The following is a 230686-nucleotide window of genomic DNA, read 5'->3' as shown; positions in this document are numbered from 1 at the left end:
TGCGTCCATGGTGCTGTTGCTGGTCCGTGCGCACACGCTCACGCCGCTACAGTCCCTCTGTGACCTGGTCCGCGCGCGAGGGATGGAGCCCGTCGTAGAAGCGGCGGACGAGGCAGAGCTCGAGGTGGCGCTTCAGACGAACGCCTCGCTGATCGGCGTCAACGCGCGCGACCTGCGCACGTTCGAGGTCGACATGGAGCGCGCGGCGCGGTGTCTCGCGGGGATCGACCCGGGGCGCGTCGCCGTCTTCATGAGCGGCATCCGCTCCCCACAGAGCTTCGCTCGCTTGCGCGGCACGCGCGCCGACGCGGCGCTCATCGGAGAAGGCTTGATGCGCTGCGACGACCCCGCCGAGGGCGTGCGCGCGATGTTGGAGGCGACGACATGAAGACGCTCTTGGTGACTGGCGCGAAGGGGACGGTCGGCAGCTACGTGACGGGTCTGGCCGAGGCGTCGGGCTATCGGGTGATCGCGACCGACATGAGCCGCGCCGGCGTGCGCTCGCCCGTGCGCGGGGAGGTGCGCGTCGCGGATCTCCGTGACCCCAGCGCGTTGGACGCGTTGGTGAAAGGCTGCGATGCCGTCATCCACACGGCTGCTCAGCTGGACGCTGGCGCCGACTCGGCGGAGCTCTCGCGCACCAACACGGACGCGGTCGCGAGCTTGTACGAGGCCGCGACGCGGGCTGGCGCGAAGCGTTTCATCCAGGTCTCCAACGCCACGCTCTACGCTTCCCGGGGGGCGACGTCGCTCGACGAAGAGAGCGAGATCGCCCCCCGTGGTCCCTTCGGGATGAGCAAGCGCGCGGCGGAGACGTTTCTCTTGGGTCAGCACGGCGATGGACCGTCGGTGACCGTTCTGCGCGCGGCGCCCATCTACGGTCGTCGCGGCCGACACTTCGCGGCCAGCTTGCTGGCGGTAGGCCCGCTGGTGCGGTTGGCGTCGCCCGTGGTGCCCCGCTTCGGGGGTGGACCGATGGGCACCATGGTTCATGCCGAAGACGTCGCGCGCGCGGCGCTGCACCTCCTGCCGCGTGAGGACGCAGCCGGACAGGTCTACAACGTGAGCGATGGTGACGAGATGACACTTGGGGCGCGCCTGGGCATCACGTTCGACGCCTACGGGCTCACGACGGTCTCGCTCGGGGACGCGCCCGAGGCTTTGTATCGCTTTCTGGGCAAGCTCTTCCAACAGCCCGGCGCACATCAGGGTGCCGACGTCGCGGCCCTCGCCGCGTGGAAGGCCGTCGTCATGCGCCATGGCATCAAGCCTGCGCTGCGGCCGAGGCTCGACGTCGAGCACATGACGCTGCTCTACGAGGACCTGGTGGTGGACGGGGCGAAGCTCGCTGCCACGGGGTTCACGCCACGCCACGCCAGCTTCGAGACGGGCTGGCGGGACGTGCTGCGATGGTACCAAGCGGAAGAGTGGGTCCCGCGCTATGGCTGATCGGCCCACGGCGTTCACGGAGACGCGGGCGTTCGCGACGCAGGCCACGCTCATCGCGCGTCACGCCTTTCGTCCGGAGCCACCCGCGGCTGGTCAGAACGTCGTGGTGCTCGTGCACGGCTTCTTGGCGGCCGCGCCGGTCTTCGATCCGCTGCGGGCGCGCATCGCGCAGGATCTCGGCTGGGCGACGCTAGCCTTCGGATACCCCAGCTACGGCGACTTTCATGCGACGGCGCAGCGATTGGCCGACACCCTTGCGGAAAACGTTCCGGAGGGCAGCGCGGTCACGCTGCTGGGGCACTCGCTCGGCGGGCTGTTGGCGCGCTGGTACGTCGAGGAGCTCGGTGGGGCCCCCCGTGTGAGTCGTCTCGTGACCGTCTGCACGCCGCACCTGGGGACCAGCGCTGCGCGGCTCGCCCCCTTTGGGTTGGCGGGCGCGATCCGACCGGACAGCGACATCACGCGTCACCTCGCCAGCACCCGTGACCCCGCGGGACCATCACTGCATGCGTTGGCCGGCGCACGCGACACGACCGTGCGGCCGACCAGCGCCCTGGGGTGCGAGGCTGACACCAAGCACGTGGTAGCCGGCGTCGGGCACAACGGCATCCTCTACGCGCCTCATGCTCAGGACCACATCGTGCGTGCGATCGCGGGGGGCGAACGACGCGCCTCGGGCTCCACCGACGGGGGGAGCGCGACGGGGTCCCTGGCATCGTGAGCGACGAAGACCGCACGACCGAGGGCCCCCCCACGACCCAGGGCGCGCTGGGCCAGGACGTGCCTGCCGAGGACGCGCCGGTCACAGCGCCGGCTCCCGCGGCGCGGCGACCGACACCCCCGGCCGGACCGTTCGGGTCGCTCGCGCGCCACGTCGCCGTGGGAGCTTCCGTCGCGGCCGTGCTCGCCGCGACGGATGTCAGCGTGGGCGCGGCGCGCGCGAACGCGGTCGGGCTCTCTTGGACCGACCGCCTCGTCGCGCTGGCGAACACCGCGTCGATGTTGGCGCCGGCAGGGGTGCTCAGCGGCGTGAGCGTTGCGCTGCTGTTGCTCGTCGCAGCGCAGACGCCATGGTTCGAGGGGTGGCGTCGCACCCCACATGGGCCGAAGGCGCTCTTCCGGCCCAACCCAGAGGCCTTCGCTTCGGCGCTGGGCATCTGTGTCGCCGTGTTCGGGTACGCCACGGCCACCTCCCGCGCGATGCGACACTTTGCGACTCGCTACCACGACCCGCAGCTCGCCTCGTGGGCGATGAGCGCCTTCTCGCTCGCGCTCGTCGTGAGCGTGGTGTTCCTCGCGGCTACCGTGCGGGTGATCGCGCTCCCCATCGCGCGGCGTCTCCCACGTGTCGCGTCACTCGGTCTGTTGGCCCTGTTCGTCCTCGCGGGGGCTAGCGCCGCGCTGCTCGGGCTCGTCGCCCGAGCGCCCATGCTCCTTCGAGCGTACGACCCCGTGATGCTCGCCTACGCGCCCGGGGTGTGCCTGCTCTACGGGCTGCTGGCGCTCGTCTTCGGCAGGTATTTCGCGGAGCGTCCCACCCGCCGCCTGGCCCTCTTCCTGCTCGGTCTGTCCATCGCGGGTCTCACGTGGACCGGTGCCACCTACGGCGACCGCAACCGTGTGCGCGCGGCGGTGGAGCACGAGAGCGTCATCGGTCGTCCACTGCTGCGCGTGTACCTGGCGCTCACGGACCGCGACGGGGACGGTCACGCCTTCGCGTTCGGCGGTGGCGACTGCGACGACGGAGACCCAGACGTCCACCCGGGGGCGCTGGACAACCCCGGCGACGGGATCGACGCAGACTGCTTCGACGGGGACGGTTCGCGCGAAGTGGCCGACTTCGGGACCGGGCACTACGCGCCGCGGCCCAGCCACATCGTGCGCCCCAACATCCTGCTCATCTCCGTGGATGCACTGCGTCCGGACCACCTGGGCTGCTACGGCTACGAGCGACCGACCTCTCCGAACATCGACGAGTTCTGCGCGCAGGCCGTCCGCTTCGATCGCGTCATCGCGCAGTCGAGCCGGTCGATTCGCTCCATCCCGGCGGTGTTCACCGGGCGCTACCCCTCGCAGGTCGCGTACGGGAGCGAGTACCTGTGGCCTTCGCTGCGGCGCGAGAACCAGACCTTCTCCGAAGCGTTGCGGGCGCGCGGCTATCGCACCGTGGTCACCATGGGCACCGACTACTTCACGCGCGTGGACGGGTTCTTCCAGGGGTTCGAGGAGGCCAATCAGATCCCCGTCTACCGTCCGGCCCGCGCGCGCCCCGTGGACGAGTCGATTCGACAGCTCGACACGCTCATCGAGAGCAATCGACCGTGGCTGCTGTGGACGCATCTCTTCAACGTCCACGAGCGCTACCTCTGGGACCGCACGCCGAGCCGCTTCGGTCGTGAGCTCGTGGACGAGTACGACACCGAGATCGTCCTCGCCGACGAGCAAGTGGGACGCTTGCTCGCGCACCTGAGCGAGCGCGGAGCTGCAGACAACACCGTGGTCGTGTTCATGTCCGACCACGGAGAGGCGTTCTCCGAGCACGGGCACACGGGGCACAGCCAGGCCCTCTACAACGAAGAGGTCTACGCCACGCTGATGATCCGCGCGCCGAGCGTCGCGCCGCGGGTGGTGGAGGGTCCCGTGGCGTTGTTCGACGTCATGCCCACCATCCTGAACCTCGCGGGCGTGCCGTTGCCCGAGCCCGTGCCCGCGCGGAGCTTGGTGGGTCCCATGACCGGAGCGCCCCTCGACCCGGAGCGGCTGATCTTCACGGAGCTGATGCCGGACGGTCTCTACCCCTATGACCAGAAGGCCATTTATCGAGGGAACCAGAAGCTCATCTACTGGACACGAGAGGGGACGTACCAGCTGTTCGACCTCGCCACCGACCCCCACGAACAGCACGATCTGTCGGACGAGCGGCGCGACGAGGCCCGAGAGCTGCTGGGGCTGCTGCGGGCCTGGATCGCGCAGACGCACCTCCCACAGAACCGCACCGAAGACATCGTTACGGAAGCGCGCCTCGCGGCGGAGCCCGCGAACATGACGGCACGTCTGGACGCCCAGTTCCCGGGGATGTTCACGCTGCTGGGGTACGATCTACCGGAGACGACCTTTCGTCCGGGGGAGCGCATCGCGGTCGATTTCTTCTATCGCGTGGACGCCTCCATCACGAAGGATCTGTTCTTCTACGTGAACATCGAGGGGCCCGCGGGCTACCCCGTGCCCCCGCACTTCCACGCGCACCACTACCCCATCCACGGGCGCTATCGGACGACCGATTGGAGACCCGGTGAGATCCTCCGCGACTCGGTGCAGATGGTGATCCCGCGCGACATCCGTCATCCAGTCGAGCTTCGCGTGACGCTGACCGTGCTCGACGCCCAGTTCCCGGTCGAGTACCGGACGCCGACGGGCGCTGGCGTGACCATCGAGGTGGGCCGCGTTCAGATTCGTTGACACGCGGCAGGAGACCTAGGGGGCTACCAGGCAAACGTCGGGGAGACGAGCGCGAGGGAGCCCTGCACGACCGGGGCGACGGTCGCTCAGGGGAGCTCTTCGGGTACGGGAGGCGCAGTCGGCGCGACCAGGTCCACGGATGAGAGCAGCAGCGCGCCTCCCTCGACGTGCAGCTCGACCTCATTCACGCCCGCTTGGGCGACATCCGGCGGAACGGGGAAGGTGAGCAGCCGCCAGCGCGCGTCGACGTCGCGCTCCCCGAGGTCCGAACCGTTCCACGTCAGGCGCAAGCTCCCATGCCCCGCCTCCGCCAGACGACAGCGCACGCGAGCCCCCCCGACACCCTCCATGAACACCGGCAGGAGCAGCCTGGCGTCCTCGTCGAGCGTACGCAGACCCCTGCGCCCGGCGACCTCCTCGGGCTCCTCCGCGAAGCCGTCTGCGGCGTACAGCGCGTGCAGGGGGCCGCCGGTGAAGAACGCCGTCGTCTCGCCGTGACGGGGGGCACCGGTGTCGTACTCGCCGTAGTAGAGCGTCATGCCACGCATGGCGTCGTACCGCATGGGGTGCGTGTCGAAGCGCGCCGCAAACGGCAGCGACGCGGGCCACGCGAGGGGGTTGCCCACCGCCGTGTACGTGCCGTGCGCCAGTTCGTGGAAGACCTGCTCCCAGATCAGATCCGAGCGGGACTCACGCCAGCTGGCGATTCGACCCGTGGCGACGCCGTTCATGGCGGCGACGTTCCATGCGGCGAACACCGCGACAGCCACCCCCAGGAGCGCCCCTGCTAGCGCGCGAGGGCGACGCTCGGCGTAGCGGAACACACCCTCGAGCACCAGGGCGAGCCCCAGACCGAGGGGCGCGCTCATCTCCGTGAAGCGTCGGTTCGAGAATCCCATCGAACCCCAGTAGTCCCAGACGGCGCCGTTGACGTAGACCGTCAGCACGAACGCCACGAGCGACGCGACGGCCACGGGGCGCACGCTACGGCCGGCCCGGGACGGCGAGGACGCACGGACGCTGAACAGGACGAGCCCGACCAGTCCCACCCCCAGGAGCGGCGTCCAGGTGAGCAGGCCGCCCGTGCTGGCGAAGAGCACGCCGTCCAGGTTGGCTTGGCCCCAGCGCATGTAGTGCGGCCCTTGAGGCATGGCGATGTACGTGCCGTAGCTGAGCTTCCACGCGGCGAGCTGAGGCGCGAAGGTGAGGGCGAGGCCCGCAGTGAACAAGAGACCGACCCCCACCATGGTCAGCGCGGAGGCGCGTCTCCGTTCGCGCAGGTCCATGAAGGTGAGCGCAAGCCACTCTCCGAGAGGCCCGAACACGAACACGGCGTTCTGCGGTCGCATCAACATGGCCAACCCCAGCAAGGCGCCAACGAGCACCCAGCGCAACGGATGACGTGCTTGCGCCCCGCGACGGGTTCCGTCCCAGCGCTCGAGGAACAGGGCGACCGCGAACGCCGCCGGTGCGTGTCCGTACGACAACAGCCACGCGCCGTAGTACGTGAGGGGTGACGCAAACGCGATGCCCGCCGTCGCGAGCAGCGCAGGGCCGACGCCCACGTACCGTCTGGTGAGGCGGAATACAAGGAGCAGCGTCAACAGCCCACCGAGGACGGTACCGAAGAGACCGAACGCCGTGAGTGGCCCCTGGCACGCACCAGCGACGCGCGGATCGTCGCTGAGCGACGCAGGGTGGAAGAGCCTCCCCACGACGAGCATCGGCGTCCACAGGACGGCTGGCCCTGGGCTCCATTGGTTGCGGGGCCCAGCTCCCTCGGAGTGGTTCGCCATCCCCCATGGGTCACCACACAGCGCGTAGTCGTTGCCGAGGTCCATGTCCCCGTCGAACGCCAGCGAGCGCGCCCAGAGGTACGTGTAGTAGCCATCGCCCTGCAGCGCGGGCAGGGGCGCAGCCGCGTGCAACGCAACGAACGCGAGCGCGATCGCCAGCAGGCCGGCGCGTTCGACGTTCAGGACACGGCGCAGGGACGAGACAATGCGGCTCCCTCGGCGAGGAGGGCGGTGGCGCGCGTGGTAGGGATTCGGTGGGGAGCTGCTCACGAAGAAAGAGGCGTTGGCACGCTGATGTACGCAACCGTCCCGCCGAACTCAAGCATACCGCTCTCGTCGCCCGCGCGACCTGCTAGCTTCGCGGCGTGCGGCCCAGCGACGACGACATCCCTCTCGAGCTCGCCCCGGACCCAGGCGGAGACGCGCTGGCTGCGGACGCCGAGGACGCGCGCGCGCGCTGGCAGGGAGGCGACCGGGCTGCGGCGCGGCAGCCTCTCGATCGGCCCGCGCCGACGTATCGCCCGCCACGTCGCGAGCGGCCGTGGCTGCCGACCCTCGGGATCGCGCTCGCTGCGCTGCTGGGCGGTGGCGCGCGCCTCGCCACCGCAGACTGGGGGCTGCCCTACGCGCTGCACGTGGACGAGAAGGGGTTCGTCGTGCACGAGGCGCTGGCGGCCGAGTACCGCGGCCTCCGGGGGGGGGACTACCGGCCACACAACACGTCGTACGGCCCGTTGGTGTTCGAAGTCGTGATCGCGACCAAGTGGGCGCTGTTCGGAGGCCCGAACCAGGCGCGCGCGCTGGCCGAGCGCTACCCAGACGAGTGGGCCTACATCACGGGGGCGTTGCAGGCCTACACCTCGCCCACCAGCGTCGCGCTCCCCGACCTGCTCTTCGCGCTGCGAGCGCTCGCGGCGTTGTTCGGCGCCTTGACCATCTGGTGGCTGGGGCTGGCAGCCCAGCAGCTGGAGACTCCGCGCGCCGGGGTGATCGCCGCGTCCCTCGCTGCGGCCTCGGTAGGCCTCTTTCAGGCTAGCCACTTCTACACGCCCGAGTCGTTGCTGATGCCCGCGCTCGCGTGGTTCCTCTTTGCCTGCGCAAAGCTGGCGACCGAGCCACCCCGCGCGGGCAACGTCCTACGGGCCGGCTTGGCAGTGGCTTGCATCGCCGGTAGCAAGGGACCGGGGCTGCTGTGCTTGGTCGCGCTGCCCGCTGCCCTCGCCAGCCACGCGCAGGGGCTCGGCGCGCGGCCATCGGCGTTTCGCCGTCTGACAGCCACGCTGCGCGCTTCGTTCAGCTTGCCCATGGGTCTCAGCGTGGTGGTCGCCGCGCTCGCGTTTGCCGCCATGAACCCGTGGCTGGTCTCGGGCGATCCGGGAGAGTACTTCAGAGGCATCGCGCCCAACCGCTCTGGTTCGGCGCTGTTGGCGCTGCAGTTCAGCGAGCGTGAGTTCGGGTTCTACGACTGGCGCTTCGTCTACAACGACGGGCTGCCGTTTTGGACCCAGCTGCGGACGCTCCTGCCGTACGCGTTGGGTGGGCCCGCCTGCGTCGCGGCCTATCTGTCCATTGCCCGCGGTCTCCGGCGTGGCTCCGCCCTCGACCGCATCGTTCTCTGGTCGGCGCTGCCGCCGCTCCTGCTCGTCGGGGGCTTCGCCGTGGCCACGCAGCGCTATGTCCTGCCCAGCGTTCCCGGGTTGGTGCTGGGTGCGGCCAGCCTGCTCGCGCATCCGCCGTTTCCCACGCGGCCGGGCGACCCCGCGACCGCTGGGGGCGCCACCTCCCGAGCGCGCCGGGCCAAGTGGTTCGGCCTGTGCGCGGCCTTCGTGGCGGCCTGCGTCGTGGCGTTCACCTGCGCACGAGGCGTCGCGTACGCCAGCATGTTCCGCGAGCTCGATCCGCGGGTCCTGGCCGGGCGCTACCTCGCGGAGCACGCGCAGCCCGGTGATCGCGTCCTTCTGGAGCCCGAGGGGTCCTACAGCGCCGTGCTCAACGACGACTACGACCTGGTGGGTCGCGTGCCCGAGGGCGAGCACCGCGACCTGGTGCGCCCACGCTATCTGGAGGCTGCGGTCACCGGAATGCCGCGCCTCCAGGTCCGTCGGCTCTTCGTGGGGCGACCCAACGACGCTGCGCTACCGGGGCACCTGACACGCTCCCTCGCCCGCGCGCGCTTCGTGGTCGTGGGCGACTGGTACCACCGGCGAGCGCGGCACCCCGGCGCCGCTGCGCGCGCGCCCATCCAGAGGGCATTCTACGAGGACCTGTTCGCGGGCCGCTCCGGGTTCCAGGTGGCGGCCAGCTTCCCGCGCGCGCCGCGCTTCCCCGACGTGGACTGGGGCTACGTGTGGGACGAACACGACGAGGAGGCGCTGGCCGTGTGCTTCGACCACATGCCCATCACGGTGTTCGAGCGCGCGCCAGCGGACGCCGCCGCCGTGACCCCGAACGGGGATTGAAGCGGGCGACGTGCAACGTCCTTGCCAGGCTGCAGGGCGGTGACTATGGTCGCGGAATATGTCTGATGAAGACGAGATGAGCTCCCTTTCGACCCCTCCCGAGGGGCCCGATGTCCTCTTCGACGACGAACTCCCCGTTCTGCCCATCCGCAACGCGGTGCTGTTCCCGGGGGCCGTCGCGCCGTTCGACGTGGGGCGTCCCCGCTCCGTCGCGCTCGTCGAAGACATCGAGAGCGCCGACCAACCCGTCATCGCCATCTTCGCCCAGCGCGACCCGTCCACGGACGATCCCGTCGAGGGTGATCTGTACCCCGTCGGCGTCGCGGCGCGCGTCCTCAAGGCGCTCAAGCACAGCTCGGGCAACTACAGCCTCATCCTGCAGGGCCTGGTGCGCATCCGCCTCGAACACGTGGTCGAAGAGGAGCCCTACCTGAAGGCGCGCATCTCGCGCCTGGACGAGATCCCCACGGACGACGTCGAGAGCGAGGCGCTGGCGATGAGCCTGCGCGACATCGCCAAGCAGGTGGTGCAGCTCATGCCCGAGCTGCCGCGCGAGGCCAACTCGCTGCTCGACAGCATCCAGGAGCCCGGTCAGCTGGCCGATCTGGTCGCGGCCAACCTGGACGCCCCAGTGGAGGACAAGGCGCAGCTGCTCGAGACGGTGGACGCCAAGGAGCGCATCCGCAAGGTGCTGCGCCTGCTCACGCGTCAGCTGGAGATCCTCAAGATGCGCGAGCGGATCAACTCGCAGATCAAAGAGGAGATGGGCAAGAACCAGCGCGAGTACGTGCTCCGCCAGCAGCTCAAGGCCATCAAGGAGGAGCTGGGTGAGGAAGACGGTGACCAGGGCGACCTGGACGTCGTCGAGGAGCGCATCGCCAAGGCCAGCCTGCCCAGCGAGGCGGACAAGGTCGCGCGCAAGCAGCTCAAGCGCCTGCGCCAGATGCAGGTGGGCAGCGCCGAGTACACGGTCGTGCGCACCTACATCGACTGGCTGCTGGACATCCCGTGGACACGCGAGACCACGGACAACCTCGACATCGCGGCCGTCCGCAAGGTGTTGGACGAGGACCACTCGGGCCTCGACAAGGTCAAGAAGCGCATCGTCGAGTACCTGGCCGTTCGCAAGCTGAAGAAGGACAAGAAGGGGCCCATCCTGTGCCTCATCGGTCCCCCCGGTGTCGGCAAGACCTCGTTGGGCCGCTCGGTGTCGCGCGCGCTGGGGCGCAAGTTCCACCGCATCAGCCTCGGTGGCGTGCACGACGAGGCCGCCATCCGTGGTCACCGTCGCACCTACGTGGGCGCGCTCCCAGGTCAGATCATCCAGGGCATGAAGAAGACCGGGACCATCAACCCCATCTTCATGCTCGACGAGATCGACAAGGTCGGGCACGACTTCCGTGGCGACCCGGCGGCCGCCTTGCTCGAGGTGCTGGACCCGGAGCAGAACGACACGTTCAGCGATCACTACCTGGAGATCCCCTACGACCTCTCCAAGGTGATGTTCATCGCGACGGCCAACGTGGGCGACACCATCCCGGCGCCGCTCCGCGACCGCATGGAGATCATCGAGATCCCCGGCTACACGCGGCGCGAGAAGCTGGACATCGCGAAGGTGCACCTGGTGCCGAAGCAGCTCGAGGATCACGGCATCAAGCCCGAGACCCTGACCATCTCGGACGCGGCCCTCGAGGGCATCATCGACCACCACACGCGTGAGGCCGGGGTGCGCAACCTCGAGCGTCAGATCGCGAGCGTCATCCGTGGTGTGGCGGTGAAGGTGGCCGAGGGCGAGACGGGTCCGTGGTCCATGGACGACGCCGAGTCGCTGCGCCCGTACCTGGGCCCCGCCCGCTTCACCTCCGAGGTGGCCGAGCGCACCAGCGAGACGGGTGTTTCGACGGGCCTGGCGTGGACGGCGGTGGGGGGCGAGATCCTCTTCATCGAGGCCACGCGCATGCACGGGCAGGGCAAGCTGCAGCTGACGGGTCAGCTGGGCGACGTCATGAAGGAGTCCGCCCAGGCGGCCATGAGCTACGTGCGCACGCGGGCCGAGGACTTCGGCATCCCGAAGGACTTCCTCGAGAAGAGCGACCTACACATCCACATCCCCGCGGGCGGCATGCCCAAGGACGGCCCCAGCGCCGGCGTCACGATGATGACGTCGCTGGTGTCGCTGCTGACGGGCATCTGCGTGCGCCACGACGTGGCCATGACGGGCGAGATTACGCTGCGTGGTCGCGTGCTCCCGGTCGGCGGCATCAAGGAGAAGGTGCTGGCGGCCCACCGCGCGGGGATCAAGCGCGTCATCTTGCCGGAGCGCAACGCCGCGGATCTCGAAGAGGTACCCGAAGAGATCCGGGAAACCCTCGAGTTCATCCCCGTCTCGACCGTGGACGAGGTGCTCGCCAACGCCCTCGAGAACACGGACTCGCTCACGCTGCGGCTCGGCGACGACAAGTCGGCGAGCGCTGGCGTCCAGGCGCAGGCCTGACCGCGCAGCGTGCCTCGGGGTAGACCGAGGCGCTGCGCGGCGGAACCTGCGTGGATGACAGCTCGGCCGCCATCTGTTTTTGCGAGGTCGCGCGCAGGGCGCGTGTGACCTCTTCACCTCACCGTGAGTCGGCGAACCGCTCGAGGGTGCCGAGCAGATGGTCGAGCTGCTCTGCCTGTGCCCGCAGCTCCGCCGTGGATGCGCCCGCGACCGCGGCGTCGCGCAAGCCGTCGAGGTGGCCGGCGAGGGCAGCGCGGAGTCCAGCCTCGACGGTGGAGCGAGAGGCTCGGACCGGCGCGAGCGGCGCAGCGGACACCGTCTGCGGCGCTTCCACCGTACGCGCTGCGGGCGATGGCCTGGGTGCGCTCGGTGCGGCGACGGGCGGGGCGCCCACGGGACGCGCTGCGGGGGCGCTGCTCTCATGCCGTCTCACCACGGCGGCGTCGCCCGCGTGTGCCAACGAGCCTTCGGCCTTGGCCAGCAACAACGAGCAGACTTGGTCGTGGACCCCGCGCATCTCCGCCGGCAGGGCCTCGAAGTGGAGCTCCTCGTCCACGTCGGTCTTGACCGCGTCGAGCGCCGCGACCGTTGGCGCGTCGAAGCTCACCCCCTGCGCCTCGAGCTTCTTTCGGAAGAGTGACCGCGCCAGCCGCGCCACCTGCGCTTCGCCCGGATCGATGTCGAGGATGCCCTTCACGCCCGCAGCGAGCCCGGCGTGGTACGTGGACACGAAGCAGTCCAGCATTCCGTCCCGTGCGGCGGTCACGTCGATCGCGGGCTGGGCGAGACGTGCCTTGATGCGTCGCGCGTACCGCTCCTGGATCTCGCGCAGTGATTCTGCCGAGACGGCGGCCGGGTGTCGGTTCGTGGTGGTGCTGGGTGACTCTTGCATGAGGTTCTCGCGGGGTCAGAGGTTGGCGAGCTCGTCGAGCAGGGGATGCTCGATGTCCACGGTGGGGGGTGGGGCGAGCGGACGACAAGCCCCTCCTGGGCAGTCGCCAATGGACTCGGTGATGGCGCGCGCGTCGACGACGATGGGGTACGAACAGCGCGAGCACACCACACGGCCGCCTCGCGGCGCGCCGCCCTGAGGTAGCGCTTGGCATGCGCCACACGCACAACGGACGGCGCCGTGGACGAGCTCGCCGCGACCTGTTGCGGTCGCAGAGCGCACGTCTCCGGTCCCGACCAGGGTGTAGACCTGCGCCACTTGCCCTGCGCCGTCGTCGTAGCCTCCGTGGAGTCGGCAGTCCGCGCGCCCGGCAGGACCGAGCTCGTCGCGCGCGGCCTCGCTCAAGAGCACCTCGCCCGGAACCGCGTAGCGCAGCAGCCAGCCAGCGACGTCGTCGGCCGCGGAGAGGTTCGCTCCTCCGGGCGCGACTGGGCCCGTGTGGAGCGCCGCGCGCAGGTCGTGCTCCGCGGCGTGGCGCAGCGCCGGGAGAGCGTCTCGCGTGGTCCCGAAGCGCAGCCACGCGAGCCCGCGCGCATCGCGCTCCAGCGTTCCCCCAGTCGACGTCACCAGCGCCGTCAGCGCCCGGATGCGTTCGTCGTTGCCACCGCCGATCACGGCCACGGCCTGCACCTCGACCACGCGCGAGAGCTGCTCCTCGACGCCAGCCAAGATCGCGCCTACGTCTGCGAGCGACGGACGGTCGAGCGGGTCGCGCGCGATCATGCGGTCCACCAGCTGGAACAGCGGAGAGGCTGCGCCGCGCTCGTCCGCGTGTCTCGCGAGCGCACGGTGGCTCACCGGCAGCGGCGTGGCCGAGGTGACCTGGTAGAGGACCTCGGCCACGGTGTCACCGTCGAAGGGCAGGGCTCCCGTCAGCACCTCGTAGAGCAGCACGCCCAGCCCGAAGATGTCCGCCGCAGGCGAGACTTGCCCGCGAAGGCGCTCGGGCGCGAGGTACGCGGGGGTCCCCATGATGGCGTTGTGCGACGTGACGCGTGGTCCGGGGCCGTCGTCGATGGCGATCCCGAAGTCGATCAGCTTGGCGGTGAGATGTGCGCCCTCACCGATGCACAGGACGTTCTCGGGCTTGAGGTCGCGGTGCACGATACCGGCGCGATGCATGACGCCGAGCGCGCTGGCGACCTGCCGGCCGACTTGCACGGCGAGCTCCACACGTGACTGGACCCGCTCGGCGCGCGTCAGCACGTCGTCTCCGAGGAGGCGCTCCATCACCAGGTACGGGCGCTGCGCGTCGAGCACCACGTCGTACACGCCCACGATGTTCGGGTGACTGAGGCGCGCGAGCAGACGAGCCTCACGGTGGAAGCGCGTCTGGTCCTCGGTGCTGGACAGTCGGCCTTCGAGCACCTTCACCGCGACCTCGCGTCCGAGCCGCTCGTCGACGGCGGCCAGCACCACACCCATGCCTCCTTCGCCGAGGGGGGCGCCCAGTCGGTAGCGCCCACCAAGGAGCGCGCCTGCTGCGTATTCGTTGGTACCGGAGGAGCTGTGCGCCGTGGTCACCCTGGCGAAGACGCGTCAGCCTCCGTGAAGTTACTCAGTCGCGGTCGCTCGGCTCGTCGGAGGCCGCCTGCGCCAAGAGGGCCGCCCGTGCCGCCCGCTTGCGCGCGTCCGACCGTCGCCCGATGACGATCAACGCCGACGCGCAGATGGTGAAGAACGCCACGACGATCGTGCACGCGAAGTACCAGATGAGCGCGCTGCTCCCAGAGCCCATCAGCCCACCTCTTCCTTGGCGACCGCCAGGCGGTAGCCCACGCCGTACACCGTGAGGATGTAGCGCGGCTTGTCCGGCTGCGGCTCGACCTTCTTGCGCAGCTTCACGATGAAATTGTCCACGGTGCGCGTGTTGCCCGTGCTGCCCCAGACCTTCTCGAGGATGTCGTCACGCGACACGGGCTGCCCTCCGTGCGCGTGCAGCATGGCCAGCAGCTGGACCTCGAAGAACGAGAGCTGCTCCACGGCCCCATCCGGTAGGCGCAGCTCCTGGCTGGCCGGGTCCACCCAGCACTCGCCCACGGGAAACTCGTCGGCGGGGGCCAGCGTGGTGCGCTTGGCGCGCCGCAGCAGCGCTCGCACGCGCGCCATCAGCTCGCTCACGCTGAACGGCTTGGTGACGTAGTCGTCCGCACCGGCGTCGAGCCCGCGGATCTTGTCCGCTTCCTGGCTGCGGGCGGTGAGCATCAGGATGGGCACGTTGGCGTCCCACGCGCGCACGGCCTCGCACACCTGGTAGCCGTTCATGTCCGGGAGCATGACGTCCAACAGGATGCAGTCTGGCCGCTCCGCCTTGGCTGTGGCGATGGCCTCGCTGCCACGCTTGGCGTGTAGCACCGAGAAGCCCTCGAACTCGAGGCTGTCGCACAGGCCCAGCGCCAAGGCGGGATCGTCTTCTACCAAGAGGACGGTCTGTGGAAAGGCAGCGGTCACAGGCGGCGACTGTAGCAGCGTTGGGGCGGGTCAGCCCCCCGACATCAGCTCCAGGGGGATGTCCACCGGCGGGGTGGCGTCGTTCGGGTCGTCGCACCATCCGTCGGGCAAGGTCACGCGCTGCCGCCCACCCGTCTTGCCCCGCTTCACGCGCATGGCGCTGGGCGGGAAGGGCTCCGTGGAGTCGAACGCGGCCAGCGCGTCACGCAGCTCGGCGAGGCTGCTGACGTTGGTCAGGCGCTGGCGGAGCTGCGCGCTGCCGCGGAAGCCCTTGGTGTACCAGGTGGCGTGCTTGCGGAACTGCCGCATGGCGTGCTCCTCGCCCATCCACTCGGACAGCAGACCCGCGTGCTTCAGCATGATGGTGGCGACTCCAGCGAAGTCCGGCGGGTTGTCGGGCTCGCGCCCGTCGAACACGGCGCTCAGGTCGGCGAACAGCCATGGCCGTCCGAGGCAACCGCGCCCGACCACCACGCCGTCGCAGCCGGTCAGGCGCATCATCCGTAGCGCGTCGCGCGCCTCCCAGATGTCGCCGTTGCCCAACACGGGGATGTGCGTGACCAAGCGCTTCAGGTCGGCGATGACCTCCCAGTCCGCCTCTCCGTCGTACAGCTGCGCGGCCGTGCGCGCGTGCACGGCGACGGCGGCGCAGCCCTCCTCCTGGCCGATGCGCCCCGCGTCGCGGTAGGTCAGGATGTCGTCGTCCACGCCGCTGCGGAACTTGATGGTCACGGGCACGGCGCCCGCGTTCTGCACCGCGGCCCGCACGATGCTGGCCAGCAGGGCAGGGCGCGCGGGGATGGCGGAGCCGCCGCCCTTGCGCGTGACCTTGGGGACCGGGCACCCGAAGTTCATGTCGATGTGGTCGACGTGCCCCTCGCTCACGAGGCGCTTCACCGCTTCCCCGACGTAGTACGGGTCCACACCGTACAGCTGCAGGCTGCGTGGGCTCTCGTCTGGGTGGAAGTCGGCCAGCTTCAGCGTCTTGTCGCGGCCCTCTACGAGGGGGCGCGCGGTGATCATCTCGCTCACGTAGAGCCCCGCGCCGAACTCGCGGCACACCATGCGAAAGGGCCAGTTGGTCACACCCGCCATGGGGGCGAGCACCACGGGCGGCCACACCTGCAGCGGCCCGATGGCGATGGGCGTGAACTCGCCTTTCGCGGGGAGCGGTACGTCGCGGTTCTCTTCGCTGCGGTAGACGTCGTCCACGGCCCCGGTATGAGGCGCGGCGCCGCCTGCCGCAAGAGGCGGATGGGGTCAGCTCCTGCGCGAGAGTCGCAACGTGGTGATGCCGGTGGACGCCTCCACCTCGCGCTCCACGCGCAGCGGCAGGAAGCGCTGGATGACCTCGAGGTTGGTCTCGCTGTGCAGCGTCAGCGGCAGCGTGCGGAGCGCACCACCACCCGAGAGCGCCATCGGCAACAGAAGCTGGTCGGCCAGGTGCGGACCCACGCACACGCCCGCGCGGGTGAGCGCCTGCGTCTCCGCGACCGCCGCGTCGGCCACGGCCTCCGACGACACGGCGCGCCGGCCGAAAGCGGTCACCAGCTCCGGGCCCAGCTCCGAGGCGAGCTCCACCATGAGCACGTTCCCAGGGCCAGCCGACTTCACGGCGCGACCGATGCGCTGCTCTTCGGCGACCCCGAGCGCGTCGCCCGCCCGCACCAGCTCGCGCTGCGCGATGGCGAACGGCAGGTTCGCCACCAGCGCGCGCACCGCGCTCACCCGCAGCGGGCTGGGCGCGGTCAGGTCGAGCGGAGTCCACGCGCGCACGGGCGAGACGCGCAGCGTGAAGCGCCCCCCGCCCGCCGGGTAGAACCCGTGCTTGTCCAGCTGCACGTCCAGCGCGACACCCATGCGGCGCAGGGCCGGCACGAACACGTTGGCGAAGAAGTCGTACGAGGGGGCGCCCATGGCGTGCGTCCCGCCCTCGAAGACCACCTCGCTGGGGCCGTCCGCGACCAGCAGCATCGGCAGCACGGTCTGGCACACGAGGCAGGCGCTGCCGGCGGTTCCCACGGCGAAGTGGTAGCGACCCGCGTTGGGCGTCCCTGGCGCGAAGCGCAGCTCGCCGCTCCCGAGCTCGTCCCCCGTCACCCGCGCGCCTGCGACCTCGGCCGCCGCCCGCAGCGCGGTCAGGTGCTGACGCAGGAGGCCCGGCTTGCTGCGCTTCGCGCGGACCCGCGTGATGTGCACGGGCGTCCCCGTGATGGCGGACAGGGCGAGGCTGGTGCGCAGGACCTGCCCGCCACCCTCGCCCTGGCTTCCGTCGATGTGTATCTCGCTCACGGCTATCCCTTCACGCAGAGCACCTGCTTCAACGTGTGCACCACGTCGACCAAGTCCTGTTGCGCTGCCATCACGGCGTCAATGTCCTTGTAGGCCATCGGGATCTCGTCGATCACCTCGGCGTCCTTGCGGCACTCCACGCCCTCGGTCGCCCGCGCGTGGTCGTCGACCGTGAAGCGCTTGCGCGCCGCGGTGCGCGACATCGTGCGCCCCGCGCCGTGGCTGCAGCTGCAGAAGCTCTCCGGGTTGCCCTTGCCACGGACGATGTACGAGCGCGTCCCCATCGAGCCGGGGATGATGCCGAGCTCACCCTCGCCCGCGCGCACCGCGCCCTTGCGGGTCACCAGCACGCTCTCGCCGTAGTGCTTCTCGCGCGCCACGTAGTTGTGGTGGCAGTTCACCGCCATCGACGTCGTCGTGAACTCGGGCAGCGCGCCGTCGGCCGACAGCGCGCCGAGCACCGCGCGCATCATCAGCTCACGGTTCTTGGCCGCGAACTCCTGCGCCCACGACACGGCCGCCACGTAGTCGTCGAAGTGCTGCGAGCCCTCGCTCAAGTAGGCGAGGTTCGTGTCGGGCAGCGAGATGAACCAGCGCTCCATCTCGCGCTTTGCGAGCTCGATGAAGTGCGTCCCGATCCGGTTCCCGACGCCACGCGAGCCGCTGTGGAGCATCACCCACACGCGCTGCGCTTCGTCGAGGCACAGCTCGATGAAGTGGTTCCCCGTACCGAGCGTGCCGAGGTGCGACACGTGGTTGGCCTGCTTCAGCGCCTTGTGCTTCTCACACAGCCGCTCGTACTCGGGCAGCAGCTGCGCCCACGCCGCCTCGGTCGCCGCCGGCGGGTCGTGCCACGCGCCGCGGTCGCCGCGCGCCCCGTGCCCCGTGCGTCCGTGCGGGACCACCTTCTCGATGGCCGAGCGCAGCCCGCGCAGGGTCTCGGGCAGGTCCGACGCGGTCAGCGTCGTCTGCACCGCCATCATCCCACAGCCGATGTCCACGCCGACGGCGGCCGGGACGATGGCCTTGTGGGTCGCGATGACGCTCCCGACCGTGGCCCCCTTGCCGAGGTGGACGTCGGGCATGGCGGCCACCCACTTGTGGATGAAGGGCAGGCTCGCGATGTTTGCCAGCTGCGTGCGCGCCGCGTCCTCGATGGGGACGCCGTTGATCCACGCCTTCACGGGGCGGCCGGGGGTATTCATGACCTGGTAGTTCGGGAGGGTGTTCATGGAGCCTCGCTTTCGTATGCACACCCGTAGAGCACTGTGCGTGCCAATCCTCGTGCTGTTGATTTGCCCGGTGATCTTCGCGGTTATTCGTGATCAGGCGAATCCCTGAGGATAACATGTGATATGAGTGGATAGATTGCTGCTGGACGCAGCCCGTTCGGGAGCGTCGAGAAGGACCATGCGCGCGGCTACTGTATCCACGCCGCAGACATCCACCGGCGTGCCGCACACCACCCCTCAGGTCCTCCGCACCTCGCCGATACCTCGTCACGCGCAGCGGCCGCGAGCGTGTATCCTCCCGCGCATGAGCCCGCTCCCCCCCGCTCCATTCGACGCTCGTTCGCCGCGGCCCTGCGTGCGCGACGTGTCCGGAGTCGGCTCGATGGCGGCGTCGTGACCGACGGCGACCTCACGGTCGGGCGGGAGGCGACCCGGGTCAGCGCCCGCCCGCGGACGGTGTCGGGGGCCCAACGCCTGCGCGAGAAGCGCCTCCTGACGGGCCTCGTGTCTTACGGTCTCGCGCTGGCCGTGGTCGTGGGCGCGTGGCTGTTGGGCTTCTACGGCGTGCGCGTGGTCGTCTGCGTCGTCGCCATGATCGTGCCCATCAACCTGGGCCTGTTCGCGCTGCTGCGCACGGGGCAGAACCTGCGCTTCCGCGACCCGAACATCACGCTGCTGCAGCTGTGCCTGGCCAGCGTGCCGATGCTCTACGCCGCCTACCACGCGGGGCCTGCGCGCGGCGCGTTCCTGGTGCTGACGCTCTCCGTGACCATGTACGGCTTGTTCAGCTTCCGAACGCGCGACTTCATCTACTTCACCATCTTCATCCTGCTGGGCTACTCGACGGTGATCGGCGTGATGGTGTGGCGCGAGCCTGAGGGGCTGCAGCCGCGGGTGGACTCGCTGCAGTGGTTCGCGGTGCTCGTGGCCATGGCGCAGTTCAGCTCGCTGGCGGGCTACGTCAACCAGCTGCGCGGGCGGCTGCGTGCCCGTCACCTCGAGCTGGCAGAGCGCAACGAGGAGCTCGAGCGGGCGCTCGAGCGCATCCGCGAGATGGCGATGCGTGACGAGCTCACGGGGGCCTACAACCGGCGCTACCTGGCAGAGGCCATCGCCCTCGAGAAGAAGCGCTGCGAGCGCGAGGGAGGCGACTTCTCGTTCGCCATCCTCGACATCGACTTCTTCAAGCAGGTCAACGACACGCACGGACACCTGATCGGTGACGAGGTCTTGAAGGGTGTCGCCGAGGTGCTGCGCCGCGAGCTGCGCGAGACCGACCTCTTCGGTCGCTGGGGCGGCGAGGAGTTCGCGGTGCTGCTGGTGGGGGCCGACATCGACGACGCCCGCGCCATCGTCGAGCGCATCCTGCGGGCGCTGGCTGCCCACCGCTTCCCGGCCGGGGAGGGCGCGTTGCACGTCACGGCGTCGGCGGGGATCACCGCGTACCGCAGCCCCGAGCATCCGGACCGCACGTTTGCGAGGGCGGACCAGGCCCTCTACCGGGCCAAGGAGGGGGGGCGCGACCGGCTCGAGGTCGGCACCTAGGGCCTGTTAGTCGCTCGGTCACGGAGCGGGAGCCGACGAACGCGGCGCCATCACCGAGGCAGCCGGAATGCGGCGAGGGACGTTCACCAGGGGAACGCGCCGGGCGCGGGCAGCGTATGATGGCGCCATGGCGCCACTCCGGTCGTTGCTCGCTCTGTTGCTGTCGCTGTTCATGGTGGTGATTGCGCGTGCGCCCGCAGCGGGCGCTCAGTCCGAGGACGAGGCGGCGCACGCGCGCCTGCTCGCCGAATATCAGGCGACACCCACCATCTCGACCGGCTGCTCGTTGGGCGAGGTCGAGCGACGGCTCGGGCGACTGGACCAGGCCGCGACCCGCCTCGACGAGCTGCTCACGCGGGCGCGCCAGGATCCCGCGCTCGACCCCGCCACCCTCTCGGCTTGCCGCTTCAACCGCGCGCGCGTCTACGAGGAGCAGGGCGACCTGCGCAACGCGTACCGGCTCTTGGGCGAGGCGCTGACCACGCCCAACGCCACGCGTCGGCGCGTGGTGGAGCAGCGACTCGTGGACGTGGCCACCCGCCTCGTGTCGTCGCCCGCGGGCTGCATGGCGCTCACCTCACGCTACTCGCCGCAGGCGCTGCTCCGCTTCAAGGACAGCGCACCTCTGCGCGCCTGCGCGCGGACTTACGCGCGCGCCCATCCGTTCTGCACACCGATGACGACGGAAGACATGCCGGACCCGGCCAGCGCGCCTCGCTACATGTCACGGCGGCCAGACGACGCGACCGTGGCCATCATCGACGAAGGCTACCTGATGATCCTGACGACGCAGGGCGGTCGCACCACCGGGATCGAGTGCCGCCTGCCGAACCCGGACGAGCTCATCGAGAGCGCGGCGTGGGTGGGGACGGGTCGCGCCCGCCTCCTGCGCATCGTGACCAACAGCACCGTCAGCTACACGTGCGGCGGCGACGACCCTGAGTACGGCGAGGACGAGCGCTGCTCTGACGCGTCGTCCACGCACTACCTGCTGACCCCGCGCGGTGAGCTCGTCCTCGCGTTGGTCGACGCGTTCGAGGATGGTGGGATGGCGGCGTGGGGGCCCGACGCGCCCGAGCTGCGGGACCCGAACGTGAGCGGGGCCACCGTGGAGGGGAACGTGATCCTCGTGAACGGTCGCCGGCTGCGCATGGTACGCGGCGCCCTCATCCCCGCTCCCTAGCCGAGGCGTCACCCGGCGGGGGTCATGGGCCGCGTCGGTGGACAACCTCCACCCCCCGCGCGGTGCTACGGTCCGCAGCATGAAGCGAGTGGTGTTCGGGTACTACGGGGCGACCCTGGACGCGGTGGGGCGCGGCGACAAGCGCTGGCAGAAGTGGCGTCCGAGCGTGGGGCTGTGTCAGCACGAGGACCTCCTCGTCGATCGCTTCGAGCTGCTCCACGACCGGCGCAGCACCGCCGGGGCGACCAGCGTGGCGCACGACATCGTGCAGGTCTCCCCAGAGACGGACGTGCGCCTACGCGTGCTCGACTTCCGCGACCCGTGGGACTTCGAGGAGGTGTTCGCGGGGCTGCACCAGCTCGCGCGCGGCTATCGCTTCGACCAGGACCGGGAGGACTACCTGGTGCACATCACGACGGGCACGCACGTGATGCAGATCTGCTGGTTCCTGCTCACCGAGTCGCGGCACTTCCCTGCCAAGCTGGTGCAGACCTCGCCCAGTCGCACCGCCCCGAACGAGCGGGCGGACCGCACGACGGACGTGAAGGGCACGTACCGCGTGATCGATCTCGACCTGTCTCGCTACGACGGTCTGGCCAAGCGCTTCGGCGAGGAGCGCGCCGAGAGCCTCGACTTTCTCAAGTCGGGTATCGACACCCGCAATGCCGCGTTCAACCAGCTCATCGAGGGCATCGAGCGCGTCGCCCTGCGCTCGCGCGAGCCCATCCTGCTGATGGGTCCGACCGGGGCGGGGAAGTCGCAGCTCGCTGCGCGCATCTACGCTCTCCGGCGCTCGCGTGGCTTGCTGAAGGGGCCCCTGGTCGAGGTGAACTGCGCCACGCTACGTGGTGACGGGGCCATGAGCGCGCTCTTCGGCCACGTGAAGGGGGCGTTCACTGGCGCGGCGTCGGAGCGCAAGGGGCTCTTGCGCGCTGCGGACGGGGGCATGCTGTTCCTCGACGAGATCGGAGAGCTCGGGCTCGACGAGCAGGCGATGCTCCTGCGCGCCATCGAAGAGAAGCGCTTCCTGCCCGTGGGAACGGACAGGGAGGTGCGCTCCGAGTTCGAGCTCATCGCGGGCACCAACCAGGACCTTGGCCGCGCTGTCGCGGAGGGGCGCTTCCGAGAAGACCTGCTGGCCCGCATCCAGCTGTGGTCGTTCGAACTCCCGGGCCTGGCCGAGCGGCGCGAGGACATCGAGCCCAACCTGGACTACGAGCTGGGCCGGGCTGGGCAGCGACTGGGCACGCACGTCACCATCAACGCCGAGGCGCGGGAGCGGTTCCTCCAGTTCGCGCGGTCCCCCCGCGCCTCGTGGCGCGGCAACTTCCGTGACCTCAACGCGGCGGTCCTGCGCATGAGCACGCTCGCACCCGCGGGGCGCGTCGGGGTCCCCCAAGTGGACGACGAGCTCGACCGCCTCGAGCGCTCGTGGCGCCGCCCGGGCGCTGCGAGCGACAATGACGCCGTCCTGTCCGCCGTGCTGACGCAGGATCAGCTGGCGGAGCTCGACCCCTTCGACGCCGTACAGCTCGCCGAGGTCGTTCGCGTGTGCCGCGCATCGAGCTCGCTCTCCGAGGCAGGGCGCCGGTTGTTCGCGGTCTCGCGCACACGGAAGAAGTCGAGCAACGACGCGGACAGGCTGCGGAAGTACCTGGCCCGCTTCGACCTGGCGTGGGATCAGCTCGCGGGATGACGCCTGTCTCAGGGGCGCCTGCGGCCATGCGCGCGTAGTCGCTGCCTGTAGGCGTGGATGCGCTCCGCCACGGTGGCCAGCTCGCGGGCCATGGACTCCGCCTGCACGGCCAGCGTGAACGAGGTGTTCGTCATGCCGCCCCACACCATGCCCAGGCAGTTGCCCTGAGCGTCCACCACCGGACCGCCGCTGTTCCCGAAGTGCGTCTCGGCGTCGATCACGGCACAGTTCGCGTTCACGCCGCACGCTCTATCGGTCTCCACCAGCCCGTGTGCGGCTCCCGCCACGACGCCCTCGCTCGTGATGAAGCGCATCCCGCCTGGATGTCCCGCCAGCACCACGCGCTCGCCCCGCATCAGGGGCCGTCGCGCCACTGGCAGAGGCGGCACGTGGATGTCGGTCCCGGGCACCACGATGGCCAGGTCCAAGGTGCTGCTGCGATGCACCACCAGCCCCCCCGCCTCGACGCCGTCCGCGTAGATGACGTCCACGCGGTGGATCTCCTGCACGACGTGGCGGTTGGTGATGACCACGCGCACGCCGTCCAGCTCGGTCACCCAACCCGCGCCTTCGCCGATGGGGGAGCTGACCACCACGGTGGAGCGCACGGCTAGCTGATGGGCCGCCCTGAGGTCGGCGGGAGCCTGGCTGTCTGCGTGCGTGGGCACGGCGCACCACGCCACCAGCGAGACGCCGAGGCATGCGCGGAGACAGCGGGCGCCGCGCGCGGAGAGCATGAGCAGAGGGAACCCCAAGCAGGACCGAGCTTGGGGGAGAATCAGCTCGCCGAGCAGAAATTAGAAGACCCCACCCGGCCGGGTAGTGCCAGGTGGGGTCGAGCGCGGAGGGTCGCTGCGGGATGGATGGAGCAGCGACGGCTCGTGGCTCAGAGGATGATGGCGGTGAGAGCACCAGCGAAGAGGGAGACGGTCAGCGCGGCTGTGACCAAGAGGTCCTTGGTCTCGGCCTGACGCCATGCGTCATCCGCGGGGAACGACGGGGCCACAGGGGCCGGTGCAGCGACCGGCTCACGCGTCCAGCAACCGACCTGGGTGTCGGGCACGACGCGCGTGGCGATGTCGATGAAGCTGCGATTGGGGATGCCGTGTTGGTTGAGGTACATCGTGTGGGTCATGTCGGGCCCTCCGATTGGGTGGCGGCGAAAGTGCGCCGCGTTCGTAGCCAAAGCATGGGTCGTGCCAATCCGTCGCGCAAGCCGTGTGATACATAATTCGGAAGTGATTACATGTCGTTGCAAAAGTGTGACACAAGCGATAGCGCGAAACGTGACACACGGAAAACGCGAGGAATTCAGCGGTGTTCCATGCGGCGTGCCAGCACGGGTATCGTCGAGCTCCACTCGAAATGACTCGTGCTTTCGGTGGGCGTCCGAGACGCCGCCTGCATGGCCGAAATGTGTGTCACGACCCCTCATGTAGACAAACCACAGACAAAAGTGGACAGCGTGTTACGCAATTGACGCGCAACGGATTACGCGGTGCGTCATTGCTGCGTCATGTCCGACGCATGTCCGGAACGTATCCACTGGGTGTCTTCGTGCCCGGGGTGCGACACACGCCGCATCGTCGCGTTCCACCGGCCCAAAAGGGTGATATGCTCCCCCGCCCGCGCTGGCGCGCGAGTAGAACGTGTTCCAATGTGCGGGAGCCAACTGGTTCTCCACTAGGTTGTCCACTTGGCTGCCCACCTGGCGGTCCCCCAGCCCAGATTACGGCGCCCCCGGCGTCCAACCTGAAAGTCAGAGCGAATGAACATCCACGAGTATCAGGCGAAGGAGCTGTACCGAAAGTACGGCATCCCGGTGCCGCAGGGAATCCCCTGCATGTCGCCGGAGGAGGCCGTCGAGGCCGCCAAGAAGTTGATCGCGGACACCGGCAGTGAGGTCGTCGTCGTCAAGGCGCAGATCCACGCGGGCGGTCGCGGCAAGGCTGGCGGCGTCAAGGTCTGCAAGGGCGTCGAGGCGGCCACCGCCGCGGCGAACGACATCTTCGGCAAGGTCCTGGTGACCCACCAGACGGGCCCCGAGGGCAAGAAGGTGCAGCGCCTCCTCGTCGAGCAGGGCCTCGCCATCAAGAGCGAGCTCTACCTGGCGCTCGTCGTCGACCGCGAGACCAAGAAGATCGCCATCATGGCGTCCACCGAAGGCGGCATGGACATCGAGGAGGTGGCGCACAACACCCCCGAGAAGATCCACATGGCGTACTTCCACGCCGACGCTGGCCTGCAGGACTACCAGGTCCGCAAGCTCGCCTTCGCCCTCGGCCTGACCAAGACCGAGCAGAAGAACTTCCACAAGCTGATGATCAACCTGGCCAAGCTGTTCGTGGCCGAGGACTGCTCCATCGCCGAGATCAACCCGCTCATCCTCACGCAGGACGAGCAGGTGCTGGCGCTGGACGCCAAGGTGAACTTCGACGGCAACGCCGAGTTCCGCCACAAGGCGTACTGGGAGTCCGTGCGCGACCTCTCCGAGGAGGCCCCGACCGAGACCGAGGCCGCCGAGGCAGGTCTCAGCTACATCCAGCTGGATGGCAACATCGGCTGCCTGGTCAACGGCGCCGGCCTCGCGATGTCCACCATGGACACCATCAAGCACTTCGGCGGCGAGCCCGCGAACTTCCTCGACGTGGGCGGCGGAGCCAGCCAGGAGTCGGTCACCAAGGCGTTCAAGATCATCCTGCAGTCCGAGAGCGTGCAGGGCATCTTCGTGAACATCTTCGGCGGCATCATGCGCTGCGACGTCATCGCCAACGGCGTGGTCGCGGCCAGCAAGGAGCTCGGCCTCGAGGTCCCGCTCGTGGTGCGCTTGGCCGGCACCAACGTGGAGCAGGGCAAGGAAATCCTCAATAACTCAGGTCTCCGGATCGTCGCCGCCGACACCATGGCGGAGGGCGCCCAGAAGATCGTCGAGCTGGCAAAGGGCGCGTGAACGATGAGTATCCTCGTCAACAAAGACACCAAGCTGATCGTTCAGGGGATCACCGGTAAGACCGGCCAGTTCCACACCGAGCAGTGCATCAAGTACGGCACGAACGTGGTCGGCGGCGTGACGCCGGGCCGCGGTGGCACCGAGATCCTCGGCGTGCCCGTGTTCGACACGGTGGAGCAGGCCATCGCCGCCACTGGCGCCAACGCGAGCTGCATCTTCGTGCCGCCTCCGTTCGCGGCGGACTCCATCCTCGAGTGCGTGGAGGCCGAGCTGCCGCTCGCCATCTGCATCACCGAGGGCATCCCCGTCATGGACATGCTCAAGGTACGCCGCGTGCTGGACGGTCAGAAGACCACTCGGCTGATCGGACCGAACTGCCCGGGCGTCATCACGCCGGACGAGTGCAAGATCGGCATCATGCCGGGGCACATCCACAAGAAGGGCCGCATCGGCGTCGTGTCCAAGTCGGGCACGCTCACCTACGAGGCGGTCGGGCAGCTGACCGCGCTCGGCATCGGCCAGTCGACGGCCGTGGGTGTCGGTGGTGATCCCATCGCGGGCACGGACTTCATCGACATCCTCGAGATGTTCGAGAAGGACGCGGACACCGACGCGATCATCCTCATCGGTGAGATCGGCGGCAACGCCGAGGAGCTGGCGGCGGCCTGGATCAAGGACAACTTCAGCAAGCCGGTGGCGGGCTTCATCGCCGGTCGCACCGCGCCTCCGGGCAAGCGCATGGGTCACGCCGGCGCCATCATCTCGGGCGGCAAGGGCACGGCAGACGCCAAGATCGCGGCGCTCGAGGACGCTGGCGTGAAGGTCGCGCCGACGCCGTCGGACATGGGCACCACGCTCGCTTCGCTGCTCAAGTAGTCGCGGGAACGGTTGCAGCGGCCCTCGTGAGCGTCGTCTCGCGGGGGCCGTGTTGCGTCCGTCATCGCGTGTAGCGAGCGCGCAGTGACGCGATGGCCTCGTCCAGCGCACGAGACACGCAGGTCTGGTCCCGGATGCGGGCGAGGAGGGGCCAGGTGGCGCGCTCGCCCTCGAGGATGTGCAGCCCCAGCTCACGCGCGCTGATGTTGGAGAAGGTGCGCAGCAGGGCCCCGGCGCGCAGGCGCGGGTGGATGTCGATGTCGCCGCTGTAGCTCTGGTCGGCGAGCGAGTGCGCGAGGTCCAGGGGCGTGTAGAGGGGCGTGTGCTGCAGCACGCTCTTGGCGATGTGCAGCTGGTTGGTGAGCTGAATGCGCGCGGTGGTGGTGGCCATGCCCGCCACGAAGGGCAGCACGCCGCTCTTGCGCGTGACCCGCCGCACGGGGGCCACGTGCGGGTTCACCTGGCTGACGATGAAGTGGTTGACGTTGTGCAGGCGGCTGATGCGCCGCATGGGCAGGTCCCCCTTGAACGACCCGTCGATCCACAGCTCGGTGGGCATGTAGGGGACGTCGCGCCCGCTCGCGAGGCGCTCCATGAGCAGGGCGGGTGGAAATGCCCCCGGCACGGAGCTGCTGGCGACGGCCGCGCTCTCGAGCGTGACCTCGGGCGTGGTGAGGTGGTTCAAGACGCGCGGCTTCTGGCGCTTGCGCGTGGGCGAGATGCTGACGTTGACGGCTCGCCCACTGCGCGCGTAGGCCTCTGCGAAGGTGTAGTCGCCGTTGTTGTGGCGGATGACCTCGGCGAGGCGCGCCGGGTCGTACACGGCGTGGGTGCGCAGCGCCTCGGCTGGAGAGACCCGCAGGAGCGCGTCGGTGCGCAGGCCGCTCCAGTCGCGGAACAGTTCGCGCAGCTCGTCGTCCGTGCGCGCGCCGATGCCGCACGCCACCATCGCGCCCATGGACGCGCCAGAGAGCACGTTGGGGAGCAGGTCGTGCTCGAACAGCGCCTTGATGACGCCCAAGTGGAAGAACCCGAGGCTGGCACCCCCCGAGAGCAAGAGGGCCGAGCGGCCGAAGCCGTGGGCGGCACGCTCGAAGCGGGCGAGCGTGTCGGCTGGCGCGAGTCCCGTCTGCTCAGGGTCGGAGAGGTAGGCGATGGCGAGCAGCACCTCTTCGTAGAAGCGCGAGACGACGCGCTTGGTGCCGAGCGGCGTGCGCTCGTAGAGGCGGGCGTCTGCCAGCTCGCCGAGGTGTCGGTAGAGGGCCTCTTGCAGCAGCTTGACCAGCTCGGCCGAGCGGCGCTTCTCGCGTGCCCGACGGAGCAGGGTGGTGTGCTCCTGCAGCAGCGCGGCGTCGTAGACGTCAGAGTCGGGGTCGCCGAGGAACGCGTTCACCTCGCCCGCGTCGGGGGCGTTCTGCTGACGCTGTAGCCACTCGTCGTACGTCTTGCTCATGCGCGACAACCTTATCAGACGCGCGCCCAAGGATTGTGGCGCGCCCGGCGTAATGCCATAACTGCGGCACGCCGCGAGCCGCGTCTCGTGGAAGGAGTCACGGAAAATTGATCAACATGGTTCGCCCTGGGGTTGTGGTGGGTTGTCTCGTGTCGTTGGTGTGTGGGGCCGGCTGCGCCTCTGGGACGGCGTCTCGTCCTCGGCTGCCGGCCGAAGAGCACGCTCTGCTGGAGCTGATGCCCAACGACGCGTTCCTCGGCGTGCGGCTCGACATGCGCGCGCTGCGCGATACGCCGCACTGGCAAGAGCTGGAGCAGGCGATGGTGGGCAGCGGCGCCCCAGACGAGGCGCAGCGCACGGCGCGCGACACGGGTCGCGTCGTGGCCGTGATCGGCGGTTTCATCGACGCGCCCAGCTACCCCGAGCCCGACCCCGAGGCCGAGTACGTGCGCCCGCCGGCCTGGGTGGGGGTGTCGCAGAGCCTGCACGGCAAGCTCCCGCGGGCCGTCGCGGTGGTCGAGGGCGAGGCGGCGAACCTGTGTGATCAGGCGCTCGAGGGGCAGGAGCGGCGCGAGGTGCGTGGCTACCAACTGGGTGTGGTCAACGGCGTGGCGATGTTGCGCCGTGACGGTGTCTGCGTGGTGACGCTCGAGCCCGTGTTGGACTCGCTGCTCGCGCAAGGGCAGGGGCCGGCTGCGGACGTGCTGGGGATGCTCGCTGCGCCAGGCCCCGGCGGCGCCCCTCCCATTGTCAGTTATGTCGCGGACTACTCCGCGCCCGGCTACGCCGCGTGGGTGGAGCAGCATGGCGCCCGGGCGCGTGCTCAGCTGGAGGAGGCCCGTGCGCGGCGCGCGGCGCGGGAGGCCGAGGTCGAGACGGCTGCCCAGGCCGCGGAGAACGGGACGCCCCTGAGCGACGACAGCCCGTTGGGTGCCATGGACGACTTCGCGTCTCGCATGGAGGAGATGGTCAACCAGACCATCGTGCTCTTCCTCGAGGTCTCCAAGATCACGATGCGCGGGATGGTCTCGACGTCCGTGCACCTCTCGCACCACGACGGGGGCTACGACTTCCGCAGCCGCGTCACGCTGTCCGACGAGGGGCGCTCGGTGATGTGGCGCGAGCTGCTGCGCATGTACCTCGACATCGCCCGCGCCGCCGTCTCGGTCTATGACATCCCGGAGGAGCCACGTGAGGTGCTGACCGCGGCGCTGCGCGCCATTCACGTCGACGAGCGGCCCGACGGCTACGAGGTCGTCGCGCGGGCGAGCGATCAGCGCGTCAGCTCGCTCATCGCGTTCGCGCGGAGGGAGGGGGCCGACTTCACCCCCGAGATGCCCGACATCGATCAGGCTGCGTCGCCGTGGGCCCTGGAGATGCAGATCAACACCGCCGAGTACGAGCCCCCCGCGTCGGTCGTGGCCTCACTGGAGCCCAGCATCGCCAACATCCGCGCGCTGGACGACCGCGAGGTGAGGCAGAAGGGCGTGCGCGCGCTGGCTCGCGCCTACGCGTCGCTCGGCCGCTATCAGGACGCGCTGACCCTCCTGAGCGAGAGCATCGACGAGGACCGCGCGCAGGCTGGCGAGGTGGAGCCCTACATGCGTGAAGAGCTCTTCGCGGGCATGTGCGGGCTGGCCACCGAGCTGTGTCGCACGCACCTCGAGTGGGGCTTCGCCGAGGCTGCAGGCCAGGCCGCCAACGCGCCAGCGGAGGATGGTCAGACGTGCGCCGACCTGTCGTACACCGCGTTCGCGTGTGGACAGGTGGCGGAGGCGCGCCAGGGGCGTGCCGAGGGTGCGCTGAACGCGCTCGAGAACCGCTCGTGGGGCGAGGTCGACGTGGCGCAGTTCGGCGCCGCTCGCGCGCGCATCCTGGGCGAGCTGGGGCGTTGGGACGCGTCGTTCGAGGCGGCGCGGGCCACGTGCGCGGGTCCGCTGCGAGCTGGCACGTGTACCGAGGTCTTCCCAGCGGCGCTCGAGGCCATGGCCCGTGGCGGCAGCGCGCTCGCCACGTACGACGCCGAGTTCGCGGCGACGCGTGCGACGTATCCGGGCGCGACCTCGACGTCTACTGGCGACGACGCCTTGGCCACGTTGGCTGCGGTAGGGGACTGTGCCCGTCGCCTGCGCTTCGCGGCGCGGGAGGCCGAGACCCTCACGGCCTGTCAGGCGGCGCGCGACGTGACCGGGACGATCCACGGCACCACCCACCCCCGCACGGCGCTCGCGCTGCTGCTGCTCGGGCAGGCACGTACCGCGGCGCGGGACAGCGCGGGGGCCACGGCGGCGCAACAGGAACTGGACGCGATCCGCTCGTCGTTGGGTCCCCAGCACCCGGCGAATCAGCCCCCTCCGGCCCCCGCCACACGGCGTCCGCGCGGGCGCTGACGGGCCCATGCTCCCGCTCTTGACTCGCGCCCAGGTGCGCGCCGTCGACCGACACGCCATCGACGCGCTCGCCGTGCCGGGCATCGTGCTGATGGAGAACGCCGGCCGGGGCGCCTTCGAGGTGCTCGTGCGGGAGCACGCCGGCGCGCTCGGGCGCGTCGTGCTCGTGGGCGGTCCGGGTCAGAACGGGGGGGACGCGTGGGTCGTGGCGCGGCACCTCTTGCGCCTCGGGCACAGGCCGCGCGCGGTGCTCGTCGTGCCGTCCGGAGACGCGGCGGAGCTGCGTGGGGACGCCGCCACCAACTGGGCGCCCCTCGCGCCGCTGGGGGTGGAGACGCACGTGCTGCCACCGAGCGCGCACATGCGACTCGCCGACCTGCTCGCGGACGCCACCCTGGTCGTGGACGGGGTCTTCGGCACGGGCCTGACGCGGCCCATCGAGGGGCCGTTTGCGGAGGTCGTCGGCGCGCTGAACGCGGCGCGCGCGCCTGTGTTCGCGCTGGACCTGCCGAGCGGTGTCGACGCGGACAACGGGCACGTGCTGGGGGTCGCTGTGCGCGCGACGACCACGGTCACCTTCGCGGCCCACAAGCGGGGCCTGCACCAGGGGCCCGGGGCGCAGCTGGCGGGGGACCTGCACCTGGCGGACATCGGCGTCCCCGTGCATGCGGTGGGCGTGGTCGACGCGCCGGACACGCCCGACGCGCCGGATACGCTCGGCGAGGCGCCGTTCGCGGCGCTGCTGCAGCGTGAGGATCTGGGGGCGCTCGTTCCGCCGCGCGCGCGTGACGCGCACAAGGGCACGGCAGGCCACGTGCTGCTGCTGGGGGGCGACGAAGGCAAGACCGGCGCGCTGTATCTGGCCGGGCTCGGCGCGCAGCGCGCCGGCGCGGGCTTGGTCACGCTGGGCGCGCCGCCCCAGAGCCGCGCCGTCCTGGAGCACAAGGTGGTGGAGATCATGACCACCGAGCTCCCGGGGAGCGCCGCCGCGCTGGCCGCGCTGGCGAGCGGGAAGGGCGCGCTGGTGGTGGGTCCAGGGCTGGGGCTCGGGACCACGGCCAAGGCGCTGGTGCGTTCCTGGGCGGCCGAGCTGGCGCAGCCCGTGGTCCTGGACGCGGACGCGCTGACCATCCTGGCGAACGCCGCGGGTGGGCTCGAGGTGTTGCGTGAGGCGCACGGGCCGCGGGTGCTCACGCCCCACCCGGGCGAGGCGGCGCGCCTGCTGGGGCTCACGTCGGCCGAAGTACAGGCGGACCGTCATGTGGCGGCCGAGGCTCTCGCGCGCCGCTGCGGGCACGTGGTGGCGCTCAAGGGCGCGGGGACCATCGTCGCGTCACCCGACGGGGGCGCGTGGGTGTGTCCGTACGGGACCAGCGCCATGGGCACCGGGGGCACCGGGGACGTGCTGGCAGGGGTCATCGGGGCCCTGCTGGGGGCCGGGCTGGGCGCCGTGCAGGCGGCGACGGCGGGGGTGCTCTGGCACGCGCTCGCGGGGGAGCGCGCGGCCTGCGGCGACCGGGGATTGCTGGCGTCGGAGCTGGCCCACGCGCTCCCCGGCGTCTTGCGCGATGCGTTGGTGTGAGGGGAACCGTCGGGCGGCGCCGGGCGCCGTGACGGGCTGTCCGCTGCTGACAACCTGACACGGCGACGTGGGTCAGAGTGGACAAGCTGGCCGAGGGACGAGCCCCGCTACGTCTCGCGGTGCAGAAAAATGCCGTGATTTCGACTCCGAGGGGCGTGTCTCCTGGGCTGGCACCGCGTTTGCTCTACCGGCGCGCATGTCGACCGAAAGCACCTCTCTCAGCCTCGTGCCCCCCGTGGACCGCTCCGACTACGACGCCGCCGTGCGGCCTCACGTGCCCGAACTCTACGGCACCGCGGTGCGGCTGACACGCTCCCGCACCGAGGCGGACGACCTGCTGCAGGACACGCTCGCCCGGGCGTGGGTCTTCTGGCACCGCTTCCAGAAAGGCACGAACGCGCGTGCGTGGATGCACCGCATCCTCATGAACACGTTCATCACGGGCTACCGCCGTCGCCGTCGTGAGCGCGAGATCATGGAGCGCGTGGCGCTGGAGACGCACACGCTGCCTCCTGCGCTTCCGTCGCCGGTCGACCCTGAGGCCTCTCCGAAAGATGCGCTGGGGGACGAGGTGCGCGCCGCCCTCGAGACCATCCGGCCCGAGTTCCGGAGCGCCGTCGAGCTGGTCGACGTGGAGGAGCGTTCCTACCAGGAGGCGGCCGACCTACTGGGGTGCCCCATTGGCACCATCATGTCGCGCCTCCATCGCGGACGACGGGCGCTGCGCGACCAGCTCCGGAGCTACGCGTTCGCGGAGGGTTACGTCAGCGAGCTCGCCTGCTCGGCCTGAGCGCCGTAACGACCGCTCCTACCCGTCGACTCTGCCCCAACCAAGCACGAGAACGGATCGTTGACGGAGCAGCGCGGCCCTTCATACTGGCCGGCCAACCGCACAGGAACGGAGCAGAGCGAAATGGCGAAGACGTACGCGGACCTCCTGCAAGAGGTGAAGGGCCAGATCAAGCAGGTCACCCTCGAGGACTTGAACGACCGCATCAAGGCCGGCGAGGCCATCACCCTCGTCGACGTGCGCGAGAAGGACGAGTGGCGCCAGGGCTACATCCCCAACTCGGTGCACCTCCCGCGCGGCTTCCTCGAGATGCAGGCCGGCTCCAAGCTGCCCGACAAGAACGCCAAGCTGGTGGTCTACTGTGCGGGCGGTGTGCGCAGCGCCTTCGCGGCGAAGGCCCTGCAGGACCTCGGCTACACCGACGTCGAGTCCGCCAACCCTGGCTACGGGCAGTGGAAGGACAAGGGCTTCCCCATCGAGGCACCGTTCGCGTTCAGCGACGAGCAGCTGGACCGCTACTCGCGGCACCTCCTGCTGCCCGAGGTGGGCGAGAAGGGTCAGCAGAAGCTCCTGCAGGCGCGCGTGCTGCTGCTCGGCGCGGGCGGCCTGGGCGCTCCCTCGGCGCTCTACCTGGCGGCCGCGGGCGTCGGTACGCTCGGCATCATCGACGGCGACCACGTGGACGCCAGCAACCTGCAGCGGCAGGTCATCCACGGCATGGACCGCGTGGGCTCGCCCAAGGTGGAGTCCGCCGCCAAGACCATCGCCAACCTGAACCCCGACGTGAAGGTCATCCCGTTCAACGAGCGCCTCGACAGCAGCAACGTCGACCGCATCTTCGACATGGGCTGGGACGTCATCGTCGACGGGCTCGACAACTTCCCGACGCGCTACCTGGTGAACGACGCCAGCATCTGGAAGAACATCCCGGTGGTGCACGGCAGCATCTTCCGCTTCGACGGACAGGTGACCACGTTCATCCCCAACCAGGGCCCGTGCTACCGCTGCTTGTACCCGGAGCCGCCGCCTGCGCACTTGGCGCCCAGCTGCGCCGAGGCCGGCGTGCTGGGGGTGCTCCCGGGCGTCATCGGCGTACTGCAGGCCACCGAGGCGGTGAAGATCATCCTCGGCCAGGGCAAGCCGCTCAACGGGCGCCTGCTGCAGTACGACAGCCTCGACATGGCGTTCCGCACCTTCAAGCTGCGGCACGACAAGAACTGCCCCGTCTGCGGCGACAAGCCGACCATCACGAGCTACATCGACTACGAAGGCTTCTGCGCCAACGTGTGATCGAGGCGCGCGCCTAGCAGTCCGTTGAGCGAGAGCGCGTCAGCCGCCCCCGGGGTCTCCTCGGGGGCGGTCTCGTTCCGTCCGAGACCAGCTCCAGCTCGAAGCCCTCGGCCGAGAGCGCGTCGGCCAGCACGGCGGGTGTCAGAAGCTCGGGTGCTCGTCGTCCACACGCAGGCTGTCGCGCGGGTCCAGCTCGTCGGGGCCCGGCGCGGGCGGCACGCGGTCGTCCTCGCTCACGGGCAGCTCGCGGAGGCGCTCGACGGCGGCCTGCATGAGCGCTCGCACGGCCTCGGCGTCGTCCACGAGCAAGGCGGCGCGCTCGGCCTTGCTCGGGGCGGCGTCCAGCGCCTCGACCGTGGCCTTGGGGTGGTAGAGGTCGTAGCGCATCTTGAACGCCTCGATGGGCGTGAACGGGAACCAAGGGATGGACAGCACGCTGGTGCGGTCCAGCTGCTTGCGCCACCGCTGGGGTAGCCAGCGCCCGACGCTCTCCACGGCGTCGCGCCCCAGCATGAGCTCGGCGGACCAGGCTTCGGAGCCCTGGTGTGTGGCGACCACCACCGGGATGCCCGCGCGCACGGCGATCTCGATGAAGCCGTTGCTCACGAAGGGCTGGATGTCGAACCCGTTGCCGAAGTTGCAGTGGTCCCCTTCGGGCGCGACCAAGAAGTCGTTGTAGACGCCGTCGCGCAGCAGCTGCACGTAGCCCGCGGTGTCGAACACCTCCTCGGTCTGCGTGAGGAAGCGCGCCAGGTGCTTGATGACGGGCAGGTCGTAGAAGGCCTTCCACGTCACGCCGAAGTGGCGCCGGTCGCCCGCGTCCACCTGCGCGATGAAGCGCAGGTAGCCCGCCACGATGAGCACCGGGCCAGCCGCGGGGCCGTGGTTGAACGCCATGACCAGCTGCGGGTGCTGTGCGAACACGGCGCGCATGTCGGCGCCCTCCGGGTCCACCAGGAAGTGCCGGAACAGGCGCGGGGCGAGCGTGCGGCCGACGTGTTCGTACGAGCTGAGCGTGCGGGCTTGGCTGGACATCGAACGGAAACGATACGCGCCCCAGCGCCCGCGTGAAAGGGCGGGCGCGCCGGGCTCAGCTGGCTGGGTAGACGGCGCGCAGGAAGTCGAGCAGCGCCGCGTTGGTCTCGGCGGGCGCCTCTTGCTGCACGAAGTGCCCGACGCCCGGGATGATGCAGCTCCCGCGCAGCTGCGGGAGGCGCCGCGTCATCCCGGAGATGGACTCGGGCGTGACGATCTTCAGCACCGGGTCGTGCTCGCCGCACACGAAGAGGGCAGGGCAGTCGAGCGGCTCGCGCCCGTAGTCCGGGTCGTGCTCCCAGTCGAGGTCCGTCACGCGGTACGAGCTGAGCCCGCCGATGAAGTGCGCCGCGAGCGGCCCACGGGTGTACTCGCTCACGTAGTGGTCGAGGTCGGCCTCGGTGAGCCAGCTCCAGGGGAGCGGCGGTGCCGGCTCCAGCACGTCGAGGTAGCCCGTGCCCTCGGCCGGGAAGCGGGTCCAGTCCAGCAGCTTGCCGCGCCCGCTGAGCGCCCAGTGCAGGCGGGTGAGGAACTCGCGCGGACGACCGCCCAGTTCGGCCTCCGCGGGGCCGACGGTCTGGAAGTAGTGCATGTGGAAGAAGTGGCGCTTGGCGATGGCGGCGTACCCTTCGCTGGGGCGCTTGCCGCGCTTCTTCTCGAGGGTAGGTGCAGACCCCTCTGAGGCCGGGCTCCCTGCGTTCGCTGCGCTCTGGACGTTCTTCGCGTTCGGGGCGTTCTGGGCGCCCTGCGAGTCCTTGGGGGTCTTGGCGCCGGCTGCGTTGTCATCGCGCGCACCCGCGAACTGCACCCCGTACGGCACCGCCAGCGACACCACGCCTGCGACGCGGTCGGGGTGGTGCAGGGCGACCCCGAAGGCGGCCTTCGCGCCGAAGTCGTGCCCCACGAACACCGCACGCTCCGCGCCCAGGTGGTCGAGCACCGCGACCAGGTCGTCCGAGAGCACACGCGCTTGGTACGCCTCGAGCGCGAGGGGCCGGTCGCTCTGCCCGTAGCCCTTCATGTCGAGCGCGACCGCGCGATAGCCCGCCGCCGCAAGCACCGGGAGCTGATGACGGTAGCTGTACGACAGCCCAGGGAAGCCGTGACAAAGCACGACGAGCGGACCCGACTGCCCCGCGACGAGCGCGCTCAGGGTGAGGGCGCGTTCGGGGAGGTGCAGCTGGATCCGCTCGATGGTCATGGCTTCTGGGGAGGCGCTCAGTCCTCGGGGAGCAGCGCGTTCAGGCGCGCGACGGCGTCGATGTAGCCCTCGACGAAGTCGTAGACCACCTTACCCGCCGGCTTGCGCGTCTTCATCATGCCGACCACCTGGCCCACGGGGGTGCCGAGCAGCTCGGCGGCCTCAGCCGTGTTCACCGTGTTGGCGTGGCGACGGATGCGACGCTCGGCGTCGGCCACCAGGAGGCCCTGGAGCGGCATGGGCAGGAAGCCCGGGCAGTCCTTCTCTTCCCACGCCTTGGTGTACGTGGTGACGAGCTGACGGGCCGGCTTGCCGCTGATGCAGCGTGAGCGCGCGGTGTCCATCTCGGACGCGGCGAGCATCTTGTCGATGAGCGCGTCCTCGCAGTCGGACTCGTTGGTGGTGAGCCACACGGACCCGCACCAGATGCCCGACGCGCCCAGGGCCATCGCGGCCGCCAGGTGACGGCCGTCGCCCATGCCGCCCGCGGCGAGCACGGGGGTGTCACCGACCGCGTCCACCACGGCGGGGATGAGCGACATGGAGCCAATCTCGCCCGTGTGGCCGCCGGCCTCGTAGCCGGACGCGATGATGATGTCGACGCCGGCTTCCTTCTGCTTGAGCGCCTGACGGGTGTTGCCGCACAGAGCCGCGACGAGCACGCCCTCCTTGTGGGCGCGCTCCACGATCTCGGCGGGCGGGGGCCCGAGCGCGTTGGCCAGCAGGCGGATGGGGTGCTTCATGCCCACGTCCACGTGCGCGCTGCCCGCGCTGAGCGACCAGCCGAGCAGGGTCTCGTGCGTGTTCTCGACCTCGGGCGGGATCTCCGGCACGCCGTGCTTCTGGAGCAGCTTGATGAGCCACTCCTGGTGCGCCTTGGGGATCATCGCCTCGAGGGCCTCCTGGCTCAGGTCGCCCTTGTCGCGCCCCTCGTACTTGTAGGGCATGACGGTGTCCAAGCCGTAGGGCTTGCCGTCGACGTGCTGGTCGATCCACGCCAGCTCGCGCTCCAGCTGCTCGGCGCCGAACGCCACCGCGCCAAGCACACCCAGGCCGCCGGCGCGGCTGACGGCAGCCACGACGTCACGGCAGTGGCTGAACGCAAAGATGGGGAACTCGATCCCCAGTTTCTCGCAAAGTTCGTTCTTCACTATGGCCTCCAGCGCTGCGCGCCAATGTTTACATGGTGTATAGAACGTGTTCTATGGCGTGTCAACGGCGATCTCTGAGAACGCACGTAATGTCCATGCGAGCCTCGCGGCTGCTCGTGAAGGTCGCCGGCGCGCTGGCGCGACGAAGCGTTTCGCCGGAATCGAAGGACGCGACGAGCGCGCTCAGGCGGCGCAGCGCGGCGAGGCGCATCAGCCGGGTCGTTCGCAGCGCGGCGCCCGAGTGGTGGCGGTTCGCAGTGCGGCGCCCCAGCTGAACCGCTCAGGGAACAGCGCACCAGCCCGACGACGACCCGTCCATCCCAGCGTTGCACAGGTCTTCGCGGGCGCGGCCGTACGCGCCGTCGATGAAGGCATGTAGGGACGGCGCGTCGAGACACGTGGCCGAGTACAAGCGTCCCCACGCGACCGCGGCGATGGGCTCGTCGAGCGTGGGGTCGGGCACGAGGATCATCCGGTTGCGCGTGGCTTGGCCAGCGCAGCGCGGGTCGTCGGGGCGCTCGTCGAGGACCGCCTGCAAGGCCTCACTCAGCGCGCAGCTCGCGTCGTCGCAGCGGTAGGCCACCACCACGGCACCGTGCTCCATCGAGTGCAGCAGGAAGCCCCACGGGACCGGCGCCTCGTAGCTCTGGTAGGCCGCCCAGATGGGGTAGTGGTCGCCGCCGACCGGGGGGTAGGTGGTGAAGTCCAGCTCCGCGCACACGAAGGTGTGCTGAAACGACGTGACCTCTTCGCGCGCGGTGTAGACGGTGCACGCATCGAACGGCGCGATGGGCGGCGCGTCCGGGTGTGTCGTGGTCTCGTCGAAGCGTCCCGCAGGTCCGCTCTCGCCGCATCCGACGAGGGCCAACGCGCTTCCCACGAGGAGCCAGACGCGCGCCCAGCGACCTGCAGCCGACCATCCTCTCGCCCTGCGACGAGTGTCGCCCAGGGGCGTCTCCGGCGGGCCGTGCTGCGGAGCTGCCGTGGTCACGCGTCAAAGGGGTTCGACACGTCGGCCGTGGCCTCGCGGTCGGGGCCCACGCTGATGATGCCGACCTTGCAGCCCACGAGCTCCTCGAGGCGCTCGATGTAGCGGCGCGCGTTCTCGGGCAGGTCCGCGCGCACGCGGCAGCCGGAGATGTCCTCGCTGAAGCCCGGCATCGACTCGTATACGGGCGTCACGCGGTCCAGGTCGTCGTACGGCGGCACGCTCAGACGTTCGCCGTCCAGCTCGTAGGCCACGCACACCTTCAGCGTCTCGTGGCCGCGCAGCACGTCCAGCTTGGTGAGCGCGATCTCGGTCATGCCGTTGACGCGCACGGCGAGGCGCAGCGCGACCGCGTCCATCCAGCCGCAGCGGCGGGGACGCCCCGTGGTGCTGCCGTACTCGACGCCCACGTCGCGCAGCTTCTGGCCAATCTCGTCGTTCAGCTCGGTGGGGAAGGGGCCGCCGCCCACGCGGGTGGCGTAGGCCTTGGCGATGCCCACCACGGACGAGATGGCCGTGGGGCCCATGCCCGCGCCTGCGCACGCGCCGCCGGCGATGGCGTTGCTGCTGGTGACGAACGGGTAGGTGCCGTGATCGATGTCCAGCATGGTGCCCTGCGCGCCCTCGAGCAGGATGCGCTGGTCACCCGCGACGGCGTCCGCCACGATCTGCGCGGTGTCGCAGATGGCGTCGCCCAGGCGCGCGCCCATGGCGAGGTAGGTCTGCACGATGGGCTCGAGCTCGGGCACCTCGCCGCCCATGGCCTCGATGATGGGGCGCCAGGCAGCCAGGTTCGCGGCCAGCTTGGGCTCGAGGCGTTCACGGCTGCGCAGGTCGCCCATTCGGATCCCGCGCCGGCCGACCTTGTCTTCGTAGGTGGGCCCGATGCCGCGCTTGGTGGTGCCGATGGCGTCGTCGCCCTTGGCCGCCTCGCGCAGCCCGTCGACGAGCTTGTGCTGGGGCAGCACCACGTGCGCGCGGTCGGACACCTTGAGGCGCGACTGACAGTCCACGCCGCGCGCCTCCAGCTGGTCGATCTCGCGCAGCAGGACCTCCGGGTCCAGCACGGTGCCCTGCGCGATGACGCACTGCCCGTTGTGCAGGATGCCGCTGGGGATGAGGTGCAGGATGAGCTTCTCGCCCTTCACGACCAAGGTGTGACCGGCGTTCGCGCCGCCCGCGTAGCGCACCACGAGGTCCGCGTAGGGCGTGTACAGGTCCACGACCTTTCCCTTGCCCTCGTCGCCCCACTGGGCACCCACAACAACCAAAGCAGGCATTCGACTCGTTGCTCCTACAGCGCCGCGCCCGTCGCCGCGTGGGCGAACGAGGTCAGCTGAACGATGATATCCGGGGCGTCGCTCGCGATGCGCGTCGACTGCTCGTCGGCGGTGCGGAGGACCCGGTGCGAGCGCTGGCCCGCGACGATGACCAGGGGATAGCGCCAGCTGGCCGCGTAGGCGCTGGCTTGCTTGGCGTTGCCTTCCATGCGCGCGGCGGGCAGCCCCCCCGCGCGCAAGGCGGCGGCCAACGGGTCGGCCACGCCGTCCTCGCCCACGACGACGACGCGCAGGGGCGCGCGGTCCAGGAGACTCTCGCCCTGGGCACGCAGCGCCCACGCCAGGTTGTCCACGTCGAACGCGAAGCCCGTGGCCGGGGCGGGCATTCCGAAGCGCGCGAGCAAGGCGTCGTAGCGGCCGCCCGTGCCGACGGGAGCGCCGGGGCCCTCCGCCAGCAGAGTGACGCTGACGCCGGTGTAGTACGAGTGACCACGCAGCTCGCCCAGGTCCACCGTGACGGGGGCCGCGAGGGACACGTCTGCCAGCCTGTCCACCACCTCGCCCAGCTCCTCGAGCGCCACCGCCACAGGCCCTGTGGGGAAGCGCTTGCGCGCGGCGCGGAGCACGCTCACGTCGCCATAGAGCTCCGTCAGGGCCAGCACGCGCGATCGCTCGCGCGCCGGCACACCCGCTTGCTGGAGGCGCGCCTCGATGGCAAAGGCGTCTTTCTGCGCCAGCGCGTCCGCCACGGCCTGACGTGCCGTCGTGGGCACCAGGTCCAGCATGGTGGCGGCGATGTTCACGTGGGCCAGCTCGAACTGGTGGCCGCGGAGGCCCACCTGCTGACAGGCGTGGTCCGCGACGCGCAGGACCTCGATGTCCGCGGCGGGACCACTCCAGCCGATGCACTCGATGCCCGCCTGCAGCGTCTGCTGCCGACGGCGTGCGCGGTGGCGCATGCGCCGCACCACGGTGCCTTCGTAGCAGAGGCGGTGCGGGGCAGGGCGGTCGGCGAGGCGCGTCGCCACGATGCGCGCCACCTGGGGCGTCATGTCCGGGCGCAGCAGGGCGACCTCGCCGCTGTGCGGCTCGACGAAGCGCATCAGCTCGCGTCGGTCCACCGCGTCGAGTCCGCGCTCCAGCACGTCCGCCAGCTCGAACGGCGGCGTGGTCACGCGGTCGTAGCCATACAGCCCGAACACACGCATGACCTCGCTGCGCAGCTGCTTCAGCCCCGCAGACGCGGGGGGCACGATGTCACGCATGCCGCGCGGTGGGACGAGACCCAGTGCGTCTGGGTGCAACCCTGCCTCCCCCGCCGCGGCGCGCGGTCCGATATCGTCACCGGCGTTGGCCGGAGGAGGCGCCTTGCGGGGCATGCGGACTATCTCTCGAGGTTCAGAGGCGGACGCAGAGCACGGACTCTACGTTCGGGATGGCGCGCAGGGCTTCGAGGGCGTCGGCCGGGACGTCGCTGTCGACGTTCCACAGCGCGAGGGCCTGGCCTTTCTCCTCGTCCAAGCCGAGCTGCATGCGCGACACGTTGATGCCACGCGCGCCCATGATGGTTCCCACGGCGCCGATGACGCCCGGGCGATCCTGGTTCTTCATGACGATGGTCGTGCCGCCCATGACGGCGTCGATCTCGTAGCCCTCGAGGCCCACCAAGCGGGCCTCGCCGCGCTGACCGATGGTGCCGGTCGCCGTGTGGATGCCGTGCTCGCCCGTGACCGTGACCCGCACCGTGGTGCTGTAGCCGCGTGCGTCGGAGTCACGAATCTCCACCAGCTTGATGCCGCGTTCCTGGGCCTCGAACGGCGCGGAGATGGGGTTGACGGGCTCCTCCATGTGCTGCTGCAGGTACCCGGCCAGCGCGCCCCGCGCGATGGGCGTGACGCCCAGCTCGCCTGCGGTCCCCGTGCAGGTCACGCGGATCTCGCGGACGTCCACCTGCTCGAGCTGGCCGAGCAGTGCGCCCAGCTGCTTCGCCAGGTCGACGTAGGGCTGCAGCTGCTCGGCGGTCTCGGCCGGAAGCGCCGGGACGTTGATGGCGTTCTTGACGACGTTGTCCTTCAGGTACTCGGCGACCTGCTGCGCGATCTCGACGGCGACGCGCTCCTGCGCCTCCGCGGTGGACGCCCCGAGGTGCGGCGTGAGCAGCGCGTTCTCGACGTTGATCAGCGGGTGATCCGCCGGGATGGGCTCCTTCACGAAGACGTCCAAGGCTGCGCCGCCGAGCTTGCCGCTCTCGAGCGCGTCCTTGAGCGCCAGCTCGTCGACGATGCCGCCGCGCGCCGCGTTGATGAGCATGGCGCCCGTCTTCATCTTGGCGAATGCGGCCGCGTTGAAGAGGTCCTTCGTCTCGGGCGTGAGCGGGACGTGCAGCGTGATGAAGTCCGAGCGCTCGAGCAGCTCGTCGAAGCCCACCAGCTCGACGCCGAGGCTCGCGGCCTTCTCCTTGGTCATCACGGGGTCCATGCCGATGACCTTCATGTGCAGGCCCTGGGCGCGCGAGACCACGATGCGGCCGATGTTGCCGAGGCCGATGACGCCCAGCGTCTTGTTGGTCATCTCGCGACCCTCGAACTTGGTCTTCTCCCACGCACCCGCCTTCATGGAGGCGACGGCCTGCGGGATCTTGCGGGCGAGGGCGGTCATCAGCGAGATGGCGTGCTCGGCCGTGGTGACCGCGTTGCCCGTCGGTGTGTTCATCACCACGATGCCGCGCTTGCTGGCGGCGGGGATGTTCACGTTGTCGACGCCGATGCCGGCGCGCCCCACGACGCGGAGGTTGTCGGCCGCCGCGATGACCTTCGGGGTGACCTTGGTGGCCGAGCGGATGATGAGGCCGTGGTAGTCGCCGATGACCTCACAGAGCTGGTCCTCGTTCATCCCGGTGCGGTACTCGACCTCGAGCCCCGAGATCGACCGGAGGACCTTGAGGCCTGCGTCGCTGAGTTTGTCCGATACGAGTACTTTCACGTTCGCCATGATCACTCCTTCTGAGCGCGCGTCGGGCAGGCTTCAGAGGCCGGACTGCTAGCAGTATGACCCCCTTGGGTCAAGCGTGGTGCCCGACGGAACGCGAGGTCTCGCGCAGTGCTAGGTCGGCTCCGACGCGGCTCTCGTGGGCTCGCTGGGGACCGCGACGCGCAGCTGGGCCAAGACGGTCAGCACGCGCGCGCCGCGCAGGCGATCGCGCCCCTCGGGATCGTCCAGCGCCGCTAGCAGATCAGCCGTGCTGTGGGGCTTGCGGAGCACCGTGAGCGCCAGCGCGACCAGACCAGGCAGCGTGCTGGTCGCGAGCGTGCGGGGTAGGGCGCTGCCGAGCTTCCACACCGCCGCACCGTGGGGGTCCCCGACGTCCACGGGGTCGAGGCCGTGCATCAGCCGACGCCGGGTCGCTTCCAACAGGATCTCCCAGGGACCCGACGCCAGCGGGAAGCGCTCTCCCGGGGCCGTCGCGCCAGGGTAGAAGCTGAACACCCCGCTCTTCCAGAGCGCCGTCTCCAGGAGCTTCTCCTCTACCTGCGACGCGATGTGCTGGAACAGGTGCACGGGCTCGACCAGACCGAGCGCCACGAGCGTGTCACCCAGCTTGCCTTCGAAGCGCGGCATCACCGCCAGGGCCATGTCGAGCTCCCCGCGCGACACCACACCTCGCGCCACCAGGTACTCGCCCAGCAGCTCCCCCGCCATGTTGCTCGCGACCATGACCGGCGCGCCGTCCACAATGTAGATCTCTTTTCGAACGGCCCCTTGCTCCGCGAGCCAGAGGCCTGTCTCCTCTCGCAGCAGGGAGCGCCCGAGGGCGACCACGATGCCCCCCTCGTCGGCTGGCAGCGTCGTGCTGGGCTGAAGCGTCGGGAGGCTGTCCTGCGTGATGCTCCCCAGCGTGCCGCCACGCGCGTGACGCATGAACTCCGGGACCTCTTCGAGCCGAAACGTGTCGCCCGAGGGGAGGCGCAGCTGGTCGAGGGGGTGCAGTTGACCGAGCGCTACGGACTCGACCACCTGGGCGTACGTGAGTTGCTCGCGCCACTCGCCGCCCGCGCAGATCGCGTACTGCCGCGGCGCGCGCACGGGGGCCGCACCATCTGGCCCGGTGAGCAACGGGTTCGACAGGCCCACGCTCGGGTCGTCGGGTTGCACGGCGGGTGCCCCGGGCACCAGGGTGTCCCGCTCTGCGAGGGGGTTGCGTGACGGGAACAGCGGTGCCTCCCCCCGGGCCAGCTGCTCCAGGCTGAGCTCGATGTGGGGGGTCTTCTCGATGTCCGGCACGTCGAGGGGCAGCGGGTACTCCCCGGTCACCTTCAGGTACTCGCCCGTCGCGTGCGCGATGAGGTCGCCGAACTGCTTGCGCATCGGCGCGTCGGGTTCGCTCACCCCGGCCTCGTGGAGCGCCGCCGCGAGCGCTCCCTGGGCGTCGGCGGCGGACCCCGGGCGGGCGTCTGGGCTGGCGGCAAGCAGGCTGCGGACGAAGGCCGCGACGGGCGAGGGCAGGCTCTTGGCCGTGGCGTCGAAGTGATCGGTGTTGGCGTCGCGGATCGCGAGCAGGATGGCCAGCTCGCTGCCTCCCCGGAAGAGCGGCTTGCCGCCCATCAGGAGCTCGGCCGCGATGACACCCACCGCGAACAGGTCGGTGCGCACGTCGAGGGGCGCACCGGCGACCTGCTCGGGCGCGAGGTACCCGAGCTTCCCCATGCGCCGCCCGCTGTGCCGCGCGGGGAGATGCGCGCTCAAGTGGCTCTGCGCGATCCCGAGGTCGCCCAGCTTGACCTCGCCATGCACCGAGAGCAGCACGTTGGAGGGGCTCACGTCACGGTGGACCACCCCCAGGTGCACACCCTCTGCGTCGTGTGCCGTGTGGATCGCCGTGAGCCCGCGGAGGATCTCCTGGATCACGTACGAGCAGGTCTCCAGGGGGAGCCCGAGGCCTTGGTGCTGGACCCAGCGCAGGAGGCGCCACAGGTCGCACCCGCGCACGTACTCCAGCGCCAGGTACGGCTGGCCCTCGCTTTCCCCGAAGCCGAGCATCTGCACGACGTTTGGGTGGCGGATGTGCGCCCCGAGCCGAGCCTCCTCCTCGAACATGGCGAGCGCTCCGGGTTCGCTCGCGAGATGGGGGAGCATGCGCTTGACGCAGATGACCCTGTCCTCACCGACGGGCCTCGGCTCGATGGCGCGGAAGATCTCCGCCATCCCACCGACCGCGACCCGGTCGACGAGCTTGTAGGCTCCGAAGAGGGTGACAGGCTCGTCTTCGTGTGGAATCTCGCTCATCCAGGCGTTCTGGCGGGGTGGGGTGGCATGGACGGCCGACTATACAGACATGCACCGCGAGTCGAAAGATCGCGCGTGACTACGTTTCGTCGGGGCATGCCGGCGTGCCTGCAGGGCCCGACATCGGCATTACCGGAGCCTGGGCAGGGGAGTTTTCGTGGGACCGATCGTAGCAGCCGAAAAATCGCACCGAGGTCGAGGGTCGCGAAACCACCGGGAACCCCGCCGAACAACGGAGATCCGGGGGTATTCCAGGCCTCCCTCGGGACACTGGGTCCGGCCTCTCCGCCGGTCCTACTTGACTGACCGTGTGAGAGCGGGGATATACGGCCCGCCTGCTGGCCCTTCCGTGCGCAACCCCCCATTGTCACGCGTGGAAATGGACCCTAGCTCGGCACAGAGTCCCCGAGGTTCACCCCCCTCACCCGACCCCACGACGGCTTCCGGTCGTCGCGGAGGCCGAGAACGCAGAGACCAAGAGAAGGTAAGCGCACGAATGACCCCCTCCCAAAAGAGGTGGTTCGGCGCGGCGGCACTCGCCCTGGCAGTGCCCGCAGGTTGGGCCTGGATACGCCTGACCTCGCAACGCTCCGACAACCTCAGCGAGTTCCACGGTGCCCGGCTCGGCATGAGCGCGTCGGCGCTGCGTCGTGGGTTCGTGTACGAGGGGGTCTACCGCGTTCATTCCGATGGCGACGCCGACGGAGAACTTGCTGTAGAGTGGGCGCCCGCATCGACGTCGAGCGACGAGGGAGTGCCTCCGTTCTCGTCCGTGCGCTTCGAGTTCCACCAGGGCCTGCTCGTCGCCATTCGCGCCGACAGCGCCGATCCCGGCGAGCTCCGCCTCGCCCAGTCCCACCCTTTCGTGGCCGACGCCGCCGCGGTCCTGCACCGCAGCGTCATCGAACACAGCTCCGCTTCCACCGCTCGCGTCAGGGTCACCCTCCTGTCGCGAGACTGCCCGACCCACGCCGACGAAGTGCACCAGCTGATGGCGCTCGGCGCCCATCCGCCGGTCACGTCGTCCGAGGAGCCGCCTTCTTCTCACTAGGGCGAGCCGCCGCTCACGCGGAGGCCAACAACCGAACGGCATCATGCAGATCTTTCCTCGACACCTGAATCTCTTGCCACTCGTCATCGCGGGTGCAGCCACCGTCGGAGGTGGCGTGCTCACGGGCGCGATTTGGTACTACGCCTCGCCGGCCAACCTGCAGGTCGGGTACGCGCCCGAGCAGCCCGTCCCGTACAGCCACCGCTTGCACGCTGGCGAGATGGAGATGGACTGTCGCTACTGCCACGCGAACGTGGAGCGCTCGCACGAGGCCATGGTGCCGCCGACGCAGACCTGCATGGGCTGCCACGCGCAGGTGCACCCCGAGTCTCAGCGCCTCGCGCCCGTGCGTGAGAGCTTCGAGAGCGGCGAGTCGGTGGAGTGGGTGCGCGTGCATCAGGTGCCCGACCACGTGTTCTTCGACCACAGCGTCCACCTCGCCGCGGGCGTCGGCTGCGTGTCCTGCCACGGCCGCGTCGACCAGATGGAGGTCGTGCAGATCGATCAGCCCATCAGCATGGGCTGGTGTCTCGACTGTCACCGTGATCCCGGGCCCAACCTCCGCCCCCGCTCGGAGATCACCAACATGGACTGGGCTCCAGACGAAAACTGGGTTGCCCACGTGGATGAGGTCAACCCCCCGACCCACTGCTCAGGGTGCCACCGATGAGTCGCCGCAAGTCATACGAGTTCCAAGACGCCCCCGCGCAGGGGAAGATCAAGATCTGGCGTAGCCTGGAGGAGCTGGACGCCCTCACGGCCGACGAGCCCGCCGCGCGCGCGAACATGAAGCGCGAGGCGGAGGCCGAGCGCCCGGGCGGATTCCTCGGAGTCGACGACCTCTTCAAGAAGACGGGCAAGGCCGTATCGGCCCCGGTGTCCCGCCGCGGCTTCATCCAGTTCAGCACCGCCGCCGCGGCCGCCGTGGCCATCGAGGGCTGCGCGCGCCGCCCCGAGGCCAACATCCTGCCTTACGTGCAGGCGCCGGAGTCGCTGGTTCCGGGTGTCCCCTCGCACTTCGCGACGGTCACCCAGCGCAACGGTGACGCCCTGGGCATCGTGGTCACCAGCCACGACGGTCGTCCGACGAAGGTGGAAGGCAACGCGCTGCACCCGTCGAGCCGTGGTGCGACGGACGTGCGCGCTCAGGCCGCCATCTGGGACCTCTACGATCCCGATCGCGCGCACCAGCCGACGTTGCTGGGCGAGGGTGGGGCCCGTGAGGCGAAGACCTACGCCGAGTTCGACGAGGCCTTCGGGGAGCTCGTCTCCGGCTTGGGCAGCGGCGCTGGGCTGCGCGTCCTCGCGCCGCAGACCAATAGCCCCTCCATGCTGCGCATCCAGCAGCTGCTCACGCAGCGTCTGCCAGGGGCGAAGCTCTACACCTACGACTCGGTCAACGACGACAACGCTCGGTCGGGTGCCCAGCTGCTCTTCGGGCAGCCGCTTCAGGTGCACTACGAGCTCTCGCGGGCCCGGACGCTCCTCGCGCTCGACTGCGACTTCCTCGGCATCGACGCCGGCGCCGTCCGCAATGGGCGCGGCTTTGGTCCTGGGCGAGCGATCACGTCGCCAGACTCTCAGATGAGCCGTCTCTACGCCGTGGAGGCCACCCACAGCCTTACTGGGGCTGCCGCCGACCACCGCTTGGCTCTTCCTGCGACGCGCATCGATGCGTTCGCGCGCGCCCTGGGTGCCGCGCTCGAGGTGCCCGGCGTGGTCGCGGGTGACACCGACGGCATCCCGGCGGAGTGGGTCACCAACGTCGCCGCAGATCTCCGCGAGGCGGGGCGCGCCGCTGCCGTGCTGGTCGGGCGCAACCAGCCCGCCCACGTGCACGCGCTCGTGCTGGCCATCAACGCCCACCTCGGCGCGGTCGGCAGCAGCGTCCTCACCAGCCCCGTCGCCGACGCCCAGGCGCCGCGCAGCGTCGATAGCATCAAGGCCCTGGCGGCCGACATGGACGGCGCGACCGCGCTGCTCATCCTGGGTGGCAACCCCGTGTACGACGCCCCGGCGGATGTGGACGTGGCCGGCATCCTCGCCCGCGAGGGGCTGACCTCCATCCACCTCGGTCATGGTGTGGACGAGACGGGCTCGCTCTGCACCTGGCAGGTGCCGCTTGCGCACGAGCTGGAGACCTGGGGCGACCAGCGCGCCGTGGACGGAACCATCGCCATCCAGCAGCCGCTGATCGCGCCCCTGTTCGGTGCTCGCAGCGCACTCGAGCTGCTGGCGCGGGTCGCGGGCGAGCGCAACTGGCGCGGCCATGGCGTGGTGCGCAACACGTTCCGCCAGACGACCTCGCCCGTCACCTTCGAGCGTGACTGGCGCGCGGCGCTCCATGCGGGTGTCGTGCGCAACTCCACGGGCACGCCCGAGACCCCCACGCTGGACGCCAGCCTCGTGTCAGCGGCGCTCAGCACCCCTGCCGCAACGCTCGAGGGCATCGAGGTGCAGTTCGTCCCCGACTCGGCCCTCTGGGACGGTCGCCACGCCAACAACGTGTGGGCGCAGGAGCTGCCGGACCCCATGACGAAGATCGTCTGGGACAACGTCGCGCTCGTGTCGCGCGCCTACGCAACACGACTGGGTGTGCGTCCGCAGGACCTCATCCGCATCAGCAAGGGCGAGCGCAGCGTGGAGCTGCCCGTGTGGATCCTCCCCGGCCACGCGGACGACAGCATCACGCTCACCCTGGGCTACGGTCGCACCCGCGCCGGCCGCTATGTGACGGTCGCCGACGGTCGCCCCGGGGCCACGATGGGTGGCGGCTTCCGCGTCGAGGCCCTGCGTGACTCGGAGAACTTCTACTTCGGTGGCGGGTTCACGGTCGAGAAGGTGGGCGGTCACTACAACGTCGTCCAGACCCAGACCCACGACAACATGGAGGGGCGCCCGATCGCCATCGACGCGACCCTCGAGCAGTACAAGGACGAGCCGCAGTTCGCTTCGTTCCGTACGGTGGAGTTCGCCAGCACCGACCCCCTGTGGCGCCAGGTCAACTACGACGACCAGCGCGTGCAGCCCAGCGACACCACGCTGCCCGAGGTGCTGCACAAGTGGGGCATGGTCATCGACCTCAGCAGCTGCACCGGGTGCAACGCCTGCGTTGCCGCGTGTCAGGCCGAGAACAACATCCCGGCCGTGGGCAAGCGTGAGGTCGAGCGTGGCCGTGAGATGTCCTGGCTGCGCCTGGACCGCTACTTCCTCGGTGACGAGAGCAACCCGCAGGTCGCGCTGCAGCCCGTCGGGTGCCAGCACTGCGAAGAGGCGCCTTGCGAGAACGTCTGCCCGGTCAACGCCACCGCGCACAGCCCCGAGGGGTTGAACGACATGGCGTACAACCGCTGCATCGGCACGCGCTACTGCGCCAACAACTGCCCGTACAAGGTGCGCCGCTTCAACTACCTCGACTGGCACGTCCGCCTGGACGAGCTGGTGGACGAGCAGACCGGCAACACCACCATCCCGGGCCTCGGCTACCGCGCCGGCACGGACGTCGCGAACTTCCCCGAGGAGCGCAAGCTCGCGTTCAACCCGAACGTCACGGTCCGCATGCGCGGCGTCATGGAGAAGTGCAGCTACTGCGTGCAGCGCATCCAGGGTGCCCGTATCGCCGCTCGTCGCGAGCAGCGTCAGCTGCGTGACGGGGACGTCGTGACGGCCTGTCAGTCGGCCTGCCCCACGAGCGCCATCGTCTTCGGCGACCTCAACGACCCCGAGAGCCGCGTGTCGCAGCTCGCGCTGCGCGACCGCCGCTACAGGCTGCTGGCCGAGCTCGGCACGCAGCCCCGCACGACCTTCCTCGGAAAGATCCGCAACCCGAACCCCGCCTTCCCCACGCCGGCCGCCGCTGAGGCCACCGGACACGACGGCGAGCATGCAGCTGGCGAAGGCCAGGAGGCGCACCAATGAGCGACGAGACGCCCATTGTCGAGATCGGCGAGACCTATCTCCTCCCCCAAGGCACCACGGTCCACGACATCACGGAGGCCGTCGCTCGGGTGACCGAGACGAAGGCTCCGCGCGGGTGGTGGATCTGCTTCCTCCCCTCCGTGTCGTTGCTCGGCCTCATGAGCGCCGTCATCGCGTACCTGCTCGCGATGGGCATCGGCGTGTGGGGCAACAACGCGCCGGCCTACTGGGGTTGGGACATCACCAACTTCGTGTGGTGGATCGGTATCGGGCACGCCGGCACGCTCATCTCGGCCATCCTCTTCCTGTTCCGACAGAAGTGGCGCACCAGCATCAACCGCTTCGCCGAGGCCATGACCGTCATGGCCGTGCTCTGCGCCGCGATGTTCCCGGCGCTGCACACCGGCCGTCCCTGGTTCGACTACTACCTGTTCCCCATCCCGAACCAGATGGACATGTGGCCCAACTTCAAGTCGCCGCTCATGTGGGACGTGTTCGCCGTCAACACGTACCTCACCATCTCGGTCATCTTCTGGTTTGTCGGGCTCATCCCCGACTTCGCCACGCTGCGTGACCGCTCCGAGACCATGCTGCGCCGCCGCATCTACGGCTTCCTGGCCCTCGGCTGGCGCGGGTCGCACCGCGGCTGGCAGCACTACGAGCGCGCCTACCTCATCTTCGCCGGCATCAGCACCCCGCTCGTGCTCTCCGTGCACTCGGTCGTTTCGTTCGACTTCGCGACGTCGGTCATCCCCGGCTGGCACACCACCATCTTCCCGCCGTACTTCGTCGCTGGCGCCGTCTTCTCGGGCTTCGCGCTCGTCATGACGATGATGCTCATCGTGCGCGCGGTGTTCGGCATGCACAACCTGGTGAACATCCGGCACCTCGACCTCATGAACAAGTTCATGCTGGGTACCTCGATGATCGTCGGCTACGCCTACGCCATGGAGTTCTTCATCGCGTGGTACTCCGGCAACCCCTACGAGCAGTGGGTCTTCCTCCACAACCGCGCTGGCTTCGCGCGGCTCGACAGCCTCGGCAACTGGGGCCCGCTGTGGTGGAGCTACTGGGCCATGATCGGCTGCAACGTCCTCGTGCCGCAGATCTTCTGGTTCAAGAAGTGCCGCACGAGCATCCCCATCATGTTCGTGGCCACCATCCTCATCAACATCGGCATGTGGTTCGAGCGCTTCGTCATCATCGTGACGTCGCTCACCCAGGACTTCCTGCCCAGCTCCTGGGGCAACTTCCACCCGACGTTCGTCGACGTGGGCCTGTACCTCGGGACGTTCGGGCTCTTCCTCACGCTGTTCCTCCTCTTCGTGCGCTGGATTCCGATGATCGCCATCGCGGAGCTCAAGGCGACCCTCCCTGGCGCGCACCCCAACCTTCACCACCATCACGGCGAGGAGCACGACCACGCGCACGCGCACGTGTCGGCCGAGCCTGCCCCGGCGGAGTGAGTCATGTCGGACCACGAGACCCCCAAGAAAGAGCCGAAGGTCGCCGAGAAGCGGCCCGCCCTCTACCTCGCCGAGTACGAGACGCCCAACGACGTGGCCAAGGCCGCGATGAAGGTGCGCGACGCTGGCTACAAGAGCTGGGACTGCCACACGCCGTACCCGCTGCATGGCCTCGATGACGCCATGGGCCTCAAGCCCACCAAGATCGGCATCATCAGCTTCGTCTGCGGCCTGGTCGGGCTCACCTGCGCGGTGCTGCTCATCCAGTACGCGAACAACTGGGACTACCCCATCATCATCGGTGGCAAGCCCCCGGGCTCGTTCCCCTCGATGGTGCCCATCATGTTCGAGTGCACCGTGCTCCTGACGGGCTTCGGCACGCTGTTCGGCATGCTCCACCTGCTCAAGCTGCCGATGCACAACCACCCCATCTTCGAGTCGGACCGCTTCGCCGCGGCCACCGACGACAAGTACTTCATCTCCATCGAGGTGGCGGACCCCAAGTTCGACCTCGCGAAGACCCGCGCGCTGCTCGAGTCGACGCACCCGAGCCACCTCGAGCTCGTCGAGGAGGAAGTCCTGTGAGTCTCCCCATGAACGGTTTGAGCCGTCAGCTTCTGACGTCCGTGCTGGCGCTGGCCGCCCTCACCGGCTGCCGCGGCCAGGTGTCGCAGGACGCGCCCGTGGTCCCCATCCGGAACATGTACAACCAGCCCCGCTACGACACCCAGGAGCACAGCGCGTTCTTCCAGGACGGCCGCACCATGCGCCCCCAGGTCGACGGCACCGTGTCCCGCGAGGACGACCCGAACCTGGGCGTCGCGACCGGGCGCGCCGACGACAACGCCGAGTGGGTGCTCGAGGTGCCCCGGCAGGTCGTGCAGCGCAACGGCGGTGGCGCCGCCTTCGTGGCGCGCGGCCAGGAGCGCTACAACATCTACTGCGCGCCGTGTCACGGCGAGGCGGGCGACGCTCAGGGGCCCGTGGCACACCGCGTCGCAGGGCTGGGCGTCAACTCCATGGTGCCCCCCACCTTCCACGATGACCGCCTCCGCACCATCCCGGACGGCCAGGTCTTCGCCACCATCACCCATGGTATCCGCAACATGCCTGCGTACGCGCAGAGCATCCCCACGGATGACCGCTGGGCCATCGTTACCTACGTGCGTGCCCTCCAGCTCAGCGAGCAGGGCCGCCCGAGCCGTCCGGAGTGAGCGTCGTGGCCACCGAATCCAACCAACAAGACTACCGTCTCCCCGCTGACAGCTTCATCGCCACCACGGCGTGGAAGGTCTCGGCCGCCGTCGCTGCCGTGGGCCTGCTCGGCAGCATCGCGGGCTTCGCCGCGGACTCCAACCGCTTCGGCTACAGCTACCTCTTCGGCTTCTTCGCGGTCGCCACGCTGATGCTCGGCGCCATGTTCATGGTGCTCATCCAGCACATGACCGCCGGGCACTGGGGTGTCACCAGCCGCCGCATCTTCGAGCTGTTCATGATCGGCGCCCCGGTCATCGCGCTGCTCGCCCTCCCCATCATCGCGGGTTCGGGTGCAGGTGCGTTCGACATGTACGACGAGTGGCGTCGGCCGGCATCACCGGGCGCAAACCACGGCGTGCCGGATGGCGGCGGCGAAGAGCCAGGTCACCACGGCGCCCTCACCTTCGGGGCGAGCACGGCGCACGCGCAGGGTCACGGCGAGGCCGCCGCGGGGGAGCATGGTGGGCACGAGGCTCACGCTCACACGCCGCAGGAGCAGGCGCTTCACCACGCCACGCTCGAGAAGAAGCACATCTGGCTGAACGGCCACGCGTGGACGACGCGTTCGATCTTCTACGTGCTCGCGTGGTGCATCATCGCCCTGTTCTACTTCCGTACCTCGACGCGTCAGGATGAGACCAAGGACAAGCTGCTCACCCCGAAGATGCAGAACATGAGCTACCTCAGCAGCTTCGTGTTCGGTCTGACGCTCACGTTCGCCGCGTTCGACTGGGTCATGAGCCTCGAGCCTGCGTGGTACTCCACCATCTTCGGTGTGATCATCTTCGGCGGCTCCGCCATCGGCATGCTGGCGGTGGCCTGCCTCATCGGCATCCACATGCACAAGAACAATCTGGCCGGTGGAGCGGTCAACGGCGAGCACATCAACGACCTCAGCCGCCTGATGTTCGGCTTCATCTGCTTCTGGACCTACGTCCAGTTCTCGCAGTGGATGCTCATCTGGTACGCCGGCATCCCCGAGGAGGCCACTTGGTTCCACCGCCGCTGGCAGGGGGGCTTCGAGTGGGTGACGCTGACGCTCATCTTCGGGCACTTCGTCGCGCCGTTCTTCCTGCTCATCTCGCGCGTCCAGAAGCGCAACCTGGGCTGGCTGTCCAAGATGTGCTTGTGGTTGCTCGCGATGCACCTGCTCGACCTCTACTGGTTCGTCGTGCCGCAGGCGCACACGCCGGCCCAGCTGGATGCGAGCGTGGTGTACGACCTCGCGGCCCTGCTGTTCTGCGGCGGCGTGTTCTTCACCTTCGTGCTGAAGGGCTTCGCGCGCTTCCCGCTCATCCCGGTGGGCGACCCACGGCTGTCTCGCAGCCTTCACCACCACCAGACCTACTGAGGCTTCGCGATGGGTTACGATACAACCGGATCCAACGACAAGGTCATCATCGGCGTCGCCGTCGCGTCCGCGCTCACGCTCGCCGGGCTGATCCCGCTGTTTCACGCCTACTTCAACGCCACGATCGGTGAGCGCCAGGCTCAGGCCATCGAGGAGGGTAGCTACCCTCGCTGGGTGGTCGAGGAGTCGGGGCGCACCCGCACCATCAGCGCCGAAGATGCCCGCGACTACAGCGGCGAGGGGCGCGTGCGTCGCGCCACGGTGGCCGAGGTCGAGCGTCTCGAGGCACGTCAGCGCTTGAACGAGGGGCGCCTGCCCATCGAGCAGGCGATGAGCCAGGTCGCCAACGGGCAACGCGGAACGCTGCGTCCATCCCAAAACGACACGCTGGACGCCGTCCAGGGCTGGAACGCCATGGAGAACACCGAGGGCGTTGCCTCCGCTCAGCGCGCCGTCGAAGAGCGCGCCGCTCGCCGCGCCGAGGCCGAGGCCGCCGCTGCCGCTGCTGCTGCGGAGGCCGCCGCTGCCGCCGCGGAGGCCGAAGCGACTCCCCCCCGCCGCCCCCGTCCCACCCCTCGCTGAGCTCACCACTACACCGTCGGTCATGCGTCTTTCCCCCTCCATCGTCAGCACCGTCCGCGCCGTGGCCATCGCCATGGTTGCGCTGGCGCTCGCGTGGGGGACGGGGCGCGCGGCGGCGCAGGAGTGGCTGCCAAACGAGAACGGCGCTCAGGCCGTCCGCACGGCGCCCGGGATCGAGCGCATCCAAGTCAACGAGCAGCTGGATCAACCCCTGCCGCTGGATCTCGCATTTCGAGACCACACCGGCCGTGAAGTCCACCTGCGCGACTACTTCAGCGCCGGAAAGCCGGTGCTGCTGACCTTCGCCTACCACACGTGTCCGACCTTGTGCTCCATGGTCCTCGACGCCACAGCGCGCGGCATCGAGCGCGCCAACTGGACGCCCGGGGTGGAGTACACGGCGGTCACCATCAGCATCGACCCCGACGACACCGTGGAGCAGGCCGCGCACAAGCGCGCCGAGCTGCTGGCTCGCCTCGCCGAGGTGGGCAAGTCCGAAGCCGAGCACGGCTGGCACTTCCTGGTCGGTGACCAGGAGGCCATCACGGCCGCCACCGAGGCCGCCGGGTACCGCTACTTCTACAACGCCAACCAGGACCAGTACGCCCACCCCGCGGCCATCATGTTCCTGACGCCCGAGGGGCGCTTCGCGCGCTACCTCTACGGGCTCGAGTTCAACCCCGCGGACTTCCGCTTGGCGCTCCTCGAGGCGTCCGAGGGGCGGTCCATCTCCACCACCGAGCACTTCCTGCTCTACTGCTACGCCTACGACGCGGCCGCCAACACGTACACGGTGATGGCCATGAACGTCATGAAGCTCGGCGGTCTGATCACGGTGTTGGTGCTCGGTGGCTTCCTCACCTTCTTCTGGCGGCGCGAGCGCCGTCGTAGTCCCTCCGAGTCGGCACGGCCTGCGGAAGAGAACAAGTCCGCCGTCCGCGTCCCTCTCGACGCCCAGCCCAACCAGGTGCGAACGTCATGAACCCTCAGGCGAGCGAACAACTACCGCCGCAGATGTCGACCCTCGCTCCGTCGGTCGACTCTCTCTTCTACTTCATCTACTACGTCAGCCTGATCTCGTTCGTGCTGATCGTCGGGACGATGGTCGTCTACGTCATCAAGTACCGGCGCAAGCCGGGCGTGAAGGCGCAGCCCACGGGACACAACAACGTCCTCGAGGTGGCTTGGACGGTCGCCCCGGTGTTCCTGCTGGTGTACCTCTTCCACGCGGGCTGGCAGGGCTACGTGTTCGGGGCGGTGGCGCCCTCGAACTCCCTCGAGATCCACGTGACGGGCAAGCAGTGGACGTGGGACTTCACGCACATGCCGAGCGGCGCGCAGGAGTCCAACTCGCTGACGGTGCCGGTGAACGAGCCCGTCCGCTTGACCATGTCCTCCGCCGACGTGCTGCACAGCTTCTTCGTGCCGGCCTTCCGCGTGAAGCGCGACGTTGTGCCCGGCATGTTCACCACGCTTTGGTTCGAGGCGACCCACACGACCGCCGAGGAAGAGCCGCTGACCGTTTTCTGCGCCGAGTACTGCGGCGCGACCGCAGGCATCACGGCCGAGAACAGCGTGGCGCTGAACACGAACCACAGCTCCATGTTGGCAAGCCTGCACGTCGTGACCCGTGAGGCGTACGACGAGCACGTCGCGGCCTTGGACGGCCCGCCCGAGGAGTGCCGCAACGAGGCCGACCCGATGGCCTGCTGGGGCCAGCTGCTGTCCCGCGAGATGGGCTGCATGGGCTGCCACAACACCGACGGCTCGCAGGGCATTGCGCCCACCTGGCGCGGCCTGTGGGGCAACAGCCGCACCTTCACGGACGGCAGCACCCGCGAGGCCGACGAGAACTACATCATCCAGTCGATGCTGCAGCCACAGTCGCAGATCGTCCAGGGCTTCACCACCGCCAACATGCCGGTCTACGCCCCCACCGAGAACCGCAAGCTGGCCATCGTCGCCTACATCCGCTCTCTCGCCACGGAGGGTCAGTGAACCATGACTACTGAAGCAACCACCGCCCCGGCACACGGCGCCCCCGCGCACGGCGACGACCTCCCGAACTACCTGACGCACGAGCGCGGCATCAAGAGCTGGATGACCACGCTCGACCACAAGCGCATCGGCATGATGTACCTCGCGTCCATCTTGGCGGCGTTCTTCCTGGGCGGCGTCATGGCGCTCCTGGTGCGCACCGAGCTGCTGTTCGCGGGCCGCACCATCATGAACGCGGACACCTACAACCAGGTGTTCACGCTGCACGGCGCCATCATGGTGTTCTTGTTCATCATCCCGTCCGTGCCGGGTGCCCTGGGCAACTTCTTCCTGCCCATCATGCTCGGCGCGAAGGACGTCGCGTTCCCGCGGCTCAACCTCGCCAGCTTCTACATCTACTGCTTCGGCGCCATCTTCCTCGTCATCGGCATCATCGTCGGGCACGTGGACACGGGCTGGACGTTCTACACGCCGTACAGCGCCCGCGCGGACAACTCGGTCATCTGGATGACCATGGGTGTCTTCATCCTCGGGTTCTCGTCCATCCTCACCGGCGTCAACTTCATCGCGACCGTGCACACGATGCGGGCCCCCGGCATCAACTGGCGCCGCCTGCCTCTGTTCATCTGGGGCATCTACGCCACCTCGGTCATCCAGGTGCTCGCGACCCCCGTGCTCGCCATCACGCTGTTGCTCCTCACCATGGAGAAGGCGCTCGGCATCGCGGTGTTCGATCCCGCCATCGGCGGTGACCCGGTGCTCTTCCAGCACTTCTTCTGGTTCTACTCGCACCCGGCCGTGTACATCATGATCCTCCCGGGCATGGCCGTCGTGAACGAGCTGATCGGCACGTTCAGCCGCCGCAAGATCTTCGGCTACATGTTCGTGGCCATGAGCTCGGTGGCCCTCGCCCTCCTCGGCTTCCTCGTGTGGGGCCACCACATGTTCACGTCGGGCATGAGCGAGTACTCCACCATGGTGTTCTCGGCGCTCACGTTCCTCGTGGCCATCCCGTCGGGCGTGAAGGTCTTCAACTGGGTCGCCACGCTCTACCAGGGCAGCATCTCGCTGGCGTCGCCCATGCTGTACGCCCTCGGCTTCATCGCCCTGTTCACCATCGGCGGCGTCACCGGGCTGTTCCTCGGCACGCTGTCCACGGACATCCACCTGCACGACACCTACTTCGTCGTCGCGCACTTCCACTACGTCATGGTGGGCGGCACCGTGTTCGGCTTCCTCGGCGGCCTGCACTACTGGTGGCCGAAGATGACCGGCAAGATGTACGACGAGAACTGGGCGCGCGTGGCCTGGCTGCTGGTGTTCACCGGCTTCAACGTCACCTTCTTCAGCCAGTTCGTGCTCGGCAGCCAGGGCATGCCGCGTCGCTACTACGACTACCTGCCGCGCTTCCACAACCTGCACATGACCAGCTCGGGTGGCGCCTACATCCTCGGTGTCGGCTTCCTCATCATGGCCGTCATGTTCATCAAGTCGCTGCGCAGCGGCGCGAAGGCCTCCGAGAACCCTTGGGGCTCGGCCGGCTACGAGTGGCTCACCACGACCCCGCCGCACCCGCACAACTTCGACGAGCAGCCCGTCATCACCCGCGGGCCCTACGACTACCACATCTGCACCGACCTCGAGCTGTTCGAGGGGCACCACAAGGACTTCGTCGCCTCCGGCTCGGAAGCTGAGTGAGTAAGACCATGGCAACCGACACACACGCCGCTCACGCGCACGACGACCATGGCCACCACGGCCCGGCGTATCTCGCGCACCACTTCGACACGCCGGTCCAGCAGTTCGACGCTGCCAAGCTGGGCGTCTGGGCCTTCCTCGCCCAGGAGATCCTGTTCTTCAGCGGTCTCTTCGTGGCCTACGCCCTGTACCGTACGGCGCACCCCGAGGCCTTCTCGGTGGGCTCTCACCTCCTCGATGCCAGGATGGGTGGCCTGAACACGTTCGTGCTGCTCATCTCGAGCTTCACGGCCGCCATGGCGGTGCGCTACGCGCAGGTGGGCGAGCAGAAGAAGGTGACCCAGATGCTGGTCATCACCATCCTCTGTGCCCTCGGCTTCATGGTGGTGAAGTACTTCGAGTACACGCACAAGTTCCACGTCGGCTTCCTGCCCGGCAAGTATTGGCTGTGCCCGAACTTCAACCTCAACGCCGCTGGCGTGTGCGCCGAGCCTCCGAGCGTGCACGGCATCGAGGAGCTCAGCCACGCCGTGCTGGGCGCGCACAACGCGGGCGCTGGCGCCGTCGTGGACGGGGCGGCGATGACGTACCCGTACCACCTGCGCAGCTTCTTCGGCATCTACTTCGTCATGACGGGCGTGCACGGTCTGCACGTGCTCATCGGCATCGGCATCATGGTGTGGATCATCCTGCGCAACGAGCGCGGCGAGTTCTCCAAGGACTTCTTCACGCCGGTCGACCTGGTCGCGCTGTACTGGCACTTGGTGGACCTCATCTGGATCTACCTCTTCCCGCTCCTCTACCTCATCGACTGAGACGCAATCCATGAGCAACGAACACACCCACGATGAGCACGCCGGGCACGAGGACTACGGCGACCCGTGCGGCGACGGCTACTACGTCCACGCACACATCACCCCGGTCAAGACGAACCTGATCGTCATCGGCGCGCTCTTCGCGCTGACCGGTATCACCATCGCGGCCTACTACGTGCGCCTCGGTGAGTGGAACCTCGCCGTCGCCCTCTTGATCGCGTCTGTGAAGGCGACGCTGGTCGGGACGTGGTTCATGCACCTCAAGTACGAGAAGGCGTTCAACACGTCGTTCTTCTTGGGCTCGGTGCTCTTCATGGCCATCTTCTTCGGCTACACGTCGAACGACACGGGCCATCGAGGCCGGGTCGACGGGATCCATGGCACCCAGCGCGACGCTCGCACCGGCGAGTTCGCGGCGGGCATCGCGACCGGGTACGACAACGGTGAGTTCGTGGCCATGCCAGCGCTGCCGGAGGGTCATGGCGAGCATGGCGAAGGTCACGCCGCTGCCGAGGGCGACCACGGGGCGGCCGAGGGTGACCACGCTGCGGCCGAGGGCGACCACGCCGCAGCAGAGCCCGAAGCGGCTGCCCACGAACCCAGCCACGCGGAGCCCGCGGCGCAAGAGGAGCCGGATGTCGCTGACCCCGAGGACGCCCAGGACGGCGAGGACGGCGAGGACGCGCATGCCGCCGAGGGCGCCGAGGAGGCGGCCGCTGAATAGGCCGCCCCAGCATGGCTGGACACGAACGCAGCAGCCCCCATGGCTGCTGTTTTCGTTTGTGCTGTGCCTCGTCAGCGTGGCCGCTGGCTGTGAAGGGTGCTTGAAGAGACCCCCAGCGGAGCATGTCGAGCGCCTGCCATACCCCACCTGCCCTGGGATGTCCGAGCTTCCGGCAGGCGAGGTCCTGGCGTCGGGTCATCTCCGGTCCGGCCCCGAGATGCGTGACCAGGCCGTGGTGGAGCACTGGGAGCTGCGCAGGCGCGCCTGCCTGCACGTCATGACCATTCGGCAGGAGTGGCCGATGGGCATCAGCGATGTCGAGGTGGTGTTCGACGAGCAGTTCCGGCCTCTGCGCGCCTGGAAGCGCATGAGCATGCCGCGCCCGCCCGCAGGGCGCCGCGCCCCCACGCCGGACACCCGGCTGTACGAGCTGCGCACGACACCCCCCACGATGACCCGGCAGTCCGAGGACGGTCACGAGTACTTCACCTTCCGCGCCGAGACGCCGGTGGCCGTCGTTGGGCCGGGCAGGGCGCTGATCGGCGCGTGGATTCGCCAGCATCTGGACCTGGGCGCGGGCGAGACGGTGCGCGGCCCCGTGCTGGACTTCCGGCGTCCGGCCGAGCGCATCGAGACGGTCGCGCTCCGGCGTGAGGACGACGCGGTCATGCCCGACGTCGCTGGGCCCGAGGGACGGGTGCGCGTCTACACGGTGTTCGGCCGCGAATCGGTGTTCACGGACGACGAGGGCAATGTCCTCGGCGACCTAGCCGGGCTGCGGCCGGACGCGTTGCTCGACACGCCAGCTCCGCCTGCGCTCGAGAGCGACGAGCCGCCCGACCCCGTGGGGACTCCTCCTCCCTGAGCCTCGGAAGGTGTCTGGTCCCAAGCGGCACCGCGGCACTCACGAGGCCCTCACGGCCGGCGGCGCCTGCTGAGGTCACTCGGCCGGCGACGTGCTCGCTCGTGCCGCCTTCTTCGGGTAGATGGGCTCCCAGACGGGCTGCCTGTCGTCCCCATGCAGGCCTCGTTCCGCCTCGCGCTCGGACACGAACTTGCCGCACTGCCGCGCCAAGACTGCCAGCAGCATGCCTGCGACGACGTCCACGAACCAGTGCCAGCGCAGGAACATCGTGGCGACGATGATGTTCGCGGAGAAGAACGCGAGCACGAACCAGACATAGCGATACGGGTTGGTGTGGCGCCAGCCGAACGCGTGGAGCGCGAAGAACATGGGGTACGCCGTGTGGAGCGAGGGGAAGATGTCCAGCTGCGCGCCCGCGTTGGCGACCGTGACCTCGACCTGGTGCCACCAGAAGCCACCATTCAGCGGCTCGAAGTCGAGCGTCGCCACGGGGCCCTTGCCGGGGACCAGCGTGTACACGAAGTGACCCATCGTGGCTACCACCAAGCCGCCCACCATCATCTCGATCTGCCGCTTGCCCTTGTCCAGGAAGAGCGGCGGGATGAGGCACAGGATCATCAGCGCGAAGTAGCTGTAGTAGAAGAAGGACACCCACTCCACGATGTGCAGCTGGTTGAACTGCTGAAACCAGAGCGCGGGCGTGGTGCCGAAGAGGCTGCGGTCGAGGGAGTAGAGGTGCCGGTCCACGAGCGCTGGCTGCAGGGCTGGCAACAGAAAGCGCATCTGGAAGTACGAGAGCACCACCGGCGCGAAGATGCCCACCCGATACAGGATGGAGCGCGCCGGCCCCGGGCGGAGGACCTCCCCGCGCGCGATGAGGAGCGCCGACGCCGTGGCCGACAAGAGGGCCACGCCGTAGCGGATGGCCATGTCGCGCTCGTGGCTGTCAGGCGCGACGGACACGCGCAGGAGCATGTACACGTGGAACGCGAGGGCGGCGAGGTCTTGCAGCGCGCAGTTCTGCAGGGCCGTGCTGGCGGCTTCGCGGACGCTGCGCGGGCTGTAGGCGTCGGGCTGGTGCATGCTGGTTCGGTGTCCCCTCGGACCGTTCCTCCCGAGGTGACCCGTATGCTGGTCCAAAACGGAGGGAAAGGGCAACTCGAAGTTTGTTGTTGCGACTACGTAGTCGCTGGTTTTTGGGTAGCCAAAGCGTTCGGGACGTCATGGCGGCGAAACGCGAAGAGCGCCACGAGGCCCAGCAGTACGGCCCACCACAACGTGGCGAGGCGAATGAGGATGGTGATGGCGCCTGCGCTGCCGCGCGTCATCGTTGCGCCGCCGACCTGCAGCAGGGCGCCGGTCATGCCTGCCTCGGTCAGCCCGACACCGCCAGGGAGCATGGCCAACGCGCCGACGATGGTGGGTGCCGCGTATGAAAAGGCGGCGGCGAGCGGCGTGATGGTGTGGTCGGGGAAGCCGTGCACCAGCGCGAACAACGCCGCGCACTCGAGGCTCCACGAGATCATCGAGAGGACGCTCGTCGTCAGCAGCGCAGCTGGGCGCAACATGGTGCGCAAGCTCTCGAGCGCCTCTCTCGCTGGGGGCACAGCCCGCCGTACGAGCGGGAGACGAGCGCCGAGGCTCAGCGCGAAGTTGCCGACGGGACGGATCCCGACCATCGCCAGCAGGGCGATCACCGTGAGCGCCCCGAGCAGGGCCGCTGCCGTTGCTTCGGGGAAGGCGAGGCTTCCCAGCGCGGCGAGGGTGACGAGCGCGATCAAGTCGGTGATGCGCTCCGCGAGCACGATCGGGGCCGTGCGCGCGAGCGGGACCCCATCGGACTCGAAGAGCAGCATGGACTTGAACACCTCGCCCAGCTTTCCGGGCGTGACGCTCATCACGAACCCAGAAACGAAGACACGTGCGCTCCGCGCGACGGGGATGTGTACGTCCACGGCCCGCAAGTAGTATTGCCAACGCAGGAAGCGAAGCGCGTAGTTGGACGTGGCCAGCACGAGGGCGAGGGCGAAGTACCGGACGTCCAGGCTGACCAGGGCCTGCCGGAGCTGCTGCGCGTCGGCGTAGAAGGCGAGGGCGGCGAGCACCAGGGCGCCCAACACCGTGCCCAGCATCACCTTGCGCACGACCCCGCGCGTGGCGTCTGCGGGAGCCGCACCGCGGTCATGCTCCCTGGACTCCTGTGCTTCGGGGGCGGTCTCGGCGGGGCGCGGCTGCGCGGGGAGCCGGTCCATGTCGGGCTCGTCGGAATGGATCATGCGTCAGCGTCCGCGCGGCGCTCGCCGGACACGGCGCAGAAGGAACACGGCGGCGCCCAGGGCGCCCAACGCTCCGACGGTCCACACCAGCCACGCCTCGACGGGCCAACGCCCCTGGGCGAGTGGCTCGGTGGGGTGGACCTCGACGTAGCGCTCTCCCGTCTCCGGGTCGGTCTGCACCCGCGGCGCTGGCTCCGAGGGCGCGCCCGCCTCGCTGGGCGCTTGCGCCCGAGCGAGGGGGCCCAGCAGCAGCATCACGCTCAACGCGCCCACGAGCTTCCACGCCATCCGCGGGCGCGCGGTGGGGGACGGGGCGAAGCACGCCCCTGCCGGCGCGTCGATTCGCGCCGGCAGGGCGGCAGGGCGAGCGTCGGCAGGACCGGGTGGAGGTGAGGGTCGCACTCGGAGAGCCTGACACGTGGGTCGGGGGGCGAGCCAAACGAAAGCGAGGTCGAGCCCGCCCGTCGTGGTGTGCTGAGAAAATGTCAGCGGTCGTACGGATTGACCCCACGCGAGCTGCGACGATACGGTGCGAGACCCTCATGGACCCGCAGCTCTCCTCGCACGACAGCATCCCCAGCGTCGCCACAGGTCCGGACGACTTCCTTTTCCATCTGTACCGCGGCAGCGAGATGCTGCTGAACGACCGCGTCGTCGAAGCGAAAGGCGAGCTCGAGAAGGCGCTCGGCCTGCAGCCCCAGGACGCCAAGAGTCAGGATCTGTTGGCAGGCGTGTACTTCCGGCTCGGCCTGTACCCGCGCGCGATCGAGATCTGGCAGCAGCTGGTCCGCACCTTCCCCCGAGACCCGACCCTGCGCGTCAACCTCTCGCTTGCGTTGTTCAAGACGGGGCAGGCCGACGATGCCCTGCAGCACGTCCACGAGGCGCTGCGCATCCAACCGGATCACAGCAAGGCCTGGGGCTACATGGGCCTCATCCACTGGCGCCGCGGGCAGCTCGAGGAGGCTCGTGGCGCATTCCTGCGTGGCGGCCAGGCCGCCATGGCTCGGCGCATGGAGCAAGAGCTCGAAGGCCGCGGGACGGGCGAGACGCGCGCCGTCACACCGCGTCCCGAGGACGAGGCGGAGCTCGTGGGCAGCCTCCGGAGCGATGTCGCGCCTTCCGACCTGGACGCCATCGCTGCGCAGCGACGCGAGCAGGCCGCGCAGTCCTCGACGACGCCCGTCGCCGCGACGTTTCAGCCGCCGACCCTCGCCGAGATCGTGCGCGATTGGACGGCGACGTTTCCGACACAGAGCGCCCTGGCCTTGGGCACCCAGGGCGAGCTGCTGCTACACGCCGAGACGGCGCTGTACGTGCGCGAGGTCGGCCTCACGGCGGTCCGCGGGGCACTCGAGTCCGAGCCAGTCGCACGGAGGGCACAGGGCGCCGATACCGAAGAGACACTCGGCGGCGAGCGGCCCATTCGCCGCTGGCGTGGGCCGGTGAGCGCAGTCGCTCATCCACAGGACGGGGAGCGCTTCATCGTGCTCGCGCTGGACGAGGCGCCGCTGTACGTCCGCGAGGGGGTGGTGGTGGCGTTCGAGCATCAGCTGTCGTTCGAGAGCGCGACCTTGCCCCTCGGCGCCGCGAGCGGCGCGTTCACACAGCTGCGCGGGAATGGGCGCGTCGCGTTGTTGCTCTCGTCGTTGCCGACGGGCGTCGCGGTCAGCGACGAGGCCGTGCGGCTCGCGCCGGAGCGCCTCGTCGGTTGGACCGGGCGGCTGTTCCCGAGCGCCGACGGCGAGCGCCTGGTGTTCCGTGGCGAAGGCGTGGTGCTGGTCCGCTGACCTCGGAGGCGGGCGCCGCCGCGCCACGCCGCGGGCCCGCCGCCGCTCGGAAGCCGGCGTCCGAGGAGATTCGCCAACCCGTGGGCGGGCTGCTAGGGTCGCCAACCACGAGTCCGAGCACGATGGCCAACGATACGCGCGCGCAGAAGACCAAGGTTCGGAGCAGCATCCGCCAGGACGCCATCAACCTCCCAAACCTGCTGACCATGGCGCGCGTCGTGATGATCCCGGTCGTGCTCTGGCTGATCGCCGACGGCACGCCCAGCGCCTGCTTCTGGGCCGCGATGGTGTACATGGTGACGGCCATCACCGACGCGCTCGACGGCTGGCTGGCGCGGCGCATGGGGCTCATCAGCATTCTCGGGAAGTTCCTGGACCCGCTCGCCGACAAGCTGCTCGTCATGGCCTCACTGGTGTGGCTCTGCTACCTCGGGCGGCTGCCGCTGCCCGGGGTCATCGCGGTCATCATCATGGAGGGCCGCGAGCTGGGCGTCACCGCGCTGCGCACCATCGCGCTCAGCGAGGGCGTGGTCATGGCGGCGGGGCAGGGCGGCAAGGAGAAGACGGCGCTCCAGATGGTCGCCATCTTGCTGCTGATCGTCTACCACCCCTACGACATCGACTTCGGCTTCACGCAGATGCGCGTGGACATGAGCCAGGTGGGCTTGGCCATGCTGTACCTCAGCCTTTTCTTCGCCATCACCAGCGCGGGCGAGTACATCTCCTTGTTCGTTGGCGCGGTCGAGGCCAAGGAGCAGCGCCTGGCCGAGCACGACGCCGAGCCAGACGCATAGGCCCGCCGTCCGCTACAGGGCGAGCTGCGCGGCGTGGAAGCGGTCCTCGGGGAGCCCGCTCCAGCTCTCCACGTCTTGCGGGCCGGCCGCCTTGGTCACCTCGACCACGAAGCCTGTCAGATGCGCCATCCCGGAGACGCGCTCCAGTTGGTCGGCGCCATCGGCCGCGAGCACGTTGACGTTCACGCCGCGCGTGCGGCTCGCCACGGACATGCCCTTGGCGTGCTGGTGACCCCAGCCGTGGGGCAGCGCGCACACGCCCGGGAGCAGCTCCGACAGGAGCTGCAGCGGGACCCGCACGGCGGCGGTCTTCGTCCTCACGTCCACCATGTCACCCGCCTCCAAGCCGCGCGCAGCCGCGTCGTCCGGGTGCATGTACAGGTAGTTGGTGCCGCCCTCCACGAAGTCCTCGATGTTGTGAGTCCAGCTGTTGTGGGTGGTGATGGCGCGCTTGGTGATGAGCTTGAGCTCATGGCGCTGCGCGTGCTCACGTTCGAACGTGGCCGACAGCTTCTTCGCCTCGGTGATGAGTGAGGGAGGCGCGAGGTCCATGCGGCCGTCCTCGTGGATGACCCGCTTGCCCAGGAACGAGCCGGGGCGGTGCTCCGGCCGCTCTTGGCCGTGCGTCTTCGCGAGGAGGGCCTCGAAGCTGCCCTCGCGGCTGGCGCGCAGCAGTAGGTCCAGGATGCGCTCCTGCGGGATGGCGGGCTGGAGCTCCGGGTGCTTGCGTTGCTGACGACGGATGCTCGCCTCCAGCAGCATCTGGAGCGGCTTGCCGCGGAACAGGCTGATCCCGCACGCCTGCGCGAGCTGCGTGTAGATGGTGGCCTCGTCGCGCTGCTCGCCCTCGGGCGGCAACACCGCGCTTGTGGCTTGCAGGTAGGGCCGGGACTGCATGCCGAGCAGCAGTGGGAAGATGAAGGGCAGGTCCGGACGCTGCAGCGGCGAGGTGCAGGGCAGCACGTAGTTGGCGAGGTGCGCCGTCTCGCTCATCTGGATGTCCAGGCACACCAGCAGCTCGAGCTTGGTGAAGGCGTCGCGCAGGCGGTTGGCGTTGCTCATGGTGATGAGCGGGTTGCCCCCCGTGACGAACAGCGCGCGCACCTGCCGGTCGCCGGGCGTGAGGATTTCGTCCGCCAGCACACCGCCAGGGAGCGCGTCGTTCACGGCCTCGAACTCCCCGACGCGGCCCTTGTGACCGCTCAGGAACATGCGCGTGCGCTTGCCGAAGGCCGCGAAGTCGAAGACCCCCTCGCCCACGAGCGTGCCGCCGCGCCGGTCGAGGTTGCCGCTGATGGCGTTGATGGCCTCTTGCAGCCAGAAGGCCAGCGAGCCGTGCGTCCCCATGTTGACGCCCGTGGAGCAGTAGAGCGCGGCGCCCTTCGCCGTGCGGTAGGCCGTGACCATCTCGCGCAGCTTGGCGGCGGGCACGTGCGTGACGGTCTCCGTGCGCTCGGGCGTCCAGCCGTCCGCGATGGCCACCAGCTTATCGAAGCGCTTCGTGAAGCGCTCGACGCGCTCGCGGTCGACCCCGCCCTGGGCGAGCAGCTCGTTGAGGAACGAGAGGTAGAAGAACACGTCCGTGTTGGGCCGGATGCCCACGTACTCGCCCGCCACGCGCGCGGTCTCCGTGCGACGCGGGTCCACCACGTAGAGCTTCGCCCCCCGCTCCTCCATGGCGCGCAGGCGCTTGATGGGGTTGCTCACCTGGAGGAACGACCACTTGGAGATGGCGGGGTTGGCGCCCACGATGATGAGGCACTCGGTGCGGTCGATGTCCGGGAAGCTGAGGCTGAAGGGGAACCCGTAGAGCTGCTTGCTGACCGCGAACTTGTTGGCGCAGTCCTGCGTCGCGGACGCGTACATGCTGCCCGAGCCGAGCCCCTGCATGAAGCCCGCCGCGAACACCGGGTGCAGCACGCCGAAGCCGGCCGCGGTGCCGACGTACATGGCGATGCTGTCCGGGTGGATGCCGCGCAGCTGCTGCACCTTCGCGCCGATCTCGGACAACGCCTGCTCCCACGAGATGCGCTCGAAGCGCCCGCCCACGCGCTTGAGCGGGTACTTCAAGCGGTCGGGCGAGTCGTACATCTTGTGTTGCTTCAGCCCTTTGACACAGCCGTATCCGTCGGTGGCGACGTGCTGCTTGTCGGGGCGAATCTGCACGACGCGGCCGGCGTCGGTGGTGACCTCGAGGCCGCAGAGGGACTCGCAGATGCGGCAGAAGGTGTGGTGGGTCTCGGTCATGGGGGGATGTCCGTGGTGACGAGCTGGCGGGACGCCGCGCGTTGTGTGCGTCCGAAGGCTCTAGTGGGCCAGCGAGCGGATGCCCGCCTTGTGAACCTTACCAGGCAACTCGCGGCCCACGATGCCTTCTGCGACCTGGCCGGCGCGCCAGATCTTCTCGAGGTCGAGGCCCGTGTCGATGCCCATCCCCGCGAGCGTGTAGGCGAGGTCCTCCGTGGCGAGGTTGCCGGCCGCGCCTGGCGCATACGGACAGCCGCCGAGCCCGCCGACGGACGAGTCGTACGTGGTGATGCCCATCTCGAGCCCCACCAGCACGTTGGCGAGCGCGGTGCCCCGCGTGTCGTGCAGGTGCAGCGCGATCTTCTCGGCGGGGATCTCTTTCAGAAAGACCTCGAGGATGCGGCGCGTCTGCAGGGGCGTACCGACCCCGATGGTGTCGCCGAGGGACACCTGGTAGCACCCCCGCGAGAGCAGCTCGTGCGCGATGCGGAGGGCGGCGTGCGGGTCTACGGAGCCCTCGTACGGGCAGCCCCACACGGTGGAGACGTAGCCGCGCACCTGCATCCCGGCGCGCAGCGCAGGGCTGATGACGTCTTCGAACGCCGTCAGCGTGGCGGCCACGCTCTTGTTCACGTTCTTGCGGTTGTGCGTCTCGCTGGCGCTCAGGAACACGGCCGCTTCGTCGATGCCGCCGGCCAGAGCGCGGTCGAGGCCGCGCGCGTTGGGGACCAGGGCCGAGAAGCAGACCCCCTCGGGCTTCTCCACCATCCGGCACACTTGGTCCGCGTCGGACATCTGCGGCACCCACTTGGCCGACACGAAGCTGGTGACCTCGATGCGCCGGAGGCCCGCCTCGATGAGGGACTCGATCAGGCGCACCTTGGCGTGGGTGGCCACCTGCGCGCTCTCGTTCTGGAGCCCGTCGCGCGGGGACACTTCGTAGATGGAGACGGCGGCGGGGAGGGCGTCGAAGATGGCCATGACGCCAATGTCGCGTCATTTCGTTCATTCCGCAAAGCGTCGTGTGCTAGATAAGCCCCCCATGGGACCCCTCGCCGCCTTCCTCCTCGCCACGCCCGTCTTCGGTTTCTCGCTTCAGCTGGACCCTAGCTACCTCGCTCATGCCCAGAGCGCGCCGCTCGCGGTGCAGGCTGCGGACGTGGACCTGGCCCTCACCGGGGACGTGCTCGCCGACACGGATGACGCGGCGCCCCAGAGCAGCATGGCGGACGAGATCGCCCGGCGTCGGCGCATCGGACGGGTGCACCGCGCCATGGGCATCGCCACCTGGGCCGGCATGACCGCGGCCACGGCGTTCGGCATCATCCAGTTCCGCAACCTCTACGGGCACTGGTCGTCGCTGGAGGACACGCCGTGCGTGCGGGGGGATGCGACCTTCGGACAAGGCGCTTGCACCGGCCTCCCTGCACCTCACCTGGCCACGGTCATCCTGACGTCGGCGCTGTACTACACGACCTTCGGGCTCAGCTACGCGATGCCCGACCCGCTCCATGTGGACCAGGGCGATGGGCAGTACGCACGGCGCCTGCGGACGCACAAGCGCCTGCGCTGGATCCACTTCGCGGGAATGGCCGCGCAGATCCTCCTCGGCATGGTCGCCGCCAACTCGGAGGCCTTCGGGCTCAACCGCGCGGACGACTACCGCGCGCTGCAGGCCCTCAGCACCATCCACCTCGCCATCGGCCTCACCACGTGGGGAACGCTCACCTACGCCGGCGCGCTGATGGTACGCTGACCGGCACCATGCCCAAGCGTCCCAGCAACCTCGACGAATTCTGGCCCTACTACCTGTCCGAGCACCGCTCGGCCACGTCCCGCAAGCTGCACTTCCTCGGAACGGGCGGCTTCATGGCGGCCATGGGCGTCAGCGCGGCCATGAACCCGGTCAAGTTCCCCCTGGCCATCGCCGCCGCGTTGGCCATCGGGAAGCACGGGCTCGAGGTGGAGCGCGAGGAGCGTCCGCTCAAGCACGTCGCGGCCATGCTGCTGCTGCCCACGTTGGCGGCGCCGCTCACGTTCCCAGCCGGGGTCGTGTTCGCCTACGGCTGCGCGTGGTTCGGGCACTTCAAGGTGGAGGGCAACCGGCCCGCCACGTTCCAGTACCCGCTCATGTCGGCCGCCAGCGACTTCCGCATGTGGGGGCACATGGCGCTCGGCCGCCTGTGGTCCGGCGACCCCCTCGAGGAGCTGAACCTCGAGGAGCCGCTGCTCAACCCGGCAGCGGCCTGAGCTGCGCGGTCTGAGCGGGGCCGTCGGGACGGCGAACCTGGTTGAACGCTTGGGGCGCTCCAAACCGAAGAGGCTGCAGCCGATAGGGGCGCCGGTGATCGAGGCGGCTGTGTCAGAACGGCAGCTTGTCCCGGACTCGGCGCACCTCGGGCTGAGGGGTCTGACTTTGCTTCGTCCGCGAATAGGGGCACCCCGGACTAAAGTGACTAAAGTCCGGGGCAGCGATCTCACGTGATCGCTCGCTCGAAGTCCGCCCCCTGCGGAGGCGGACTGCGTCTCGTGAGCTGCAGTCGGGCGCCCCACCTGACTACCTGACTCGACCGACCTTGACACATGCAGGGGCGCCCTCCACGCTGTCTGGTGCAGGAGGATCCGCCATGAACTGCACCAAGGTTGACGTGAGGTTCAATCACGGAGCACTTGCTGTCATTGCCTTCCTGGTAGGCTGCACGGAGTATCACTCCATCTCGGACGCGGGCCGTACGGATGTGGGCGTAGAGTGCGGCTTCTTGGCGGACGGAGACTGTCCCGACGGATGCTTCGGATTCTCGGGAGTGCGCCTAGACGACGTCCCAACGGAATGTGTCGAGATCGAGCAAGGGAATTATGTTTGGTGCTCCGGATCAAGCCTGGCCTCGTTCGCATTCTCATGCTTCGTACTCCCCTCAGGTGGGGTCATCATGATGGCGGCGATACCCAGCGACTATCCAATGGACGCCGAGTGGTGTGAGCCTAACCCGTTGCTTCTCTGTGGACCCTGAGGATGCTGTCAGGGGCCGGCCAAACTGATCCACGTAGGGACCATGGGGACGGCCAAGGTGAAAGTGTTCGCTGGTTCGGCTGCGGCGCGTAGTGCGTGATCGTATCCCCTGGCCGGTCCCCGTCATGACGGTGAGGGTGGGCACGGGCGAGGGATACATCCCGAACGCGATCACTTTGGCCGCCCCGGGCGATCACATTCGCTGGCCCCGTCGCGATCACATTGGCCGTCCCCGGACACGACCTCGAGGTCCGCTGGCATTGGCGAGAGGGCACGCCCTCGCGGGAACGCCTCACTCGCACGTGGCGGAGTCGGGGGCGGGCACCGCAGGCACGCGGTCGGCCGCGAAGTCTTCGAGGAAGCAGCGGTACTGGTGCTTCGGCCCCTCGGTCTGGAACGCCACCTCGTGGCCGTCCTCGACGCCGTCCTCGGGGTGCTGGGTCACCACCGCCGTGACCGTGTCCGCGCCGACGGTGCGGTTGCCGCTGACCGGGTACGGGCGCGCGCTGCGGCCGACCAGGGGCAGCACGTCCGCGATGCTGGTGAACACCGCGGAGCGCGGGTCGCTGGCTTCGAGCGCCTGGCCGCCCAGCTCGAGCCCCAGAGGCAGGCTGAGGCCGTTCGCGATGGCCGGGAGGATGTAGGTGTCCACGATGCCCTGCATCATCAGGACGTGGCGTGGCTGCGCGCCTGGGGGCGGCTGATCGATCACGCGGTGCGCGTAGGTCTGCGGGTCCGAGCCCTCGCCCGACCACTGCAGGAGCAGCGCCAGCACGGGGTCGAATTGCGTGAGGAGCTGCGACGTGCGCGTGTACCCGACGATGATGCGGGCCAGCGGCAGGATGGGCAGCGGGCGCTGCTTGTAGAGGACGTTCTCGATCCAGCTGCCCCCCGCACCGCTGAGCAGCAGCGCCCGAATGCTGGGCTCGACCGCCACGGCGAGCGGTCCGATGGTGGCGCCCATGCTGTGCCCCATCAGCGCCAGGCGCGACGCGTCGAGCGTGGCGGGCTGGGACGCACCCGGGCAGGCGCTGGTGTCGATGCTCACGTCGCCGACGAGGTTGGCCAACACCACGAGCTCCAGCGCCGACTGACGGATGTTGTCGCGCAGCGCGGGCGGGTTCGTGAAGTTGAAGATGAGCAGCTGCTCGTCGCCGCCGCTCACGTTGCGGATCCCGCCGTGTGGTCCGTCCACCGTGATGCCCGCCACGCCGGCGGCGGCGAACTCCTGCGCGGGGCCCGTGCCCGGCGTGATCACCATGCCGTCGGCGTCACGGATGCCGCGGTCCACCAGCGGCCGGTCCCCGCCGCCGCCCGTGCGCACGAAGATGGAGGTAGGGTAGCCGTCCGTGCCCGCCGCCGCGCGGGGGATGGTCACGAACACGCGCGCCGACTCGCTGTGGTCCAACACGAGGTCGCCGTTCGCGTCGTGCACCCACCCCCCCCCCTGGCCGCGGTAGGGAGGCGTGCCCGCCTGGAACACCGGCATGTCGACGCTGGCCTCGTACACGCAATACGTGTCGAACACCTCGCGAGGCGTGAACGCCGAGAGGGAGGGCAGCGTCTCCGCGAGCACCTGCTCACGGGCGGCGAACAGCTCGCGCGTCGGGTCGCCAGTGCGGAAGGCCGTCAGGCCGACGACGCGCGAGGCGGGGATGCCGGCTCCCCGGACCGCAGCGGCAGCAGCCAGGTAGTCCGCCGCGTGCGCCGCGTCCAGCCCGGCTGGCGTGCGTCCCGCGAAGATGTCGCGCAGCGCCGGGGGGCGCGCGAGCGGGGCGTCCGAGGCGGTGTGCACCTCGTCCAACACGACCGCCACGTACAGGCTGTCCGCCGCCAACGGGATGCCCTGGTACGGCAGCAGCCCGAGCATGAAGGGTGCACCGAACGCCTGCTGGTTGGCCGCGGTGTCGACCGCGGCCACGTGGATGGGGTGGTGCGGCCCGAGCGCGCCGTCGTCCGTGACGCGTGCCAGGAAGACGGAACTCTCGCTGCCCACGCTCTCGTCGACGCTCGGCAAGCTCTCGTCGTCGAGCAGCTCCGTGCTCTCGAAGTAGATGGCGGATGACACGCCGGCGCCTCGGCTGTCGAGCGTGATGAGGTCGAGCATGGCGTCGACGAACTCCGTCCCACGCGGGTTCGGGAAGCCCGAGACGTCCGGCACGCCATACGTGAAGCGGTGTGCACCAGGGAACGGGGCGGCGTAGAAGTCCGCGGCCTCGGCCTCGAAGTCCATCCGCAGGTGAGGGCTGCTGGGGTCGAAGCTCGAGCTGCCGCAGCAGGGGAGCGCCGCGCCGAGCGCGAGCGAGAACAGGAGAGACGAGCGCGCGCCGTGCATGCGTCGATGGTAACCGCGCAACGGATTCGCGTCGTGGGGATTTCACGCTTGAAACCCGAGACGCCGCGCCGGTACCATCGCCAGCCCACGCGGCCTTTCGGGGGTGCGGGGCTTAGGCTTGAAGATCCTTGCGTTTTCGGGGTCCTGTGGTGCACCCCGAGGCGAACCCACGACAGACATACGCTGCAGCCACTGCGCGCACGCGACGCTGCAGCATAGGAGAGCCGATGTCGGCGCTGACGGTCTCGAACTACCTCGGCAACTTGCAGGACAACCCTCATGACGCGACGGCGTACGAGGGGCTCAAGGACGCTGTCGCCAGCAAAGACCCCGCGCGAATGGGGGAAGCGCCGCTGCGGCTCATCGAGCTCGCCCGCGGGCGTCACGAGCAGCGCGGCGAACATCAAGCGGCGGCCTGGTTGATCGACGTCGAGATCGGCATGTCGGACGATGATCCGGACTTCCAGCTCGCGCTCTTGAAGGAGCTGGGGCGCTTGCGTGCCGAGGAGCTGATGGACGCGGCGGGTGCCATCGAGGCCTACTCGCTGGCGCAGACGCTGCGCGAGGAGGACGACACCGCCGAGCAGATCGAGCAGCTCCAGGCGGCCGAGCAGAACTGGCACAGCATCGCAGACCGCTTCATCGCCGAGGCGGAGGACGCCAGCGACCCCAGCCTCAAGGCGTCCATGTTGGTGCGCGCGGCGGCGCTGTCCTGGCAGTACCGTAAGAAGGGCAAGACCAAGGAGGTGGACTCGCTCTTCGCCAAGGCGCTCGAGGCCGAGCCCGGCAACACGCGCGCGGCGCGCCTGTTCGCCATCACCCTGCGCGACCGCAAGAAGTTCGACGTGCTCGGGCCCATGCTCATGAACACGGCCGAGAACGCGCGGAACCGCGACGAGAAGGTGAGCCTCTACATCCACGCGGCCCGCGTGTTCGAGCGCGAGACCTCGGACCGAGACAACGCGGCCATCTGCTACGAGCGGGTGCTGGACTTCACGCCGGGGCAGCCCGACGCGCTCACGTTCCTGGTGGAGTACTTCACCGAGAAGGAGCAGTGGGACCACCTGGTCGCGCTGTACGAGGACTCGCTGCGCTCCCGCCAGAAGCTGGAGAGCGAGCAGGGCATCCTCATCCAGCTCGCGATGGTGCACTGGCGCATCCGCAACTCGGCGCCCGAGGCCGAGCCGTACTTCGCGCGCCTGCGCAAGACGGACCCGACCAACCCGGGCATGCTCTCGTTCTACCGCGAGTATCTCTCGCCGGACGACCCGCGGCTGCTCACCATCCTGTCCGACGCGCAGCGGGTCGCGGGCGAAGGTCAGAAGCTGACCCTCGCGCTGGAGCTCGCGCGCTCGGCGCAACAGGGCGACCACACCGAGCGCGCCATCGACGCGTGGAAGGCCGTGCAGCGGCTCGAGCCCAGCAACCTCGAGGCGGTCGGTGCGCTGCGCGACCTGTACCGCAAGGGCGAGAAGTGGAACGCGCTGGTCGAGGTCATGCGCGCCGAGGTGGACGCGCTCAGCAGCGAGGACCTCGAGCAGGCGGCGCGCAAGCTCGCGACGCTGCGCGAGATGGTGGTCATCTACCGCGACCACCTGAAGCTCGACGTGATGGTGATCAACACCTACAGCGCCATCCTCGCCGAGGCGCCGGACGACCTCGAGGCGCTGGAGGCGCTGGCCTCCACCTACGAGGCGATGGGGCGCTGGAACGACCTCATCCGCGTCCTCACGCAGCGCGCGGACACCAGCCAGAACGCCTCGGAGCGCGTGGCTCTGTATTCACGCGTCGCGTCGCTGTGGATCGACCGCTTCGCGAACTACAACCAGGCGACCAAGCCCCTCGAGAGCGTGCTGGAGCTGGACCCCGACAACCGCGCCGCATTGGGGCAGCTGAAGGACATCTACTCGAAGAAGCGCGCGTGGGCCGCGCTGTACGAGGTGCTCAAGAAGGAGGGCAGCCTCGCCAGCGATCCGGGCGCGCGTCTCGCCGGCCGCATCGAGCTGGCGCAGATCGCGGGCGAGCGTCTGCACAAGCACGCTGATGCGATCGCGCTGTGGAAGGAAGTGCTGGCCGAGGCGCCGGACACCCCGGGTGCGCTCGACGCCCTCGAGAAGCTGGCCGAGCGCGAGAAGGACTGGGACTCGCTCGCCGAGGTGCTCGAGCGACGCATCAGCGAGTCCAACGACGACGCCGAGCGCATCAAGCTGTTGCAGAAGCTCGGGCCCATCCACAGCGACCACCGCTCGGACCCGGCGGCGGCGGCGCGGGCCTGGCAGCGGGTGTTGGAGATCGAGCCGAAGAACGGCCGCGCCCTGCGCACGTTGCGGGAGGCCTTCATCGGCGCGCGCGACTGGACGGGGCTCGAGTCGCTCTACGCCGAGGCGAACGACTGGGAGGGCCTGGTCGAGGTCCTTGGCAACGCGGCAGATCGTACGGACGACATCGAGCTCAAGAAGGAGCTCAGCTTCCGCGCCGCGCACCTCTACGAAAACCAGATCGGCGAGCCCCATCGTGCCTTCCGCAACTACGAGCGCGTGTTGGCCGTCGACAGTGAGAACGTCCAGGCTGCCACTGCCCTGGTGCCCATCTACGAGCGCGAAGAGAAGTGGCCGCGGTTGGTCGGCCTGCTCGAGCTGCTGGCGCGCAACAGTGACACGTCCGAGGACGGCGGCGCGGCTCGCCTCGAGCTGTTGGAGCGCTTGCGTGTCCTGTGTCTGACGCAGCTGGGGGACGCCTCGGCGGCGTTCAAGCACGCGGCCGAGGCCTATCGGGTGGCCCCCGAGAACCAGGACACCCGCCTGGCGCTGGCCGAGACCGCCGAGCGCGCTGGCGCGTACGCGCCGCTGGTCGAGCTATACCGCGCGCGCCTGAAGTCCGACGGCGTCGATTCCGTCGAGCGGACCGAGCTGCGGCGCCGCATCGCGTCCGTCGCGGGAGAGCAGCTGGGTGCCACGGCCGACGCCATCGTCGAGCTGAAGGCCATCCTCGAGGGCGACCCGCGAGACGTCGAGGCGCTCGACGTGCTCGGGCGGCTCTATCGCGTGGAGGGCAAGTCCAGCGAGCTGCGTGAGCTGTACGATCACCGCCTGGCGCACACGGACGCGCCGAGCGAGCGCTGGGTGCTGCTGAGCGAAGTGGCGGAGCTCGAAGAGCACCTGCTGGAGGAACCAGACTCCGCTGCGGCGCGCTACCGCGCGATCCTCGAGATCGAGCCGATGGACGCCGACTCGCTCCGCGCCCTCGATCGGCTCGCGAGCGCGGCGGGGCGTTGGGAAGAGGTCAGCGCGATGCTGGGGCGTCGACGTGAGCTGGTAGAGGCTGGCTCTTCGGAGGCTGGGCAGCTGGCGCTGCGCCACGGGGACGTGCTGCGGACGTTCTTGTCGCGCCCCGCGGACGCCGTCGAGGCCTACGCCGTGGCGCTCAAGGCGGACCCGGGGAGCGAGGCCGCGGTGCGAGGTCTCGAGGCCATCAAGGAGAGCGACGACGGGGGCCTGGCCCTCCGACTCGGGCGGGTCCTCGAGCCGGCCTACACGCGCAAGGGAGAGTTCACGAAGGTCCACGAGATCCTCGAGCAGCGGCTGGCACAGACCACCGACGAGGAAGAGGTGCGCAACCTGCGTCTGCGTCTGGCCGAGCTGGCGGCGACCGAGCTGGGTGACGCGGACGGCGCATACCGCGCGCTGGAGGCAGCGTTCCTGGACCGCCCCTCGGACGCCGAGCTGTGGGACCGGCTCGCTGGCGCGGCCGAGCAGGCCGGCAAGCACGAAGAGCTCGCCGTCGCCTACTCCACGGCCATCGAAGCGGGCGAGCTCAGCACCGTGGACGTGCTCGACCTCTCGCGCCGCACGGCCGATCTGTACGAGGTGGTGCTCAACCAGCCGGACAAGGCCGAGCCCTTCCACAAGCGCGTGCTCAGCGAAGACCCCGTGAACGAGCGCTCGTTCGTGTCGCTGAAGGAGCTGTTCACCAACCGTGAGCGCTGGGACGACTTGCAGGCGCTCTACCGCAACCGCATCGCCGAGACGATCGACGCGGAGCAGAAGCGCGAGCTGCTGCTGCAGGTGTGCTTCTTGTTCGAAGAGCTCCTCGAGGATTTCCCGAAGGCCATCCAGTATTATCAGGAGGTCATCGAACTCACGCCGGATCACGTGCCGACCCGGCGGGCGCTCGACCGCCTCTATCGGCGCACCGAGCGCTGGCGCGACCTGGCGGCGCTGCGCCGTGAGGACCTCGACCAAGCCAGCGGTCCCGAACGTGTCGACATCACCTTCGAGCTGGGCGAGATCGCAGAGACGCGTCTGGACCAGCCGGTGCAAGCCGTCGACTACTACGAGCAGGTCCTGCTCGACGCGCCGACTCACATGCGTGCCCAAGAGGCGCTGGAGCGGCTGATCACGGAGCCAAGTCAGCGGCAACGCATCGCGGCCATCCTGGAGCCGCTCTACTCGGAGCAGGGCGCCTATCCACAGCTCGTGCGCGCCCTCGAGGTGCAGCTCGAGGACGTGCGCGACCCTGGCGCGCGCGTGGCCCTGCTGACGCGCATCGGCGAGCTCAACGAGGAGCGTTTGCAGGACGTCGATCGCGCGTTCGGTGCGTACGCTCGTGCCGTGGAGGCCGACCCGTCCGAGGCGAGCACGCGCGAGGTGCTGGCCCGTCTCGCCACCATCCGCGATGCCCACCGCGAGCGCGCGGCCGTGCTGGAGCGCGCCATCGAGGCCGTCAACGAGCCGTACCTCTCGGGCGAGCTGCTGCTCGAGGTCGCGCGCTTGTGGGATGAGCAGGAGGCGGACCCCGCGCACGCGGAGCGCGCCTACCAGCGGCTCATCTCCGTCGACCCGGACAACCCGGACAACGTGGTGCCGGCGTCTCAGGCGCTCGAGCGCATCCACCTGGGAGCGGAGAATTTCCCCGCCCTCGCGGAGGACCTCCGGCGCCAGATCCGATTCGAGCACGATCCAGAGCTCCGCGGCGGGCTGCTGGTGCGCCTGGCAGAGCTGCTCGAGAGCACGCTGGATGACCGCCCCGGTGCCATCGACGCGCATCGCGCGCAGCTCGAGAACTCCCCCGACGACGTCGGCGCCATGCGCGCGCTCGAGCGCCTCTACGAGATGGAGTCGCAGTGGCAGAACCTCGTCGGAATTCTGCAGAACCGCGATGCCGTCACCGAGGATCCCGACGAGCAGCGGGCCATCGCGCGACGGGTGGGCGAGGTGTACGCGCGCCGCCTCGTCGACCTCGACAACGCGATCGTGGCTTACAACGACGTGCTCGGGCGCTTCGGCCCCGATGCCGAGTCGTACGACGCGCTGGTCAAGCTGTACGGCGAGACCGAGAAGTGGGACGACCTACTGGAGATCCGCGAGCAGCAGCTCGACCTGGTGAGTGACCCGGCCGAGATGGCCGAGCTCCGCTTCGCGGCCGCCGAGCTGATGCGCGTGCGCACGCAGCAGGTGGACCGCGCCATCGAGGCGTATGGCGAGGTCTTGGCGCAGGTGCCTGGCCACCCCGGCACGCTCAACGCCCTCGAAGAGATCGTCACGGATCCCGAAGGGCACGCTCGGGTCGACGCCGCGCGCGTGCTCGTGCCGCACTATCAGTCGACCGGCCTCTACGCCGAGCTGATCAGCGTGCTCGAGGTCGTGGCCGAGAGCGACGACCCGGTGGAGCGGCTCGGGGCGCTACGGCAGGCCGCCGAAGTGGCGGAGATGGGGCTCGACGACACCACGCAGGCGTTCACGCTCATGGGCCGTGCGGTCCGTGCGGGCGTCGCAGAGGACGACTTGGGCGCCATGGTCAGCGACTACGGGAGGCTGGCCGAGCGTTCGGCTCAGTGGGCCCCCTATGTGTCGACCCTGCGCGATGTGAGCCCCGACATCATGGACGGAGACCTGCAGGTCAACGTGATGATGACCATCGCCGCCACGGCCCGCGACCACCTGAACGACATCGACACGGCGCGGCTCTACTACCGGCGCGTGCTGGAGCAGCGTCCGGACTTCGGCGCGGCGCTCGATGCGCTGCAGGCGCTGCAGGCTGCGGCCGGGGACTACACCGCGCTCATCGAGACGCTCCGTCGCAAGACCGAGGTCGCGGAGAGCGTCGGTGAGCGCGTCCAGCTGCTCCTCGAGCAAGCGCGCATCTCGGAGGAGCACCTGGAAGACGTGCGCTCCGCCATCGACGCCCTCGAGGCCGTGGTGCTCGAGGACGAACGCAACCAGGAGGCCTACGGCAAGCTCGAGGCGCTGTACGCACGCGCCGAGCGGCACGCCGACCTGGCGTCCATGTTGGAGCGCCAGATCGAGGTGGGCGCCGGGGAGCCGGTGTCGCTCCACTATCGGCTCGGGCGTGTGCAGGTGGACGCGCTGGACGACGCCTACGCGGGCATGGAGAACTTGGAGAAGGCGCTCAAGCTGGATGGGAACCACGAGCCCAGCATCGAGGCCCTACGCGTCCTGATGGGCAACCCCGACCACAGCGGCGCCGCAGCACGCATCCTCGAGCCTGTGTACCTGGCCCGCATGGAGTGGCCGAACGTGCGGTCCGCGCTCGAAGCACGGCTCGCGAGTGAGAACGACCTGGCCGCTCGCAAGGAGCTGCTCGGCCGCATGGGCGAGCTGCACGAAGACTACCTCGAGGACCTCGATGGTGCGCTCGAGGCGTATGCGCGGCTCTTCAACGAGGACCCGCGTGATCGCGCGGTGTGGGACACGCTCACGCGCATGGCCAACGTCCTCGACAAGTGGGACCGGCTCGGCGACATCTATGCGGCGGCGCTCGACGAGGTCTCGGTCGACGACGAAGACACCGCGGAGCTCTGCGTCACGACCGCGCGCATCTTCGACCAGCGCCGGGAAGATCCAAAGCGCGCGGCGGGCTATTTTGCGCGCGCGCTACGCTTCGACCCGACGCGGGCAGACCTGTTCGCGGCTCTCGAGTCCGTCTATCAGCGCACCAGCCAGTGGGAGCCCCTGTTGCAGCTCTACCGCGAACGCGTGGATCTCGCGGAGACCGACGCCGAGCGCGTGGACGTGCTGCATCGCGCAGCTGCCGTGAAGGAGACCAAGCTGTCGGACGCGGCAGGCGCGACCGAGCTGTATCGCGAGATCATCGAGGTGGCACCGGACGACGTGCGCGCGGTGCAGGCCGTCGACCGCCTGCTGGGCGCCGCGAGCCAGTACGACGAGCTGGCGGACCACCTGCGCTTCCGCATCGACGCGGCCGTGGGGACGCCCGAGGAGGCCGAGCTGCGTCACCGCCTGGGCGTGCTGCAGGCCACAGAGCTGAACGACGTGGAGGGCGCAATCGACACCTTCGAGGAGGTGCTCGTCGCGCACCCGACGCACGCGCCCACCGTGGCCGAGCTCGAGCGTCTGGTCATGAACGAGCAGCACCAGCGCCGCATCACCGAGGTGCTGGAGCCCATCTACCGCCAGCAAGACGAGTGGCGCAAGCTCATCGCCATCCTGGAAGCCCAGGCCGCGTTGGCCGACGCGCCCGAGGACGCGGAGCGCATCCTGGGCGAGGTGGCATCCCTTCACGAGACGCGGGGCGGTGACGCCGCGCTCGCGCTCGAGGCGTGGGGCAGGGCGTTCGCGAAGGCGCCCGAGTCGACCGAGGCGCGCGCCCAGATCGACCGGCTGGCCGAGCAGGTGTCCGACTGGGGACAGGCCGTAGCGGCCTACGAGCAAGCCATCGAAGCCTCCGAGGACCCGACCAACGTCGGCGAGCTGCTCGGGGCGCTCGCGCGCATCCAGGACGAGAAGCTGGGTGACCCGCGGTCTGCCATCACCACCTACGAGCGGCTGGTCGAGCACGACCCCGAGAGCACGCACGCGCTCGACATGCTCGAGGGTCTCCACACCATGGTCGGGGACTGGACCGGCATGGTCGACGTCCTCAACAAGAAGACCGAGCGCAGCTTCGATCCGATGGAGCGCGCCGAGTACCTCCGCCGCGCCGGATCGGTGCTCGAGGAGCTGTTGGCCAACCCGGCAGGCGCCATCGAGGCCTACACGCGCGCGACGGTCGAGGACCCGAACGACGCGCTCGCCTTCGAGTCGCTGGATCTACTCTACACGAAGGGCAGCAAGTTCAACGAGCTGAGCGAGGTGCTGGCGCGTCGCGTCGAGATCGAGGAAGACCCCGAGCTCAAGATCGAACTCGGCCTGCGGCTCGCGCAGCTCGAAGAGACGCAGCTTTCGCGTCCGCAACAGGCGATCGACGCTCTGTTGGGGGTGCTCACCCTGCAGGACGGCCACCCGGACGCCGTGGTGAGCCTGGCGCGGCTCTACGAGCGCCAGGCGATGTGGCCGGAGCTCCTCGACACCCTGCGTGTGCAGGCGGAGCAGGCTGCCGCCCCCGAGCTCAAGGTGGGGTTCGTGCACCGAGCCGGCAGCGTGCTCGAGCGCGAGCTGGACGACGTGCTCGAGGCCCTCGAGATGTATCGCGGCGCGCTCGAGATCGACCCGGCCCACGAGCCCTCCCTCGCAGCGCTGACGCGCATCTCGCACCTGGCGGATTATCGCGAGCAGGCGGCCGAGGTACTGGAGCCACTCCTGCGCGCGCAGGGGCGCAACGACGGCCTGGCGGAGCTGCTGCGGCTCCGCGCGGACGGAGCCGTCGACCCCTTCGAGAAGAAGGACTTCCTGCGACAGCTGGCCGAGACGCACGAGTACGGTCGCTCCGACGCGCCGGCTGCGTTCGAGAGCTTGCGACAAGCGCTGGCCGAGGACTCGAGCGACGAGGCCATCCAGAACGACATCGAGCGGCTGGCGGCTGCGCTCGGTCAGTGGGCGGCGGCGGCAGACACGTTCATGGGGCGTGCCGCTTCTTCGCTCGACCCACAGGTCGCGCGCGGATTGTTCGTGCGCACGGCGAACATCGCAGAGACCCACCTCGGCGACGACAATCGCGCGGTCAGCGCCATCCAGCGCGCGCTGGAGCAGGTCGGCGACGAGCCGGAGCTGCTGGCGACGCTGGACCGTCTGCACGAGAAGACCGAGAACTGGAGCGCCTTGTCCGAGGTGATCGAGCGGCGCGTCTCCTCGTCCGACGACTCGCAAGCGCGCATCGCCTTGCTGCTGCGCCTCGGTGCGCTGCGCAACGAGCGCTTCCAGGACCTCCGCGGGGCGTTCGCGGCGTATCAGGAGGTGGTCGAGGTCGAGCCAGGCAACGAGGCGGCGCTGAATGTCCTCGAGTCGCTCACCGACAACCCCGGCCTCGCGATGGACGTGGTGGAGGTGCTCGACAACGCCTACCGCGCCGAGTCGCGCAACGACAAGCTGCTCGAGCTCTACGACATCCGCATCCGCCTCGCCGACACGGACGGGGAGCGGGTGCGCATGCTGCAGGACGCGGCGGCCATCTGGGAGAACGACCTGGGCGACACCCAGCGCGCGCTGAGCGCGGTGCGGCGGGCCTTCGAGCTCGACCCGCGTGACACGCTCCTGTCGGCTGAGGTGGAGCGTCTGGCCGAGGCGTCCGGGGCCTGGGAGTCGCTGCGCGGAATGGTCGAGGCGGTCAGCCGCAGCGGGGACCTCGACAGCATGATGGTCCGTGACCTCAACCTGCGCGCCGCCGGGTGGTACCGCGACCGCATGGGCGACCAGACCGCCGCGGAGGCGTGCTTGCGTGCCGCCATCGCGGCGGACGCCGAGGCGCTCGAGGCGCACGCACAGCTGGTGGACCTGCTGCGCGCAAGTCAACGCAGCGCCGACCTCATCCCCGCGCTCCGCGCTTGGGCAGTGGCAGACATGGACGAGTTCGCCAAGAAGGACCGCCTGCGTGAGGCATCCGCGCTGGCGGCGGCGGCTGGCGACACGGACACCGCGTCGGCGTGCCTGGTCCAGATCCTCGACATCGACCCCACCGACCCCGAAGCGCTCGATGGCCTGATCGACATGCGCACGACCCAACAGGACTGGCACGAAGTCGTGCAGCTGTTGGCGAAGCGCATCGAGGTGGAGCCCGACCCGGCGGTGCGCATCGCGCAGCGCCGACGCTTGGCGGAGACCTACGCGGGACCGCTCGAGGACGCGCAGAAGGCCACGCTCGCATACGAAGAGCTGTTGGAGGAGGACCCCACGCTGCTCGCCACCATCGAAGCCCTGGAGCAGCTCTACACGGCAGACGAGCGCTGGAACTCGCTCAAGGATCTGCTGGAGCGGCGCCTCGACCTGGCCGAGACGACCGAGGACCAGATCCGCGCGCGCGTGCGGATGGCGCGCCTCGACGAGCAGGCCTTCGGGCGACGCGGCGACGCGCTCGATCAGCTGCGCGGCATCCTCGAGATCGACCCGAACCATGGAGAGGCTCTGGACGAGATGGAGCGACTGCTCGGACTCGAAGGACGCTGGGACGAGGTGGCGTCCACCCTCGAGGACCGCAGCAGTCGTGAGGGCGACCCCGCGCAGCTGACCGCGTTGCTCACGAGGCTCGCGGACGTGCGCGCAGACCAGCTCGACGACACGGCGGGCGCCATCGCTGCTCATGACCGCGTGTTGGCCCAGACGCCCCGCCACGAGGCCAGCTTGCGGGCGCGCGTCACGCTCTTCGAGAAGCTCTCGGACAAGCCAGCCGTCGCGGACGCGCTGGACCAGCTGCTGCCGGTGCTCGCCGGCGCCGAAGCGCTCGAGGCGACGCTGCGCGTCGCCGACATCGCCGAGCAGGACTTGAGTGACCTGGAGCGCGCGGAGGGAATGCTGCGTCAGGCGGCCGAGCTCGACGAGTCGGGGGAGGCGCGCAAGAAGCTGCGTAAGCACCTCGAAGCGCATCAGAAGCACGTGGCCCTCGCGGCCTTCCTCGCGGAGGAGGCCGACCGCGCAGCGGACGACAAGGCACGCGTCGCGCTCTACAAGGAGATCGCCACCCTCTACACGGACAAGCTGGCCGACCCGGCCAGCGGGGCGACGTACCTGGAGCGCGCGGCGCAGCTCACCCCAGAGGACCGCGAGGTGTTGCTGCCCCTGTGCGATCTGTACATCGAGGCGGGCCGCCAGGCCGACGCGGTGCCGGTCTTGGAGCAGATCATCGCCAGCTTCGGCGGACGTCGCAGCAAGGAGCTCGCCACCTTCCATCATCGGTTGGGCAAGGCGCTCGACCGCATGGGGGACCAGGCGGGCGCGCTCGAGCACTACGACGCGGCCTTCCGCATCGACCTCACCAACGTGGGCATCCTCAAGGACCTAGGTCTCTTGACCCACCGCAACGGCGACTTCGATCGCGCCCAGAAGACGTTCCGCGCCCTGCTGCTCCAGAAGCTGCAGCCGAGCGACGGTCTGTCCAAGGCGGACGTCTACTTCTACCTGGGCGACATCTCGCATCAGCAAGGGGAGGCTTCCAAGGCCATCTCCATGCTCGAGCGCGCTGTGGCGGAGGACGCGTCTCACGAGCGCGCCGCCGCGCTGCTCGCCACCCTCAAGAGCTGAGTCGTGCCCACCGTCGTCTCCATCAACGGGGAGATCTTCGCGGAGTCCGACGCGAAGGTCTCCGTGTTCGACCGCGGCTTCCTCTATGGAGACAGCGTGTTCGAGGTGTATCGAACCTACGACGGCGTACCGTTCGCCGAGCTCGAGCACCTCGAGCGCCTCGCGCGGTCGGCCCAGCGCTTGCTCATCGCGTTGCCCGTGTCCATCGACCAGCTGCGAGACGAGGTGGCGCGTGCGCACGTCGCGTCCGGCAATTCGGACAGCTACGTCCGCGTCGTCATCACGCGCGGGAGCGGGCCGCTCACCTACGACCTCACCACGGCCAAAGAGCCCACGCGCGTCATCATCGCAGCGCCGGTGCCCACCGTGCCGGCTGCGCACTACACCCACGGCGTCTCCGTGCGCGTGGCACAGGTCTCGCGACCTACGGACGACCCCCAAGCCGCCGGCGTCAAGGCCTCCAACTACCTCGCCAATCTGCTGGCCGTGCACGCCGCCAAGCAGCAAGGCGCGCACGAAGCCATCATCACGGGCCGCGGCGGAGAGGTCCTCGAGGGCGCCAGCTCCAACGTGTTCGTGGTCACGGGCGGGCGGCTGCGCACGCCGCGCCCCGAGGCGGGCATCCTGGACGGCATCACGCGCCGGACCGTGCTCGAAGCGGCGCGCCGGGTGGGGCTGCCCGTGGACGAGGAGGCGCTGTTCCCGGCCGACCTCTATGCCGCCGACGAGGTCTTCATCACCAGCAGCATTCGCGAGGTGGTCCCCGTGGTGCAGGTGGACGACCGTCGGATCGCCGACGGCCGGCCAGGTCCCGTCGTCGCCCAGCTGCACGCCGCCTACCGGGAGGTCGTGCGCGCCCAAACGCGGCGCGAGGAGACTGGCGCTTGACCGAACACCGCGTCCGACGCACGGCTCCCAGCACTAGCACATAAAAATGCCCTTGCCCGGGAGAGGAGGGCCCGCTACAACGCGCCCCATGTCCGCGACTAGCAAGACCAAGACCCGGCGCCAGAACAAGTCCACCAAGATGGGCCGCGCGCGCAAGAAGAAGCTCGAGAAGAACGGGACGACCCCCAAGTTCCCGATCCACCCCGAGAGCAAGTAGTCCCGCCGTACGGGCAGCGCCCCCGCCAGGTTCGCCCCGCCATGCCACGGAACCCCGTGACGCGCGGGGCTTCGCCGTTCCGTCAGTGTAGCGTGTGCGTCTCGTCGCCGACGCGCACCACCGGGAGGGTACCGTCGGCGTCCCGCACGTGATCACGGCGGATGGCTTCCACGGGCGGTCTGGGAGCGTCGGACGCGTCTGCGTCGCTCCCGGGTTGGGACCCGCTGACCGAGACCACCCACAACTGCCGGCGCGCTTCGAGGGTCTCCGTGAGCTCGCGCAGCCGGGCGGCGCGCTCGGCCGTCTCTCGGCGCGCCATGGCCTCCAGCTTCTCCTTCGCGCGACGCCGACGCCGAACGTAGGCGATGGGTAAGAGGAGCGCGGCGATGGCCCACGCGACCCCGCCGCCGACCAGCACGGGGAACCAGCGGTTGCGGGCGCCGAGGTCGGCCACCCACTCGCGCTCCAGCTCCGCGGGGCGCACGTAGTAGGCGGCCTCGAGGGCGTCGGCGAACGGCGCGCCGCCACGCAGCTCTCTCACGAGCCGCCGGAGCTTCGCCCGTCCGCGCGGGTCGTCGAGCAGATAGCGGACGATGTCGGCGCTCTGGGCGTACGCCAGGTCTACCTGATACGCGCGCTCGGGAAAGCGCTGAGAAAGCTCGGCCAGCGGGATGCGTTCACTGCCGAAGGCCGCGCGCATGAGCACCTTGGCGCGCTCGAAGGACAGCTCGTTGGCTTGCTGGATGGCGAGGCCCTCCGTGAACCAGCGGGGCACGGGGTGCCCTTGGACCGCGCGGTGCAACGCGAGGTGGGACAGCTCGTGGACGAGCACTTTCTCGATGTCGGGGGGCTCGACCCCCTGCGGCGCCGTGAACGACAGCAGGATGAGCCCCAGCGATGGGTACGTCACCCCGGCCGCGTACTCGGGGGGCGGCGCGCCCACCGGCGCGAGGGCGTGCATCTCCTCTGCGTTGCGCGCGACACGGATGTGCATCTGGCTGTCGAGCGCTTCGCCGAGGTCGCTCTCGATGCGGTCCCAGGCGGGCCGCCACGCGTCGATCAGAGCTCGCGTGGGGCCGGCGGCCTGCGTGGGGTAGTCCCAGATGACCGCTCCCACTCGTTCGCGCGTGTAGTCGGCTGGGCTGGCCGGGAGCGGGGCGCGCGCGTCCACGCCCACGATGGTGTCCCCGGGGTTGCCCCACGCGCCGTGCTCGGGCTGCGCCTGCGCTACGGGCACGACGCCGATGCCCAGCAGGCATAGGAGGACAGACGACAGGGCCCACGAGCAACGCATCGATCCCAGGGTAAGTCGTCTGGGCGGTGCGCGCACCGTCGCGGACGAGCGCGGATGAAACATGCTGGAGCGTGTGCGCGAGGATGCGCTCGTCGCGCCCCGGGGCGCCCCTGCACCCGGCGCGTTGTACGACGACCCGCATCCGTCAGGTCACGCGGCCAACCCGCTGTCGTCGGGTGACGCGACGAACCGCCCCAGCCAGGTCATGCGACGACCCCCGCGGCTATGCGCCCCGCGCCGTCAGGCCCGACGCCGCCAGCCGGCCCAGCCGCATCCCCATGAGCGTCAGGCCGTGGGCGGGCGCCGTGGGCCCTCCGTCTTCGCGGCGGGCATCGGGACCCAGCAGCGAGCCCACCACGGCGGGGGACATCCGCGTGCGCCCCACCTCGACCAGCGTGCCGGCCATGATGCGCACCATGTTCTTCATGAACGCGCTGCCCCGCACCGCGATCAGCAGGTCGCCGGGCTCGTGGCCTCGTGTGACGGTGACGCTCTCCATGCGACGAATGGTGGACTCGCGTTCGTCGTCCGCAGCCCGGAACGCCCGGAAGTCATGCTCTCCCTCGAGCGCGCGCGCTGCTTGCTGCATGGCCTCGAGGTCGAGGTAGGTGTTCACGTCGTCCGTGCGCTCGCGCAGGTCCTTGCGGGCCAAGCCGGGCCCCACGTACCAGGCGTTGCGGGCGCGCAGTGGGTCACGCACGCGTCCGCAATAGACGCGGTAGTGGTACGTCTTCTCAAACGTGTCGAAGCGCGGCTGATAGTCAGGCGGGCACGCCTCCGCGTGCGAGACCGCCACGTCGTCCGGCAGGTAGCCATTGAGCCCCATCACCCAGCCGCGCGGCGCGATCTCCCGCGCGCAGTCGAACGAGGCCACCTGGCCAGCTGCGTGGACCCCTGCGTCCGTGCGGCTGGCCCCGCGCACGCGGCTGAACTCCGCTCCGGCCATCTTGGCGATGGCCCGCTCGAGCTCGCCCTGCACGGTGCGGACGCTCTCCTGGTACTGCCAGCCGTGGAAGTCGGTCCCGTCGTAGCGCACGAAGAGGCGCACTCCGTGCGGGTACGGGGCCTCACGCGGCGGGGCGCTCTCGGACATGCGGCTAGAACGAGAGCCCGAGGCCCGCGCTCCAGGTGAACGCATCGCGCATGGGGATGTTCGAGCCGAACAGCGAGCCGTACAGCTCCACGAACAGGTAGCTGTGGTTGATGCCCCAGTCCTCGTCCAGGCGTCGCGCGGCGCGCGGCTCGATGAAGTCCAGCTCCAGCGCGAACATGACGCCCCAGCGCATCCCGATGCTGCGACCGCTGCCCTGCGAGCTTCCCCCGCGCCGCGAGCGCCAGAAGAAGCTGTCCATGCCCAGCTTGCCGGTGATGACCAACGGGAAGTTGAGCTCGCGCGCCAGCACGTCCACACGCAGCGTGGCCATGATGGTGACGGGCAGGAGGACGAACTTTTCCTTCTCGTCCGTCCGATTGTCGCAGTCGGGGGCGCCACCCGCATCCACCGCGCAAGACCGCGCGCGGTAGCGGGCCCAGCCGCCACGCACACCGACACCGAGCGGCCCCACGTAGGGGATGCGCACGATGTGCGTGTCCAGCTCCATCGCGAGCATGGGCCCGCCGTCGCCGCCGAAGATGTCCTGGAAGGCGCTGCTGCCCACGTAGGGGGTGTAGGGCCCGATGTGCAGCTGCCAGTCGAAGCGCTCGGGAGAGGTGCCGCGCGTGCGGTACTCGTCGGAGTACTGTGCCGAGGCTCGCTGCGGACTGACGAGCCACGTCATGGCGACTAGGGCGCACGTCAGCACGCCCGCGACCCTCAGTGGGACGGCCCTTTCCGCGCAGATCCCGGTCATGACCGCCACCTCCGGCGTGCGGCAAGCGCCACGGCACATCCGACGAGCCACCAAACGTGCGTTGTCGAGCCCGACCCAGGAGAGCCGACCGCGCACGAGTTGGTGCACTCCTCGCCCGACGCTTCCAGGGCCTCACAGAAGCCGACGGTCTGGACGACCGTCACACACACCCGCTCGGACAGCACGCTGACGTTCTCGGATTGGTCGACCGACGCGACGTACACCGCCACTTCGCGTCCGACCGCGAAACCCGAGAGGGTTACGCTGTAGTCGCTGTCAGTGGTCTGGTGTGTCGAGTCGTCCGGCGCTTCACCGCCGGGCATCAGCGAACTCGCCGCGCTGCAGTCCGCGACGGAGTCATCCACGAACACGCGGAACTGGGGACTGATCTCGCCGACGGGCGTGGCCCACGAGACCGAGACAGCGCTGCCTCCTGTGAGCGTCGTCGCATCGAGCGCCGGGACCTCCGGCGCGGCGACATCGATGGTGAACGTCACGTAGCCAAACTGGGAGACGTCCACCTCGCCGGTGGTCTCCGTGGAGTTCGTCGCGAAGAGCCAGAGGTTGAACTTGGCGCCGTTCTGCGGCGTTCCGTCGCAGGCGCTGTCATCTGGATTCAGCATCTCGGAGAGCGGAACCGAGATGGTGTTGGACGCCACGGATGGGTTGCCGAGGTGGATGCACTGGCGCTGTGTGCCCGTCTGGCGCGCATCCGCTGTGGAGCAGTCCTGGGAGCTGTTGCCGAGCCAGGCATCGACGAAGGTCGTTGCGGTTGGAAGGTTCAGCAGAGCGAACTGAGCTGTAATGTCGTCTGCGATATCGCACTCGTCGGCGTTGAAGCCGCGGGTGGAGAAGTCCTCGTCCTCCACCGTCGAGCGGATCTGCGTGCCGCCCTGGGACACGGAGGTCATCGTGATGGTGATTTCCCCCTGCGTCTGCGCGGCGGCTGACGAGGGGAGGGAGAGCAGGACGGGTGCAAGGAGCGCCAAGGCGCGTGGGATACGCATAAGTTCCCGGTTCTCTAGCAAGGGCCGCGCCAGCTCGGCGAGCCTCGGCGAAGCGTGATTCTCGTATCTTGTCACGGCTGTGTGCGCGCGACCGGACATTCTGGCACGGACCGGCGATTGACCTGCCGGACCGTGACAAAACGTCATCGCTTGAACGCGTCGGGACCGATGAGCACACCCTCCGCGATCTGCACGGCGTTCAGGGCCGCGCCCTTGCGGAGGTTGTCCGAGACGACCCACATCTGGATGCCGCCGGGGTTGCCCACGTCGTCGCGGATGCGCCCCACGTAGACGGGGTCCTGACCCACGGCGTCCGCGGGCTTGGGGTACACGCCGGCCGCGAAGTCGTCGACGACGACGACACCGGGGGCCTTCTCCAGCAGCGCACGCGCACGCGCCGCGTCCATTGGCTCGTGGGTCTCCACCGTCACAGCCTCGCTGTGGCCCGACTCCACCGGCACGCGCACGGCCGTCGGGGACACGCGGATGGTGTCGTCGCCGAAGATCTTCTGGGTCTCGACGACCATCTTCAGCTCTTCTTCCTGGTAGCCGCTGGCCGCGTCGGGGGTCCAGCGCATCAGCAGCGAACCCGCCAGGACGTCGCCCAGCTTGCCGGCCGTGATGTCCTTCGGGTCCTTGCCCTCGCCGTACTCGCGCGCCTGCGTGCGGAACGCCTCGACGGCCTGCGCGCCCGCGCCGCTGATGGCCTGGTACGTGGCGACGACGACGCGCTTCAGACGCGCGGCGTCGTGGATGGGCTTGAGCGCGACCACCATCTGGATGGTGCTGCAGTTGGGGTTCGCGATGATGCCCTTGGGCCGATTGGCGGCGTGGTCCAGGTTGACCTCGGGCACGACGAGGGGGACCTCGGGGTCGCGCCGCCACGCCGAGCTGTTGTCCACCACCAGCGCGCCCTTGCTGGCCGCGATGGGCGACCACTCGAGCGACGTGCCGCCGCCCGCCGAGAACAACGCCAGCTCGACGCCGTCGAAGGCCTCCGGCGAGATCGCCACCACGGTGTGCTCCTGTCCCTTGAAGGTCACAGTCTTGCCCGCGCTCCGCGCCGAGGCGACCGGCACGAGCTCGCCGACCGGAAAATTCCGCTCTTCGAGCACGCGCAACATCTCTTGACCGACGGCACCGGTGGCACCGACCACTGCGACCTTGAACTGACGAGGCATAGGGAGCAGGTAATAGGCGCTTCCGTTGCCGTGTCAACTCGCGCGGGCGGTCGTTTCCTGGAGGTGCTCATGTTTCGCCCGCTCAGCTTTCGCGTTGGCCCGAGGCTCTTTCCGACGCGCGTAGTGCTGCCTCTCGCGCTCGTCGGGTGGGTGCTGAGTCCCCCGTCTGCGGCTCGCGCCCAGGACCCCCGCGACGACGCGGCCTTGGCAGCCCAGGCGGGGGAGGAAGCTGCGTCGGAGCTCGGGGCGCTCGCGGTCGATGGGAGCCAGGGGTTGGACGAGGAACAGGTGGTTGCCGCGGCACTGGCCAGCGCGCCGAGCATCGAAGCCGCACGGGCTTCGGTCGAAGCCGCACGGGCAGGTGCGCGCCGCGCGCTGCTCGGGTTCGTCCCCGAGGTGCAGCTCGGCTTCCGCTACACCCGCATCTCCAACATCCAGAACGGCTCCATCGGCGGAGGCGTCGACAACCCCCTCATCGACAACGCCATCGCCAACGTGGCCGACCCCAACGCGCGGCTCGTCTTCCGAGGTCTGATCGACGGCCTGACCAACACGTCCTTCCCGATCCTCCGGAACCAGTACGCTTTCACGGCGAGCATCTCATACCCCCTCACCGACCTCTTCCTCACCGTACTGCCCCAGGTCAGGGCGACCGACGCCGCGCTGGACGCCCAGCGCGTGCAGGCCGAGGTCGAGCAGCGTAGCGTGACGCTCCAGGCGCGGGAGGCCTTCTACGAGCACGTGCGAGCCGTGGCCGCGCAGCAGGTCGCGCGCGACGCGCTCGGGCAGGCGGAGGCGCACCGAGAGCGTGTCGCGACCCTGGTGCGCGAGGGGGCCGCCGCGCCCGTCGAGCTGATGCGAGTCGACGCCGGGGTGGCCGCGGCCCAGGTCGCCGTGGCGCAGGCAGACATGGGCGTCGCGCTGACGCTCGAGGCGCTACGCGCGCTGACCCACGTCCAGGGCCAGCTCGAGGTGCGGGTCGCCGTCAGCCGAAGCCAGACCGTGCCGGTCGGCACGCTGGACGAGCTGCAAGAGATGGCCGAGCGCGAGCGTCCGGAGCTGGTGGCGCTGGCGTCGCTGCGCGACGCGAGGGGTCATCAGCTCCGCAGCGCACGCGGCGCTCAGTACCCACGGCTCGCCGTGCAGGCCAACTTCGTCTACGCCAACCCCAACCCGAGGGTGTTCCCACAGCGCGCGGAGTTCACGCCCGCCTGGGACGTCAGCGCTGTCGTCAGCTGGTCGCTCCAGCAGACGCTCGATGCTCGCCAGCAGGCGCAGAGCGCCCAGGCCCAGCTCCTGCAGCTCGAGGCTGACGTCCAGCGCGTGCGCGACGGCGTGCGCCTCGAGGTAGCCTCCGCCTATCACCAGCTCGCTGCGGCGGAGCAGGCCGTGATGGCGGCGCAAGCGCAGGTGCGCGCCGCGGACGAGAGCTACCGCCTGCGTTGGGCGCAGCTCGAGGCGGGGACGGTGGTGCAGAGCGACGTCGTCGATGCCCGCCTCGAGCGAGCCCAGGCGCACGTGGCGCTGCTCAACGCCGAGATCGGCGAGCTGTTGGCGCGCGTCCGCCTGCGCCACGCAGTCACCGGTGTCTCGGCAGCCCGCGATGGCGCTGCGAGCACTCCGTCCGCCGAGTGAGTGAACCCAGCCGTGAGGGGTCGACCATGACCCGCTGCGAGACATTGCCGGCGGCGGTGGCCTGTCGCTACACTCGCGCAGTGACCGCTCCTGACCAGCCGCGCCCGGCGCATCGCACGGGGGCACTCTTTGCGGCCTGGCTGGCTCTCCTGGGGACGGCCACGGGGTGTGTGGACGACCGAGACACGACGTTCCGCTACGACCAAGGGGGCGACGGGGGAGGCGATCTGGGCAGTGGGGACGCGGGCGTGGACCTCGGAATGGACAGCGCTACCTACCCCACGTCATACCCAGACGACCGCACGCTCTCCCCCATCACGCCGCACGTGGCCGCGCACCTGCGCGAAGTCGTCGCCCGTGGCGGCTCGGCGGAGGACGTGTTCATCAAGGTGGGCGCCTCGGCCACGTACAGCAACGCCTTTCTGCACTGCTTCGCAGGCAGCAACGTGGACCTCGACGGGCGGAGCGGCCTCCAGCCCACGCTCGACCACTTCCTAGGGGGCGACATCGACGGCAGCAGCCCGTTCGGCCGGACCAGCCAGGCCACCGAGGTCGGGCGAGGCGCCGCCTGGGCCATCGCTGGGGATCCGTCCCCGCTCGACACCGAGGTCATGGCCGCCAACCCCCGCTACGCGGTCGTGATGTACGGCACGAACGACATCGAGCAGACGAACGTGTTCAACTACGCGAACAGCGTGCTCGATCTGACGGATCAACTCCTCGACGAGGGAATCATCCCGATGTGGTCCAGCATCATGCCGCGGGACGACAACCCGACCAGTGATCTCGAGGTGCCTGCCTTCAACATGGCGGTCCGCGCCGTGGCGCAGGCGCGCCAAGTACCGTTCATCGACCTGCACCGCGAACTGCTGCCCCTGCCCGCGCACGGACTCGGTCCGGACGACCTTCACCCGGCAGCGTTCGGCGGCGGCGCGTGTGTCCTCACGGAGGAGGGACTTCAGTTTGGCTACAACGTCCGCAACCTCCTCACGCTGCAGACCCTCGACCGAGCGCTGCGCGTCGTCGACGGGGGCGCCGCGCCCGATCCGGCGGGGCCGCGGCTCGTCGGTGACGGCTCACCAGACGCGCCGTTCGTGATCCCGGGGCTGCCTTTCTCGCACGTCGCGAACACGCTCTTCGGGGCTCACGACAACATCGACACCTACCCAGGTTGCTCGGCCACGCAGGACGAGTCCGGCCCCGAGCTGCTGTACCGCCTCGATCTCGCGACGCCAACCACGATACGCGTGTTGGTCTTCGACCGCGGCATGGTGGACATCGACGTGCACGTGCTCTCGGGTCTCACGGGTGCAGACTGCGTGGCGCGCCACCATCAAGATCTCTCCCTCAGCCTGGACGCGGGCACTCACTATCTGTCGCTCGACACGTTCGTGGACGCGGCGGGTGAACACCTCGGCGAGTACATCGTCGCAGTCCTCGAAGCCCCATGAGCGACGCCTACACTCTCGCGGCCGGCACCCCCATCGGCCAACGCTTCTTGATCGACGCTCCCGTTGGCGCAGGGGCTCAAGGAGAGGTCTACCGCGCACAGGACCGCAACGTGCGCGGACACCGCGTGGCCATCAAGCTCATGCGCCACCCCGCGCGCACGGAGGATCAGCGCACTGCCGCCATGCGCGAGCTGGAGTTGCTGTCTGCCGTGCACCACCCGTCCGTGCTGCACTTTCTCGACTATGGCTGGCACGAGGGGCGCTTGTGGTTCGCGATGCCCTGGCTCGAAGGGGAGACCCTCGAGGAGATGGTCCTCTCGCGCCAGGAGGCGAAGCCCGTGTTCGAGAAGCTCGCGGCGGGGCTGGCGGCCCTGCACGCCGTGGGCATCCGACACCAAGACCTCAAGCCCGCAAACGTGTTTCTCTCCACGGTGACGGGCTATGACGAGCTGCAGCCCCAGCTGCTGGACCTGGGTGTCGCCGTGCGCTCCGGCGAGCTGATGGCGGCGGGCAGCCTCGCATACTTCGCTCCCGAGGTCGCTGGCTCGTGGCCAATGCCGGACCCCACCGTCGATGGCAAGGCCGACGTGTTCGCGCTGGCGCTGACGTTGCGTGAGGTGCTCGAGCCCGGGACGATGCCCGAGCTCCCCGAATCACAGGACGACGTGCAGGCGTTCCTCGAGCGCCGCGCGACGGAGTTGGTCTCACCGCCCAGGGGGCGTTCGCTGCGCTATCTGCGCAAGTCGTTCGCGCGCTGGCTCGCCATCGACCCCGCGCAGCGGCCGACGGCGGACGAGTTCCGGCGCGAGCTCGACGTCTTGCTACAGCCAGAGCGTCGTCGTCGTCGCGCGCTGTGGATCCTCTTCGTCGCGTCCGTGGTGGCTGCGGTCGCGACGTGGGGAGTGTTCCAGCTGATGAAGGCGCGCACGTTCGAGTCCGCGTCGGTGGAGCTCAGCGGGCAGGTGGCCGAGGCGGGCGAGCGCATCACGGACCTGGAGGAGAACGTGGAGGCGCAAGAGTCTCGGGTGGCCGCCCTGGACGAGGAGGCCGCCGAGGCCAAGCGACGCGCAGCCGCAGCCGCAGACGAGGCTGCTGCGGCGCTCGCGGCGGCCGAGGAGGCGCAACGCCGTGGGAGCCAGTCTGCCAGCGCCGCTGCGAATGCGCGTCGCCTGCGAGCCGCGGCCGAAGAGGCCGCAGCGCGAGCGCAGGCTGCGCAAGAGCGGTCCGTCCAGCAGGCCAACGCCGCCACGCGGGCCGCCGAGGCGGCCGCCCGCGAGCGGGACGCGGCCGAGGCGGCGCGCAGGCGGGCGGAGCAGGACGCGCAGAACGCGAGCACGGCTCGGGACAGCGCGACCCAGCAGCGCGACGCCGCGCGCGCGGCCCAGCAGCGCGCGGAGGTGCGGGCCGCACAGCTGGAGACCCAGGTGGCGCTCCTGCAGGGCGAGGCGGCCGCCGCAGAGAGGCGGGCGACCCAGTCCGACGCGCGCCTCACGGCGCTCCAGAACGATCTCAGCGCCGCTCGCAGCGAGCTGGCGGCAGCACAGGCCACCATTGCGCGCCTCGAGGCTCAGCTTCGCCGTGGCGGTGGCGGTGGCGGTGGCGGTGCTGGGGGCGGCAGCGACGAGGGGGGAGGCGGACCGACCGCGACGCCAGCACCATGAAGCGCATCGTCGTCGCCGCTGCGGTCGTCGAGCACGAAGGGCGCATCCTGCTGACGCGTCGCCTCGACAAGGGCCACCTCGCTGGCGCTTGGGAGTTCCCTGGAGGAAAGCTCGAGGAGGGGGAGGCACCCATGGACTGCGTCGTGCGCGAGTGCCTCGAGGAGTGCGGCATCCGGGTAGAGCCCGTCGACATCCTGGAGGTCACGCATCACATCTACCCCGAGCGAGAGGTGCTGTTGCTGTTCTATGCGTGTCGGCTGCGCGGAGGGGAGCTTCGCCACATCGAGATCGCCGACCACGCGTGGTGCACCCTCGAGGAGCTGTCGCGCTACGAGCTGCCGCCGGCAGACGTACCCGTACTGCGTAAGCTCTTGGCTCGCGGTGGGGCCTTCGCCCCTCGACCCGCAGGCTGAGCGAGCCCGGGCCGCTTCAGAGGCGTACGCCTTCGGGGAGCTGCGCGAGGTGCGGGGCGGGGTCCACCGTGCGCCCCTCCACCACGAGACGGTAGTGCAGCGGCCGCCGTCCGAGCTCCCCGATCCACTCGCCGCGTCGGACCGGTTGGCCAATCTCCACGCTGCTTGCGCCGAGGTGCGCATACACGGACACCCAGCCGTTGCTGTGGACGAGGACCACCACGTCGCCGAGCCCGCGGAGAGGGCCAGTGTACGCGATCAGACCGTCACTCGCAGCGCGCACCGCCGTCCCCCGCTCGCCACCGAGCTCCACCCCGTGACGCGCCGCCTGATACCGACGGTGCACGTTGCCACCGCGCAGAGGCCACAGCGCGTTGCGGAACGTCCGCCCCGCCGCCATCTCACGCAGCTCCCGCGAGGGCGGGTCCGACAGCAGCCGTTGCGCCACCGAGGCGGGATCGGTAGCGTCCGAACGGTCGGGTGTCTCCGCAGCTTCCACGACCGCGACGGTATCCTCGTCACGCGCTGGCACGGCACGGTCGTTCGGACCCGAGGGGTCCCGCGACGACCCCGGCAAGGTTCGGTGATCGGTGGGGGCACGATAGGTCCCGTCCGCCAGTCGGCGTTGCCATGTGCGGTAGGCGTCGATCCACGGACGCCCCTCGAAGTGCGGCAGGGGGTTCACGGCGCGTCCTTCCACGCGCAGCTCGAAGTGCAGGTGCGGTGCGTGCGAGATGCCCGTGTTGCCCACGAACCCGACGCGCTCGCCGGCCTGGACGCGGTACCCGGCTGGGACCGTGATCCGGTACAGGTGCGCGTAGAGGGACACCCAGCCGTTCGGGTGAACGACCAACAGCAGGTTCCCAAAGCCGCGCACTTCGTTGTCCGCGTAGGCCACGATCCCGTCCGCCACGGCGCGTACGGTGCTGCCCTCTGCAGCGACCACGTCCACGCCATCGTGCCGCTTGTCCGGGCGAGTCTGCCGCACGTAGCCGAAGCCGCGCCCGAAGCGACCGGTCTGCACCGGCCACAGCAGGTGCTCGCCCACGTCGCCTCGAGCGGCGGCGACCCAGCGTGGTTCGGGACGTCCGGTCAGGAGGCGACTCGCAGCCTCCCGCGTCCCCATACCCAGCTCGCGCTGCCGCGCGAGCGTGCTCCCGCGCGCAGTCGGCACGCGTCGCGGCCCGTCGCTGTAGCGCGAGTAGTCGTAGCGGCGTCGCGTGCGAGCACGAGGCGCGTCCCCGTCGGCGTCCTCGATGTCGTCTTCGCCATCGTCGTGGGGTTCGTGTGCGTCCCGGGCACCTCTGACCGCGCCGCGCGTGGCGGCGGGCGCCTGAGCATCGACGTTCATCGACGACCACGGGACCCCTGCGGTCGAGAGCAAGGCCGTCAGCAAGACGAAGGGCGTGAACCGTCGCATCCCTCGTCGAGAACACGAAGCAGCGCGTATGGTCAATTTTTCGACAGAGCCGAGAACGGCCTACCTGGCGAGCCGTGTCCTCGTTGACGGCCGCCGTGCGCGTCGCCACCATCAGCGCCATGGCGAAGACCGATCAGGAAGCGTCCGCACCGCCCCCTCTCGCTGGCGCGCGCGGGCGCCTGCATTCGTCCAGCTCCCGCGGCGAGGAAGCTACCGATGCCTCACCGCTTCCGCTGAGGGGCGAGAGCTCGCCGCGCTTCTCGAGAGTCGTCGGAGACCGCGTGGTGCGGTTCGCCGAGGACGTCCTGGGCGAGGACATCGACGCGAAGATCGCCCGCATCCGGACGCATCACAACGAGACGGGGCACGACCCCTTCGGCTTCGACCCCGATACGACCCGCTACGTCCTCGCGGGTGCCGCGCTCTTGCATCGCTACTACTTCCGCACCGAGGTGCACGGCGTCGAGAACGTGCCAGGGGACGGCCGCTTGCTGGTCATCGCCAACCACTCGGGCCAGGTGCCGCTCGATGGCGTGATGATCGCCACCGCGCTGATGATGGACGCAGACCCGCCGCGCTTCCCACGGAGCATGGTGGAGAAGTGGACGGCGGAGCTTCCGTTCGTCTCGGTGTTGTTCCCGCGGGTGGGTCAAGTGGTCGGCAGCCCGGCGAACGCGCGTCGGTTGCTGGAGAACGAGGAGAGCCTGGTGGTGTTCCCCGAGGGGGCGCGCGGCATCAGTAAGACCTTCGATAAGCGGTACCAGATGACCCCCTTCGGGCTCGGCTTCATGCGGCTCGCGCTCGAGACGCAGACGCCCATCGTGCCTGTGGCGGTCGTCGGCGCCGAAGAGCAGTACCCGTCTCTCGGGGACATCAAGCCGCTGGCCAAGCTGCTCGGGATGCCCGCGTTTCCCGTCATCCCGCAGCTGTTCGTCGGCATGCTCGCGCCCCTGCCCACCAAGTACCACCTGTACTTCGGTGAGCCGCTGCGCTTCGAGGGCGACCCGGACGACGACGACGCGGTCATCGAGGAGAAGGTCTGGTCGGTGCGCACGGCCATCGAGAGCATGCTGCAGCGTGGGCTCGAGGCGCGTGAGGGCGTCTTCTTTTGAGGTCCTGCGCGCAGTGGATCGGGTGTGTCGCCTTGCTTGGCTGTGCTGCCACCGGACCGGGGAGCGAGCCCGCTGAGGGCACGCTGGAGCGTGCGTCTGAGGGCCCGTTGCGGGGGACCTCCCCAGTGGAGGCGGGGGACGTCGCCGGGCAGCGCTTTCGGTACCTGGAGGGGACCTGCACCGAGGGCGTCCTGGACATGAGCGTGCGCGGGTTCGCCGAGACGCTTGTGGCGCACGAGGTCCCGGGGGGGCTGATGTTCGTCTTCGATCGCACGTTCGGGGCGGACGAATGCGCTCAGACCGTGCGTCTCGGTGCGCTCCGAACCACGGACCCGTCGGCTGGCGCGCACTGGTCGTTTCGTGAACACGCGCGTGTGTCGTTTCCCGACTCGGACCGCTGCGAGCACTTGCCACAAGAGGATGTCCTCGGTGAGGTTCGCGCTCGGGGGAGCCGCCTCGAGCTCTCCGTGCGTCGCGCCGCGTGGTGCAATGGCCTGGAGGCGCGCCTCGTGTACGACCCGCTTCCAGCGACGGCAGACGAGGCGCTCCAGCCCGCCGAGGCACTGCGCCACTTCGTAGCGGCGTTTCACGATCGCGACTCGCTCGCGCTGGCCGACCTGTACGCGCCGAGCGGCGTCCATGAAGACCCGCACCGCCCTGACACGGCGGGACGTCCTACGTTGCACCGTGGGCGCGACGTGGTCGCGGGCTACTTCACGAGCGTGTTCCACCAGGTGCCCTGGCTTGCCTTCCGGCTGCGCGACGCGCGTGTCGAACCGGCCACGGCCCACGGTACCGAGGACACAACCGACGTCCACGCGACGGTGGAGTACATGGATCCGCGGCTCACCACACCGCGGCTCGGCCGCCTCGACCTGCAGCTCGTCGCCGGGCGCATCGTGACGAGCAGGCTCGAACTCGCGCTTGACGCAGCCGCGGCGGATCGCGTCCAGCCCCGGCCGTGATACGGTGGGTCCGTGGGTGACGAAACCAACAGCGAGCCGAGCCGTCGACGGAGCGTCCGGCCGAAAGCGCGCCGCGTGAGCGTCCCCCCCTCCGCGGCTGTCGACTCGGGTGAGGAGGTCGACGCGGCGACGGACGCTGGTGGAGGCGCGACCCTCCCGACCGACACCGACCGTGGAGCGGTGCTCGTCACGGGCATCTGCGGACGCCTCGGCAAGCTCCTGGTGCGTGAGCTGCACCGGACGGAGCGCGTCGTCGGCATCGACCGCCGGCGCTTTCCCGACAAGCCCAAGGACGTGGTCCACTACCAGGTGGACGTGCGCCGCAAGAAGACGCGCGACATCTTCCGCACGGAGAACGTGCGTGCCGTGGTGCACCTCGGCGTGCTGCACGACCCGCGGGTGGGCGAGCGCGAGCGGCACAACTGGAACATCGTCGCCTTCCAGAAGATCCTGGACTACATCGTCGAGTACGAGGTGGAGAAGCTGGTCGTGCTCTCGAGCGCGGCCGTGTACGGTCCCCACGCGGACAACCCGCAGTTCCTCGCGGAGGACGCGCCGTTGCTTGGCGCGCAGGGCTTCGGGGCCATCCGCGACCTGATCGAGCTCGACATGCTCGCTCAGTCGTTCTTCTGGCGGCATCCGCAGACCGAGACGGTCGTCCTGCGCCCCTGCCACATTCTCGGCGGCGTCCGCAATGCAGCCAGCAACTACCTGCGCCTCGAGCGCCCGCTCACGGTGCTCGGGTTCGACCCGATGATGCAAGCCATCCACGAGAAGGACGTGGTCCGCGCCGTGGAGCACGCGCTCCGACCCGGCGCCCGTGGCATCTTCAACCTGCGGGGCGCTGGGGAGATGCCACTCAGCCGCATGTTCCGCAAGCTCGGCACCGCCCCCATTCCCATCCCCGGGCCGCTCGCGACGGGCATGCTGGACCGTCTCTTCCGCTATCGGCTGTCCAGCTTCCCGGCCCCCGAGCTGGACCACCTGCGCTACGTCTGCATGGTCGACGATTCCCGCGCCCGAGAGGTGCTGGGCTTCAGCCCCAAGTACGACCTCGACCAGACGCTGGAGGCCGTCGTGAGCCCACGGGCCTGGGTCGCGCCTCGTTGAGGTGGGCAGCAGCGCAGACGGGCGCCCTCCGAGGAGGTGCGCCCGTCCGAGTCATCGGCGAAGCGAGTGTCAGCGGCAGGCGCCGTTGACGCAGTTCTTGTCGTTGGCGCAGTCCGCGGCGACGCGGCAGCTCGACCCGGTGAACTCGGTGCTGTCGTAGCAGAGGAGGCCGTCACCGCGATCCTCGCAGGTGTCGAACTGCACGTCGAACATCATGCAGGTGGTGACGCCCCCGGTGGCGCACGGCGTCCGGCAGACCCCGCTGCGACAGACCGACCCCATGGCGCAGTCACCATCGACCGAGCAGAACGCCGAGGGGGCGACATCGGGCCGGCAGAAGCCGTCCGGACCGCACACCTCGAGATCGCTGCACGCGGCCGTGTTGGTGCGGCAGTCAGCGAGGCAGCGTCCATCCACACACAGTTCGCCTGCGTCGCAGTCGTCGCTCTCACTGCACTGGTTGGTGTCCGGCAAACAGAAGCCCGTGGTGCAGGTGGCGCCGTTGGGACAGTCGTCATCGCTGCCGCAGCCGATGATGACACACTCGCCGTTCACGCAGCTCTTGCCGGCGCCGCACTGGAAGTCGAACTCGCAGGCCGAAGCGGGTGGCGTGCACGTGCCCTCGACGCAGATGCCGTCGTCGGGACAGGGCGCGCTGGACGAGCACTGGCCGGTGGGCGGCGCGGGCACGCAGCTGCCACGAAAGTCACACACGTAGTCGGGTCGGACGCACGGGTTGGTCGGCGAGCACGTGGGGCTCGGGGTGCAGCGCCCCGTATCATCGCAGAAGTTGCCAGTGTCGCAGTCGCCGTCCGTACGACAGATGTCGGTGTCCGGCAGGCACAGGCGGTTCACGCATCGCTCGAGGGAGCCACACTCGGCGTCCCCTGTGCACTCCGGAATCTGGCAGAGGCCGGCGGTGTCACAGACGTAGCCGCCTGGGCAGCCGTACTCGTCCGAGCATCCGAATTCGTTTCCGCCCCCCCACACGGGACAGCCCTGGAGGAGGAAGAAGAGAGGGATGAGTGCTGAGATGGAAGCTCTACGCATTGTCGAGGCGACTCCTTGTACCCTAGCCGACGGGGGTGGGCTCGGGGCTATTCTACGCAACGAGCGTGCCAGCTGCATTCCTCGTGTTTCTCGGGGGATGGCAGCCAAGGAAGACGTCGTGGGTCGTGGGCGATCGTTGGCGACCGTAAACGTTGGTTCACGGCCGCGCACGCAGATCAGCGTCCAGCTTCCAGCTGGGCGATTCGCCGTTGGGCGCGGTCTGGCACCCGCGTGAAGCGCGGCAGTGGGTTCGCGGGGACGCCGTCGATGCGCCACTCGAAGTGCAGGTGGGCTCCATGGGCGATGCCAGTCTCTCCCACCTCGCCCAGCACCTGCGCGCGCCGGACCTGCATCCCTGGGAACACGTACGCGGCCCGCAGGTGAGCATACATGGTGGAGGTCCCGTCAGCGTGCGTCACCGTGACCATGTTCCCGTATCCCGTGATGTCGTTGTGCGCGTAGATCACCAAGCCATCGTTCGCGGCCAGCACGAAGGTTCCCTCCCGCGCCCCGATATCCACCCCCGTGTGCTCGTGGTGCCGCCCGCGGCGCGGCTGGAGCCCGCGCCATAGGTTCCCGCCGTCCACTGGCCACCGGAGCGTGTTCCGGGCTGGGCCGGTGACGGCCGCCACCCACTCGCCGCGCGCCGCGTGCTCCAGGACGAACTGGCCGGCACGTGTGCCGAGGCGCAGGCGTTCGGCGAGGGCCGCGGCTTCGCCATGGGGGCGCGGGACACGCAGCGGGCCATCGCAGAAGCGATGCCTACGCCGACGTCGACACTGGGCGCCCTGGTTGGGCATCCACTCGGTGGGGCGTGGCGTGGCGATGGGCTGGCTGTCGTCGGGGGGCTCTGGGGCCGCCTCCGGCTCGGACGGCGCTTCCTCGTCACGTTGGTCGCGCGCGGGCGCGCGGACCGTCTCGCCGGTGTGACCATCCTCGAACTCGACCCAGTCCTCCGGCTCTTGGGCTGTCGCGAACGTCTCCCCGGCCAGGGCAGCGCCGAGCGCGCAGCACAGTCCCAGGGCAGCCCAGGCGTGGGCGACGTCGGCACGTTCCATCATGGTTCACGGTGCGCGGGCCCACAGTCGTGGTCAAGTCGGTGGCATACTCGCGGCCGCATGAGCCAACGCTTGCAACCCCTGCACACGGAGCCCCGCCTGCCGCGCTGGTGGGACCGGCTCGTGCTGGTGAGCACCGTCGTCGCGCTGATGCTCATCATCGTCGACATGCAGCTCGAGCCCACCTCGGCCGAGGGCCGCCTCGTCGGTTCCATCGACCTCGGGTTCTGCGTGTTGTTCGCCGTCGACTTTGGATATCGCTTCTACAAGGCACGTCCCTACCGCGCGCGCTTCTTCCGACGTAACTGGATCGATCTCCTCGGCTGTGTGCCCGTCGTCGGACCGCTGCGCGCGGCCCGTCTGGTCCGGCTCATCCGTCTGATCCGACTCGGGCGCGTGCTGGCGCTGTCACGGCGTGTGCTACGCGGTCGCGAGCTGCCGTTCCGAACGGACGACATCGCGAATCTGTCGTGGGTCACGCTCGGGGTGTGGATGGTGGCGGCGGGGGCGTTCTACCAGTTCGAGGGCGGCCACAATCCGTCCATCCACGACCCTGGGGACGCGCTGTGGTGGAGCATGACGACCCTCAGCACCGTCGGCTATGGTGACCTCTATCCAACGACGCTGGGTGGGCGCGTGGTCGCGGTCATGACGATGATCATCGGCGTCGGGGTGCTCGGGACGCTCGCGGCGACCATCGCGACGGGGCTGATCGACTTCCGCGAGCGCGGCCAGAAGGGACTTCGGACCTACATGTTGAGAGACCACTTGCTGGTGCTGGGGTGGAACGAGAAGTCCTTCGGGGCCATCGACGACTTCCGCCACGACCCGCGCTACCTCGAGATGCGCATCTGCGTCGTCGCGGACCTCGAGAGCGCCCCCATCGCAGAGCCGGTGCGCTTCGTGCGCGGTCGACCCGGTAGCCGGGATGCGCTCGCCCGTTCGTCTGCAGCCCACGCCGCGGCTGCCATCGTCTTCGCGAACGACCCCAACAACCCACAGAGCGACCACGAGACCGCGCTCACGGCCCTCGCGTTGAAGAAGCTGAACCCGAACGTGCGCGTGAGCGCCGAGCTGATCGACCCGGAGAACCGCGAGCACCTCGAGGCGGCGGGCTGCGACGCGGTGATCGACACGCGGGGCGTCGCGTCTACGTTGCTGGTCCGATCGGTGCAGGATCTGGGCGTGGGCGACCTCCTGCAGGACCTGCTCACGAACAAGTACGGGAGCGAGATCTATCGAGTGCCCGTGGCCAGCGAGTACGTCGGGAAGACCTTCCGCGACTACAACATGGGCATGCTGGAGCTGCGACGGACCGTGATGGCCATCGTCCGTGGTGGGCACGACTTCGTCATCAACCCTCGCGCCGACGAGCGCTTGCTCGCGGACGACGAGGCCTTCCTGATCTGCGAGGAGCCGCCGGAATGAGCGAGAAACAAGACGGGCAGCGCGCGGTCTGCACACTGTGCGACGCCCACTGTGGGCTCCGGGTGGAGCTCACGAACGGGCGCGTGACGAGCGTCCGCGGGGACACGCGCGACCCGTTCACCCGGGGTCACATCTGCCCCAAGGCCGCGGCGCTGGGGGACTTGATGGACGACCCCGACCGCGTGCGCCAACCGCTCAAGCGGGTAGGGAATGCGTTCGTTCCCGTCCGCTGGGAGGAGGCGCTGGCGGACATCGGGCGTCGGCTCGCCGAGATCCGTGCCCGCGCGGGGGTGGACGCCGTCGGCACCTACCTGGGGAACCCTACCGCGCACGACTACGGGGCGGCCATCGCCTCCACCGTCTTGCGTGGCGCCTTCGGAGGACGCAACCACTTCAGCGCCGCCTCGCTCGACAACCTCCCGCGCGTCGTGGCCTCGGCGACCCTCTACGGAGCGCCGGGGGCCGTCCCGGTCCCCGACCTCGACCACACCCAACACCTCCTGATCGTCGGCGCCAACCCGATGGTGTCCAACGGCAGCGGCATGGTGTCCCCCGACATCGGCCGCCGTCTGCGCGCCATTCGCGAGCGGGGAGGGCGCATCGTGGTGGTGGACCCGCGCCGCACCGAGACGGCCGCCGTCGCGGATGAGCACCACTTCGTGCGCCCGGGGACCGATGCGTTGCTGCTCTTGGCGATGATCGCTCGGCTGTTCGAGACGGGCGTGGCCCGGCGCTCGCCGTTCTCGCGGGAGCTGGGCTTCGGGGCGCTGGAGCAGGCGGCGCGTGAGTTCTCGCCGGAACGCGTGGCGACTCGCGTTGGCCTGACCGCCGAGACCATCCGCAAGTTGGCGGACGACCTGGCCGCCGCGCGACGAGGCATCTGCTACGGTCGCATGGGGACGTGCGTCCAAGAACACGGTACGACAACCACCATCCTCCTGGATCTCGTCAACGCCCTCACAGGCAACTTGGACCGCGAAGGTGGCGTCCGCTTCGCGACACCGGCCATCGACTTGCTGCGCTTGAGCGCGCTGACGGGCGCGGCGCTGCAGCCTGGGCGCTCCAGGGTGTCGGGGAGGCCCTCGTTCCTGGGTGAGCTGCCCGTGGCGGCGCTGCTCGAGGAGCTCGAGACGCCGGGGGTAGGGCGACTCGAGGCGCTGCTGGTCCACGCAGGGAACCCCGTGCTCTCCAACCCAGACGGTACCCGCTTGAGCGCGGCGCTGCGCCAGCTACCACTGCTGGTCTGCGTGGATCTGTTCGTGAACGAGACCTCCTCGCTCGCGCACTACATCCTGCCCACTCCGGTGGCTCTCGAGCGCGCGCACTATCCGTTCCTCTTCGCGGGGCAGGGGGTGCGCAACTACGCGGCATTCGACGACGCGCTCATCCCACCTCCCGCAGACACCCGCGAAGGCTGGGACGTGCTGCTCCGTGTCGCGTTCGAGACGCTGCGGCGTGAGTCGCTGCCCCGCCGCGTGCTCGCCGTCGGCGTGGCCACGCTACGTCGCATGGGGCCCGAGCGTCTACTGGACGTGCTGCTTCGGGTGGGCCCGCAGCGGCACCACAAGCTGTCGCTGGCGTCCCTGCGCGCCGCCGGGACCACAGTGGACTTGGGGCCCCTGGACGCGCGATTGGGTGAGATCCTCCGTTTCGCGCGCCACGATCTGAACTTGTTTCCGCCGCTGCTGCTGGGGCAACTGGAAGCACTGCGAGCCGAGCGAGACCGCCCCACGGAGGAGCTCGTGCTGATCAGCCGTCGCACGCTGCGGAGCAACAACTCGTGGATGCACAACGCGCCGCGCCTCATGCGGGGGGCCTCGCGCTGCACCCTCGAGATCCATCCGTCGGATGCCGCGCGCGTAGGCGTGCGCGACGGAGACGCGGCGACGGTCCGCTCGAGCGTGGGGGAAGTCGTGGTGCCGCTGCGCGTGACCGAGGACGTGATGCCCGGCGTGGTGAGCCTGCCCCACGGGTTCGGGCACGGTCGTGCTGGGACGCGACTGACGACCGCCGCCGTTCAGCCGGGGGTCAGCGTGAACGACGTGATCGACGCGACGCGGGTGGACCGCGTGTCCGGCACGAGCGCGCTCAGCGGTCAGCCGGTGCAGGTGCTGCCCTGGGTGGCGGCGCCCTCAGCCGCCGAGTGAGGGTCCAGCAGACACGAAGGTCCGCCGCAGCGCGCCGGTCTGGCGGAGCGCCTCGTAGACCACGATGGCGACCGCGTTGCTGAGGTTCAGGCTACGCACCTCACCCAGCGTGGGGATGCCCACGACGGCATCGGGGTGCGCCTCGAGCAGGGAGCGGTCGAGCCCCGTGGACTCCTTGCCGAACACCAGTGCGTCGCCGGGACGGAAATCCACGTCGAGGTAGCTCTTGGTCGCGGAGGATGAGAAGAGGTGCAGCCGCGAGCCGGGGCAGACGGCTTGGAACGCGGTCAGATCGTCGTGGCGGTGCAGGTCGACCAGGTGCCAGTAGTCCAGACCGGCGCGCCGCACGGCTTGCTCGTCGATGCGGAACCCGAGCGTCCCGACCAGATGCAGGGCGCTCTTGGTGGCCGCTGCCGTGCGCGCCGCGGCCCCCGTGTTCCCGGGGATCTCCGGGTCTACCAACACGATGTGGAACGGCTCGGCGTCGCCTTCTGCGCGCAGCTTGGGGCCCGTGGGCATGCCCGGCGTTGTGAAGGAAAAGCGCAGGGTCGTCGAGCGCGGATGTGTTCGCTGGCGTGACATCGGGTCCCGGGCCTGCTAGGACAGCGCTCCCGTTGAGCCGACCCCGGCTCGCGAACCGTGTTCGCAACGCTTCGGCCCGCCCCCGCGCGGCCGTGTCACGCAGGATTCACCCATGTTTTTGCCGCTTTCCAAGAAGTCCCGCCGCCTCCGCAAGGGCAAGGGCGCCCGTCACCACGCCAAGGCCAAGGCCAAGAACCGTCGCCGCATCAACGGCATGGCTCGTCGCGCGCTCGGCTCGCGCATCGGTCGCGCCTGATGCTGCGCGCCGCGCACGTGACGAACGTGGTAGCGGCGCAGCACGGTACCGTGCCGTCCCTCGTGGGTGGGTGGTAGGATCCTGCGGAGCCCCCATGGACCCCAAGCCCATCTTCGTAGTCAGTGACTCCACGGGAGAGACCGCCGAGCGCGTCGTGCGAGCGGCTCTCCTGCAGTATCCGAACGTACGGGTCCCCGTGCGCCTGTTCACTCGGGTGCGCGACAGCGACTCGGTATCGGACGTGATCAAGAAGGCACGCGAGAACGGCGCGATGATCGTCTTCACGCTCGTGCGACCCGAACTCCGCGAGTTTTTTCACAAGCTGGCGCACGAGAACGAAGTGGAGGCCGTCGACGTCATCGGTTCGCTCATCCACAAGGTGGGTGCGTTCCTGGAGTCCGATCCGGTCAACATCCCCACTGCCGAGATGCCCTTGTCCAAGGAGTATTTTCGGCGCGTGGAGGCCATCGAGTTTGCGGTCAAGAGCGACGACGGCAAGGAGCCACGCAACCTGCGGCGCGCGGATCTGGTCCTGACGGGGGTGAGCCGCACCAGCAAGACACCCCTGTCCACGTACCTCGCCGGGCGCGGCCTCAAGGTGGCGAACGTACCACTGGTCCTCGGCGTGGAGCCCCCCCCCGAGCTGTACGACGTCCCCGGTCACAAGGTCATCGGCCTCACGCTGGACACGGACCACCTCATGGACATCCGGCGGCAGCGCCTACAGCAGCTGGGGATGCCGGGCGATGCCAACTACGGGTTGCGCGAGCATGTGAGGGCAGAGCTGGAATACGCGCACGCGATCTTCCGGGAGAACCCCGAGTGGATGGTGGTGGACGTGACCAACCTGGCCATCGAGGAAACCGCGACCATCATCCTCGAGCGGCTGAAGGACCGGGACCATCAGGGCCTCACCCTGCTGCCGCCCCCGGGCGTGCAGTAGTCGCCACACCGGCGCCAAGGACTCGCCCGGTGCCCAGCGTCGACGCGCACTGCGCGGGCCTCAACCGCGGTAGTCCTCGGCGTTGATGCCGTAGCGGCGCATCCAGCGATGCACTTGCATGCGCTCCTTGCCGAACATTCGGCCCACGGCCGCTACGTTGCCCTTCTGCTCCGCCAACGCGCGCCGCAGCTGCGCTTCGTCGGGCGTGTCCCCGCGGGCGGCGTGTGCGGCGGCGGCCACGTGGGGGTCGGGCGCCCTGGCGGGCTTGCCGTGCTCGTCGAGCGCGCTCTGGATGGGCTTCGGGAGGTGGCGCAGATCCAGCTCGCCGCCGCCGGCGAGCGCCACCGACAGGCGTACGGCGCTCTCCATCTCACGCACGTTGTACGGCCATTCGTAGTGCGCCAACGCCAGCATGTACGAGAAGCTGGGCTCGCAGGCGGGTCGCCCAGCCACCGCGAGAAAGTGGCGCAACAGTGGCAGCACGTCCTCACGCCGATGACGCAGGGGAGGCATCTCCAGCTCGAACTCGCGTAGGCGTGCCAGGAGGTCGCCACGGAAGGAGCCGCTCGCCACCAACTCTTCGAGGTCTCGATGGGTGGCGCAGGCCACGCGGACGTCGAGGGGCACCGGGCGCGATGCGCCGATTGGGAGCACCTCCTTCTCCTGCAACACGCGCAGTAGTTTCGCCTGTGCCTCGAGCGGCATGTCGCCGATCTCGTCCAGGAACAGCGTGCCGCCGTCTGCAGCGCGCAGGAGCCCGGGTTTGTCGTGCGTGGCCCCCGTGAACGCGCCCTTCCGGTGTCCGAATAACTCGCTCTCGATGAGCGTGGGGCTCAGTGCCGCGCAGTTGATGGCCTGAAAGTGTCCGTGGCGCCCGCTGCGGCGATGGAGCTCCCGCGCGGCGAGCTCCTTCCCGGTGCCGCTCTCGCCCGTGATGATGACCGAGAGCGCCGTCGGCGCTACGCGCTGCAGCCGGTCGAGCAGCTGGTCCATCTGGTAGCCGCCGATCAGCGATCCCGATCGGTCGTGCGAGAAGGGTCGCGCCCCCGCAACGACGGTGCCTCCAGGCGGATACGCGATGTAGCGGGTCGCGCCGTCGGTCGCGAAGCGGTACACGCTGTCGCCGATGCGGAGGACATCGTGGCTGGAGAGTGGGGCTTCCTGGACGCGCGCCCCGTTCACGGTCACGCCGTTGGTGGACTTCAAGTCCACGATCCACCAGCGCGGCCCACGCTGCTCGAGGCGCGCGTGCTGGCGCGACACCGCAGCTTCAGGGATGCAGAGCTCGTTGCCGTCTTCGCGGCCCACCGTGAAGGGGCTGGTGCGGAGCGGCGCCACGGGCACCAGCCGGGCATGGAGGCGCGAGTAGATCAGCACCAGCCCGGGTGTCGGGTCCATGTCGGCATCTTCGATGCGGACGTTCTGCTGCGACGCCGTGGTCCATGCGTTGCGGCGCGTGGTGTTCATCAGACCGGGACTCTAGCAGCACAGGGGGGAACTGGTCGTCCTATCACGTCGGCAGCTGCGTGGCGCTGGTTGCTCGTGCACCGATGGGAGCCCGCGCCGTGCCGTACCCGGGCTCGTGTCAGCCCAGGCGGGAGATGTCGTGCTGACCACTCAGCTGGCCGATCAACTCACGAATGGACTCGGCGAGCTCGCTCGGCTGGAATGGCTTGCGAATCCACGTGAGCGTGCATTCGGGCGGCGGTGAGCTGCCGCTGATGATGACGCCCTCCGTCGCCCGTCCGGCGCGCTTGAGCGTCTCGATCAGCTCGATGCCGTCGCCATCGTCCAGGTTGAGATCCACCACGGCGACGTCCACGTGCTCCGTTGCGTTGAGCGCCTCCGCCCGACCGGCCGCGACGCTCACCTTCAGCTGATGCATCTCGAGGGCGAGCTGGAGCATCTCGCGCAGGATGGGGTCGTTCTCGACCACCAAGACACGGGGCAGGCGGGGCAGGATCCCGCTGCCTCGACGTGCCAAGGGGCTGGCCACCGGGACGTGGATGCGGAACCACGCGCCGCGCCCAGGCGCGGTCTGCAGCTCGATCTTTCCGCCCAAGGTGCTGACGAACGACTTGACCACCGCGAGCCCGAGCCCGGTGCCCTTGTCGCGCGTGGTGAAGTACGGCTCGAACGCCCGCTCCCGCGTCGTGCGGTCCATGCCCGGGCCGTCGTCGCGCACGTTGAACAGCACGAAGTCCCCTTGCGACTCGACCCACACCTCGACGTGCCCGCCGGGCTGCGCCACGGACACGGCGTTGTGGATCAGGTTCCAGAGGATGGACACGAGCTTGTTGCGAGGCGCGCGGCAGAGCACGTCTTTGCCCTGGCGGTGTACGATCTCCACCGAACGACGCCGCGCCTGGGGGGTGATCAGGCGGACGACGTCGCCACACACGGCGTCGGCCATGGTGGTGCTGGTCTCGTCGGTGTCGGCCGTGCGTACCATCGCGAGGATGTCGTCTGCGATGGCTCGGGCGCTCTCCGCGCTGTCCTTGATGGACCGCAGCGCCGTCGTGGCCTGGGCTCCGCGGTTGGCCAAACCGACGTCGGCCCAACCCAAGATCGAGGTGAGCGCGTTGGCCATCTCGTGACTGGCGGCGCCGGAGAGATCTGCGAGCGCGGGCTCCGAGGCGCGGCTGGCGGGCCGCGTGACCAAGACGCGCACGGTGTCGTCGTCGTTCGGCCAGCACATCAGTCGGCCGCCGGAGGGCAGCTCCAACGTCTTGGGCACCCCGAGGCGCGCCGCACGCACGGCCTCGATGGCACGCCCGCGCAGGACGTGTGGCACGCGCGCGGCGACGGCGTCCTCCAAGCGCGTACCCGCGGCGACGGGCTCCCCGCGCGAGGTGAGCACCGAACCATCCGGGGATTCAATCAACTCGGTCCAGCCGAGCTGCTGTGCGAGCCATGTGAAGGGGTGCGATGTCATGGGGGGGGAGCGTGTGTGAACAGACGTGAGAGAAGATTACACGAACACGCGTCGAAGGCGATACTGTCACAGTGTGACACCGTTTGCGGATAAATTCATCAGGTGTGCGTGGGGCGTTGTCAATTGCCGCCACACCCCCAGAGCGCTAGGGTCCCGCCGATGGACGAACCAAAGATCTCGTCGGATCAAGTGAGGCATGTCGCGAGGCTCGCGCGCCTCGCGCTGGACGACCAAGCCGTTACGGACATGCGCCGCCAGCTGGATGCCATCCTCGGCTACGTGGCCGCGCTGGATACCGTCGACGTATCGGCCCTCTCCCCCTCATTCCATGCCATTCCGCTCCTGTCACCATTGCGCGAGGACCGGGTCGTGGCCGGTCTCGCCCGCGAAGCTGCGCTGGCTGCGGCACCCGCGTCCGACGGCGAGGGGTTCGCGGTGCCCAAAGTCCTGGAGGGCGCATGACCCAGAGCTCACCCGCGCCGGGCGTCATCGCCACCGCAGAGGCGGTGCGCCGCGGTGAACGCAGCGCCGAGCACGTCACCACGGAGCACCTCGCCCGCGCCGCGTCCCTGCGCGGGCTGAACGCCCTGTTGCACGTCGACGAAGAGCGAGCGCTGCAGGCTGCGCGCCGCGTGGACGCGCGCCGCGCGGAGGGCAAGACGCTGGGGCGGCTGGCGGGTGTACCGGTGGTCCTCAAGGACAACCTGTGCGTGACGGGTGTGCCCACCACGTGCGCGTCCCGCATCCTCGAAGGCTATCGACCCCCCTACGATGCCGACTGCGTCGAGCGCCTGGTGGCCGAGGATGCGGTCATTCTGGCGAAGGCGAACATGGACGAGTTCGCGATGGGCTCGTCCAACGAGAACTCCGCGTTCGGTCCGGTGAAGAACCCTTGGGATCCGAGCCGCGCGCCCGGTGGGTCCAGCGGCGGGTCCGCCGCAGCCACCGCCGCGAGCATCGGTGCGGTCGCGCTCGGTACGGACACCGGAGGCTCGGTGCGCCAGCCAGGCGCCTTCTGTGGGGTCGTGGCCATCAAGCCCACCTACGGACGGCTCAGCCGCTATGGTGTCATCGCCTTTGCTTCCTCGCTCGATCAGGTCGGTACCATGACGCGCAGCGTGCGCGACGGGGCGCGCGTACTGGGCGTGCTGGCAGGACACGACCGACGGGACGCCACCAGCGCGACCGAGCCTGTGCCCGACTACGAAGCTGCGTGCGAGCTGCCCGTGAAGGGTACGCGCGTTGGCGTCATGCGCGCGGCACTGGACCAGGTGGAGGACCCCGACGTGCGCGCCTCGTTCGCAGCGGCCGAGGCCTCGCTACGGGACGCCGGCTGCGACGTGGTCGACATCGAGCTGCCCCACGCGCACCACGGCGTCAGCGTGTACTACCTCGTCGCAACGGCCGAGGCGTCGAGCAACCTGGCGCGCTTCGACGGCATGCGCTTTGGGCTGCGTGTGGCGGGTGAAGACCTGCTGTCCACGTACGAACGCACCCGCGCGCAGGGCTTCGGCCCCGAGGTGCAGCGGCGCATCATGCTCGGCACGTACGCGCTCTCGTCCGGCTACTACGATGCGTTCTACATCAAGGCGCAGAAGGTCCGGACGCTGATGATCAAGGACTACCAACAGGCGTTCGAGCGCTGCGACGCCGTGCTCTCGCCCACCGCGCCGACCCCCGCGTTCGGGCTCGGGGAGAAGACGGGCGACCCCCTCGCGATGTATCTGGCGGACATCTTCACGCTGCCGCCCAGCCTGGCCGGGCTGCCCGCCATGCACGTCCCCGTGGGCCTCGGAAGCACATCCGGCTTGCCCGTGGGAGTACAGATCACGACGCCTGCGTTCACAGAGGGCCGCATGCTGCAGTTGGGGTCGGCGTTGGAGGCGCGCAGTGGCTACGTCTGCGCGCCGCCCGGCATGGATGTGGGAGGGGCGTCCTGATGGCGCGCGCATACGAAACGGTGATCGGGCTCGAGGTGCACGCGCAGCTCAGGACCGAGACCAAGCTTTTCTGTGGCTGCGCCACGGCGTACGGGGCGCCTCCCAACACACAGGTGTGCCCAGTGTGTCTGGGGCTGCCAGGAGCGCTACCGGTGCCCAACGCGCACGCCATGGAGCTCGCCGCCATCGCGGGTCTCGCGCTGGGCTGCGACGTGCGCAGCGAGTCGCGCTTCGACCGCAAGAACTACTTCTATCCGGACCTCTCCAAGGGCTACCAGATCTCGCAGTTCGAGCACCCGCTCAACCTCGGGGGCCAGCTCACGTTCGCGGTGGGTGACGCGGAGAAGACCGTCCGCCTGACGCGCATTCACGTGGAGGAGGACGCCGCCAAGAACCTGCACGGCGCGGGCGGAGGCACCGCGACCGTGGTGGACTTCAACCGCGGTGGCACGCCACTGATCGAGATCGTGAGCGAGCCCGACCTGCGGAGCGCGGCGGAGGCGGAGGCCTACCTGCGCAAGCTGCGGGACATCCTCATGTTCATGGGGGTGAACGACGGCAACCTCGAGGAGGGCAGCTTCCGCTGCGACGCCAACGTCTCGGTGCGGCCCGCAGGGCAAGAGGAGTTCGGGACCCGCACCGAGATCAAGAACATCAACTCCTTCAAATTCGTGCGCCAGGCCATCGAGTACGAGGCGAGCCGCCAGGTGAGCGTCATCGAAGGCGGCGGGCGCGTGGTGCAGGAGACGCGCGGCTGGAACGACGTCACGGGCAAGACGGTCTCGCAGCGCAGCAAAGAAGACGCGCACGACTATCGCTATTTCCCGGACCCGGACCTGCCGCCCACGGTGTTCTCCCAAGAGCGCATCGACGAGCTACGCCGGACCGCCCCGAAGCTGCCGGAGCAGCTGCGCGCCGAGTGGACCGCCCAGTGGGGCCTGACCGCGTACGACGCCGAGGTGCTCACAGGTCACCCGGCCATCGCACGGTACTTCGTCGCCGTGGCCGAGGCGCTGGACGCGGGCGGCAAGGAGCCGCGCGCCGAGGCTGGGAAGCGCGCCGCGAACTTCATCCAGGCGGAGGTGCTGCGCGATGTGAAGACCAGCGGGCTCGACGCGACCTTCAGCGTCCCCGTGGCTGGTGTGGCAGACCTCCTCGGGCGTGTGCAGGCGGGCAGCCTCACGGGCAAGCAAGGCAAGCAGGTGTTCGCCGAGATGGCGAGCAGCGGCGAGGGCGCCGAGGCGGTCATCACGCGGCTCGGCGTGCAGGCGCCCATCAGCGACACGGGTGCCCTCGAGGCGGACATCCGCGCCATCATCGCGGCCAACCCCGCGCAGCACGAGCAGTACAAGGCGGGCAAGACCAAGGTGCTGGGCTTCTTTGTGGGCCAGATCATGCGTGCTACCAAGGGCGCCGCAGACCCGGCCACCGTGAACGAGCTCCTCGAGCGCCTGCTGCAGGAGTAGCCCGTGTTTCCGTCGCTTTCTCGCGAGCCTCTCAGCCAGAGCCCTTGGTTCGCCGTGGAATACGAGCCGCGCGATCACGTGCTGTGGTTGTTGGACCAGCGGCGGCTCCCGATGGAGGTGGTGTACCTGACGCTGCGCACCCCGGACGAAGCCGTCGCCGGGATTCGCGACATGGTCGTGCGAGGTGCGCCCGCCATCGGCATCACGGCCGCCTACGCGCTTGCTCAGCAGGCGCATCTCGAGCGCGGCGCGGCGCCAGCGTTCATGCTGGCGATGGGCGCGGCGGGTCGTGTGCTCAACGCCACGCGGCCCACCGCCGTGAACCTGGCGTGGGCCATCGCGCGCATGGCTCGTCGGGCCGCGGACGTCGCGCAGCAACCCCCGGAGGAGCGCGCGCAGGCCATGCTGGCGGAGGCCGAGGCCATCCACCGTGAGGACGTCGCGGCGTGCCGCGCCATGGGCGCGCTCGGGGCCGAGGACGTGCCCGATGGGGCGTGCATCTTGACCCACTGCAACGCGGGCGCGCTCGCCACGGGCGGCTACGGCACCGCGCTCGGCGTCATCCGCGCGGCCCACGAGGCCGGCAAGCGTGTGCGTGTCTTGGCGGACGAGACGCGCCCGTACTTGCAGGGCGCCCGCCTGACGTCGTGGGAGCTTCACCAGGATGGCATCCCGGTCGAGGTCATCACGGACAGCACCGCGGCCCACTGCTTTCAACGCGGCGAGATCGACTTCGTCGTGGTCGGGTCCGACCGCGTGGCCAAGAACGGCGACGTGGCGAACAAGATCGGGACGTACGGGGTGGCGGTCTTGGCGCACGCCCACGACGTGCCGTTCACCGTCGCGGCGCCTGTGAGCACGTTGGACTTCGCCACGCCAACCGGCGCGCACATCCCGCTCGAGCAGCGTTCGCGGGACGAGGTCGCGCGCGTCGGCGAGCGCGTGCTGGTGGCAGATGGCATCGCGTGCCGCCACGTGGGCTTCGACGTGACCCCGGCGCGCCTCGTGACGGCGCTGTACACCGAGCGGGGCACCGTCCGCCTCGCGGAAGGTGAGTCGCTGACTCAGCTGTTCCCGACGCGCTGAGCCGCTCGCGGCGGTGGGGGCACGCCGTCGCCGCATTTGATGACGTGGCGCATCGAATCTGATAGGTGTGTCGGTGAGTCGAACGCTGTGAACGGAACTTGGTACGGTCCCTACGAGCTCCTCCGCAAGGTCGCCGCCGGTGGCATGGCCGAGGTGTTCCTCGCGCGTCGCTGGGGCGACTCGGAGTTCTACCGCGAGCTGGTGGTGAAACGTCTGTTCGCGCAGTACGCCAACAACCCCGCGTCGCTCCTGCTGTTTCAGTACGAGGCGCGGGTGATGGCGGAGCTCTCGCACCCCAACATCCCGCAGATCTTCGATCTCGGGGCGGCCGAGAACACGTGGTACATCGCGATGGAGTACGTCGCGGGGGTCAACCTGGCCGACCTCTGGCGCGCGGGCGCCCGGCTCGGGATCCCGATGGGGCTCGACGTGACGCTCGGGATCATGCTGCAAGTCTGCGAGGCGCTCCACCATGCCCACGAGGCCGAAGACCGTGGGGGCAACGCGCTAGAGGTCGTGCACCGCGACGTGACCCCGCACAACATCATGGTGACACGCGACGGGGTGGCGAAGCTGATGGACTTCGGCATCGCGCAGACCAACGCGAACCCCCACGAGGAGCGCGGCGTGCTGCGCGGCACGCTGTCGTACATGAGCCCCGAGCAGGTGCGTGGGCGCTGGTTGGATCGGCGCGCGGACGTGTTTGCGCTCGGGGTCGTGCTGTACGAGCTGACGACGGGCACGCGCCTCTTCCGCGGCGACGACGTCCAGATCATGACGACCATCGTGGAGTCCGACGTGACGCCACCCTCGCGCATCGTGCCGGGCTATCCGCCGGACCTCGAGGCGATCCTGATGGCCACGCTCGCGCGGGACCCGGCGCACCGCATCGCGAGCGCCGCGGACCTGGCGATGCACCTCGAGTACTTCGCGCTCCGCAACGGGCTGATGCTCGGGCCGCGCCAGGTCGCACGCTACGTGCACTCCGTGGTCCCTGCCGAGCGTGTGCTCGAGCCGGAGCTGTCGTTGGTCAACAGCGGCGCGCACGAGACGGCACGCCAGTCCAGCGCGCCGGACGCCATCCAGGATCTCGAGCTCGACGACCTCGAGCCAGTCGAAGCTTCGGTCGCGTTCGGGGCGCGGGACACACTCACGGACGTGCCAGTGCGTGGCGTCGAGGTGCCGGATGGCCGCGTGGGGGGCGTGGCGAACGGCCCGGCCGTCCTCCTCGACACGCAGAAGCGCGTTTCAGCCGAGCGAAACTACCTCGACCAGCTGGACCGTCGCCTGAAGGACGACTGAGCCACTCGGCGGACTACAGGGAGCCCAACAGGCTGACCAGGCGATCGAGGTCGGCGCGGGAGTGCTTCTCGGTGACGGCTACGAGGAGGTCGCTGGCGCGGTCGGCGTCGAACGTGCCCAGGTCGACTCCCGGCAGCAGCCCTTGGGCCATTCCAGCCGCGACCGCTTGCGCGGCGGAGGCGCCATCCAGGCGCACAACGAACTCGTTGAACGTGGGGGCGGAGCACGGGAGCGACAGCTTGGGGAGCGAGGAGAGCTGCGCCTTGAGGTACTCGGCGTTGGCGAGGCACATGCGCGCCGCACGGTCGAAGCCCGAGCGGCCCAAGAGCGCTGTGCGCATCGTGAACGCCAGCGCGATCAGGCCGTGGTTCGTGCAGATGTTGCTCGTCGCGCGCTCACGTCGGATGTGCTGCTCGCGCGTGGAGAGCGTGAGCACGTACCCGCGCTGACCATCGGCGTCCACCGTCTCTCCGACCAAGCGCCCCGGCATCTGGCGGACGAGGTCCTGGCGGCACGCAAAGAGCCCCACGCCGGGGCCGCCGAACTGCATCGGCACGGCCAGCGACTGACCCTCAGCGACCGCGATGTCGGCGCCGAGCGCTCCGGGCGAAGCGAGCAGGGCCAACGCGTAGACCTCGCTGGTGGCCGTCACGAGCATGGCTTTCTTGGCCGTGGTGATGGCGCCCGCGGCGGGCAGGTCCTCGACGCAGCCGTTGAAGTTGGGGTAGCCCAGGATGACGGCAGCGGTGTCGTCCCGCGTGAGCGCCTTCACGGACTCGAGGTCGGTCCGACCATCCGGCAGCACGGCCGCGACGTCCATGTCGGGCTCGCCGTCCAGGCCGCGTAGGTAGGCGCGGATGGTGTCCAGGTAGTGCGGGTGGAGCGCGCCGCTGACGACCAGGTGGGTGCGGCGCGTGGCGCGGCGCGCCATCAAGCCTGCCTCGGCCGCTGCGCTGGCGCCGTCGTACATCGACGCGTTGGCGACCTCGAGCCCCAAGAGCTCGCACACGGTCGTCTGGAACTCGAAGATGGCCTGCAGCGTGCCCTGGGAGAGCTCGGCCTGGTACGGCGTGTAGGCCGTGTAGAACTCGCTGCGCATCAGCAGCTGGTCCAGCGCGGGGGGGATGTGATGGTCGTACATCCCGGCGCCCATGAACGACAGCGCGCTGGCGCCCGTGTTCTTGCTGGCGAGCTCGTTGAGGTGCGCCATGAGGCGCGGCTCGTCGAGGGCGGGCTCCATCTGCATGAGGCCCTTGAAGCGCCGCTCCTCGGGGATGGGCTGAAAGAGCTCGTCGATGGAGGCGACGCCGATGCGCTCCAGCATCTGACGGATCTCGACCTCGGTGTGGGGCAGGTAGCGCATGCGGTCTCCGGAGGACTCGGGGGGAGTGGGCTCAGCCCTCGAGCTTGCCGATGTAGTCTGCGTAGGCCGCGGCGTCCATCAGGGCGTCGAGCTCGGAGGGGTCCGACATCTTGATGTCGACCAACCAGCCGCTCTCGTACGGCGCCTCGTTGACCTGCTCGGGGGTGCCCTCGAGGTCTTCGTTGATGGCGACGATCTCGCCGCTCACGGGCGAGAACAGCTCGCTGACCGTCTTCACCGACTCGATCTCCCCGAAGCGGGCGTGCGCGCTGACGGACGTGCCGACGCTCGGCAGGTCCACCAGGGTGACGTCGCCGAGCTGGTCGACGGCGTAGGACGTGACGCCGACGCGCACGACGTCGCCTTCGACGCGGGCCCATTCATGATCTTTGGTGTAGCGGAGCTCTGCGGGGTAGGTCATGGGGTCTCTATGGGGTTGGGCGCTTGTAGAAGGGGGTCTTGACGACCACGGCGTCGATGATCTTGCCTCGGATCTCGACTCCGAGGGGGGTGCCCACGCGGGCCTGCGCGACCGGCACGTACGCCAATCCGATGTTGGTGCCGAGTGTGATGGATGGGGAGCCGCTGGTCACGACGCCGACGGACACACCGTCCACCACGACCGGGTACCCATGGCGCGCGATGCCGCGGCCCGTCATCTCGATGCCCACGAGCTTGCGCGTGACGCCCGCTTCCTTGATGGCGCGCAGCGCGTCACGCCCAATGAAGTCGTCGCCATCCAGCTTCACCACCCAACCCAGCCCGGCCTCGAGCGGGTTGGTGGTCTCGTCGATGTCGTTGCCGTACAGCGAGAGCTTGCCCTCGAGCCGCAGGGTGTCACGCGCGCCGAGCCCGATGGGCTTGACCCCGACCGGCGCGGCCAGCAGCGCGCGGAACAGCTTGGGGGCGTCGGCGTTGGCGCAGAACAGCTCGAAGCCGTCCTCGGCCGTGTAGCCCGTGCGCGCGACCGTACAGGCAACGCCTGCCACGTTTCCGTCCGCCAGGTGGAAGGTGCCGAGCTCGGGCAAGTGCGGGTCGCAGCCCACCTCGCGCAGCGCCTGCTCGGCCTTGGGCCCCTGGAGCGCGAGCAGGGCGGTGTCGTCGGACGCGTCGCGGAAGCTGCAGCGGCCCTCCGCGTGCTTCGCGAAGTGAGCGGAGATCTTGTCGCGGTTGCCCGCGTTGCACACGACGAGGATGTTCTGCTCGCCACGCCGGTAGACGATCAGGTCGTCCAGGATGGTGCCCTCGGCGTTGCAGCAGCAGGTGTAGAGCGCCTTCCCGACGGGCAGCTCCTTGACCGCGTTGGTGACCAAAGAGTCCACCAAGCCCACCGCCTCGGGGCCCTCGAGGTGCAGCTCACCCATGTGGGACACGTCGAACAGGCCCGCGCCGGTGCGCACGGCCTCGTGCTCCTGGCGGATTCCTTCGTACTGAACGGGCATGAGCCAGCCGGCGAAGGGCACCAAGCGGGCACCGAGTGCGCGGTGTTCGTCGACGAGTGGGGTCTCGAGGAGAGGGGTGGTCGGGGCCGTCACGGTGCGCGACATTAGCCGCTGCACCACCACGGTTCAAGCGATGTCACGAACGTTGCGCCGAACGATGTCGTGGTCGACGCGAGGGCTCAGCGTGTATGGTGGACCACCAAGGAGACCGCATGCCCAACCCCCGCCGAATCCGCCGCTCCCCGACAGGGCCGAGCCTCCATTTGTCCACGACGTTCTTCGTCGCGGCGCTCACCTACGTCGGCTGTGGAAGCAGTGGGCCGGGGGGGCGCGGCGGGCAGGTCGGAGATCCCTGCGACACGAGCCGGCCGTGCCGCAGCGACCTGCTGTGCTCTGGGGGGCTGTGCGTCACCAACCCGCAGGTCGACAGCGGTCCGCCCCTCGAGGACCTGGGTCCAGGGGTGACGCTCACTGGCCTCGAGGTCTCACCGGACGACCCGACGCTCGACATCGAGGTGGGGGCGACGGGGTCGGTGCAGCTCACGGCGGTGCTGCGCCGCTCCGACGGGAGCACGGGCAGCGCGAGCCCCCGCTACACAGCGAGCGCGCGTGTGCTCGGGACGCTCGACGAAGGGACGGGAGCCTTCACGGCGAACGGCCTGTCGGGCGGGACCGTCACCATCACGGCGTCGCAGACGGTCGGTGGGCAGACCTTCACCGACAGCGTCACCCTCACCGTCAACCTCACGCGGACGATTGGCGCGGGTGGCGGTGGCCCCTCGGACCCGCCCGCGCTGTTCGCCGGTACCCCGGTCACGGACGCGGCCCGGACCGCAGCGCTGCACTATCCCTTGGACGGAGTCGTCGTGCCGCAGAACGTCTCGCCCATGGATGTCCAGTGGGCGTGCGGGGCGAACACGGCGGTCTGCCCCGAGGGCGACACCTTCCGGGTCACCCTGCAGAAGCCCCACGCCCGCGTGGTCGTGTACACCCGCAACCCGGCGGAGGCGGTCAACGACCACTACCTGGTGGAGAGCGCTGCTTGGCGCGCCTTGGCCCAGTCGGATCCGAGCGAAGCCATGCAGATTCAAGTCGACCGCTACGACAGCGCGGCGCAGGAGGTGGTCAGCGGTCTCCCCGTCGACGTGACCTTCGCCATCGCGGCGGTCACGGGCACCGTCTACTACTGGGACATCGACGACGAGAAGATCCGCCGCATCAACGACGGCGCGTCGGCCAGTGAGCTGCTCCTCCCGCATCCCAACTCACCGCTCGCCGACAACGAGGACGGCGACGACTGTGTGGGCTGCCACGCCATCAGCACCAGCGGGCGCTACATGCTCGCGAACCTCCACTTCTCCAACTACGGCGCCCTGTACGACCTGACGCGCGACGACCTCGACGCCGACCCGGCGCCCACCGAGTGGCCTGTGTCGCAGTCGATCCGGTGGCGCACCGCCTCGTTCAGCCCGGATGACACGCGCGCGATGGTGTCGAGCGCCGGTGGGAACGACTTCCTCTTCTTGATCAATCCGTTCACGGGGCTCCAAGTGACGCCCGCGGCGGGCACGTTGCCCAACCCGGGTACCCACCCCGCGTGGGCGCGTGACGGCGACGACGTGGCCTACATCGGAAACACGAACAGCTGGGCGGGGGACATCACGACGGGCGACCTGAGCATGCTCCCCGTGACCGGTGCGGACGCGTTCGGCGCGGGTGCGGCGATCCACACGGGCGCGAGCCTCAGCGGCGAGGCCGAGGGGGGTGTGACCGACAGCTACCCCACCTGGTCGCCGGACTCCCAGTGGATTGCGTTCGCGCACGGCACGGGGTCTCGCTCCGACCCGCGCGACCCCGATGGGAACGTCGTCATCGACCCCGCGAACACGTCGGCCCTGTACCTCATCCGGCGCGACGGAACGGGGCTGACCCGACTCACCCGGGTCGCCTCCAGCGACCGCTTCGAGTTCCAGCCCAATTTCTCGCCGTTCACGTCGGGCGGGTACTTCTGGCTGAGCTACCTCTCGCGGCGTCCATACGGAAACCGCACGGCGGGCAACGCCGGGACCACCATCCAACCGGGCCAGGTCTGGGTCACGGCCGTGCGCGCCAACGCCGACGGGACCTTCGACCCCAGCTCCGTGCCGTACTGGCTGCCGGGGCAGATCCCGAGCCACCGCAGCGTGTCGGCGTTCTGGGCGCCTCGCGCGTGCCGTGTGGACGGGGAGGGGTGCTCGGTCAACAGCGAGTGCTGCGGCGGTGTCTGTGGCGACGATGGGAATGGGGGCCTCGCGTGCGTGCCGCCGCCGAGCAACGAGTGTCGCGAGCTGGGCGAGACCTGCTCCACGACCGCTGACTGCTGCGACGCCGCCGACGGCGCGACCTGCAGCAACAACAGCTGCGTGAACATCATCTTCGGGTGAGCCACGCAACCGACGGTCACGCACGCCGACAAGCTCGGCATGCTGCACGCCGTTCCTCCCAGTGACCGCGAGCGCGCCCCCGGCGCCGAACCCCTGACCGCTCCGCTCGAGGGGCAGCGCGCACCGTGCGGTAGCCCGGAGCTGGTGCTGCGGGTGGGCGGCGGTCGGGAGGCGCGCCGCGTGCGGATCCGCTCCACGTTCCGGACCTTCGGCGCGTCGCCTCGGGCCGACGTGCAGCTGCACGATCGTGCGGTGTCGGGCGTGCACTTTCGCGCCCGCGCGGATCGTGGGTGCGTGTGCCTCGAGGATCTCGGGAGCCGCAACGGGCTGTGGGTAGATGGCCTGCGGGTGCGTGTGGCAGACCTGGCGCCAGGCAGCGTGTTCGTCGCGGGTCGCACCAAGCTCGTCGTGTCGTTGGCCCACGAGGGAGTGCTGGGCGTCGCTGACGGGCCGGAAGAGCGGTACGTCGTGCGGTCGGACGCCATGCGCGACGTGATGTCGCTCGCGGCGCGCTACGCGCGGTCCACCGCGTGCGTCGTGATCCTGGGCGAGAGCGGCTCCGGCAAGGAGGGCATCGCGCGGGCGGTGCACGAGGCGAGCGGGCGCAGCGGCGCGTTCGTGGCCGTCAACGCGGGCGCCCTACGCCACGATGCGCTGGCGAGCGAGCTGTTCGGTCACGTGAAGGGAGCGTTCACGGGCGCCAGTGGCGACCGCGCGGGGGCTTTCCAGCGGGCGCACGGTGGCACGCTGTTCCTGGACGAGCTCGGTGAGCTGAGCTTGGCCGCCCAGGTGATGCTGCTGCGTGTGCTCGAGACCAAGCGCGTGCAGCCGATGGGGAGCGATCGGGAGATCGAGCTCGACGTGCGCCTGGTGGCAGCCACGCACCGCGACCTGTCGCAGCGGGTGCGCAGCGGGGAGTTCCGCGAGGACCTCTACTACCGCCTGTGCAAGCTGCCCATCGAGGTCCCGCCCTTGCGGAGGAGGCAGGCCGACATCGTACCGCTGGCCGAACACTTCGCGCGCTACGGCGGCACAGGCTCCGTACGCGAGTTCAGCGCCCCAGCGCTGGCGCGGCTGCGTGCGCACGCCTGGCCCGGGAACGTGCGCGAGCTGGGGAACGTGGTGACCCGCGCCACCATGCGCGCCATGGGACCCGTCGTCACCGAGGAGGACGTCCTCGCGAGCCTGGACCCGCTCGCGCTCGGCTCGAGCGGCCTATCGGACGAAGCGTTGCTCGATGCGCTCGCAGCCCACGACTTCAACAAGACGGCCGCGGCCCGCGCGCTCGGCATCCCACGCAGCACGCTGCGCGACCGTCTGTCGAAGGTCGCCGTGGTGGCCGGGACGGGCGATTCGGCGTAGCATCAGCCCCGTGTCGAACGCAGCTCCCCCGCCTGGACCGCGCAGCCACGGCAGTGGAGAGTTCGCGCCCGAAGACCTCGCCGCGTGCGGTGAGGGCTGCGTCTTCGAGGCGGGCGTCCTGGTGTTCCACCCCGAGAACGTGCGAATCGGCGCGCGCGTCTACGTAGGGCACCAGACCATCCTCAAGGGCTACTACAAGTCGACGATGGTCATCGGCGACGGCACGTGGATTGGCCAACAGTGCTTCTTCCACAGCGCCGGCGGGCTGCGGGTGGGGCGCAACGTGGGCATCGGCCCAGGCGTGCGCGTCATCACGTCCAACCACCAGGAGGCGGGGCGTGACGTGCCGATCCTCCATGCGCCGTTGGCGTTCGCCGAGGTCGTCATCGAGGATGACGCCGATCTCGGCGTGGGGACCATCGTGCTGCCTGGCGTCACGATTGGGCGTGGGGCGCAGATAGGCGCGGGGGCCGTGGTCACGGAGGACGTGCCCCCGTATGCCGTGGCCGTCGGCGTGCCGGCGCGCGTGGTGAGAGTGCGACCATGAGCGCACCTGTCGAGGCGCCTCCGTCGCTCAGCGTGATCGTGCTGGCCTACAACGAGGCCGAGAACGTGCGGCCCGTGATCGAGGAGCTGCGTGCCTGGCTCGACGCGCACGTGCCGGACGCCGAGCTCGTCTTCGTCGACGACGGGTCCACGGACGGAACCGCCGCCCTGGCCCGAGAGGCGCTCACGGGCCGCGCCCACGTCGTCCTCGAGCACGATCGCAACCGGGGCATCGGCGCGGCCATCAAGACGGGTGTCTCGGCTTGCCACGCGTCTTGGGTGACGTTCCTCCCCGCCGACGGGCAGATCGCTCCGGAGGCCATCGGCACCCTGATGGCAGCGCGGCAAGACGACACCGAGGTGGTGTTCAGCGTCTACGAAGATCGCGACGATGGAATGCACCGGAAGGTGCTCAGCTGGGGGGTGCGGACGCTGATCCTCGGCATCCACGGAGTCCAGATGCGCAGCGACGGGCCTTATCTTTTCCGTCGTGCCCTCTTCGTGCCGGAGCAGCTCGAGCCCGACACCTTCTTCCTGAACTTCGAGTTCCCCATGCGCGTGGTGCGGGCACGCCTGCCGTACGAGACGGTGACCATCTCGTGCCGGCCGCGTCTCGCAGGACACTCGAAGTCCGCGAATGTCTCGGCCGTGATCCGCGTCGCGCGTGAGTTGGTGGAGCTGCGTGGGCGGACCGTGCGGGAAGCGCTCGAGCGGGCGCTCGGCTAGTCGGGTGCTGTCGAGCGGGCGCTCGGCTAGCCGGGTGCTGTTGAGCGGGCGCCGCGACTCAGCGCATGGGCGGCCCGTCGCCCTCCGCGCGCAGCTCGCCAGTGTGGAGCATGGTCAGCAGCGCGGCGAGGCGGTCTTCCCGCTCTTGCGGAGAGGCCAGCTGGTACATCTCACCGAAGCGGACGCGATCGGCCTCGGTCCAGCGGCCTGTGCGCTGCGCGTCCGCAAGCGTCGCGGCCAACGCTCCGTTGGCGGCTCGCATGCGCTCGTCGTCGACAGGTGCAGGTGCCGCATCGGACGCGTCCGATGCGGTCGCAAGGGTGGGGGGTGTGGCAGGGGCCAGGGGTTGCATGGCGTCAAGCTCTGCGCGCACCCCAGCCAAGAGGGCGATGCGCTGAGCGTCCAGCGCGCTCGCGAGCTCCTGCTCTGTCACGCATCGTCGCCGTTCGGCCAGCTCGGCTGACGGCGCTTGGGCAGCCACGGGCTCGGGTGTCTCCGCGGGCGTTCCCCATGCGTATCCCAAGGCTAGGCCGAGGGCCCCGAACGCGACCGCCACGATGCCTTGTTCACGAAGCCTCGCCATGAGTCACGGGAGGTCGCGCGAGTCGTTCTCCACCTCGATGGCGGTGCAGCGGAGTGGGTTGGACTCCAGGCGGCGAATCTCGACGAAGCTCGACTCGCTCACGGTGCCGGCCGCCGCGATCAGCGCTGCGTTGGTCGTGCTGCACGTCAAGGACCTCGTGCCCTGGTACGCCCAGCACGCCGCGTAGTTGACGGTGCCGCCCGAATACTCGAAAGCGCTCACCAGGCACCCGATGCGGTCGCTCGCGCTGCTGTTGTCGCGCGTCGCGCGCATCGAACCGGACGCCGATGTACCTGCCTGGTTGATCGACACCGCAGCCACCCGGGATTCCCCGGCGCTCGCTACGGACGGAACCACCATGCCCACGGCCAACAACAACCCCAACGTTTGAATCCTCATGTGCTTCTCCTCCTTCGGTCCCCCGCCCACGAGCGGCACCCTAGGGGGAACGCATCCCCCGCACAATCCCCGAAGGGCGACGAAGCCCATCTTCGATGTTGGTCCGAAAATTATGGATGACCGACGCGTCAGCCCTCGGCCGGTTGCGCGGCGCCGCCGGCGAACGCAGCGGGGGTGCTGAGGGGCCCGACGTCCGACCACGGTAGGTCCTCGCTGTGCTTCACCAGCCTGGAGCGCGCGGTGAGCACCTCGACGCCCGTGCGTGTGACGAGCACCGTGTGCTCGAACTGCGCGCTGAGCTTCCGGTCGGCGGTGAGCACGGTCCAACGGTCCTTCATCAGCTCGGTCTCGTACGTGCCGAGGTTGATCATGGGCTCGATCGTGAAGACCATCCCGGCCTTCATCTTCAGGCGCGCCGCGGCGTCCCGGGCCCGATAGTGGGGGATCTGTGGGGGCATGTGGAACTCGCGCCCCACACCGTGCCCCACGTAGTCGCGCACCACCGAGCACTGCTTCTTGTCGGCGTATTCGTGGATGGCGGCCCCGATGTCGCCGATCGCCGCGCCGTGCTTCACCTGCTCGATGCCCAGCTCCAGCCCGCGCCGCGCCACCTCGGTCACCAGCTTGGCCTCCTCGGAGGGCTCACCGATGTAGAACGTGACGCTGGTGTCCCCGAAGTAGCCGTGCAGCGCGGGGAAGATGGTGGTGACGTCCACGTTGATGATGTCGCCGTCCTTCAGCACCGTTCCGTCTGGGATGCCGTGGCACACGCAGTCGTTGACCGAGGTGCACACGCTCTTCGGGAAGCCCTTGTAGTTCAGCGGTGCGGGGAGCGCGTCGTTGTCGAGGCAGTACTGGTGCACCCACGTGTTGATCTCGTCCGTGGTGATGCCAGCGCGGATGCGGTCGCCCACCATCACCAAGCACTCGGCCGCCAGGCGACAGGACTCGCGCATGCGGTCCAGCGCCGCGCCGTTCATCGTCTCGATGCGTTTCAACACGCCCCGGGAGTACCGCGCGAGAGAGATTCGGGCAAGCCGTCAGCGCAGCTGCTTGCGCAGGAACGCCCCGGTCCCGTAGTAGCCGACGTACAGGACGGCGCTGCCCACGTTGCCCAGCGAGATGACCCAGAAGAGGCTGGTGCGCGGCAGGTCGAGGGTGGCCGCGACGACATACGCGGCGGGCAGGATGACGCCCAGCAGCGACGCTGCGTCGAGGACGAGGCTGGAGAGGGTGGCGCCCGCACCCGTCATGGCCTGGGAGAGCACCACTCCCACGCCGAGGAACGCGTAGCTGAACGCGACGATGCTCAGGTACTCGTGTCCGATGGCGAGCACGGCGGGTGTCGTGTCGAAGATGCCGAGCAGCGCGTCGCTGTAGCGCACGTAGAGCGCGGCCAAGGCCAGCATCATGGCGAGGTTGTATCCGGCGGCGATGTACCCCGCGCGCTTGGCCCGCCCTTCGTGTCCCGCCCCGAGGTTCGCTCCCACGAACGAGCTGGCGGCCGCCCCCCAGCCCATGCCCACGAACAGGGCCATCGTCTCGAGCCGCAGGCAGATGCTGTAGGCCGTCAGCGCGCTCTGGTCCGCGATGGTGGTGTACTCGGCGTTGATGAGGGCGATGAACACCAGGATCGCGGAGACGCGCAGCACCAACTGCAGGCTGGCGGGCCACCCGATGCGCAGGAGCGAGCGCAACACGGCGGGGTTGGGGCGCAGGTAGAGAGGGTGGAAACGCGGGCCCCCGCGTCGCCGCGCGAGCAGCCACAGGCCGATGACCACCGGGACGCTGCGGGCGATGACCGTCGCGTACGCGGCGCCGAGCACGCCCAGCCGCGGGATCCCGAACAAACGCGCTACCGGAGCCCCCCACGCGAACACCTCCGGGGAGGGCCCGTCCCCGTAGATGAAGAACACGTTGAGCAGGACGTTCAGCGCGTTCCCCGACACCAGCAGCACCGTGGCGGTCTTGGCGTGGCCCAGCGCGCGCAGGACGGCCGTCAGGTGCAGCAGCAGAAAGATGGAGAAGCTCCCGCCCAGGATGACCTCGAGGTAGGCCGTCGCGACGTCGGCCGTGTCGCCCTTCGCGAACATGAGTCGCCGCACGATGAGGTCGCTGCCGAACCACCCGATCAGGCCGAAGACGACGCTCAGGACGACGACGAGCAGGAGCGATTGGTAGGTGGCCCGACGGACTCCGCTCAGGTGCCCGGCGCCGACGTGGCGGGTGATGAGGGCCACCGCAGCCGTGGCGATCCCGTTGCTCAAGATCGTCGCGACGGCCGCCACCATGTCGCACAGGCCCAGGGCCGCCAGCGCCGCGCTCGAGTCGGGCAGGCGACTGATCATGAACATGTCGACCAGGTTGAAGAGGGTGTGCAGCACCATCCCCACCACCAGCGGACCGCCGAAACGCAACACGCCCAGGGACAAACCCGCGTCGACGAAGCGGCGACGCGCGCGCTGGTTGCTCGTCTCGGTCTCGGCCATCCGCGCGCAGCTTGCCACAGGGGCGAAGAACGCTCATCCGCCCGTTGACCACTGGGCAGTTCCAGTCTACATCCCGTCCACTATGTCGCAGACCTACAACAACGTGCCGATGTCTGACGCCCTCGCCGAGAGCGTGGCCAAGTCCGATGCGTTCTGGAACGGGCCCAAGCTGATCGGCTTGTGCTTCGTGACGTTGGGCCTGTCGTTCGCGCTCCTCTGGTCCATGGCCGAGGGCATCGTGGGCCCCGAGTTCCACAACAACGACATCGGCCACGAGACGCACGACCTCCAATTCGGCCAGGGTCGCTGACACGTCGCCCCCGGAGACACCAGGGACACCGGGGCACCGGAGACACCGGGGCACTGGAGAGACCGGGGTCACTCGACGCGCAGCCAGACCTCGCCGTCCTGTTCGCGCAGCGTGCGCTTGTGCAGGAACGTGCCTCGGCATGGACCCCGCGTACAGAAACCGTCGCTGACCCGATAGAGCGCGCCGTGCGTGCCGCAGCGCAGCGTGTCCGGGTCCCCCGCGAAGAAGTCGCCGCTCCCGCCGTCCAGGGGGATCGGCAGGTGCTTGCAGAGGTTCTCGTAGGCGTAGAGGTCGCCGTCGCGGCTGACTCCCACGAGCACCGAGACGGGGATGCCCATCTCGTTCCGGCCCAGGAACACTTGCCGCAGGACCCCGGCCCGTAGCTCGGAGCGCGGACACACGAGCCGCCACCCGTCGTCCGAACCGCCGGTCACGTGATCTCCTTGTACGCCCTGCGTGCGTTGACCGACACGAGCCGACGGCTCGGGAGCAGCAGCGCGGTCAACTGGCCGCCGTAGACGCAGCCGGTGTCCAGGCCGATCGCCTGATCGTAGCGTTGCAGGCCCCGGATGGCGTCGTGGCCGAACACCACCAGGTCGGGGCCTGTCCAGCGGCTCGCCCATGGGACCCCTTCGTCGGCGCGGAAGCTGACCCGTCCATCGCCGCACAGGCTCCGCATGTTGAGCAGGTGGTTGGGGTCCTGCTTGGCGAGGGGCACGCCCGGTCGCAGCCCCGCGTGCACTACGGTCACCTTGTGTTCGGGGAACTTCAGCGACAGGGGGAGCGCCTCGAGCCAGGCCACGTCGGCGTCTTCGAGCGTGGCGCACACCAGGCGGTGGCCGCGTCCCAACGGACGCTCGAGTGACCGCCCCTCACGCTCGGCACGAAACCACGAGAGGACCCGTTCGTCATGGTTGCCGCGCACGGCCAACGCGCCCAGCTCACGCGCGCGCGCCACCACCCCAGCCGAGTCGGGTCCCTTGGCCACCAGGTCTCCGACGAGCACCAGTCGGTCGCCCTTCGTGAAGCGCACCTTGCGCAAGAGCGCGTCCAGCTCGGTCAGGCAGCCGTGGACGTCGCCGATGATGACGGTCTGGGGTTCATGGGCGAGCACGTTCGGCTCGCGGGGAGGAGAGGCACATCAACATGCGAGAGACGGCAGGGGCAGGATCCGCTGGGTCGTACAGGATGGGCTCAACGTCGCGTGTCTCGCCGTGCTGTGCAAGGGCTTCGTGCGCGCTAGCGGCGGGTCGCGCCACCACGAGGGCGAGCGAGGTCTCGGCGTTGCGCGAAGGGTCGTCGTTCACGTCCGCGACCGCACGCCACAAGGCCTCTTCCTCGGCGCGGGTGGCCTCGTGGCGGTCCCCTACGAACACCACGGCGTCCACGTGGCCGCGCCGGAGGGCACCTGCGAGCAGGCGCACGGGCCCGTCACGATCCGAACTGCACTCGGCCGTGTGCAGGTTGTGGTGTTGACGCATCTCGGCCCGAAGCGCCTCGAGCTCCGTGCGGAGCGGTCCCACCGCGATCACGTGCGCGCCGAGCGCCAAGAGGGCCTCCACCACCCGGTGGCCGAAGGCGCGCTGGGCTCCGAACACGACGACGTGCCGGTGGCGGACGAACACACCGTGGAGCGTACCACCGTCAGTCATCCCGCGCCCTCCGGCGCACGGTGGCGCTCGTCAACGTGGCGTACGTGCGGTACTACCCACGCAGCATGATCAAAGTCGGAAACAAGGCGCCCGCGTTCTCCCTCGACTCCTCGGACGGCGGCAAGGTCTCGCTGAAGGACCTGGCTGGTCGCTACGCGGTGATCTACTTCTATCCGAAGGACAGCACACCGGGCTGCACGACGGAGGCCCTCGCGTTTCGCGATGCGCGCGCGGAGCTGGACGCTCTCGGCGCGACGGTGCTCGGCGTCAGCAAAGACTCCATCGCGTCGCACTGCAAGTTCCGCGACAAGCATGGGCTCGACTTTCCGCTCTTGTCGGACCCGGACGGTACGATGATCGAGGCCTACGGCGCATGGGGCGAGAAGAAGCTCTATGGACGTGCCTTCATGGGCATCTTGCGCTCCACGGTCGTGGTCGGTCCCGACGGGCGCGTCGTGGCGCACTTCCCGAAGGTGAAGGTCAAGGAGCATGCGGCCGAGGTGCTGGAGGCGCTGCGCGCCGCAAGGGCGGCGAAGTAGCGCCTGACGATGGGGTCAGGGTGGTGTCCACCTCCCACGGTCCGCCGTCGGTGCGGATGGTGACGCCGCCCACGTGCGAGGTGAGGTAGAGCGGTATGCCCAGGCGTGCGTAGCGCTCCACGACGTCTTCGTGCGGGTGGCCGAAGCCGTTGTCCCGACCCTGGCTCGCCACGGCGAACGAGGGGCCGACGGCAGTCAGGAACGACTCCGTGGACGAGGTCCGGCTGCCGTGGTGCCCGACCTTGAGCACGTCCGCGCGTATGCGCTCACCCATCGCGACCAGCGCCGCCTCGGCCTCGTGCTCCGCGTCTCCCACGAAGAGCACGCTGCGGCCGGCGTAGCTCAGCTTCATGACGAACGAGTTGTCGTTCGCGTCGTGCCCTGCGTCGAAGCGCGGGCACGGCCACAGGAGCTCCATGCGAGCGCCCCCGAGGTCGCGGGACCCACACAGCGAATCCGGGCCGCGGACCGAGATGCCACGGCCCGCGAGGCCACGCAGCAGCTGGGCGTAGGGCATGTCGGGGTGCTCGGCCTGGCCTTGACCCGTGTCCCAGACCTCGCTCGGCTGCACCGACGCGAGCACGCTCGCGAGCCCGCCGAAGTGGTCGGGGTGCGGGTGGCTGATCATCACGGCGCGCAGCGCGCTGCGTCGACGCGCCGCGAGGAGCGGGGCCACGACGTGCGCCCCAGGGTCCGGCACGCCCCCGCCTGCGTCGATCAAGAGGGCCTCTCCGTTTGGCAGGTCCACGATGGCGCTGTCCCCCTGACCCACGTCGAGGAAGGTCACACGCAACGCGCCTTGCGGCTGCTCCTGGTGTCTCAGCGCTGCCTCGGACGCGACGAAGAGCACGCACGCCGTCGCGAGCGCCAGCGCCCTCGCGCGACCGCGCACCGCCAGCAGCAGCATGCAGGTCGCGCCAACGACGAGCCCCTCGCTCAGCGTCAACGGCGGGAGCCCCAACCCCCAGGCGGGACGCGCGAAGACCGTGGCTCCATGCACTAGAGCACGGCAGACGGTCGCGAGCACGGGGCCGCTCAGCGCGCCGGCCGCGGTCGGGAGCACGCACGCCAGGAGGGCATGCACGTTGGCCAACGGGACCACCACCAGCGCGCCCAAGGGCAGCAACACGAGGTTCGCGAGCAAGCCCAGCAGCGGGACGCCAGAGAAGCACCACCAGGTCACGGGTGCCGTGGCGACGGTGGTACGCCACGTGATGCTCCAGGCGGTGGCGAGCGCCGGAAAGCGCGGATCCTTGGGACGCTCGGCGGTCAGGATGGCCGCTGTGGCGCACACCGACAGCCAGAACCCTGGGTTGACGGTGGCGCGCGGGTCGAGGAACGCGAGCACCAAGCAAGCGGCCGCCATCAATCCCAGCGGTCGAGGCCGCCGCCCGACCGCCGCGAGCGTCATGCCCAGGCACGCTGTGAACGCCGCCCTCATGGCACTCGCGCTCCCTCCCGCCAGGTTTGCGTGCAGCAAGACGCAGGGGACCCCAGCGAGCGCTGCCCACCTGTCGGGACGGAGGACGTCGAGCCGCACGAAGAGACGCCGCAGCAGCCCGACCATGAACATCCCGACCAGGCCCACGTGCAGGCCCGAGACGGCCAACAGGTGCGCCATGCCGGCGTCTCGCATGGCGTCGCGCTGCTCCTGATCGGCCGCTGCGCCGTCACCAAGGACCAGCGCCACCGCGAGGCCTGCGACGTCATCCGGCAGGGTCTGATCGAGGCTCGCGCGGAGCGCCTCACGCGCCCATGCGACTGCCCGGCCCACGAGCGGTCGCGAGAGCGTGGTAGGGGGACCGTCGGCGACCGAACGGCCCGCGGCCGCGAACGTGGCGTCCACGGGCCAGACTGGGTGCGGCGTCCGGTTGTGGAACGTCGTGGGGGGCCTCAACCGCACCAGGGCGCGTACACGGGACCCTGGGACGAGCGCGTCGTCCGCAGGGAAATCGACACGGACACGTTGGTCCACGAGTTGGGCTGTCCGGCGGCCATCGAGGGCGACGCTTCGTTCCACACGTAGTGTGACCCGCTGGTCTTCGGAGCGGCGACGCACCGAGAGCACCTCGCCGGTGAGTCGGTACAGCCCGGGTGGCGCGGCCTGGCTGGGCAGCACCCCGACGGAAAGCCCCGAGAGGGCGGCGAGGAGGGTGAGCGGCGCCAACCAGAGGCGAGCGCGGAGCCACCCCCCGAGCAGCGCGAGCAGCGTGGCGATGGCCAAGGCCAGCGCGGCTGGCCACACGCGAGGGGTACATTCGTTGGCCACGCTGAGGAAGACACCCAGCACCCATGCTCCGACGAGCCACGGCATGCGGGATGGGGGAGCATGCGCCGTGCCGCGGTGGGGTGGTGGGACGCGCTCGCCTCTTGGCGCCCTGGCGCGTGGCGGCCGCCGCGCCGCGCCGGCGCCCACCGGGCTTGTGCCAGACCCAATGAATGCATGATTCGTATACCCCGTCTGTGGTACGTTCCTGCTCAAGGTGGACGGTCACAGGGCCGCCGCTGGGGGTTACTCATGCACGCCAGAAAATCACGACTCGTCGCACTCGCCCTCGGTCTGTCCGCGCTGTTCGTCAGCGTCGGCGCCGAGGCGCAACGCCGCATGGACGAGCCGGCCTACAACGAGGCCGTCCAGGCGCTCAGCGCTGCGGACGCGGACGCCCGGATCGCCGCCGTCGAGGCCATCGCTCGTGGGGGATGGCGGTTCAGGCGGCAGGCGGCGCCACACCTGCGTCGTCTCATCCGTCACGACCCGGACTGGCGCGTGCGGGCGTCGTCTGGACGTGCGATTGGCCGCTTGAGCCTGCGTGAGGCGGTTCCCGACCTGGTGCGGGCTCTGCGTGACCCCCAGGTCGACGTGCGCATCGTGGCGGCGGCCGCGCTCTGGCGCCTCCCCGACGCGGCGGCCGTGCCGGCGCTGCTGGACCTCCTGAACGACGCCGACCCGACCGCCCGTCAGTGGGGCGCGCTCGCGTTGGGCGTCACCGGCGACACCCGCGCGACCGAAGCGCTGCTGCGTCTCATGGACGATCCCGCTCCTGCCGTGCGCCTGGACGCCCTCCGTTCCCTCGGACGCGTCGCCGACCCTGCCGCTCTCGAGCGCCTAGTCGCGTTCATCGTCGACGTGAACCGTCCCGAGGATGAGAGGCTGGAGGCGATCAACGCGCTCGCGTCGTTGCGAGGGCCAGACAAGATGAACGCCCTCATCCGTCTCCTGGACGATGCGAACACGAACGTCCGGCTCCACGTCGTGAACGCGCTCGGTCAGGTCGGGGACGCGCTCACCGTGCCCACGCTCCGCAGGCGGCGCGGCTCGGAGACGGTCCCCGCGATTCGGACCGCCATCGACGAAGCCATCACGGCCATCGAGGAGCGCGCCCGCGAACGCGCTGCGGAGGCAGCCGCAGGGAACTGACTCGGGGGCAGCGGGCGGACGACGGGCAGCGACCGAGACTCGATCCTCAGCAGGCCGCGATGGCCTGCTTGCGGTCACCACTGTCCGCAGCGTTGTCGGAGGCTCCGCGACTGTCGACCCCCGCGCTCGCGCCGAGCGTGGCCCGCTTCAAGATGGCCTCGCACAGCGCGGTGAAGTCGTACCCCGCCGCGCCGGCGATCTTGGGGAGTAGGGAGGTGGGTGTCATCCCTGGCAGCGTGTTGACCTCGAGCACGTACTCGTTCTCACCCTCTGTCGCCAGGATGTCGACCCGAGTGGCACCCGTCGCGTCCAAGCACCGCACCGCGCGCTCCGCGATGTTGAGCACGCCCTTGTAGCGCGTCGGTGAGAGACGGGCGGGGAGGTGGTACTCGCTCTGTCCCTTCTGGTACTTGGACTTGTAGTCATAGAACCCGGCCGACGGGACGATCTCGATGGCACCGAGCGCACGCCCATCGAGGACACCCACAGCGATCTCGCGGCCTTGGACGAAGCGCTCGACCAGCACGGAGTCATCGAAGCGACTGGCTTGCTCCACGAGCTGCTCCAGCTCCGAGAGGTCCTTGGCGCGCCCGGCGCCCACCGATGAGCCGGCGCGGCGGGGCTTGACGAAGGCCGGGAACCCGAACGAGCCGTGGATGTCCGCGATGCGGTCCGTGTCGTCGCGGCTCACGCAGTAGTAGGGGGGCGTCGGGACGTTGTAGAGGCGGAAGAGCTCTTTGGCCTTGAGCTTGTCCATGGCCAGCGCGCTCGCCATCACGCCAGAGCCCGTGTAGGGGATGCCCAGCAACTCCAACAAGCCCTGGATGCAACCGTCCTCCCCATAGGTGCCATGCAGCGCAATGAACGCGACGTCGACCGGGGTCTGACGCAGCACGCGATCGATGTCGCGATCCACGTAGATCTTGGTGCAACGATACCCGGCGGCCGTGAGGGCCTGGTAGACGGCCTCACCGCTGGCGATGGACACTTCGCGCTCGGCGCTGAGGCCTCCGAGCAGGATACCGATGTGCTTGTTCTTCATGGGGGATTGCTCCGTGGGGATGACCTTCCGGTACCAGCTTTGCGACGAAGTGGTCAAAAAAGTGGCCGTGAAGCGAAAGAGGTATGGGGCGAATCGCCCGACGGGACAACGAGGGGCGGTTCAGCGCATGTTCCCGGGTGGGACCGGAGGCTCCGCAGCAGCCTCTACGCCCCCGTCGAGTTGCTCGGCTGCGGGCTCCGCGGCCCGCAGCGGGCTAGGAGCGGCCGCGCCGAGCGGCAGGAAAACGGTGATTGGATGATTGCCAACGCCCCCGTCCGAGCGGAAGACGCGCAGGGCCATGGTGCGCCCGCGGACCACGTCGAGCGCTGACGGGAAGGTCTCGCGTGTGAACACCACATCGACCCACGACTCCCCGGACGAGTGCTGACACACCACGCTCAGTCGGTGACTGGCGCTGCCCGGGTATGGCGCTGGGGAGCGCGGGACACGATAGCGCACCTCGGTGTCCTCCAGCGCGCGCTCCTCGTCGCGCTGGGCTTCGATGACCCCGTCGGCGATGCGCTGGATCTGGCCCGCGTAGGTCACGGCGCACGTGCGCACCTCGTGGTCGACCGGGGGATCGTCGAACGGATCCGCGACGCCGGGCTCCTGCGTGATGAGTCGTCGTGGCGCATCGGGAGGAGAGGGGCCCACCGCAGCGACGACGTCGACCGGGGTGTAGTCGTCAAACCCTCCCTCACCGGCGAGGACGATCGTACGCAGCCGAGTGCCCACCGTGATCTGTTCGCTCAGATCCTCGCGATCCTTGCGGAAATAGAGGTCGGCCCAGCCTTCTCCGGTGGTCCCTGCGCAGCGCGCGTGGCGGGCCGCTGCGAAGGGCAGACGGTACCCGTACACCTCTTCCGGACGCAAGCGCCGGACGGCGCCGAGCATGACCACGTCACAGAGTTGCTCCGTCCCCACGTAGGACTGCGGGAGCAGGCGAGCCACGCGGGGGTCGAAGGGGAGCTGTGCGGCGGGTGCTGGCAGCGCAGGGGCGGCCACGTCGTACTGCACGGGCGGCGCCGTGGAGCTGACGGGTTCGTCGAACAGCCCACACCCTCCCAGCAGCGCGAACGCGAAGGCGATTCGGAGGGAGGTGCGGGGGACTGGACGCATGGTGAAACGGGTCGAGGCGGCCGCGCCGCCGGGTCAGCGGCTGTGTTACGCCATTCGGGATGACGCTGCCATTGCTTTACTTCCTCGGCGATGGTAGTCGACACGGGTTCGGGGCGCCTCGCGCGCCCTCGCTCGTCGTCATGCGCGCTACTGCCTCGCTCCACACTCGCCTCCCTGCTGCGACGGTGGGACCGGAACCCTCCGGGCCCGCGGTGTCGGCGGGGCCTCCGAGTCTCGTGGTTCTCGATGCGTCGAGGGGTCTCGCCGCCCGACGCGAGCGGGGCAAGGGCGGCATCGCCGGCGAACCGAACGTGCTCTGCCCGGAGAGTGCGCGGCGAGTCCCCAGAAATCGCTGGGGTCGCGGCGCCTCGTACAGAGCGAAAGCGTCTTCCGCCTCACGTGCCACGGCGCGTGAGGTGGCTCGCCTCGCGGTCCCTCGGGTCGCGGGCGCAGCTGCCCCCTCGCCGTTCCCGTCCCGCGCGTCGCGTGAGGTGGGACGAGGGTCAGGGCGATCGCTCCACCGGGCTCATCCACAAGAGGTCAATCATGACGTTTACGGAAGCTGCGGTGGAGGTTCTGCGCCTCGTTGGTAAGCCGCTCCACTACAAGGCCATCACCGACATCGCGATCGAGCGGGAGCTCCTGTCGCACCTAGGCAAGTCGCCCGAGATCACCATGAATTCGCGCCTCGCGACGATGGTGAAGAAGGATCGGGGCGACGCGCCCATCATCAAGGTCAAGCCTGGCGTGTTCGGGCTCCGCGAATTCGACGCGGCGGTCATTGACGCCGCCATGCACGAGTCGGGGCAGGACTTCGAACTCCCCGAGCCCGAGGTCGTGGAGGACGACGAAGAGGAGAGCGATGGGGCGGCGCAGGCCCCCGAGGGTGAGGCGGCCGAGGCCAGCGCGCCCGTGGAGAAGCCACGCCCAACCCAGAAGCTGCCTGGGCAAGACGTGTTTCCCGAGGAGGAGGACGACGACGAGCCCATCCTGGCCAACCTGGGCAACGGTGGGAGCGAGAGCGACGGTGACGACCGCAACCGCAAGCGCCGCCGTCGTCGTCGTGGCCGTAAGGACGGCGACGGGGATGTCGAACAGGATGGCGCCGCGGCCGACGGGCGCCGCGATGCAGCCGGGCGTGGCGAGCGTGACCGTGGGGCACGTGATCGCGATCGGAACGGCCGCAACCGTCGAGATCGTGGAGGCGAGCGTGGGGACCGAGTACGAGCCGGGCGTGACGTGCTCGGTGACTGGGAGCGCGAGCCCGGTGAAGGCGAGACGGTCGGCATCGGCCTCGTCGAGGCTCTCGAGCGCGCCCTGAGCGCACGCCAGGGACCTGCTCGGTCTCACGAGCAGCTGGCCCAACTGTTGGTCGAAGAGGGGAGGCTGCAGGGCAGCGCCGCGGCGCTGGCGCCTACGGTCGCCGCAGCCGTCCGCGCCGACAACGCGCGGGCTCAGCTCCAAGGCGCCCGCCCACGCTTCCGCGTGTGGGGGGATGCGGTGGAGCTCACTGATTGGTCTCTCCCGAACGACGCATTGCGGGCGGAGGCAGAGCTGCGTCGCGCGCTCGCGCGGCAACAGGACGCTGTGCGGCGTGGGTTCCTGCGCATGGTGGGGGATCTGCCGAACGCCGGATTGCTGGAGTTGGTGGCGAGCTGGCTCAACGCCGAGGGGGTGGTCGGGCTGCGCGCCGTGCGGCGACCGGGGAGCCAGCGCAACGAGTTCCACCTCGCGGGCACGCTGCGCCAGGGGCCGCACGAGCTGCCGCTGGCCGTGATCGTGTATCGAGAAGGACACATCACACGAGAGCGCGTCGTGGACGTCCGGGGCAGCCTGCACCACTACGGGAACGCCCGTGTGGCGTGGCTCGTCGGTTTGGCCCAGGTGGTCAGTGGGGCTCGCGAAGAGGCCGCGGTGCTCGACGCGACGCCCTGCGCGTTGCTCGATGGCGCAGGACTAGCAGAGGCGATGGAGCGCGTCGGCGTGGGCATCGTCTCGCATCAGGTCCGGCTCAGCGGCATCGACGCCGACTTGATGGACATGCTCAAGGGCCCTGGTCGCACGCGGCAGGTCGAGGTTGTGCGCACCGAGGTCGCGGACGATGACCCGCATCGAGACGAAGGCGAAGGCTCCGAGGACGAGCCTGGCCAAGACGCGGAGGACGGCGCCGAGGGTTCTGGTGGTGGTCGTCGTCGGCGGCGGCGCCGGCGGCGCGGCGGGGGTCAGGACGACCTGGCGGCGTCCGATGTGGACACTAGCGAAGGAACTGGCGAAGACGCGCTGGCATCAGAGGCGTCTGACGAGCAGGGCGACGGTGATGATGCGCCAGCCGTGTCCGACGATGACGACGACGAGGTCTTGATCTCGGCAGAGGCGTCGGAGAACGAAGACGACGCCGACGAGGACTCGGACGACGAGGACTCGGACGACGATGCAGACGACGAGGACTCGGATGACGACGACGCAGACGACGAGGACTCGGATGACGACGATGCAGACGACGAGGACTCGGATGACGACGACGCAGACGACGAGGACTTGGATGACGACGATGCGGACGACGAGGACGACGAGGACTCGGACGACGACTGAGCTTGTTTGTGTGATCTAAATTACGCAATAAGCTCTTCTCGGGGGGTGTCGGGTGGCGCGGGGTGTGAACTACCCCTACGCCCGTACCCCACCCCCCGAGGAGAGCCATGACCCATCCCCCCACAGGCCCGCACGGGCACACGTCGTTCTCGCGTTCCGTGCGTCGGACGGGCTCTCACGCCACCGTGCTGTCGGGCTGCTGCCTGACGTTGCATCTCGCCCTCTCTGGGGTTGTTGCGGCGCAGGTGGGAGGCGGGGAGAGCGCCGAGGAAGCGACCGCGCTGTCCGTTGCGCGCGCGTTCGACGAGCGCCTCACCATCTGGCAGGCCCCGGACGGACGTCGCACGTACGCCTCGCACTGCCGATCGGCCCCGGCCGGGTGCCGCGCTCGAATTGCCTTGTACGCACGGTTGATTGCCCGCATTTCGCGAGTCGAAGACGTTGACCCGTTCTTGGTGGCGGCCGTGGTACTGCGGGAGAGCGGACTGAACCCGTTCGCCGAGGGGAGCGTGGGGGAGCGCGGCATCGTGCAGCTCCACCCGAGGGGTGCGGGGGCCGACGTCGAGTTCGTTCAGAGCGAGCGCTACCGTCGGCGCTGCCGCTCGGCGGCTGACGCATGCCAGGAGGAGGTGCTGCGTGTGGGAATCCAGCTGCTGGCCAACTCCATCCGTCGTTGTGGGAGCGTCGAAGCTGGCCTGGGGATGTACAACGGCGGCACATGCCAGGCCACGAGCTACAGCCGGCGGGTGTTGACGGAGCGCTCCCGCCTCCTCGAGCTGGCCAAGCGGGGCGCGCCGCAGGGTGAAAGCCAAACGTCCCGCTGACGTCGTACACCGGCGGCTCGGGTCCGTACGGCTGAGGAGGCGAGGACGACGCGATGGCGGCGCCCTGCGCTGCCACCGCGATCCCCCCTGGGCATCTCGGTCGCGGCGCGCACCCGACGGTTGGTGCGGTGCTTCGATGCGGTCAAACGGCGCGAGGGAGACGCGTCCGCAGTAGACCCTCGGCGGCCAGCGAGAGCGCAGCGAGGAGCAAGAGCGTGGGCACCCACGAGCGTCGCCGCGCAGCGCCCGCCCCCCTCTCCGCTTCAGCCGGAGTCCCTTCATAGGGGCTGCTGCGCAGGTCCGACTCGAGAGGGTCGATCCCGACAGTGAACGAGAGGCGCTCGGACACGACACCGTCGAGGCGCACGGTGTAGTGACCTGGTGCCCGAGTGGACGTGAAGACACCTCCTGCGGGCGCGGGGAGCTCTTCTCCCTCGGGAGTCGTGACGGTCGCGCTCACGGGCGCGGAAGGGATGGCGAGCTCCGCCGGTTCGCCTGCGCGCGGAGCTGTCGTCGGGCGTCGCGCCCCGAGCAGCCACCGCAGCGTCTGCTCGATGAGCGCCACGAACTCGGGCGTCAAGGGGAGCTCCCCCCACGCTAGGTCGACCGTCGTCGTCAACACGGCGCAGCGCCCCTGGCCGAGCGCTCGCCCGGCGAGCAGCGGGCTACCGTCAGAGAAGCGAAGCAGTGAGCTGGCGCCGAGCTCGAGCGCCCCGACCGGCAGCCGTCGCTCCACGCGCGATGACGGAACACTCGCGAGCGGTGCCTCGCCGACGACCGCGCCGACCGGGGCTGGGCTGCTCGGCTCGAGGCGGCCCGGCAGACAGTTGGGGAGGGCCGCTGCATACGAAGCGATCTGAACCTGGTCCCCTGCGGTGACGAGCACCGAACCCCCGTCGCGGACGAACGTCTCGAGGCGAGCTCCTTGCTGCGGCGTGAGCGTGGCGACGTTCGCGAGCACCAACACGTCCAGTGTGTCGAGGGCGCTCGTCTCGATGGAGGCTGCGTCCAGCATCGTGATGTCCAAGGTGAGGTCGGACGTCGCGATGGCGTCCAGGGCGGCGCGCAAGAACGTGACTTCATCCATGTGTGGCGAGCGATGAGGGGACCCATTCACGACCCCTACGTGCGCGGCCACGCGTCCGTCGAGGGCCACGACGCGCTGGTCGTCCCCTGGAAAGATGTCTCCGTCCGTTTCGAGTCGGACCAACACGCGACGATCGCGCGTCGCGGCGTCGGCCGACTGCTGCGGAAGGCTCAGCCGAACGGTGGCGACGGGCCCCTCGAGCGTCGTCGGGGCGCTCGCCAGCTCGCGGCCAGCGCCGTCGGTGACGACGACGCGACATGGGATGGGGTTCTCGGCTCGCTCGGGCTCCGGGTCGACGTCGGTCGGCGTGCGCGCCACGGTGGCTTGGAGCAGGAGTTCGTCTGCGGTTTCGTGGGAAGGGGTGACCAAGACGTCTCGGAGCGCCAAGTTCGGCCCGATGCGTGGGGCGATCGGCATCACCGTGAGCGAGGCGCCTCGTGGGGGTGGAATGCCACCCTCCGGCACGGTCCCGGCGCGGAGGTCCGAGAGCACGAGGATTCGGAGGTCGTGTGCGCTGGCGCTGCTGAGCTCCCGACGCGCACGCTGGACGGCCGTGATCACGTCCGCGTGTCCTCCCGAGGGGGCGAGCCGGTTCAGAGCGTCTCGTACGGCGTCCGTGTCCGAGGTGCGCGGGACGAGCACGCGTACGGGGGCCGCGGCCAGCAGCACCATCGCCTCCGACCCAGACGGGAGCTCGTCGAGCGCCAGGTGGACCGCGGTCCGTGCCGCGTCGAATGCGTTCGTGTCTGCGCTTCGGACACCCATGCTGGCGGAGTCGTCGAGCACGATGGCGAGGGCCACGGCGTCGTCACCATTCGCGACCGTGTGGGTCAGAGAGTACGGTCGCGCGACGCTGCCCAGGAGCAGCGCCAAGGCCAGGATGCGCAACAGGAGCAGCAGGAGGTCCGCCACGCGCAGCCGCTGGCGGCTCTCGGCCTGGGCGTCCCGGAGGAGGGACAGCGTCGGCAGTACGACGACACGGAGATCGCGTCGCCGCATCAGGTGGATGGCGATGGGTGCGCCCGCCAACACCACGGCGAGCAATGCCAAGGGTGCTTCGAACCCCACGTCAGGTTCTCCCGCGCGGACCCGACGAAAGCAACCGGGCGAGCGCGAGGGCCGGTGCCTCGTCCGTGCGCGTGAGCACATAGCGTCCGCCCGCGGCCGTGATCCCCCGCTCCGCGTCTGCGCAGAAACGTGAGACGCGGTCGCGATAGCGCGGACCCACGACGGCGGGGTCCGCGTCGGTGGGTGGCTCACCCTCGAGGCCCTCGAAGCGAGCTGGCTCGGTCCCGGGGAGCAGCAGCTCCGTGCGCGTCAACGTGTGCAGCACGAGCACGGTCTGGCCCCGTCGCGCCATCAGCGCGATCGGCGCGCACCACGGCGGAGGCACCGCGCTGGTCGCCAGACCGTCTGGGTCGAGCAGGTCGCTGGCGAGCACGACGACCCCATGCCGGTGGCTGCGTTCGGCGATGCTGGTCAGCGCCGTGGCGAGGCTCGTGGCTCGGGACGCGGAGCGCTCGGGGGGACGCTCGTTGGTGGCGAGCGATCCGAGGAGGTCGTCGAAGTGGTCGGGCCTCGAGCGAGGGGGGTGGCTCAGCTCCGCGTCACGGTCGACGTAGGTGAGACCGAACGCGTCGCCCTGACGCAGCAAGAGGTACGCGAGGGCCGCGAGGAGAGTCGCGGCATGCTCGGCCTTGGTCGGCGTCTCGGCGGGGGGCGGATCGCCGAAGTACATGGAGCTCGAACGGTCGAAGGCGAGCGTGGCTCGCAGCTGAGCCTCGTGCTCGAAGTGGCGCACCGTGGGACGGTCCGTGCGTGCGAAAGCGCGCCAGTCCAGGCGGCGCGGGTCGTCTCCCGGGCGATACTCACGGTGCTCCACGAAGACCGCGCTGGCGCCGTGACGCACGCTGCGGTGATGGCCAGCCAGCAGGGCATCTGCAGCTGCGCGTGCGCGTAGGCTGAGCAGGGCGGCACGCGCCGCGACCTCCTTCGACAGAGGCCGTCTCTCGACCACGGCCGCCGCTGGGCTCACGGGCGAATGCTCTCGAGCAGCTGGTCGATCAGCGTGTCGGGCCGGACGCCCTCGGATTCGGCTCGGAAGCTCACGACCAGTCGGTGTCGCAGGACGGCCTTGGCGATGGCGCGCACGTCCGTGGTCTCCGCGGCGAAGCGACCGTCGAGGGCAGCGCGGGCCTTGGCGCCGAGCACGAGGGCTTGGCTGGCACGCGGGCCTGCGCCGAAGGTGACGTACTCCCGCACGGCGTCGGGTGCGCTGGGGGCGTCGGGTCGCGTCGCGCGCACGAGCGCGACGGCGTGGCGGACGACGTGGTCTGCAATGGGGACACGCGGGACCAGTGCCTGCAGCGCCAGGATCTCGTCCAGGGAGAGCACGGCCTTGGGGGCCTCCGTGATGGGCGATGTCGTGCGACGCACGATCTCGACCTCGTCCTCTTCGCTGGGGTACGCCATGTCGATCTGGAGCAGGAAGCGGTCGAGCTGCGCCTCGGGCAGGGGGTAGGTGCCTTCCTGCTCGATCGGGTTCTGGGTGGCGAAGACGGCGAACGGCGGAGGTAGCAGGTAGGTGGAGGAGCCCGCGGTGACACGGCCTTCCGCCATTGCCTGCAGGAGCGCGGCCTGTGTCTTGGGCGGGGTGCGGTTGATCTCGTCGGCGAGCAGGATGTGCGTGAAAACAGGTCCCTTGACGAAGCGGAAGGCGCGCTTGCCGTGGTCCCCCTCTTCCAAGACGTCGGTGCCCGTGATGTCGCTGGGCATGAGGTCGGGTGTGAACTGGATGCGGCTCGTGTCGAGTGACAGCGCTTCGCCCAGCGTCGTGATGAGCAGTGTCTTGGCCAGCCCGGGGACGCCTACGAACAGCCCGTGGCCGCGGGCGAACAGGGTCACCAGGAGCAACTCGATGGCGTCGTCCTGACCCACGATCCGCTTCTTGACCTCGCGCAGGATGCGGTCCCTCGCCTGCCCCAGCGCCGCGATGCGGTCTGCGTCGCTCTCGGCGTTTACCTGAGCCGTGGAGGGGGCGGTCGCTGCAGGGGAACCTGCAGGGCGCCCCGCAGAGACCGATGCGCTCTCCGAACCTGGCGCTCCGGTGGCCACGGCTCGAGCGGCTGGAGTATCCGCGGACGACGGCTCCGGGGCATCCGTCGGGAGGAGGGTGTCGTCGGGGAGCGGCGCGTGGGCGTGGGTCATGGCGGGAATCGGCAGCGAGCCTCGCGCGCTCGCTGCGCTCGTCATACCGTGAAGCGGCCACGACTTCACGCGATTGTTGAGCGTTCTCCAGCTCGAGGAGCCTCCAGGGGGCTGGGGGGGCATCGAACGACGCATGCAGGACCTTCGCCTCGCCCTCCTCGGGCGGCGCGTCGCCGAGGGTGGAGCTCCAGGGTCAGTGGCGAGCGAGGCTGGCGCAGCGCGTGGCCTCGTCACTCCGCTGGGACTCGCTGCCAACGCTCGCGAGCACGCAGTGCGGGCTCGGGTCGAATGGGTTGAGCCGGATGGCCTGCATGGCCATCTGGCGCGCCTCCTCGCTCTGCCCCGCGGTCGACAGGGCCTCCGCCAGCAGGGCGTGCGAGGGCGCGTACTCCGGGTGCGTCACGACCACCGGCCGGAGCGCGGTGACGGCGGTCTCGGCTTGCCCGCTCGCGAGGGCCGAGCGGGCGAAGCGTGCCGCCACGACAGGGTCGTCCGGCGCGATGCGCAACGCATGGGCGTACTCCGTGGCTGCGGCACCGAATCGTCCGCGTCCGAAGAGCAGGTCACCGAGACGCAGCCGACGACGGGCTTCGTTGCTCAGCGCCGAGACATCTTCGCCGCCTTCGCTGGCATCGCCCAGGCCCGGCTGGGCAGCCACCAGCCTGCGTGGCAGGAGCCGCGGCGCGCCGGGGGTTGGTCGGGCACGCACCTGCGTGCGCCATGCGTCTTCGAGCTCGGCGAACGTGATCCCCGCGACGCCCGCGAACGCCTCCTGTGCGTCCTCCCCGCGTGCGAGTCGCTCCACCAAGGCCAACAGCGCTGCGTCACCGTAGCGCGTGTGGAACCCCTCCACGAAGGTGGAGACCTGCGCGAACGCCAACGCGGCGTCCCGTTGGGACGGAAGCAGTGCGATGGACGGATGCAGGCGTTCGAACGGGAGCAGGGCGCGCGCCGAGGCGGCCTCGTGGAGAATTCCTGCGCTCACCGGGTCCAGTGTGAAGGCGCTGCGGCCGCGCCGGTACCCCGTCTCCAGGTACTTCGCGATGCCCTCGTGGACCCAGACTGGCGCCTTGTCACGCGTGGCGCGAGCCAGGACCAAGTGCACCAATTCATGGGAGATCGTGTCGGTCCAGGCGTACCCGTGAGCCAACGCGCGAGGGGAGGTCACCATCAGCCGGTCCCACTTGCAGAGGGCGATGGTGCCGGAGCGCGCGATGTCGGTTACTGTCAACGATGATACCTGCGCGAGGCTTGCGGCGTCTGGGTAGAGCTCCAGGCGAATCGGGCCAGGGTGCCGGTATCCCAGCGCACGACTGATGAAGCGGTCTGCTGCGGCGAGCGCGTCGAGTGCGTAGGGCACGAGGAGCGCGTCGGGACCGGCTTGGTATCGTACGCGGTACCTGCCATCCGACGAAGCACTCTCGCGCATTGGAGCGACCAAGTCGCGCGTCGCGGTCGCGATGGGCAACAGCTCAGCGGCGCCCCCCGCGCTGCCTGCGCGCGTGAGCAGCGCGACGGCCTCTCCGTACTGCCCCTGGTGGAAGGCCACTACGCCCGTCAGTGCTAACACACGAGGCTCGTCTGGAGCGTTGGCTGCAGCGACCCGTGAGAGCTGCGCAGCGTCTTCCAGGCGTAGCTCCGCCACGGCAAGCTCCGCGGCGCGGACCTGCCCGTCCAGAGAGGCGGCAGTGCCGCGCTGCGCGTGGCCGAGGTGGCCGACAGCGACCACCGAGAAGACTAGCGCGATGGCCATGGCTGCCCGAAGTGTTCGTCGTGCTTTCACCGGAGCAGCCTCTCGTAGTAGCTGCGCGTGGCCTCGTCGTATCCCTCCGGCGCGCCTCGCTCCATCGCGTCCAGCACCCGGCGCCGGAACTGACCGGGCCCTTCGTGGTCATCTGCGGTGGGGATGGCGACGCGTTGTCCGGGGGGCGCCGTCCCGGCCCCACCGCGCCCACCGCCCGAGCCGCCACCGCCGCCGCCGCGGCTCTGTTCCTCCAGCTCTTCGCGCAGCTCGCGCAGCGCCTCGGCAGCTTCGGCCTGCTGGGCGCCGGCGCCCACGGCGTCGAGTCGACGGAGCGCGCGCTGGGCATCCCGCATCTGGGCCCCGACACGCTCCAGCGCGGAGGCAGCCTCCTCGCTCAGCGCCTCTCCACCGGGCCCTTCACGGAACCGCTGGGCGAGGCCGGTCGTCGCGTCCTGAGCTCGTTCCTGACGCGCAGAGTCCTCCCGCAGCTGTGCCGCCTCGGCGGCCTCGAGGTGCTCGCGTAGGTTCGGGATGCTGCGGTCCAGCTCGCCCTCGAGCGCAGCGATCCGGCGGGCGGCGGCGCCGACCTGCTCGGCAGCGTCCGACGTGCGTCCGTTGGCGCCGCCGAACATCAGGGCCGACAACTCGAGGTCCCGTGACAAGCCCAAAGCGTCGGCGCGCGCCTCTGCGACCATGCGGCGTGCCTCGCCGAGGTCACCAGCCTGCAGCGCGTCTTCGGCGTCCACGAGACGCTGCCGGGTGCGAGAGAGGCTGTCCCGATCACGCGCGCCGATGCCGCCCTCCGGCACATCGGCCAGCGTTCGCCTCGCCGTGGCGAGCTCCGCGCGGACGCGACGCGTGGCGGCCGACCCGTCTTCACCCGCCGCGCGCAGGGCGCGTGCGGCCGCGGCTCGCCGGGTGCGATCCGTGCGCTCCGAGAGGACGCGCTGCTCGGTCTCGAGTCCGTTGAGCGCGTCCAGCGCTTCCGCGAGTGCGCGATCCTGGGCTCCGAAGTGCTCCTCGCCGTACTGCTCTTCGACGTTGCCGAGCGAAGCGATGAGCTGGTCGATCTGGCGTTCGAGGTCGTGCATGTGCCGGTCGGCTGCGTCCAGATCGTCGCTCCTCAGGGCCTGCTCGAGCGCACCGAGCGCGTCGCTGGCCTCGCGTTGCATGGCACCCTGGTTTGCGAACTCCGGCGGGACGGTGGCTGGGTCGATCTCTGCGATGCGCTGGGCCAGCTGAGCGAGGCGGTCTCTGGCGCGTCCGATGGCCGCGGCCACGGCACGGCGCGCCTCCTCCGTGTCCGCGCGCCGCAGCTCCGCCAACAGCGATGCCAGCTCGCGACGGAGCGCGAGGAGTTCCTGGGCCAGCTCTGCCGCGTCGTTCAGGCGCGCCTGTGTCTCGTACGCGTCCAGTGCGAGGACGATGTCTTCCAGCACGGCGGCCTGTTCGTCGTCGCGCGCCGCTCGCTCGCGCGCCGAACGCCCGGTGTAGGCACGCGCCTCACGCTGCATGCCACGTTCGAGCCGCTGCACCTGGGCTCCAATGGTCACGTCCGTGCCGCTCTGCGCCGTGGCGTAGGTGCGCAGCGCGCGCAGCAGGCCGCGCTCGAGGTCCGTCAGGTGGGCGTGGCGTGCGAGGTCGGTGGCGTCGCTCCTGTCGGGACGCTCGAGGGGGTTCTCCAGACGCTCGGCCAGGGTGTCGAGGGCGGTCCCGAGCAGGGCCTCGAGGCCGGCCAAGAGCTCCCGTCGTCGGGCACCCGCCGACGCGACGCGGAGCGTGAGCGGCTCGGAGCGCGTGACGTGGGGACCCGAGAGGACGTCGCCGTCGTGTACCTCGAGGGTGACGGTGATTGGGTCGCCCGCTTGCGCGCCGACGTCGGCGGGCACCAAGTCGACGCTCCCTTGGACCAGCACACGGAGATCCGTGCTCGGGTGGCTCGCGAGCCGGCGGTGCTCCTCCGTGCCGTCGGGGCGGGCGATCAACAACAGCACCTCGGTGACGCCGACATCGTCCGTTCCCGCGTAGCCGATGCGGGTCGGGAGGTCGAGCGGCAGGTCCCCGGCATCGGCGGGACCGGCCAGGGTCGCCACAGGTGGCTGGTCCGCCGTGACGCGCAGGGAACGTGTGCGACGGTCTGCCGCGCGCTCGGCTCCCGTGTCTGGGATGACGACGACCTGCATGGCGCCCGCTGTGGTGGCGACGAACTCCGCGCCGTACCACACGCCCTCCGACGGGCCCGAACCGAGCGGGAGCAGGCGCACCTCACCGCCGGGGAGCTGCAGCGTGGCGGTCGACGGGGCGCTGTGGAACCGCACCCGGTAGGCGATCGATGTCCCGTGGGGCGCCTCGATTGCGTCCGCTCCCAGCATCTCGAGTGGTTGCCGCCCGCGGTAGGCGGCGAAGCGCAGCGTCGCTGCGGTCTCGGCGACGAGATCCGCGCGACGAGGCCCGCGCTCGTTCGGCTCGAACGCGTGGATCAGCCCGTACGCCCCCGCTCGACCGCGTGTGCTCCCCAGAACGACCGTGGTGCACAGCGCCACCGCGGCCAGCGCGAGCACCAAGCGGGGGGTCAACTCCCGACCGAGGGGCGCAGCGACGGCGAGCGGCACCTGGCCGAGCTCCTGCTCGACCGCCGCCCGGTGCGCCCGCACCAGCGCCGGGCTCGCGCCTCGCGCGCTCTCCGCCAGCTCGAGCACCGTCCGTGCGCGGGACGCCAGCTGCGGCGAGATAGGGCGTAGCCAATCGGTGATGGCCGCGCCTCGCACCCCCCCCGCCCGCCGACTCTGGAAAAGCGCGCTGGTCACCCCCGCGATCCCGCTCAGCAGGAGCACCCCGATCGCCAGCGTTCGCGCTGGAAGCGGGCCGACCGCGACCGCCGCGCACGAGAGGCACAGCGCCACGGCGGCCAGCCCCACGCAGGCCGACCGGAGGCCTATGAACACGAGGGCACGGCGGCGCACTCGCTCCAGGTAGGCCTCGGTCTGCGTGCTCGCGCTCGACACACGCGGACGATAGCGCGTGGAGCGTCCTGCGTCCTGGGACTCCGCGTTGACCCGGGATCCTTCGGCCACGTATAGTCGCGCTCCCTGTACGCGACCGCACGACCTGAATCGACCCCTCATGACTCGAATGAATGCTTCTCCCGACCGCGATCTCTTCCTGGCGGCGATGGTCGACGACGCGGCCGACGGCCAGCGCGTGCTGTGGGTGGGTGACGCCCACAGCGCGGGGCCCTGGACCGTGGCGACGCGCGCGGAGCGGGTCGTGGTGCTGGATACGGGCGACGGTGAGTACCCAGAGCGCGAGGAGACCGATGGTGAGCTGGTGGTGCGTGCGTTCTCGGACGGGCCGCCGAGCGACCCCTACGACGTCGCCGTGGTCGCCGAACTGTCGGTGTTCCGCAGCCTGCGACCCGCGCTCGAGCGGCTCGAGCGCTTGGTGGGAGACGGGCTGCTGATCCTGGCGACGGACCCGGAGCGTGGACTCGAGCCCGAATTCGTCCAGGATTGCGTGCGCGACGTGTTCGGGGCGGGTCGCTGGTTCGGGCAGAGCGGCTTCGTCGGTGACACCGTCGCCGAGCTGGGTGCCGACGAGGTGCGGGCCGCAGCGGTGGACGCGGGGCTCGTTCGTGGCGCTTCGTCCGTGGGGCGGTTCATCGCTGTAGTGGGGGGCGACCGAGATCGGCTGCCGGGCTACCTGGTGGTCCAGACCGCAGCGGGTTCGGATGCGGTCGAGAGCGCCACGTCGTCCTCTTCGGCGCTTCGCGATCTTGGAACAGGCAGGCAGGACGAAGATCACGACGTCGACGCGCCCGACAGCGAAGACGACGATGAGCTCGAGGAGCTGCGCGAGCAGCTCGAAGCCTCCGAGGAGTACGCCGAAGAGGTCGAGCGAGCCCTGGCAGCCCGTGACGCCGCGTTGGCGCGCGCCGAGGACGAGCTCGACCGACTACGTGACGAGTTGACCGCCCGGTCCGCTTCGCCCGCTTCCGTCGATGATGCTCCGGAGTCGGACGCCTACGACGACTTGGAGCAGCGATTGCGTGAGGTCGGTCGACGTGCCGCGGCGCTGGAGCAGGAGATCGACCGGCGCGGGACGCTGGTCCGGGATGCGGTGGAGGAGGCCGATCGACTCCGTCGAAAGCTCGGGGACGGTGGCGGCCAGAGCCGCGCGGCGACCGGGGCGGTGCTGCCCGCGCCCGCGCTCACGGGGCCCTCCCTGGCCGAGCACGCACGCCTCGCTGCCGAGCTGGACGCTGCGCGCTTCGAAAACGACGCGCTTCGGGTCGCGTTGGAGGGCGCGTCAGGCGAACGCGCTGCCGCGCTCGAGCTCGTCGAGGCGGAGCTCATGGGGCGCGTCCGCGGCTTGCGAGCGCGCGTGGCCGAGGTCAGCGAGCTCTACGACACCGCCCGCGCCCGTCTCGCGTTGACCGAGGCGGACGTCGACGACGCGCGTGAGCGCGAGCGGCGGCTCCTGGGTGAGATCGGGGAGCTGCGCGAGCGCTTCGAATTCGAGCTGATCCGGGCTCGCAGCGCCGAACGCGAGCCCGCAGCTCTCCCCGACGAGGTGCGGGAGCACATCGCAGCCCTCACGCGCAGTGAGGCTGCCTTGTCGCAGCGCGTCTCTGCGCTCTCGCTCCAGCTGGCCGCAGCGCGTGACCTCGCCGCCGGGGCGCCGTTCGAGGGGCGTATCCGCGCGCTCGAGGGGGAGGTCGCCGGCTTGCGCCTGCGCTTGGACGAGCGCGAGCGAGCGCTCGCCGACATCGGGCGGGTCGGCCTCCTGGCGGCCGAGGAAGCTCCGAAGGCTGCCGCGCCCGCCGTGACCGCCGACGTGGTCTCCCCCCGCGACGCTGGACGTGGCGAACCGCACCCCGCGGGCGCGTTGGCAGAGGAGCTGGCGACGCGTCTGCAGGCCGCCAACGACGCCATCGACCAGCTGCGTACCCAGCTGGGCCTCAAGGACGGCCTGATCACGCGGTTGCAGCTCGAGCTCAGCGACAACGAGGCGACCACCCGTTCCAGCGAGGCGGAGGCACACCGGTTGCGCGAAGAGAGTGAGCGACTGCGCGGGGCGCTCTTGGCGGCGTCTGCGGCGGTCGACGAACGGGATACCCTACGTCGCGAGAACGAGTCGCTGGCCAAGAACGTCACGGAGCCCAGCCGGGTCCAGGCGCTGGAGCGCGCTCGCGACGAGGCGAAGGCCGCTGCCGAAGCGGCGCTCCAGGAGTTGCTGGCGGCCCGCGCCGAGACCAAGAAGCATGCGGCCGCGTCCGACGCCAGTGAGGCGCTGAAAGCCGAGCGTGACGTGCTGCTCGGACGCGTCGCGCAGGCCATCCAGGCGCGTGACGAGGCTCGGCTCGCGTTGCGCGAGACCCACGCGATCTTGGCAGAGGCGCGGCTCGACACCGAGTCGCCGCCCCGGACGCCGACCGCCGTGGGCATCGACGCGCCATCTGAAGAGGAGGGAGGGGACGATGCGCCTGCCTCGACGAGCCGCGAGGCGGAGGATGCCGTGCAGGCCTATCTCGAGCGGCTCGAGACCCTGGAGAGCGAGCTCGCCGGCCAAGAGACGTTGATGCGCTCGCTCACCGCGCAGCTGGAGGAACGCGACGACCGCATTCGAGCGCTCGACCGCAGGCTCGCTGGGGTCTCGCCAGAGGGCTCGGACGCCGAGGCGTCGAAGCGCACCTTGCTCGAGTTGGAGGAGCGCGTCGCCCGTTTGAGTGAAGAGCTCCACAACGAGCGCACGAGCCGCCTCGGAGCCCAGCGACGGGTGGAGCAGCTGGAGCGTACGACCGAGGCCGCGCCCGACGTCAGCGACATGCTCGCTCGGCTGAAGGCGCGGGAGAGCGACTTGAACGCCGCCGAGGCGCGTGCGAAGTCCGCTCAACGTGACGTGGACAGCCTCCGCGCGGTGCTGCGAGAAGCCAGCGAAGGGGTAGAGGCGCTGCTGTCGTCGGCTACCGCGAGCGGTGACCCCGCCACGGCGCAGCGCTTGGGTGAGCTGCTCACGCAGCTGGGGCGCTTCTAAGTCTCCTGGCATCGGGTTAGGCTGAGCGGTGATGGTCCACGATTCGGCGCCCGCCGGCGCCTCGAACCTCGACGGGACGCTCGTCGCCGACAAGTATCAGATCCTCCAGGCGGTGGCGTCAGGCGGGATGGGTACCGTGTACCGTGCCCGCCACCTGCAGCTCGATCGCGACGTGGCCATCAAGCTCATGCACGCGCGGCATTTCGATAACCGCGAGTACATGGCCCGCTTCCGGCTGGAGGCGCAGAAGGCGGCTGGCCTCGAACACCCCGGCATCGTCGAGGTACGCGACTTCGGAGAGGACGAGGCGCTCGGCCCCTATCTCGAGATGGAGCTGCTCACGGGCTTCTCGCTCCGTGAGCTCCTCCAAGCGGTCGGGCCGCTCCCGATCGATGTCGTCGTCCACTGCATCGGCGAGTGCCTGGCCGCGCTGCACTACGCGCACGGGAAAGGCATCCTGCATCGCGACCTGAAGCCCGCGAACCTCTTCGTGGCGCGTGTTGGGGACACCTTTCAGACGAAGATCCTCGACTTCGGCCTGGCCAAGGCGATGCTGGGGGACACGTCCGCGACGAGCTCCGAGACGCTCACCAAGACCGGCGTGGTACTGGGCACGCTCACCTACATGAGCCCCGAGCACTTCGCCGACTTCAAGTCGGTCGATCAGCGCACGGACCTGTACTCGTTGGCTGCCAGCGCGTACGAGCTGCTCACGGGGCGACCAGTCGTCAGCGGGACGTCCTTCATCGAGTGCGTCGACAAGGTCTCGCGCGGGCTGCACCGGCAGCACCCGGCGGAGCTGCGACCGAGCATCTCGCCCGAGCTGGACGCCGTCATCGCGCGTGCCCTGCGCGTGTCTCGTGACGAGCGCTTCGCGGACGCCGAAGCGATGCGTGTGGCGCTCTCGGCTTGTGCACGAGACCCCGACGAGGCCCTCATGACGCTCGAGCGACTCGTCGTCGTGGACGGGGCTCTGTCGATGCCCCGGCAGACGGTGCCTGACGCCAGCAGCGAGGGAATTGGCTTTCACCTGGACGCAGGCGACGACGATCCCACGCTGCTCGGACGCCCGGTCTTCGACGAAGACGATGCGCCTACCACCGTGGCAGCGTCACCCACGGAGCTGGAGGGCGTGACGGTGCACGTCGCGCCCTCCCTGCGTCCGACCCCACCATCCCCTCACCAAGAAGAGCTCGCGCAGGCGGCGGCGCTCGAGACGCTCCCGGGGCGTCCGCTCCGGCGCCGGCGACGCATCCCTCAGACGCTCTGGGGCGCCCCCATTTGGTTCTGGGCCGCGGCGCTCGGGCTCGTCATCGTCCTCGTGTCCATCGTGCTTGCGCGGCGTGCGCCCGATGGCGCCGTACCGGTCGGTGTGGCGCCGCACGTCGCTGGGACGGATGGGGCTTCGGCGGGTCCAGCGACCCATCCCGTGGAGCACCCTGCGCATCAGGCCGTCGCCATCGGGGTGGTCGGCGGACCCTCGGACACCAGCCCCGGGCTGACCACGCCGGGCGTCGGGGATGATGTCGCTCCTGCGGCGGCCGACACCGTCGCTCCAGGGGGAGCGTCCCAACACACGGCGTCCCAGATCCAGGGAGGACAGGGGGTCGGACCCGACGTGAGCGGCGACGAGCGCGTCGACGGAGACGCGTCGCAAGATGCTATGTCCGACAGGCGACCGACGCCGCGTCGTACCGAACAGGAGACCCGGCCCGCTGCCGCCCCGACCGCCACGCTCGACGTCAACACGATCCCGAGCGCGCGCGTGTTTCTCGACGGTCGCGACACTGGGCAGCGCACTCCGCTGCGAGGCCTGAGCGTGTCCCCGGGTCGGCACGTGGTCGAGCTGCGGGTCGGGACCACCTCGCATCGCTACCCTGTGGTAGCGTCGCCCGGTGAATCCGTGCGCCTCTTCCGCGTGCTGCCCACAGAGTAGACCCGACGCCCGTCGGTCACGGGTCGGCGCCGTGGGGGTCGCCATGATGCTGCTCGGTCTGCTCCACCCGGAGGTCGCGCACGCTGATGAGCGCACCGAAGCGCGGCGCCTCTTCCGGGACGGCATGACCCTGGTGCAAGCGGGGGACGTCGCTGGGATCGCCTCGCTCGAGGAGGCCTACCGGATCCTCCCTCACCCACACGTCATCTACAACATCGCGCGTGCCTACGCGGAGTTCGGTTTGTACCGGGAGAGCAACCGAGCGTTCGAGCAGTACCTCGAGTGGGACCCGAGCGACGCCGTCGAGGTCGAGGAGTTCATCGCCAGCATGCGGGAGCTGCTTGGTCAGCAGGAGCGCGCAGCGGAGGTCGCGACGACCGCGCCGCAGCCGGCCGTGGAGGGGGAGACGACCGATCCGACGGCGGGGCCGGCGCCAGCTCCGGAGCGGGTGAGCGAGCTCGGCGGACAAGCGCGCGCGGAGGGCGTCTACGAAGAGCAGGTGGTCTCCGCCTCGCGGTTCGTCGAGTCGTCGGTGGCAGCCCCCAGTTCCACGACCGTCATCACCGCACAAGACATTCGACTCAGCGGGCTCCAGACGCTGGCGGACGTACTGCGGCGCGCCGTCGGAGTGGAGGTCATGGCGCTCAGCCCGGGTGATCAGCAGGTGTCCATTCGCGGACTGAACCAGCGCCAGTCGAACAAGGTGCTCGTGTTCATCGACGGGCGCTCGGTCTACATCGACTCGCTCGGCTCCACCTTCTGGAACGTGCTCCCCATCGGCCTCGACGACATCGAGCGCATCGAGATCATCCGTGGCGCTGCATCTGCCGTGTATGGCGCCGATGCGTTCTCGGGCTTGATCAACATCATCACGCGCACGCCAGGGGAGGGGGGCTCGCACGTGTCGGTCGCGGCGGGCAGCCACGGAACGGCGCGCGCCGAGGTCGTCGCGCACGGTCGGCAGTCCATCGCGTCATTCCGAGTTGCGGGGGGCTACGGTCGCGCCGATCAGTTCGAGCTGGAGGCCAACCCCGCGCGGGTCGACCAGGTGGTGCCCAGTGAAGACCCCGAGATGGCGCGCCGGAGCATCTGGTTCCGCGGCGATGGACGGCTCAACCTGGGGCGTGGCTACGCGCTCGAGATGGGGTCGGGCGTGAGTCTCAACCGACTCAGCCAGTACGGCATCGGGCGCCTGCGGCAGCTGTTCATCGACGAGTTCGTCTTCGCGCAGACATACCTGACGCTCACCACGCCGGTGGGCATCACCGCGCGGGTGTTCTGGAACATGGAGACCGCCGACGCGCAGCTCGCGGTGGAGCCACCCGCCGCCGTGCCGCTGGTGACGCGGGACCTCGCCACACACATCGCCGACGCCGACGTGAACTACCGCGCGCGCTTCCACCTGGGGGTGGACCACAACGCCGCGGTGGGCGTCAGCTACCGCTTCAAGTCCATCGTCTGGAACTGGCTCGACGACAGCCACACGCAGAACCACTTCGCTGCCTACCTGACCGACACGATGCAGCTCGCGCGTCGGCTGCAAGGGGTGTTGAACTTCCGCGTCGACCGGCACCCGCTGTTGCGTCGTCCGCAGTACAGCCCACGCATCGCGCTCCTGTTCCAGCCCACGGAGCGCTCCTCGCTGCGCGGCACGTTCGGGCTGGCGTTCCGTAGCCCCACCTTTCTCGAGTCCTACGTCGAGCTGCCAGTCTCCGTTCCGGGGCTGCGCGGTGTGTCTGCGCTGTCACTCGGCAGCGAGCGGCTGGATCCCGAGCGCATGCTCACCACCGAGATCGGGTATCGCAACCAGGATTCGGACTACTTCGCGCTCGAGGTGACCGCGTACATGAACCTCGTCGACGACGCCATCGTGTCGAGCGAGGTCAGCGCGTTCACCCTCGGTGACTACGGCTCCGGGCACGCGTCGTACTCCGACTCGGTCGCGGCGTTCAGCGTGGGCCAGGTGCGCAACCAGAACGAGGCGGCCCGCTTTCGACAGCTCGGGGCCGAGCTGGGCGTGCGCTTCTTCCCCGTGCGCGGTCTGGACGTGTACGCGAACTACAGCCTGCACGACACGCGGGCCGTCGGGGGCGTTGCGGCCGTCGGTCGCGAGAACGACCAGCGGACCAGCCGCCACAAGCTCAACCTCGGGGTGCAGTACCGCGCGCCCTTCGGGCTCGACCTCAGCGCGGACTTCCACTGGGTCAGCTCGCAGCTGTGGGTCATGACCATCCCCGACGTGGAGACGGGCGCGAGCTTCGGCCAGTTCCCTCTGCGCGCCTATGCCCTGCTGAACGCGCGCCTCGGATACAGGTTCCTGGACGGGCGGCTTCAGCTGGGCGTCGTGGGCACCAACCTGGTGGACCCGCACCATCGCGAGCACCCGCTCGGGCAGCGGGTCGACCGCCGCGTGCTCGGCACGCTCAGCCTCGGGTTCTGAGCGCGCGCGCTGGCGCAACGAGGCGTCGCGCGACGCCATGTCTCGGGAGGCGGAGTCGCTGGCACGCGCGTCGTCGTGTGGGTTCCGGCCCAAACGAAGAAGGCGCAACCCGCGTCGTGCGAGCTGCGCCTTCTCGTTCATCGGGCCGTGGGGCAGGGAACCGCCCCGCGTGGCTCAGTGGCCGTGGCCGTGGCCGCCGTGATCGTCCTTCGCCTCGGGCTTCGGAGCGTCGGCGATCAGGCACTCGGTGGTGAGCAGCACGCCCGACACGGACGCCGCGTTCTGGAGCGCGGTGCGAACGACCTTCGTGGGGTCGATGACGCCGGCGGCGACCAGGTCGCCGTACTCCTCGGTGGCCGCGTTGAAGCCGAACGCGCCCTTGCCCTTGCGGACCTCGTTCACGACGATGCTGCCCTCGAGCCCCGCGTTCGCGGAGATCTGACGGAGCGGCTCCTCGATGGCGCGCGACAGGATGTTCACGCCGATGCGCTGCTCGGGGGAGACCTCGAGCTTGTCGAGGCCCTTCTGGCCGCGGATGAGGGCCACGCCGCCACCCGGGACGATGCCCTCTTCGCTGGCGGCGCGCGTCGCGTGCAGGGCGTCCTCCACGCGGGCCTTCTTCTCCTTCATCTCGACCTCGGTGGCGGCGCCGACCTTGATCACGGCCACGCCGCCGACGAGCTTCGCGAGGCGCTCCTGGAGCTTCTCACGGTCGTAGTCGCTGGTGGTGTCCTCCACCTGGCGGCGGATGGTCTCGATGCGGCCCTTGATGTCCGCCTTCTTACCCGCGCCGTCGACGATGGTGGTGTTGTCCTTGTCCACCGTCACGTGCTTGGCCTTGCCCAGGTCGCTCACGCTCACGTTCTCGAGCTTGATCCCGAGATCCTCGCTGACGACGCTGCCACCCGTGAGGATGGCGATGTCCTGCAGCATGGCCTTGCGGCGGTCACCGAAGCCCGGCGCCTTCACGGCGGCGACCTGCAGCGTGCCGCGCAGACGGTTCACCACGAGCGTGGCCAGCGCCTCGCCCTCGATGTCCTCCGCGATGATGAGCAGCGGCTTCTGCTGGCGCGCGATGGCCTCGAGCACCGGCAGGATGTCCTTCATGTTGCTGATCTTCTTCTCGCAGATCAGCAGGTAGGCGTCGTCCATGTCGACGACCATGCGCTCGCTGTCGGTCACGAAGTACGGCGACAGGTAGCCGCGGTCGAACTGCATGCCCTCGACGACCTCGAGCTCGGTCTCGAGGCCCTTGGCCTCTTCCACCGTGATGACGCCCTCGCGGCCGACCTTCTCCATGGCCTGCGAGATGATGTCGCCGATGGCGCGGTCGCCGTTGGCGCTGATGGTGCCGACCTGCGCGATCTCCTTTGGATCCTTGGTGGGCTGCGAGAGCTTCGCCAGGTTCTTGTTGACGTGCGCGACGGCGGCCTCGATGCCGCGACGGATCTCCATCGGGTTGTGACCCGCGGCGACCATCTTCACGCCCTCGACGAAGATGGCCTGGGCCAAGACCGTCGCGGTGGTGGTGCCGTCACCGGCGACGTCGGACGTCTTGCTGGCGACCTCGCGCACCATCTGGGCGCCCATGTTCTCGAACTTGTCCTTCAGCTCGATCTCCTTCGCGACGGTCACGCCGTCCTTGGTGATCGTCGGAGCGCCGAAGCTCTTCTCGATGACCACGTTCCGGCCCTTGGGGCCGAGGGTCACCTTGACGGTGTTGGCGAGGGCGTTGACCCCCGCGAGGACGCGGTCACGCGCGGACGCGTCGTACAGGATTTCTTTGGCAGCCATGGGTTCCTCGCTCAGCTCTCGATGACGCCGAGGATGTCGTCCTCGCGCAGGATGAGGTGGTCGTCACCGTCGATCTTCACGTCGGTGCCGGAGTACTTGGCGAAGAGGACGGTGTCGCCCTTCTTCACGTCGAGGGCCCGGACCTCGCCGGTCTCGAGCAGCTTGCCGCCGCCCACGGCGATGACCTTGCCGCGCTGGGGCTTCTCGGTGGCCGTCGCGGGGATGAAGATGCCCCCGGCGGTCTTGGTCTCTTCGTCCACGCGCTTGACGAGCACGCGGTCATACAACGGACGTACGCCCATGAAATTACCTCTTAATTGGGGTTGGTGAGGGCCCGCTCCCCGCCGTGGTGCTCAGCGGCTGCCTAGCACTCACGCAGGGAGACTGCTGATAGGGAGCGCCACCTTAACCAAGCTCGGGCGGGTGTCAACAGGGGGCCGTGAGGTGGTCTGGGAGGTCACCGCGCGACGAACTGTCATCGGATGTCGCCTTCGCGGTGTCAGTCGCTTCCCGAACGCGGTACACTCGCGTCGTGCCTCTCGTCTCGCACGGCCGTCGCGAATTGCAGCTGAAGCTCGTCTACTACGGGCCGGGGCTCGGTGGGAAGACCACGAACCTGTCGCACATCCACAGTCACAGCAAGGTAGACCACCGGGGCAAGCTCATCTCGCTCATGACGGAAGCGGAGCGGACCCTGTTCTTCGACCTGCTCCCCATGGAGCTCGGGATGTTCAGGGACTACCGCGTGCGCCTGCACCTCTGCACCGTGCCGGGGCAGATCGCGCTCGACACCACCCGGCAGCTGGTGCTGCGCAACGTGGACGGCATCGTGTTCGTGGTGGACAGCCAGCGGGAGCGCATGGAAGCCAACCACGAGAGCATCCGCAACCTGTGGGACAACCTGCGGCTGCAGGGCGACGACCCAGACCGCATGCCCACCGTGGTGCAGTACAACAAGCGCGACCTCCCCGGGGCCACGCCCATCGACGAGCTGCGCAGCGAGCTCGCCATTCCGGAGGGGACACCCGAGTTCGAAGCCGAGGCGGTGCGGGGCGTGGGCGTGTTCGAGACCCTGAAGGGCATCACCCGGGAGTGCCTCAAGCTGATCCCCGATCCGAGCAAGCTGCCCGAGGGGCGATCGGACTCCGTCGTGCCCGGCAAGCGCTCCAGCATGCATCCCCCGGCGTCGGGTGAAGTGTCGGTGCCGGGCGCGCCGAAGGTGCCCCAGTTCAGCGGCTCCACATGACGCGCGCCGTGCTCTTGGCGCACCGGCCGGACGCGGACCCACGGGTCGTGCTGGTGCGAGGCGAGCAGCCCGGTCTGCATTGGGGCGACGGACTGGGCCTGCCGGGCGCCGAGGTCCGTGCGTCCGATGCACCTCAGTTGGATGGAGGGCTTGGTACGGACAGCGTGCCGCGCGGAGAGCGTGCCGCGGCGGGCGCGGCGCTCCGGGCGCTGTTCGTCGCCACCGGGGTGCTCGTCGCGGAGGGGGCGAGCGGCCTCGACGAGGACACGCGCGGTGCGCTGCGCGATGCGTTCGTGGCAAACCCGGACGACGGGGCGGCCCGCATGGCCGCGCTCGGGCTGCGTTTCGAGACGGAGCGCTGCGAGCGCCTCACGACGCGTCGGCCGCGAGGGGACGTTCTGCGAGACGAGTGTGTGGTGCTGGCCCTGGCCCTCACCGAGACCGAGGCAGCGGCGACCCGTGCCCGGGAAGCCACCCACTATCTGGCGCGCTGGTCCGTGGGCGACGTCGCGCTGGCGGACTTCGTCCCTGCGCTCCTCCGGCGAGTCGCCATGCACGACCTCGACCACGTCGCGCTCGACGCCGAGGACGCCTTCGAGCCCGCGCCGGGGGTGCAGATGCTGCCGGTGCGCAGCCCGACCCTGCCACCGGCGGCACACACCAACGTCTTCCTGGTGGGCGGTCGCACCGCGGTGCTGATCGAGCCTGCCACGCCGTTCCCCGAGGAGCTGGACCGCATCTGCGATTGGGTGGCGGAGGCGGAGGCGCACGGTACCGTGGTGCTGGCCATCTGCGCCACGCACCATCACCCCGACCACATCGGAGGCGCGCTGGCGCTGCAGGAGCGACTTGGGCTCCCGCTGTGGGCCCACGCGCGCACGGCAGAGGCGTTGGCCGGACAGGTCGCGTTCGACGACCTGCTGGAGGATGGGCAGCAGCTCGAGCTCGTGTTGGACGATCATGGTGAGACGCTCACCCTCGAGTGCGTTCACACTCCCGGGCACGCACACGGGCATCTCTGTTTCTTCGAACCGCGTTCGCGGGCGCTCATCGCCGGGGACATGGTCGCGGGCGTCGGGTCCATCCTGGTCGAGAAGCACGACGGCGACATGGCGCAATACCTCGCGAGCTTGGGGCGCATGAAGGCCCTCGGTCCATCGTGTCTGTTGCCCGCTCACGGGGGCGTCATCGTCGATCCCGTGGCCTGCCTCGACCACTACGTCGCGCATCGCTTGGCGCGTGAAGAGCGCGTGGCGGACGCGCTGGCGGCGCGGGGGGATGGTACTCCGGTCGAGCTGGTCCCCCACGCCTACGCCGACACCCCGCGCATGCTGTGGCCGCTGGCGGCGCGGGCGCTCGAAGCGCACTTGATCCACCTTCACGCGCACGGCCGCGCCGAAGACCTCGGCGACGGCCGCTACCGCAAGACCGACACCACCCTCGTGGCTCGCACGACGAGCCCGGCAGCCTCGGAGCCTTCATGACTTTGCCCCTCCTCCGCGATGGACAGATCCTCGGTACGTCACCCCGTGACGGGAGCGCGCTCGCGCCCGTCGCAGTGACCCCGCTCGAGCAGCTCCCGGACATCGTGGCGCGGGCCCGCGCGGCGCAGGCCAGCCACGCGAAGCTGCCCGTCGCGGCTCGAGCGAAGCTGCTCGACCGACTGCGGGACGCCATCTTGGCGCGCGGCGAAGCTCTCGTGTCCGTGCTCGCCGAGGAAGCGGGCAAGCCTGCCGCCGAGGCGTGGCTGCACGAGGTCGTCGCCACGGCCGACCTCGCGTCCTACTGGACGGGCGAGGGCGCGCAGCACTTGGCGCCCCACGAGCCCAGCCTAGATCCGGTCAACTACCCCGGGAAGCGCGCGGTCATCGAGCGCGTGCCGCGCGGCGTGATCGCGCTCATCACGCCCTGGAACTTCCCCGTGGCGATCCCCTTGCGGACGCTCTTCCCGGCGCTGCTCGCGGGCAACGCCGTGGTCATGAAGCCCTCGGAGTACACGCCTCGCTGCGCCGAGCTGATCGCCGACGCGACGCGCGAGGTGTTCGGTCCCGACTTGGTCGTCATGGTGCATGGCGCGGGAGACGTTGGGGCAGGGTTGATCCACGCGGGGGTGGACGCGGTGATCTTCACGGGGAGCGTGCGTACGGGTCGGAAGGTCGCGGCCGCTGCGGCCGAGCGTCTCATCCCGGCCGGTCTCGAGCTCGGTGGAAAGGACGCGGCGGTGGTGCTGGAAGACGCTGACGTGGAGCGCGCGGCCCGGGGCATCCTGTGGGGTGCGATGGCCAACAGCGGGCAGAACTGCGCGGGTATCGAGCGGGTGTATGCCGTGGGCTCCGTGGCCGTGCCGCTGCGACGGCGCATGGTCGAGCTGGCCAACGAGCTACGCCCCGTACAGGACTACGGGCCGCTGACGACGGACGCGCAGCTGGCCGTGGTCGAGGCTCACGTCGCGAGCGCGCGTGCCGAGGGAGAGGTCCTCGCAGGCGGAACACGGCTCGACCGACCGGGCCGCTGGTACCCGCCCACCATCGTGGGCGACCTCCCAAACCACTCCGAGCCGATGGCGGAAGAGACGTTCGGGCCCGTCGTGCCGGTCGTCGCGGTGCCCACGGAGCGTGCCGCGGTGGAGGCCGCGAACGACTCGCGCTTCGGACTCACCGCCAGCGTGTGGACCCGTGATCTCGAGCGCGGCGAACGCGTGGCACGTGAGCTGCGGGCCGGGACCGTCGTGGTGAACAATCACGGATTCACGGGCGCCATCCCCGCGCTGCCTTGGAGCGGTACGGGGGAGAGTGGCTACGGCGTGACGAACTCCTCACATACGCTCGACGTGCTGACCCGGCCGCGGGCGGTCGTCGTCGACGCGCGGCGCGCGACCCGCGAGATGTGGTGGCATCCGTACACGCCGGCGCTCGAGCAGGTAGGTCGTTCGCTCGCGACCCTGCGTGGCGGCGGCGGTGCAGGCGAGAAGGCCAAGGCCCTCGGAGCGCTGCTGCAGGGGTTCGCGGCGCGCTGGAAGTGAGCGAGCGTTCCCACGGGCTCCGTGTCGTGCGATGGTCCATCACGGTTCTGGACCCAAGGGCGGTGCGCGCGGGGTGGTCGGAGCCCGCGAGGACATGATGCGACGAACGATCACGCTATGGATGACTGTCTGGGGGTGCCTCTCGCTCGGGTGTGGTGGCGGGGCGGCCCCAGCCGGGAGCCATGTGGACAGAGCCATCTTGGACGATGTGCCCGAGCTGAGGGGCGCTTACGCGTCAGGTGGCGGCCAGGTCGCTCCCGGGGGAGCGGCTCGCGCCAGCGGTGGTAGCGTCCCCGCCGGGTTCGACGGCACCGAGACCTTCGAAGGGCGCTTTGGGGGTCCCTCGGCGGCGAGCGAACTCTCACCCGACTGCCGCGGCTGGGTCGCCAGCAGCCCGAACCATCAGCTCTACGTGCAGGCCGAGGTGCCGTTTCTCCAGTTCGTCGTGAACGCCAACCCCCACGACACGACCCTCGTGGTGGAGCTCGCGGACGGGAGCTTCCTGTGCAACGACGACACCCATGGCCTGAACCCGGCCGTGCGCGTGTCGCCCATGCCTGCAGGCTCCGTGCGTGTCTGGGTGGGGTCCTTCTCCGAGGGCGAAGAGGGCGACTATCGCATGGCGGTGACCACGGACCGGCGCGTCGATGCGAGCGCCGTCGGCTCCCGAACGGGCCAGTAGGCGCGTCTTCACGTGGCTTCCCCCTTTCCGCTAGGGGGCTCTCCAAGGTACGCTGCGCAGCATGTTCACGCCCCACGAGCTGGACGTCCCGGCGGATGGTCCGGGCACGTTGCGCCTCGGCGCGGTGGTGGCGGGCAAGTACCGAATCAAGCGGTTGGTGGGGAAGGGCGGGATGGGGGCCGTCTACAAGGCGGAGAACACCGCGATTGGTCGCACGGTGGCCATCAAGGTGTTGCACTCGCACCTGGCGGACGATGGGGTCACGCTCAAGCGCTTCCAGCGTGAGGCACGAGCGGCCGCAGGGATCCGGCACAGCCGAGTGGTGGAGGTGCTCGACATGGGGGTCGAGGCCAGCGGCGAGCCCTACATCGTGATGGAGTACGTGCGCGGGCGCAGCCTGAGTCAGCTCGTCCGCCCCGAGCACCCCATCTCGGTGCGCCGCGCCGCCGACATCGCGGGCCAAATCCTGGACGCCCTCGGAACCGTTCACGAGGCGGGCATCGTGCATCGCGACCTCAAGCCCGCGAACGTGCTGCTTACGGTCCAGCACGGACGGCCCGACTTCGTGAAGATCTTCGACTTCGGGATCGCCACGTTCGTGGAGTCTGCCTGGGACGCCAGCACGACCGGCGACCTCACCCCCAGCGGGCGCGCGATGGGCACACCGTACTACTCGCCCCCGGAGCAGATCCGCGGCGGATCCGTGCGCGACCCGCGCGTCGACATCTACGCCGTCGGCGTCATCCTGTACGAGCTCGTCACCGGATACCGTCCGTTCCGCGGCGACCACCTGGTGCACCTCTGCCGAAGCATCATGAACGACCCGCCGCCGCCACTGCGCGTGTTCCGCGCGGACGTGCCCGAGGCGTTCGAGGCCATCATCCGCAAGGCGATCGCGAAGGACCCTGCGCAGCGCTACCAGACCGCGCGTGACATGATCTCGGCGCTGGTGCCGTTCGGGGCCGACCCCCCCGTGGACGACGACGTGGAGCCCACCGACACGCTGACCACCGACCTGCGCACCCTCCGCGAACGCGAGCGGCAAGTGCGCGGTGAGCGGGGGAGCGTGCCGCCTGCGCCCACCGCCTTCGACGACCTCAGCGGTCGGGTGGTCGTCGAGCTGCGCGCATACCTCACGCAGCGCGTCGGACACGAGGGCATCGCCGAGGTGCTCGCGTCGGCGCCACCGGACGTCCACGCGCGGTGGGTCGCCAACATCTCGGATCACGGCTGGTACCCCGCCACGCTCCTCTCGGTCATCGAGATCGCCGACCGGCGCTTCGGCAAAGGCGACCGCAAGTTCGTCGTCGACGCCGGCGCACACTTGGCGGACGCGGCCCGTACGGCTGGACGGCTCGGATCACTCAAATCCCCCGAGCTGTGCTTCATGCAGCTCCCGGACGTGGTGGCGTCGCATTTCTGCCACGGTCAGGCGCACGTGACCAAACACGGGGCCGGGTACGGTGAGCTCGAGGTGACGAGGCACCCGCGTCCGACCTTGACGCTCGCCGTCATGATGGTGGGCTTCCTGCAGCGCGCCTTGGTGCTGGCGGGCGCGCGTGAGCCAGACGTGCGGCTTGCGAAGGTGGCGGCCCTCGGCGACGCCAGCGACGTGTTCGAGGCCACGTGGTCCTGACCCGGCGTGCTGCCCCTCGAGCCGTTGGGCCTTGGTGGTGCGCGCGCCTTGCCCGTGGTAATCCCGCAGACGCTCATGGCCGAAGAAGTCCAACGCCCGCAGCGCGCCCTGCGCCTGATCGCCGTCTCCGGGTCGAAAGGCGGGGTCGGTAAGTCGCTCCTCGCTGCCAACCTGGGGCTGTATCTCGCGACGATCGGACGCCGGGTGGTCGTGGTGGACGCGGATCCGTGTGGCGCCACCCTGCACAATTTCTTGGGCGCGACGCCTCCCGCTCCCCTGCCGACGTTCGATCCGCCCCTCCCCAGCTTTCGCGCGATACCGACGAACCCCGACGACACTCGGGCGACCTTCTCGGGCGTCAACTCGCGCGAGCGGGTGGAGCCCGAGCCGCCTCCGATGCCACAGGTAGAGCGCCCCGTGCACATCCCTGGGCAGCTGATGGACCTGTCCGTGGCCAACCTACGTCTGCTGCACGCAGGCCTGGATCAGCCATACGCCGGCAACACGCGCCGCGAGCCACGCCGCGAGCTGTTGCAGCGCCTGCGTGGGATGGACGCCGAGTACGTGGTGGTGGACCTCGGGGCAGGGACGGCCGACGCCTTGCTGGACACGTTCGTCGGCGCCGACGTGTCCATCTTCGTGTCTCTGCCCGAGCCGCCAGCCATCGAGCACACGTACCGTTTCATGCGCTCCGTCTTCGCGCGTGGCTTCTTGGCTCGCGACGATGACAGCGCCGAGCACGAGCGCCTGGTTGCCTGCCTGACCCGCCTCGGACCAGCCCCTGCGCCCCTCGACGTGGCGCGCCTACTCGAGGAGCAGAACGACCCACTCTCCTACCGCGTGCGCGAGGCGATGGGCGCGTTCGAGTTCAACCTGGTCATCAACCAGACGCGCCTGCGCGCGGACCTCGAGCTGGGAGACCGCATGCGTAGCGCCGCGCAGCGCCGCTTGGGGATCGCGCTGAACTACATGGGGTACGTCGACTACGACGACACGGTCTGGAGCTGCATGCGCCAGTGCCGCGCGCTGCTGGCCGAGAGCCCGGGGACCAAGGCCAGCAAGAGCATCGAGAAGATCGCGCGGCGCATGCTGGCGCTGGATGCGGGGAAGGGGCCACGAAAGCCGCGCGTCGCCGTGCCTCCCGACAGCCATCACGACCTGCTCGAGGTCGAGCGTGGCGCGACCGACGAGGAGGTGCGGCGCGCCTTCAAGCGCGCGAAGGAGGTGTACGCGGACGACGCGCTGTGTCGTCACGGGCTCTTCGACGATCAGGGGCTCGAGGCGGTGCGCGCGCGTCTGGAGGAGGCCTACGACGTGCTGCTGGACCCCGCTCGGCGGCGACCCTACGAGCTGTCCATCTTCCCGGCCGACGTCGAGAGGGAGGAGCGCGTGGACGTCCCGCGTGACGAGCCGCTACCTCCAGCGCCCGTCCTCACGCCGGACACCGAGTTCACCGGCCCACTCATCCGGGCGGTTCGCGAGTCCCTCGGGCTGACGGTGCGGCAGATCAGCGAGACGACCAAGATCGGTAGCAACTACGTCGAGGCCATCGAGGCGGACGACTACACGGCGCTGCCTGCGCAGGTGTACGTGCGCGGCTTCGTGGCCGAGGTCGCCAAGACCCTGCGGCTCGACCACGAGCAGGTGAGTCGCTCGTACATCAAGCGCCTTCGTCGTTGGGTCGAGGACATGGAGCGCTAGGCGCCGTGGACGCCCAAGCCCAACGAGGAGTCGGGTCGCCCAGCTTGCGCGGGGCCCTGGTGCTCGCGTCCGCGTCTCCGCGCCGCCTGGCGCTGCTGCGTCAGGTGAGCGTCCCCGTCGAGGTGGTGCCCGCCGACGTGGACGAGACTCAGGCGCTCGGCGAGGCCCCCATGGCGTACGCGGAGCGCGTGGCCGTCGACAAGGCGCGGACGGCCATGGCGCGGCTCGAGCGCGAGGACCACCCGCTGCGCGCCGCGTGGGTGCTGGCGGCGGACACGGTCGTGATCGTCGACGGAGAGGCGCTGGGGAAGCCCGAGGACGACGAGCACGCGCGCCGCTTGATCACGCGCCTCGCCGGCCGGGGACACGAGGTGGTCACGGCCGTCGCCATCGGTCGCGCCGGTGCGCCGCTCGACGTCGAGCCGGTGCGGACGCGCGTGTTCTTCCGTCCGCTGACGGAGGCGGAGGTCGCGGCCTACGTGGCTACGGGCGAGGGACGCGACAAGGCCGGGGCGTACGGCATCCAGGGCATCGGGGCCGGCCTCGTGACGCACATCGAGGGTTGCTACTTCAACGTCGTCGGGCTGCCGCTCTCCCACACGCTCGGGCGGCTGGTGGCCCTGGGCGCAGTCCGGAGTTGGCCGTGACCGACGCGGTGCCGGTGGTGGACGCGACGCGCATCGCCCAGGGGCTGAAGGACACGCGCGCACGCATCGACGAGGCCTGCCGCCTCGCGCTGCGCGACCCCGCGGAAGTCAGCCTGATGGCCGTCTCCAAGCGACAGCCCGTAGAGGCCATGCGCGCGGCGTTCGACGCCGGGCAGCGGTGCTTTGGTGAGAACTACGTGCAGGAGCTGGTGGAAAAGGTGCAGACGCTGGGCCCGCTCGAGGGGCTGCAGCTGCACCTGATCGGGCACCTCCAGCGCAACAAGGTGCGCGCCGTCGTGGCCGCGCGCGCAGCCGTGGACACCGTGGACTCGCTGCGTCTGCTCGACGCGCTGGGGGACGAGTGCGCACGAAAGCGCATCGTGCTGCCCATCTGCGTGCAGGTCAACGTCGCGGGCGAGCCGCAGAAGTCGGGCTGTGCGCCCGGGGATCTCGAGGCGCTCGTGTCGGCGGCGCGGCGGTGCGAGGCCGTACGCTTGGAGGGCTTGATGGCCGTGCCACCAGCCGAGACCGCCGAGCAAGCGCGCCCCCACTTTCGCGCGCTGCGGGAGCTCGCTCGAGAACATGGTCTCTCGACCCTGAGCATGGGCATGAGCGCCGACCTCGAGGTGGCGGTGGCCGAGGGCGCGACCTGCGTGCGCGTGGGCACGGCGATCTTCGGCGCGCGCAGCTGACGCACGACCTGGCGTCCGCCGGGGCGAAGCCCGCGGGCACGGCGCGGTCGCTCGCTGGCCCCTCCACCCAGCCGGTCGCCGTTCTGCCTGGGGTCGTTCGCGGGCTGCGGACCATCTGATTCGGTCTGGGTCGTGCGCGGGCCGCGGACTGCAGGATTCGGTCTGGGGGCCTGGGCGTGTTCACGACCCGGAGAGAGCGCGGCTGCGTGCGGTCGCAGCGGACACCGCCGACATGACCGTCCCCCGGAAGGCACGTCCTTCGAGGGCCTCGACCGCCGCGATCGTCGTCCCTCCGGGGCTGGTGACCTGATCTTTGAGCATGCCAGGGTGCGCGCCCGTCTCGAGCATCATCGTCGCGGCGCCGAGCACGGTCTGGGCGGCGAGGCGCAGCGCAGTGTCCCGCGGCAGACCCTCCCGGACACCCCCGTCGGCGAGCGCCTCGAGGAACAGGAACACGTACGCGGGGCCCGAGCCGCTCAGACCCGTGACGGCGTCCAAGAGCTTCTCCGGAACGGTGACCGTGAGGCCGACCGCGTCGAACAAGGCGCTGGTCGTGGTCAGGTCCCCCTCGGTGGCGTGTGTGCCTGCGGCGATGGCCGTCGCGCCGCGGCCGACGAGCGCGGGCGTATTCGGCATGGTGCGGACCACCCGCGTGCCGGGGGGGAGTCCCGCCTCGAGTGTCTTGCTCGTGACCCCGGCCACGATGGAGACCACGAGGGCTTCGGCGCCGACGCCCTCGCGGACGCGTGGCAGCACGGCCTCCACGACCTGCGGCTTGACGGCGAGGACGACCACGTCTGCACCGCGTACGGCCGTGGCAGCGTCGGTGCTCGTCCCGACCCCATGCAGGTCGTGCAGCCTCTGCAGCGTGCTCTCCGAGACGTCCACCGCGGTGATGCGGCTCGACGCGGACGCGTCGGCGCGGACCAGCCCAGCGATGATGGCAGCCGCCATGTTGCCGGCGCCGACGAACGTGATCTTTCCACCGAAGCTCATGCTGGACGCCATACCACACTCCCGCCCCTCTGACTCGGGCGGTCGCCGAGGCGTAGACGCGTGGAGGAGGGGACGCTTGCGCGGCGGCGCGGGTCGTGGTTGGGTCGCGGCGTGCCAGCGACTACCTTGCGACGGGCCCTCGAGAGCTACCGGCGAGACGAGGCGCGCGCGCGCGTCGGGCGCTTCCGAGGTGCAGCGCGGGCTCCATCGGAAGCGGAGGTGATCCTCGAACACCCCCTGCTCAGCACGGACGAGGCGCTCGAGCGCCTCGCCGAGATCGAGGCGCAGGGCATGCTCGCGGCTGCGGAGCTGCGGGCGATGCGGGCCCACGTCGCGGACATCCGTGCAGAGCGGGTGTTGGCGCCAACGCGCGCCGCCTGGCGCAGCCTCTCCGCGCGGGTCGTCGAGCGCAGCGGGCACGGGGCGCGAGTCGGCGATCTGGTGGAGGAGCTCGCCACACCCGACGCCGAGGTGCAGCGCGCGCAGCGCGAGGCGGGGGTCCGAGCTCTCGAGCGCGTGGCTGACGAGGTGGCACCCCGCGTCGCGGAGAGCGAGCTGCGGGCGCGCGCCGTGCGGGAGGGGGCCCTCGTGGGCGACCGCTCGGCTGGACCGGCCTCCACGGCGGCAGAGGCCACGACGGACCTGAGCGCGCTGGCCCAAGCGTGGCTCGCGGTCACTGACGACGCCGCCATGGAGCTCATCGAGCGTGCCGCGCGCCATGAGGGGCTCGCTCGGCCGCAGCGTTGGGACGAGCTGGCGCGAGTGCTCGCGTTCCGCGCGGTGCGGGGCAGCTTCGGTCCTCGCGATCGCGGCAGGAGGGTGGGGGCGCCGCTCGCTGTGCTCGGGTTCGGGCGCGAGCTGAGCAGCGTGCGCCTCGAGCCGCCGCACCCGAGCGTCGGCGTCCGCGCGCGACTCGCGGTCCTTGATTCGGCGCGGGACGTGCGCGTCTCGCCTGCTGCGCGGGAGCTCGGCGCGGCGTCCGAGCTGAACCTCGCGGAAGGGGTCGCACGGGCGCTGGGGCAGCTGCTCACCCCCGCGGCGCTGCCCTTCGCCCAGCGCGTGCCCGTCGTGGATCACGCGCCGCGGCTGCTGGCCGCGCTCATGCAACAGGCGCTCGTCGACCCGGTCGCGGCGCCCCGCGATCGGGCCCTCGCGCGGGAGCGGCCACACCATGTCACCGCGCTCCTCGTGCTCCAGCTCGCGGCTGCGCGTACGGCTGCTGCGGCGGTCGCCCTGCGTGCCGAGGACAGCCCGGATGCCGCCGAGGCGCTGTCGCAGCGGGTGTTCGGGGTGGGCCTGCCGCGCTCGCTCGCGCGCCTCGCCCTGTCGGGTGAGCGCTCTCACGCCGCTCGGTTCCTAGCGCATCTCCAAGCGTTTGCGTGCTGGTCGCTCCTGCGTGACGCGCTCGACGAGGACTGGTTTCGCAATCCGCGCGCGGCGGAGCTGCTGCGCGCCAGCATGGCCCTCTCGGCGACGGGCGACGCTCGCATGGGGGTTCCTCTGCCAGGGCTGTTCGAGCGACCGCTGGCGTTGTCCGACGTGCACGTGGCGCGCGACCGCGTGGTCGAGCTGCTCGGCTGAGGATCGCGGCGCGCTGGCTGGCTCCCGCCGCGACCGAGACCATGGCTGCGCCGCGCGAGTCGTGGCACGCTCCCACCATGTTGGACCCTTCTGTGTATGCCGCACGTCGCGCGGCGCTGCTCGAGCGCATCGGCCCAGGCGTGGTGGTGCTCCCGTCCGTGCCCGTCGCCACGCGCAACTCGGACGTCGAGCATGCGCACCGGCAGCACAGCGACCTCTACTACCTCAGCGGGTTCGACGAGCCCGACGCTGTGTTGGTCCTGTCGAGCGTCCACCCCGAGCACGAGTCCGTGCTGTTCGTGCGACCCAAGAACCGCGAGCGCGAGATCTGGGACGGGTTCCGCCACGGTGTCGAAGGGGCCGTGGCCACGTTCGGCGTGGACGCGGCCTTCCCGATTGGCGAGCTGGACGCGCGGCTGCCCGACTATCTGGAGGGCGCCGCGCGCTTGCACTACGAGCTGGGGGAGCACGCCGAGTTCGATGCCAACGTGCTGCGGGCGCTGCGGCTGGTGCGCATGCGCTGCCGCCGCGACGGTCGCACGACGCCGACCGAGATCGTGTCGACGCAGGTGTCCATCCACGAGATGCGCCTCGTGAAACAGGAGGCCGAGCTCGCCCTGATGCGACGCGCGAACGCCATCACCACCGAGGGCCACCTGCGAGCCATGCGTCGTGCGGCGCCCGGGGTGTTCGAGTACGAGGTGGAGTCCGAGCTCCTGAGCGCCTTCCGCGCAGGTGGGGCCGAGCGTCCAGCGTACGACAGCATCGTCGGCAGCGGACCGAACGCGACCGTGCTGCACTACCGCCGGAACGACCGGCAGATGGCGGAAGGCGACCTGCTGCTGATCGACGCTGGGTGCGAGTACGGCTACTACGCCGCGGACGTCACGCGCACGTTTCCGGTGTCCGGTACGTTCAGCGCGCCACAGCGTGCGCTGTACGAAGTGGTCCTCGCGGCGCAGGAGGCGTGCATCGCTGCCGTCCGGCCGGGCGCCACGATGGATGGCGTGCACGACGTCGCCGTGCGCGTGTTGACGCAGGGGCTACTGGACCTCGGTCTGTTGGAGGGCTCCTTGGATGGCGCCGTCGAGAGCGGGAGCTACCGTGAGTTCTACATGCACCGCACGGGGCACTGGCTGGGAATGGACGTCCACGATGTCGGCAGCACCTTCGCGGCCGGCGCGCCACGGCCCTTCGCCCCGGGGCATGTGCTCACGGTGGAGCCTGGGCTGTACGTCGCGTTGGACGCCGAGGTGGACGAGCGCTACCGCGGCATCGGCATCCGCATCGAGGACGACGTGGCGGTCACGGCGGATGGACACGAGAACCTGACCACCGCCCCGAAGAGCGTGGCGGACGTGGAAGCGGCGGTGCGCGGTCAGTGAAGGGCTCGGCGCGGTGACGGCTGCAGCGACGCACATCGTCACAGGCAGCCCGGACTCGGGGCGTTCGCTCGCGCTGGGCGTGGCCGCGGCCGTATCCCTCGTGGCGCTGGGGACGTGCAGCGCCCCCGCGACCGCCCACGCGCAGCCGGTCAACATCACCCTCTCGCGGCTGCGCTTCGCGACCGGTTCGCCCGAGGCCCTCGGGGCGGATCCCGGTGCATGCCAAGGCGGCGCCTACTGCGCGGATTTCGACGGCTACCGCGCCCTCATGGCGCAGCTCGGAGGGGGCCTCGCGCCAGTGTCCCTGCAACCGGCGCGCACCCTTGGCTCACGGCACTTCTTCGTCGGGGTGGCAGCCTCGATGGCGGGGCTCGACGCGAGCGCGCGCTACTGGCGCCTCGGCACCGAAGGGCCAGCGAACAGCACGCTCGACGCGGGGAACCCGTCGCCCGACTCCGTGCTCGCGTCCTACCTCGTGTCGTTCCGTCAGGGGCTCCCGTTCGGCTTGCAGTTCGGCGCCAGCGTCGGTCACGTCGCGCGCAGCAATCTGTGGATCTGGGGCGTGGAGGGGCAGTGGGCGCTGCTCGAGGGGTATCGTCGTGGACCGCTCGCGTACGTGCCGGACCTCGCCCTGCGCTTTGCGGTGCGCACGCTCACCGGAGACTCCGAGTTCACCCTGGTGGTACCCGCCATCGATCTGGTGGCGAGCAAGCCGGTCACCCTCTCCAGCACGACGGTGCTCTCGCCCCTGTTGGGCGTGCAGCTCTTCTGGATCGTGGCGCACACCGGCGCGGTCGACCTCTCGCCCGAACAATCTGCCGTGGAGGTCTGTGACCCGACGGCTCCCAGTGTCGACCCCACGCTCGGGAGCCCGTTCCCGTTCGGGGGCTGCGCGTCGGGCGACTCCAGCGCGTTCGCCGACAACGTGCGCTTCCCGCGTCTCACGGCGCGGCGCATGCGCGCCACGCTCGGGCTCAACCTGCGCCACCGGGCCCTGGTCGTCGCGGCTGCGGTGCAGGTCGACCTCTCGCGCCCCACCGGGCTCGGTAGCCCCGTCCCTTCCGACGTTCCTCGTCAATGGGGCGCGCACGTGAGCACGGGTCTCACCTATTGAGCCGGGGTGGGCCCTTTGCTAGAACGCAGCCCCGCGTGACCCAGGCAACACCCACCCGCTGGATCCCCCGGCTCCTCGCCGTCGCCGCGCTGGTCGGCGTCGTCTTGGCGGGCGTCCAGCTGCGCGAGCGCGCCGCCCGCGCCAGCGGCCTCTCGGACGCGTTGCAGCAGCGTGGCCGCGTGGTGGTGCTCCCCGGCTCGCCTTGGGCATCCAGGACCGTGGAGGGCACGGAGTTGGTGCCGCCCAGCGACGCCGTCATGGCGGCTCTCGCGGAGGACGCCACCGATGGGCGCGCGGACGCGTTGCTGCGGGCCCTCGAGGACATGCACGCGTGGGGGCTGCTGGTGGAGTCCCGTGGTCCAGGCGAGGACCGCAGCGTCATGGGCCGCCTCGCGACGTACCAGCGCACCCCGCCGCTGCGCGCCCAGTACCTGACCCCCACGGAGGCCCTCTACACGCGCGACCTCGACAGCGCCGACGCCGTCTCCGAAGGGGACCTGCTCGCCCGGGTCGCGCGCGGCATCCTCGACGGTCGCTCCCCCCCTCCCGTGGCGTTGTTCCCGGAGCCTCTCCGGCGCATGCGCTCGGTCGAGGTCATGGTGCTGCTGCGCGCGCAGGGCACACCTCGGCTATGGCGCTCTGCGCGTGGGAGCTCCATCGCGCGCGCGCTCATCACCGCCTGTACGGTCGCCAGGGAGCGCTGGCACGAGCGGGCTCAGGCCCTCGGGGGGCCGCTCGAGCGCCAGCTCGCTCGCCTCACCGTCGAGGTCGCGCTGCTGCACGAGGATGGCACGCTCTCGGTGGCGGACCACGGATTCATCGAGCGTGTGTTCACACCCGTCCACGGAGTGGCCTACGAGCGCACTCGTTCCTGGAGGTACTACCTGCCCGACGCCACGCGCGAGCATGGAGGAGGCTCCGCGGTGCGCGCCTACGAGGACTTGCTCGTCGAGAACGGGCAGGCGCCCGATGTGCTCGGAGAGGCACAGATGCGCCTCTACCGCATGGTCGTGACCAGCCTCGGGCGCTCCCCTGCGCTGCTGGAAGGAGACCTCCCGAACCCGGGCGTTGCAACGAACCCCGAGGCCGGCGGAGCTGGCGTGGACGCTGCGGTCGGCGTCGGTGATGCCCCTGGGCCCAGCGAGGGCGACGCGCCGGCCGATGCGGCCGACACTACCGCACGCGATCGCGCGGACTTGGACGAGCTGCTCCCTCCGGGGGAGTGGATGCCCGAGTTGGTCGACGTGGCCCCTCCGGCCGCGCCCACGCCATAGCGCTAGGTGGGGCTCAGCGAGGGCTCGCCGGAGCTGTTGGCGGCGTCCTCCAGCGTGAACGGGCCGCTGCTCTCGCGTGGCGGTGGATCCCCGGGTAGGAGCACGACGAACGTGGTGCCGGCGCCAACGCGTGAGCGGACGTTGATGACCCCACCGGCCGCCGCGACGATGCGTTGGGAGATGGCGAGGCCTAGGCCTGTGCCTTTGTCGCGTGTCGTGAAGAACGGCACGAACAGCTTGGAGAGCACGTCGGGGGGGATGCCGGGCCCGGTGTCCTCGATGCGCAGTTCGACCCACGGAGTGAGGCGACCCGTCGCGTCGGCGCGCTCCCGTGTTTCGGTCACCACGCGCACCACGCCGGCGCCCATGGCCTGCACGGCGTTCTGCACCAGGTTCAGGATCACCTGCCGAAGGCGCTCGACGTCGATCTGCACGGGTGGGATGCGTGGGTCCTCGTGCACGTCCAGGGTCACGCCCGCTGCCTCGCACTCGGGGCGCATGAGCTGCAGGGTGCGCCGCACGACGGCGTTCACGTCTGCGCGTCCCACTTCGCCCGTCGTTGGGCGTGCATAGTCCAAGAAGCCTCCGACCACGCGGTTGAGCCGGTCGACCTCCTCGACGATGATGCCGAGGAACTCGCCGACCTCCGGGTCGTCCTCGTGTCCCGGCTCAGTGAGGTACTGCGCGCTCGCCTTGATGCTCCCGAGCGGGTTTCGGATCTCGTGCGCCAAGCCCGCGGCCATCTCACCCAGCGCGGCCAGGCGATCGCGTTCTTTCATTCGCTGGTAGAGGCGCGAGTTCTCGACGGTGACGGCGGCTTGCGCAGCGAGGCCCTCGAGCAGCTGCACCTCCTCCGGAGAGAAGGCGTCGCGCATGCGTTCGTCGCGCACCGTCAGGAAGCCGTAGAGGTCGTCGCCGTCTCCCACCAGGCCCAGCGCCACCGACGCGTCGAGCGCCTCCATCGTCTGCACGATGTCGTAGGCCGTCTCCGCGTCGCGGTGCTCGCCCAGCTCCCGCTGCTCCTCCAGCTCGCGCTCGGCGGCTTCGATCGTCACGGCCCCCTCGCGGCGTAGTCGGTCCAGCAGCGGTCGCGCAGGCGCCATCTCGACGCGCCCCGCGGGCTCGGGCCCCATGTGTCCGTGGAGGTTGTACCCTCGCCCGTCCGCGTCGGCGAGGTACAGCGCCGCGTGCGTGACGCGCCGCGAGCGCTCGAGGCCGTCCATCAACAGCCGGGTGAGGTCGGAGAGCTGGAGCGCGTGGGCGACCTCCCTGCGCAGGGCATGCACACTCGTCTCGAACTCGTACCGCTCCCGAAAGAAGAAGTGCGAGATCCACGTGGTCACCTTGGCGCGCACGGGGTCGAAGAGCAGCAGCACGACCAACGCCGAGACCACGCCGTGCAGGAAGAAGCGCCCGCCCGTCACGTAGTGCATCGCCCACAGCATGGTGGCCAGCATGAACGCGAGGGCGGTGAGTACACCGAGACGCCCAGCCAGCTCGTAGAGGTCGATCAAGCGCGAGTTCACGAGCGACTGGGACAGCAGGTACAGGAACAACAGGACGAGCAGGGTCCCTACCGGCGGGATGTCGAGGCCCACGTAGGGCAGATACTCGAGCAGGGTGAAGACGCTGCCGAGGCCGCCGAAGATGGCCAGGTAGCGCAACCGCGCGCCCTCGACGCGGGAGCTGACCGCGTCACCTCGACGGTACAGGGTGGCCAGCGGGACGGCGAGCAGCAGCAGCACGTAGAGGAACAGCGCGCCGCTCACCAGGCCGCTCTGGTAGTACGGCGTCAGGATGCCGCCGACCAGCAGGGTGGCGCCGAACCAGCCGGAGCGGTTGAGGGCCCGCATGCGCTCGTCGCTGTCCTCGACGAACGCGCGGAAGAATTGCAGCGCGGAGAGGGGCACGAGCACACCAGCCACCAGGTGCACGCGCTCCCAGAGCTCGCTGGGGAACGCTGCGCGCACGGCCGTCACGGCGTACCAGAACCCCACGCTCAACCCGAACGTGGCGAACACCCAGTGCGCCCGACGCTTGCGCGGCCGCAGCATCACGTTCACCGCGAGCGCGAGGCTGAGCATCGCGGCGATGAGCGAGGTCTGTACGCGCAGATCCATGGGCCGCAGCGTAGCAGTCCGCGGAAACGTCACGACCCCCGTTGACAACTGGTAATACCACTTGTACTGGTATTACCAGTCATGGCGACCCCACGTTCCAAGCCTCGGAGATCTGCCGCCGACACTGCCACCACGCGGTTGCGGCGGCGCATCCTCTCGGGAGAGCTGCCCGCAGGGTCGGCCCTGCCGGGGGAACGCGAGCTCTCCGAGACCCTGGGGGTCAGCCGGCTGACGTTGCGTACGGCGCTCACTCGCCTCGAAGCCGAAGGACTGGTGCGCTCCTCCCACGGGGCCGCTACGCGCGTCCAGGACTACCGGGCGACGGGCGGGCTGCCGCTGCTGGGGCACCTCGCGGAGCAGGAGCTCGCGCGCGGCCAGATGCCGCTCGGACTCCTGCGCGACATCCTCGAGCTGCGGCGTCTGCTCGCGGTCGAGGTGCTGGCGCTGGTGGCCGAGCGCGCGACGCGAGAGGAGCTCAACGCGCTACGCGCCGATCTCCGCATGCTGCGTGAGCACAGCGCCGACCAGCTGAGCTTCATGGCGCTCGACCTGGCCTTCGCGCGCAGGGTGGTCGTCGGCACCCACAACGTCGCGCTCACGCTGCTGTACAACACCATCGAGCGCTTGGTGGAGGCGAACCCGCTCGCGCGGCCGGCGTTCCTCGCCAACACGGACAACACGCTCGCGGTGTACGAGAAGCTCGTGGATCTGCTGGACCAGCGCGACGTCGAGCGGGTCCGCAGCGTGTCGCGCAGCCTCCTGCTGCGCATGGACCGGCGCACGCTCCTCGAGCTGGACCCGAGCGGTGTCGCGTCCAAGATGCCGGCCGAGGGGTCCGAGGTTTCCACCACACGCGGCGTGTCCGGAAGAGTGGGTGAGGCGTGGGTGAAGAAGGAGGTGTCCTGATGATCGCGATCGAGAAGCGCTGGGCCGAGGCCGTGTTGAGTGGGTTCACGGCGGGAGGCGCCGGTGACCCCCGGCTGCCCCTCGAGGGCGTGGACTATCCCGGAGCGATCGCGTCGCTCGTCGACCACGGCAATGCCATCAGCGCGGTGGGCGTCCGGCTCGCGCTGTGCGCCATCGCCACCGCCCCCGCGTGGCACTGGGGGCAGCCGCGGACGATGGTGGAGCTCGCCCCCGAGGAGCGCGCCGCCTTGCTGACGGAGCTCCTCGAGCACCACACCTTCGCGGTCCGGGAGCTCGCGATCCTGATGAAGATCCAAGCGGCCATGGCGCTCTTCGGGAGCCCTGCCGTGCGCTTGGCCAGCACGTACGGCCGCACCGCAGGCAGGCGTGCGGTTCACCTTCGCACGGTAGGGGGAGCATGATGGTGCGCTTCGAGATCGATGATGTGGCGGACTTCGTGGTGGTCGGCACGGGGGCAGGCGGGGCCACGGCCGCGCGGGTCCTGAGCGCCGCAGGACACTCGGTGGTCATGCTCGAGGAAGGAGGCTGGCTGCGCTCGCAGGAGCGCCCACGCGACATGGTCGGTGCCATGGCCGACGCCATGCGCGACGCCGGCGCACAGGCCACGCGTGACGCGGCGCCCATGCCGCTGCTGCAAGGGGTCGCCGTGGGCGGCAGCACCGCGATCAACAGTGGCATCATCTGGCGTCTGCCCGAGGACGTACGTGAGGAGTGGGCGCGCGAACATGGGCTCTCGGAGTTGGTCGATGCCCGTGCGCTCGATGGCGCGTTCGACGCGATCGAGCGCGACCTCGAAGTGAGTGAGACGGCCGACGAGCTCTTGGGGCGCAACGGCGCGCTGATGAGGCAGGCGGCCGAGGCGCGTGGCCTCCCGGGCCGCGCGATGGTGCGCAACTCCAAGCGCTGTGAGGGCAGCGGCGAGTGCTTGCAAGGCTGCCGCACCGAGGCGCGCCGCAGCATGGACGTGAGCTACGTGCCCATGGCGCTACGAGACGGCGCGCGCCTGCACACGCACTGCCGCGTCCACTCGGTCGAGCGCCGCTGGGGCCGCGCCGTCGGTGTGGTGGGGGATGTGCTCGACGCGCAGCGCAAGCCGCGAGCGCGCTTCCGTGTGCGCGCGCGGCGCGGCGTGATCGTGGCTGCGGGCGTGCTCCACACGCCCCTGATCCTGCTGCGCTCTGGCTTGCGTGGGCCTGTCGGGCAGCGCTTCCAGGCGCACCCGGGGTCCGCCGTGGTGGGACGCTTCTCCGAGCCGGTCGGGAGGGGACCCGGTGCTACGCAGGCCTACGAGATCCCCATGCGTGCGCAAGGCTTCAAGATCGAGTCGTTGGCGATGCCCCCAGAGATGCTCTCCGCGCGGCTCCCGGGGGTCGGCGCCGAGTGGCTCGAGCGCCTCGCGCACCTCGACCACCACGCCCACTGGGTGGCGCAGTGCCGCTTCGAGGCGCACGGGCGCGTGCGTGTTGGGTTCGATGGCCGGCCCGCGGTCACCTATCACCCCACCGCGCGTGATGTTCGGGTGCTGCTCGATGGGCTCGCGCTCGTGGCCGAGCTCTTGTTCGAAGTCGGCGCCCAGGAGGTCTATCCCGGAGTGCACGGGGTCCCTGAGGTGCTGCGGAGCATCGACGAGGTGCGCGCGCTGAGAAACCCCGCCCTGGCGCGCGGCGACCTCCACATGGTCGCCTCGCATCTCTTTGGGACCGCGGTGGCCGGTCGCTCAGCCCGCGCAAGCGTCGTGGACCCGGCCCTCGAGGCGCACGCGCTTCGCGGGCTGTTCGTGATGGACGCTAGCGTGTTCCCGACCAACCTCGGCGTGAACCCCCAGCACAGCATCATGGGCGTGGTCCACCGCGCGAGCTCCCAGCTGGCCAATCGCGAGCGCGTCGGGGGGAGGCGCCGGGCGAGCTGAGGTCAGCTCAGGCACGGCCAAACCGGTCCGAGAGCGCGGCGCAGTGTGTGGGGCCGGTGCCGCAGCAGCCACCGAGCACCGTTGCCCCGGCGTCCACCCAGCTCGCCGCGAGCTTCGCGTACTGGTCGGCGGCGAGGAACGGGTCGGCCGACCAGCCCATGGCGTCATCGACGCGCCCTGCGTTGGCGTAGGCCCCCACCTTGGCCCCCAGCGCGGCGAGCGCCTCGACGTAGGGCAGGGTGAGCGTCGCAGGCGTGCAGTTGACGAGCACACAGGTGGCGCCGCGCTCGAGCGCGCCTCGGGCGGCTGCGGTCATCTCTTGGGGCGTCATCAACGTCCCGTCGGGGCCCGCGGTGAACCCCACCCACGTATCCGCGCCGGTTCGGACGCACTCTTCCACGGCGACCCACGCCTCCTGGGCGCAGGGGAACGTCTCACAGAGCAGGAGGTCACACCCGGCGTCCACCAGCACGCGTGCCAGCTGGGCGTGGTCGTCGCGCGCTGCGTCTCCAGGGCTGAGGTCGGGCCGATAGCAATCGGCGACGGGCGCAAGGCTGCCCGCCACCCGGCAGGTGGCAGGCACGGCGCGACGGGCGATCGCGACCGCCTCCTTTGCCAGCGTGGCGAACGGCCGACCCAGGGTGCCTGGCTGCGTGCGAAACGTGTTCGCGGTGTGGATGGTCGCCCCGGCCCGCACGTAGTCACGGTGGATGGCCTCCAGCACATCGGGCGCCGCGCGGATCGCGCCCGCGCTCCACGACGGGAGGGGCGTCTCGACGCCTCGGGCGAGCAGCTCGGTGCCGACGGGGCCATCCAGGATCGCCACCGTCATCGAGCCTCAGCGGGGGGCAGATCCCGGTTGGTCTTGGAGGGGCTGCTGGTCCTGCTGGTCCTGCTGGTCAATGGCCAGCTCGGGCCCCAGCTCCTGCAGGGTGGCCATGTAGCGGAGCCACAAGCGGTGCATGACCAGGGAGTCTGCCCCCAGCTCGTTCTCGAACACCGGGAACGTGTCCACGCACACGACGCCGCGGGACCCGATGGCGACGAGGAGGTCCGGTTGCCCATCTGCGACGCCATACTCGACGGCGCCACTCATCATGCCCTCGCACGTCTGCTGTGCCGCGTCCCAGTCCGACCGGGCGACGACGGGGAGCGGGTTTACGTCGACGTCGATGTCGGCCGAAGCGCCTTCTCCAGCGTCTCCGCAGGCTGCGAGAGCCAACGCCACGCCAGCCGCGAGCACCGCACGCCGACGCGGGACGAGACGCACAGAGGCGCGCCGCCGGGGCGTTGTGGGCAGGACAGGGGTCGCAGGCACGTTGGGCATCAGGGTACTGGTTCTGTTGACGGGGTCAAGACGCGAGCACCGAGCGAACCCTTCACCCGCCCGCGCATTCGTGGCGCGGTGCGCGTTCGCGCGGGTCGCCACGGCGACGTTCGGACGGCCCGGGCGCCGCTCCAACGCTGCGGGGCTCAATCGTGGAGGTGCTGCCCGGTCGCCGCGCTCACGAACTGAGCCAGGATGCCATCCGCCACCCGCAGGCGCCGGCTGAGCTCTCGAGCGACGTTCATGATGAAGATGCTGTACGCTTTGGGATCGCGTCGGTAGAGCAGCTCTTCGAGGGACTGCGGGGTCATGCGCAGCATCAGGGTGTGCGCGACCGCGCGCACCGTCGCCGACCTTGGCTGGACGTCGATGAGGCTCATCTCTCCGAAGCAGTCGCCGGGGCCGAACAAGGCCACGCGGAACTCGCCGCCCCGTCCGTGCTTCACCACCTCGAGCTCACCCGCGATGACCAGGAACATCTCCTGGCGGTCGTCGCCCTCTTCGACGACGTTGTCGCCGGGCTGCACCGTCATCACGGGGAGGTTGTCCGCCAGCACTTGTAGCGACTCGTCGTCGAGACCACCAAACAGGCCGACGTCGCGCAGCATCTCGGCGCGGATCTTGGGAGGGGGTGGCACGGAGGTGTCGGGCATGGTGTCCGCATGGTACAACGAAGGCGTTCCGCGCGCGGACCCAAAATGCGCCTGGCGCGCGGGCCATCGTGCTTTACCTGTCTCGCGCGCGCGCGATAGAGTCGCGTGCGGACTGCCTCTCTCGTCCCGATGAGGCGGCGGCCCGAGCCCCCCCCCCCGAGAGTATCGCCCGTTCCACGAGCGTCGTTTGGCCACCGGCACCGAAGCTATCGATCTACCGCGCCCGTTCGGGCCATACACGCTGACGCGCCGGCTGGCGGTGGGTGGCATGGCCGAGGTGTACGTCGCAAAGACCCAGGGCATTGGCGGCTTCGAGAAGCTCCTGGCCATCAAGGTCATCCACCCCACGTACTCCGAGGATGAGCAGTTCGTCACGATGCTGGTGGAGGAGGCCAAGCTGAGCGTGCTGCTGAACCACAACAACGTGGTGCAGACATTCGACCTTGGTTGCACCGATGATACGTATTTCATCGCGATGGAGCTGGTCGAGGGCGCCGACTGCTACCGCATGATCAAGGCGCTGCGGTCCCGTCAGGCGGCGCTCCCACTCGACATCTCTGCCTACATCGTCTCGGCTGTCTGCTCGGCGCTCGACTACGCACACCGCAAGCGCGACAGCCAGGGCAACCCGCTCCGCATCGTGCATCGAGACGTCTCGCCCCAGAACGTGCTCGTCAGCTTCTCCGGGGACGTGAAGCTCGCGGACTTCGGCATCGCCAAGGCGGCGCTGCGGACACAGAACACACAGGTCGGCGTCATCAAGGGCAAGTACTACTACATGTCGCCCGAGCAGGCGTGGGGCGACCCGATGGATCTCCGGTCCGACATCTTCTCGGCGGGTGTGCTCCTGCACGAGCTGCTGACAGGGCAGATGCTCTACCAAGCGGAGAACCTGCCCGAGCTGCTGGATCGCGTACGCAAGGCGGAGGTGCAGCCACCGTCCGCCTACCGCCGCGACGTGCCCGCAGAGCTCGACGCGATCACGATGAAGGCCCTGGCGAGACGCCCGGAGGACCGGTACGAGTCGGCGCACGACTTCGGGCAGGCGCTCACGCAGTTCCTCTACCAGCACCAGCCGTCGTTCACGACCGCGAGGGTGGCACGGTTGATGGCGCAGCTGTTCATGGAGGAGTACGCCGCCGCGACGGGCGCGCCGCCGGTGTCCAGCGAGAAGGTGCTCGGGACGGACCCCGGCAAGAGGGACTCGGTCGCGCTCAAGATGACCGTGGACGAGTACGAGCCAGGGGCGAGCGTGATCTTCGACATGAAGCGCACGCGGGACGACCTGCCGACGGTCGACCGAGCCTCTCGATCGGACGACCGGCCAACCAACCCCAACGCCATTCGCGTGACCGCGCGACCACCCCGCTACACGTCGAAGCAGGCGCCCCCCGTGCAGGTGCGACGAACGCCGGACGACGAAGACGAGCCCACGACCATGCTGGATCGCGGTGCGCTCCCGCTCGAGGACGTTGCCAGCGAGCTCGACGCCGCCGGGTTCGATGATGACGAGGCGACGGTCGTCGAGGACGTGTTCAAGGGCTTGGACGATGCCCTCAAGGACGTTCCGGTGCGACCCGCGCCGGGGGGGCGTGGCTCCCCCTTGGTGGAGCTCAGCGCGTCGCTCGCCGAGGACGCAGACGTGTACCTGAACGCCGCGTCCCCCACGGCTTCGGCCATTCCCAGGGCCCCTCGGATCCCCCGCGAAGCGGCGGCCATTCTCACGCCCAAGACGCCTACCAGCGCCGGTCCCGAGCGTACGGAGGCGGGGGGACAGTGGCGCAGCACGCTCCGTTGGGTGCTGGTGGCGACGGTCGTCGGCGTGGTCACCTATTTGGTCATCGCGCGCGCGATCAAGCCCGCGCCACTGCCGGTCGTGCGCATCGACTCGGTGCCACCCGGTGCAGAGTTGTTCCTCGACGGTGAGTCTTTCGGGGGCACCACGCCAGCTCGCATCGAGGGCTTGGTCGTCGGCGCCGATCACGCCATCCAACTGCGGCTCGCGGGGTACGAGCCATGGACGACGCACCTGCGCGTCCTCGCGGGCGAACAGGAGCAGGTGGCCGAGCTGGTGCCGCTGACGCGGGTGGTCGAGGTGGTCTCGGAGCCGCCAGGCGCCGAGGTGCGCTGTGACGGTGTGGTGGAGGGTCGCACGCCGCTGCGGCTGGGGCGCCGACGTGTGGGAGATGCGCTCGACATCAGCGTGACCATCGACGGACGCGAGCCGGTGTCGCACGAGCTCGTCGTGCTGGCAGGGGAGGGCGTCCAGACGCTGCGCGTGCTCGGCCAGTGAGGCGTCAGGTCAGCTCGCGGTTGTCGATGAGCCGCGTGGTGCCCAGGTGCGCCGCGATCAGCACCGTCAGGCGCTGTACGTCACCCGTGGGCGGCTCGAGGGTCTCGGGGTCGACGGCGCGGACGTAATCGACCTGGTCCATGTCGGCCTCGACGATCATGCGCGCGGCGGTCGCGATGACCTCGGGGTCGCGTTCACCCGCACGCCATTGCGCTTCGGCCCACGCGAGCGCGCGCGATAGGCAGAGGGCGCGCTCGCGGTCCCGCTCGTTCAGGTAGCGGTTGCGCGACGAGAGCGCGAGCCCGTCGGTTTCACGCACGATCGGGCACCCCACCATCTCCACCGGCATGTCCAGGTCGGTGACCATGCGCGACAGGACGCGCCACTGCTGGTAGTCCTTCGTTCCGAAGGCCGCCGCGCAAGGCCCCACCAGGTTGAACAGCTTCGTGACGACCGTCGTCACGCCCCGGAAGTGGCCCGGACGGAACGCCCCTTCCAGGGGGAGCGTGACGCCCTCGACCTCGACGTGGCTCTGAAACCCGACGGGGTACATCGCGTCCGGCGCGGGGGCGAAGACCAAGTCGACCCCGGCCTGTGCCGCGAGGGAGACATCCGCGTCGAGGGTGCGCGGATAGCGGTCGAGGTCGTCCGTGGGCGCGAACTGCAGCGGGTTCACGAAGATGGTCAGCACGCGGAAAGAGGTGCGCTCGGCCAGCGCGGCGACGAGCGACATGTGCCCATCGTGGAGGGCGCCCATCGTGGGAACCAAGCCCACGCGGTGGCCCGCCGCGCGCGCGGCGTCGCAGGCGGTCCGCAGCGCGCGCGGATCGTGGATGACGCGAGGTGCCATCACGGTCAGCCGATGGGTCCGTAGCTGGGACCCGGGCGGCGCTCGGGGTTCGAGGGCAGCACGTCGGTGGGCGCCGGCAGGCGCGCGCTGTCGTCGCGGCGAACGTGCCCGAAAGCGTACTCGTCCGTCGGGAAGGCGCCGGCCCGGACCTCCTCACAGTAGCGGGCAGCCGCCCGCTTTCCGTCGTCGAACCACTCCGCGTAGCGCTTCACGAACTTGGGACGCAGGTCGGGCGTGAGCCCCAGCAGGTCGTAGCAGACGAGCACCTGGCCATCACACGCAGGGCCCGCCCCGATGCCGATGGTGGGGATGTCGATTGCCTCGGAGATGTCGCGCGCGAGATCACTGGGGATACCCTCGAGCACCAGCGCGAACGCGCCTGCGTCCGCCACGGCGCGGGCGTCGTCGAAGACCCGGGCAGCGGCGTCCTCGGTCTTTCCTTGCACGCGGAAGCCGCCCATGGCGTGGACACTCTGGGGCGTGAGCCCCACATGACCGACCACCGGAATGCCCGCGTTGACGATGCGTTCGATGGTACTCGCCGCGCTGCGTCCGCCCTCCAGCTTGACCGAGTGCGCCCCGCCCGTGGACAGAAAGCGAGCGGCGTTCCGGAGCGCGTCCTCGGGGCTGATCTGCCAGCTCATGAACGGCATGTCGCCGACGATGTGCGCGCGCTGAGTACCACGCGCGACGGCGCGGCAGTGGTAGATGATCTCGTCGACCGTGACGGGCAGCGTGGAGTCCTGCCCCTGAACGACCATGCCGAGGCTGTCCCCCACGAGCAGCATGTCGACCCCTGCCTCGTCGAGCATCCGCGCGAACGTGGCGTCGTAGGCGGTGACCATCGTGATCCGCTCGCTGGCGCGCTTCATGGCGCGTAGCGTGGGGACGGTGACGGGCTTGGTGGACGGAAGGGTCCCCTTGGGCTTGGTCATGGGCGTTCTCCCGGCTTCGGTCGCGGCCGGGGCGATTCCCGGTCCACGCGTTCACCTGGCGCTACCGAGACGGTAGCACGGCCTTTCGACGACGGCACCCCTTGGGGATTCAGCGCGCTCAGTCGGCGAGGGCTTCGAGTTTCGCTTCGAGGTCGGCGCGGAGGGCTGCGGCGGACACTGGGCGTGGCGCCCCCGGCATGCGCGCGTGCGGCTGCTCGGGGGCTCCCCGCTCCGAGGCCTCGGCGTGCTCCGTGGGTTGGGACGAGGAGACGGTCGCGCGCTCCTCGGGCTGCTCGGCTTCTTCGGCCGCATCGGCCGCTTCAGCTTGGCGGGCCAACACCAGGCCGCGCTTGAGCATCCGCCGCGCCTCGTCGTCCAGCCCGATGGCCGCCAGCAGGCGGCCCGCTTCGCCGTGGGCCCGCGCGCGGTCGCTCTCCGGTCCACGCTCCGCGAGCATGCGCCACACGTCCGCCGCCCTGTCCATCCGCCCCTGCTGCTCGAAGAGCGCGGCCAGCCGCCACGCCGTGCGCGGAGGGATGTAGGCATCGCCTCGGTCCACGAAGCGCTTGAGCACGTCCTCGAGGAGCTCCGTGGCCCGCGCGAGCTGCCCGAGATCGGCGCACGTGATGCCGATCTCCTCGATCAGGGCCCACTCGGGAGAGGCTCCTGCGCGGTCCAGCGAGAGCTCCAGCACCTCGAGGGCCTCCCCAGGCGCGCCCGAGAGGCGCAGCTGCTGTCCCAGCGCGAAGTATGGCCGGTGGTCGTCTGGGAAGTCCTCGATCGCGCCCTGGAACGCGTCGAGCGCGCCCTCGGGGTCGCCGCCCAGGCTGCGCAATACCCCGATTTGCAAATGGGCAGCGAGGCGCCGCTCGCCCCCCGCGCCCTCGGGCAGCGCCTCCAGAAAGCGCACGTAGCCGGCGGTGGCCGCGGCGCTGTCCCCGACGAGGGTGCAGGCCTTGGCGTGCTCCAGGATGACGTAGATGGGCGCCTCGGCCGTCTTCAGCACCTGCGCGAACCCGGCGCGAGCATCCTCGAAGCGCTCGTCGTCGAGCGCCAACAGGGCCTCGAAGAACTCGTCGCCATAGGAGGCGTACTCCGTGGCCTGCTCTTCGTACCAGGAGCCCGCGAGGATGGCGATGCGCTCGTCGCGCGAGAGCGTGACGCCGCGGTTCGCCTGCTGGACTTCGACGCGATCGAGGTCGTCCAGCACGGCCTGGATCTCTGCGCCGAGCGCGCGGTCGGCTGCCACTTCGAGCGCGCCGCGGAGCTCCTCGGCGGCCAGGGAGCGCTCGCCCTGGGTTCGATAGGCTTGGGCCTGGGCGAGCCGCGTGCGGGCGATGCCGTCACGGCACGCGTCGATGCGTGCGGCCATCCCGTCGCGTTCGCTGCGGCGGTCACTGGGTAGCGCGTCGCGCGCCTTCTCGTACGCCAGCTTGGCTTCCCCGAACGCGCCGCGTTCGAAGTGGGCATCGGCGTTGCGCCGGTGGGTGTCGGGGTCACCCCCAAAGAGTCTGCCAAAGAAAGACATCAGGTACCTGTGCAGGAAGAGGTGGGCGTTCCGTCACGGCGCTCGGGACGTGAGAGACGTCAGCTGCGCCCGGCCTTGTCGAGCGTGTCGAGGCGCTGCCGGGCCACGGTCTTGATCGGCTGCGCGACGCTGCGGCTCTTGGCCAACGTGCGGAGGTCGTTGATGCGCATGTGAGGCACGAAGCGCAGCGAGATGCCGACGGGCGTCTTGGGGTTGAAGAGCAGGGCCTGCTTCAGCTCGTAACTCTGCAGCCACTGCCGTCGGGTGCCGATGTAGCGCAGGATGTCTTCGCCAATCTCGCGCGAGCACGCGATGTTCGCCGCTTCCTTTTCGGTCATCTTCGGCGACATGACGGCTGCCATCGCGATGCCCTTGTTGGTGTCGCGGACCAGCAGCGCGCGCGCGGCCGCGTCACCGACCACCGCCAGGCGCAGCTTCTCGCTCTTGGTCATCGCCTTGATTTGGAAGCTGAGGGGCTTGAACTTGTCCGCCACCTTCTCCAAGTGCTCATCTCGCGCAGCGTCGACCGTCTCGCGTTCGACCGCGTCGGGATCGTCCGCGTCAGCCGCGAGCGCGTCCATGAAGATCTGGTCTCCAGGGAGCGGCTCGTCCGTCGGCTCTGGGATGAGCTGCCCTTGGATCGCCTCCACGTGGTCCTTGAACGACGGGATGCCCGTCAGTTCCACACCGTTGCGCGCGCAGAGCTCGACGAGCCGGTCGGCGGTGGACATGCGCGTGTTGCGGTTCTTGTAGAGCGCCTCGACGATGCTGGGTTCGTTCAGGAGGCGCTGTTGGTTGGTGGCGATGACTTCACAGATGTGGTCGCCCGCGGAACGCGCCACGTGGACCACCGCTGCATCTGGCGTGTTGTGGTTCATCACGATGGCCTCGGTGAGGGTTTCGCGGTCGGTGAACTTGCGCGCCAGCGCCTCGAGCACTGCCGGGGGGAGGGGGGCTTCGCAAGCCGCTCGGAGGACGCCCTCGGGCAGACCGGAGAGCGTGCTGTCGGCGGCAGACGCGATGCCGGCGTCTGCGTCGGCAGCCAGCTGGACCATCAGCGTGACGAGATCGCCGCCCTTGACGGGCACGAGTCCCTTGGCGGCCATCATGCGTGCCGGGCCGGGCGCCTTCGGATCGGCGAAGCGGTGCAGCGACGCGGGCAGCTCCGTCAGGGGCAGCGGAAGCGAAGTGGACTCAGACATCGTTCAGGGGTTTACCAGACATCGGGGCGGGTCCGACAGCCCACGCGCGCAGACCCGGGAGAGCGCGACCTCGACACCGTCCCGCGGGGCGCGACGTGTGGCGACGCGGAGGGGGCTTCAATCGTCCGCAAAGCACGGGGTGCGCTTTTCACGCATGGCGGCCAAGCCTTCGGTGGCATCGGCGGTGGCGAGCGACTCGCTCTGGAGGAGCGCCTCGAGGCGGGCCGCGCCTTCTACGTCCCAGCCCAGGAGGGAGCTCATGGTGTGTTTCATCTGTCGGACCGCTCGTGGCGACGAGAGGGCGATCTCGCCAGCCAGCGCCATGGCGCGCGGCAGCACGTCCTCGCCCGGAAGCGCCTCGCTGACAAGGCCGATGCGTTCTGCCTCGCGTCCCGTGACGAGCCTCCCCGTGTACAGCATCTCGGATGCGCGCGAGACCCCGACGAGCCGGGGCAGCATGAAGCTGATGGCCATGCCCGAGTGGATGCCGAGCCGGGCGAAGTTGGCGCCGTACTTGTCCCGCTCGTTGGCGATGCGGATGTCTGCCATCAGCGAGAGCCCGAACCCGCCACCGACGGCGTGCCCTTGGAGGGCTGCGATGACCGGCACGCGGACGTGGCGCAGGGACAAGAAGGGCTCGTACATGGCGTAGGAGCGCTCGTGCGGGAGGGCGCTAGCGTCGCCAGCCTTGAGCGAGGAGTGCAGGTCCGCGCCCGCGCTGAAACACGACCCGCGCCCGACGAGCACGACCGCTCGCGCCCCACGGTCGGCGCGCGCCTCGGCGGCCGCCACGGCGAAGCCAGAGAGGAGCTCCGGGGTCATGGCGTTGCGCTCGTCGGGTCGGTTCAGGGTCAGCACACCGATGTAGCCATCACGACCGTAGGTCACTGCGGGTTCCGTCATGCCGGAGGCTTTGCACGAGAACGGGCCCGGCGTCGAGGGCTCCGCACTTCCGGGCCCTGCGACCGGGCGCGGGGGCGGTCCCGTGTGTCACACTGCCGGCGTGCGCACGTTGGTGCTCGTGTCCGTCGCTCTGCTGGTGGCCGCCTGTCAGGGGGGTGGCCCGGTCGTGGTGGACGGGGGCCGCGACCTGGGGCCAATGGACCTGGGCGCCCGTGACGCGGGAGATCCATGCAGCCGGTCCGAAGACTGTGAGGATGGGGTCGCCTGCACGCGCGACGTCTGTGACGGGCGCGGCGTGTGCGTGCACACCCCGGACCCGCTCAGCTGCGACGACGGCGTGTTCTGCAATGGCGCCGAGGTGTGCGACCCGAACGCCGGCTGCGTGGCGGGAGCTCTGCGCGACTGCAACGACAGGAACGTCTGCACGCTCGACCGCTGCGACGAAGGCCGCGGCATGTGCCTGCATCTGCCGCGTGACTTCGACAATGATGGCGAGGCGGACGCTCGATGCGCGGGCGGGACCGACTGCGACGACGCCGACCCCCTGCGCGGGACGCTCCAGGCCGAGCTGTGCAGCGATGGGCTCGACAATGACTGCGATCTGTCCATCGACGAGGCCGTCTGCGGTCGACCCCCTCACGATCAGTGCGAGGACGCGCTGGACGTCAGCGCGGGCGGGCTGTTCGACCTGTCGACTGCGGGCGCCCGTGACGACTACGGCGCGCTGTGCTCGGGGCCAGCCCGCGAGGTGGTCGCTCGATTCGTGTTGGATGACGCGCGAGACGTCACCTTGCGCGCGGACGCGGCGGGCAGCACGCAGGTGGAGCTCCGCTCGGGCTGCGGGGGGGGCACGGTGCTGCGCTGCGACACGGGTTCGCCCGGGGAGGTGCGTCGGCGTGCGCTTCCGGCGGGCACGTACTTCGTGTTCGTCGCCAGCAGCGCAGGCTCGGTCCAGCTGAGCGTCGCCTTCGACCCCCCAACCACACAACCGAGCAACGAGGACTGCGGGAGCGCTCGGACCGTCATCCCGCCGTTCGCCGAGAGCGGGTCGTTCGTCGGTACCGTCGACGACCTGACGCTGAGCTGCGGGCAGCCGCTCGCCGGGGACCTCGTGTACGCCTTCGAGGTGCCTGCCGGGCCTCCGCAAGACGTCGTGGTGGCGTTCGCGGCCACTTCGACGACGGACGCCGTGCGGTTCTCTCTGCGTTCGACCTGCTCCGACGCTTCCAGTGAGCTCGGATGCGTGCGTGGCAGCCCTGCGGGGGGGCGCTTTCGCTCGCTCGCTCCCGGGCCCTACGTCCTCGTGGTGGAAGGGCCCGCCGAGCGCGAGGTGGACTTCGCCATCGACGTGAGACTCGAACCAGGCACGACCGCGCCGCCGGGGGACAGCTGCGCTGCGCCCATCGACACGCCCCTCGAGCAGATCGTGCATGGCACGCTCGCGGACAAGCGGGACGCCATCCAGACACCGTGTGGCTTCTTCTACCGCGACGCCGTGCATCGCTTCGTCCTGTCCGAGCCGCGGGACGTGTCCATCGACCTGCTCGCTGGGACGAACGGTGGAGCGTTCGTGTTCGGGGCTCTGGGGGACACCTGCGAAGCAATGCTGCCGACGACCGACTACTGCGTCGGAGGGGCACCCGCCCTACTGCAGCGCCTGGCACTCCCCGCGGGCGAGCACTTCGTCGTCGTCGAGGCGCCTGGCACGCCGACCTACCAGCTGGAGATCCACACCGCCGCACCGACTTCGGTGGTCGACGCGGCGGGCAACGACACGTGTGCGGATGCGATCGTCATCCCGAGCCAGTCGTCCGTCGTGTATCGCGGCGACACGTCCACGCTCGCGAACGACGTCACATCCATCTACTGCGGCAGCGGCGCGCGCTCCCCCGATGCCACCTTTCTCCTGGAGCTGACCGAGGCGACGGTGGTGCGCCTGAGCACCGCAGGGTCTTCGTTCGACACGACGCTCCTTGTGTTCCTCGAGGGGGCTGCGTGCAGCAATTTCCCCTACGCGTGTGACGACGACAGCGGCCCGGGGGGGACCTCCTCGATCGAGCGCGAGCTCCCGGCAGGACGCTATCACGTGGTCGTGGACGGCTTCGGGGGACACAGCGCTGGCCCCTACGTGCTCCGGGTCGACCGCGGCCCGTTTCCACCGTGAGAGCCCCGCGGCGGGGCGGCGAAGGTCGCGCGAACTCGGGCGCGCGGCTCGCTCCACGGTCGTCGGAAATTTGCCCGGCGAGGCGCCACTGCGGTACCGGAAACGCATGCGCAGCTCCGACCTCGACGATGGCACCGTTGTTCGGCCGTTCCCTTTCTTCCGCGCAGGGGTCCGCGCCGACCCGAGCGTGGCCAGCAAGCCCATCCTCGTGCTGGAGGACGTTCACAAGTACTTCCGGGCGGACAAACCGACGCTCCGGGGGTTGAACCTCACCGTGGAGCGCGGCGAGTTCCTCTTCGTCACCGGTCCGAGCGGGGCGGGGAAGAGCACGCTGCTGCAGCTGATCTACCGCAAGCACACGGTGGACGAGGGGCGGATCATGTTCTGCGGCAGGGACATCGCGCGGTTGACGCCGAAGTCCATCCCGTACCTGCGCCGCAACCTCGGGGTCGTGTTCCAGGACTTCAAGGTGGTCCAGCACTGGACGGTCTTCGAGAACGTGGCCGTCGCCCTCGAGATCCTGGACATGCCGCAGCGCCTCGTGCGCTCGCGGGTGGTGGAGACGCTGGAGCGCGTGGGGCTCGCTGGTCGCGGTGGCGAACGCACCAGCAACCTGTCGGGCGGCGAACAGCAGCGCGTGGCCGTGGCGCGCGCCATCGTGACCGAGCCCGCCCTCATCCTGGCCGACGAACCCACCGGCAACTTGGACCCCCACCTGGCCATCGACATCCTGACCTTGTTCGAAGAGGTGAACGAGACGGGCACCACCGTCATCTTCGCCAGCCACGACCACTCCCTCATCAGCAAGCGTGACCATCGCATCATCTCCATCGAGGATGGGCGCGTGTCGGAGGCGCGGCGTGGCCTGCGCAGCTGGTCTGCACGAGGGATCATCAGCGCCGCCGAGACGGGGCGCGGCAGCGGGCTGCACAAGCACCCCGTCGCGGTGTAGCGACACACTCCTCCTATTCACGATTGACGGTGACGCGATGGACATGAAGCAGCTGATTACCCGGGCGCGGCGGGGGCTCCGCGAAGAGATGCGGCTCTATCTCGTGGCGGTGTCGAGTCTCGCAGTGGCGTTTCTATGCTTGGGTGGTGCCTTGCTCGCGCTGACCAACCTGTCGGCGGTGGCCCGCGCGTGGGGGCAGTCCAGCCGCATGACCGTCTACCTGCGCGATGGCGCCGAGGCTGAGGACGTCACCCAGCTGCGCGCGTCGGTCGAGGGGCTGCCCGAGGTCCGCTCGGTGGAGCACCTCAGCAGCGACGAGGCGCGTGCGCAGTTCCTGGAGCACTCCGACGTCGAGCCCGGCTTGGCGGCGCTGCCTGCCGAGGTGTTTCCCGCCTCGCTGGAGATCACGCTGGCGCAGGGTGTCGCCCCCAGCCGTACGGCGCGCATCGCCGAGCGCGTCGCGCAGTTCCGGGCCGTGAGCGACGTGGAGACCTATCGCGGCTGGTTCAGCCGACTGGAGAGCCTGCTGCAGGCTGGGCGCGCCATCGCCGGGGTGCTCGCGCTGCTGGTCGCGCTGTGCGTGCTCGCGGTGATCGGAAACACCATCCGCCTCGCCGTCGCGCGTCGTCGTGAGGAGATCGAGGTCATGAAGCTGTGCGGCGCGACCGACGAGTTCGTGCGCGGTCCATTCGTGCTCGAGGGCACGTTCCAAGGGTTCATGAGCGCGCTCATCTCCGTGGTGGTCCTGATGGGAGGCTTCATGCTCGTCCGAGACGAGCTCGACGCCACGGTGGCCGCACTCACGGGGGTGCGCGCGGCCTTTCTGCACCCGCTGGCGCTGGTCGGGCTCACCCTGGGTGGCGCCGCTGTGGGTGCCCTTGGCAGCGCGCTCTCTCTGCGCCGTTACCTGCTGGTGTAATCATGAAGCGACGCGTGCGACTGTGGTTCCTCTGCTGCTTGGCCCTCGCGACTCCGGTGCTCGCGCAGCCCGCCTTCCCGCCGTTGTCGCCACTGAATCCGGGGGCCGCCCTGGACCCCATGGGAGAGCTCGACGAGGCCATCGCCGAGCAAGAGCTGCTCGTTCGGACCGAGGAGACGCGTCGGGCCCGGCTGGCGGCAGAGCTGGACGCCCTCGGGTCGGCTCGGGCCGACTTCGAGCAGCGCATCGTGCGTCAGGGCCGCGCGCTCTACCGCATCCGTCGCACCGGGTTGCTGCCTGTCGCCGGAGGCTTCGAGGCGATGCTCAGCCACCTCTCGCGCGTGGAGCGCCTCGAGCGCCTTGTGCAGCGTGAGATCGACAACGTCCGCACCACGCGCGACCGACAGATCGCCCTGCAACGCGACATCACGCGCCTCGACCGCAGCGCCGAGGAGGGCCGAGAGCGGCTCGCGCGACTGCACGGGGATCGGCGACGCGCCCAAGAGCAGCAGCAGCTGGCCATGCTCTATGAACAGACCTTCATGGCACCGTCGCTGCCGCTCTCCCCCGTGGCGCCGCTCCCGGGGACGCTGCAGCTCTCGGACGGGAGCTCGCTGGCGCCCACGTTCGTCACGATGCGTGGCCGCCTGGGCATCCCGACGGAGGGGCGCTACCGCACCGTGGACGTGCAGCGGGAGGACGGACCGGGCGTCGAGTTCCGTGTCGAAGGGGAGGCGCCTGCGCGCGTCGTGGCGGATGGTCGCGTCGCGTTCGTGGGTCGTTACGGGTCCTATGGATTGATGGTCATCGTGGAGCACGGTGACAGCTTCTTCACGGTGTACGCAGGGCTCGGTGGCGCAGACGTGCAGGTGGGCACGGTGCTGCGGATGGGGCAGCGGGTGGGGCGCGTGCTCGGGGCTCCGCTCCTGTTCCAGGTGCGCCGTGGGACGCGGGCGTTGGACGCGCGCAGCTGGTTGGGGATCTGACGCGGGTATGCAGCCCTCCGACTACCGCTACGTCGAGCGCACCCCGTCTCAGGAGTCGGGCGCGAACCAGACGTGGGACGTCACGGACGGGGGACGCATCGTGGCGCGCGCGGACGTCTACTTCGGGGAGAGTCAGTGGGGCGTTCGGTTGACGGACGACCTGCCGACCCTCGACGTCGCGGACCTCTTGCGACTCGCGGCGCACATCCTGGTGTGGGAGTGCGGGTGCCGCGCCGACACGGTGGATGTGGTGCTCGGGCGGGACGGTCAGCACTATCCGCTCATCCGCACGGGTCCCGACTACGTCTAACGGCGACGTCGCCGGCCGGGGCGCGCCACGCTACTCGCCAACTGCGAGCGCGTCGGGTCGCGGCGCCCGTTCCGAGATCGGGCGGTGATGGTCTCGTTCGTGGACCGCGGCGATGACGCTGGCATAGACGTCGAGGGCGAGCTGTAGCTCAGGGCCCGCTTGCCGGGCGTCGCTGACGGTGAAGTCGAGGTACTCGTCGCCACACGCGCAGCGCACCACGTCTGGTCCGGCGGTGGGCTCCGAGCCGTCTGCGAAGCCCGCGTGCCGCAGGCCCGCCTCGCGGACGAAGCGGTCGAGGACGGCGTGCAGGTCGGCTCCGCGCGTCTCGGGGGTGAGCGCCAGCATGGCATCCGGGAGCGCGGCGCGGACGCGCGCCGTCACGTCGTTGAGCGGACGATTGCGACGCTGGGCGGCGACCATGGCCCGGTCGAACACGCCCGCGACCCGCACGAGACCCGCCAGCACGATCGCGAACAGCACGAGGGCGATGGTCGTCTCGAGGCCCCGCCCCAGCGACGCGGCGACCGCCGCGATGGTGAGGGCCGCGCACACGCCGTAGAGGGTCAGCACCGCGCGTCGGTGAGTGAGCCCGAGGTCCAGGAGGCGGTGGTGGATGTGACCGCGGTCGGCGGTCATGATGGGCCGCTGGGTCAGCGCCCGACGGAGCATGGCGATGGCGGTGTCCGCGATGGGGAGGCCCAGCACCATGACAGGCACCGCGATGGCCACCACGGTCGTGTTCTTCACGAGCGCCCCCAGCAGCGACGTCGCGGCGAGCACGAAGCCGAGAAACATGCTGCCCGAGTCCCCCATGAAGATGCTGGCGGGGTTGAAGTTGAACACCAAGAAGCCGACGATCGCGCCAGCGAGTGTGGCCGAGAGCAGCATGACCATGTAGGCGTCGCCGATCACCGCCACCACGAAGTTTCCGACGCAGGCGAAGAACGCGACGCCGCCCGCGAGGCCGTCGAGGCCATCGATGAGGTTGAGCGCATTGATGATGGCCACGAACCAGAAGCACGTGGCTGGGACGGACAGCCACCCCAGGTGCACCGTGCCGACGAAGGGCAGCAGCATGCCCTCGATTCGGTAGCCACACGTGTAGGCGAGCAGCGCGGCGAGGGTCTGGACGGCCAGCTTGGTCCGCGGGCGCACGCCCCGCACGTCGTCCAGGGCGCCGAGCGTCGCGACGATCAAGCCCCCTCCCAGCAGGCCCATGATGCGCTTGGGCTGGCTGTAGAAGATCGAGGCGACGTAGCTCTCCGTGAAGAACAGCGCCACCAATGGGACGAAGAAGCCCAGGACGACGGCGATGCCGCCCAGCCTCGGGATGGATCCGTCGTGGACGCGCCGGCCGCCGCCCACGTCGACGGCCCCCACCCGGCGCGCCACCCACTTGGCGAAGGGGATCAGCGCGAGCGAGACGAGGAACGCACCCAGGAGGCCGGCGGCGGATGAGCGCATGAGGTGCCCTCAGCCCGCCGCGTCGGCTGGGTCGGCTGTGTATGCGTACGACTCGGAGCGGTAGTACTGGTGGTAGCCGTAGCCATAGGTGCGACTGTTGACGTCCACGTCGTTCACGACGCAACCGATCATCACCGCGTCGACGGCGCGCATCTGGCGGAGCGCCGCCTCGACGCTCTCTCGCGTGGTCTGCTGAGCCCGTACGACGAGCATCACGCCATCCACCTGCGGCGCGATGACCGCGGAGTCGGTGACGGCGCCCACTGGCGGGCTGTCGAAGATGACCCACTCGTACGCGGCGTTCGCGGCGTCGCGCAGCGCTTGGAAGGCTGGCGTGTGGAGCAACTCCGACGGGTTCGGGGGCACGGGGCCAGAGGAGAGCAGATCGAGCCCCTCGACCTCGGTGTGGGTCACGGCCTCGGCCAGCGTGGTCTCGCCCAATATGACGGAGGTGACGCCGACCTTGTTGTCCGCACCGAAGGGCTTGTGGGCACGCGGCCGGCGGAGGTCGGTGTCGATGAGCAGCACCGACTTGCTCGAGTGCGCCAGCGCGATGGCGATGTTGCAGGCGATGGTGGTCTTCCCCTCGCGTGGGGAGGCGCTCGTGATGACGAAGCAGCGCGACGGACGCGCCGCGTTCATGAACGTGAGGTTCGTGCGGATGGTACGCGCGCACTCGGCAGCCGCGGAGGTGGGGCGATGGTGCGAGCTGAGCTCCGGCAGGTCTACCTCGGGGAGCTTGGGGAGGATGCCCACGACCCGCAGACCCAACGCCTCCACGTCTTCGACCGACTTGAGGCGACGGTCGAGCCGCACGATGAGGCCGATCAGCGCGAGGCCGAGCACGAAGCCGAGCGCGACACCGCCGCCCAGGTTGGTCATGAGGACAGGGCTGATCGGGTTCCGCGGCGGCAGCGCTCGATCCAGCACGCGCGCGTGGGTGACCTGCAACATGCGGGTGAGGTCGGTCTCGGTCGTGCGCTGCAGCACCAGCTGATAGATCTCGGCTTTGTTCTCGCGCTCCCGGTTGAGCCGTTGGTATTCGATCTCCTGCAAGTTGAGGTCGAGGCCGTCGCGGTGGGCTTGGTTCACGGCCGCGCGCAGCCCGCCCTCGACGCGGCGCGCCTCTTCGAACTCTCCCTCGGTGCCGTTGATGACCGAGCGCATCTCGCGCACCAGCTGCTCTTGCTGCACGCGAATCTCGGCGTCCAGCGCCACCATGTCCGGGTGGTTGTCGCCGTACCGCACGGCCAGCCGCTCCCGCTCGGCGAGCTTCTCGACCAACGCCGAGCGCAGCGCCGCGATGGCTTCGACGTTGGCCAGACCCGACAACGGAGCCTCCAGTGGGTCCATGGAGAGCGCGCGGCGGAGGCGCTCGGCGCGGGCCGCGAGCTCGATGCGGCGCGTGCGGGCCGTGGTCAACGCCTCACTGAAGCCGAGGATCTCGTGCGCGATGACGTTCTGGTTCTCCTCGAGGGACAACGACAACACGTCGTGTTCGCGCTTGAACTCGTAGAGGGCGTTCTCGGACGCCTCGAGGTCGGAGCGCAGCGCGGTGAGCTGGCCGTCGAGCCACTCGAGGGCCGTGACCGTGGAGCGCATGCGATCCTCGAGGGTCTTCTCGATGTACGCGGCGGCGATGGCGTTCGCGATGCTGGCGGCCCGCTCCGGGTCCGTGTCCTTCACGACCAGGTTGACCAGGCGCGTCGACGGAACGGGCTCGACCGAGAGCCGGGCGGACAGCAGGCCCGCCGTCGCTTCGACCGTGCTCCCCTCGAAGTGCTCTGCGGCCTCACCCGTGTGTCCGTGGAAGCCGGCGTCTTGGTGGAGCGCGAGCTGTTGAACGACCCGGTCCAGCACGTTGCGGCTCCCGATCACGCGGTTCTGCGTGTCGAAGAACTCCCGGCTGGCCCAGAAGTTGCCGAATGGGTCGGCGACATCTTCGACACCGCGGCCGAGAGGTCGCGGGGGGTTGGGCTCGTACTCGAGGGTGCTGGTGGCGCTGTAGATGCGCGGCTGTCGTGACGTCCAGACCGCGCCGCCCACGCCGCCGAGCACAGCCAGGACGAGGGCGATCCAGCCGAAGCGGATCACGATGCGGAGGATCTCGCGGGGGTCGAAGCCCCGCCCCCCGGGCTCGGTCGTGTCGTTCCCGTCGCTCACGATACCTCGCGACCCTGCGATGGGACTTTGGGCCGGTCAAGGCGCCCCGAGGCTCTCGCAGAGCGAGGGGCGAGCCCCTGCCGCTGCGGTGGCTGCCCATGCAGCGGGGGCAGGTGGTCGTGGGATGGGAGGTGCATGGAGAAGTCTGACGTCGCGGGCGTACGGGACGCAGCCTTGGATGCGTGTGCGCGCTGAAAGTTCATTTTGCGCTCAGCGGGGGGCTGGCGCCACCCCAGGAGTGCTCTCTGCGAGGCGGTCCACCTGCCGCTCTGCCGTGCGGCAAGGGAGGCTGTCGCGGCCCTGTTGGCGGCAGATGTGTTGGGCGGCGGCTCGCCCGAGCCCCAGTCGGTGGTCCCGGACAGCCACGCGCAGCAGCTCCTGCGCCCCAGGGCCGTCGGGGTCGAGCGCCATCGACTCCCGCAGCAGCGCCACGCCGTCCTCCGTGGCGCCCAGCTGGATCAACAGGCGTCCGTGCCTTCCGTCGATGACGGCGATGGCGCGGCTCTGCCCAGCCGCTGCTCGCCTCAGGCCCGCGACGATCTCGTCCAGCGCCGCCCGGTCCCCACTCGTGCTCGCCACGTCGGCGAGCCGCCACAGCGTGGCCTCGCCGATGCCCTCGCGACCGCGCTCCGCGAGCGCGGCGCTGGGGTCCGCCAGGATCAGGATGTCCAGCCACACGCCCACGGCACCGGGGTCGTCCGGATGTGCGGCCCGGAGCGTCTCGGCGGCGGCGAGGGCAGCCGCGGGGTTCGCTCGAGCTTCCGCCAAGAGCAAGCGCTGGTGCGCCGCGTAGTCGTCGGTTCCATGGGCCACCGCCAACGCGTCGAGTCCGGCTCGGAACCCGGCGTCGTTCGTGCAGCGCCGCGCCCGCTCGATGGTGGGGTGGATGTCGTCCGGGTCGACGCTGGCCCGTCGGATCACCTCCGGGTCGACCGTCGTCCCGAGGATCTCGCAGAGCGCGCGGGTACCCAGCCCTGCGCGCCGCCGATCCGCCTCCCGGACCTCCATCAGCGCCTGTTCCGGGCGGCCCATGCGGACCAACCACAGCGCGGCGAGGCCATGGGGGTCACCCCATTCCGGCGCCAGGTACATGCTCCGGTTCAGCCAGCGGCCGGCCCGTGGGGAGCCGCGCTCGGCGTAGCGATGGCCCAGCAGCCCGGTCAGGATGCCGTCCGCGGGGTGGAGCGTGGCGATCTGACGTTCGAGCTCGGCCAAGTCGGCGCCAGAGAGGCTCGAGTCCGTCAGCCGCGCGCGAGCGGCCTCGGGGTCGTCGGTGGGCAGGCGCACGATGAGGGCAGCCAGACCCAGCGCGGCCGCCGCGGCCGTGACCCACACATACGAGGCCGGCTTGCGAGCTTCGTGGGCGCGGGCCCACGCCACCCCCGCGCAGGCGGCGGCGGGTACGGCGACCCCCGAGAGCTCCAGCGAGAAGTCGAAGAGATCGTGCAGGAACAACAGCAGCACGGCGCCCGCCGCGAGGGCCGCGGACGTCTGGGAGCTCCGCAGCGCGCGCCAGGTGGCCCGCCCGAACAAGAGCAGCGCCGCGACCGTGAGCGGGAGCCCCAGCTCCGTACCGTATTGCAGCAGCACGTTCTCGGGGTGTGTGTAGCGGGCCGAGAACGTCGAGCGGAACAGGAACGCGGGCTCGAACGCCCCCCGACCGGCGCCGGTAGCCCAGTGGTCGAGCGCCAGCTCGGCGCTGCGTCGCCACACCTCGAGGCGCTCGACGTCGCTCGTCCCCTGGACTTCGCGCACCCCGATCACCACCAACCCGAACCCCGCGATGGCGGCCAGGATGAGAGCCCCCAACCCCAGCTTGAGGGGGAGCGACAGGCGCGCTCCCGAGCGCCGGGAAAGGTAGACCGCCATCAGCGTCGCGAGCAGCAGGCTGAGCGCGCCGCCGCGCGACGCGGTCAGTAGGGCCAGCGACGCCGCCATGGTGGCGCCCACGTACGCCAGCGTCCGACGGCCCTGCGAGTCTTCCTGCAGCCCGAGCCCAAGGCAGAGCAGGCTGGTGAGCGCGGCGAACGCGCTCAGGTGATTGACGTTGATGATCGGTCCGAACGAGCGAGACAGGATGGGCGTGTACAGGCCGAACACGGTCTCGGCGCCGACCGCGGCGTGGCCCAGGGACACGGCGACGATGGCGACGCAGGCTGTCGCGATGGCGCGCATGAATCCGCGCGGCCTGTGACGCTCGACCAGTAGACTGAGCGACAGCGCAGTGCACGCGAGGTTGATCGCCAGCATGAGGCTGAGCCGTGTGCGGCCCGGGTCACGGGACAGCGGGACCCAGTCCGGCGCGGGCTCGCCGAGCATGGCGGCGACGTGCAGCGCGTCATCCGCCGAGAGGGGAGACAGCACCTGCACCATGGAGAGTGGAAGGGGCAGCGTCTGGAGCGCCATGAACGCGCCCACCCCCAGCAGCGCGAGCAGACCCGGGGACCACGGCAGGGGGCGGTCGCGCTCGCTGATCACGACGGCGAACAGCAACGCCACGCCCGATGCCGCGCTGGTGGCTGCCGCCCATGGAAAGGCGCCCGCGATGAGCAGCGGCGCGAGCGCGACGTGCATGCCCACGAGCACCTTGGCCCACAGCTGCGGGGGAGGCTCGATCGACCTCCGGCGCCGCCGGGCGCGGGTGCGCTTTCGGCGCTCGCGGAGGCTCGAGGGCGCGGCTCGGGTGTCGCTCGTCATTCGTGGTCCAGGGTCCCGGCGGCAGGGTAGCAGGGACGAGGGACGTCGCACGATGCGTTTCCCGCGCGCGGCTGCTACCACTCGGGGCGTGCGTCCGCGTCTCCTCATGGTCATCGCCGAGGACTGGTACTTCTGGTCCCACCGTCTGCACATCGCGCAGGCCGCGCAGCGCGCTGGCTACGACGTGGGGTTGGCCACCGCCCAGGGCGACCTCCAAGCGCGTATCGAGGCCGAGGGGTTTCGCTACTTCCCGATTCAGCTCGACCGCGGCAGCACCAACCCGTTCGCCGAGGCTGGGTCCGTCGCGAGCGTCACGGCGGTCATGGCCCGCTTCAGGCCGGACGTCGTGCACTTGGTGGCGCACAAGTTGGTGCTCTACGGGTCCATCGCGGCCGCGCTGACGCGCGCGCCCGCCGTCGTCTGCGCGGTCGCAGGCATGGGCTACCTGTTCATGGGGGAAGGGCTGAAGCGTCGTGTGCTCCGCGCCGTGGTGCAGCGGGCGTACGGAGGTCTGGTCCGTCGCGGCGGGCGCGTCAGCGTCATCCTGCAGAACCCGGACGACCGCGAGGAGCTCGCCGCCGCGGGCATGATCGACCCGGCGCAGGTAACGATGATCTGCGGCTCTGGCGTCGACACGGCACGCTTCGCGCCTGCCCCGGAGCCGCAGGGGACGCCGGTGGTCCTCACGCATAGCCGCATGCTGGTCGACAAGGGCATCGGAGAGATCGCCGAAGCAGCGCGGGTGCTGCGCGCGCGGGGGGTGCCGGTCACGTTCCGTCTGGTGGGCGACCCGGACGGCCAGAACCCCAGCACCATCCCGCCGGCTACCCTGCGGCAGTGGCACGCAGAAGGTCTGGTGGAGCACCTCGGTCGGCGCGCCGACATCCCCGAGCAGCTCGCTGCGTGCCACGTCGCGTGTCTCCCGAGCTACCGCGAAGGGGCGCCGCTGTCGCTGATCGAGGCGGCCGCGGCGGGTCGACCGATCGTCACCACCGACGTACCGGGCTGCCGCGAGATCGTGCGCGACGGCGACAATGGGTTCTTGGTGCCAGCGCGCGACGCAGCTGCGCTCGCCCAGGCCGTCGAGACGCTCGTACAGGACCCTGGGCTCCGGCGGCGCATGGGCATCCGCAGCCGCGAGCGCGCCATCGCGGAGTGGTCGCGTGCGCACGTAGCCTCTGCGACGCTCGAGGTCTACGCCGCGCAGCTGGCGCGTCACCCGCGTGGTCAGAGGGCGTTGCGCAAGCTCGTCACGACGTAGTCCAGCTCCTCTGGACGCAGGGCCGCGAACACGGGCAGCGCCAAGCTGGTCTCGGCTGCGTGTTCCGCGACTGGGCAGCGGGCAGCCTCGCCAGCAGTCGCGAAGCACTCCTGCTGATGCAGCGGCACCGGGTAGTACACGGCCGTGCCGACCTGTGCGTTCGACAGCGCGCGCTGCACGTGGTCACGCGTGGCGCGGTCGGCGAAGCGCACGACGAACTGGTTGAAGGTGTGCTCGGGCGTGGCGGGGGGCAGCTGCAGCCGAGGGTCGTCTGCGAGCAGGCTGACGTAGAGGGCGGCGTTCGCACGCCGCCCCGCGATCTCGCTGGACACGTGGGGGAGCTTGACCGAGAGCAGCGCCGCCTGCAGCGCGTCGAGACGGAAGTTCCCGCCCACCACCGCGTGGTGGTACTTGGGCTGGCTGCCGTGTGCGCGCAGCACGCGCAGGCGCTCCGCGAGGCCGTGGTCGTGTGTGGTCAGGAGCCCCCCGTCGCCGTAGCCCCCGAGGTTCTTGCTGGGAAAGAACGAGAACGCCCCCGCGAGCCCGATCCCGCCGACGGGGCGCCCTTCGTAGCGCGCGAGGAAGGCTTGGGCGGCATCTTCGAGAAGGGGGAGCTCGCCCGCCACCCGTCGCAACGCTCCCAGATCGGCTGGGAGGCCGAAGAGGTGCACGGGGATGATGGCGCGCGTGCGGTTGGTGATGGCCTCTGCGACGCACGCCGGGTCGAGGTTCAGCGTCTCGGGCTGCGAGTCGACGAACACGGGGGTGGCACCCAGGCGCGCCACGGCGCCAGCGGTGGCGAAGAAGGTGTAGCTGGGGACGATCACCTCGTCGCCCGGGCCGATGCCGAGCGCCATCAGCAGCATCAGCAGCGCGTCGGATCCGTTCGATACGCCGATCGCGTGGGGGACCTCGAGGGTCGCCGCGCACGCGCGCTCGAACGCCGTCACCTCCGGGCCCAGGATGTACTCGCCGCTGCGCAGGACCGCGACGGCGCGCGCCTCGAGCTCCGCCTGCAAGGCATGCGGGATGCGGGTCACGTCCAGCAGCGGGACCCTCACGTCGACGCCTTCCATTCGTCGTGGGTGCGTTCGCCTCGCGCGAGGTGCGCCGGCAGCGGCTGTTCTTCGTCGAGGTCGAGGCAACGCACGCCCGCAGCGCCCTGCTGATAACGCAGCCCGGACTCTGGACAGGTGGCGAGACCGTCCGCGAACCGGAGGCGGTGCCCGTGTCGGCTGACGAACCCCGCGACCTTGCCCGGGACACCCAGCACCAGCGCGTAGTCCGGCACGCTGGCCGCGACCACCGCGCCCGCTCCCACGAGGGCGTAGCGGCCTATGGTCACACCACAGACGATGGTGGCGTTGGCGCCGATGGTGCAGCCACGTCGCAAGCGCGTGGGCTCGTAGAGGCTGCGCCGGTCCACCTGAGCGCGGGGGTTCGTCACATTCGTGAGCACGCAGGACGGCCCGAGGAACACGTCGTCCTCCACGGTGGTGCCTTCGTACAGGGAGACGTTGTTCTGCACCTTCACACGGTCACCCAGCACCACCCCGCCCGCGACGAAGCAGTTCTGACCCAGGTTGCAGGCCTCCCCGATGACGGCACCGCTCATGATGTGACAGAAGTGCCAGATGCGTGTGCCCGCGCCGATGGTGACGGGCTCGTCGACGTACGCGCTGGGGTGCGCGTGGTACGTGGCTTCGCTCACGGGTGTCCGCCTGGAGTGGGAGACACGCGGAGCTGAGGGTGGCTGCGCTCTACGTGCGGGGTGGTCAGCTCGGCGGTGCGGAGCTTGTAGGACAGCTCGATGGAAGGACGTGCGTCCTCGATCCCGTACCCGCGTCCCGCCAGCACCTCGCGGTAGACCTCGGAGTGCAGGTCCGTGAAGCCACTCGAGAACTCGAGCTCCTCTCCGTCCAGCGTCAACGTGCGATGGGCGTGACCGCCCGCGTCGAGCACGACGCTCGGGAGATCGGCCGCCCGCGTCGACAGCAACCACCGCACGTCGGCGTGCTCGAGGGCGAGGAACCCGCTCACCCGGTCGCGCTCGCGCTGGTGTACCTCGGCCTCCTGAGGGGCACCGAAGAGCCACACCAGCAGATCCATCAAGTGGATGCCGATGTTGGTCACGAGCCCTCCCGACTTTGCCTCGTCCCCCTTCCACGACACGTCGTACCAGCGGCCACGGCGCGTGGCGTAGGTCAGCACGACCTGGTGACGTACCCCACGAGCCGCGTCCTCCGCGACGCGCGCTCGCACGGCGATCAGCGACGGCAACAGTCGGAGCTGGAGGACCGTGAACACGCGCGCCTCGCTCTCGCTCTCGATGACGCGCAGCTGGTCGAGGTTCCACGGGTTGATGACCAGTGGCTTCTCGCAGATGGCGTGCGCGCCGAGGCGCAGCGCCAGGCGGCAGTGCGCGTCGTGGAGGTAGTTGGGAGAACACACCGAGACGTACTTGACCGCCGCCGCAGCAGACTCCCGTCGCCGCTTCTCGAGGAAGCGGTCGAAGCGCTCGACCTCGGTGAAGAACGCCGCGTCTGGGAAGTAGCGGTCCATGACCCCGACGGAGTCGAAGGGGTCACACGCCGCCACCAGCGTGCCACCGTTGTCCGAGATGGCCTTCAGATGACGCGGAGCGACGAAGCCGCCTATGCCGAGAAGCGCGAAATTGGCTGTCATGCAGGCGGCAGGGTAGCAGGGGGGCGGATGCTAGAGGATTCGAACCTCTGACTTTTGGCTTCGGAAGCCAACGCTCTATCCAGCTGAGCTAAGCATCCTGACCCGGGCGAGCCCGGGCGGGCGACGTACATACCCAATGCGTGCGGCCCTGGCAAGTCGTGTTCGCGGTGGCGGTCGCACGCCACGCGGGGGCCGAGGGCCCGTCACCGCGCGGCAGGTCGCGCCCGCAGCAGGGCGCTCAGGCGGGCGACGGCCGCGAGGGTCGGCCGCTCGCTCCGGGCGCGACGCGTCTCGGTGGTCAGCGCGTCGCGCAGGCGGATGGCATAAGGCTCGAGGGCGGCGTGCGTGTCGTCGCTGGTGATCTTCCACAGGCTGAAGCCGCGCAGCTGGGGCAAGGCACCTCGAGCGAGGGCGTCTCCGAGCCCCTCCAGCGCGCGCGCGCGTTCCCCGGGGTCGAGGGGCACCTCGCCCCACGCCACGCACGCGTCGCTCCCATCCGCCCGAGGGAGGATCTCGAACCCCTCGTAGGACCAAGGGCGGACGCCACTGTGCTTGCGCCGCGTGAAGCCCAGCTCGCCGAAGTACACGGGCAGCTCGGGGTGCGACGGGCGCGCGCGTGCGACGCGCGAGACGCTCTCCAAGTGTCGCGTCCAAGCCGCCTCGAACGCCCGCCGGTCTGCGTCTTCGCCGAGCTCGTAGAGCCCGAAGTAGGCTGTGGTGACCAGGGCATCGGTCGCGTCCCAGAACCCCACCTCCGAGAAGCTGTCGAAGCCCGCGCCGTAGGACAGCACGCCGCGGTAGTGTGCGCGGGCCTCGTCGAGCGTGGCGCGCCAGAAGTCGTCGTGCAGGCGACGTCGCTGGCGTAGGCGGCTCGCGCGGCCCTCGTGCGGGCCCGCGACGGCGGCGCCCCAGCGAGAGAGGGCGCGCTGCTCACCCGCTACCGCGCTCGCGAGATCGGGGTAGCTCCCGCCGTCGTGCCAACGAACTGGCCCCTCGGCATCGCAGCGGCGCAGGGCGGCGGCCTCGCGCGCCAACTGCTCGTGGTCGAGCGCACGGCGCAGCACGCCCGGGACGTCGACGCCGGTGCTCGTGAGCGCGTTCAGCTCGTTGCCGATCACCAGCATCGCCACGTCTTCTTCTTCGGCTAGGTCGGCGGCCCACAGGACGAAGTCCCGGTACCTCGCGAAGAAGGCCTCGAGGGCTGCGTCGCGCGGCCACGCCAGGCCGTGCCAGAGGTGGCGATTCGAGGGGTGTTCGCCATCGAGCCGGACCCTCAAGACGAGCATGACCGACAGCCCAGCCGCGCGGGCGGCGCGCACTCGGGCACGGAGCACGCCGGGTTCGCGTTCCCGGAAGTCGAGGTCGGCGCCGTCCCACGTGGTGAGGCGCGCGTCATAGGAGATCTGCAGCGTGTCGAGACCCGTCTCCCGCATGGCCCGCGCGAGCGCGACGGGGTCCTGCTCGCCCACGTTCACCCCTCCGTTGAGCACGGCCGCGGCGCGCGAGTGCGTCCCGTTGGCACGCGGTGGCGTGGACCCGCCGCGCAGCGCCACGGTACCCAGCAGGAGGGTCGCCAGGCTCAGCGCGACCGCCGCCAGGCGCCGATAGGCGCCACGTGTAGGAGCGCGCGCGACCTCGCGAAGTGCATTCCTCACGTCAGTCCCGGGCGCGGTGCCCGACCTGCAGCTTGGTGCGGGACGCGATCGCCGACAGCAGCGGGAAGCGAGCGCGCACCGGCTCGAAGACGTGCTCGAGCCACAGGATGTCCTCGGCCTCGTCGTTGGTGCCGACGACGATCGGTAGGATCCAGTTTTCGCCCTCGTCCATGGCCGTGAACGCGCGGTTCAGACCCCGGGGGACGACGATCGTGTCCAGCGGCCCGAGCACGGCCTCGTGCTCACCGTCGTCGCCCCACGTGATGCGGAACCGCCCTGTCAGCACACAGAACATCTCGGTGCTCTTCGTGTGTACGTGCAGGGCCGGGCCAGTGCCGCGTGGCGTCTGCACGAACACCGTCACCAGCTCGTCGGGCCCCGCCACGCCGAAGCGGAGCGGGCCATGCGCGGTGGGGCCGAGGGCCAGGTAGAGGTCTCGTGGGCTGAGGAAGTCGCCGATGGCATCGGGCACCCACGCGAACGGAGGCCGCGAGCGCAGCGGGCGCAGGTCGCGCTGGCGCACGATGCGCGGGCCGACCGGCAGCGCACGCCCGCTGCGTGGGACGAAGGTCAGCTGGAGCACCTCGGCGGGCGCCGCGCCGTTCTCCAGGCGCACGACCTGACCCTTCTCGGCGAGCAGCATGCTGCGCTCTGGCAGGCTCTCGCCCGTGCTGTTGCGCAGGGCGCCGCGCACGACGATGAACACCGTCATGCGGGCGGGCTCGGCGGGGGGCGTGAGCACGGCGCCCGGTGCCACACGGTGGAGCAGCAGCGAGAACCCCGCCGGTCCCGTCACCGCGCTGCGGGCGGCCTCGGCCTGGTCACGCGCGGTGGTCGGCTCGCGGATGAGCCAGGTGGGGTTGTGGCCCCCTGTGCTCTGCTCCGCTACGCGGCCTATCGCGCGGTGCACGCTCTCGGGGTCTTGTGCAGCGTCGATGTCGTGGGTGCGGAGAGCGAGCATGGTTCGCAGTATGCCACGGAGCGGGCCGTCGTTCGCGCTCGGCCCGGACAAGGAACGTCGGATCGTTACGCGCCGGAGCGCTCGTTGCCGAGTTGCGTGCGGCAGAGGGGCACCTCACAACCGACGCATGGCGCGCAAGTACATCGTCCGTGAGAAGCCGGAGGGCCTCGACAAGCCCTGGGTGAAGCCGTTCCTGAACCGCATGACCAAGGCGAACGTCTGGGTCTACCAGAAGACCAACGGCCTCATCGGCTCGAAGTGGCGCGTGGGCGCAGCGTTCCCGCGCGGGGTCGACGTGTGCCTGCTCACGACCACGGGCCGCAAGAGCGGCGAGGCGCGCGTGGTGCCGCTGCTGTACCTCCCCAAGGGCGACAGCGTGGTCGTCGTCGCGTCGACCGGCGGGCTCCCGAAGAACCCCGCGTGGTTCTTCAACGTCAAGGCCAACCCACGCTGCGAGGTGCAGGTGAAGGGCAAGAAGTGGTACGGCACGGCGCGCGTCGCCGACGAGGCCGAGCGCGCCGAGCTGTGGCCGCAGCTGGTGGAGCTGTACTTCGACTACGACAACTACCAGCGCTGGACGGACCGGGTCATTCCGGTCGTGGTCATCGACCCCATCTGACGCGGCGCCTCAGCGCTGGTGCTCGGCCTTCCAGCGCTCGTAGGGCATCCCGTAGACATGCTCGCGCACGGCCGGGTCGCTCAGCTCGATGCCACGGTCCGTGGCGGCCTCGCGGTACCACTTGCTGAGGCAGTTCCGGCAGAACCCTGCCAGGTTCATCAGGTCGATGTTCTGCACGTCGGTGCGCTCACGCAGGTGCTTCAGAAGGCGGCGGAACGCGGCGGCCTCCAGCTCGGTGCGGGTCTGCTCGTCGAGGCCCGCGAGCGGGTCGTGCTGGGTCGGGCGGTCTTGCTCGGTCATCACGGGAGCATGCCGACGGCGTCGTCCTGGCGCCACCCGCAGACGCCGTTCGCCGCGGCGCGCTCGGGCTGCTAGCATCGCGGACATGGATGATCGGGTGCTGTTCTGCAGGTGGTGTGCGGTGGCGCCTTGGCTCGCGTTCCTCGCCATGCTCGTGTTGGCCGGGTCCGCGCAGGCGCAGGGCGACCCCATCGGTCCGCCGGTCCAGAACGACGACTACTACGTCCCTCCCGGCTACTCGGATGCGCCCCCGCCGCCTGCGCAGCCGTACCCCGCGCCGCAGACGCAGCCGTACCCTGCGCAGACGCAGCCGTACCCCGCGCAGCCGTACCCCGCGCAGCAGCCCTACGCGCAACAGGCCTATGTGCCGCCCGGCCAGGTGCCCTACCGTGGCCGTCGTCGGCTCGAGCGGCTGGGTCGTTCCGAGGCGGCCCCCGCAGGAGTCGAGGTCATCGAGCGTCGCCGGTTGGTGCTCGCCTTCGTCGGAGTCGGCGTGTTCGTGGGATCCTACGCCCTGCCATTGGCCGTCATGGTGGACAGCGGGGCGGACAGTCGCCGCACGGCCATCCCCGTGCTGGGCATTCTCCTCGAGAACGCACACAGTGACTACCTGCTCGGCGGCAGCTGGGGTCTCGCCGTGCTCGACGCCGGCGTCCAGGCGCTCGGCCTGACGCTGTTCGCGCTGGGGATGCGCCCTCAGCGCTACGCCGTCTTCTACGTGGACACCGGCCGCGGCCGCACGCTCGCCCTGTCTCCCGGCGTCAGCCCCGGCGGGCTGTCCTTCGACATGCGCTTCTAGCCCACGATTCAGGGTCGCTCGTCCAGGCTGAGGTCCGCCACGTGGGCCCGCGCGAGAGAATCGGCGGGCCCGGCAGCGCGCAGGAGCTCGCCGACCAGGTTCGCCCAGCACGTCGCGTTCTCGATCACCCAGCTGTCGCCGCTCACGACCACGGACTCCGTCTCGGCCACCAGCGTGCGGTCCGGGTTGTGCACCACCTCCGCCGTCCAGGCCCAGCCGTGGAGCGCCGCGCGCTCGAGGATGCGCGCCCTCAGCCTCCCGGAGTTCGACACGGGCTGATCGAGGTACCACACCGCGTGGGCCACGCCCCATCCGGCGAGCGCCTGCCCCACCGTGTCGATGGCGGCGTCCGTCTCGCTCACGCGCCGGTATGTGCCATGGATGGACGCCACGTCGCGGACGCAGCCGTCGCGTGCCACGAACAGGTACCCGCCGGAGAGTGCCCCCTCGAGGGTGATCAGCACGTTGAAGCCGTCGATGGCGAGGCGTCTCCCGCGCAGCTGCGTCACGTCCACGCGGCGGGCTTCGCGTTCGGTCCGCTGTGCCTCGGTGCAGGCGCAGCGCTGCACGGCCATGCGCTGCCGGACCGTCAGGCCGTAGCGGTTGCCCACCAGCTCGAGCGCGGAGGGCAGGGCATAGTCGCGCTCCAGTAGCCACGACAGGTCGCTCGTCGCCGCCTGCAGTCGCTCGTGTTGCGCTGGCGCGAAGAGCTCCGGGTCCTGGGGACGCGGTCCGCGGCTGTGCTGCGCGCCCGTCATCCGTTCGAACGGCCCTGGTGGTGGACGTGGCGCACGGGCTCGACCGGGAGGGCGCACGACACCGGGCCGTGGGCGGCAGGCAGGAGACGGCGGTCCATGGGGGCAATTCCTACCGCGAACGCAGCCTCCCGTACACGGTCGCTCACGCCCGACGTTCCGGCGAAGGCCCCTGGAAGCCCGGCCCGAGGGGTGGTAGACGCGGGGGATGTCGCTCAAGACCAACCCAGGCAACTACTTCGAAGACTTCGAGACGGGCACGACGCTCGTGCACGCGGTCCCGCGCACCATCACGGAGGGCGACCAGGCGCTCTACGTCGGGCTCACGGGCGACCGCTACCCGCTGCACTGCTCGGCCGAGTTCGCGCGCTCGCTCGGCTACGCCCGCGAGACCGTCAACGACCTGCTGGTCTTCCACATGGTCTTCGGCAAGACCGTGAACGACGTGTCCCTCAACGCCGTGGCCAACCTGGGCTACGCGTCGGTCAAGTTCCACCAGCCGGTCTACCCGGGCGACACGGTGCGCACGGTCAGCGAGGTGATCGGCAAGAAGGAGAACAGCAGCGGCAAGAACGGCGTGGTCTGGGTGCGCAGCACGGGCACCAACCAGCGCGGCGAGACCGTGCTCTCGTTCTACCGCTGGGTGATGGTCAACAAGCGCGACGTGAACACGCCGACGAACGCCAACGACAACCCGTCGATGCCGTCGGAGGTGCCCGTCAGCGAGCTGGCGGTCCCCGCGCACCTCGACCTCTCGGGCTTCCAGGCCTGGGCCGCCGGTGGGCGCGCCTTCTACGGGGACTACGAGGTGGGCGAGCGCATCTACCACGTCGACGGAATGACCATCGAGGAGTCGGAGCACGCGATCGCCACGCGCCTCTACCAGAACACGGCCAAGGTCCACTTCGACGGGCACCAGGCCAAGGGCACGCGCTTCGGTCGGCGCCTCATGTACGGCGGGCACGTGATCAGCGTGGCCCGGGCGCTGGCCTACAACGGGCTCGAGAACGCGCTCGCGATCCTGGCCTGGAACGGTGGCGCGCACGCGAACCCGACGTTCGCCGGGGACACCATCTATGCCTACAGCGAAGTGCTGGACAAGCAACCGCTGCCGGGCCGGACGGACTGCGGCGCGTTGCGCGTGCGGCTTGTGGGCGTGAAGAACGAGGACCCGAGCACGGGTGAGGTGCCCCTCAAGGTGGACGGAAAGTACCACCCCAACGTGGTCCTGGACCTGGACTACTGGCTGCTGATACCGACGGGCGCCTAACGCTGGCGGCCCGCTCTCGTCCGCGGGTGCGTTGGCACGTCGGAGGTTGCCGGGGGAGGGTGGGTGCGCGAAGCTCTGGGCATGCGCGCGCCCAAGCTTGCCCTCCTCTCTGCCTGCGTCTCGTTGGGGGGCCTCGTCGGCCTGCCGGGTTGCGGTGGGGACGACGGGGGGCGGGACGCGGGGGCGGACATGCAGCCGACGTTCCGCGACACCGGCATGAACGACGTCGGGGTCGACCTCGGACCGCCCGTATGTACCGCCGCGGCGCTCGCTGGCGAGATAGGTGGCCCCTGTCGCGGCGCCGCGCGCGAGTGCAACCCGGGTCTCGAGTGCATCACGGAATTCCGCGCGCCCGTCGGTGGTGCGCGTGATCCCATCTTGGACCTCCCCGACGGAGGCGCGGAGACCTACGAGCTCGTGGACTTTCCGGGCAACTATTGCGCGCCCATCCTCGCTTCGTCGGGGTCGTGCTCGACGGCGGACCGTGCCGCGTGCGCCAACGCCTGCGGCGCGTGCTTGGCGCTCTTCAGCGACGCCAACGTCTGCCTCAAGCAGTGCACGCCGAACGCGGTGGACAACGACATCTGCCGCAACAACTATCAGTGCGACGTCCTGCGTGGTGCCTGCGACACGGGCTGCACGACCGACGACGAGTGCCGCATCTCGCGCGAAGACACGAACATGAACGGCATGATCGAGCGCTTCGACATCGACGCGGGCACGGGCGACCGGCTCGTCTACCACCAGGGGTCCGAAGCCACGTGCGACCCCGACACCTTCCGCTGCACGCACCCGGGCACGCCCGGCGCCGTGGCGGGTGACCCGTGCGTCTTCAACGAAGAGTGCGAGGCGGACGGCCGTTGCCTGAACGAGACCAGCTTCGAGTTCCCGGGCGGGTACTGTAGCAAGTACCGCTGCGACTTCGCGGGCAACGGCTGCGCCGGCGCGGGCAGCGTGTGCAACAGCCGCGGCGTCGGCTTCCCCGCGTGCCTCGCGGGCTGCACGCTGGGCACGGGCGTGACGCAGGGCGACGTCAACACGTACCTCAACAACACGCAGGGCTGCCGCACGGGCTACGCGTGCGTGTGGGACGGGCGCAGCGCGGCCGTGCCCAACAACGGCAGCTGCCTCCCAGGCGAGTACAACGCGGTCACGGAGCCCAACGTGGGCGCGCCCTGCACGACGTCGTCCGAGTGCTACTCCCCCTTCGGCCAGGGCGTGTGCTTCTCCCAAAATTCTGGCTACCCAGGCGGGTACTGCTCGATCCTCGACTGCGGCACCGTCGGTATGCCGGCCGACATGTGCGGCGACGGAAACACCTGCGTTGAGCTCGGGGCGGGGACACGCGTGTGCCTGAGCAGCTGCAATACCGCGCTCGACTGTCGGGTGGGCTACGCCTGCGGCGATATCGACGGTGATCCCCAGACCATGGGCAAGGCGTGCTTCAGCGACTGTCTGGCCACGGACGAGTGCCGGGTGGGCGAGACGTGCGTGAACGGCGCCTGCACGCCCTGAGCCGATGTCGAAGCGGCTGTACCAGCTCATCGCGGTTCTGACGCTGCCGCTCCCGGTGGTCGGAGCGTACGTGCTCGGGCGACCGTTCGCCGCGGCGCTGTCTAGCCTGTGGTCCAACCTCGCAGGCCTGCTGGGGCTGCTGGGCTACGTGTTGGCGCTGCTCCTGACGGTGCTGCTCTGGGCAGCCGCGCTCCTCCCGCTCCGGGCGCGTGCAGGCTTCACGCCTCTGTCGCGGGAGCTCGAGCAGGTCCGCGCCGTGGGGCTCACGCAGGCCGTGGCCCAAGAGCAGGCCAAGCAGGCCGCCCGGGCCGCGTCCGAGGACCCCGCAGAGCGCGCTCGCTACCACGGCCCCATGGCGCTGGTGGCGGCGCTGTTCGCGCTGGCTGGCGCCGCACTCACGTGGGCGCTGTGGGAGGACGGCTACGTCTTCGCGCTGCCGTTGGGGGCGGCGTTGATCTCACCCGTGCTGGCGGTCTATCACGGCGCCCGCTGGGCCCTCGCGCGCGCCGCTTCGCGCTAGCGCGGAGCCGTCGCATGGAGGGGGACGCGACAACAGGCTCAGCGTCTCATGAGCCGCGCGAGGAATGCCGCGAGCCCGCCTGGGCGTGCGGCTCCGTTGCTCTGGGTGTCAATGCCCCGCGGCCGTCGCGCCCGCGGCTTCGCCGCGCGCCTCGTCGAGCGTCGGCGCGCCCTCGTGCCAGGTCACCTCGGCCTCGTACAGGCTCGCGAAGTGGTGCACCACGCGCTCTTGGAGTTCGCGCATGGGCACGCCCTCGCCGGTCTCGCGCTCGAGCGAGGTCACGCCCTTGTCGCTGATGCCGCAGGGGACGATGAGCTGGAAGTGCGACAGCTCGGTGGTGTTGTTGAGCGCAAAGCCATGCATGGTGACCCAGCGGCTGATGCGCACCCCGACCGCGCCGATCTTGCGCTGACCGACCCACGCCCCGTTGAGGCCCTCGATGCGCTCGGCGTGTACGCCGTAGTCGGCGGCCGTGCGGATCATGGTCTCCTCGAGAGAGGCCACGTACTTGCGCACGTCCAGGCGGTCTGGGTGCAGGTCGATGATGGGGTAGCCCACCAGCTGGCCGGGCCCGTGATACGTCACGTCGCCCCCGCGTCCGACCTCCTCCACGCTGACCCCCTGCGCGGCGAGCACCTCGCGGCTGAACAGCATGTTCTCGGCCTTGGCGCCCCGCCCGAGGGTCAGCACGGGCGGGTGCTCCAGCAGCAGCAGGGTGTCGTGGATACGCCCCGCCTTGCGCGCCTCCACCAGCGCGCGCTGCAGCTCGTGCGCTTCGGCGTAGGGGATGACCCCGGCGCGATAGACGTCCAGTTGGCGTGGGGAGCGGGGGATCACTTCTTGTTCATGATGTGCACGGCCTCGCCGATGGCGTGCTTGAAGGACTCCATCATGCCCTCGCCCAGCGTGGGGTGCGGGTGGATGGTGAGGGCCACGTCCTCGGCGAACGCGTCCATCTCGATGGCCAGCGCGGCCTCGCTGATGAGGTCGCTGGCCTCGGGGCCGACGATGCCCACGCCGATGACCTGGTTGGTGTCGGCGTCGATGATGCTCTTGATGAACCCGTCTGTCTCGCGCACGGCCATGGCGCGGCCGCTGGCGGCGAACGGGAACTTGCCCACCTTGACGTTGCGCCCGGCCGCGATGGCCTGCGTCTCGCTCATGCCGGCCGTAGCGATCTCCGGCTCGGTGAAGATGGCCGCGGGGATGCCGCGCCAGTCGGTGGCGCGGTTGTGGCCCGCGATGACCTCGGCGCAGATCTCGGCTTCGGCCGACGCCTTGTGCGCCAGGTAGGGCCCGCCCGTGACGTCGCCGATGGCGTACACGCCGTCCACGTTGGTCCGCAGCTGCTGGTCCACCGTGATGTGCCCGCGCTTGTCGAGCGCCACGCCCACGCTCTCGAGCCCGAGGCCCTGGCTGTTGGGCTTGAAGCCGACGCACACGAGCAAGGTGTCAGCGTCGATCACCTCCTGCTTGCCCGCGCGCTCGACCGTGACCTTCACGCCCGGCCCGCTCTTGTCGACGCTGACGGCCTTGGTCTCGAGGCGCACGTCCACGCCGCCCTTCTTGAGGTGCTTCTGCACCACCTTGACCATGTCGAAGTCCACGCCCGGCAGCAGCTGCTCGGTGAGCTCCACGACGGTGACCTTGGTGCCCAGCTTCATGTAGACCATGCCGAGCTCGAGGCCGATGACGCCTCCGCCGATGATGCACATGGACTTGGGCGCGGACTGCAGCGACACGGCCTCGCGCGCCGTGATGATCTTCTCGCCGTCGGGCTCGAAGCCCGGGATGCGGATGACCTGGGTGCCCGTGGCCACCACGATGGCCTTGGTGGCGTCGTAGGTGAGCGTCTCGCCCGCGGCCGTGACGACCTTGACCGAGCGCGGCCCCGTCAGGGTCGCTTCGCCGATGACGATGTCCGCGCCGTTGCCCTTCACCAGCGAGGAGATGCCGCTGGTGAGCTTCTTGACGATGCCGTCCTTCCAGACCTGCATCTTGGCCACGTCCACGGAGAGGTCGCTGACCGTGATGCCCATGTCGCTTGCAGACTGGATCTTCTGCACCAGGCTGGCCGCCGCGATCAGCGCCTTGCTCGGGATGCAGCCCCAGTTGAGGCAGATGCCGCCCATCTCCTCTTTCTCGACGCACAGGGTCTTGATGCCCAGCTGGGCGAGGCGGATGGCGGCGACGTAGCCTCCGGGGCCGCCTCCGATGACGATGGCTTCATACGACTTGTCGGGCATGGTCACTTGCTTCCGTGGGGTTCGGTCGTGGTCGTGTGCGCGCGAGGGTAGCGCAAGAGCTCCTCGCGTTGGGCTTCGAGGTGCGCGGGGCGCCTCGCGTAGACGTCGTCCATCAGGGTCTCGCAGGCCACGGGGGGCGCGGCTTCGCACTCCCGCAACGCGGTGGCGATCTCCTCGTCCACGGAAGCGTCGAGCGCCGCTTCGGTCGGGTCGTCGAGCGCGCCCTCGTGCCGCAGGTGGGCGCGCAGGCGGGCCAGTGGGTCACGGGCGCGCCACAGCGCCACCTCGGCCTCACTCCGGTACAGGGTGGGATCGTCGCTCGAGCTGTGTGCGCCGATGCGATAGGTCAAGCACTCCACCAGCGTGGGGCCCTCACCACGCCTCGCGCGCGCCATCGCGGCGCCCACCACCTGGTACACGCCGAGCGCGTCGTTGCCGTCCACCCGCACGCCCGGCATGCCGTAGGCGGCCGCCTTCTGGGCGAACGTGGCGGAGGCGCTCTGGCGCGCGGCGGGCACGCTGATGGCCCACTGGTTGTTCTGCACGACGAACACCACGGGCGCGCGGAACACGGCCGCGAAGTTGAGCGCCGCGTGGAAGTCCCCCTGGCTGGTGGCGCCGTCGCCGCTGAAAGCCAGCGCCACCATGTCGTCGCCTCGCCGCACGGCGGCCATGGCCGCGCCGACCGCCTGGGGCAGCTGCGGCCCGATCACCGAGGACCAGCTGACCACGTTGGCGCTCCGCCCGGCCATGTGGCTCGGCATTTGGCGGCCCTTCGCGACGTCGGCCGCGTTGCCGTAGACCTGCGCCATGTACGTGGCGAGCGGGAAGCCGCGGGTGAGGAGGATGCTGCTCTCGCGCAGGGCCGGAAAGACCCAGTCGCTCGGGCGCGACGCGAAGCCACACGCGATGGGTACCGCCTCTTGGCCCGTGACCGACCCATAGAAGCCTACGCGCCCCTGCCGCTGTTTGCTGAGCATGCGCTCGTCCAGCCGGCGCAACAGCCGCATGCCGCGGTACATCGCGACGCGCTGAGGCAGGGCGGGCAGCGGCACCGTCTCGAAGGCGCTGTCCGCCTGCACGCCCAGCCCGTCGTGATCGAGCGCCTGATACAGGCCGAGCGCCGGGTCGGTAGGGGCCGCGGGGGCGCCGTGCTGCGGGTGGTCCGTCGGGTCCGTGGGGGCCGCGTGCATCGGGCGCAAGCTTGGTCCCTGGGTGCCAGTGGGTCAACGTGCTATCCCGCGCGGATGGTGCAGCGGTCGACGTGCGACGCGTGGGTGACGGCGGGCGAGGCTGGCCTACGTGGTGCGCCCGAAGCGCCCCCGCCTCTGGTGCCGGATCGCCCGGGGGGCGTGCGAGCATCGAGGCGACCCCACCCCGCGGCACCGGTGGTTCGCGCATTGTCGACACCTGTCGCTCACACCGCCTGGTGCGCGATCACGTTGTGTGCGGCCCTCGGTCTCACGGCATGCCAAGCGCCCCCGCCACCGGGCCCGAGCGAGACCGTGCAACGCTTCCTGCGCTTGATGGACGAGAGCGGCGTGCGGAGCGGTCCTTCGGGCGAGGTGCTCGCGGACGAGGACGCGCTGCAGGGTGCCTACGCGTTGCTCTCGAGCGCCACTCAGGGGGCCCTGCGCGAGCGCGCGGAGCTGGCCGCGTCGCTTGCTGGCGGCGAGTACGAGCCGTGGAACGTGCTGGTGCCGGGCCTGTTCCGACTGCGCTTCACGCCAGTTGCCTTCGAGGAGAGCATCCAGGAGGGGCGCCCGAGACGCGCGGTGGTGCACGTGCGCGGCCGAAACACAGGTGAGGCGGCCGATGTCCCGCTGGTCGAGGAAGACGGGCAGTGGCGCATCCCGCTCGACATTCCCCACGCCGCGGCGCCCAGCTTCTGACTGCGCGCGTCGTCGCGCCAGTCAGCAGACGCCGCCGCGCTGCATGACGACCGGCCGCGGGCCGTGGCTCGGCTCGGGCAACGTGGTGAAACGCAGGAACTCGGTGTTGGCGCGCAGGTCGGGTCTGCAGAGCACGATGACCGACTGCGCGTCGCCAGCGAACCGGAAGGCGAAGCCAAAGAAGGCCGAGGAGCGAACGGCCCCGTGGTAGAGACCGAGGGGCTCGCAGAAGAACAGGGTGGCCTGGAAGCGCTGCCCCGGGAACTTGCCCGAGACGGGGCCCTCGGGGCCGAGCAGGGCGGAGAAGATGGGGTCGCGCGCCAGCTCCGAGTGCTCGTGCAGCGCGGACTCGTTCATGATGTCCTTCGAGAAGACGTCCGCGATGCCGCGGATGTCCGGCTCGCTGCGCATGGCGCGCCGCAGCTTGCGCGCGCGCTGCTGGAGCACACCCAGCGGCACGACGGGGGGAGGGGCGATGACACGGACACGCGGGCTTGGCTTCGACATGCCGCCGTCATCGGCCGCTCACGTGGCGCGTTGCGTCGGCGCGCACACGTTTTCGAGCCCAGCGTCAGAAGATGGTCAGCGGGCTCTCGACGAAGTCGTTCGTGCCAGGCACGTGCACGTGCAGGCGCCGCTCGGCCACGGCCCCCTGCTGCACGCTCACGACGATGTACGCGCACGGCCACATCAGCTGACCGTTGCTGGCGAAGGTGGCCGCGTCTTCGGCGCTGAAGTAGGCGCCCGCGTCGCAGTGCGAGTGGTAGATGACCTTCAGCGGACGCCCCGCGGCCTCACCCGCGTCGAAGGTGCGCTGCGCGCGCAGCTCGTTGATCTTGAAGTACATCGCGCTGGTCCGCGGGAACGTCTCGGGGTCCAGCTTGTGGTACTTGTCCGCCTCGTTCTCTTCGCGGCGCGCCTCGTCCAGCAGGTTCGGCGTCTCGGCCGGCCCCATCACGAAGCCGCAGGCCTCGCTGGGGTATGCCTCGAGGGCGTGGGCTTCGATCTCGGCCATGACCGCGGCGGGGATGCGCAGGTCGCCTGCGATCCAGGGCTTCTCACCAGACATACTTCTTCTCCCATTTCAGCGGCGCGAAGTAGCGGTCGTGCCGGTCGCACGCGATGGTCACGATGCAGCCCTCTTCGCCCTTCGCGGTGAGGCGCTTGGCCAGCGCCAGCGCAGCCGCCACGTTGGCGCCGCTCGAGTGGCCCACCATCAGCCCCTCTTGCTCGGCGAGGCGGTCGCTCATGTCCCAGCCGGCGTCCGTGCTGACGGGCAGGATCTCGTCGGGCAAGGTGGGGTCGTAGATGTTCGGCACGATGCTGCTGGCCATGTGCTTCAGCCCCTCGAGCCCGTGCAGGGCCTCCTTGGGCTCGGCGGCCACGCACACGATCTTGCGGTGGTGCTCGCGCAGGCGCCGCGTGGTGCCCATGGCCGTGCCGCTGGTGCCCAGCGCCGCCACGAAGTGCGTGATGCGGTCGCCCACTTGCTCCAGGATCTCGACGCCCGTGCCCAGGTAGTGCGCGCGGGGGTTGCTCGGGTTGCTGTACTGGTCCGAGTAGAAGTACTTGTCCGGGTTCTCGGCCACCAGCTTGCGCACCAGGCGAATGGCCCCGTCGCTACCCTCCATCGGGTCGCTGAAGATCAGCTCGGTGCCGTAGGCCTGCGTGATGTCCTTGCGAGGCTTGCTCACGTTGGCCGGCATGACCAGCGCGATCTTGTAGCCGAGCGCCGCACCGAACAGGCTGTACGCCACGCCCGTGTTGCCGCTGGTCGCGTCGATCAGCGTCTTGTCGCGGGTGAAGCGTCCGCTCTCGATGGCGTCCAGCAGCATCTGGCGCGCGGGCCGGTCTTTCACCGAACCGCCCGGGTTCATGTACTCGAGCTTGAGGTACAGCTCGACGCCCGGCACGTCCCGCTCGATGGCGTGCAGGCGCACCATGGGCGTCTGCCCCACGGCTTCGATGATGGATTCCATTCTGCGGAAGCGCACGTCAGTCGTCTCCAAGCAAGAGCAGGTCAGGGGGCAGGGCGGCAGGCTGTCCGAGGGCCAGCACGCCCTTCACGGCCTCGACGGCGGCGAGCGCGCCCATCAGGAGGTCCGCCGCGGGCTGCAGCGAGCGCGGGTGGTCTGGCGGATCGACGACGCGCTGGGTCACCGCAGCGACCGTGGCGCGCGCGTCACGAGCACCCGCGGACTCGTCCCGACCGGGGGCGTCGCGCCCAACGGCCGGGGCATCGCGACCAGCGTCCCGAGGCTCGTCGTCCCGCACGACGCGCACCCCAGCACGCGCGAGGTACTCCCGCGCGTGCATACGCGCCGCGTGCGACCCGCCGAGCAGCTGCACGGGCGTCGCGCGCAGGTGCTCCTGCCCCGCGTCGCCCACCTCGGTGAGCAGGCGCTGGCGCACGAAGCGGGCCCCGTCGTCGACGCTCGCGCTCATGCGCTTCAGCGGCCGCCAGCGATGGCGGGCACGATGCTGATGCTGTCGCCCGCCTTCACGGGGGACTCGAGCCCGTCCAGGAAGCGGATGTCGTCGTCGTTCAGGAAGATGTTCACGAAGCGGAGCACCTTGCCCTCGTCGCTGAGGACGCGCTCGCGGATGCCGGGGTGCGCGGCCTCGAGGGCCTCGATCGCGGCGCCCACGGAGGCGGCCTCGAGCTGGACCTCGTCGGCGCCGCCGGTGAGGGTGCGCAGGGGGGTGGGGATGCGAAGCGTTACGGCCATGATGTCTATTCCTGTGGGGGCGCAGCTATGCGGCGTCGTGCTGTTCAGTGGGGACGTAGCGCTCCATGCGCAGGTCCGTGATCTCGCCCGCACACAGCGGGCAGCCCGGGCGCGGCCGAGCTTGAAACCGTCGCAGCTTGCCGGCAAGCGCGTCGTAGTGGAAGAGCGTGCCGATGGCGCGTTCGTCGCCACCCGCGTAGGCCAGCACCAGCGCGCTCTGGAGGGCTGCGACGACGCCGACGACGGGCCCCATCACGCCGGCCGTCGCGCAGGTGTCGGCGCGCCCGCGGGGGATGTCCTCGAACACGCAGCGCAAGCACGGGCCCTCGGTTGCGCGGGCTGCGCTGAGCAACGCCCAGCCCGCCCAGCGCACCGCGCCGGCGTGGGCCACGGGGACGCCGCGCAGGCGCGCCGCGTCGGCCGTGAGGAACTTGGTCGCGTAGTTGTCCGCGCCCTCGACCACCAGGTCTTGGTCCGCGAGGAGTGCCTCGGCGTCGGCCGGTCGCAGGCGCGCGCGCACTCCCGTCAGCTCCGTGCGACTCGCGGGGTGCTCGGCCCGCAGGCTCGCGACGGCCGCGTCGACCTTGTCGCGCCCGACGTCCGGGTCGCTGTACAGCGTCTGGCGGTGGAGATTGCTCACGTCGACACGGTCGTCGTCGAGCAGCGTCAGTCGTTTCAGCACGGAGGCCCCGAACAAGACCCGCGCGCTCGGGGAACCCAGTCCGCCACAACCAACGACGAGGGTCCGCAGTGCGCGCGCGGCCGAAGACCCTGCACGTGGGTCGGCGTGCGTTGGCGCTGTGCCTGCTGTGCTCACTCGAAGTACTCGGCCAAGCTGAAGTAGCGCTCCCCCGTGTCGCAAAGGAACGTGACGACGTTGCCACCAGGACCGACCTCGCGCGCCAGCTCACACGCGATGGCCACGTTGGCGCCCGCGCTGATGCCGACCAGCAGGCCCTCTTCGCGACCTAGGCGCAGCTTCATCTCCCACGCGGCCGCGTCCTCCACGGTGCGCAGCGCGGTGACGACGCTCGCGTCGTAGTTCTTGGGCACGAAGCCCGCGTTCAGCCCCTGGATCTTGCTGGGTCCGGGCGCCCCTCCGCCGAGCACGGGACTCGCCGCGGGCTCCACCGCGACCACCGCGATGTCGGGTCGGGCCTCGCGTAGCGCGCGCCCCACACCACTGACGGTGCCGCCGGTGCCGACCGCGGCCACCATGGCGTCCAAGCGCAGCCCCTCGAACGCGGTCAGGATTTCGCTCGCCGTCGTCGCGGCGTGCGTCGCCGGGTTCGCGCCGTTTTCGAACTGCTGCGGCATGAACGCACCCCGCTCTTCCGCGATGCGCTGCGCGGCCTCGAGCGCCCCGTCCATCACGCGCTCGGGCTCCGTGAGCACGATCTCGACGCCGTAGCTCTTCAGCAGCTCGCGCCGCTCGAGGGACATGCTGGCCGGCATGGTCAGCACCAGCTTGTAGCCCTTCTTGCGGCACACGATGGCGAGCCCGATGCCCGTGTTGCCGCTGGTGGGCTCGACCACCGTCATGCCGGGCGTGAGCAACCCTTCGCGCTCGGCGGCTTCGATCATCGCCAGGCAGATGCGGTCCTTCACAGAGCCGCCCGGGTTGAGATGCTCGCACTTCACCCACACATCCGCGCTGTTCTGCGCGACGACGCGGTTGAGGCGAACGAGGGGCGTGTTTCCGATGAGGTCGAGGACGCTCGAGACGACAGGGGCTGGCATGGAGGCTCCGGCTTCAGATGGAGTAGACATAGCGCCTGGGTGGCCCGCGTCGAACGCCGCCCGCTTCGCTGCGGGCGCACAGGTCGTCCAAGGTGAGCGCGTCGAAGCACGCCTCGATGCTGGCCGCCAGCTCCTCGAACACCTGCTGCGTGACGCGCCGGCTGAGGGCATCGCCTGCGCCAGGTTGATCGTCCGTGTCGGCCTCGATCTGGGTCGGGCCCTCCAGCGCGCGGATGATGTCCCCCACGCGGATGTCGCCCGAACCCTGGGCGAGCGCGTAGCCCCCGCGCGGACCGCGCTTGCTGGTGACGAGGCCAGCGCGCTTCAGGTCCTGGAAGATCTGCTCCAGGAACCGCGGGGGGATGGCCTGTCGCTGAGCGATGTCCTTGATCTGCGTGGGTCCGCCGTCGTTGTGGAACGCAATGTCGAACATCGCGCACACGCCGTAGCGGCCTTTGTTGGACAGCTTCACGGGACATATATGAGTTTTCCCATCGGTTGCGTCAAGAACTTCCGAGGGCGTGCGGGGGCGATATTTACACGCGGCTTTGCGGGTGAGAGCATGGAGGGGCCGTGAAAGTCTGCACGATCTGCCGTGCCCGCTACCGAGGCAATCCCACCACGTGTCCGCTGGACGGCGGCGCGCTGCGCGACTTGCCCGATCCGCTCATCGGTCGGACGATCGCGGGACGCTACCTGATTCAGGAGCGCATCGGGCAGGGCGGCATGGGCACTGTGTATCGCGCGCGGCACGAGGTGGTCGGTCGCGACGTAGCGCTGAAGTTCCTGTCCAGCGATCTGGCCCACCGCCCGGCGCACAAGACCCGCTTCTTGCGCGAGGCGCGCGCGGCGAACCGCATCAACCACGAGCACATCATCGACATCACGGACTTCGGCGAGACGGATGATGGGCTGGTCTACCTCGCGATGGAGTTCCTGGACGGAATCCCGCTCAACAAGCAGATCGCGAAGCGCGAGCTGGACGTCGTCCGTTCGCTGGGCATCGCGCTGCAGCTCGCGCGTGCCCTTGGCCGCGCGCACGAGCTGGGCGTCATCCACCGTGACATCAAGCCGGACAACGTCTACCTGCTGTCGGGCTACGCCACGGACTTCGTGAAGCTGCTCGACTTCGGGCTGGCGCAGATGAAGGGGGAGCTGCGCGTCACGGCGACGGGCACCGTCTTCGGCACGCCGGAGTACATCGCTCCCGAGCAGGCCCGCGGCGCACCCCTCACGTACGCGTGTGATCTCTACTCGCTGGGCTGCGTGCTGTTCGAGATGCTGACCAACGAGCTGCCGTTCAAGGGCAGCACGTCGGAGCTCGTGCTGGGGCACCTGCGCACGCCTGCCCCGGCGCCCTCGAGCCGCGGCGTGAAGGTCAGTCCGGAGCTGGACGAGCTGGTGCTCCGCCTGTTGGCCAAGCAACCCGAGGCACGACCCGCCAGCGCGTACGCGCTCGCCAGTGAGCTGAGCACCATGATGCAGGCGATGGACGCAGCGACCGCGGAACCGATCCCGCTCACGCGGCGGAGCCTGCCTCCCCGCAACGCGACCTCGGTGAGCCCGCGCGACACGGTGAGCGCGATCGAAGAGACCGTCGGGCTCGACAGCGTCATCGGCGCCTGGGAGAGCCGCCTGGGCGTGCTCGAGGACGCGAGCCGCCGTGCGCACGGAGCGGCCGAGGCCCCCGCTTGGCTGAACGAGAGCCTCGCGCGCATGCGCGAACACGTGGCCGCCATGACGGCCGCCCGCCGTCAGTTGAGCGCGCGCGCTGGCGTCATCACCGAGGAAGAGCGCAAGGTGCGCGAACAGCGACTCCAAATCGGGCGGGCCCTCGACGCGCTGGGGAGCGACGAAGCGCGGGCCGCGCAGCTGATCGACAAGCACGCCGTCGCCCTCGGTCAGGCGCGCATGCAGCTCGATCAGGCCGTCGCCAGCTACCGCGAGCTGCGCGCGGAGCTCTCCGCCACCCTGGGCGAACTGCCCGAGCGCAGCCCCACCGACACGCAGCTCACCGTGCTGGCGCGCGCGGGGCAGAACGCCGCGACCCAGCTGCAGGCCAAGCAGACCATCGACACGAACATGCGCGCGCTCGCCAAAGCCCGCGCCGAGCACGAGGACATCCGCTTCCAGATGGCGCAGCTGAAGGGGCGCATGGGTTCGTTCACAGCGGGCGCTGAGGTGGACATCAGTCCTGCCCGCGAAGAGCTCGCCGCGCTGGAGCGAGAGCTCCGCGAGCACTTGGATCAGGTCGTGGGCGACGCCGAGCCCGTCGTCCGGCACCTCATGTCCTTTCCGCACCTGCGCGACCGGATCCGCGCCGCCGCCGAGCCGGCGGCGGGCTGAACGGCGGTCAGCGTGGTGCGTCGGCTGCCGCGGCTTCGAGTTGCTCCCCCAGGGCAGGCTGCTGGGCGCGACGGGCCAGCGCAGCGGCCAACAGCAGGCACCTTTGCGTGGAACCGAAACCGTCGTCTGGCGTAGCCACCGGGCAGTTCGGCGGGCGGCACGCGCTCCGGACGAGGTCTCGCGACACATCGTGCGCGCTTCACGGGTCAGGGCGACGAACGCGCCGCGCGCGCGCCCTCCGCCGCCGCCAGTGCGCCCGTGCGCGCGTCTCCGCCTCCCAGCCGCGCAGTCCGGTGGTGCCTGGCTGTTTCGCGCCGTGGAGCGCGCGCGGTGCGCTGCAGCCAGCAACGGCGATACAGCCAGCCGATCGGCGATCGCCTGGCCCGCACGCGCGCAGCTCCGAGAGGACACCACCTGAGACGTAGCTGGGTCGCCTGACGCGGCGGCGCCAACCGCGGGTCATTCGCAAACACGCGGCGTGTCGGTTGGGCCGCGAGGAAGCGCCGCACACGCGCGTCACGGCCGCCGGGGGCGCGCAACACGAAGGGCTGCAGACCAGGGTGGCGCCGATAGAGCAGTTCCCACATCCAGGACGAGCTGGCGAGGCCGAGGGCGAGCACGACCACGTCTGGGCGGTGCCGCTCCACCTCCTGCAAGTACAGGAGCGGACCCACCCAGTGGTCTGCCTCGACCAGGAGGACGGCGTCGCGCGGGAGCTCGTCCAGTGCGGCGGTCGTCAGCGTACGCGTCACGTGGTCGCCAGAGCGTGTCCGCTGCCAAGGCGCAGGGGGTGCGAGGAGCGTCACCAGGGCCAGTGTCGTCCCTGCGACGGCGTGGACTACACGGCCTCGGTCTGCCGCCCACTCGACGAGGAGCGCGCAGCCCCCTGCGAGGAACCACAAGGGCGCCCCGAGGTAGCCGAGATAGTCCAAGAGGCCCGGTGCGAAGGGGTCGTAGCGCGCATACCAAGACGTGTTGGCGAGCAACAAGATGCAGGTGAGCGGGAGGATCGGGCGTGCGCGCAGCGCGGTCCCCAGCAGGCCGAAGCCGATGATGGCGAGGAGCCCGTTGCGCGTGCCCCACTCACCGAAGGCCGCGACGTGCGCCGCGAAGTCCGTGGAGAAGAACGCGACCGACTTGCCCGAGTAGTCCTCGCCTTGGAGGTAGGCGCGCAGCGCTGGCCAGTCGACGGGCCGCCCCCACGCCACCACGTCGGGATCGCGTGCAGCCAAAGGCACGTAGGCCCACACCAAGAGCCCCAGCACCGCCGCAGCGACGGCCGGAGCGAGCGCGCGCAGGGACAAGCGCCGGGTGACCAGCGCGCGCCCCACCTGCGGCGCCATGGCCACCAAGAAGAACGTCGCGCTGACCGCGTTCGCGCCCGCGGCGAGCGAGACGCTCAGGCCGGCGCAGGCCATGGGGAGACGGGCGCCGCGGGGAGGGCTGTGCAGCGCTGCGCCGAGCAGCGCCACCGACGTAGCCCCCAGGAGCGTCCCGAGGGGATACACCTCGACGCGTGTCGCTGGCTCCCACAGCGCCGCATGGACCCCACACAGGGCGATGAGCCACGGACGAAGCGCCCCCTGGCGCGGCTCGGTCGCGGGCACGTGCTGTTCGAGCACCCACGTGACTGGCACGAGAGTGAGCGCGCACGCCACGGCCGACAGCCCGTTGAGGCACAGCAGCGGCGACACACCCACGGCGCCTCCGAGGCGGACCAACACGTGCCCCAGCAGCGTGTGGAGTGGCTGGCCGATGGGGTGGCCCACGCCGCCCTGCGTCGCGACCAGCGCGAGCTCGGGGCTGTCGAGCAGGCTCATGTCTCGCGTCATGGTGGCGAGGTAGTAGACGCCCAGGAGCGCGGCTGCGCTCCACGTGCTGCGTGGGTGTGCGAGGCCCGTCACGGGGCCTCACCCTGCTGCGTGGGACCGGCCGGATCCGTCGGCGTGGGGGGTGGGCCGGCCGCACCGATGGTGGGCGTCGAGGGCTCGGGGATGGGTGCTTGCGCTCCGCCCGCCAGCACGCTGACCAGTGCCCCAGCGCCCGAGACCAGCAGCTGCGTCGCGAACAGGCCGAGGGACGCGGCCACCGCCGAGGCCCCCGGGACGCCCAGCGGCGCATAGAGCTGGACGAACGCCCCCTCGCGGATGCCAGCGCCCGCGTGCGTCAGTGGAAAGAAGGCCGACACCGCCGCCAGCGACACGACCGTCAGGGAGTGCGTCGCCGAGACGTTCGGCGCGAGGGCCGCGACGAGCACGTGGCCGCTCAACGCCGTGAAGAGGTGCGTCAGGGTGGAGAGGCCGAGCGCCAAGATGAACGGCTCCCGGCGGACGAGCCGCGGCACGCGGGCGGTGATGCGCGCGAGGGGAGGTGGAAGCACGGGGGTCAGCGCCGGGGCGAGGGCCACCAGCGCGACGCCGGACGCAGCCAACGCGAGGGCCATGGCCGCGTATACGACGGGCACATCGACGCCCGGCAGGGGCCACAGTGAGAAGCTCACGCCCACGAACAAGAACAGACCGATGAGTCCGCAGAGTCGCTCGACGAACACGACCGTCAGTCCGGCGGTCGCTCCCGCGTCACCGAAGGCCTCGCGGCTGGCTACCCCTCGCACCAGGTCTCCGCCCACGCCGCCGGGGAGCCACAGGTTGTAGAAGAAGCCCATGAAGTACAGGCGCAGGAGGCGTCCGGCGCTCGGCAGGTGGGGGGCGCCATAGGCGCGCATGACCGCAGCCCAGCGCGCCGCGCCGATCACGGCGGTCAGTGTGATCAGCGCGGCGCTCACCCCCACCGCACGCGCAGAGACCCGGCGGAGGGCGTCCCACAGGGCGCTCGGATCGTTGCGGCCGATGACGAGCGCCAAGATGGCCACCGACAAGGCGACCTTCAGGGCCAACCACAGGCGCCGCCTGGACCGCGGTGGGCCCGGCAGAGGTTCGTCGGTGGGATGCAGCGTTTCGCGCTGGCCTGCGCTCATGGGGCAGTTGTATCCCGGAGGGTGTCGACGCGCAGGAGTTCGTGTTCGCGCAGGTAGGCGAGCAGCTCGTCCGCCCTCTCCGTGACCACTGGCTGCAGACGCTCGAGCGCGCGGATCACGTGCGGCCGATCCCCTGGCTGGAACCGGAGCCGCGGACGACGCGCGAGGGCGCGGTCGAGGAACTCGGCGACGCGGATCGGATCACGGTAGGCGTGCGGCGGCCCAGCGTCGCGCAGGCGCGCCAGCACTCGTTCGAACCCTTCGCCCCCGTCGCGGAAGGCCGCGCCGAGGTTCTGTTCCGCAGCGAGGCCGTGGGCGACGTCCAGCGCGCGCACGTACGGGGCCGTGGCGTGCCGCGCGAGGTACACACCGTCGAGCAACAGCTCGCTCCCGACGTGGGCGACGGCGCGCGCGGTGCCCCAGCCGACGTCCGTGCTCGCCAGCGAGGCATTGACGTGGGCCATCAGGTCAAGGAACACGGGCGCGCTGTGGAACGCATCGTCGGTGCGGTGGTGCAGGGCCACACCGGCGGCCACGCGAGGGTCCGCGACGTCGCCGAGCCGTGTGCCAGACATGCTCGCGAAGTCCGGGAGCATGCTCCCGAGCACGTAGCGGGGGTCCGCCTCGAACCAGCCTGCCACGACGGCGTGTCCGAAGAAGTTCACGGTCGCTGCGCCTCCAGGAACGCAGCGATGCGCTCGCCTTCGACGCCGCGCAGCAGGGCCTCCGCGCTCGTGCGCAGGTCCACGCTGGGGTCGCCGCGCAGCCAGGTGCGCTGCCGCCGCGCGTAGACGCGCGTCGCCTTGCGCGCCAAGCGCAGCGTGTCGTCCATCGAGACACCGTCGCGCAAGTGCGCCACCACCTCTTTGTAGCCCACGCTGCCGAACGCGCGCGCGGTGTCGGCGTGTCGCTCCCGCAGCCGCCGCACCTCGTCCACGAAGCCTGCCTCGAACATGCTCGCGAGACGGCGCTCGATGGCGTGCGTGAGCGCGTCCGCGCCAGGGTCGAGCGCGACCATGAGCGACTCGTAGCGTCGAGCTCCGAGCGCGTGCTCCGCCTGCAGGTCGCCCAGCGGGCGGCCCGTCTGCTCGTACACCTCGAGCGCCCGCACGATGCGCAGTTGGTCGTTGGGGTGCACTGCGGCCGCGACCCGTCGGTCCACCTGGGCGAGACGGGCGTGCATGGCCGGGGCTCCGCGCGTGGCGCACTCGGCTTCCAGCGCGGCGCGTATGGCGACGTCGGGCTTGGGGAGTTGCACCAGGCCACGCAGCAGGGCGCGCAACCAGAGCCCCGTGCCGCCGACCACGACGGGGATCCGGCCGCGGCGTCGCACCTCCACGATGGCGCGCTGGGCGAGCTGCGCGAAGTCGCCCGCGTCCATCGCGTCTTCGGGGGCCAGCACGTCGATGACGTGGTGTGGCACCAGGGCGCGCTCTTTGGCGCTCGGCTTGGCGGAGCCGATGTCGAAGCCGCGATAGACCTGCACGCTGTCGGCGCTGATCACCTCGATGGGGAAGCGTTCCGCCAGCGCGAAGGCGACGCGGGTCTTGCCGCTGGCCGTGGGACCCGCCAGCACCAGGAGCCTTCCGTCGTGCGTCGCGTGCACGGCGGCCTCCTCTCGGGAGAGCTCTCCTGCTCGTTCGCTGTCGTGGGTGGCTTCCACTGGTTAACGTCCCAGCCGCTTCTCGAGCTCGGCGAACGACACGTCGTACACCACCGGTCGCCCGTGCGGGCAGTGCCCACGGAACTCGCCCACGTCATCCATGGCGCGCAGCAGCGCCTGGCACTCCTGGACGCTCAGTGGGTCCCCGCCCCGGATGGCCGCGTGGCACGCCATCGTCGCGATGGCCATGTCCACCGCGTCGCCGTACGCGCGGTCTCCCGTGCGACTCAGCTCGTCCAGCAGGTCGCGCAGCAGTCGCGCTGGCGGGGCGCGCCTCAGCACGGTGGGCATCGTGTGCACCGCCAGGGTGCGTGGCCCGAGCGCGCTCACCTCGAAGCCCGCCTGAGCGATGGCGTCGGCGGCCTCCTCCGCGAGCGCGACGTCGGCGTCCGTGACGTCGACCCGCTCTGGAAACAGCAGGCGCTGCGTGCTCACGCGCTTCTCTGCGTATGCACGCTTGAGCCGGTGGTACACCACCCGCTCGTCCGCGGCGTGCTGGTCGAGCACCACGAGCCCGTCGTCGCCCTCGCACACGATGAGCATCTGCCGCACCTGCCCGAGGACACGCAGGCGACCGAACACGCCTGGTGCCGGGAACAGCGCGCCGTCGGTCGCGGTGCCGGCCAAGGGGCTTCGCTCGGCCAAGGTTGCCACTGGCAATGTGCCGCCAACGGGGCCTGTCCCCATGCCCTGCGGGAAGGCCGCGGTGGAGGCAGGGTAGGGCACCGGCACCGTGCCCGTTTGGACTCCACCCGCGACGGTCGCGCCTCTGGCCGCGTCGGCGCTCGGGCGCTCCGGCGAGCCAGCCATCCGCAGGTCGAGCCCGACGCCGCCCACCCCAGCGGCACCCCCGGCGTACGCACCGCCTCCCATCGCCCCTCCTAGTCGCGTATCCCAGAACGACGCGGCGGGCCGGCTGGCAGGGCCGCCGAAGGCCTGCGTTCCCAGCTCTTTCGCGAGCGCGCGCGTGACCGCCTCGTGCACGGCCGACCCAGCCGCGAAGCGCACCTCGGTCTTTTGCGGGTGCGCGTTGACGTCCACCTCTTCGGCCGGCAGGTCCACGTGCAGCACCCCTGCGGGGTAGCGACCCCCCGAGATCACGCTGCCGTAGGCGAAGCTGACGGCCCGCGCCAGCGCTGTGTCCTTCACTGGGCGACCGTTCACGAACAGGTACAGGTGGCGCGTGCCCGTGCGCGCCTTCTCGGGAGCCCCCAGCGCCGCGCGAACCTGGACGCTGCCGCGCTGCCCCTCGATACGCTGCAAGGTCTCGTCCCCGAAGTTGGCCTGGGCGCGCGCGAACCAGTCCTTCTCGGGCAGCCACTCTCCCACGCGCCGCTCGTTGCTGAAGACGTGCAGCCGCAGCTCAGGGTGGGCCAAGGCCACGCGCCGGCACACGTCGATCACGTGGCTGGTCTCGGTCTGGCGCGCCTTCAGGAACTTCCGCCGTGCCGGCACGGCGTAGAACAGGTCGCGGACGCTCACGGTCGTGCCCCGGGCACACCCGATGGGCGCGGGGGGCTCCGCCTCGCCGCCGTGCACGCGGACCCGCACCCCCGAGACGTCCTCGGCCCGCCGTGTGGTCAGCTCGAAGCGGCTGACCGAAGCGATGGAGGGCAGCGCCTCGCCGCGGAAGCCGAGCGTGCGGATGTGGCTCAGGTCCTCGAATCGCCGCAGCTTGCTCGTGGCGTGCCGCTGCACGGCGAGCGCGGCGTCCACCGGGCCCATGCCGTGCCCGTCGTCGCTGATCAGGATGCTCTCCGTGCCGCCGTCGACGATGGTGACGGTGATGGACCCGGCCTCGGCGTCCAGGGAGTTCTCCAGCAGCTCCTTCACCACACTCGCGGGACGCTCCACGACCTCGCCCGCCGCGATCTGGTCGATCAGGGCGTCGTCCAGCAGGCGGATCCGCGGCTCGGGCTCGGTCATCGCCATCCCCGGTACCAGAGCCGGGCGGCCGCTGCAACGTCCGTGGGAGCGCCCCCAAGGTCCCCCGGGGTTCTAGTTTCCAAGCAGTTTGGCTCACTTGCGGCGGGGCTTTCGTTGACCCCCCTGCACCCCGGTGATACCGTCTCCGCGTCTTCCGAGCGCCCCATTTCCCTGCTTAACGATGGCCACCAAGATCTGC

185 protein-coding genes and 1 tRNA gene (2 of these 186 only partly in view) are annotated in these 230686 nt (G+C 70.0%); 93 read left to right on the top strand and 93 right to left on the bottom strand.

Features of this window, described 5'->3' with window-relative positions:
• The 4 genes in view from H6726_16100 to H6726_16085 are tightly spaced (each overlapping or abutting the next) and all read left to right on the top strand, a layout consistent with a single transcriptional unit that may run on beyond the window.
• Positions 1-388, top strand: partial view of an indole-3-glycerol-phosphate synthase gene (locus H6726_16100; GenBank protein ID MCB9659176.1) — the 3' portion only. Its footprint begins 473 nt before the window's first position; 388 of the gene's 861 nt are visible here — the last part of the coding sequence; its start codon lies off the left edge, out of view; the stop codon is at positions 386-388.
• Complete coding sequence (locus tag H6726_16095) at positions 385-1449, top strand: NAD-dependent epimerase/dehydratase family protein (GenBank protein MCB9659175.1); 1065 nt, start codon at positions 385-387, stop codon at positions 1447-1449. Before H6726_16100 ends, H6726_16095 begins: the two co-directional genes overlap by 4 nt.
• Positions 1442-2170 carry a hypothetical protein gene (locus H6726_16090; GenBank protein ID MCB9659174.1) on the top strand — a complete coding sequence of 243 codons (729 nt, stop codon included), beginning with the start codon at positions 1442-1444 and terminating at the stop codon, positions 2168-2170. The genes H6726_16095 and H6726_16090 overlap by 8 nt, the downstream gene beginning before the upstream one ends.
• Positions 2167-4908 (top strand): sulfatase-like hydrolase/transferase, encoded by a 2742-nt coding sequence (locus tag H6726_16085; GenBank protein ID MCB9659173.1) that lies wholly within the window; start codon positions 2167-2169, stop codon positions 4906-4908. Before H6726_16090 ends, H6726_16085 begins: the two co-directional genes overlap by 4 nt.
• Positions 4909-4994: 86 nt before the next feature.
• Here H6726_16085 and H6726_16080 read toward each other — a convergent pair whose 3' ends face one another.
• Positions 4995-6974, bottom strand: a complete 1980-nt coding sequence (locus tag H6726_16080; protein ID MCB9659172.1) for a hypothetical protein — start codon at positions 6972-6974, stop codon at positions 4995-4997.
• A 95-nt stretch (positions 6975-7069) separates the two neighbouring features.
• Between H6726_16080 and H6726_16075 the strand changes: the two genes are divergently transcribed.
• Both H6726_16075 and lon read left to right on the top strand, forming a co-directional pair.
• The gene (locus tag H6726_16075) at positions 7070-9163 is read left to right on the top strand and encodes a glycosyltransferase family 39 protein (GenBank protein MCB9659171.1); all 2094 of its coding nucleotides are present in this window, start codon (positions 7070-7072) and stop codon (positions 9161-9163) included.
• A gap of 58 nt (positions 9164-9221) precedes the next feature.
• On the top strand, positions 9222-11657 hold the full coding sequence (gene lon / locus H6726_16070) for an endopeptidase La (GenBank protein ID MCB9659170.1): 2436 nt from the start codon (positions 9222-9224) through the stop codon (positions 11655-11657).
• A 118-nt stretch (positions 11658-11775) separates the two neighbouring features.
• Here the strand turns inward: lon and H6726_16065 are convergent, their stop codons facing one another.
• The 7 genes from H6726_16065 to H6726_16035 all read right to left on the bottom strand — a co-directional run bounded on the left by H6726_16065 (position 11776) and on the right by H6726_16035 (position 18584).
• Entirely contained in the window at positions 11776-12549 is a 774-nt protein-coding gene (locus H6726_16065; protein MCB9659169.1) for a hypothetical protein, read from the bottom strand.
• 15 nt (positions 12550-12564) lie between these two features.
• Positions 12565-14133, bottom strand: a complete 1569-nt coding sequence (locus H6726_16060; GenBank protein ID MCB9659168.1) for a serine/threonine protein kinase — start codon at positions 14131-14133, stop codon at positions 12565-12567.
• A 34-nt stretch (positions 14134-14167) separates the two neighbouring features.
• On the bottom strand, positions 14168-14347 hold the full coding sequence (locus H6726_16055; protein MCB9659167.1) for a hypothetical protein: 180 nt from the start codon (positions 14345-14347) through the stop codon (positions 14168-14170).
• Entirely contained in the window at positions 14347-15060 is a 714-nt protein-coding gene (locus H6726_16050; GenBank protein ID MCB9659166.1) for a response regulator transcription factor, read from the bottom strand. The genes H6726_16055 and H6726_16050 overlap by 1 nt, the downstream gene beginning before the upstream one ends.
• Positions 15061-15090: 30 nt before the next feature.
• On the bottom strand, positions 15091-16155 hold the full coding sequence (gene dusB / locus H6726_16045) for a tRNA dihydrouridine synthase DusB (GenBank protein ID MCB9659165.1): 1065 nt from the start codon (positions 16153-16155) through the stop codon (positions 15091-15093).
• 165 nt (positions 16156-16320) lie between these two features.
• Complete coding sequence (locus H6726_16040) at positions 16321-17352, bottom strand: RNA 3'-terminal phosphate cyclase (GenBank protein MCB9659164.1); 1032 nt, start codon at positions 17350-17352, stop codon at positions 16321-16323.
• A gap of 2 nt (positions 17353-17354) precedes the next feature.
• Positions 17355-18584, bottom strand: a complete 1230-nt coding sequence (locus H6726_16035) for an RtcB family protein (protein MCB9659163.1) — start codon at positions 18582-18584, stop codon at positions 17355-17357.
• 393 nt (positions 18585-18977) lie between these two features.
• On the opposite strand from H6726_16035, the gene H6726_16030 reads away from it, so the two are divergent.
• The 3 genes from H6726_16030 to H6726_16020 all read left to right on the top strand — a co-directional run bounded on the left by H6726_16030 (position 18978) and on the right by H6726_16020 (position 23008).
• On the top strand, positions 18978-20129 hold the full coding sequence (locus H6726_16030) for a GGDEF domain-containing protein (protein ID MCB9659162.1): 1152 nt from the start codon (positions 18978-18980) through the stop codon (positions 20127-20129).
• A gap of 127 nt (positions 20130-20256) precedes the next feature.
• Positions 20257-21312 carry a tetratricopeptide repeat protein gene (locus tag H6726_16025; GenBank protein MCB9659161.1) on the top strand — a complete coding sequence of 352 codons (1056 nt, stop codon included), beginning with the start codon at positions 20257-20259 and terminating at the stop codon, positions 21310-21312.
• Positions 21313-21391: 79 nt separating this feature from the next.
• Positions 21392-23008: a sigma 54-interacting transcriptional regulator gene (locus H6726_16020; GenBank protein ID MCB9659160.1), complete on the top strand. Its 1617-nt coding sequence runs from the start codon at positions 21392-21394 to the stop codon at positions 23006-23008.
• Positions 23009-23016: 8 nt separating this feature from the next.
• On the opposite strand, the gene H6726_16015 is transcribed toward H6726_16020, so the two are convergent.
• Entirely contained in the window at positions 23017-23745 is a 729-nt protein-coding gene (locus tag H6726_16015; protein ID MCB9659159.1) for a trypsin-like peptidase domain-containing protein, read from the bottom strand.
• Positions 23746-23894: 149 nt separating this feature from the next.
• Positions 23895-24143 carry a hypothetical protein gene (locus H6726_16010; GenBank protein MCB9659158.1) on the bottom strand — a complete coding sequence of 83 codons (249 nt, stop codon included), beginning with the start codon at positions 24141-24143 and terminating at the stop codon, positions 23895-23897.
• A 633-nt stretch (positions 24144-24776) separates the two neighbouring features.
• On the opposite strand from H6726_16010, the gene sucC reads away from it, so the two are divergent.
• On the top strand, positions 24777-25958 hold the full coding sequence (gene sucC, locus H6726_16005) for an ADP-forming succinate--CoA ligase subunit beta (protein MCB9659157.1): 1182 nt from the start codon (positions 24777-24779) through the stop codon (positions 25956-25958).
• Positions 25959-25961: 3 nt separating this feature from the next.
• The gene (gene sucD / locus H6726_16000; GenBank protein ID MCB9659156.1) at positions 25962-26834 is read left to right on the top strand and encodes a succinate--CoA ligase subunit alpha; all 873 of its coding nucleotides are present in this window, start codon (positions 25962-25964) and stop codon (positions 26832-26834) included.
• Between the two features lie 61 nt (positions 26835-26895).
• Here the strand turns inward: sucD and H6726_15995 are convergent, their stop codons facing one another.
• Positions 26896-28287, bottom strand: a complete 1392-nt coding sequence (locus H6726_15995) for a DUF3336 domain-containing protein (GenBank protein ID MCB9659155.1) — start codon at positions 28285-28287, stop codon at positions 26896-26898.
• Between the two features lie 236 nt (positions 28288-28523).
• Between H6726_15995 and H6726_15990 the strand changes: the two genes are divergently transcribed.
• The 4 genes from H6726_15990 to moeB all read left to right on the top strand — a co-directional run bounded on the left by H6726_15990 (position 28524) and on the right by moeB (position 34339).
• On the top strand, positions 28524-30677 hold the full coding sequence (locus tag H6726_15990; protein MCB9659154.1) for a hypothetical protein: 2154 nt from the start codon (positions 28524-28526) through the stop codon (positions 30675-30677).
• A gap of 19 nt (positions 30678-30696) precedes the next feature.
• Positions 30697-32259 (top strand): NAD(P)H-hydrate dehydratase, encoded by a 1563-nt coding sequence (locus H6726_15985; GenBank protein ID MCB9659153.1) that lies wholly within the window; start codon positions 30697-30699, stop codon positions 32257-32259.
• Between the two features lie 196 nt (positions 32260-32455).
• The gene (locus tag H6726_15980) at positions 32456-33049 is read left to right on the top strand and encodes a sigma-70 family RNA polymerase sigma factor (protein MCB9659152.1); all 594 of its coding nucleotides are present in this window, start codon (positions 32456-32458) and stop codon (positions 33047-33049) included.
• Positions 33050-33172: 123 nt separating this feature from the next.
• On the top strand, positions 33173-34339 hold the full coding sequence (moeB, locus tag H6726_15975) for a molybdopterin-synthase adenylyltransferase MoeB (GenBank protein ID MCB9659151.1): 1167 nt from the start codon (positions 33173-33175) through the stop codon (positions 34337-34339).
• A gap of 141 nt (positions 34340-34480) precedes the next feature.
• Here moeB and H6726_15970 read toward each other — a convergent pair whose 3' ends face one another.
• The 8 genes from H6726_15970 to H6726_15935 form a co-directional block, all read right to left on the bottom strand.
• Positions 34481-35374 carry a hypothetical protein gene (locus tag H6726_15970; protein MCB9659150.1) on the bottom strand — a complete coding sequence of 298 codons (894 nt, stop codon included), beginning with the start codon at positions 35372-35374 and terminating at the stop codon, positions 34481-34483.
• A gap of 55 nt (positions 35375-35429) precedes the next feature.
• Positions 35430-36575 (bottom strand): alpha/beta hydrolase, encoded by a 1146-nt coding sequence (locus H6726_15965; protein ID MCB9659149.1) that lies wholly within the window; start codon positions 36573-36575, stop codon positions 35430-35432.
• 17 nt (positions 36576-36592) lie between these two features.
• The gene (locus H6726_15960; GenBank protein MCB9659148.1) at positions 36593-37726 is read right to left on the bottom strand and encodes a nitronate monooxygenase; all 1134 of its coding nucleotides are present in this window, start codon (positions 37724-37726) and stop codon (positions 36593-36595) included.
• A 280-nt stretch (positions 37727-38006) separates the two neighbouring features.
• A complete protein-coding gene (locus H6726_15955; GenBank protein ID MCB9659147.1) occupies positions 38007-38594 on the bottom strand; it encodes a DUF3105 domain-containing protein in 588 nt (195 codons plus the stop codon).
• 119 nt (positions 38595-38713) lie between these two features.
• Positions 38714-39994 carry an adenylosuccinate synthase gene (locus H6726_15950; protein MCB9659146.1) on the bottom strand — a complete coding sequence of 427 codons (1281 nt, stop codon included), beginning with the start codon at positions 39992-39994 and terminating at the stop codon, positions 38714-38716.
• 14 nt (positions 39995-40008) lie between these two features.
• The gene (locus H6726_15945) at positions 40009-41298 is read right to left on the bottom strand and encodes an ATP phosphoribosyltransferase regulatory subunit (protein MCB9659145.1); all 1290 of its coding nucleotides are present in this window, start codon (positions 41296-41298) and stop codon (positions 40009-40011) included.
• Between the two features lie 94 nt (positions 41299-41392).
• Positions 41393-42976 carry a phosphoglycerate dehydrogenase gene (locus tag H6726_15940; GenBank protein MCB9659144.1) on the bottom strand — a complete coding sequence of 528 codons (1584 nt, stop codon included), beginning with the start codon at positions 42974-42976 and terminating at the stop codon, positions 41393-41395.
• Between the two features lie 120 nt (positions 42977-43096).
• A complete protein-coding gene (locus tag H6726_15935; protein MCB9659143.1) occupies positions 43097-45277 on the bottom strand; it encodes a protein kinase in 2181 nt (726 codons plus the stop codon).
• Positions 45278-45773: 496 nt separating this feature from the next.
• Here H6726_15935 and H6726_15930 point away from each other — a divergent pair, with 496 nt between their 5' ends.
• From H6726_15930 to H6726_15865, 14 genes are all read left to right on the top strand, one after another.
• Positions 45774-46328 carry a hypothetical protein gene (locus tag H6726_15930; GenBank protein ID MCB9659142.1) on the top strand — a complete coding sequence of 185 codons (555 nt, stop codon included), beginning with the start codon at positions 45774-45776 and terminating at the stop codon, positions 46326-46328.
• A gap of 43 nt (positions 46329-46371) precedes the next feature.
• The gene (locus tag H6726_15925; GenBank protein MCB9659141.1) at positions 46372-46998 is read left to right on the top strand and encodes a cytochrome c3 family protein; all 627 of its coding nucleotides are present in this window, start codon (positions 46372-46374) and stop codon (positions 46996-46998) included.
• Positions 46995-50246 carry a 4Fe-4S dicluster domain-containing protein gene (locus H6726_15920; protein ID MCB9659140.1) on the top strand — a complete coding sequence of 1084 codons (3252 nt, stop codon included), beginning with the start codon at positions 46995-46997 and terminating at the stop codon, positions 50244-50246. The genes H6726_15925 and H6726_15920 overlap by 4 nt, the downstream gene beginning before the upstream one ends.
• Entirely contained in the window at positions 50243-51712 is a 1470-nt protein-coding gene (gene nrfD / locus H6726_15915) for a polysulfide reductase NrfD (protein ID MCB9659139.1), read from the top strand. The genes H6726_15920 and nrfD overlap by 4 nt, the downstream gene beginning before the upstream one ends.
• A 3-nt stretch (positions 51713-51715) precedes the next feature.
• Positions 51716-52297: a DUF3341 domain-containing protein gene (locus H6726_15910; GenBank protein MCB9659138.1), complete on the top strand. Its 582-nt coding sequence runs from the start codon at positions 51716-51718 to the stop codon at positions 52295-52297.
• Between the two features lie 8 nt (positions 52298-52305).
• Positions 52306-52926 (top strand): cytochrome c, encoded by a 621-nt coding sequence (locus H6726_15905; protein ID MCB9659137.1) that lies wholly within the window; start codon positions 52306-52308, stop codon positions 52924-52926.
• A gap of 5 nt (positions 52927-52931) precedes the next feature.
• Entirely contained in the window at positions 52932-54320 is a 1389-nt protein-coding gene (locus tag H6726_15900) for a hypothetical protein (GenBank protein ID MCB9659136.1), read from the top strand.
• A 9-nt stretch (positions 54321-54329) separates the two neighbouring features.
• Positions 54330-54902, top strand: coding sequence for a hypothetical protein (locus tag H6726_15895; protein MCB9659135.1), 573 nt, complete (start codon positions 54330-54332; stop codon positions 54900-54902).
• A 22-nt stretch (positions 54903-54924) separates the two neighbouring features.
• On the top strand, positions 54925-55884 hold the full coding sequence (locus H6726_15890) for an SCO family protein (protein MCB9659134.1): 960 nt from the start codon (positions 54925-54927) through the stop codon (positions 55882-55884).
• A complete protein-coding gene (locus H6726_15885) occupies positions 55881-56900 on the top strand; it encodes a cytochrome c oxidase subunit II (GenBank protein MCB9659133.1) in 1020 nt (339 codons plus the stop codon). Before H6726_15890 ends, H6726_15885 begins: the two co-directional genes overlap by 4 nt.
• 3 nt (positions 56901-56903) lie before the next feature.
• Positions 56904-58598, top strand: a complete 1695-nt coding sequence (ctaD, locus tag H6726_15880) for a cytochrome c oxidase subunit I (protein MCB9659132.1) — start codon at positions 56904-56906, stop codon at positions 58596-58598.
• Between the two features lie 8 nt (positions 58599-58606).
• A complete protein-coding gene (locus H6726_15875; protein ID MCB9659131.1) occupies positions 58607-59413 on the top strand; it encodes a cytochrome c oxidase subunit 3 family protein in 807 nt (268 codons plus the stop codon).
• Positions 59414-59423: 10 nt separating this feature from the next.
• Positions 59424-60137, top strand: coding sequence for a cytochrome C oxidase subunit IV family protein (locus tag H6726_15870; GenBank protein ID MCB9659130.1), 714 nt, complete (start codon positions 59424-59426; stop codon positions 60135-60137).
• Between the two features lie 157 nt (positions 60138-60294).
• Entirely contained in the window at positions 60295-61002 is a 708-nt protein-coding gene (locus H6726_15865; GenBank protein MCB9659129.1) for a hypothetical protein, read from the top strand.
• A gap of 75 nt (positions 61003-61077) precedes the next feature.
• Here H6726_15865 and H6726_15860 read toward each other — a convergent pair whose 3' ends face one another.
• The 3 genes from H6726_15860 to H6726_15850 all read right to left on the bottom strand — a co-directional run bounded on the left by H6726_15860 (position 61078) and on the right by H6726_15850 (position 63566).
• Positions 61078-62085, bottom strand: a complete 1008-nt coding sequence (locus H6726_15860) for a phosphatase PAP2 family protein (GenBank protein MCB9659128.1) — start codon at positions 62083-62085, stop codon at positions 61078-61080.
• A gap of 95 nt (positions 62086-62180) precedes the next feature.
• Positions 62181-63278, bottom strand: coding sequence for a flippase-like domain-containing protein (locus H6726_15855; GenBank protein ID MCB9659127.1), 1098 nt, complete (start codon positions 63276-63278; stop codon positions 62181-62183).
• A gap of 3 nt (positions 63279-63281) precedes the next feature.
• Positions 63282-63566, bottom strand: a complete 285-nt coding sequence (locus tag H6726_15850; GenBank protein MCB9659126.1) for a hypothetical protein — start codon at positions 63564-63566, stop codon at positions 63282-63284.
• A 254-nt stretch (positions 63567-63820) separates the two neighbouring features.
• Here H6726_15850 and H6726_15845 point away from each other — a divergent pair, with 254 nt between their 5' ends.
• On the top strand, positions 63821-65068 hold the full coding sequence (locus H6726_15845; protein ID MCB9659125.1) for a tetratricopeptide repeat protein: 1248 nt from the start codon (positions 63821-63823) through the stop codon (positions 65066-65068).
• Positions 65069-65190: 122 nt separating this feature from the next.
• Positions 65191-65862: a CDP-diacylglycerol--glycerol-3-phosphate 3-phosphatidyltransferase gene (gene pgsA, locus H6726_15840; GenBank protein MCB9659124.1), complete on the top strand. Its 672-nt coding sequence runs from the start codon at positions 65191-65193 to the stop codon at positions 65860-65862.
• A gap of 12 nt (positions 65863-65874) precedes the next feature.
• On the opposite strand, the gene H6726_15835 is transcribed toward pgsA, so the two are convergent.
• Together H6726_15835 and H6726_15830 are read right to left on the bottom strand one after the other, a co-directional pair.
• Positions 65875-68109 carry a molybdopterin-dependent oxidoreductase gene (locus H6726_15835; protein MCB9659123.1) on the bottom strand — a complete coding sequence of 745 codons (2235 nt, stop codon included), beginning with the start codon at positions 68107-68109 and terminating at the stop codon, positions 65875-65877.
• Positions 68110-68169: 60 nt separating this feature from the next.
• On the bottom strand, positions 68170-69090 hold the full coding sequence (locus H6726_15830; GenBank protein ID MCB9659122.1) for a hydroxymethylglutaryl-CoA lyase: 921 nt from the start codon (positions 69088-69090) through the stop codon (positions 68170-68172).
• A gap of 61 nt (positions 69091-69151) precedes the next feature.
• Here H6726_15830 and H6726_15825 point away from each other — a divergent pair, with 61 nt between their 5' ends.
• Both H6726_15825 and H6726_15820 read left to right on the top strand, forming a co-directional pair.
• Complete coding sequence (locus H6726_15825; GenBank protein ID MCB9659121.1) at positions 69152-69865, top strand: hypothetical protein; 714 nt, start codon at positions 69152-69154, stop codon at positions 69863-69865.
• An 8-nt stretch (positions 69866-69873) separates the two neighbouring features.
• The gene (locus tag H6726_15820) at positions 69874-70359 is read left to right on the top strand and encodes a DUF962 domain-containing protein (protein MCB9659120.1); all 486 of its coding nucleotides are present in this window, start codon (positions 69874-69876) and stop codon (positions 70357-70359) included.
• A 1052-nt stretch (positions 70360-71411) separates the two neighbouring features.
• Here the strand turns inward: H6726_15820 and H6726_15815 are convergent.
• On the bottom strand, positions 71412-73454 hold the full coding sequence (locus H6726_15815) for a hypothetical protein (GenBank protein MCB9659119.1): 2043 nt from the start codon (positions 73452-73454) through the stop codon (positions 71412-71414).
• A 227-nt stretch (positions 73455-73681) separates the two neighbouring features.
• Between H6726_15815 and H6726_15810 the strand changes: the two genes are divergently transcribed.
• Both H6726_15810 and H6726_15805 read left to right on the top strand, forming a co-directional pair.
• Positions 73682-84883, top strand: a complete 11202-nt coding sequence (locus tag H6726_15810) for a hypothetical protein (GenBank protein ID MCB9659118.1) — start codon at positions 73682-73684, stop codon at positions 84881-84883.
• A gap of 3 nt (positions 84884-84886) precedes the next feature.
• On the top strand, positions 84887-85771 hold the full coding sequence (locus H6726_15805; protein ID MCB9659117.1) for an aminotransferase class IV: 885 nt from the start codon (positions 84887-84889) through the stop codon (positions 85769-85771).
• 299 nt (positions 85772-86070) lie between these two features.
• Here the strand turns inward: H6726_15805 and H6726_15800 are convergent, their stop codons facing one another.
• The 5 genes from H6726_15800 to H6726_15780 all read right to left on the bottom strand — a co-directional run bounded on the left by H6726_15800 (position 86071) and on the right by H6726_15780 (position 91320).
• Entirely contained in the window at positions 86071-87282 is a 1212-nt protein-coding gene (locus H6726_15800) for a hypothetical protein (protein MCB9659116.1), read from the bottom strand.
• 223 nt (positions 87283-87505) lie between these two features.
• On the bottom strand, positions 87506-88375 hold the full coding sequence (truA, locus tag H6726_15795; GenBank protein MCB9659115.1) for a tRNA pseudouridine(38-40) synthase TruA: 870 nt from the start codon (positions 88373-88375) through the stop codon (positions 87506-87508).
• Between the two features lie 4 nt (positions 88376-88379).
• Positions 88380-89060, bottom strand: coding sequence for a hypothetical protein (locus tag H6726_15790; GenBank protein ID MCB9659114.1), 681 nt, complete (start codon positions 89058-89060; stop codon positions 88380-88382).
• Positions 89061-89128: 68 nt separating this feature from the next.
• The gene (locus H6726_15785) at positions 89129-90214 is read right to left on the bottom strand and encodes a hypothetical protein (GenBank protein ID MCB9659113.1); all 1086 of its coding nucleotides are present in this window, start codon (positions 90212-90214) and stop codon (positions 89129-89131) included.
• Positions 90215-90282: 68 nt separating this feature from the next.
• Positions 90283-91320 (bottom strand): aspartate-semialdehyde dehydrogenase, encoded by a 1038-nt coding sequence (locus tag H6726_15780; GenBank protein MCB9659112.1) that lies wholly within the window; start codon positions 91318-91320, stop codon positions 90283-90285.
• A 69-nt stretch (positions 91321-91389) separates the two neighbouring features.
• Between H6726_15780 and H6726_15775 the strand changes: the two genes are divergently transcribed.
• The 4 genes from H6726_15775 (at position 91390) to mutT (ending at position 96480) form a co-directional block, all read left to right on the top strand.
• Positions 91390-92955: a TolC family protein gene (locus H6726_15775; GenBank protein ID MCB9659111.1), complete on the top strand. Its 1566-nt coding sequence runs from the start codon at positions 91390-91392 to the stop codon at positions 92953-92955.
• A gap of 80 nt (positions 92956-93035) precedes the next feature.
• Positions 93036-94406 carry an SGNH/GDSL hydrolase family protein gene (locus H6726_15770; protein ID MCB9659110.1) on the top strand — a complete coding sequence of 457 codons (1371 nt, stop codon included), beginning with the start codon at positions 93036-93038 and terminating at the stop codon, positions 94404-94406.
• Positions 94403-96067: a serine/threonine protein kinase gene (locus tag H6726_15765; protein ID MCB9659109.1), complete on the top strand. Its 1665-nt coding sequence runs from the start codon at positions 94403-94405 to the stop codon at positions 96065-96067. The genes H6726_15770 and H6726_15765 overlap by 4 nt, the downstream gene beginning before the upstream one ends.
• Entirely contained in the window at positions 96064-96480 is a 417-nt protein-coding gene (gene mutT, locus H6726_15760; protein ID MCB9659108.1) for an 8-oxo-dGTP diphosphatase MutT, read from the top strand. Before H6726_15765 ends, mutT begins: the two co-directional genes overlap by 4 nt.
• A 16-nt stretch (positions 96481-96496) precedes the next feature.
• Here the strand turns inward: mutT and H6726_15755 are convergent, their stop codons facing one another.
• On the bottom strand, positions 96497-97900 hold the full coding sequence (locus H6726_15755) for a M23 family metallopeptidase (protein MCB9659107.1): 1404 nt from the start codon (positions 97898-97900) through the stop codon (positions 96497-96499).
• 119 nt (positions 97901-98019) lie between these two features.
• Here H6726_15755 and H6726_15750 point away from each other — a divergent pair, with 119 nt between their 5' ends.
• The 3 genes from H6726_15750 to H6726_15740 all read left to right on the top strand — a co-directional run bounded on the left by H6726_15750 (position 98020) and on the right by H6726_15740 (position 101087).
• Positions 98020-99012, top strand: a complete 993-nt coding sequence (locus H6726_15750) for an acyltransferase family protein (GenBank protein MCB9659106.1) — start codon at positions 98020-98022, stop codon at positions 99010-99012.
• Between the two features lie 107 nt (positions 99013-99119).
• A complete protein-coding gene (locus H6726_15745; GenBank protein ID MCB9659105.1) occupies positions 99120-99977 on the top strand; it encodes a nuclear transport factor 2 family protein in 858 nt (285 codons plus the stop codon).
• Positions 99978-100157: 180 nt separating this feature from the next.
• Positions 100158-101087 (top strand): SDR family oxidoreductase, encoded by a 930-nt coding sequence (locus H6726_15740; protein MCB9659104.1) that lies wholly within the window; start codon positions 100158-100160, stop codon positions 101085-101087.
• 69 nt (positions 101088-101156) lie between these two features.
• On the opposite strand, the gene H6726_15735 is transcribed toward H6726_15740, so the two are convergent.
• Together H6726_15735 and H6726_15730 are read right to left on the bottom strand one after the other, a co-directional pair.
• Positions 101157-102137 carry a hypothetical protein gene (locus H6726_15735; GenBank protein ID MCB9659103.1) on the bottom strand — a complete coding sequence of 327 codons (981 nt, stop codon included), beginning with the start codon at positions 102135-102137 and terminating at the stop codon, positions 101157-101159.
• Positions 102138-102313: 176 nt separating this feature from the next.
• On the bottom strand, positions 102314-103198 hold the full coding sequence (locus tag H6726_15730; GenBank protein MCB9659102.1) for a M23 family metallopeptidase: 885 nt from the start codon (positions 103196-103198) through the stop codon (positions 102314-102316).
• A 57-nt stretch (positions 103199-103255) separates the two neighbouring features.
• On the opposite strand from H6726_15730, the gene H6726_15725 reads away from it, so the two are divergent.
• Positions 103256-104623, top strand: a complete 1368-nt coding sequence (locus H6726_15725) for an ion transporter (GenBank protein ID MCB9659101.1) — start codon at positions 103256-103258, stop codon at positions 104621-104623.
• Positions 104620-106770 (top strand): molybdopterin-dependent oxidoreductase, encoded by a 2151-nt coding sequence (locus H6726_15720; protein MCB9659100.1) that lies wholly within the window; start codon positions 104620-104622, stop codon positions 106768-106770. The genes H6726_15725 and H6726_15720 overlap by 4 nt, the downstream gene beginning before the upstream one ends.
• Here the strand turns inward: H6726_15720 and H6726_15715 are convergent.
• Positions 106756-107289, bottom strand: a complete 534-nt coding sequence (locus H6726_15715; protein MCB9659099.1) for a tRNA (cytidine(34)-2'-O)-methyltransferase — start codon at positions 107287-107289, stop codon at positions 106756-106758. The genes H6726_15720 and H6726_15715 overlap by 15 nt on opposite strands.
• A gap of 175 nt (positions 107290-107464) precedes the next feature.
• Between H6726_15715 and H6726_15710 the strand changes: the two genes are divergently transcribed.
• The gene (locus tag H6726_15710; GenBank protein MCB9659098.1) at positions 107465-107608 is read left to right on the top strand and encodes a hypothetical protein; all 144 of its coding nucleotides are present in this window, start codon (positions 107465-107467) and stop codon (positions 107606-107608) included.
• Between the two features lie 94 nt (positions 107609-107702).
• Positions 107703-108551, top strand: coding sequence for a kinase/pyrophosphorylase (locus tag H6726_15705; GenBank protein MCB9659097.1), 849 nt, complete (start codon positions 107703-107705; stop codon positions 108549-108551).
• A gap of 60 nt (positions 108552-108611) precedes the next feature.
• On the opposite strand, the gene H6726_15700 is transcribed toward H6726_15705, so the two are convergent.
• Together H6726_15700 and H6726_15695 are read right to left on the bottom strand one after the other, a co-directional pair.
• Positions 108612-110018 carry a sigma-54-dependent Fis family transcriptional regulator gene (locus H6726_15700; protein MCB9659096.1) on the bottom strand — a complete coding sequence of 469 codons (1407 nt, stop codon included), beginning with the start codon at positions 110016-110018 and terminating at the stop codon, positions 108612-108614.
• Positions 110019-110136: 118 nt separating this feature from the next.
• Positions 110137-111486 (bottom strand): response regulator, encoded by a 1350-nt coding sequence (locus H6726_15695; protein MCB9659095.1) that lies wholly within the window; start codon positions 111484-111486, stop codon positions 110137-110139.
• 159 nt (positions 111487-111645) lie between these two features.
• Here H6726_15695 and gatC point away from each other — a divergent pair, with 159 nt between their 5' ends.
• The 5 genes from gatC to H6726_15670 all read left to right on the top strand — a co-directional run bounded on the left by gatC (position 111646) and on the right by H6726_15670 (position 117280).
• Positions 111646-111948 carry an Asp-tRNA(Asn)/Glu-tRNA(Gln) amidotransferase subunit GatC gene (gene gatC / locus H6726_15690; GenBank protein ID MCB9659094.1) on the top strand — a complete coding sequence of 101 codons (303 nt, stop codon included), beginning with the start codon at positions 111646-111648 and terminating at the stop codon, positions 111946-111948.
• Entirely contained in the window at positions 111945-113426 is a 1482-nt protein-coding gene (gatA, locus tag H6726_15685; GenBank protein MCB9659093.1) for an Asp-tRNA(Asn)/Glu-tRNA(Gln) amidotransferase subunit GatA, read from the top strand. The genes gatC and gatA overlap by 4 nt, the downstream gene beginning before the upstream one ends.
• A complete protein-coding gene (gene gatB / locus H6726_15680) occupies positions 113426-114892 on the top strand; it encodes an Asp-tRNA(Asn)/Glu-tRNA(Gln) amidotransferase subunit GatB (protein MCB9659092.1) in 1467 nt (488 codons plus the stop codon). The genes gatA and gatB overlap by 1 nt, the downstream gene beginning before the upstream one ends.
• A 54-nt stretch (positions 114893-114946) precedes the next feature.
• Entirely contained in the window at positions 114947-115978 is a 1032-nt protein-coding gene (mtnA, locus tag H6726_15675; protein ID MCB9659091.1) for an S-methyl-5-thioribose-1-phosphate isomerase, read from the top strand.
• Between the two features lie 87 nt (positions 115979-116065).
• On the top strand, positions 116066-117280 hold the full coding sequence (locus H6726_15670) for a serine/threonine protein kinase (protein ID MCB9659090.1): 1215 nt from the start codon (positions 116066-116068) through the stop codon (positions 117278-117280).
• Positions 117281-117293: 13 nt separating this feature from the next.
• Here the strand turns inward: H6726_15670 and gcvPA are convergent, their stop codons facing one another.
• Genes gcvPA through gcvT form a run of 3 tightly spaced genes read right to left on the bottom strand, consistent with a single transcriptional unit; the run spans position 117294 to position 120190 of the window.
• Complete coding sequence (gene gcvPA, locus H6726_15665; protein MCB9659089.1) at positions 117294-118643, bottom strand: aminomethyl-transferring glycine dehydrogenase subunit GcvPA; 1350 nt, start codon at positions 118641-118643, stop codon at positions 117294-117296.
• Positions 118644-118674: 31 nt separating this feature from the next.
• Complete coding sequence (gene gcvH / locus H6726_15660) at positions 118675-119064, bottom strand: glycine cleavage system protein GcvH (protein ID MCB9659088.1); 390 nt, start codon at positions 119062-119064, stop codon at positions 118675-118677.
• 7 nt (positions 119065-119071) lie between these two features.
• Positions 119072-120190 carry a glycine cleavage system aminomethyltransferase GcvT gene (gcvT, locus tag H6726_15655; GenBank protein MCB9659087.1) on the bottom strand — a complete coding sequence of 373 codons (1119 nt, stop codon included), beginning with the start codon at positions 120188-120190 and terminating at the stop codon, positions 119072-119074.
• 107 nt (positions 120191-120297) lie between these two features.
• On the opposite strand from gcvT, the gene H6726_15650 reads away from it, so the two are divergent.
• Genes H6726_15650 through H6726_15635 form a run of 4 tightly spaced genes read left to right on the top strand, consistent with a single transcriptional unit; the run spans position 120298 to position 125142 of the window.
• Positions 120298-122508, top strand: a complete 2211-nt coding sequence (locus tag H6726_15650; protein ID MCB9659086.1) for a hypothetical protein — start codon at positions 120298-120300, stop codon at positions 122506-122508.
• Between the two features lie 39 nt (positions 122509-122547).
• Positions 122548-123870, top strand: coding sequence for a sigma 54-dependent Fis family transcriptional regulator (locus H6726_15645; protein MCB9659085.1), 1323 nt, complete (start codon positions 122548-122550; stop codon positions 123868-123870).
• Between the two features lie 10 nt (positions 123871-123880).
• Positions 123881-124417 (top strand): acyltransferase, encoded by a 537-nt coding sequence (locus tag H6726_15640; protein MCB9659084.1) that lies wholly within the window; start codon positions 123881-123883, stop codon positions 124415-124417.
• Positions 124414-125142 carry a glycosyltransferase family 2 protein gene (locus tag H6726_15635; GenBank protein ID MCB9659083.1) on the top strand — a complete coding sequence of 243 codons (729 nt, stop codon included), beginning with the start codon at positions 124414-124416 and terminating at the stop codon, positions 125140-125142. The genes H6726_15640 and H6726_15635 overlap by 4 nt, the downstream gene beginning before the upstream one ends.
• A 58-nt stretch (positions 125143-125200) precedes the next feature.
• Here H6726_15635 and H6726_15630 read toward each other — a convergent pair whose 3' ends face one another.
• From H6726_15630 to H6726_15615, 4 genes are all read right to left on the bottom strand, one after another.
• A complete protein-coding gene (locus H6726_15630) occupies positions 125201-125575 on the bottom strand; it encodes a hypothetical protein (protein ID MCB9659082.1) in 375 nt (124 codons plus the stop codon).
• Between the two features lie 153 nt (positions 125576-125728).
• The gene (locus H6726_15625; GenBank protein MCB9659081.1) at positions 125729-126124 is read right to left on the bottom strand and encodes a hypothetical protein; all 396 of its coding nucleotides are present in this window, start codon (positions 126122-126124) and stop codon (positions 125729-125731) included.
• A gap of 128 nt (positions 126125-126252) precedes the next feature.
• Complete coding sequence (map, locus tag H6726_15620) at positions 126253-127104, bottom strand: type I methionyl aminopeptidase (protein ID MCB9659080.1); 852 nt, start codon at positions 127102-127104, stop codon at positions 126253-126255.
• A gap of 60 nt (positions 127105-127164) precedes the next feature.
• Entirely contained in the window at positions 127165-128613 is a 1449-nt protein-coding gene (locus tag H6726_15615; protein MCB9659079.1) for an MATE family efflux transporter, read from the bottom strand.
• Between the two features lie 109 nt (positions 128614-128722).
• Between H6726_15615 and H6726_15610 the strand changes: the two genes are divergently transcribed.
• On the top strand, positions 128723-128923 hold the full coding sequence (locus H6726_15610; GenBank protein ID MCB9659078.1) for a hypothetical protein: 201 nt from the start codon (positions 128723-128725) through the stop codon (positions 128921-128923).
• Between the two features lie 68 nt (positions 128924-128991).
• Here H6726_15610 and H6726_15605 read toward each other — a convergent pair whose 3' ends face one another.
• From H6726_15605 to H6726_15595, 3 genes are read right to left on the bottom strand one after another with little or no spacing between them, the layout of a single operon-like run.
• Entirely contained in the window at positions 128992-129357 is a 366-nt protein-coding gene (locus H6726_15605) for a Rieske (2Fe-2S) protein (protein MCB9659077.1), read from the bottom strand.
• Positions 129354-130037 carry a serine/threonine protein phosphatase gene (locus tag H6726_15600; GenBank protein MCB9659076.1) on the bottom strand — a complete coding sequence of 228 codons (684 nt, stop codon included), beginning with the start codon at positions 130035-130037 and terminating at the stop codon, positions 129354-129356. Before H6726_15600 ends, H6726_15605 begins: the two co-directional genes overlap by 4 nt.
• Positions 130024-130575 carry an SDR family NAD(P)-dependent oxidoreductase gene (locus H6726_15595; protein ID MCB9659075.1) on the bottom strand — a complete coding sequence of 184 codons (552 nt, stop codon included), beginning with the start codon at positions 130573-130575 and terminating at the stop codon, positions 130024-130026. The genes H6726_15600 and H6726_15595 overlap by 14 nt, the downstream gene beginning before the upstream one ends.
• Positions 130576-130640: 65 nt before the next feature.
• On the opposite strand from H6726_15595, the gene bcp reads away from it, so the two are divergent.
• Positions 130641-131114, top strand: a complete 474-nt coding sequence (gene bcp, locus H6726_15590; protein MCB9659074.1) for a thioredoxin-dependent thiol peroxidase — start codon at positions 130641-130643, stop codon at positions 131112-131114.
• Here the strand turns inward: bcp and H6726_15585 are convergent.
• Positions 131056-133428 (bottom strand): DNA internalization-related competence protein ComEC/Rec2, encoded by a 2373-nt coding sequence (locus tag H6726_15585; protein MCB9659073.1) that lies wholly within the window; start codon positions 133426-133428, stop codon positions 131056-131058. The genes bcp and H6726_15585 overlap by 59 nt on opposite strands.
• A 204-nt stretch (positions 133429-133632) precedes the next feature.
• Here H6726_15585 and H6726_15580 point away from each other — a divergent pair, with 204 nt between their 5' ends.
• A complete protein-coding gene (locus H6726_15580; GenBank protein ID MCB9659072.1) occupies positions 133633-134532 on the top strand; it encodes a HEAT repeat domain-containing protein in 900 nt (299 codons plus the stop codon).
• 46 nt (positions 134533-134578) lie between these two features.
• Here H6726_15580 and H6726_15575 read toward each other — a convergent pair whose 3' ends face one another.
• Complete coding sequence (locus tag H6726_15575; GenBank protein MCB9659071.1) at positions 134579-135574, bottom strand: D-alanine--D-alanine ligase; 996 nt, start codon at positions 135572-135574, stop codon at positions 134579-134581.
• Positions 135575-135694: 120 nt separating this feature from the next.
• Complete coding sequence (locus H6726_15570) at positions 135695-136693, bottom strand: hypothetical protein (protein ID MCB9659070.1); 999 nt, start codon at positions 136691-136693, stop codon at positions 135695-135697.
• A 546-nt stretch (positions 136694-137239) separates the two neighbouring features.
• On the opposite strand from H6726_15570, the gene H6726_15565 reads away from it, so the two are divergent.
• Both H6726_15565 and H6726_15560 read left to right on the top strand, forming a co-directional pair.
• Entirely contained in the window at positions 137240-139285 is a 2046-nt protein-coding gene (locus tag H6726_15565; GenBank protein MCB9659069.1) for a hypothetical protein, read from the top strand.
• Positions 139286-139392: 107 nt separating this feature from the next.
• Positions 139393-140109: a transglycosylase SLT domain-containing protein gene (locus H6726_15560; GenBank protein MCB9659068.1), complete on the top strand. Its 717-nt coding sequence runs from the start codon at positions 139393-139395 to the stop codon at positions 140107-140109.
• 142 nt (positions 140110-140251) lie between these two features.
• Here the strand turns inward: H6726_15560 and H6726_15555 are convergent, their stop codons facing one another.
• The 5 genes from H6726_15555 to H6726_15535 all read right to left on the bottom strand — a co-directional run bounded on the left by H6726_15555 (position 140252) and on the right by H6726_15535 (position 149221).
• Complete coding sequence (locus H6726_15555) at positions 140252-142246, bottom strand: VWA domain-containing protein (GenBank protein ID MCB9659067.1); 1995 nt, start codon at positions 142244-142246, stop codon at positions 140252-140254.
• A gap of 19 nt (positions 142247-142265) precedes the next feature.
• Complete coding sequence (locus tag H6726_15550; protein ID MCB9659066.1) at positions 142266-143231, bottom strand: DUF58 domain-containing protein; 966 nt, start codon at positions 143229-143231, stop codon at positions 142266-142268.
• Complete coding sequence (locus H6726_15545) at positions 143228-144403, bottom strand: AAA family ATPase (GenBank protein MCB9659065.1); 1176 nt, start codon at positions 144401-144403, stop codon at positions 143228-143230. Before H6726_15545 ends, H6726_15550 begins: the two co-directional genes overlap by 4 nt.
• Before the next feature lie 193 nt (positions 144404-144596).
• A complete protein-coding gene (locus H6726_15540) occupies positions 144597-146156 on the bottom strand; it encodes a hypothetical protein (GenBank protein ID MCB9659064.1) in 1560 nt (519 codons plus the stop codon).
• Positions 146157-146182: 26 nt separating this feature from the next.
• Positions 146183-149221 carry a DUF4175 family protein gene (locus tag H6726_15535; protein ID MCB9659063.1) on the bottom strand — a complete coding sequence of 1013 codons (3039 nt, stop codon included), beginning with the start codon at positions 149219-149221 and terminating at the stop codon, positions 146183-146185.
• Between the two features lie 49 nt (positions 149222-149270).
• On the opposite strand from H6726_15535, the gene H6726_15530 reads away from it, so the two are divergent.
• The 3 genes from H6726_15530 to H6726_15520 are packed head-to-tail and all read left to right on the top strand — an operon-like array spanning position 149271 to position 156556.
• Entirely contained in the window at positions 149271-152180 is a 2910-nt protein-coding gene (locus tag H6726_15530; protein MCB9659062.1) for a hypothetical protein, read from the top strand.
• A 31-nt stretch (positions 152181-152211) separates the two neighbouring features.
• Positions 152212-154116, top strand: a complete 1905-nt coding sequence (locus H6726_15525; GenBank protein MCB9659061.1) for a protein kinase — start codon at positions 152212-152214, stop codon at positions 154114-154116.
• 43 nt (positions 154117-154159) lie between these two features.
• Positions 154160-156556, top strand: coding sequence for a TonB-dependent receptor (locus H6726_15520; GenBank protein MCB9659060.1), 2397 nt, complete (start codon positions 154160-154162; stop codon positions 156554-156556).
• 174 nt (positions 156557-156730) lie between these two features.
• Here H6726_15520 and groL read toward each other — a convergent pair whose 3' ends face one another.
• Positions 156731-158350, bottom strand: coding sequence for a chaperonin GroEL (gene groL, locus H6726_15515; protein ID MCB9659059.1), 1620 nt, complete (start codon positions 158348-158350; stop codon positions 156731-156733).
• An 11-nt stretch (positions 158351-158361) separates the two neighbouring features.
• Positions 158362-158652, bottom strand: coding sequence for a co-chaperone GroES (groES, locus tag H6726_15510; GenBank protein MCB9659058.1), 291 nt, complete (start codon positions 158650-158652; stop codon positions 158362-158364).
• 230 nt (positions 158653-158882) lie between these two features.
• Between groES and H6726_15505 the strand changes: the two genes are divergently transcribed.
• From H6726_15505 to H6726_15470, 8 genes are all read left to right on the top strand, one after another.
• On the top strand, positions 158883-159596 hold the full coding sequence (locus H6726_15505) for a GTPase domain-containing protein (GenBank protein MCB9659057.1): 714 nt from the start codon (positions 158883-158885) through the stop codon (positions 159594-159596).
• Between the two features lie 617 nt (positions 159597-160213).
• Positions 160214-161080 (top strand): MBL fold metallo-hydrolase, encoded by an 867-nt coding sequence (locus tag H6726_15500; GenBank protein ID MCB9659056.1) that lies wholly within the window; start codon positions 160214-160216, stop codon positions 161078-161080.
• On the top strand, positions 161077-162618 hold the full coding sequence (locus tag H6726_15495) for an aldehyde dehydrogenase family protein (GenBank protein MCB9659055.1): 1542 nt from the start codon (positions 161077-161079) through the stop codon (positions 162616-162618). Before H6726_15500 ends, H6726_15495 begins: the two co-directional genes overlap by 4 nt.
• Before the next feature lie 184 nt (positions 162619-162802).
• Positions 162803-163300, top strand: coding sequence for a hypothetical protein (locus tag H6726_15490; protein ID MCB9659054.1), 498 nt, complete (start codon positions 162803-162805; stop codon positions 163298-163300).
• Positions 163301-163361: 61 nt separating this feature from the next.
• Entirely contained in the window at positions 163362-164936 is a 1575-nt protein-coding gene (locus tag H6726_15485) for a serine/threonine protein kinase (protein MCB9659053.1), read from the top strand.
• 54 nt (positions 164937-164990) lie between these two features.
• Positions 164991-166637 (top strand): helix-turn-helix domain-containing protein, encoded by a 1647-nt coding sequence (locus H6726_15480; protein MCB9659052.1) that lies wholly within the window; start codon positions 164991-164993, stop codon positions 166635-166637.
• A gap of 44 nt (positions 166638-166681) precedes the next feature.
• The gene (gene maf / locus H6726_15475; protein ID MCB9659051.1) at positions 166682-167284 is read left to right on the top strand and encodes a septum formation protein Maf; all 603 of its coding nucleotides are present in this window, start codon (positions 166682-166684) and stop codon (positions 167282-167284) included.
• A gap of 32 nt (positions 167285-167316) precedes the next feature.
• On the top strand, positions 167317-167976 hold the full coding sequence (locus tag H6726_15470) for a YggS family pyridoxal phosphate-dependent enzyme (protein ID MCB9659050.1): 660 nt from the start codon (positions 167317-167319) through the stop codon (positions 167974-167976).
• Between the two features lie 180 nt (positions 167977-168156).
• Here the strand turns inward: H6726_15470 and proC are convergent, their stop codons facing one another.
• Positions 168157-168972, bottom strand: coding sequence for a pyrroline-5-carboxylate reductase (gene proC, locus H6726_15465; GenBank protein ID MCB9659049.1), 816 nt, complete (start codon positions 168970-168972; stop codon positions 168157-168159).
• 111 nt (positions 168973-169083) lie between these two features.
• Here proC and H6726_15460 point away from each other — a divergent pair, with 111 nt between their 5' ends.
• From H6726_15460 to H6726_15445, 4 genes are all read left to right on the top strand, one after another.
• A complete protein-coding gene (locus H6726_15460) occupies positions 169084-170553 on the top strand; it encodes a hypothetical protein (protein ID MCB9659048.1) in 1470 nt (489 codons plus the stop codon).
• A gap of 77 nt (positions 170554-170630) precedes the next feature.
• Positions 170631-171938 carry an aminopeptidase P N-terminal domain-containing protein gene (locus H6726_15455; protein MCB9659047.1) on the top strand — a complete coding sequence of 436 codons (1308 nt, stop codon included), beginning with the start codon at positions 170631-170633 and terminating at the stop codon, positions 171936-171938.
• Between the two features lie 13 nt (positions 171939-171951).
• Positions 171952-173052 (top strand): hypothetical protein, encoded by a 1101-nt coding sequence (locus H6726_15450; protein MCB9659046.1) that lies wholly within the window; start codon positions 171952-171954, stop codon positions 173050-173052.
• Between the two features lie 35 nt (positions 173053-173087).
• The gene (locus tag H6726_15445) at positions 173088-174326 is read left to right on the top strand and encodes a hypothetical protein (protein MCB9659045.1); all 1239 of its coding nucleotides are present in this window, start codon (positions 173088-173090) and stop codon (positions 174324-174326) included.
• A 2-nt stretch (positions 174327-174328) separates the two neighbouring features.
• Here H6726_15445 and H6726_15440 read toward each other — a convergent pair whose 3' ends face one another.
• A complete protein-coding gene (locus tag H6726_15440) occupies positions 174329-176446 on the bottom strand; it encodes a GAF domain-containing protein (GenBank protein ID MCB9659044.1) in 2118 nt (705 codons plus the stop codon).
• An 81-nt stretch (positions 176447-176527) separates the two neighbouring features.
• On the opposite strand from H6726_15440, the gene H6726_15435 reads away from it, so the two are divergent.
• The 3 genes from H6726_15435 to H6726_15425 are packed head-to-tail and all read left to right on the top strand — an operon-like array spanning position 176528 to position 179282.
• The gene (locus tag H6726_15435; protein ID MCB9659043.1) at positions 176528-177352 is read left to right on the top strand and encodes a FadR family transcriptional regulator; all 825 of its coding nucleotides are present in this window, start codon (positions 176528-176530) and stop codon (positions 177350-177352) included.
• Positions 177352-177774, top strand: coding sequence for a hypothetical protein (locus tag H6726_15430; GenBank protein MCB9659042.1), 423 nt, complete (start codon positions 177352-177354; stop codon positions 177772-177774). Before H6726_15435 ends, H6726_15430 begins: the two co-directional genes overlap by 1 nt.
• A complete protein-coding gene (locus H6726_15425) occupies positions 177771-179282 on the top strand; it encodes a GMC family oxidoreductase (GenBank protein MCB9659041.1) in 1512 nt (503 codons plus the stop codon). The genes H6726_15430 and H6726_15425 overlap by 4 nt, the downstream gene beginning before the upstream one ends.
• A gap of 7 nt (positions 179283-179289) precedes the next feature.
• Here the strand turns inward: H6726_15425 and H6726_15420 are convergent, their stop codons facing one another.
• The 3 genes from H6726_15420 to H6726_15410 all read right to left on the bottom strand — a co-directional run bounded on the left by H6726_15420 (position 179290) and on the right by H6726_15410 (position 181262).
• Entirely contained in the window at positions 179290-180114 is an 825-nt protein-coding gene (locus H6726_15420) for a homocysteine S-methyltransferase family protein (protein ID MCB9659040.1), read from the bottom strand.
• Positions 180115-180120: 6 nt separating this feature from the next.
• The gene (locus H6726_15415; GenBank protein ID MCB9659039.1) at positions 180121-180510 is read right to left on the bottom strand and encodes a hypothetical protein; all 390 of its coding nucleotides are present in this window, start codon (positions 180508-180510) and stop codon (positions 180121-180123) included.
• 245 nt (positions 180511-180755) lie between these two features.
• Positions 180756-181262, bottom strand: coding sequence for a cyclic nucleotide-binding domain-containing protein (locus tag H6726_15410; protein MCB9659038.1), 507 nt, complete (start codon positions 181260-181262; stop codon positions 180756-180758).
• Positions 181263-181449: 187 nt separating this feature from the next.
• Between H6726_15410 and H6726_15405 the strand changes: the two genes are divergently transcribed.
• Positions 181450-183555, top strand: a complete 2106-nt coding sequence (locus H6726_15405) for a serine/threonine protein kinase (protein MCB9659037.1) — start codon at positions 181450-181452, stop codon at positions 183553-183555.
• A gap of 4 nt (positions 183556-183559) precedes the next feature.
• Here the strand turns inward: H6726_15405 and H6726_15400 are convergent, their stop codons facing one another.
• The 5 genes from H6726_15400 to H6726_15380 form a co-directional block, all read right to left on the bottom strand.
• A complete protein-coding gene (locus H6726_15400; GenBank protein MCB9659036.1) occupies positions 183560-184405 on the bottom strand; it encodes a pantoate--beta-alanine ligase in 846 nt (281 codons plus the stop codon).
• A 5-nt stretch (positions 184406-184410) separates the two neighbouring features.
• Complete coding sequence (gene panB, locus H6726_15395; protein ID MCB9659035.1) at positions 184411-185340, bottom strand: 3-methyl-2-oxobutanoate hydroxymethyltransferase; 930 nt, start codon at positions 185338-185340, stop codon at positions 184411-184413.
• Positions 185341-185458: 118 nt separating this feature from the next.
• The gene (locus tag H6726_15390) at positions 185459-186868 is read right to left on the bottom strand and encodes a tetratricopeptide repeat protein (protein ID MCB9659034.1); all 1410 of its coding nucleotides are present in this window, start codon (positions 186866-186868) and stop codon (positions 185459-185461) included.
• 59 nt (positions 186869-186927) lie between these two features.
• Positions 186928-188070 carry a hypothetical protein gene (locus H6726_15385; GenBank protein ID MCB9659033.1) on the bottom strand — a complete coding sequence of 381 codons (1143 nt, stop codon included), beginning with the start codon at positions 188068-188070 and terminating at the stop codon, positions 186928-186930.
• Positions 188071-188187: 117 nt separating this feature from the next.
• Positions 188188-188973, bottom strand: coding sequence for an enoyl-CoA hydratase/isomerase family protein (locus H6726_15380; GenBank protein ID MCB9659032.1), 786 nt, complete (start codon positions 188971-188973; stop codon positions 188188-188190).
• A gap of 100 nt (positions 188974-189073) precedes the next feature.
• On the opposite strand from H6726_15380, the gene H6726_15375 reads away from it, so the two are divergent.
• The 5 genes from H6726_15375 to H6726_15355 all read left to right on the top strand — a co-directional run bounded on the left by H6726_15375 (position 189074) and on the right by H6726_15355 (position 194304).
• Positions 189074-191137 (top strand): putative metal-binding motif-containing protein, encoded by a 2064-nt coding sequence (locus H6726_15375; GenBank protein MCB9659031.1) that lies wholly within the window; start codon positions 189074-189076, stop codon positions 191135-191137.
• A 106-nt stretch (positions 191138-191243) separates the two neighbouring features.
• A complete protein-coding gene (locus H6726_15370; protein MCB9659030.1) occupies positions 191244-192089 on the top strand; it encodes an ATP-binding cassette domain-containing protein in 846 nt (281 codons plus the stop codon).
• 43 nt (positions 192090-192132) lie between these two features.
• Positions 192133-193008 (top strand): ABC transporter permease, encoded by an 876-nt coding sequence (locus H6726_15365; GenBank protein MCB9659029.1) that lies wholly within the window; start codon positions 192133-192135, stop codon positions 193006-193008.
• 2 nt (positions 193009-193010) lie between these two features.
• Positions 193011-193994: a peptidoglycan DD-metalloendopeptidase family protein gene (locus H6726_15360; GenBank protein ID MCB9659028.1), complete on the top strand. Its 984-nt coding sequence runs from the start codon at positions 193011-193013 to the stop codon at positions 193992-193994.
• Between the two features lie 7 nt (positions 193995-194001).
• Positions 194002-194304 (top strand): hypothetical protein, encoded by a 303-nt coding sequence (locus H6726_15355; protein ID MCB9659027.1) that lies wholly within the window; start codon positions 194002-194004, stop codon positions 194302-194304.
• Between the two features lie 30 nt (positions 194305-194334).
• Here the strand turns inward: H6726_15355 and H6726_15350 are convergent, their stop codons facing one another.
• The 3 genes from H6726_15350 to H6726_15340 form a co-directional block, all read right to left on the bottom strand.
• The gene (locus H6726_15350; protein ID MCB9659026.1) at positions 194335-195768 is read right to left on the bottom strand and encodes an undecaprenyl/decaprenyl-phosphate alpha-N-acetylglucosaminyl 1-phosphate transferase; all 1434 of its coding nucleotides are present in this window, start codon (positions 195766-195768) and stop codon (positions 194335-194337) included.
• 9 nt (positions 195769-195777) lie between these two features.
• Entirely contained in the window at positions 195778-197931 is a 2154-nt protein-coding gene (locus H6726_15345; protein ID MCB9659025.1) for a polysaccharide biosynthesis tyrosine autokinase, read from the bottom strand.
• Between the two features lie 210 nt (positions 197932-198141).
• Entirely contained in the window at positions 198142-200628 is a 2487-nt protein-coding gene (locus H6726_15340) for an O-antigen ligase family protein (GenBank protein ID MCB9659024.1), read from the bottom strand.
• 88 nt (positions 200629-200716) lie between these two features.
• Between H6726_15340 and H6726_15335 the strand changes: the two genes are divergently transcribed.
• Positions 200717-201889 carry a glycosyltransferase family 4 protein gene (locus H6726_15335; GenBank protein ID MCB9659023.1) on the top strand — a complete coding sequence of 391 codons (1173 nt, stop codon included), beginning with the start codon at positions 200717-200719 and terminating at the stop codon, positions 201887-201889.
• Here the strand turns inward: H6726_15335 and H6726_15330 are convergent.
• The 6 genes from H6726_15330 to H6726_15305 all read right to left on the bottom strand — a co-directional run bounded on the left by H6726_15330 (position 201856) and on the right by H6726_15305 (position 207190).
• Positions 201856-202965, bottom strand: a complete 1110-nt coding sequence (locus H6726_15330) for a DegT/DnrJ/EryC1/StrS family aminotransferase (GenBank protein ID MCB9659022.1) — start codon at positions 202963-202965, stop codon at positions 201856-201858. The genes H6726_15335 and H6726_15330 overlap by 34 nt on opposite strands.
• Positions 202947-203600, bottom strand: coding sequence for an N-acetyltransferase (locus H6726_15325; GenBank protein MCB9659021.1), 654 nt, complete (start codon positions 203598-203600; stop codon positions 202947-202949). The genes H6726_15330 and H6726_15325 overlap by 19 nt, the downstream gene beginning before the upstream one ends.
• Complete coding sequence (locus tag H6726_15320; protein MCB9659020.1) at positions 203597-204574, bottom strand: Gfo/Idh/MocA family oxidoreductase; 978 nt, start codon at positions 204572-204574, stop codon at positions 203597-203599. The genes H6726_15325 and H6726_15320 overlap by 4 nt, the downstream gene beginning before the upstream one ends.
• 24 nt (positions 204575-204598) lie before the next feature.
• Positions 204599-204672 (bottom strand) — tRNA-Arg (locus H6726_15315).
• A gap of 105 nt (positions 204673-204777) precedes the next feature.
• On the bottom strand, positions 204778-206229 hold the full coding sequence (locus H6726_15310) for a hypothetical protein (protein MCB9659019.1): 1452 nt from the start codon (positions 206227-206229) through the stop codon (positions 204778-204780).
• 1 nt (position 206230) lies between these two features.
• Positions 206231-207190, bottom strand: a complete 960-nt coding sequence (locus tag H6726_15305; protein MCB9659018.1) for a cupin domain-containing protein — start codon at positions 207188-207190, stop codon at positions 206231-206233.
• Positions 207191-207317: 127 nt separating this feature from the next.
• On the opposite strand from H6726_15305, the gene H6726_15300 reads away from it, so the two are divergent.
• Positions 207318-207809, top strand: a complete 492-nt coding sequence (locus H6726_15300) for a nitroreductase family deazaflavin-dependent oxidoreductase (protein ID MCB9659017.1) — start codon at positions 207318-207320, stop codon at positions 207807-207809.
• Positions 207810-207818: 9 nt separating this feature from the next.
• Here H6726_15300 and H6726_15295 read toward each other — a convergent pair whose 3' ends face one another.
• Positions 207819-208109, bottom strand: a complete 291-nt coding sequence (locus tag H6726_15295; GenBank protein MCB9659016.1) for a DUF1244 domain-containing protein — start codon at positions 208107-208109, stop codon at positions 207819-207821.
• Positions 208110-208194: 85 nt separating this feature from the next.
• Here H6726_15295 and H6726_15290 point away from each other — a divergent pair, with 85 nt between their 5' ends.
• Positions 208195-208908, top strand: a complete 714-nt coding sequence (locus H6726_15290) for a hypothetical protein (GenBank protein ID MCB9659015.1) — start codon at positions 208195-208197, stop codon at positions 208906-208908.
• An 8-nt stretch (positions 208909-208916) separates the two neighbouring features.
• Here the strand turns inward: H6726_15290 and H6726_15285 are convergent, their stop codons facing one another.
• Positions 208917-209666 carry a DUF434 domain-containing protein gene (locus H6726_15285; protein ID MCB9659014.1) on the bottom strand — a complete coding sequence of 250 codons (750 nt, stop codon included), beginning with the start codon at positions 209664-209666 and terminating at the stop codon, positions 208917-208919.
• Between the two features lie 205 nt (positions 209667-209871).
• Here H6726_15285 and H6726_15280 point away from each other — a divergent pair, with 205 nt between their 5' ends.
• The 3 genes from H6726_15280 (at position 209872) to H6726_15270 (ending at position 212968) form a co-directional block, all read left to right on the top strand.
• A complete protein-coding gene (locus tag H6726_15280; protein ID MCB9659013.1) occupies positions 209872-210933 on the top strand; it encodes a MaoC family dehydratase in 1062 nt (353 codons plus the stop codon).
• Between the two features lie 63 nt (positions 210934-210996).
• Positions 210997-212448: a hypothetical protein gene (locus H6726_15275; protein MCB9659012.1), complete on the top strand. Its 1452-nt coding sequence runs from the start codon at positions 210997-210999 to the stop codon at positions 212446-212448.
• Positions 212449-212452: 4 nt separating this feature from the next.
• The gene (locus H6726_15270) at positions 212453-212968 is read left to right on the top strand and encodes a hypothetical protein (protein MCB9659011.1); all 516 of its coding nucleotides are present in this window, start codon (positions 212453-212455) and stop codon (positions 212966-212968) included.
• Between the two features lie 108 nt (positions 212969-213076).
• On the opposite strand, the gene lipB is transcribed toward H6726_15270, so the two are convergent.
• From lipB to H6726_15255, 3 genes are read right to left on the bottom strand one after another with little or no spacing between them, the layout of a single operon-like run.
• Positions 213077-213802, bottom strand: coding sequence for a lipoyl(octanoyl) transferase LipB (lipB, locus tag H6726_15265; GenBank protein MCB9659010.1), 726 nt, complete (start codon positions 213800-213802; stop codon positions 213077-213079).
• Positions 213802-215214 (bottom strand): dihydrolipoyl dehydrogenase, encoded by a 1413-nt coding sequence (gene lpdA / locus H6726_15260; GenBank protein MCB9659009.1) that lies wholly within the window; start codon positions 215212-215214, stop codon positions 213802-213804. The genes lipB and lpdA overlap by 1 nt, the downstream gene beginning before the upstream one ends.
• A gap of 2 nt (positions 215215-215216) precedes the next feature.
• Positions 215217-216407, bottom strand: a complete 1191-nt coding sequence (locus tag H6726_15255; GenBank protein ID MCB9659008.1) for a 3-methyl-2-oxobutanoate dehydrogenase — start codon at positions 216405-216407, stop codon at positions 215217-215219.
• Positions 216408-216719: 312 nt separating this feature from the next.
• Between H6726_15255 and H6726_15250 the strand changes: the two genes are divergently transcribed.
• Positions 216720-217106, top strand: coding sequence for a hypothetical protein (locus tag H6726_15250; protein MCB9659007.1), 387 nt, complete (start codon positions 216720-216722; stop codon positions 217104-217106).
• A 21-nt stretch (positions 217107-217127) separates the two neighbouring features.
• On the opposite strand, the gene H6726_15245 is transcribed toward H6726_15250, so the two are convergent.
• The 8 genes from H6726_15245 to H6726_15210 form a co-directional block, all read right to left on the bottom strand.
• The gene (locus H6726_15245) at positions 217128-217613 is read right to left on the bottom strand and encodes a hypothetical protein (protein MCB9659006.1); all 486 of its coding nucleotides are present in this window, start codon (positions 217611-217613) and stop codon (positions 217128-217130) included.
• Positions 217614-217677: 64 nt separating this feature from the next.
• Complete coding sequence (locus tag H6726_15240; GenBank protein MCB9659005.1) at positions 217678-218175, bottom strand: Mov34/MPN/PAD-1 family protein; 498 nt, start codon at positions 218173-218175, stop codon at positions 217678-217680.
• A complete protein-coding gene (locus H6726_15235) occupies positions 218165-219085 on the bottom strand; it encodes a PLP-dependent cysteine synthase family protein (protein ID MCB9659004.1) in 921 nt (306 codons plus the stop codon). Before H6726_15235 ends, H6726_15240 begins: the two co-directional genes overlap by 11 nt.
• 16 nt (positions 219086-219101) lie before the next feature.
• Positions 219102-219551, bottom strand: a complete 450-nt coding sequence (locus H6726_15230) for a hypothetical protein (protein MCB9659003.1) — start codon at positions 219549-219551, stop codon at positions 219102-219104.
• Between the two features lie 5 nt (positions 219552-219556).
• Positions 219557-219835, bottom strand: a complete 279-nt coding sequence (locus H6726_15225; protein MCB9659002.1) for a MoaD/ThiS family protein — start codon at positions 219833-219835, stop codon at positions 219557-219559.
• A gap of 25 nt (positions 219836-219860) precedes the next feature.
• Positions 219861-220652, bottom strand: coding sequence for a ThiF family adenylyltransferase (locus H6726_15220; protein MCB9659001.1), 792 nt, complete (start codon positions 220650-220652; stop codon positions 219861-219863).
• Positions 220649-221575 carry a cysteine synthase A gene (cysK, locus tag H6726_15215; protein ID MCB9659000.1) on the bottom strand — a complete coding sequence of 309 codons (927 nt, stop codon included), beginning with the start codon at positions 221573-221575 and terminating at the stop codon, positions 220649-220651. The genes H6726_15220 and cysK overlap by 4 nt, the downstream gene beginning before the upstream one ends.
• Before the next feature lie 13 nt (positions 221576-221588).
• The gene (locus tag H6726_15210) at positions 221589-222047 is read right to left on the bottom strand and encodes an Rrf2 family transcriptional regulator (GenBank protein ID MCB9658999.1); all 459 of its coding nucleotides are present in this window, start codon (positions 222045-222047) and stop codon (positions 221589-221591) included.
• A gap of 101 nt (positions 222048-222148) precedes the next feature.
• On the opposite strand from H6726_15210, the gene H6726_15205 reads away from it, so the two are divergent.
• Positions 222149-223921 carry a protein kinase gene (locus tag H6726_15205; GenBank protein MCB9658998.1) on the top strand — a complete coding sequence of 591 codons (1773 nt, stop codon included), beginning with the start codon at positions 222149-222151 and terminating at the stop codon, positions 223919-223921.
• Positions 223922-224127: 206 nt separating this feature from the next.
• On the opposite strand, the gene H6726_15200 is transcribed toward H6726_15205, so the two are convergent.
• Genes H6726_15200 through mutL form a run of 5 tightly spaced genes read right to left on the bottom strand, consistent with a single transcriptional unit; the run spans position 224128 to position 230487 of the window.
• Positions 224128-225825 carry a DUF2723 domain-containing protein gene (locus tag H6726_15200; protein ID MCB9658997.1) on the bottom strand — a complete coding sequence of 566 codons (1698 nt, stop codon included), beginning with the start codon at positions 225823-225825 and terminating at the stop codon, positions 224128-224130.
• Positions 225822-226898 (bottom strand): flippase-like domain-containing protein, encoded by a 1077-nt coding sequence (locus H6726_15195; protein MCB9658996.1) that lies wholly within the window; start codon positions 226896-226898, stop codon positions 225822-225824. The genes H6726_15200 and H6726_15195 overlap by 4 nt, the downstream gene beginning before the upstream one ends.
• Positions 226895-227563, bottom strand: a complete 669-nt coding sequence (locus H6726_15190) for a hypothetical protein (protein ID MCB9658995.1) — start codon at positions 227561-227563, stop codon at positions 226895-226897. Before H6726_15190 ends, H6726_15195 begins: the two co-directional genes overlap by 4 nt.
• Positions 227560-228504, bottom strand: coding sequence for a tRNA (adenosine(37)-N6)-dimethylallyltransferase MiaA (gene miaA, locus H6726_15185; GenBank protein MCB9658994.1), 945 nt, complete (start codon positions 228502-228504; stop codon positions 227560-227562). Before miaA ends, H6726_15190 begins: the two co-directional genes overlap by 4 nt.
• Positions 228505-228564: 60 nt before the next feature.
• On the bottom strand, positions 228565-230487 hold the full coding sequence (mutL, locus tag H6726_15180; GenBank protein ID MCB9658993.1) for a DNA mismatch repair endonuclease MutL: 1923 nt from the start codon (positions 230485-230487) through the stop codon (positions 228565-228567).
• Positions 230488-230668: 181 nt separating this feature from the next.
• Here mutL and H6726_15175 point away from each other — a divergent pair, with 181 nt between their 5' ends.
• A protein-coding gene (locus H6726_15175) for a protein kinase (GenBank protein MCB9658992.1) crosses the window boundary here: on the top strand, positions 230669-230686 show its start. Its footprint extends 1647 nt past the window's final position; the window shows 18 of its 1665 coding nt (coding positions 1-18); its start codon is at positions 230669-230671; its stop codon lies off the right edge, out of view.

This window comes from Sandaracinaceae bacterium (assembly GCA_020633055.1).
In the GTDB taxonomy this organism is placed as follows: domain Bacteria; phylum Myxococcota_A; class Polyangia; order Polyangiales; family Houyiibacteriaceae; genus JADJJE01.
This window is presented reverse-complemented; position numbering and strand designations above follow the sequence as displayed.

Excerpts from the sequence above, each read along its gene's own strand:
- H6726_16095 (MCB9659175.1), top strand. The coding sequence starts at position 385 with ATGAAGACGCTCTTGGTGACTGGCGCGAAGGGGACGGTCGGCAGCTAC.
- H6726_16090 (MCB9659174.1), top strand. The coding sequence starts at position 1,442 with ATGGCTGATCGGCCCACGGCGTTCACGGAGACGCGGGCGTTCGCGACG.
- lon (MCB9659170.1), top strand. The coding sequence starts at position 9,222 with ATGTCTGATGAAGACGAGATGAGCTCCCTTTCGACCCCTCCCGAGGGG.
- H6726_16065 (MCB9659169.1), bottom strand. The coding sequence starts at position 12,549 with ATGCAAGAGTCACCCAGCACCACCACGAACCGACACCCGGCCGCCGTC.
- H6726_16055 (MCB9659167.1), bottom strand. The coding sequence starts at position 14,347 with ATGGGCTCTGGGAGCAGCGCGCTCATCTGGTACTTCGCGTGCACGATC.
- dusB (MCB9659165.1), bottom strand. The coding sequence starts at position 16,155 with ATGGCGGGTGTGACCAACTGGCCCTTTCGCATGGTGTGCCGCGAGTTC.
- H6726_16035 (MCB9659163.1), bottom strand. The coding sequence starts at position 18,584 with ATGAACACCCTCCCGAACTACCAGGTCATGAATACCCCCGGCCGCCCC.
- H6726_16025 (MCB9659161.1), top strand. The coding sequence starts at position 20,257 with ATGGCGCCACTCCGGTCGTTGCTCGCTCTGTTGCTGTCGCTGTTCATG.
- H6726_16020 (MCB9659160.1), top strand. The coding sequence starts at position 21,392 with ATGAAGCGAGTGGTGTTCGGGTACTACGGGGCGACCCTGGACGCGGTG.
- H6726_16015 (MCB9659159.1), bottom strand. The coding sequence starts at position 23,745 with ATGCTCTCCGCGCGCGGCGCCCGCTGTCTCCGCGCATGCCTCGGCGTC.
- H6726_16010 (MCB9659158.1), bottom strand. The coding sequence starts at position 24,143 with ATGACCCACACGATGTACCTCAACCAACACGGCATCCCCAATCGCAGC.
- sucC (MCB9659157.1), top strand. The coding sequence starts at position 24,777 with ATGAACATCCACGAGTATCAGGCGAAGGAGCTGTACCGAAAGTACGGC.
- sucD (MCB9659156.1), top strand. The coding sequence starts at position 25,962 with ATGAGTATCCTCGTCAACAAAGACACCAAGCTGATCGTTCAGGGGATC.
- H6726_15995 (MCB9659155.1), bottom strand. The coding sequence starts at position 28,287 with ATGAGCAAGACGTACGACGAGTGGCTACAGCGTCAGCAGAACGCCCCC.
- H6726_15990 (MCB9659154.1), top strand. The coding sequence starts at position 28,524 with ATGCCCAACGACGCGTTCCTCGGCGTGCGGCTCGACATGCGCGCGCTG.
- H6726_15980 (MCB9659152.1), top strand. The coding sequence starts at position 32,456 with ATGTCGACCGAAAGCACCTCTCTCAGCCTCGTGCCCCCCGTGGACCGC.
- moeB (MCB9659151.1), top strand. The coding sequence starts at position 33,173 with ATGGCGAAGACGTACGCGGACCTCCTGCAAGAGGTGAAGGGCCAGATC.
- H6726_15970 (MCB9659150.1), bottom strand. The coding sequence starts at position 35,374 with ATGTCCAGCCAAGCCCGCACGCTCAGCTCGTACGAACACGTCGGCCGC.
- H6726_15965 (MCB9659149.1), bottom strand. The coding sequence starts at position 36,575 with ATGACCATCGAGCGGATCCAGCTGCACCTCCCCGAACGCGCCCTCACC.
- H6726_15950 (MCB9659146.1), bottom strand. The coding sequence starts at position 39,994 with ATGCCTGCTTTGGTTGTTGTGGGTGCCCAGTGGGGCGACGAGGGCAAG.
- H6726_15935 (MCB9659143.1), bottom strand. The coding sequence starts at position 45,277 with ATGAGCGAGATTCCACACGAAGACGAGCCTGTCACCCTCTTCGGAGCC.
- H6726_15930 (MCB9659142.1), top strand. The coding sequence starts at position 45,774 with ATGACCCCCTCCCAAAAGAGGTGGTTCGGCGCGGCGGCACTCGCCCTG.
- H6726_15925 (MCB9659141.1), top strand. The coding sequence starts at position 46,372 with ATGCAGATCTTTCCTCGACACCTGAATCTCTTGCCACTCGTCATCGCG.
- H6726_15920 (MCB9659140.1), top strand. The coding sequence starts at position 46,995 with ATGAGTCGCCGCAAGTCATACGAGTTCCAAGACGCCCCCGCGCAGGGG.
- nrfD (MCB9659139.1), top strand. The coding sequence starts at position 50,243 with ATGAGCGACGAGACGCCCATTGTCGAGATCGGCGAGACCTATCTCCTC.
- H6726_15910 (MCB9659138.1), top strand. The coding sequence starts at position 51,716 with ATGTCGGACCACGAGACCCCCAAGAAAGAGCCGAAGGTCGCCGAGAAG.
- H6726_15905 (MCB9659137.1), top strand. The coding sequence starts at position 52,306 with ATGAACGGTTTGAGCCGTCAGCTTCTGACGTCCGTGCTGGCGCTGGCC.
- H6726_15895 (MCB9659135.1), top strand. The coding sequence starts at position 54,330 with ATGGGTTACGATACAACCGGATCCAACGACAAGGTCATCATCGGCGTC.
- H6726_15890 (MCB9659134.1), top strand. The coding sequence starts at position 54,925 with ATGCGTCTTTCCCCCTCCATCGTCAGCACCGTCCGCGCCGTGGCCATC.
- H6726_15885 (MCB9659133.1), top strand. The coding sequence starts at position 55,881 with ATGAACCCTCAGGCGAGCGAACAACTACCGCCGCAGATGTCGACCCTC.
- ctaD (MCB9659132.1), top strand. The coding sequence starts at position 56,904 with ATGACTACTGAAGCAACCACCGCCCCGGCACACGGCGCCCCCGCGCAC.
- H6726_15875 (MCB9659131.1), top strand. The coding sequence starts at position 58,607 with ATGGCAACCGACACACACGCCGCTCACGCGCACGACGACCATGGCCAC.
- H6726_15870 (MCB9659130.1), top strand. The coding sequence starts at position 59,424 with ATGAGCAACGAACACACCCACGATGAGCACGCCGGGCACGAGGACTAC.
- H6726_15865 (MCB9659129.1), top strand. The coding sequence starts at position 60,295 with ATGTCCGAGCTTCCGGCAGGCGAGGTCCTGGCGTCGGGTCATCTCCGG.
- H6726_15860 (MCB9659128.1), bottom strand. The coding sequence starts at position 62,085 with ATGCACCAGCCCGACGCCTACAGCCCGCGCAGCGTCCGCGAAGCCGCC.
- H6726_15855 (MCB9659127.1), bottom strand. The coding sequence starts at position 63,278 with ATGATCCATTCCGACGAGCCCGACATGGACCGGCTCCCCGCGCAGCCG.
- H6726_15850 (MCB9659126.1), bottom strand. The coding sequence starts at position 63,566 with ATGGCGTGGAAGCTCGTGGGCGCGTTGAGCGTGATGCTGCTGCTGGGC.
- H6726_15845 (MCB9659125.1), top strand. The coding sequence starts at position 63,821 with ATGGACCCGCAGCTCTCCTCGCACGACAGCATCCCCAGCGTCGCCACA.
- pgsA (MCB9659124.1), top strand. The coding sequence starts at position 65,191 with ATGGCCAACGATACGCGCGCGCAGAAGACCAAGGTTCGGAGCAGCATC.
- H6726_15835 (MCB9659123.1), bottom strand. The coding sequence starts at position 68,109 with ATGACCGAGACCCACCACACCTTCTGCCGCATCTGCGAGTCCCTCTGC.
- H6726_15830 (MCB9659122.1), bottom strand. The coding sequence starts at position 69,090 with ATGGCCATCTTCGACGCCCTCCCCGCCGCCGTCTCCATCTACGAAGTG.
- H6726_15825 (MCB9659121.1), top strand. The coding sequence starts at position 69,152 with ATGGGACCCCTCGCCGCCTTCCTCCTCGCCACGCCCGTCTTCGGTTTC.
- H6726_15820 (MCB9659120.1), top strand. The coding sequence starts at position 69,874 with ATGCCCAAGCGTCCCAGCAACCTCGACGAATTCTGGCCCTACTACCTG.
- H6726_15815 (MCB9659119.1), bottom strand. The coding sequence starts at position 73,454 with ATGCACGGCGCGCGCTCGTCTCTCCTGTTCTCGCTCGCGCTCGGCGCG.
- H6726_15810 (MCB9659118.1), top strand. The coding sequence starts at position 73,682 with ATGTCGGCGCTGACGGTCTCGAACTACCTCGGCAACTTGCAGGACAAC.
- H6726_15800 (MCB9659116.1), bottom strand. The coding sequence starts at position 87,282 with ATGCGTTGCTCGTGGGCCCTGTCGTCTGTCCTCCTATGCCTGCTGGGC.
- truA (MCB9659115.1), bottom strand. The coding sequence starts at position 88,375 with ATGTCCGAGAGCGCCCCGCCGCGTGAGGCCCCGTACCCGCACGGAGTG.
- H6726_15790 (MCB9659114.1), bottom strand. The coding sequence starts at position 89,060 with ATGACGTGGCTCGTCAGTCCGCAGCGAGCCTCGGCACAGTACTCCGAC.
- H6726_15780 (MCB9659112.1), bottom strand. The coding sequence starts at position 91,320 with ATGCCTCGTCAGTTCAAGGTCGCAGTGGTCGGTGCCACCGGTGCCGTC.
- H6726_15775 (MCB9659111.1), top strand. The coding sequence starts at position 91,390 with ATGTTTCGCCCGCTCAGCTTTCGCGTTGGCCCGAGGCTCTTTCCGACG.
- H6726_15765 (MCB9659109.1), top strand. The coding sequence starts at position 94,403 with ATGAGCGACGCCTACACTCTCGCGGCCGGCACCCCCATCGGCCAACGC.
- mutT (MCB9659108.1), top strand. The coding sequence starts at position 96,064 with ATGAAGCGCATCGTCGTCGCCGCTGCGGTCGTCGAGCACGAAGGGCGC.
- H6726_15755 (MCB9659107.1), bottom strand. The coding sequence starts at position 97,900 with ATGCGACGGTTCACGCCCTTCGTCTTGCTGACGGCCTTGCTCTCGACC.
- H6726_15750 (MCB9659106.1), top strand. The coding sequence starts at position 98,020 with ATGGCGAAGACCGATCAGGAAGCGTCCGCACCGCCCCCTCTCGCTGGC.
- H6726_15735 (MCB9659103.1), bottom strand. The coding sequence starts at position 102,137 with ATGCGTAGAGCTTCCATCTCAGCACTCATCCCTCTCTTCTTCCTCCTC.
- H6726_15730 (MCB9659102.1), bottom strand. The coding sequence starts at position 103,198 with ATGATGGAACGTGCCGACGTCGCCCACGCCTGGGCTGCCCTGGGACTG.
- H6726_15725 (MCB9659101.1), top strand. The coding sequence starts at position 103,256 with ATGAGCCAACGCTTGCAACCCCTGCACACGGAGCCCCGCCTGCCGCGC.
- H6726_15720 (MCB9659100.1), top strand. The coding sequence starts at position 104,620 with ATGAGCGAGAAACAAGACGGGCAGCGCGCGGTCTGCACACTGTGCGAC.
- H6726_15715 (MCB9659099.1), bottom strand. The coding sequence starts at position 107,289 with ATGCCCACGGGCCCCAAGCTGCGCGCAGAAGGCGACGCCGAGCCGTTC.
- H6726_15710 (MCB9659098.1), top strand. The coding sequence starts at position 107,465 with ATGTTTTTGCCGCTTTCCAAGAAGTCCCGCCGCCTCCGCAAGGGCAAG.
- H6726_15705 (MCB9659097.1), top strand. The coding sequence starts at position 107,703 with ATGGACCCCAAGCCCATCTTCGTAGTCAGTGACTCCACGGGAGAGACC.
- H6726_15700 (MCB9659096.1), bottom strand. The coding sequence starts at position 110,018 with ATGAACACCACGCGCCGCAACGCATGGACCACGGCGTCGCAGCAGAAC.
- H6726_15695 (MCB9659095.1), bottom strand. The coding sequence starts at position 111,486 with ATGACATCGCACCCCTTCACATGGCTCGCACAGCAGCTCGGCTGGACC.
- gatC (MCB9659094.1), top strand. The coding sequence starts at position 111,646 with ATGGACGAACCAAAGATCTCGTCGGATCAAGTGAGGCATGTCGCGAGG.
- gatA (MCB9659093.1), top strand. The coding sequence starts at position 111,945 with ATGACCCAGAGCTCACCCGCGCCGGGCGTCATCGCCACCGCAGAGGCG.
- gatB (MCB9659092.1), top strand. The coding sequence starts at position 113,426 with ATGGCGCGCGCATACGAAACGGTGATCGGGCTCGAGGTGCACGCGCAG.
- gcvPA (MCB9659089.1), bottom strand. The coding sequence starts at position 118,643 with ATGCGCTACCTGCCCCACACCGAGGTCGAGATCCGTCAGATGCTGGAG.
- gcvH (MCB9659088.1), bottom strand. The coding sequence starts at position 119,064 with ATGACCTACCCCGCAGAGCTCCGCTACACCAAAGATCATGAATGGGCC.
- gcvT (MCB9659087.1), bottom strand. The coding sequence starts at position 120,190 with ATGTCGCGCACCGTGACGGCCCCGACCACCCCTCTCCTCGAGACCCCA.
- H6726_15650 (MCB9659086.1), top strand. The coding sequence starts at position 120,298 with ATGCCCAACCCCCGCCGAATCCGCCGCTCCCCGACAGGGCCGAGCCTC.
- H6726_15645 (MCB9659085.1), top strand. The coding sequence starts at position 122,548 with ATGCTGCACGCCGTTCCTCCCAGTGACCGCGAGCGCGCCCCCGGCGCC.
- H6726_15635 (MCB9659083.1), top strand. The coding sequence starts at position 124,414 with ATGAGCGCACCTGTCGAGGCGCCTCCGTCGCTCAGCGTGATCGTGCTG.
- H6726_15625 (MCB9659081.1), bottom strand. The coding sequence starts at position 126,124 with ATGAGGATTCAAACGTTGGGGTTGTTGTTGGCCGTGGGCATGGTGGTT.
- map (MCB9659080.1), bottom strand. The coding sequence starts at position 127,104 with ATGAACGGCGCGGCGCTGGACCGCATGCGCGAGTCCTGTCGCCTGGCG.
- H6726_15615 (MCB9659079.1), bottom strand. The coding sequence starts at position 128,613 with ATGGCCGAGACCGAGACGAGCAACCAGCGCGCGCGTCGCCGCTTCGTC.
- H6726_15610 (MCB9659078.1), top strand. The coding sequence starts at position 128,723 with ATGTCTGACGCCCTCGCCGAGAGCGTGGCCAAGTCCGATGCGTTCTGG.
- H6726_15595 (MCB9659075.1), bottom strand. The coding sequence starts at position 130,575 with ATGACTGACGGTGGTACGCTCCACGGTGTGTTCGTCCGCCACCGGCAC.
- bcp (MCB9659074.1), top strand. The coding sequence starts at position 130,641 with ATGATCAAAGTCGGAAACAAGGCGCCCGCGTTCTCCCTCGACTCCTCG.
- H6726_15585 (MCB9659073.1), bottom strand. The coding sequence starts at position 133,428 with ATGCCGTGGCTCGTCGGAGCATGGGTGCTGGGTGTCTTCCTCAGCGTG.
- H6726_15580 (MCB9659072.1), top strand. The coding sequence starts at position 133,633 with ATGCACGCCAGAAAATCACGACTCGTCGCACTCGCCCTCGGTCTGTCC.
- H6726_15575 (MCB9659071.1), bottom strand. The coding sequence starts at position 135,574 with ATGAAGAACAAGCACATCGGTATCCTGCTCGGAGGCCTCAGCGCCGAG.
- H6726_15570 (MCB9659070.1), bottom strand. The coding sequence starts at position 136,693 with ATGCGTCCAGTCCCCCGCACCTCCCTCCGAATCGCCTTCGCGTTCGCG.
- H6726_15565 (MCB9659069.1), top strand. The coding sequence starts at position 137,240 with ATGACGTTTACGGAAGCTGCGGTGGAGGTTCTGCGCCTCGTTGGTAAG.
- H6726_15560 (MCB9659068.1), top strand. The coding sequence starts at position 139,393 with ATGACCCATCCCCCCACAGGCCCGCACGGGCACACGTCGTTCTCGCGT.
- H6726_15545 (MCB9659065.1), bottom strand. The coding sequence starts at position 144,403 with ATGACCCACGCCCACGCGCCGCTCCCCGACGACACCCTCCTCCCGACG.
- H6726_15540 (MCB9659064.1), bottom strand. The coding sequence starts at position 146,156 with ATGGCCATCGCGCTAGTCTTCTCGGTGGTCGCTGTCGGCCACCTCGGC.
- H6726_15530 (MCB9659062.1), top strand. The coding sequence starts at position 149,271 with ATGACTCGAATGAATGCTTCTCCCGACCGCGATCTCTTCCTGGCGGCG.
- H6726_15525 (MCB9659061.1), top strand. The coding sequence starts at position 152,212 with ATGGTCCACGATTCGGCGCCCGCCGGCGCCTCGAACCTCGACGGGACG.
- H6726_15520 (MCB9659060.1), top strand. The coding sequence starts at position 154,160 with ATGATGCTGCTCGGTCTGCTCCACCCGGAGGTCGCGCACGCTGATGAG.
- groL (MCB9659059.1), bottom strand. The coding sequence starts at position 158,350 with ATGGCTGCCAAAGAAATCCTGTACGACGCGTCCGCGCGTGACCGCGTC.
- groES (MCB9659058.1), bottom strand. The coding sequence starts at position 158,652 with ATGGGCGTACGTCCGTTGTATGACCGCGTGCTCGTCAAGCGCGTGGAC.
- H6726_15500 (MCB9659056.1), top strand. The coding sequence starts at position 160,214 with ATGCTGCCGGTGCGCAGCCCGACCCTGCCACCGGCGGCACACACCAAC.
- H6726_15495 (MCB9659055.1), top strand. The coding sequence starts at position 161,077 with ATGACTTTGCCCCTCCTCCGCGATGGACAGATCCTCGGTACGTCACCC.
- H6726_15485 (MCB9659053.1), top strand. The coding sequence starts at position 163,362 with ATGTTCACGCCCCACGAGCTGGACGTCCCGGCGGATGGTCCGGGCACG.
- proC (MCB9659049.1), bottom strand. The coding sequence starts at position 168,972 with ATGAGCTTCGGTGGAAAGATCACGTTCGTCGGCGCCGGCAACATGGCG.
- H6726_15455 (MCB9659047.1), top strand. The coding sequence starts at position 170,631 with ATGTTGGACCCTTCTGTGTATGCCGCACGTCGCGCGGCGCTGCTCGAG.
- H6726_15440 (MCB9659044.1), bottom strand. The coding sequence starts at position 176,446 with ATGGATCTGCGCGTACAGACCTCGCTCATCGCCGCGATGCTCAGCCTC.
- H6726_15435 (MCB9659043.1), top strand. The coding sequence starts at position 176,528 with ATGGCGACCCCACGTTCCAAGCCTCGGAGATCTGCCGCCGACACTGCC.
- H6726_15430 (MCB9659042.1), top strand. The coding sequence starts at position 177,352 with ATGATCGCGATCGAGAAGCGCTGGGCCGAGGCCGTGTTGAGTGGGTTC.
- H6726_15425 (MCB9659041.1), top strand. The coding sequence starts at position 177,771 with ATGATGGTGCGCTTCGAGATCGATGATGTGGCGGACTTCGTGGTGGTC.
- H6726_15420 (MCB9659040.1), bottom strand. The coding sequence starts at position 180,114 with ATGACGGTGGCGATCCTGGATGGCCCCGTCGGCACCGAGCTGCTCGCC.
- H6726_15410 (MCB9659038.1), bottom strand. The coding sequence starts at position 181,262 with ATGCCCGACACCTCCGTGCCACCCCCTCCCAAGATCCGCGCCGAGATG.
- H6726_15400 (MCB9659036.1), bottom strand. The coding sequence starts at position 184,405 with ATGGCACCTCGCGTCATCCACGATCCGCGCGCGCTGCGGACCGCCTGC.
- panB (MCB9659035.1), bottom strand. The coding sequence starts at position 185,340 with ATGACCAAGCCCAAGGGGACCCTTCCGTCCACCAAGCCCGTCACCGTC.
- H6726_15390 (MCB9659034.1), bottom strand. The coding sequence starts at position 186,868 with ATGTCTTTCTTTGGCAGACTCTTTGGGGGTGACCCCGACACCCACCGG.
- H6726_15385 (MCB9659033.1), bottom strand. The coding sequence starts at position 188,070 with ATGTCTGAGTCCACTTCGCTTCCGCTGCCCCTGACGGAGCTGCCCGCG.
- H6726_15380 (MCB9659032.1), bottom strand. The coding sequence starts at position 188,973 with ATGACGGAACCCGCAGTGACCTACGGTCGTGATGGCTACATCGGTGTG.
- H6726_15370 (MCB9659030.1), top strand. The coding sequence starts at position 191,244 with ATGCGCAGCTCCGACCTCGACGATGGCACCGTTGTTCGGCCGTTCCCT.
- H6726_15365 (MCB9659029.1), top strand. The coding sequence starts at position 192,133 with ATGAAGCAGCTGATTACCCGGGCGCGGCGGGGGCTCCGCGAAGAGATG.
- H6726_15360 (MCB9659028.1), top strand. The coding sequence starts at position 193,011 with ATGAAGCGACGCGTGCGACTGTGGTTCCTCTGCTGCTTGGCCCTCGCG.
- H6726_15355 (MCB9659027.1), top strand. The coding sequence starts at position 194,002 with ATGCAGCCCTCCGACTACCGCTACGTCGAGCGCACCCCGTCTCAGGAG.
- H6726_15350 (MCB9659026.1), bottom strand. The coding sequence starts at position 195,768 with ATGCGCTCATCCGCCGCCGGCCTCCTGGGTGCGTTCCTCGTCTCGCTC.
- H6726_15340 (MCB9659024.1), bottom strand. The coding sequence starts at position 200,628 with ATGACGAGCGACACCCGAGCCGCGCCCTCGAGCCTCCGCGAGCGCCGA.
- H6726_15330 (MCB9659022.1), bottom strand. The coding sequence starts at position 202,965 with ATGGAAGGCGTCGACGTGAGGGTCCCGCTGCTGGACGTGACCCGCATC.
- H6726_15320 (MCB9659020.1), bottom strand. The coding sequence starts at position 204,574 with ATGACAGCCAATTTCGCGCTTCTCGGCATAGGCGGCTTCGTCGCTCCG.
- H6726_15305 (MCB9659018.1), bottom strand. The coding sequence starts at position 207,190 with ATGCTCGCTCTCCGCACCCACGACATCGACGCTGCACAAGACCCCGAG.
- H6726_15300 (MCB9659017.1), top strand. The coding sequence starts at position 207,318 with ATGGCGCGCAAGTACATCGTCCGTGAGAAGCCGGAGGGCCTCGACAAG.
- H6726_15295 (MCB9659016.1), bottom strand. The coding sequence starts at position 208,109 with ATGACCGAGCAAGACCGCCCGACCCAGCACGACCCGCTCGCGGGCCTC.
- H6726_15290 (MCB9659015.1), top strand. The coding sequence starts at position 208,195 with ATGGATGATCGGGTGCTGTTCTGCAGGTGGTGTGCGGTGGCGCCTTGG.
- H6726_15285 (MCB9659014.1), bottom strand. The coding sequence starts at position 209,666 with ATGACGGGCGCGCAGCACAGCCGCGGACCGCGTCCCCAGGACCCGGAG.
- H6726_15280 (MCB9659013.1), top strand. The coding sequence starts at position 209,872 with ATGTCGCTCAAGACCAACCCAGGCAACTACTTCGAAGACTTCGAGACG.
- H6726_15270 (MCB9659011.1), top strand. The coding sequence starts at position 212,453 with ATGTCGAAGCGGCTGTACCAGCTCATCGCGGTTCTGACGCTGCCGCTC.
- lpdA (MCB9659009.1), bottom strand. The coding sequence starts at position 215,214 with ATGCCCGACAAGTCGTATGAAGCCATCGTCATCGGAGGCGGCCCCGGA.
- H6726_15255 (MCB9659008.1), bottom strand. The coding sequence starts at position 216,407 with ATGCACGCGGCCCCCACGGACCCGACGGACCACCCGCAGCACGGCGCC.
- H6726_15245 (MCB9659006.1), bottom strand. The coding sequence starts at position 217,613 with ATGTCGAAGCCAAGCCCGCGTGTCCGTGTCATCGCCCCTCCCCCCGTC.
- H6726_15240 (MCB9659005.1), bottom strand. The coding sequence starts at position 218,175 with ATGTCTGGTGAGAAGCCCTGGATCGCAGGCGACCTGCGCATCCCCGCC.
- H6726_15235 (MCB9659004.1), bottom strand. The coding sequence starts at position 219,085 with ATGGAATCCATCATCGAAGCCGTGGGGCAGACGCCCATGGTGCGCCTG.
- H6726_15230 (MCB9659003.1), bottom strand. The coding sequence starts at position 219,551 with ATGAGCGCGAGCGTCGACGACGGGGCCCGCTTCGTGCGCCAGCGCCTG.
- H6726_15225 (MCB9659002.1), bottom strand. The coding sequence starts at position 219,835 with ATGGCCGTAACGCTTCGCATCCCCACCCCCCTGCGCACCCTCACCGGC.
- cysK (MCB9659000.1), bottom strand. The coding sequence starts at position 221,575 with ATGCCAGCCCCTGTCGTCTCGAGCGTCCTCGACCTCATCGGAAACACG.
- H6726_15195 (MCB9658996.1), bottom strand. The coding sequence starts at position 226,898 with ATGAGCGCAGGCCAGCGCGAAACGCTGCATCCCACCGACGAACCTCTG.
- mutL (MCB9658993.1), bottom strand. The coding sequence starts at position 230,487 with ATGACCGAGCCCGAGCCGCGGATCCGCCTGCTGGACGACGCCCTGATC.